Annotated in this window: 167 protein-coding genes, 4 tRNA genes, 1 rRNA gene and 3 pseudogenes (1 of these 175 running past the window's edge); 52 read left to right on the top strand and 123 right to left on the bottom strand. The window is 59.3% G+C overall.

Annotated features, from left to right (window positions below):
- The 3 genes from ngg to CUN63_RS04125 form a co-directional block, all read left to right on the top strand.
- Positions 1 to 738, top strand: partial view of an N-acetylglutaminylglutamine synthetase gene (ngg, locus tag CUN63_RS04115; RefSeq protein WP_129437375.1) — the final stretch only. Its footprint begins 1,011 nt before the window's first position; only the last 738 of its 1,749 coding nucleotides appear in the window; its start codon lies off the left edge, out of view; its stop codon occupies positions 736 to 738.
- 176 nt (positions 739 to 914) lie between these two features.
- A complete protein-coding gene (locus tag CUN63_RS04120) occupies positions 915 to 2,105 on the top strand; it encodes an osmoprotectant NAGGN system M42 family peptidase (RefSeq protein ID WP_129437376.1) in 1,191 nt (396 codons plus the stop codon).
- Between the two features lie 159 nt (positions 2,106 to 2,264).
- Positions 2,265 to 2,492, top strand: coding sequence for a YheU family protein (locus CUN63_RS04125; RefSeq protein ID WP_003199186.1), 228 nt, complete (start codon positions 2,265 to 2,267; stop codon positions 2,490 to 2,492).
- Positions 2,493 to 2,496: 4 nt separating this feature from the next.
- Here CUN63_RS04125 and csrA read toward each other — a convergent pair whose 3' ends face one another.
- From csrA to CUN63_RS04145, 4 genes are all read right to left on the bottom strand, one after another.
- On the bottom strand, positions 2,497 to 2,682 hold the full coding sequence (gene csrA / locus CUN63_RS04130) for a carbon storage regulator CsrA (RefSeq protein WP_129437377.1): 186 nt from the start codon (positions 2,680 to 2,682) through the stop codon (positions 2,497 to 2,499).
- 153 nt (positions 2,683 to 2,835) lie between these two features.
- Positions 2,836 to 3,168 (bottom strand): YnfA family protein, encoded by a 333-nt coding sequence (locus CUN63_RS04135; RefSeq protein ID WP_129437378.1) that lies wholly within the window; start codon positions 3,166 to 3,168, stop codon positions 2,836 to 2,838.
- A gap of 65 nt (positions 3,169 to 3,233) precedes the next feature.
- The gene (locus CUN63_RS04140; protein WP_129437379.1) at positions 3,234 to 4,049 is read right to left on the bottom strand and encodes an SDR family oxidoreductase; all 816 of its coding nucleotides are present in this window, start codon (positions 4,047 to 4,049) and stop codon (positions 3,234 to 3,236) included.
- A gap of 71 nt (positions 4,050 to 4,120) precedes the next feature.
- Positions 4,121 to 4,336 (bottom strand): hypothetical protein, encoded by a 216-nt coding sequence (locus tag CUN63_RS04145; protein ID WP_129437380.1) that lies wholly within the window; start codon positions 4,334 to 4,336, stop codon positions 4,121 to 4,123.
- On the opposite strand from CUN63_RS04145, the gene CUN63_RS04150 reads away from it, so the two are divergent.
- The gene (locus CUN63_RS04150) at positions 4,329 to 4,487 is read left to right on the top strand and encodes a DUF3309 family protein (protein WP_172901242.1); all 159 of its coding nucleotides are present in this window, start codon (positions 4,329 to 4,331) and stop codon (positions 4,485 to 4,487) included. The two genes, CUN63_RS04145 and CUN63_RS04150, sit on opposite strands and share 8 nt — an antisense overlap.
- 62 nt (positions 4,488 to 4,549) lie before the next feature.
- On the opposite strand, the gene CUN63_RS04155 is transcribed toward CUN63_RS04150, so the two are convergent.
- The 10 genes from CUN63_RS04155 to CUN63_RS04200 all read right to left on the bottom strand — a co-directional run bounded on the left by CUN63_RS04155 (position 4,550) and on the right by CUN63_RS04200 (position 14,039).
- Positions 4,550 to 6,643 carry an LTA synthase family protein gene (locus tag CUN63_RS04155; RefSeq protein ID WP_129437382.1) on the bottom strand — a complete coding sequence of 698 codons (2,094 nt, stop codon included), beginning with the start codon at positions 6,641 to 6,643 and terminating at the stop codon, positions 4,550 to 4,552.
- 285 nt (positions 6,644 to 6,928) lie between these two features.
- Positions 6,929 to 7,534, bottom strand: a complete 606-nt coding sequence (locus CUN63_RS04160; protein WP_129437384.1) for an START domain-containing protein — start codon at positions 7,532 to 7,534, stop codon at positions 6,929 to 6,931.
- 41 nt (positions 7,535 to 7,575) lie between these two features.
- A complete protein-coding gene (locus CUN63_RS04165) occupies positions 7,576 to 7,830 on the bottom strand; it encodes a YkgJ family cysteine cluster protein (protein ID WP_129437386.1) in 255 nt (84 codons plus the stop codon).
- A 163-nt stretch (positions 7,831 to 7,993) separates the two neighbouring features.
- Positions 7,994 to 8,461, bottom strand: coding sequence for a translation initiation factor 2 (locus CUN63_RS04170; protein ID WP_129445057.1), 468 nt, complete (start codon positions 8,459 to 8,461; stop codon positions 7,994 to 7,996).
- Between the two features lie 88 nt (positions 8,462 to 8,549).
- Entirely contained in the window at positions 8,550 to 9,989 is a 1,440-nt protein-coding gene (locus tag CUN63_RS04175; protein ID WP_028620632.1) for a PLP-dependent aminotransferase family protein, read from the bottom strand.
- A 275-nt stretch (positions 9,990 to 10,264) separates the two neighbouring features.
- Entirely contained in the window at positions 10,265 to 11,077 is an 813-nt protein-coding gene (locus CUN63_RS04180; RefSeq protein ID WP_129437388.1) for an OmpA family protein, read from the bottom strand.
- Positions 11,074 to 11,430, bottom strand: a complete 357-nt coding sequence (locus CUN63_RS04185) for a DUF4398 domain-containing protein (RefSeq protein ID WP_129437390.1) — start codon at positions 11,428 to 11,430, stop codon at positions 11,074 to 11,076. Before CUN63_RS04185 ends, CUN63_RS04180 begins: the two co-directional genes overlap by 4 nt.
- A gap of 9 nt (positions 11,431 to 11,439) precedes the next feature.
- Complete coding sequence (locus CUN63_RS04190; protein WP_129437392.1) at positions 11,440 to 12,276, bottom strand: ABC transporter substrate-binding protein; 837 nt, start codon at positions 12,274 to 12,276, stop codon at positions 11,440 to 11,442.
- An 81-nt stretch (positions 12,277 to 12,357) separates the two neighbouring features.
- Positions 12,358 to 13,287 carry an electron transfer flavoprotein subunit alpha/FixB family protein gene (locus tag CUN63_RS04195; RefSeq protein WP_123364825.1) on the bottom strand — a complete coding sequence of 310 codons (930 nt, stop codon included), beginning with the start codon at positions 13,285 to 13,287 and terminating at the stop codon, positions 12,358 to 12,360.
- 2 nt (positions 13,288 to 13,289) lie between these two features.
- Entirely contained in the window at positions 13,290 to 14,039 is a 750-nt protein-coding gene (locus CUN63_RS04200) for an electron transfer flavoprotein subunit beta/FixA family protein (protein ID WP_056745417.1), read from the bottom strand.
- A 549-nt stretch (positions 14,040 to 14,588) separates the two neighbouring features.
- On the opposite strand from CUN63_RS04200, the gene CUN63_RS04205 reads away from it, so the two are divergent.
- Positions 14,589 to 16,253 carry an electron transfer flavoprotein-ubiquinone oxidoreductase gene (locus CUN63_RS04205; protein ID WP_129437393.1) on the top strand — a complete coding sequence of 555 codons (1,665 nt, stop codon included), beginning with the start codon at positions 14,589 to 14,591 and terminating at the stop codon, positions 16,251 to 16,253.
- Between the two features lie 197 nt (positions 16,254 to 16,450).
- Here the strand turns inward: CUN63_RS04205 and CUN63_RS04210 are convergent, their stop codons facing one another.
- Positions 16,451 to 17,341: an AraC family transcriptional regulator gene (locus CUN63_RS04210; RefSeq protein ID WP_046049104.1), complete on the bottom strand. Its 891-nt coding sequence runs from the start codon at positions 17,339 to 17,341 to the stop codon at positions 16,451 to 16,453.
- Positions 17,342 to 17,531: 190 nt separating this feature from the next.
- On the opposite strand from CUN63_RS04210, the gene CUN63_RS04215 reads away from it, so the two are divergent.
- Positions 17,532 to 18,584, top strand: coding sequence for an NAD(P)-dependent alcohol dehydrogenase (locus CUN63_RS04215; protein WP_129437395.1), 1,053 nt, complete (start codon positions 17,532 to 17,534; stop codon positions 18,582 to 18,584).
- Here the strand turns inward: CUN63_RS04215 and CUN63_RS04220 are convergent.
- The 10 genes from CUN63_RS04220 to CUN63_RS04265 form a co-directional block, all read right to left on the bottom strand.
- Complete coding sequence (locus CUN63_RS04220; RefSeq protein ID WP_008152270.1) at positions 18,581 to 19,384, bottom strand: IclR family transcriptional regulator; 804 nt, start codon at positions 19,382 to 19,384, stop codon at positions 18,581 to 18,583. The genes CUN63_RS04215 and CUN63_RS04220 overlap by 4 nt on opposite strands.
- Positions 19,385 to 19,444: 60 nt before the next feature.
- Positions 19,445 to 20,755 carry an MFS transporter gene (locus CUN63_RS04225; protein WP_056745425.1) on the bottom strand — a complete coding sequence of 437 codons (1,311 nt, stop codon included), beginning with the start codon at positions 20,753 to 20,755 and terminating at the stop codon, positions 19,445 to 19,447.
- Between the two features lie 197 nt (positions 20,756 to 20,952).
- The gene (gene dgoD, locus CUN63_RS04230) at positions 20,953 to 22,101 is read right to left on the bottom strand and encodes a galactonate dehydratase (protein WP_008152275.1); all 1,149 of its coding nucleotides are present in this window, start codon (positions 22,099 to 22,101) and stop codon (positions 20,953 to 20,955) included.
- 64 nt (positions 22,102 to 22,165) lie between these two features.
- A complete protein-coding gene (locus CUN63_RS04235; RefSeq protein ID WP_129437397.1) occupies positions 22,166 to 22,786 on the bottom strand; it encodes a 2-dehydro-3-deoxy-6-phosphogalactonate aldolase in 621 nt (206 codons plus the stop codon).
- Positions 22,787 to 22,805: 19 nt separating this feature from the next.
- Positions 22,806 to 23,798: a 2-dehydro-3-deoxygalactonokinase gene (locus CUN63_RS04240; RefSeq protein ID WP_129437399.1), complete on the bottom strand. Its 993-nt coding sequence runs from the start codon at positions 23,796 to 23,798 to the stop codon at positions 22,806 to 22,808.
- A 172-nt stretch (positions 23,799 to 23,970) separates the two neighbouring features.
- Positions 23,971 to 24,489, bottom strand: a complete 519-nt coding sequence (locus tag CUN63_RS04245) for a hypothetical protein (RefSeq protein WP_129437401.1) — start codon at positions 24,487 to 24,489, stop codon at positions 23,971 to 23,973.
- Positions 24,458 to 25,195 (bottom strand): alpha/beta hydrolase, encoded by a 738-nt coding sequence (locus CUN63_RS04250; protein ID WP_129437403.1) that lies wholly within the window; start codon positions 25,193 to 25,195, stop codon positions 24,458 to 24,460. Before CUN63_RS04250 ends, CUN63_RS04245 begins: the two co-directional genes overlap by 32 nt.
- Positions 25,196 to 25,201: 6 nt before the next feature.
- Positions 25,202 to 25,696: a PAAR domain-containing protein gene (locus tag CUN63_RS04255; RefSeq protein ID WP_129437405.1), complete on the bottom strand. Its 495-nt coding sequence runs from the start codon at positions 25,694 to 25,696 to the stop codon at positions 25,202 to 25,204.
- Complete coding sequence (locus CUN63_RS04260; RefSeq protein WP_129437407.1) at positions 25,693 to 26,355, bottom strand: hypothetical protein; 663 nt, start codon at positions 26,353 to 26,355, stop codon at positions 25,693 to 25,695. The genes CUN63_RS04255 and CUN63_RS04260 overlap by 4 nt, the downstream gene beginning before the upstream one ends.
- A gap of 155 nt (positions 26,356 to 26,510) precedes the next feature.
- Entirely contained in the window at positions 26,511 to 26,993 is a 483-nt protein-coding gene (locus CUN63_RS04265) for a GNAT family N-acetyltransferase (RefSeq protein WP_129437409.1), read from the bottom strand.
- A gap of 149 nt (positions 26,994 to 27,142) precedes the next feature.
- On the opposite strand from CUN63_RS04265, the gene CUN63_RS04270 reads away from it, so the two are divergent.
- The 4 genes from CUN63_RS04270 (at position 27,143) to CUN63_RS04285 (ending at position 29,957) form a co-directional block, all read left to right on the top strand.
- On the top strand, positions 27,143 to 27,796 hold the full coding sequence (locus CUN63_RS04270) for an HD domain-containing protein (protein WP_129437411.1): 654 nt from the start codon (positions 27,143 to 27,145) through the stop codon (positions 27,794 to 27,796).
- 112 nt (positions 27,797 to 27,908) lie between these two features.
- On the top strand, positions 27,909 to 29,114 hold the full coding sequence (locus CUN63_RS04275) for an MFS transporter (protein WP_129437413.1): 1,206 nt from the start codon (positions 27,909 to 27,911) through the stop codon (positions 29,112 to 29,114).
- A gap of 102 nt (positions 29,115 to 29,216) precedes the next feature.
- Positions 29,217 to 29,471 (top strand): hypothetical protein, encoded by a 255-nt coding sequence (locus CUN63_RS04280; RefSeq protein ID WP_129437414.1) that lies wholly within the window; start codon positions 29,217 to 29,219, stop codon positions 29,469 to 29,471.
- 105 nt (positions 29,472 to 29,576) lie between these two features.
- Positions 29,577 to 29,957 carry a Rho termination factor N-terminal domain-containing protein gene (locus tag CUN63_RS04285; RefSeq protein ID WP_129437416.1) on the top strand — a complete coding sequence of 127 codons (381 nt, stop codon included), beginning with the start codon at positions 29,577 to 29,579 and terminating at the stop codon, positions 29,955 to 29,957.
- Positions 29,958 to 30,078: 121 nt separating this feature from the next.
- Here CUN63_RS04285 and CUN63_RS04290 read toward each other — a convergent pair whose 3' ends face one another.
- The 10 genes from CUN63_RS04290 to CUN63_RS04335 all read right to left on the bottom strand — a co-directional run bounded on the left by CUN63_RS04290 (position 30,079) and on the right by CUN63_RS04335 (position 41,067).
- On the bottom strand, positions 30,079 to 31,008 hold the full coding sequence (locus CUN63_RS04290) for a PfkB family carbohydrate kinase (protein ID WP_129437418.1): 930 nt from the start codon (positions 31,006 to 31,008) through the stop codon (positions 30,079 to 30,081).
- Positions 31,001 to 32,467 carry a cytosine permease gene (locus tag CUN63_RS04295; protein ID WP_129437419.1) on the bottom strand — a complete coding sequence of 489 codons (1,467 nt, stop codon included), beginning with the start codon at positions 32,465 to 32,467 and terminating at the stop codon, positions 31,001 to 31,003. Before CUN63_RS04295 ends, CUN63_RS04290 begins: the two co-directional genes overlap by 8 nt.
- 182 nt (positions 32,468 to 32,649) lie before the next feature.
- Entirely contained in the window at positions 32,650 to 33,648 is a 999-nt protein-coding gene (locus CUN63_RS04300) for an ADP-ribosylglycohydrolase family protein (protein WP_129437421.1), read from the bottom strand.
- Entirely contained in the window at positions 33,645 to 34,358 is a 714-nt protein-coding gene (locus CUN63_RS04305; protein ID WP_129437423.1) for a GntR family transcriptional regulator, read from the bottom strand. Before CUN63_RS04305 ends, CUN63_RS04300 begins: the two co-directional genes overlap by 4 nt.
- Before the next feature lie 241 nt (positions 34,359 to 34,599).
- The gene (gene araH / locus CUN63_RS04310) at positions 34,600 to 35,568 is read right to left on the bottom strand and encodes an L-arabinose ABC transporter permease AraH (protein ID WP_111451791.1); all 969 of its coding nucleotides are present in this window, start codon (positions 35,566 to 35,568) and stop codon (positions 34,600 to 34,602) included.
- Positions 35,569 to 35,577: 9 nt separating this feature from the next.
- Positions 35,578 to 37,122, bottom strand: a complete 1,545-nt coding sequence (araG, locus tag CUN63_RS04315; RefSeq protein WP_129437425.1) for an L-arabinose ABC transporter ATP-binding protein AraG — start codon at positions 37,120 to 37,122, stop codon at positions 35,578 to 35,580.
- Positions 37,123 to 37,187: 65 nt separating this feature from the next.
- Entirely contained in the window at positions 37,188 to 38,192 is a 1,005-nt protein-coding gene (locus tag CUN63_RS04320; RefSeq protein ID WP_129437427.1) for a substrate-binding domain-containing protein, read from the bottom strand.
- A 122-nt stretch (positions 38,193 to 38,314) separates the two neighbouring features.
- Positions 38,315 to 39,133 carry an SDR family oxidoreductase gene (locus CUN63_RS04325; protein ID WP_129437429.1) on the bottom strand — a complete coding sequence of 273 codons (819 nt, stop codon included), beginning with the start codon at positions 39,131 to 39,133 and terminating at the stop codon, positions 38,315 to 38,317.
- Positions 39,134 to 39,331: 198 nt separating this feature from the next.
- Positions 39,332 to 40,207 (bottom strand): SMP-30/gluconolactonase/LRE family protein, encoded by an 876-nt coding sequence (locus CUN63_RS04330; protein WP_129437431.1) that lies wholly within the window; start codon positions 40,205 to 40,207, stop codon positions 39,332 to 39,334.
- A 143-nt stretch (positions 40,208 to 40,350) separates the two neighbouring features.
- Positions 40,351 to 41,067 (bottom strand): FadR/GntR family transcriptional regulator, encoded by a 717-nt coding sequence (locus tag CUN63_RS04335; RefSeq protein WP_008152308.1) that lies wholly within the window; start codon positions 41,065 to 41,067, stop codon positions 40,351 to 40,353.
- A 195-nt stretch (positions 41,068 to 41,262) separates the two neighbouring features.
- Here CUN63_RS04335 and CUN63_RS04340 point away from each other — a divergent pair, with 195 nt between their 5' ends.
- Positions 41,263 to 42,135 carry a triacylglycerol lipase gene (locus tag CUN63_RS04340; RefSeq protein WP_129437433.1) on the top strand — a complete coding sequence of 291 codons (873 nt, stop codon included), beginning with the start codon at positions 41,263 to 41,265 and terminating at the stop codon, positions 42,133 to 42,135.
- A gap of 59 nt (positions 42,136 to 42,194) precedes the next feature.
- On the opposite strand, the gene CUN63_RS04345 is transcribed toward CUN63_RS04340, so the two are convergent.
- The 17 genes from CUN63_RS04345 to CUN63_RS04425 form a co-directional block, all read right to left on the bottom strand.
- Positions 42,195 to 42,755, bottom strand: a complete 561-nt coding sequence (locus tag CUN63_RS04345) for a DUF1285 domain-containing protein (RefSeq protein WP_129437434.1) — start codon at positions 42,753 to 42,755, stop codon at positions 42,195 to 42,197.
- A gap of 17 nt (positions 42,756 to 42,772) precedes the next feature.
- Positions 42,773 to 43,381, bottom strand: a complete 609-nt coding sequence (locus CUN63_RS04350) for a DUF4823 domain-containing protein (RefSeq protein WP_129437436.1) — start codon at positions 43,379 to 43,381, stop codon at positions 42,773 to 42,775.
- 167 nt (positions 43,382 to 43,548) lie between these two features.
- Positions 43,549 to 44,517 (bottom strand): GTP 3',8-cyclase MoaA, encoded by a 969-nt coding sequence (locus CUN63_RS04355; protein WP_129437438.1) that lies wholly within the window; start codon positions 44,515 to 44,517, stop codon positions 43,549 to 43,551.
- Positions 44,518 to 44,656: 139 nt separating this feature from the next.
- On the bottom strand, positions 44,657 to 45,295 hold the full coding sequence (locus tag CUN63_RS04360) for a TetR/AcrR family transcriptional regulator (RefSeq protein WP_007945721.1): 639 nt from the start codon (positions 45,293 to 45,295) through the stop codon (positions 44,657 to 44,659).
- 342 nt (positions 45,296 to 45,637) lie between these two features.
- On the bottom strand, positions 45,638 to 46,423 hold the full coding sequence (locus CUN63_RS04365) for a TatD family hydrolase (RefSeq protein ID WP_129437440.1): 786 nt from the start codon (positions 46,421 to 46,423) through the stop codon (positions 45,638 to 45,640).
- A gap of 13 nt (positions 46,424 to 46,436) precedes the next feature.
- On the bottom strand, positions 46,437 to 46,793 hold the full coding sequence (locus tag CUN63_RS04370; protein WP_129437442.1) for a PilZ domain-containing protein: 357 nt from the start codon (positions 46,791 to 46,793) through the stop codon (positions 46,437 to 46,439).
- Between the two features lie 42 nt (positions 46,794 to 46,835).
- The gene (locus CUN63_RS04375) at positions 46,836 to 47,825 is read right to left on the bottom strand and encodes a DNA polymerase III subunit delta' (protein WP_129437444.1); all 990 of its coding nucleotides are present in this window, start codon (positions 47,823 to 47,825) and stop codon (positions 46,836 to 46,838) included.
- Positions 47,818 to 48,450, bottom strand: coding sequence for a dTMP kinase (gene tmk / locus CUN63_RS04380; protein WP_046049079.1), 633 nt, complete (start codon positions 48,448 to 48,450; stop codon positions 47,818 to 47,820). Before tmk ends, CUN63_RS04375 begins: the two co-directional genes overlap by 8 nt.
- A 19-nt stretch (positions 48,451 to 48,469) precedes the next feature.
- Positions 48,470 to 49,735 carry an endolytic transglycosylase MltG gene (gene mltG / locus CUN63_RS04385; protein ID WP_129437446.1) on the bottom strand — a complete coding sequence of 422 codons (1,266 nt, stop codon included), beginning with the start codon at positions 49,733 to 49,735 and terminating at the stop codon, positions 48,470 to 48,472.
- A 3-nt stretch (positions 49,736 to 49,738) separates the two neighbouring features.
- Positions 49,739 to 50,554, bottom strand: coding sequence for an aminodeoxychorismate lyase (pabC, locus tag CUN63_RS04390; protein WP_129437448.1), 816 nt, complete (start codon positions 50,552 to 50,554; stop codon positions 49,739 to 49,741).
- Positions 50,554 to 51,798 (bottom strand): beta-ketoacyl-ACP synthase II, encoded by a 1,245-nt coding sequence (gene fabF / locus CUN63_RS04395; RefSeq protein ID WP_095132060.1) that lies wholly within the window; start codon positions 51,796 to 51,798, stop codon positions 50,554 to 50,556. Before fabF ends, pabC begins: the two co-directional genes overlap by 1 nt.
- A gap of 108 nt (positions 51,799 to 51,906) precedes the next feature.
- The gene (gene acpP, locus CUN63_RS04400; protein WP_003442511.1) at positions 51,907 to 52,143 is read right to left on the bottom strand and encodes an acyl carrier protein; all 237 of its coding nucleotides are present in this window, start codon (positions 52,141 to 52,143) and stop codon (positions 51,907 to 51,909) included.
- Between the two features lie 191 nt (positions 52,144 to 52,334).
- Positions 52,335 to 53,078, bottom strand: coding sequence for a 3-oxoacyl-ACP reductase FabG (gene fabG, locus CUN63_RS04405; RefSeq protein WP_129437450.1), 744 nt, complete (start codon positions 53,076 to 53,078; stop codon positions 52,335 to 52,337).
- A 16-nt stretch (positions 53,079 to 53,094) separates the two neighbouring features.
- On the bottom strand, positions 53,095 to 54,033 hold the full coding sequence (gene fabD, locus CUN63_RS04410; protein ID WP_129437452.1) for an ACP S-malonyltransferase: 939 nt from the start codon (positions 54,031 to 54,033) through the stop codon (positions 53,095 to 53,097).
- A 125-nt stretch (positions 54,034 to 54,158) separates the two neighbouring features.
- Positions 54,159 to 55,169 carry a phosphate acyltransferase PlsX gene (gene plsX, locus CUN63_RS04415; protein ID WP_129437454.1) on the bottom strand — a complete coding sequence of 337 codons (1,011 nt, stop codon included), beginning with the start codon at positions 55,167 to 55,169 and terminating at the stop codon, positions 54,159 to 54,161.
- Positions 55,170 to 55,173: 4 nt separating this feature from the next.
- Positions 55,174 to 55,356, bottom strand: a complete 183-nt coding sequence (gene rpmF / locus CUN63_RS04420; protein WP_008152339.1) for a 50S ribosomal protein L32 — start codon at positions 55,354 to 55,356, stop codon at positions 55,174 to 55,176.
- A 13-nt stretch (positions 55,357 to 55,369) separates the two neighbouring features.
- Complete coding sequence (locus CUN63_RS04425) at positions 55,370 to 55,897, bottom strand: YceD family protein (RefSeq protein WP_004371317.1); 528 nt, start codon at positions 55,895 to 55,897, stop codon at positions 55,370 to 55,372.
- A 106-nt stretch (positions 55,898 to 56,003) separates the two neighbouring features.
- Between CUN63_RS04425 and CUN63_RS04430 the strand changes: the two genes are divergently transcribed.
- The gene (locus CUN63_RS04430) at positions 56,004 to 56,582 is read left to right on the top strand and encodes a nucleoside triphosphate pyrophosphatase (protein ID WP_129437456.1); all 579 of its coding nucleotides are present in this window, start codon (positions 56,004 to 56,006) and stop codon (positions 56,580 to 56,582) included.
- A 147-nt stretch (positions 56,583 to 56,729) separates the two neighbouring features.
- Here the strand turns inward: CUN63_RS04430 and sppA are convergent, their stop codons facing one another.
- The 3 genes from sppA to rluC are packed head-to-tail and all read right to left on the bottom strand — an operon-like array spanning position 56,730 to position 59,355.
- Positions 56,730 to 57,719 carry a signal peptide peptidase SppA gene (gene sppA / locus CUN63_RS04435; protein ID WP_129437458.1) on the bottom strand — a complete coding sequence of 330 codons (990 nt, stop codon included), beginning with the start codon at positions 57,717 to 57,719 and terminating at the stop codon, positions 56,730 to 56,732.
- A 24-nt stretch (positions 57,720 to 57,743) separates the two neighbouring features.
- Positions 57,744 to 58,406 (bottom strand): HAD-IA family hydrolase, encoded by a 663-nt coding sequence (locus CUN63_RS04440; RefSeq protein WP_129437460.1) that lies wholly within the window; start codon positions 58,404 to 58,406, stop codon positions 57,744 to 57,746.
- Positions 58,393 to 59,355 (bottom strand): 23S rRNA pseudouridine(955/2504/2580) synthase RluC, encoded by a 963-nt coding sequence (gene rluC, locus CUN63_RS04445; protein WP_046049069.1) that lies wholly within the window; start codon positions 59,353 to 59,355, stop codon positions 58,393 to 58,395. Before rluC ends, CUN63_RS04440 begins: the two co-directional genes overlap by 14 nt.
- A gap of 700 nt (positions 59,356 to 60,055) precedes the next feature.
- On the opposite strand from rluC, the gene rne reads away from it, so the two are divergent.
- Positions 60,056 to 63,253 (top strand): ribonuclease E, encoded by a 3,198-nt coding sequence (gene rne, locus CUN63_RS04450; RefSeq protein WP_129437462.1) that lies wholly within the window; start codon positions 60,056 to 60,058, stop codon positions 63,251 to 63,253.
- 183 nt (positions 63,254 to 63,436) lie between these two features.
- Here rne and CUN63_RS04455 read toward each other — a convergent pair whose 3' ends face one another.
- The 12 genes from CUN63_RS04455 to CUN63_RS04510 form a co-directional block, all read right to left on the bottom strand.
- Complete coding sequence (locus CUN63_RS04455; protein WP_129437464.1) at positions 63,437 to 64,027, bottom strand: nucleotidyltransferase family protein; 591 nt, start codon at positions 64,025 to 64,027, stop codon at positions 63,437 to 63,439.
- On the bottom strand, positions 64,024 to 65,007 hold the full coding sequence (locus tag CUN63_RS04460; RefSeq protein WP_129437466.1) for an XdhC family protein: 984 nt from the start codon (positions 65,005 to 65,007) through the stop codon (positions 64,024 to 64,026). Before CUN63_RS04460 ends, CUN63_RS04455 begins: the two co-directional genes overlap by 4 nt.
- Positions 65,007 to 67,328, bottom strand: coding sequence for a xanthine dehydrogenase family protein molybdopterin-binding subunit (locus CUN63_RS04465; RefSeq protein WP_129437468.1), 2,322 nt, complete (start codon positions 67,326 to 67,328; stop codon positions 65,007 to 65,009). Before CUN63_RS04465 ends, CUN63_RS04460 begins: the two co-directional genes overlap by 1 nt.
- The gene (locus tag CUN63_RS04470; RefSeq protein ID WP_008152370.1) at positions 67,325 to 67,795 is read right to left on the bottom strand and encodes a (2Fe-2S)-binding protein; all 471 of its coding nucleotides are present in this window, start codon (positions 67,793 to 67,795) and stop codon (positions 67,325 to 67,327) included. Before CUN63_RS04470 ends, CUN63_RS04465 begins: the two co-directional genes overlap by 4 nt.
- 244 nt (positions 67,796 to 68,039) lie before the next feature.
- Positions 68,040 to 69,059: a UDP-N-acetylmuramate dehydrogenase gene (gene murB, locus CUN63_RS04475; protein ID WP_129437470.1), complete on the bottom strand. Its 1,020-nt coding sequence runs from the start codon at positions 69,057 to 69,059 to the stop codon at positions 68,040 to 68,042.
- Positions 69,056 to 69,520 carry a low molecular weight protein-tyrosine-phosphatase gene (locus CUN63_RS04480; RefSeq protein WP_129437472.1) on the bottom strand — a complete coding sequence of 155 codons (465 nt, stop codon included), beginning with the start codon at positions 69,518 to 69,520 and terminating at the stop codon, positions 69,056 to 69,058. Before CUN63_RS04480 ends, murB begins: the two co-directional genes overlap by 4 nt.
- Positions 69,520 to 70,284 (bottom strand): 3-deoxy-manno-octulosonate cytidylyltransferase, encoded by a 765-nt coding sequence (kdsB, locus tag CUN63_RS04485; RefSeq protein ID WP_129437474.1) that lies wholly within the window; start codon positions 70,282 to 70,284, stop codon positions 69,520 to 69,522. Before kdsB ends, CUN63_RS04480 begins: the two co-directional genes overlap by 1 nt.
- Positions 70,281 to 70,466, bottom strand: coding sequence for a Trm112 family protein (locus CUN63_RS04490; protein ID WP_007945752.1), 186 nt, complete (start codon positions 70,464 to 70,466; stop codon positions 70,281 to 70,283). The genes kdsB and CUN63_RS04490 overlap by 4 nt, the downstream gene beginning before the upstream one ends.
- 23 nt (positions 70,467 to 70,489) lie before the next feature.
- Positions 70,490 to 71,500, bottom strand: coding sequence for a tetraacyldisaccharide 4'-kinase (gene lpxK, locus CUN63_RS04495; protein ID WP_129437476.1), 1,011 nt, complete (start codon positions 71,498 to 71,500; stop codon positions 70,490 to 70,492).
- Positions 71,500 to 71,931 (bottom strand): biopolymer transporter ExbD, encoded by a 432-nt coding sequence (locus CUN63_RS04500; protein WP_046049060.1) that lies wholly within the window; start codon positions 71,929 to 71,931, stop codon positions 71,500 to 71,502. The genes lpxK and CUN63_RS04500 overlap by 1 nt, the downstream gene beginning before the upstream one ends.
- Positions 71,928 to 72,563 (bottom strand): MotA/TolQ/ExbB proton channel family protein, encoded by a 636-nt coding sequence (locus CUN63_RS04505; protein WP_046049059.1) that lies wholly within the window; start codon positions 72,561 to 72,563, stop codon positions 71,928 to 71,930. The genes CUN63_RS04500 and CUN63_RS04505 overlap by 4 nt, the downstream gene beginning before the upstream one ends.
- A gap of 98 nt (positions 72,564 to 72,661) precedes the next feature.
- Positions 72,662 to 74,884 (bottom strand): DNA internalization-related competence protein ComEC/Rec2, encoded by a 2,223-nt coding sequence (locus tag CUN63_RS04510; protein ID WP_129437480.1) that lies wholly within the window; start codon positions 74,882 to 74,884, stop codon positions 72,662 to 72,664.
- Between the two features lie 135 nt (positions 74,885 to 75,019).
- Between CUN63_RS04510 and CUN63_RS04515 the strand changes: the two genes are divergently transcribed.
- Positions 75,020 to 75,538 carry a DUF2062 domain-containing protein gene (locus CUN63_RS04515; protein WP_129437482.1) on the top strand — a complete coding sequence of 173 codons (519 nt, stop codon included), beginning with the start codon at positions 75,020 to 75,022 and terminating at the stop codon, positions 75,536 to 75,538.
- Between the two features lie 167 nt (positions 75,539 to 75,705).
- On the opposite strand, the gene CUN63_RS04520 is transcribed toward CUN63_RS04515, so the two are convergent.
- From CUN63_RS04520 to CUN63_RS04535, 4 genes are all read right to left on the bottom strand, one after another.
- On the bottom strand, positions 75,706 to 76,485 hold the full coding sequence (locus CUN63_RS04520; protein ID WP_129437484.1) for an ABC transporter permease: 780 nt from the start codon (positions 76,483 to 76,485) through the stop codon (positions 75,706 to 75,708).
- On the bottom strand, positions 76,482 to 77,414 hold the full coding sequence (locus CUN63_RS04525) for an ABC transporter ATP-binding protein (protein ID WP_129437486.1): 933 nt from the start codon (positions 77,412 to 77,414) through the stop codon (positions 76,482 to 76,484). Before CUN63_RS04525 ends, CUN63_RS04520 begins: the two co-directional genes overlap by 4 nt.
- Before the next feature lie 133 nt (positions 77,415 to 77,547).
- Positions 77,548 to 78,171: a glutathione S-transferase family protein gene (locus tag CUN63_RS04530; RefSeq protein WP_129437488.1), complete on the bottom strand. Its 624-nt coding sequence runs from the start codon at positions 78,169 to 78,171 to the stop codon at positions 77,548 to 77,550.
- A gap of 43 nt (positions 78,172 to 78,214) precedes the next feature.
- Positions 78,215 to 78,874 carry a transglutaminase family protein gene (locus CUN63_RS04535; protein ID WP_129437490.1) on the bottom strand — a complete coding sequence of 220 codons (660 nt, stop codon included), beginning with the start codon at positions 78,872 to 78,874 and terminating at the stop codon, positions 78,215 to 78,217.
- 249 nt (positions 78,875 to 79,123) lie between these two features.
- Between CUN63_RS04535 and CUN63_RS04540 the strand changes: the two genes are divergently transcribed.
- Positions 79,124 to 81,571: an acyl-CoA dehydrogenase gene (locus tag CUN63_RS04540; protein ID WP_129437492.1), complete on the top strand. Its 2,448-nt coding sequence runs from the start codon at positions 79,124 to 79,126 to the stop codon at positions 81,569 to 81,571.
- A gap of 86 nt (positions 81,572 to 81,657) precedes the next feature.
- Positions 81,658 to 82,065 (top strand): PA2817 family protein, encoded by a 408-nt coding sequence (locus CUN63_RS04545; RefSeq protein WP_008152400.1) that lies wholly within the window; start codon positions 81,658 to 81,660, stop codon positions 82,063 to 82,065.
- Positions 82,066 to 82,232: 167 nt separating this feature from the next.
- Here CUN63_RS04545 and CUN63_RS04550 read toward each other — a convergent pair whose 3' ends face one another.
- Positions 82,233 to 83,231, bottom strand: coding sequence for a LysR family transcriptional regulator (locus tag CUN63_RS04550; RefSeq protein WP_129437494.1), 999 nt, complete (start codon positions 83,229 to 83,231; stop codon positions 82,233 to 82,235).
- Between the two features lie 91 nt (positions 83,232 to 83,322).
- Here CUN63_RS04550 and CUN63_RS04555 point away from each other — a divergent pair, with 91 nt between their 5' ends.
- From CUN63_RS04555 to CUN63_RS04570, 4 genes are all read left to right on the top strand, one after another.
- The gene (locus CUN63_RS04555; protein ID WP_129437496.1) at positions 83,323 to 83,949 is read left to right on the top strand and encodes an alanyl-tRNA editing protein; all 627 of its coding nucleotides are present in this window, start codon (positions 83,323 to 83,325) and stop codon (positions 83,947 to 83,949) included.
- 92 nt (positions 83,950 to 84,041) lie between these two features.
- Positions 84,042 to 84,812: a 2OG-Fe(II) oxygenase gene (locus CUN63_RS04560; RefSeq protein WP_056742718.1), complete on the top strand. Its 771-nt coding sequence runs from the start codon at positions 84,042 to 84,044 to the stop codon at positions 84,810 to 84,812.
- Position 84,813: 1 nt separating this feature from the next.
- Positions 84,814 to 85,449, top strand: a complete 636-nt coding sequence (locus CUN63_RS04565; RefSeq protein WP_129437498.1) for a LysE family translocator — start codon at positions 84,814 to 84,816, stop codon at positions 85,447 to 85,449.
- 197 nt (positions 85,450 to 85,646) lie between these two features.
- Positions 85,647 to 87,386 (top strand): dipeptidase, encoded by a 1,740-nt coding sequence (locus tag CUN63_RS04570; RefSeq protein ID WP_129437500.1) that lies wholly within the window; start codon positions 85,647 to 85,649, stop codon positions 87,384 to 87,386.
- 308 nt (positions 87,387 to 87,694) lie between these two features.
- Here the strand turns inward: CUN63_RS04570 and CUN63_RS04575 are convergent.
- The 4 genes from CUN63_RS04575 to CUN63_RS04590 form a co-directional block, all read right to left on the bottom strand.
- Positions 87,695 to 87,770: transfer RNA gene (locus CUN63_RS04575), tRNA-Gly, on the bottom strand.
- A gap of 3 nt (positions 87,771 to 87,773) precedes the next feature.
- A tRNA-Glu gene (locus tag CUN63_RS04580) sits at positions 87,774 to 87,849 on the bottom strand.
- A gap of 105 nt (positions 87,850 to 87,954) precedes the next feature.
- Positions 87,955 to 88,030: transfer RNA gene (locus CUN63_RS04585), tRNA-Gly, on the bottom strand.
- A gap of 3 nt (positions 88,031 to 88,033) precedes the next feature.
- Positions 88,034 to 88,109, bottom strand: a tRNA-Glu gene (locus CUN63_RS04590).
- A 393-nt stretch (positions 88,110 to 88,502) separates the two neighbouring features.
- Here CUN63_RS04590 and CUN63_RS04595 point away from each other — a divergent pair.
- Positions 88,503 to 89,261, top strand: a complete 759-nt coding sequence (locus CUN63_RS04595; protein WP_178082656.1) for a hypothetical protein — start codon at positions 88,503 to 88,505, stop codon at positions 89,259 to 89,261.
- Between the two features lie 151 nt (positions 89,262 to 89,412).
- On the opposite strand, the gene CUN63_RS32640 is transcribed toward CUN63_RS04595, so the two are convergent.
- The 4 genes and pseudogenes from CUN63_RS32640 to CUN63_RS04610 form a co-directional block, all read right to left on the bottom strand.
- On the bottom strand, positions 89,413 to 90,294 hold the full coding sequence (locus tag CUN63_RS32640; RefSeq protein ID WP_371317146.1) for a methyl-accepting chemotaxis protein: 882 nt from the start codon (positions 90,292 to 90,294) through the stop codon (positions 89,413 to 89,415).
- Positions 90,274 to 91,377, bottom strand: a pseudogene (locus tag CUN63_RS32645) (HAMP domain-containing protein); the annotation flags it as partial. The pseudogene CUN63_RS32645 and the gene CUN63_RS32640, both read right to left, overlap by 21 nt.
- A gap of 108 nt (positions 91,378 to 91,485) precedes the next feature.
- The gene (locus tag CUN63_RS04605) at positions 91,486 to 92,877 is read right to left on the bottom strand and encodes a PLP-dependent aminotransferase family protein (RefSeq protein ID WP_129437506.1); all 1,392 of its coding nucleotides are present in this window, start codon (positions 92,875 to 92,877) and stop codon (positions 91,486 to 91,488) included.
- Between the two features lie 184 nt (positions 92,878 to 93,061).
- On the bottom strand, positions 93,062 to 93,823 hold the full coding sequence (locus CUN63_RS04610; RefSeq protein WP_046054395.1) for an SDR family oxidoreductase: 762 nt from the start codon (positions 93,821 to 93,823) through the stop codon (positions 93,062 to 93,064).
- Positions 93,824 to 93,924: 101 nt separating this feature from the next.
- Between CUN63_RS04610 and CUN63_RS31645 the strand changes: the two genes are divergently transcribed.
- Together CUN63_RS31645 and CUN63_RS04615 are read left to right on the top strand one after the other, a co-directional pair.
- The gene (locus CUN63_RS31645; RefSeq protein WP_165353229.1) at positions 93,925 to 94,062 is read left to right on the top strand and encodes a hypothetical protein; all 138 of its coding nucleotides are present in this window, start codon (positions 93,925 to 93,927) and stop codon (positions 94,060 to 94,062) included.
- The gene (locus CUN63_RS04615) at positions 94,059 to 95,063 is read left to right on the top strand and encodes an NADP-dependent oxidoreductase (protein ID WP_129437508.1); all 1,005 of its coding nucleotides are present in this window, start codon (positions 94,059 to 94,061) and stop codon (positions 95,061 to 95,063) included. The genes CUN63_RS31645 and CUN63_RS04615 overlap by 4 nt, the downstream gene beginning before the upstream one ends.
- A 123-nt stretch (positions 95,064 to 95,186) precedes the next feature.
- Here CUN63_RS04615 and pyrF read toward each other — a convergent pair whose 3' ends face one another.
- Positions 95,187 to 95,885, bottom strand: a complete 699-nt coding sequence (pyrF, locus tag CUN63_RS04620) for an orotidine-5'-phosphate decarboxylase (RefSeq protein WP_008148060.1) — start codon at positions 95,883 to 95,885, stop codon at positions 95,187 to 95,189.
- A 293-nt stretch (positions 95,886 to 96,178) separates the two neighbouring features.
- On the opposite strand from pyrF, the gene CUN63_RS04625 reads away from it, so the two are divergent.
- The 3 genes from CUN63_RS04625 (at position 96,179) to xopAW (ending at position 98,947) form a co-directional block, all read left to right on the top strand.
- Positions 96,179 to 96,937 (top strand): response regulator, encoded by a 759-nt coding sequence (locus CUN63_RS04625; protein WP_129437510.1) that lies wholly within the window; start codon positions 96,179 to 96,181, stop codon positions 96,935 to 96,937.
- Positions 96,937 to 97,986 (top strand): HAMP domain-containing sensor histidine kinase, encoded by a 1,050-nt coding sequence (locus tag CUN63_RS04630; RefSeq protein ID WP_129437512.1) that lies wholly within the window; start codon positions 96,937 to 96,939, stop codon positions 97,984 to 97,986. The genes CUN63_RS04625 and CUN63_RS04630 overlap by 1 nt, the downstream gene beginning before the upstream one ends.
- Before the next feature lie 112 nt (positions 97,987 to 98,098).
- Positions 98,099 to 98,947, top strand: coding sequence for a XopAW family type III secretion system calcium-binding effector (xopAW, locus tag CUN63_RS04635; RefSeq protein WP_129437514.1), 849 nt, complete (start codon positions 98,099 to 98,101; stop codon positions 98,945 to 98,947).
- A 141-nt stretch (positions 98,948 to 99,088) separates the two neighbouring features.
- Here the strand turns inward: xopAW and CUN63_RS04640 are convergent, their stop codons facing one another.
- The 5 genes from CUN63_RS04640 to CUN63_RS04660 all read right to left on the bottom strand — a co-directional run bounded on the left by CUN63_RS04640 (position 99,089) and on the right by CUN63_RS04660 (position 103,396).
- Positions 99,089 to 100,144 (bottom strand): AI-2E family transporter, encoded by a 1,056-nt coding sequence (locus CUN63_RS04640; protein ID WP_046046467.1) that lies wholly within the window; start codon positions 100,142 to 100,144, stop codon positions 99,089 to 99,091.
- Positions 100,145 to 100,213: 69 nt separating this feature from the next.
- Positions 100,214 to 101,020, bottom strand: coding sequence for a DUF4892 domain-containing protein (locus CUN63_RS04645; RefSeq protein WP_129437516.1), 807 nt, complete (start codon positions 101,018 to 101,020; stop codon positions 100,214 to 100,216).
- A gap of 8 nt (positions 101,021 to 101,028) precedes the next feature.
- Positions 101,029 to 101,688 carry a glutathione S-transferase family protein gene (locus CUN63_RS04650; protein ID WP_129437518.1) on the bottom strand — a complete coding sequence of 220 codons (660 nt, stop codon included), beginning with the start codon at positions 101,686 to 101,688 and terminating at the stop codon, positions 101,029 to 101,031.
- A gap of 50 nt (positions 101,689 to 101,738) precedes the next feature.
- Positions 101,739 to 102,593 carry an alpha/beta hydrolase gene (locus CUN63_RS04655; protein WP_129437520.1) on the bottom strand — a complete coding sequence of 285 codons (855 nt, stop codon included), beginning with the start codon at positions 102,591 to 102,593 and terminating at the stop codon, positions 101,739 to 101,741.
- Complete coding sequence (locus tag CUN63_RS04660; RefSeq protein WP_129437522.1) at positions 102,590 to 103,396, bottom strand: alpha/beta fold hydrolase; 807 nt, start codon at positions 103,394 to 103,396, stop codon at positions 102,590 to 102,592. Before CUN63_RS04660 ends, CUN63_RS04655 begins: the two co-directional genes overlap by 4 nt.
- A 224-nt stretch (positions 103,397 to 103,620) precedes the next feature.
- Between CUN63_RS04660 and CUN63_RS04665 the strand changes: the two genes are divergently transcribed.
- A complete protein-coding gene (locus tag CUN63_RS04665) occupies positions 103,621 to 106,422 on the top strand; it encodes an RHS repeat-associated core domain-containing protein (protein ID WP_129437524.1) in 2,802 nt (933 codons plus the stop codon).
- 42 nt (positions 106,423 to 106,464) lie between these two features.
- Here the strand turns inward: CUN63_RS04665 and CUN63_RS04670 are convergent, their stop codons facing one another.
- From CUN63_RS04670 to CUN63_RS04695, 5 genes are all read right to left on the bottom strand, one after another.
- Complete coding sequence (locus CUN63_RS04670; protein ID WP_129437526.1) at positions 106,465 to 106,908, bottom strand: hotdog fold thioesterase; 444 nt, start codon at positions 106,906 to 106,908, stop codon at positions 106,465 to 106,467.
- Between the two features lie 32 nt (positions 106,909 to 106,940).
- On the bottom strand, positions 106,941 to 108,608 hold the full coding sequence (locus tag CUN63_RS04675) for an AMP-binding protein (protein ID WP_129437528.1): 1,668 nt from the start codon (positions 108,606 to 108,608) through the stop codon (positions 106,941 to 106,943).
- A gap of 246 nt (positions 108,609 to 108,854) precedes the next feature.
- Positions 108,855 to 109,307, bottom strand: coding sequence for a phosphohistidine phosphatase SixA (gene sixA / locus CUN63_RS04685; protein ID WP_129437530.1), 453 nt, complete (start codon positions 109,305 to 109,307; stop codon positions 108,855 to 108,857).
- A complete protein-coding gene (locus CUN63_RS04690) occupies positions 109,304 to 109,651 on the bottom strand; it encodes a DUF4389 domain-containing protein (protein ID WP_123364751.1) in 348 nt (115 codons plus the stop codon). Before CUN63_RS04690 ends, sixA begins: the two co-directional genes overlap by 4 nt.
- 19 nt (positions 109,652 to 109,670) lie before the next feature.
- Positions 109,671 to 110,696 (bottom strand): NAD(P)H-dependent glycerol-3-phosphate dehydrogenase, encoded by a 1,026-nt coding sequence (locus CUN63_RS04695; RefSeq protein WP_129437532.1) that lies wholly within the window; start codon positions 110,694 to 110,696, stop codon positions 109,671 to 109,673.
- Between the two features lie 196 nt (positions 110,697 to 110,892).
- Between CUN63_RS04695 and CUN63_RS04700 the strand changes: the two genes are divergently transcribed.
- From CUN63_RS04700 to CUN63_RS04725, 6 genes are all read left to right on the top strand, one after another.
- Positions 110,893 to 113,016 carry a TonB-dependent siderophore receptor gene (locus CUN63_RS04700; RefSeq protein ID WP_129437534.1) on the top strand — a complete coding sequence of 708 codons (2,124 nt, stop codon included), beginning with the start codon at positions 110,893 to 110,895 and terminating at the stop codon, positions 113,014 to 113,016.
- A gap of 1 nt (position 113,017) precedes the next feature.
- A complete protein-coding gene (locus CUN63_RS04705; protein ID WP_129437536.1) occupies positions 113,018 to 113,950 on the top strand; it encodes an ABC transporter substrate-binding protein in 933 nt (310 codons plus the stop codon).
- Positions 113,947 to 115,848 (top strand): ATP-binding protein, encoded by a 1,902-nt coding sequence (locus tag CUN63_RS04710; protein WP_129437538.1) that lies wholly within the window; start codon positions 113,947 to 113,949, stop codon positions 115,846 to 115,848. The genes CUN63_RS04705 and CUN63_RS04710 overlap by 4 nt, the downstream gene beginning before the upstream one ends.
- A gap of 247 nt (positions 115,849 to 116,095) precedes the next feature.
- A complete protein-coding gene (gene fabA / locus CUN63_RS04715) occupies positions 116,096 to 116,611 on the top strand; it encodes a 3-hydroxyacyl-[acyl-carrier-protein] dehydratase FabA (protein ID WP_046046480.1) in 516 nt (171 codons plus the stop codon).
- Positions 116,612 to 116,622: 11 nt separating this feature from the next.
- Positions 116,623 to 117,843 (top strand): beta-ketoacyl-ACP synthase I, encoded by a 1,221-nt coding sequence (fabB, locus tag CUN63_RS04720; protein WP_129437540.1) that lies wholly within the window; start codon positions 116,623 to 116,625, stop codon positions 117,841 to 117,843.
- Between the two features lie 376 nt (positions 117,844 to 118,219).
- Positions 118,220 to 118,408 carry a hypothetical protein gene (locus CUN63_RS04725; protein ID WP_129437542.1) on the top strand — a complete coding sequence of 63 codons (189 nt, stop codon included), beginning with the start codon at positions 118,220 to 118,222 and terminating at the stop codon, positions 118,406 to 118,408.
- Between the two features lie 856 nt (positions 118,409 to 119,264).
- Here the strand turns inward: CUN63_RS04725 and CUN63_RS04735 are convergent.
- The 8 genes from CUN63_RS04735 to CUN63_RS04770 all read right to left on the bottom strand — a co-directional run bounded on the left by CUN63_RS04735 (position 119,265) and on the right by CUN63_RS04770 (position 128,884).
- Positions 119,265 to 119,807, bottom strand: coding sequence for a DUF2058 domain-containing protein (locus tag CUN63_RS04735; protein ID WP_129437544.1), 543 nt, complete (start codon positions 119,805 to 119,807; stop codon positions 119,265 to 119,267).
- Positions 119,808 to 119,835: 28 nt separating this feature from the next.
- Positions 119,836 to 120,669, bottom strand: a complete 834-nt coding sequence (gene mazG, locus CUN63_RS04740; protein WP_129437546.1) for a nucleoside triphosphate pyrophosphohydrolase — start codon at positions 120,667 to 120,669, stop codon at positions 119,836 to 119,838.
- 125 nt (positions 120,670 to 120,794) lie between these two features.
- Positions 120,795 to 123,038 (bottom strand): GTP diphosphokinase, encoded by a 2,244-nt coding sequence (gene relA / locus CUN63_RS04745; RefSeq protein ID WP_129437548.1) that lies wholly within the window; start codon positions 123,036 to 123,038, stop codon positions 120,795 to 120,797.
- Between the two features lie 123 nt (positions 123,039 to 123,161).
- Entirely contained in the window at positions 123,162 to 124,514 is a 1,353-nt protein-coding gene (rlmD, locus tag CUN63_RS04750; RefSeq protein ID WP_129437550.1) for a 23S rRNA (uracil(1939)-C(5))-methyltransferase RlmD, read from the bottom strand.
- Positions 124,514 to 125,416 (bottom strand): cysteine synthase CysM, encoded by a 903-nt coding sequence (cysM, locus tag CUN63_RS04755; RefSeq protein ID WP_129437552.1) that lies wholly within the window; start codon positions 125,414 to 125,416, stop codon positions 124,514 to 124,516. Before cysM ends, rlmD begins: the two co-directional genes overlap by 1 nt.
- A gap of 108 nt (positions 125,417 to 125,524) precedes the next feature.
- Positions 125,525 to 126,547, bottom strand: coding sequence for a YhcG family protein (locus tag CUN63_RS04760; protein ID WP_129437554.1), 1,023 nt, complete (start codon positions 126,545 to 126,547; stop codon positions 125,525 to 125,527).
- A gap of 182 nt (positions 126,548 to 126,729) precedes the next feature.
- Positions 126,730 to 128,175, bottom strand: a complete 1,446-nt coding sequence (locus tag CUN63_RS04765) for a sensor histidine kinase (protein ID WP_129437556.1) — start codon at positions 128,173 to 128,175, stop codon at positions 126,730 to 126,732.
- Positions 128,162 to 128,884 carry a response regulator transcription factor gene (locus tag CUN63_RS04770; RefSeq protein WP_008148001.1) on the bottom strand — a complete coding sequence of 241 codons (723 nt, stop codon included), beginning with the start codon at positions 128,882 to 128,884 and terminating at the stop codon, positions 128,162 to 128,164. Before CUN63_RS04770 ends, CUN63_RS04765 begins: the two co-directional genes overlap by 14 nt.
- A 214-nt stretch (positions 128,885 to 129,098) precedes the next feature.
- Between CUN63_RS04770 and CUN63_RS04775 the strand changes: the two genes are divergently transcribed.
- The 4 genes from CUN63_RS04775 to CUN63_RS04790 all read left to right on the top strand — a co-directional run bounded on the left by CUN63_RS04775 (position 129,099) and on the right by CUN63_RS04790 (position 133,933).
- A complete protein-coding gene (locus tag CUN63_RS04775) occupies positions 129,099 to 131,852 on the top strand; it encodes a response regulator (protein WP_129437558.1) in 2,754 nt (917 codons plus the stop codon).
- A 172-nt stretch (positions 131,853 to 132,024) separates the two neighbouring features.
- Positions 132,025 to 133,017: a 2-hydroxyacid dehydrogenase gene (locus CUN63_RS04780; protein ID WP_129437560.1), complete on the top strand. Its 993-nt coding sequence runs from the start codon at positions 132,025 to 132,027 to the stop codon at positions 133,015 to 133,017.
- Positions 133,018 to 133,094: 77 nt separating this feature from the next.
- The gene (locus CUN63_RS04785; protein ID WP_129437562.1) at positions 133,095 to 133,529 is read left to right on the top strand and encodes a hypothetical protein; all 435 of its coding nucleotides are present in this window, start codon (positions 133,095 to 133,097) and stop codon (positions 133,527 to 133,529) included.
- Positions 133,529 to 133,933 carry an META domain-containing protein gene (locus CUN63_RS04790; RefSeq protein WP_129437564.1) on the top strand — a complete coding sequence of 135 codons (405 nt, stop codon included), beginning with the start codon at positions 133,529 to 133,531 and terminating at the stop codon, positions 133,931 to 133,933. The genes CUN63_RS04785 and CUN63_RS04790 overlap by 1 nt, the downstream gene beginning before the upstream one ends.
- A gap of 111 nt (positions 133,934 to 134,044) precedes the next feature.
- Here the strand turns inward: CUN63_RS04790 and CUN63_RS04795 are convergent, their stop codons facing one another.
- On the bottom strand, positions 134,045 to 134,512 hold the full coding sequence (locus CUN63_RS04795) for a TlpA disulfide reductase family protein (RefSeq protein ID WP_129437566.1): 468 nt from the start codon (positions 134,510 to 134,512) through the stop codon (positions 134,045 to 134,047).
- 114 nt (positions 134,513 to 134,626) lie between these two features.
- Between CUN63_RS04795 and arsC the strand changes: the two genes are divergently transcribed.
- Genes arsC through CUN63_RS04810 form a run of 3 tightly spaced genes read left to right on the top strand, consistent with a single transcriptional unit; the run spans position 134,627 to position 136,000 of the window.
- Positions 134,627 to 134,980, top strand: coding sequence for an arsenate reductase (glutaredoxin) (gene arsC / locus CUN63_RS04800; RefSeq protein ID WP_129437568.1), 354 nt, complete (start codon positions 134,627 to 134,629; stop codon positions 134,978 to 134,980).
- On the top strand, positions 134,977 to 135,573 hold the full coding sequence (gene wrbA / locus CUN63_RS04805) for an NAD(P)H:quinone oxidoreductase (RefSeq protein ID WP_111451702.1): 597 nt from the start codon (positions 134,977 to 134,979) through the stop codon (positions 135,571 to 135,573). Before arsC ends, wrbA begins: the two co-directional genes overlap by 4 nt.
- 1 nt (position 135,574) lies before the next feature.
- On the top strand, positions 135,575 to 136,000 hold the full coding sequence (locus CUN63_RS04810; protein ID WP_008147986.1) for a DUF2069 domain-containing protein: 426 nt from the start codon (positions 135,575 to 135,577) through the stop codon (positions 135,998 to 136,000).
- 99 nt (positions 136,001 to 136,099) lie between these two features.
- Here the strand turns inward: CUN63_RS04810 and CUN63_RS04815 are convergent, their stop codons facing one another.
- Complete coding sequence (locus CUN63_RS04815) at positions 136,100 to 136,774, bottom strand: DNA-3-methyladenine glycosylase I (protein ID WP_074879137.1); 675 nt, start codon at positions 136,772 to 136,774, stop codon at positions 136,100 to 136,102.
- A gap of 152 nt (positions 136,775 to 136,926) precedes the next feature.
- Positions 136,927 to 137,751, bottom strand: a complete 825-nt coding sequence (gene ttcA / locus CUN63_RS04820) for a tRNA 2-thiocytidine(32) synthetase TtcA (RefSeq protein ID WP_129437571.1) — start codon at positions 137,749 to 137,751, stop codon at positions 136,927 to 136,929.
- Between the two features lie 371 nt (positions 137,752 to 138,122).
- Here ttcA and CUN63_RS04825 point away from each other — a divergent pair, with 371 nt between their 5' ends.
- Together CUN63_RS04825 and CUN63_RS04830 are read left to right on the top strand one after the other, a co-directional pair.
- Positions 138,123 to 138,725 carry a Yip1 family protein gene (locus CUN63_RS04825; RefSeq protein ID WP_008147981.1) on the top strand — a complete coding sequence of 201 codons (603 nt, stop codon included), beginning with the start codon at positions 138,123 to 138,125 and terminating at the stop codon, positions 138,723 to 138,725.
- A 158-nt stretch (positions 138,726 to 138,883) separates the two neighbouring features.
- The gene (locus tag CUN63_RS04830) at positions 138,884 to 139,378 is read left to right on the top strand and encodes a SprT family zinc-dependent metalloprotease (protein WP_033055255.1); all 495 of its coding nucleotides are present in this window, start codon (positions 138,884 to 138,886) and stop codon (positions 139,376 to 139,378) included.
- Between the two features lie 120 nt (positions 139,379 to 139,498).
- On the opposite strand, the gene CUN63_RS04835 is transcribed toward CUN63_RS04830, so the two are convergent.
- A complete protein-coding gene (locus tag CUN63_RS04835) occupies positions 139,499 to 140,680 on the bottom strand; it encodes a CaiB/BaiF CoA-transferase family protein (protein ID WP_129437573.1) in 1,182 nt (393 codons plus the stop codon).
- Between the two features lie 144 nt (positions 140,681 to 140,824).
- Positions 140,825 to 142,159: a dicarboxylate/amino acid:cation symporter gene (locus tag CUN63_RS04840; protein ID WP_129437575.1), complete on the bottom strand. Its 1,335-nt coding sequence runs from the start codon at positions 142,157 to 142,159 to the stop codon at positions 140,825 to 140,827.
- Positions 142,160 to 142,498: 339 nt separating this feature from the next.
- Between CUN63_RS04840 and CUN63_RS04845 the strand changes: the two genes are divergently transcribed.
- A complete protein-coding gene (locus CUN63_RS04845; RefSeq protein WP_129437577.1) occupies positions 142,499 to 143,497 on the top strand; it encodes an AraC family transcriptional regulator in 999 nt (332 codons plus the stop codon).
- A gap of 108 nt (positions 143,498 to 143,605) precedes the next feature.
- On the opposite strand, the gene CUN63_RS04850 is transcribed toward CUN63_RS04845, so the two are convergent.
- Both CUN63_RS04850 and CUN63_RS04855 read right to left on the bottom strand, forming a co-directional pair.
- Positions 143,606 to 143,860 (bottom strand): DUF6124 family protein, encoded by a 255-nt coding sequence (locus tag CUN63_RS04850; RefSeq protein WP_129437579.1) that lies wholly within the window; start codon positions 143,858 to 143,860, stop codon positions 143,606 to 143,608.
- A 413-nt stretch (positions 143,861 to 144,273) separates the two neighbouring features.
- Positions 144,274 to 145,326, bottom strand: coding sequence for a hypothetical protein (locus CUN63_RS04855; protein ID WP_129437581.1), 1,053 nt, complete (start codon positions 145,324 to 145,326; stop codon positions 144,274 to 144,276).
- Positions 145,327 to 145,473: 147 nt separating this feature from the next.
- Here CUN63_RS04855 and CUN63_RS04860 point away from each other — a divergent pair.
- Positions 145,474 to 145,650: pseudogene (locus CUN63_RS04860) on the top strand (helix-turn-helix domain-containing protein); the annotation flags it as partial.
- 151 nt (positions 145,651 to 145,801) lie between these two features.
- Here the strand turns inward: CUN63_RS04860 and CUN63_RS04865 are convergent.
- The 3 genes from CUN63_RS04865 to CUN63_RS04875 all read right to left on the bottom strand — a co-directional run bounded on the left by CUN63_RS04865 (position 145,802) and on the right by CUN63_RS04875 (position 148,667).
- Entirely contained in the window at positions 145,802 to 147,148 is a 1,347-nt protein-coding gene (locus tag CUN63_RS04865; RefSeq protein WP_129437583.1) for an ATP-binding protein, read from the bottom strand.
- A complete protein-coding gene (locus CUN63_RS04870; RefSeq protein ID WP_046046505.1) occupies positions 147,145 to 147,822 on the bottom strand; it encodes a response regulator in 678 nt (225 codons plus the stop codon). Before CUN63_RS04870 ends, CUN63_RS04865 begins: the two co-directional genes overlap by 4 nt.
- A gap of 242 nt (positions 147,823 to 148,064) precedes the next feature.
- On the bottom strand, positions 148,065 to 148,667 hold the full coding sequence (locus tag CUN63_RS04875) for a hypothetical protein (RefSeq protein ID WP_129437585.1): 603 nt from the start codon (positions 148,665 to 148,667) through the stop codon (positions 148,065 to 148,067).
- A gap of 144 nt (positions 148,668 to 148,811) precedes the next feature.
- On the opposite strand from CUN63_RS04875, the gene CUN63_RS04880 reads away from it, so the two are divergent.
- Positions 148,812 to 149,603: a dienelactone hydrolase family protein gene (locus CUN63_RS04880; protein WP_129437587.1), complete on the top strand. Its 792-nt coding sequence runs from the start codon at positions 148,812 to 148,814 to the stop codon at positions 149,601 to 149,603.
- Between the two features lie 97 nt (positions 149,604 to 149,700).
- The gene (locus tag CUN63_RS04885; RefSeq protein ID WP_218570142.1) at positions 149,701 to 150,426 is read left to right on the top strand and encodes a 4'-phosphopantetheinyl transferase; all 726 of its coding nucleotides are present in this window, start codon (positions 149,701 to 149,703) and stop codon (positions 150,424 to 150,426) included.
- A 126-nt stretch (positions 150,427 to 150,552) separates the two neighbouring features.
- On the opposite strand, the gene CUN63_RS04890 is transcribed toward CUN63_RS04885, so the two are convergent.
- Complete coding sequence (locus CUN63_RS04890) at positions 150,553 to 152,163, bottom strand: ATP-binding protein (protein ID WP_129437591.1); 1,611 nt, start codon at positions 152,161 to 152,163, stop codon at positions 150,553 to 150,555.
- Positions 152,160 to 152,873 carry a response regulator gene (locus CUN63_RS04895; RefSeq protein WP_074879161.1) on the bottom strand — a complete coding sequence of 238 codons (714 nt, stop codon included), beginning with the start codon at positions 152,871 to 152,873 and terminating at the stop codon, positions 152,160 to 152,162. The genes CUN63_RS04890 and CUN63_RS04895 overlap by 4 nt, the downstream gene beginning before the upstream one ends.
- A gap of 739 nt (positions 152,874 to 153,612) precedes the next feature.
- Here CUN63_RS04895 and CUN63_RS04900 point away from each other — a divergent pair.
- A complete protein-coding gene (locus CUN63_RS04900; protein WP_129437593.1) occupies positions 153,613 to 156,507 on the top strand; it encodes a ribonucleoside-diphosphate reductase subunit alpha in 2,895 nt (964 codons plus the stop codon).
- A gap of 252 nt (positions 156,508 to 156,759) precedes the next feature.
- Here the strand turns inward: CUN63_RS04900 and flgE are convergent, their stop codons facing one another.
- From flgE to CUN63_RS04935, 6 genes are all read right to left on the bottom strand, one after another.
- The gene (flgE, locus tag CUN63_RS04905) at positions 156,760 to 158,064 is read right to left on the bottom strand and encodes a flagellar hook protein FlgE (protein WP_129437595.1); all 1,305 of its coding nucleotides are present in this window, start codon (positions 158,062 to 158,064) and stop codon (positions 156,760 to 156,762) included.
- A 31-nt stretch (positions 158,065 to 158,095) separates the two neighbouring features.
- Positions 158,096 to 158,818, bottom strand: a complete 723-nt coding sequence (gene flgD / locus CUN63_RS04910; RefSeq protein WP_129437597.1) for a flagellar hook assembly protein FlgD — start codon at positions 158,816 to 158,818, stop codon at positions 158,096 to 158,098.
- Positions 158,819 to 158,833: 15 nt separating this feature from the next.
- The gene (gene flgC, locus CUN63_RS04915; protein ID WP_046046514.1) at positions 158,834 to 159,277 is read right to left on the bottom strand and encodes a flagellar basal body rod protein FlgC; all 444 of its coding nucleotides are present in this window, start codon (positions 159,275 to 159,277) and stop codon (positions 158,834 to 158,836) included.
- A gap of 3 nt (positions 159,278 to 159,280) precedes the next feature.
- The gene (flgB, locus tag CUN63_RS04920) at positions 159,281 to 159,688 is read right to left on the bottom strand and encodes a flagellar basal body rod protein FlgB (RefSeq protein WP_129437599.1); all 408 of its coding nucleotides are present in this window, start codon (positions 159,686 to 159,688) and stop codon (positions 159,281 to 159,283) included.
- A gap of 340 nt (positions 159,689 to 160,028) precedes the next feature.
- A complete protein-coding gene (gene cheR / locus CUN63_RS04930; protein WP_129437601.1) occupies positions 160,029 to 160,856 on the bottom strand; it encodes a protein-glutamate O-methyltransferase CheR in 828 nt (275 codons plus the stop codon).
- Between the two features lie 46 nt (positions 160,857 to 160,902).
- Positions 160,903 to 161,835, bottom strand: coding sequence for a chemotaxis protein CheV (locus CUN63_RS04935; RefSeq protein ID WP_129437603.1), 933 nt, complete (start codon positions 161,833 to 161,835; stop codon positions 160,903 to 160,905).
- 82 nt (positions 161,836 to 161,917) lie between these two features.
- Here CUN63_RS04935 and flgA point away from each other — a divergent pair, with 82 nt between their 5' ends.
- From flgA to CUN63_RS04955, 4 genes are all read left to right on the top strand, one after another.
- On the top strand, positions 161,918 to 162,679 hold the full coding sequence (flgA, locus tag CUN63_RS04940) for a flagellar basal body P-ring formation chaperone FlgA (RefSeq protein WP_046046517.1): 762 nt from the start codon (positions 161,918 to 161,920) through the stop codon (positions 162,677 to 162,679).
- Between the two features lie 166 nt (positions 162,680 to 162,845).
- The gene (gene flgM, locus CUN63_RS04945; RefSeq protein WP_129437605.1) at positions 162,846 to 163,172 is read left to right on the top strand and encodes a flagellar biosynthesis anti-sigma factor FlgM; all 327 of its coding nucleotides are present in this window, start codon (positions 162,846 to 162,848) and stop codon (positions 163,170 to 163,172) included.
- Positions 163,173 to 163,220: 48 nt separating this feature from the next.
- Entirely contained in the window at positions 163,221 to 163,688 is a 468-nt protein-coding gene (locus CUN63_RS04950) for a flagella synthesis protein FlgN (RefSeq protein ID WP_129437607.1), read from the top strand.
- Between the two features lie 92 nt (positions 163,689 to 163,780).
- On the top strand, positions 163,781 to 164,527 hold the full coding sequence (locus CUN63_RS04955; RefSeq protein ID WP_129437609.1) for a flagellar brake protein: 747 nt from the start codon (positions 163,781 to 163,783) through the stop codon (positions 164,525 to 164,527).
- Positions 164,528 to 164,599: 72 nt separating this feature from the next.
- Here the strand turns inward: CUN63_RS04955 and CUN63_RS04960 are convergent, their stop codons facing one another.
- The 4 genes from CUN63_RS04960 to CUN63_RS04975 all read right to left on the bottom strand — a co-directional run bounded on the left by CUN63_RS04960 (position 164,600) and on the right by CUN63_RS04975 (position 169,918).
- A complete protein-coding gene (locus CUN63_RS04960) occupies positions 164,600 to 165,970 on the bottom strand; it encodes an MFS transporter (RefSeq protein WP_129437611.1) in 1,371 nt (456 codons plus the stop codon).
- A 71-nt stretch (positions 165,971 to 166,041) separates the two neighbouring features.
- The gene (locus CUN63_RS04965; protein ID WP_178082692.1) at positions 166,042 to 167,283 is read right to left on the bottom strand and encodes a glutamine synthetase family protein; all 1,242 of its coding nucleotides are present in this window, start codon (positions 167,281 to 167,283) and stop codon (positions 166,042 to 166,044) included.
- A 341-nt stretch (positions 167,284 to 167,624) separates the two neighbouring features.
- Positions 167,625 to 168,317, bottom strand: coding sequence for a sensor histidine kinase KdpD (locus CUN63_RS04970; protein WP_129437615.1), 693 nt, complete (start codon positions 168,315 to 168,317; stop codon positions 167,625 to 167,627).
- The gene (locus tag CUN63_RS04975) at positions 168,314 to 169,918 is read right to left on the bottom strand and encodes a tetratricopeptide repeat-containing response regulator (protein ID WP_129437616.1); all 1,605 of its coding nucleotides are present in this window, start codon (positions 169,916 to 169,918) and stop codon (positions 168,314 to 168,316) included. The genes CUN63_RS04970 and CUN63_RS04975 overlap by 4 nt, the downstream gene beginning before the upstream one ends.
- A 206-nt stretch (positions 169,919 to 170,124) precedes the next feature.
- Here CUN63_RS04975 and CUN63_RS04980 point away from each other — a divergent pair.
- Positions 170,125 to 173,528, top strand: a pseudogene (locus tag CUN63_RS04980) (chemotaxis protein CheB).
- Between the two features lie 7 nt (positions 173,529 to 173,535).
- On the opposite strand, the gene CUN63_RS04985 reads toward CUN63_RS04980, so the two are convergent.
- Both CUN63_RS04985 and rrf read right to left on the bottom strand, forming a co-directional pair.
- Positions 173,536 to 174,075 (bottom strand): hypothetical protein, encoded by a 540-nt coding sequence (locus CUN63_RS04985; RefSeq protein WP_129437618.1) that lies wholly within the window; start codon positions 174,073 to 174,075, stop codon positions 173,536 to 173,538.
- Between the two features lie 286 nt (positions 174,076 to 174,361).
- A 5S ribosomal RNA gene (gene rrf / locus CUN63_RS04990) occupies positions 174,362 to 174,477 on the bottom strand.
- Positions 174,478 to 174,595: the final 118 nt, after the last annotated feature.

A 174,595-nucleotide genomic window follows, 5' to 3' on the forward strand; every position in this document is an offset into this window, starting at 1 on the left:
CTCAAGGCCGCCGGCCTGAACCTGCCGTCGCAGCAACTGGCCGGCAACGCCGATGACAATCTGGCGTTTCTCGACGAGCACGAACGGGTGGTGGTCAAACCCCTGGATGGCGAACAGGGCCAAGGCGTCGCGGTGGATTTACGGAGTATCGAAGAGGTCCAGCAAGCCATCGAATCTGCCCGCCGGTTCGACAGTCGAGTGCTGCTGGAGAGTTTCCACGAAGGCCTCGATTTGCGGGTTCTGGTGATCGGTTTTGAGGTGGTCGCCGCGGCCATTCGCCGACCGGCAGAAGTGGTGGGCGATGGTCAGCATTCCATCGGTGCGCTGATCGAAGCCCAGAGCCGGCGTCGTCAGGCGGCTACCAGCGGTGAAAGCAAAATCCCGCTGGACCATGAGACCGAGCGCACCTTGGCAGCGGCGGGTTATGACTACAGCAGTATTCTGCCGGCGGGCGAGCATCTGTTCGTACGGCGTACGGCGAATCTTCACACCGGCGGGATTCTTGAGGACGTCACGGCGATTCTGCATCCGACCTTGGTGGATGCGGCGGTGCGTGCAGCACGGGCATTGGACATTCCGATGGTCGGGCTCGACCTGATGGTGCCTGCCGCCGATCAGCCGGAGTATGTGTTTATCGAAGCCAATGAACGTGCCGGGTTGGCTAACCATGAGCCGCAGCCGACGGCTGAGCGGTTTGTGGACTTGTTGTTTCCGTACAGTCAGCCGGCAGTTTCTTAATGATGTAGTGCCTGGACTGGCGCCTTCGCGAGCAAGCCCGCTCCCACATTTGACCGCATTCCCCTGTGGGAGCGGCGGTGCGGCGATCCGACTTGCTCGCGAAGGCGGCCTGACAGGCACACAGATTCTTTCCCTTCATCGAAACCATCGATGGCCTCAACTCATCAGGAGTTTCCATGACCAGCAAAATTCCCGAACCGGATCTGAACTACCTGCAAAAAGTCCTGCTGGAAATGCTCGCCATTCCCAGCCCGACCGGGTTCACCGACACCATCGTGCGTTACGTCGCCGAACGGCTTGAAGAACTGGGCATTCCCTTTGAGATGACCCGTCGCGGCACCATCCGCGCCACCCTCAAGGGCAAGAAAAACAGCCCGGATCGGGCGGTCTCCGCTCACCTCGACACCATCGGCGCGGCGGTTCGCGCGATCAAGGACAACGGTCGTCTGACCCTGGCGCCTGTCGGCTGCTGGTCCAGCCGTTTTGCCGAGGGCAGCCGGGTCAGCCTGTTTACCGACAACGGCGTGATCCGTGGCAGCGTGCTGCCGCTGATGGCTTCCGGGCATGCCTTCAATACCGCCGTGGATGAAATGCCGATCAGTTGGGATCACATCGAATTGCGCCTGGACGCCTATTGCGCCACGCGTGCCGATTGCGACTCTCTTGGGATCAGCGTTGGTGATTTTGTCGCCTTCGACCCTTTACCGGAGTTCACCGAAAGCGGCCACATCAGCGCCCGACATCTCGATGACAAGGCCGGCGTTGCCGCATTGCTGGCGGCATTGAAAGCGATCGTCGACAGTGGCGAAGAGCTGATGATCGACTGCCATCCGCTGTTCACCATCACCGAGGAAACCGGCAGCGGCGCCGCGGCGGCATTGCCTTGGGACGTCAGCGAATTCGTCGGCATCGACATTGCCCCGGTCGCGCCGGGTCAGCATTCCAGCGAACACGCGGTGAGCGTGGCAATGCAGGATTCCGGTGGACCTTACGACTATCACCTGTCGCGGCATCTGCTGCGCCTGGCCAGTGACAACGAATTGCCAGTGCGCCGTGACCTGTTCCGCTATTACTTCAGCGATGCCCATTCGGCGGTCACTGCCGGGCATGACATTCGCACCGCCCTGCTCGCCTTCGGCTGCGACGCCACTCACGGCTACGAACGCACCCACATCGACAGCCTCGCCGCCCTCAGCCGCCTGCTCGGCGCCTACATTCTGAGTCCGCCGGTGTTTGCCAGCGATGCTCAACCGGCCAAGGGTTCACTGGACCGCTTCAGTCATCAGATCGAACATGAGACGCAGATGGAAAGCGATACGCGGGTGCCGTCGGTGGATAGTCTCGTAGGGCAGCGTAACGATAGCTAAGCGAACGCAAAACTGTAGGAGCTGCCGCAGGCTGCGATCTTTCGATTTTCAGCGATGCAACTGACACCAAAGATCAAAAGATCGCAGCCTGCGGCAGCTCCTACTGGTCCTGTGCGTTCAACAGCCGTAGCATCGCGCCATTGTTTAGCCGAGGTGCCTATGCTGATCCCCCACGACCAACTTGAAGTCGACACCCTCACCCGCCTGATCGAGGATTTCGTGACCCGTGACGGTACGGACAACGGCGATGATACGCCGCTGGAAACCCGTGTTCTGCGTGTTCGCCAGGCATTGACCAAGGGCCAGGCACTGATTGTCTTCGACCCGGAAAGCGAGCAATGCCAGTTGATGCTCAAGCACGATGTGCCCAAGCACCTGTTCGACTGAGGCCTCAGCGTCCTTTATTTTTCGCCAGTTTGACCTGGATGCGGTCGTAGACCTCGGCCCGGTGCACGTTGACGTTTTGCGGTGCTTCGACACCGAAGCGCACACTGCCGCCGTTGACGGCAAGAATGCGCACGGAAATGTTGTCACCGATGGAAATCAACTCGCCCACAACGCGACTGAGTACAAGCATGGCATTCGTCCTTCAGGGTTATCGAACCCTGAAGATGCCCTGCACTCAGCGGACCTACAATGCGACAGCAGCAAATCAGTCCCGCCCTACAGCGCGCGCTGAACAGCTCCTATGGAAACGTCCTACAAACCCATTGAATGAAGGACCGATCCTTCAGGAAGCGGAGAAGCGCGGGCCGAAAAGGATGACACTGGCCCCGATCACACACAGCGCCACGCCGAGCCAGTCCGAGCCCAGCGGACGAATCCGCTCGACCACCGCCAGCCAGCCGATCGACGCGATGATGTAGATGCCACCGTAAGCGGCATAAGCGCGACCGGCGTAGGTCGCTTCGATGCGGGTCAGCAGCAGCGCAAACAAGGTCAGACTGAACAGAGCGGGTACGACCCACCAGGCGCTTTTACCCTGGCGCAGCCACATCCAGAAGGCGAAACAGCCGGCAATTTCGAACAGCGCGGCGAGAAAAAACCACAGGTAATTGAGCATGCATACGTCTCGTGAGGATGGCCAATGGCGGCCACCCTAACGACGGTTTTGTATAAAGGGCAAGCTCAACTTGCGGTTTGTTTGGCCTTGGCGCGCATTTTATCGGCCATGACGGTCATTTCGTCGTAGAGCAGTTGCGGGTTCTTCTGCTTGAGCGCCCAGGCCATGCGGCCCTGCTCGTGAGGCAGGATCATGAATTCGCCGGCGGCGACGTGCTGATAGATGTAATCGGCAATGTCGGCCGCGGTGATCGGCGAGCTTTCCAGCAACTTGCCGACCTGGGCTTTCATGGCCGGCGTCGGGCCGCGGAAGGAATCCAGCAAGTTGGTCTGGAAGAACGACGGACACACCACATGCACGCCGATTTCCTCCTGCGCCAGCTCGATCAACAGGCTTTCGGACAACGCCACCACCCCAGCCTTGGCGACGTTGTAGTTGCTCATGGCCGGGCCTTGCATCAGGGCGGCCATCGATGCGATGTTGATGATCTTGCCTTTGCTTTTTTCCAGCAGTGGCAGGAAGGCCTTGCAGCCCTTGACCACGCCCATCAGGTTGATCGCGATCTGCCAGTCCCAGTCTTCCAGGGACAGTTCACTGAAGAACCCGCCCGAGGCAACGCCAGCGTTGTTGACGATGACATCGATGCCACCGAGTTTCTCGTCGCAGGCTTGGGCGAAAGCGGTCAGCTGGCTGTAATCGCGCACGTCGCAACGCTGGATAAAACCGTCGCCGCCGGCGTCGCGAACCAATTTCAGGGTTTCCTGCAGACCGGGTTCGCTGACATCCGACAAGGCCAGCTGCCAGCCTTCACGCGCCCAGCGCAGCGCGATTTCGCGACCTAAGCCTGAGCCCGCGCCAGTGATCATCATGCGATTTTGCATAGCAAACAGCCTTGTTGTTCCGGGGAAGATGGGCCGAGTGTAGCGAAGGATATTGCCGGACCCACGCTCCATCAGATTGCTGAATGGCCCGAGCAAACCGTGGCAAACACTGAACCAACTAGTACAACAAAAAACGAAATAAGCCTTTCTTCGAAAAACATTAAAAAAACTTGGAATTTTCTTTCATGCGCGACAGTCGGATTTTGTAAGCAGCCTGGTTTTATAGCATCCCGGCTGACAGTTAAACGCCAGGTATTCCAGAACACTTCCAACAAGGAAATAGACATGGGCACAATTCTTATCGTAATCCTGATCCTCTTGCTGATTGGTGGTTTACCAGTGTTCCCGCACTCCAGAAGTTGGGGTTATGGCCCGTCGGGTATCATCGGCGTCGTGTTGGTGGTGCTGTTGATCCTGCTGTTGCTCGGCAAGATATAAAGGTTTAACCGGCAAAAAAAAGAGGCCCTTTTCAAGGGCCTCTTTTTTTATTGCATCAAGACTTAGTCCGGCTTGCCGTCAACCACACCGGCGGTGTTGTCGATCAGGCTCTTGGTCGCCGTTTGCAGGAACGCTTCGAGCTTGAGCTTCAGCTCAGCGGTACGCGGTGCATCCGGAACGATCTCGGCGTGAGGTGTCGCGCCCAGTTCGTATTGGTACATCTTCGGCGCCATTTCCTTTTCCTTCGGCAGCACCAGAATCTGATCAACCGTGATGATGGCGGTGGTCTGCTCGCTACCCGACGGCTTGATCACGCCAAAACCGGTGTCGCCTTCAGGCAGGTTGAGCAGGTCGCGCCCCCAGCACTGATGACGCACTTCACCACCAATGCGGCCCATGATGGTCGGCACGATGTCGATCTGCGTGCCCACGGTATGGTCACGCTGGCCGAACTTTTCCTGGATGCCCGGTGCGATCATCAGCATCGGCACGTTGAAGCGGCCCAGGTCCATTTCGGTGATCTGGCGCTCGTTGCCAAAACCGTGGTCGCCGACGATGACAAACAGGGTTTCCTTGAAATACGGCTCCTTGCGGGCCTTTTCAAAGAACTGGCCCAGCGCCCAGTCCGCATAGCGCATGGCGGTCAAATGCTCGTTCAGGCTACCGCGATCGGTCACGCGCTCAACCGGTAATGGTGTCGGCAAGGCGTAAGGCGTGTGGTTGGACAGGGTTTGCAGCAGCGCATAGAACGGCTTGCCGTTTTCCCGCGCCTTGAGCTCTACCAGACCACGGTCGAACATGTCCTGGTCGGACACACCCCAGGTCGGATCGGAAAACACCGGGTTCATGAAGTCGTTACGACCAATGAAGTTGGTCATGCCCTGGTTGCTGAAGAAACCCGACTGGTTATCCCAGGCGAAGTCGCCGTTGTAGACGTACACGTCGTCATAGTCACGGGCACTGAGCAATTGCGGCAGGCCGGACAACTTGTGGCTGCCTTCCGGCGTCTGCATCAGGTATTCGAAACCTGGCAGGTTCGGGAAGCAGGCCATGGTGGCGAACATACCCTGGTGGGTATGGGTTCCGTTGGAGAAGAAGCGGTCGAACAACAGGCCTTCCTTCGACAGTTTGTCGAGGTACGGCGTGATGTTGCCCGGTGCACCCAAGGCGCCCACCGAGTGACCGGCCATGCTTTCCATCAGGATCACGACAACGTTCTTGATCGGCAGGGTCTTGTCGGCCGGCGGCGTGTAATCGCGACGCACGGCGGCGGTCTCGGCATCCACCAGTTTGTCGTCCGGCATCACCAGCATGTCACGCACGATTTTCTGCGCTTCAGGCTGTGGCAATGTGGCCTTCCAGACGTTGTCGCGATCTTCGGACATGCGGCTCTTGGCCGCGGCGACCAGCGACAAGGTGCCGTTGAGGCCCAACTGGTTGGCGAAGTTCGAGTTGGTGGTGTAAACGTCACCCCAACGCAGTGGCGGGCCCTGACGCAGGGTGCCACGAGCGGCCACCACGCAAACCAGCAGGCAGACGACGAACACCGTGATGCGCGCATACCACGGGGCGATCTGGCGCGTGCCGATGCTGCCGCCGCTGAAGGGGCCACGAGGCCGGGTGGCGCGGTCGGCGCCCTTGAACGCCAGGGTCAGGATCAACGTGCCCACGGCCCAGGCCAGCAGGTAGCGAACCACCGGGAAACCGTACCAGAGCATGCTCATCACGGTTTTCGGGTCTTCCTTTACATATTGGAAGACCAGGCCGTTGAGGCGCTGGTGGAACTCACGGTAAAAGTCCATCTCCATCAGGCCGAGGAACAGCGCGATGCTCGAGGCAATGGTCAGCCAGAACCGGAAGAATCCGCGTGCGGCCATCGCCCGGGCGCTGAACAGCGCCAGCAGCAACGGAATGCTGAGGTAGACCACCAGACGCAGGTCGAAACGCAGACCGTTGGCGAACGCTTCGAGAAAGGTCGAGGCCGGGGTGTCGAGGATCATCTCGCGGTTGTAAACCAGCAGCGCAACGCGCAGCAGGCTGAACATGACCATCATGACCAGGGCACACAGCAGCGTGTAGGCCAGATGCGATTTGACGGTCGGTTGCAGCAGGCGACTAGAAGCTCGCTGCTGACTCAGGGCGTCCGGGTTTGCCATGTCGTTTTAGGACCCATTGGAAGTTGAAGTTTCAAAAATACAGCGGCGCCTTGCCCTCTGTTGGCCAGTTCTCGGCCCCGGGGCTTGCGCGGTGCGCAAATGTTGCACGATCACCCGCGGCATTGCCATTGATTACTGTCTGCATGTTGGCGCGGGCGAATTGTCTTGGAGGCTTTGTGAAAATTTCGTGCAACGCATATTCGGAAACAAAATAAAGCAGCGTCTTTACTACAAAATGCAAACGCCCCGAACCAGTCGGGGCGTTTTATCAAAAGAGCAGCGCTGTTACTTCTCGGCGCGCTCTTTCAGGGCTTTCAAGGTATTGAAGGGCGCATCGACCACGAACTTGTTGGCGACCATCGACGGTATGCTACCGCCCGGCTCGGTGTGCACCTGATAGGTCACTTCAATCTGGTCACCCTTGGGCACGAACTTCCAGAAACCGTCGACTTTGGTCACCCGCACAAAGCCTTTTTCCTCAGGAATGTACTTCGGCACACCTTCAAGCTTACGGGTCAGGCTGCCATCGGCACCCTCGACGGTGGTCACATGCAGCACCGAATCACGCTCGGTGACCGGCCAAGGGGTATTGAACTGGGTGTAGGTCCAGCTCTGATCACCTTCGTGTTTGAGCAATTTCTGGGTCTTGCATTCGTGAATCCAGGCACAGGCCCCCGGCACGTCTTCCTGCAATGCGCGCAGTTTGGCCACGGTGGTCTTCATCAGCGTGACACCACGATAGGCCTTGTAATCGGAGCCGGCCACCTCGCTCAGGGAGATCTTGATGCCGTCCTGTTCCTTGGCGACTTTCCAGTCTTCGGCCTGAGCAGCCGTGGTGGCGAACATTACCGTCAAACCACACAGCACAGCCATACGTTGCAGCGAACCCATAGTCTTATTCCTTATTGTTGAAGATCCGTTCGTTGAACACATCACGCCGCCGTCATTTGCTCCCACCAACCCAGCAATTTGATCGCTTCGTCACTGCTGCTTCCGCAGACTTCGATGTCGGCTTCGAACGCCGAACACACTACAGGACGTTCCGGTTTGCCGAAAATGCCGCACAGGTTATCGACAGAGAGTTGTACGCAACGTTCTCCGGCGGGTTTGCCATTGGGCATGCCGGGAATCGGTGAACTGATGGAAGGGGCAATGCAACAGGCGCCACAGCCTTCACGGCATTTCATGACGACGAGCTCCTCGATGGGCGATGTGTTAAAGGACGTGGCACAGAGTAACCGCTAAAACGCTTGTTTAAAATTGTCTGGACCCGGGTTTTTTCGCTTAAACGAGCGTGACTGACCAGTCTCCGACAAAGCGTCTGGCCAGCGGGTCACGGACGGGAAGAAATTATCGTTTGAACTCGAATTCCAGGGCTGCGCCTTCAACTTCACGGCGCTCTTCGTTGCGCAGTTGCAACTGCATTTCGTTGCTGATCAGCCTTCCGTTGAGCTGAAACGGACCAGCCTTGTCACCGAACATTTGCGGCAATACTGCATCGTGCCGTGGCAACGCTACCGTACCGATCGGCTTCAAATCCTCGACCATGTCCTGGGGCAGACTCAAATCCAGATCGGCCGAAGGAAGCTTGGTTTTCACGATCTCACTGGCAGGTTTGGACTTGGAGGCAATTGGCGGTCGCTTTTTCACCTTGGCCGCTTTCTTTTTGACCGGCGCGACTTTCTTGGCGGGTGCTGTTTTTTTCGAAGTGGCGCTGGCTGCCGGTTTTTCTTGAAAGGAAGCCGCCAATACAACTTCGGCCTGGAAGGTTATCAGCAGGCAGATCGATAGCCAGACGGCGGGAAAAATCGGCTTCATGGACCCAACGATACAAACGGCAGGAGCCATATGCTCTCCTGTTGCAGGCGACATGACAAGCTCGGGCAGGAATAACCTGGCCGCCCCATCAAAAGCCGCCGGCCATCTCCTGACAGAGCTGGGTGGCGAGCATGCCAAGGGTCATCAATGCACGTTCGGCTTCACGGTTCCAGGGTGTGCCGCAGTTCAGCCGTATGCAGTGGTTGAACTGCTCGGTGTTACTGAAAATCAGCCCCGGCGCGATGCTGATGCCCTGCTGCAACGCACGAACATGCAACTCCTGAGTGTTGACCCGCCCCGGCAGGCTGACCCACAGAATGAAGCCGCCGGTCGGCCGGGTCATCTGCGTGCCTTCCGGGAAGTATTGCTGCACCGCCAGCTGGAACGCGCTGAGGTTCTTGCGGTACTCCTGACGGATATAGCGCAAATGCCGGTCGTAACCACCATTCTCCAGATAGGCCGCGATGCCCATTTGCGTGACGCTGCAGGCCGAATGGGTACTGAAGGTCTGCAAACGCTGGATTTCCTGCTGGTACTTGCCGGCAATCATCCAGCCGATCCGCACGCCCGGCGACAGGGTTTTGGAGAAGCTTGAGCAATAGATCACCCGATCCAGCCGATCGTAGGCTTTAAGTGATTTGGTGCGACCCTGCTCGAACATCAGTTCGCCGTAGATATCGTCTTCGACAATCTGGATATCGAAATCCGAGGCCAGGCGCAGCAGTTGCTTCTGCCGCTCTTCGGGCATGGTGCCGCCCAATGGATTGCTCAGACGAGTGGTCAGCACCAGCGCCTTGATCGACCACTGGTTGGCCGCCAATTGCAGGGCTTCAAGGCTCATACCGGTGGCAGGATCGCTCGGGATCTCGATGACCTTGAGGCCCAGCAGGTCGGCCAGTTGCAGCAAACCGTAGTAGGTCGGCGACTCGGCGGCGATCAGGTCGCCCGGGCGGGTCAGCACTCGCAGGGACATCTGTAAGGCATCAACGCAGCCGTGGGTAATCACCACTTCCGACGGATCGACCACCACGCCGGCATCGCGCATGCGGATCGCCACTTGTCGGCGCAACGGTTCGAAACCCGGGCTGAACATGTAGCTGAACGCCCGCGGGCTATGGAAACGGGTGACTTTGGCCAGTTGCTGATGCAGCGCCCGCACCGGAAGATAATCAACGCTCGGTACGGCTGCACCCAAGGGAAACACACCCTCGCGGCGGGATTCGACCAGGACTTGTTGGATGATGCTGCTGCGAGTGACCAGACCTGGACGCTCGACCCGGGCGATGTCCGGTGTCGGCGCCGTCAGGGCCGGGGTCTGGTGCACGTAGTAACCGGACTGCGGCCGGGCGCGGATCAGCCCCTGATCCTCGAGGTTGGCGTACGCCTGCAACACCGTCGCATGGCTGACGTTGAGCTGCGAGCTCATCTTGCGCACCGAAGGCACGCGCTCCCCCGGTTGATAGACGCCACGGCGGATGTCTTCGGCCAGTTGTTGAGCAATACGTTGGTAGAGCAAGAGATTGGTCATGACGCAGCACTCGATTTCACGGGCATTTTATTCTTGTGTGAAACAATACCGGAACAGTTTAGAAGTGTACTGGGACAGTTGCCACAATAGTCGACCGTACAGTGCAGTGTCAGCAAAAACTGTACTGCTTTGCGAACCAATTGGCAGCCAAAAAAAAACCGGCGCTGACTGGCAGGCCGGGTTGTAGGAGCTGTCGAGCGAAACGAGGCTGCGATCTTTCCAAGCCCACTTGAATATCAAGAGCAAGATCAAAAGATCGCAGGCTCCGCCAGCTCCTACCGGGCAGCGCCGAGCTGGCCTTTTTCGTCAGAGAACACAATTTCTACCCGACGGTTCTGTGCACGTCCCCGCTCGGAGGCGTTCACGTCGACCGGATACTCATCACCGTAGCCTTCAACCTGAATACGTTTATCGTCGATGCCCAAATCCATCAGCACGTCCGCCACCGATTGCGCACGGTCACGGGACAGCTTGAGGTTTTCCTGCTTGCCGCCGGTACTGTCGGCGTAGCCTTCGATGCGCACTACGCGCTTGGGGTTGAGCTGCAGGAACTGCACGATCTTCAACACCACGCGGTTCGCCGAGTTTTTCAACTCCGCTTCGCTCGTGTCGAACAACACGTCGCCCAAGGTCATCACCAGGCCACGGTCGGTCTGGGTGGTCGCCAGCGCGACAATCTGTTCTTCGAGCCACTTGCCCTGCTGCTGCACGCTGAGCAGTTTGGATTCGCGCAGGGCCAGTTGCAGGCGCTGACGCTCCAGTTCGAGCTTCGCCGCACGTTCTTCGTTGAGCACCTGATTGGTGTGTTCGCGCGCGATTTCGCTGTAGCGCTCACTCAGGTAAGCGTAATGCAGCACGTCCGATCCACTGCCCCAATAGCTGGACAGACGATCGGCACGGGCCAGCGACTCACCGGCGCGAATCACGTCCTTGGGCGCGATTCGCAGCACGTTGGAGTCTTCCTTGACCTTCTGAAAGTCAGTACTGGCCTGCTGCAACGCGGTCTCGCTGTGCTGACCAGCACAACCATAGAGGCTGGCGCAGCCCGCCAGGATCAAACCGCCCAGGGCTTTGGTCTTGAGGCTCATTGGGCATCTCCCAGTTGCTTGCGCAGGCGAGTGATGCGGGTATTGAGCACGTTCAACTGCTCCTCGCTCTTGAGGGTCAGAACCTGGGCTTCGGCCAGACGCGCGTCCAGCTCGGCCTGCTCGGCCCGCATGCGCGCGTTCTTGAAGGATTGGTCGTTCATGCTGCCCTTGGCGCGGTTGAACTTGTCTTCGGCCAGTTTCATTTCCGGCACGTCGGCGGCGGTGGCGCCCACGGCCTTGGCCTGATCGAGTGCCTGTTCGGTCAGGCGCATTTGTTCATTCGGCGCCGGATCGGCTGCACAACCCGCCAGAGCCAGAACGGCCAGGGCAGCGAAAAGAGGTCGAATACTCACTAAAAATCCCTACTGTTTTGGGGTACTGACAGGTTGTTGCTGCGGTTGTGAGAGCTGCGCCTTCCAGCGCTCGATATTGCGTTGCAGCACGGCTTCCGTCAGTCCGGACGCGGGCAATTCTGTCATCTTTTTGGCCAGCTGTCCGCGCAACCACGGATCGTTGCAGGCGGAGTTGTGGGAAACCGCGAGGAACAGGCCGGGTTTGTCGATCGGTTGTGGACGGGCGATCAGGTCGTTGGCCAGGTTAAGTGTCTGCGCAGCCGCCATGCCCGAGTAGCGTCCGGCAAGGACAAATTCCACCTCTCCCAGCAGCAATTTCTGAAAGGCCTGGGTCAGGTTAGGCGTACGGGCGAGGGTCAATTGCTGCTCGGCGAATACGCCAAATGCCGGGGTCATACGAGACTTTTCCGACAATGCGCCGGGATGACCGTGAAGGTCCTGCGCTTCGTTGTAGACCAGCGTCGAGTCTTTGCGGGTCCAGACCAGGTAATCGTTTTCCAGTAACGGAGGATGAATGTAATCCAGAGTGTCCAGCTCACTGACCGTCAATGACGCATCCGCCAGCATGTCCATGCGCCCACTGCGCACTTCGTCCAGAGCCTGAGAGCGTTTGCCGGCGTAAAGCAGTTCGACCTTGATCCCCAGCTCCCCCGCCACTTGCTGCAACAGGTCAGCACTGGCACCGATCAGGTGCTTGGGGTTTTGCGGGTCTTGCCACAGGTACGGCGGCGCGTCCGGGCTGCCGGTCACCACCAGGCGTTCGCACTTGCCCGCGGCGACGGACAGCGCCGGCAACACCGTCAGCCCCATTAGCAAAGACCAGCCGTAAACGCGGCGCAGATCCATGGCGACACTCTCCCACTCAAATCCGGAACAAAAAAAAAGCCCGACCAAAAGGTCGGGCTCTTTATAAGTCAGGCCGCTGGATTAGACCAGCTTCTCAAACTCAGGGATGGCTTCGAACAGGTCTGCCACCAGGCCGTAATCGGCCACCTGGAAGATCGGCGCTTCTTCGTCCTTGTTGATCGCGACGATCACTTTGGAGTCTTTCATGCCGGCCAGGTGCTGGATCGCGCCGGAGATACCGACGGCGATGTACAGCTGTGGAGCAACGATCTTGCCGGTCTGACCGACCTGCATGTCGTTGGGTACGAAACCTGCGTCGACCGCGGCGCGGGAAGCACCGACGGCAGCGCCCAGCTTATCGGCCAAGGCGTACAGGTGTTTGAAGTTGTCGCCGTTCTGCATGCCGCGGCCGCCGGAAACGACGATCTTGGCAGCGGTCAGTTCCGGACGATCGGACTTGGCCAGTTCTTCGCCGACGAAGCTGGAAATACCCGCATCGTGAGCAGCTGCAACGGCTTCAACAGCCGCCGAACCACCTTCAGCCGCCACCGGGTCGAAACCGGTAGCACGAACGGTGATGACTTTGACCGCAGCGTTCGATTGAACGGTTGCGATGGCGTTACCGGCGTAGATCGGGCGCTTGAAAGTGTCAGCGCTTTCGACCGAGATGATCTCGGAGATCTGGTCAACGTCCAACTGAGCGGCAACGCGCGGCAGGATGTTTTTGCCGTTGGACGTGGCAGCAGCCAGGATGTGGCTGTAGCCCTTGCCCAACTCGGCAACCAGAGGAGCAACGTTTTCCGGCAGTTGGTGAGTGTAGGCGGCGTTATCGGCCACCAGCACTTTAGCCACGCCAGCGATTTTCGCAGCGGCTTCAGCCACGGCGCCAGCGCCCTGACCTGCAACCAGAACGTGGATGTCACCACCGATTTTAACGGCGGCAGCCACGGTGTTCAGCGTGGCCGGGGCCAGCACTTTGTTGTCGTGTTCTGCGATTACCAAGATAGTCATGATTAGATTACCTTCGCTTCGTTTTTCAGTTTCTCGACCAGTTCAGCCACCGACTTGACCTTGATACCCGCGCTGCGTGCAGCTGGCGCTTCGACTTTCACGGTCTTGTTGGTGGAGGCGGTGGAAACGCCCAAAGCGTCCGGAGTCAGCACTTCGAGAGGCTTCTTCTTGGCTTTCATGATGTTTGGCAGGGACGCGTAGCGCGGCTCGTTCAAACGCAGGTCGGTGGTGACGATGGCCGGCAGTTTCAGGGAAACCGTCTGCGCGCCGCCGTCGACTTCGCGAGTCACGGCAACCGTGTCGCCGCTGATTTCGACTTTGGACGCGAACGTGCCCTGACCGTAGCCGCTCAATGCCGCGAGCATCTGGCCAGTCTGGTTGTTGTCGCTGTCGATGGCTTGTTTGCCAAGGATCACCAGCTGAGGCTGTTCCTTGTCGACAACAGCCTTGAGCAGCTTGGCAACGGCCAGCGAAGTCAGGTCTTCAGCGGATTCGACGAGGATGGCGCGGTCGGCACCCAGAGCCAGCGCGGTGCGCAGTTGCTCTTGAGCGGTGGACGGGCCGATGGAGACGACGACGATTTCAGTCGCAACACCTTTCTCTTTCAGGCGTACGGCTTCTTCCACTGCGATTTCGCAGAACGGGTTCATCGACATCTTGACGTTGGCGAGGTCGACGCCGGAATTGTCCGCCTTGACGCGAACCTTGACGTTGTAATCCACAACGCGTTTGACAGCTACAAGAACCTTCATGGATTCCTCGTTACTCTCCGGTGAAAAGAAAGTCGCCTAGGCGAACCTGGCGGTTTGATGCTCATCGGCGCAAGGGCACCTCTAAAAACGCTGGCAAAGGTGTCAAGTGACAAGCGCTCACGATGAAGATAACCGTTCGTCAGTGGTGACTGACGAGTCATTCATTATCGCGGCGTGTAAACTGCGCGCCAGAACCTGCGCTGCGCATCACCTTGTACTGCCATCGCCCTGTCTTTAGAGGTGCTCTTGATACCAACAGTCAGCCTACGGCGAGCGCAAAACCGACCGTATCTTGACCGGAACACCTATTCCGGTCAATACGGCAAAATGGCCAGTCATAAGCCGCGTGACTTTGATTTCTCTGGCTTTGAGCCGATTCAAACAAACGTTTGTATTGGACGCTAGGAGTGGTGTAGATATAATGCGCCACCTTAGAGAGAAAGGTGGCTCATCGATTGTCCTCTTCCTGCATTGCGCAGGGATTCATGGATGCGACACCAAACCTCCAATTAGAAAAAAAACTGTTGAGCCTTGAGTAGGAGATAACCTGTGGAACGCGAATACATGGAATTCGACGTGGTCATCGTCGGTGCCGGCCCCGCTGGTCTTTCCGCCGCCTGCCGATTGAAGCAGAAGGCCGCCGAAGCCGGTAAGGAAATCAGCGTCTGCGTGGTCGAAAAAGGCTCCGAAGTCGGTGCTCACATCCTGTCCGGCGCCGTGTTCGAACCACGCGCCCTGAACGAATTGTTCCCGGACTGGAAAGAACTCGGCGCGCCGCTGAACACGCCGGTCACTCGCGATGACATCTTCGTTCTCAAGAACGCCGACAGTGCGCAGAAGATTCCTGACCTCTTTGTGCCCAAGACCATGCACAACGAAGGCAACTACATCATTTCCCTGGGCAACCTGTGCCGCTGGCTGGCTCAGCAGGCCGAGAACCTGGGCGTGGAAATCTACCCAGGCTTCGCCGCTCAGGAAGCGCTGTTCGACGAGAACGGCGTGGTCCGCGGGATTATCACCGGCGATCTGGGCGTTGACCGCGAAGGCCATCCGAAAGAAGGCCTGTACACCCCGGGCATGGAACTGCGTGGCAAGTACACGCTGTTCGCCGAAGGTTGCCGTGGTCACATCGGCAAGCAACTGATCAAGCGCTTCAACCTCGACAGCGATGCCGACGCACAGCACTACGGCATCGGCCTGAAAGAAATCTGGGAAATCGACCCGACCAAGCATCAACCAGGCCTGGTGGTCCACACCGCCGGTTGGCCGCTGGATATCATGGGCACCGAGAACACCGGCGGCTCGTTCCTCTATCACCTGGAAAACAACCAGGTCGTAGTCGGTCTGATCGTCGACCTGTCTTACAGCAACACTTACCTGTCGCCGTTCGACGAGTTCCAGCGCCTCAAGCATCACCCGGTGCTCAAGCAGTACCTGGAAGGCGGCAAGCGCATCAGCTACGGCGCTCGCGCCATCAGCAAAGGCGGCCTGAACTCACTGCCGAAAATGGTCTTCAAGGGCGGCGCGCTGATCGGTTGCGACCTCGGCACCCTGAACTTCGCCAAGATCAAAGGCAGCCACACCGCGATGAAGTCCGGCATGCTCGCCGCTGAATCCGTGGCCGAAGCGCTGTTCGCTGAAAAAGACGGCACCGAAGAGCTGACCACTTACGTCGACGCGTTCAAGAAGAGCTGGCTCTACGACGAACTGTTCGCCAGCCGCAACTTCGGCCCGGCGATCCACAAGTTCGGCGCCATCGTCGGCGGCGGTTTCAACTGGCTCGACCAGAACATCTTCGGCGGCAAACTGCCGTTCACCTTGCACGACACCAAGCCGGATTACGCTTGCCTCAAGCTTGCGGCCGACTGCAAGAAGATCGACTACCCGAAACCGGACGGCAAGATCAGCTTCGACAAACTCAGCTCGGTGTTCATCTCGGGTACCAACCATGAAGAAGAGCAGCCGTGCCACCTGAAGCTGACCGACCCGAGCATCCCGATCGCCAAGAACCTGCCGCTCTACGATGAGCCTGCCCAGCGTTACTGCCCGGCCGGCGTGTACGAAGTGGTGACCATGGAAGACGGTGAGAAGCGCTTCCAGATCAACGCCCAGAACTGCGTTCACTGCAAGACCTGCGACATCAAGGACCCTGCACAGAACATTACCTGGGTGGCGCCGGAAGGTTCTGGTGGCCCGACTTACCCGAACATGTAAGTCGAATGGCTGAACATCAAGGCTCCCGAACGGGGGCCTTTTTGTTGCCTGCGATTCAAGCCACACCACAAACCAATGTGGGAGCGAGCTTGGTCCGGGCGGCGTTCCGACGATGGCGGCTTACTATTCAACATTGATGTCGACTGATACACCGCAATCGCGAGCAAGCTCGCTCCCACAGGGGGATCAGCGGTGTGTCAGGCAGCGCGCTCATCCCCCGGATTACGCTCGAAGTAGCGCTTGTACTCACGACTGAACTGCGACGTACTTTGATACCCGACCCGATGCGCCACCTGTGCCACGCCCAATCCCTCGCCCAGCAATAACTGCTGGGCCCTGAGCAAACGCAATCGCTTCAAATACTGCACTGGCGACAACAACGTGCTGCGTTTGAAATGCTCATGAAAGGTCGACGCACTCATGTTCGCGCAACTGGCCAGGGTTTCGACGTTCAGCGGCTCGGTGTAATGCGCATGCAGATGGCTGAGCGATGCCGCGATCCGGGCGAATTGACCCTGTTGCTCGACCAGCGCCCGCAGCACATCGGCTTGCGGCCCGCGCAAGGCGACGAACAACAACTCGCGCAATCGCGCCTGCCCCATAACCTGGCATTCCAGCGGATCGTGCAGGCAACGCAGCAGCCGTTCAACACAACCACGCATCGCATCGTCGAGCACCGCCGAGGTCATGGACTCTGGCGTTTGCGCCGCAATACTACGCCCCGGCGCCAGCCCCATGGCCAAGACCAACTCACCGAGCAACACCCGGTCAATGGCGATGGAAACGCCCAGCATAGGGCCATCGGGTGCTGAAAACGTCTCGCACTCGAACGGCACCGGCAATGCCTGAATCAAATAATGCCCGGCGCCGTACTCCAGTGTACGCGGCCCCAGATACGCCAACTTGCTGCCCTGGGCGATGATGACCAGACTCGGCTCGTAAATCTGCGGGCCGCGAGCCACATCACAACTGGCCCGCAAAACCTGCACACCCGGCAACGCCGTGGGAGCGAAACCGTCGCGATTAGTCAAAGGCTGAATCAGCGAAACCAGCGTGGCATTGGCATCCAGATGACGGGTCAACAACATGAGAGTTCTTCACAAAAAAGTCGCGGAAATAGGGATGAAAGCATCATCGCAGGTCTGATGGCCAATGCGACCCATTGAAGGCTGATGCCGGAGGATTAGGCATGACACCCGGAGGAATCACCATGGCCGGTGGCCGGTACGGAGCCCAGAATGCGCCACCTCACCCGTCACAGCTTTTGCGAGGTTCATCATGTACACCGCCATCGGATACGCCGCCCAGTCGGCCACCACTCCCCTCGCCCCCGTGAAATTCGAACGCCGCAGCCCTCGGGCCGACGACGTTGCGATCGATATTCTCTACTGCGGCGTCTGCCATTCCGACATCCATCAGGCACGCAACGAGTGGGGCATTGCCGTTTACCCACTGATGCCCGGCCACGAGATCGTAGGCAAAGTTACCGCCATCGGTGCGAATGTCACCAAGCACAAAGTCGGCGATCTGGTTGGCGTCGGGTGCATGGTTGATTCGTGCCGCAGCTGCGAAGCCTGCCAATCGAACTTCGAGCAATACTGCCTCGAAGGTCCGACCATGACTTACGCCACCCCGGACCGCGTCGATGGCAGCAACACCATGGGCGGCTATTCCGACAGCATCGTGGTCAGCGAACACTTCGTGGTGCGCATCCCCGAGAAACTCGACCCGGCCAGCGCCGCGCCGATCCTGTGTGCCGGCATCACCACCTATTCGCCGCTCAAGCACTACGGCGTGAAGGCGGGCGACAAGGTCGGGATTCTCGGCATGGGCGGCCTCGGCCACATGGGCATCAAGTTCGCCAAGGCAATGGGCGCTGAAGTCACGCTGTTCACCCGCTCGGCGAACAAGGCTGAAGAAGGTCGTCGCCAAGGTGCGGACCACGTGATCGTGTCCACCGATGCCGAACAGATGAAGGCCGCCGCAGGACATTTCGACTTCCTGCTGGACACCATTCCGGTGCAGCACGACCTCAACCCCTACCTCGATACGCTGCGTTTCGACGGCGTGCACATTCTGGTGGGCCTGATCGAACCGATCGATCCACCGGTCCACGCCGCCAAACTGGTATTGGGCCGTCGTGTGCTGGCCGGCTCGCTGATCGGCGGCATCGCCGAAACCCAGGAAGTGCTGGATTTCTGTGCCGAGCACAACATCACCTGCGACATCGAAATGCTCGACATCCGCCAGATCAACGAGGCTTACGCCCGCATGATTGCCGGTGATGTGAAGTACCGTTTCGTGATCGACATGGCAACGCTGAAGGTCTAAACCTTCGCGCCAAGTTCTGCCGAGAGCCGAGCCGTGACCCCTTTGATCAGGGGAATCAGCTCGGCCATTTTCTCCAGCGGCATATATGGCACGGTGCTGGCGATGCTGATGCCGGCAACGATGCGCTTGCTGGCATCACGGATCGGCGCTGCCACACAGCGGATCGACGGTTCGTTATCTTCCAGATCGAACGCATAACCGCCTGCCACATACTCGACCATGCGCTGCTGAAACTGCTCCCAGGACTGCTCCGGGTGCTGCGGCCAGAACTGATTTTTCCCACCCGCCGGCAAGCTGACTTCGTACAGCCGCTGCCATTCTTCCTGCGTGTCATCGAGCATCAGCGCCTTGCCGATCCCGGTGCGCGCCAACGGCATGCGATGGCCAACCCGCGAACGCATTTCCGGGCCATTGCGCCCCGGATTCTTGTGCAGGTACAGCACCTCGTCGCCTTCACGAATCGCCAGGTGAATGGTGTCGCCGGTCAACGCCGACAACTCATCCAGATACGGCCCGGCCAATGTGACCAGCGGCAATTCTTCACGCGCCTGGAAGCCCAGCTCGATCAACTTCGGCCCCAACAGATAACCGACTTGCGGCACCACACGCAGATAACGCTCGTCCACCAGGCAACTGGCCAGACGATGGGTGGTGCTGCGTGTCGTGCCGATCAACCGGGCGATTTCCTTGAGATCGCGGGCGCCACTGGCCACCGCCTGAACCACACCCAGACCACGAAGCAGTGTCTGGGTGCCGGTCGGTGCGGCGTCCTTGGCGATTTTTGGGGCGTCTTCCTGCATATCCAGCCTTTACCGTTGAGCGAGTGAACGGGCGGCATTATGGTCGCCCGCATGCCGCAACTACAACTTGATACGCTCGACTTTGCCGACCAGCAAGATGTAGGAAAGCGCGCCAATCAACGCCAGAACCGAGATATAGGTGATCGCGGGAGCGAACGAATCACCGGTAGCGAGGAAACCGATGACGATCGGCGTGGTAATCGCCGACAGGTTGCCGATGAAGTTGAACACCCCACCGGTCAACCCGAGCAATCGCGCCGGGGCCAACGTTGAAACCAGCGACCAGGTGATCGAAGCCAGCCCGTTACCGAAGAACGCCAACGCGAGGAAGGCAATCACCAGCGGTGTCGACTCGACGAAGTTGGCGCCGATAATCGAGGTGGAAATCAGCAGACCGCCAATGATCGGCAACTTGCGGGCGAAACCCACGGTGTAGCCGCGACGGATCAGCCAGTCGGAGAAGAACCCGGAACAGAGCACACCGACGAAGGCGGCGAGAAAAGGCAGCGACGCCAGCAGGCCGGACTTGATGAAGTCCATGCCGCGATACTTCACCAGGTAGGTCGGGAACCACGTCAGAAAAAACCACAACGTCGAGTTGAGGCAGAACTGGCCGAGATAAATGCCCCACAACTTGCGCTTGGTTAGCACGATGCCGAGGTCGATCCAGCTGAATTTGGCTTTGACTTTGGCTTGTTCAGCCTGGATATCCACCAGCCCGCCACCTTCGCGGATCAGGTCGATTTCGGCGTCATTGGCACCTTTGAAATCCCGTGGCTCGCGGTACACCGCGTACCAGATCACCGCCCAGAGAATGCCCACCGCACCGGTGCTGACAAACACCATGTGCCAGCCATATTGATGTTGCAGCCAGGCCAATACCGGTGTCAGGAACGCCAGACCGACGAATTGCCCGGAGGTATAGAAACCAATGGCCGTGGCGCGTTCGCGCTCGGGGAACCAGGTGGTAACCACACGGCTGTTGATCGGGTACGCCGGCGCTTCCAGTGCACCGACCGCCATGCGCAATACGAACAGTGCGATGAAGCTGGCGGCGAAGCCGAGCATCACCGTGGCGATCGACCATAGCAGCAATGCGACGCTATAAAGAATCCGCGGCGGCACCCGATCCACCAGCCAGCCGCCGGGGATTTGCATGGCGGCATAGGTCCAGCCGAATGCCGAGAAAATCAGCCCGACGTGGATCGGGTCGATGCCCAGTTCGCTGGTCAGCGCCGGGGCGGCGATGGACAGGTTGCTGCGGTCCAGGTAGTTGATCACCACGGTGATGAACAGCAGGACCATGATGAAAAAACGCTTGCGGCTGGGCGTCACCAACGACGCCTGCCCGGTGAGGGTTTGCGGTTGCATGGGGAGTGCCTCTTCTTATGTTTATTGAGGTCGATGAAAAGCTTGGATTGACGCAGATCTTCCGGTCAATGGAGATCAAATGTGGGAGCGGGCTTGCTCGCGAAAGCGGTGGTTCATTCAACATTGATGTCGGCTGACACCCCGCTTTCGCGAGCAAGCCCGCTCCCACAAAGGGATTGTGTTGAGTCAGTGAGAACTCACCACTCAGCAAAGCTGCCATCGGCATGGCGCCAGATCGGGTTGCGCCAGCGGTGACCGACCGCCGCGCGTTCGATGACGTATTCCTCGTTGATCTCGATCCCCAGGCCCGGGCCATTCGGGATTTTCACGAAGCCTTTGTCGTAGTCGAACACCCGCGGATCCTTGACGTAATCCAGCAGGTCATTGCTCTCGTTGTAATGAATGCCCAGGCTCTGCTCCTGGATGAACGCGTTGTAGCAAACAGCATCCAGCTGCAAACACGCCGCCAGTGCAATCGGGCCCAACGGGCAATGCAGCGCCAGCGCCACGTCGTAGGCTTCGGCCATGTTGGCGATCTTGCGTGTTTCGGTGATGCCGCCGGCGTGAGACGCGTCCGGCTGGATGATGTCGACATAACCTTCGCTGAGCACACGCTTGAAATCCCAGCGCGAGAACAGCCGCTCACCGAGGGCAATCGGGGTGCTGGTCAGCGGCGCCAATTCTTTCAGCGCTTCGTAGTTTTCGCTGAGCACCGGTTCTTCGATGAACATCAGTTTGTACGGGTCGAGTTCCTTCATGAGGACCTTGGCCATGGGCTTGTGCACCCGGCCATGGAAGTCCACGCCGATGCCGACGTTCGGCCCCACCGCATCGCGCACGGCGGCGACGTTGGCCAGGGCCAGGTCGACTTTTTCGAAGGAATCGAGGAATTGCAGCTCTTCGGTGCCGTTCATTTTCACCGCAGTGAAACCACGCTCGACGGCTTCCTTTGCAGCGCGAGCGGTGTCCGCCGGGCGGTCGCCGCCGATCCACGAATAGACGCGAATCTTGTCCCGCACCTGACCGCCCAGCAGATCGCTGACCGACACACCCAAGGCCTTGCCCTTGATGTCCCACAACGCCTGATCGATGCCGGCCAGCGCGCTCATGTGGATCGCGCCGCCCCGGTAGAAGCCACCGCGGTAAAGCACGGTCCAGATGTCTTCGATGTTGCGTGGGTCTTTGCCGATCAGGTAGTCAGACAATTCTTCAACGGCAGCCGCCACCGTGTGAGCGCGGCCTTCGACCACGGGCTCGCCCCAACCGGTCACGCCCTCGTCGGTTTCGACCTTGAGGAAGCACCAGCGCGGCGGAACGATGAAGGTGGTCAGTTTGGTGATTTTCATCTCGTGCTCTCTTTTTTATAAATGCAGCTCTTATTAGATGCAGCGCTCGCAGCGCCAAAAAGTCTTAGCGGAGGGCTTTCCAGGCAGCCACGTAGGCCTTGGCGTTAAGCGCCACTTCATCTGGGGTCATGCCCGGTTTGAACAACCCGGAACCGAGGCCGAAGCCTTTGACGCCCGCGTCGATAAACACCTGCATGTTGTCCGGCGTGATCCCGCCGACCGGCGCCAGAATCGTTCCCGCAGGCAGTACCGCGAGCCAGGCTTTGACGACTGCCGGGCCCATCTGCTCGGCCGGGAACATCTTCAGCACGTCCGCCCCTTCGGCCAATGCGGCGAAGGCTTCAGTCGGCGTCGCCACACCCGGCGACAGGAACAACCCCGCCGCTTTCGCTGCGCGCAACACCTTGGCATCGCTGTGCGGCATGACGATCACTTGCCCCCCCGCTGCTTTCACTTGCTCGACCTGCTCCGGCGTCAACACCGTGCCCGCGCCGATCAGGCAATCGGCGGGCAAGGTACTGCGCAGGATGCGGATACTTTCGTACGGCTCAGGGGAATTGAGCGGCACTTCGATGACGCGAAATCCGGCGGCGTAAAGGACTTCGCCGATGGCTGCCGCTTCTTGCGGGCGCAGGCCACGCAAAATCGCGATCAGACCGTTTTGCGCCAATGCTTGCTTGAGCATTTCAGACCTCCAGTCAGGTTTAACGGGATGGGTTGGGTGTGATCAGTCCGGCGGCAACCGCCAACTGCCACAAGCCGCGCTCGGTGGCCTGTTCGGCCAGGGTCACCCGGGCAAAACCGCAGGCGTCGAGCGCCCGGCTGTAGCGGGCACAGAGTTGGGAATTACCGATGAGGATGATCGAAGGCAGATGAACGCTGTTGCGTCGGCGTCGCTGAACACTCGCCAACGCTGACAGTTCATGGCCGATCAACAAGCCGGACAAGTAATCCGGTTGGGCGGTGGCGCTGAGTTCGCCGGTCAAACCGAGGCTGCGGGCACTGAACAATGTCGACAACGGTCCGATCTCGCCATCCGTCGACAGGGCCACCTGCACACCACGATCAAAGGCTTGGCCATCGAAGGACGCGCCCTTTTGCTGGGTGCGTCCCAGAATGCTGTGTTCGCTAAGCACGGCGAAGACTTCGCCGGTCATGAAGGTATCGAAATGCACGATGCAGCCGTTGGCCACTTCCACCCACTTCGAATGACTGCCCGGCAGGCCGATCAACAGATCACCACCCGCCTCGGCCGGTAGATTCTGCAGCACGCCGAGCACTTGGGTTTCTTCGCCGCGCATCACGTTCGGCAGGCGCGAACGCTGAATCACGCCCGGCACGATGTGCACGTCGACACCGCGAAGACTGCGAACCGTTTGTAGGGAGATTCCGAGATTGGCGACGTTTGCCGGCGTATCGCGGTAAGCCGCTTCGAGCCAGCCTTGTGCGCTGCCGACCATGCCGCATGCAATCACCGGCAAATCGGGCTGCGCGTCGAGCCAGTCACCGCAAGCCTCATCGAAGGCCAGTTCAAAACCGTCGGTACATTCCTGACCCGCAATCATTCGCGGCGTCCTGGGCAGCTGCATGATCCCCGACGACAGCGAACGCTGTTCGAGCACCAGGCCACCTGCGGCGAGTTTGTAAGCACGTAATGAGGTTGTCCCCCAATCGAGCGCGATCAATTGCGCCAGCATCGCTTCACCTGTTTTGTTTATAGGCAGTGAGTGAGCTGGACTATAGGCCTTCCGGAGCACAAATCTCAATATGTAATTTCGAATCCCATATTTTGGGATATTGCTTTCTGGCCTCTCCTTCAGGTTTGGATGGACCACTGACTTTGCGACCATCCTCCGCGCCGTTTTGCATTCAGTACTTAGCGATCTCTCGTAACAACTCTTTCGTAGGAACCTGCATCTCTTCCGAAAAATAGGTTTTGTAAGAATAGGCATTGATTCTAACTTTGCAGGTAATTGACGCCTGCTCGGCCAATAGCGAACTAAGAGCTTCGCTTTTCATCACAGCATCGTTTGTCGAACTCTTGACTTCACTAAATATTAAATCAGCCTTAAACACCTGTTCACCACCCTGCTGAACAGTTTCAATAAACCCCTCCCCGTATTGGTGGATGCGGTGAGCCACTGAAAAATCAGTATCACCGTCCAAGGAGCAAATTAATGTCTGACTTATCTTTGATTTAAACAAATTCACCACATCTACATTTGACGTAAAGCTAACTTGATATATACGTTTGTCTTGATAGCGCTCGACGCTGACGTACTCCAATTTAGCAATGGGCTTACCATGATTCATTGCGCATGAAGCGCACAGCATGAACATTAAACACAGGAGCAATCTAGGCACATTTTTTTCCTTTGAAGTGTTCAACTATCGACTCCATTAAAATATCCCTGGCCGACTTACCGCATTCAAGCACGGCGATGTAAATCGCCCACGCGTCGGCATGATTAACATCAACACGACCGTTCATATTTGGACCGGATGCCATATTCCACTGCTCACCAAAATCGGCCACAAGGTCGGAAAAATTCCAATCCTTGGCATCTGCTCTCACGTTGACCCAGTACTCTGCCTTTGGTTTGGGTTCTTGCTGATAGATACTCGAGATCCCATAGACAATTTTTCCTTCACCCACAGGATCCAGCGTGACTAAAACCGGAATTCTATACCCTCGATTACTTAACACTGCTGATAGGTGAGCACCATTCCATCCACCCAGGCTGTGACCCACTATATATACAGGCGTTGTTAGATCCGGCGCCTTGGCCAGAACATTGGCCTGAAGCCCTTCATCAGTTAAAAAATCGTTACAACTAAGATGATGCGCCTCATAGGTATCAGCAAGGCCTTCAATTTCCATATTTTTAATGAAGATTTTGCGAGCTTCCACGACGTTATTATTGGGCCCCGTCAGATAGTAACTTTCCTTGTCACCGGCCCCACCGACAAAAAATACAACGATGGTCTTGGGGGTAACTGACGCTTGTTTAACAGTAACATCCGTTTTACACGTCAAGTCATGAGTCACCACCAGCTTCTGACATCCCTTCAATGCAGGATTTTCGGCTCCCATTTCCTGCTACTCCACGAACAATTTAATGGTTTCGGGGACATGCGAACTTACCATATGGGTAAAGCCCGCTTCATTCGTGATGCCATGCTCCACACGTCCGTCTCCGCGTTGAATGGCGTAAGGATAGTTAGGCATAGGGGCGCCCGTGATCTCATTGATCACTTGCATTCGGTCATTGAAGTGCACCGGCATCGGCAACAACCCACTGAACGCAGCGCCTCCGCCACTCTGGCCAATAATTACCGTGCCGGAGCCGCCAACGACCACGTTGCCGTGACCACCCGTACTGTCGAGCGTTGCGGCGTTGAGACCGTTGATGAATACCGTTCCGGACACGGCACCGGTGATCGGGCTGCCGCAGGCGGATTTGTCGGTCATGCGGGCCGCGGCGAGGCCGTCGAAGAAAACGTCCGGTGAGCCGGACACGATCGGGTTAGTGCCATGGCCCGGCAACGGGCACGCGGTTGGGTCGGTGACGCGCGCAGCGGGTTTTCCACTCAAGTCAAAGCTCCTTGCTTCTGAAGTTCAGGGGGAAGGTGATAGATATCGATGTCGGTCGCGGCGAAGCGCCAGCGATTGTCGATCGGGTCGAACAGCGCATGACAATTGTCGCGACTGTCGGAAAATGTGGCGTTGTGAAGGGTTTGCCAGGCTTCGTCGACCTGCCATCGCAAATCAGCACCCGAAACGTTGTCGAGGTCATTGAGCAAGGTGTTGTAGTCCCGCAGACCAATCCGGTCGTAGGTGGTTTGCAATAGACAGGCCATTTGCGGACCGAACTCGACGTAGTGTTCCGAGGTCCATTGGCCGATGTCGGAATAGACGTACCAGCCCATTGGTACCAGCGCTCCGTCATTCAGCAGACATTGACCTGTCTGGGCGACGAAGCCACAGCAGACATGCAGCGCCAGCCAGCCCTGATGTTCCTGGATAAACGAGTTCGGATCGAACGTGCGAAGGGGTACGACGCGGTACTCTTCAAGACCGCGACTGCGCGTCATCAACTCGGCGTCCAGACGCGAAACGAAGGCCCGAATCGCCTTACCACCCGTGTGGTTGAGGGTGCAAAGAATATCCACCGATTGGCGATGGAGGTCGTCAGTCGAGCCAAGTTTTTTGACCAGACCATACAAACGCATATTCGCCCGAAGTCCGCTCATCGCCCGTCACTCATTGATGCGGCGAAGGCTCCACGGGCGTGGAGATAAAGTGCCAAAGGCATTGCAGGTGTCGTCCGTGAGCGCGCAAAAGGCGCACAGAATGCCGGACTAGAGCGGTGGCGACAACTGATTCAGCAGCCCATTGCCATCAGTGATCACCGCCCCTCGGCAAACTCCCGCAACACCGCCCCATCCATCCGATACCGCACCCACTCTTCCTGCGGCTGAGCACCCAACGACTTGTAGAACTCGATTGCCGGTTTGTTCCAGTCCAGCACGCTCCACTCAAATCGACCGCAATCATTGGCGCAGGCGATTTTCGCCAGATGGCGCAGCAAGGTTTTACCGGCGCCGCCACCACGCTGTTCGGGGGTGATGTAGAGGTCTTCGAGGTACAGGCAGTTGCTGCCGAGCCACGTGGAATAGCTGAAGAAAAACACGGCAAAGCCGATTGGCGAGCCATCGCGCAGGCAGATCAGCCCGTGGGCGGTGGCGCCTTCGCTGAACAGGCTGCGCTCGATGTCGGCGACGCTGGCGATGACTTCGTGGCGGGCACGTTCGTAGTCGGCCAGTTCGGTGATGAACCCGAGGATTTGCGGTGCATCGCTCGGGGTCGCCGGGCGGATCTCGATCGTCATGGACGTGCCTTCGTCAAAAGTTGAAAACGCCATACTAAGTCGGCGAGCGACGCTCGTCACACTGGAAATTCAAAGCTGATCCATGGAGCATGTGTAGCTGCTACAGGGCTATGTCGCTGCAAAAGACGTTTTCACTTAACAGGATGTTTATGAACACTGATGCTTTCGCACCACTGCAACTCCTCGCTGCGCAACTGCTGCCCCACGCGCTGGAACCCTCAGAGGACGGCGCCCATGATCTGTCGCACTTGCAGCGGGTCTGGCACAACGTGCGTACGCTTCATGCTGAAGAAGGTGGCGATCTTGAGGTGCTGCTCGCAGCGGTGCTTTTGCACGATTGCGTGGCGGTAGAGAAGAACTCGCCGCTGCGTTCTCAGGCCTCGCGGCTGGCCGCCGAGAAGGCATCGAAATTGTTGGCGGACATGGCCTGGCCAGACGTAAAAGTCAGCGCGGTTGCCCATGCCATCGAAGCACACAGTTTTTCCGCCAACATCGCGCCAACCACGCTCGAAGCGAAAATCATGCAGGACGCCGACCGCCTCGACTCCCTTGGCATGCTCGGCGTGGCGCGAACCTTTTACATCGCCGGACGTATGGGCAGCGCGTTGTACGACCCAGAGGATCCCGAGGCGAAGGACCGGGAGTACGATGACAAACGTTTTTGCCTCGACCATTTCCAGACCAAACTGCTGCACCTGGCGGATGGATTCCAGACGACCACCGGCCAGCGTCTGGCGCAGACTCGCCACGAACGGTTGAAGGGGTTCATGGAGTTGTTCAAGGAAGAAATTGGCGCCTGCTGAAGGCTTTACTCCGGCCAGCGCTAACCCTGAAATCGATAACCTCAGACCTAACATCGACGCCGTGCGTGATAGATAGATGAAGCTCTCTTCTATCGGGTCAAGGAACCGCGTCATGCCTAGCGCAACCCCCCAAGTCTCAAGCAGGTTGTTCGGCCTGTTTTGCCTGGCCAGCTACTTGCTGTCGCTGTCCTATGGCTCGACCTTTTTGCTGTCGTTGTTGATCGGTTCCCGCGGCGGCAACGAGCACGATGCCGGCAGTGTGATTTCGGCGGCGATGCTCAGCACCTTTGCCGCCGTTATTGTTTCCGGGCACTTGTCCGACCTGCTCGGTGCTGCCCGCTCGATTGCGCTGTTCGGCATTCTGCTGGTGGCCGCCAGCCTGGGCTTCGCCCTGGCGCCAGGCTTTGGCAATCTGCTGTTGTTTTTCGGGCTCTTGCTGGGGCTGGGTTGGGGCGTGTTCTATACCCTCGGGCCGATCATTGTGGCGAGTCTGGTAACGCCTGCCCAACGCGCGAAATACTTTGCGCTGCTGTCGGGCAGCATGATGACCGGGATCGGCAGCGGTCCCTTGTTAGGCCGCGCTGCCAGTGCCCTCGGGTATCCGATCACCGCGGCGTTTTACCTCGCGGCGCTGGCCAGCCTGATCGGTGTGTTGCTGTTCTGGCGGTTGGATTCGCAACTGAAAAAAGCGCCTGCCCACTCGGCAGCGGTGTCACGAATTTCCTGGCGTGCAGCGGCGCAAGTGCTGTCGTCCAGAGCGGTGTTCCCGATCATCATGGTCGGTCTCGGCGGCTGCGTTTTCGGCGGTCTGTCGAGTTTTCAAACCAGCTACGCGGCGGCGCGTTCACTCGACTATTCACTGTTCTTCCTAGGCTTCATGAGCGCAGCGATCAGCAGCCGAATGCTGATCGCCGGTTTCGTGGTCAAGCGCGACCCGTTCTGGGCGTCCTGCCTGCTGTCGGGCTTGATGATGGGCTCGATCCTGATGTTCGGTTTCGTCGTCGACGACGGGTTCAGCTACGTGCTGGCGGCGGTGATGCTCGGGGTCGGTTACGGGCTGACCTATTCGGTGATCAATGGCCTGGCGGCCAACGAGGCGCCGAACGGCACCACCGCGCAATCCTTGCTGCTGTTCAGCCTGTCCTACTTTATCGGCGTGTTTGGTTTTCCGTTGCTGGCCGGGAAAATCATCGTGGAACAGGGGATGGCGACGCTGTTGCTCACGGTGTTGGCGGTTGCTGTATTGAATTGGCTGATCAGCGTCGGCCGGCTGGTCTGGCGTCGAGCCGTTACCAGCAAAGCGTTGCAGCAGGCCTAGACCGTTCGTCGTTCATCAGGCACCAATCCAAATCGGGGGCGGACCAATATCAGATAAGGACTCTAATTAAATGGACCTATCCACATCCATGAAGAGGTAACCATGAACGCCGATAAAAACCTTGAGAAAGAAGTCCTGACCCGTCTGCTGCATGCCCATCCAAGCGGCTTGGGCAAAGAGGTCCTGGACAATTACCGGGGGGAGAGAGACGTGGCCAGCACCCTCGCCACGCTGCAGGATCGTGGATTGATCCAGCATGGTCATGTGATCTGCAACGAGGCCGGTGAGCACTCGTTGAACTTGCCGATCAAACTCAGTGCCGCAGGGGTGGAGGCGGCGCGCAAGCTGGACGTTTAATAACGGATGTAGGAGCTGGCGAAGCCTGCGATCTTTTGATCTTCAAGCATTCAAAGCAAAAGATCGCAGCCTGCGGCAGCTCCTACGAGCAGCAGGAGAAATCCCATGCCTCGTGGAAGCAAAGACAAATACACCGCCGAGCAGAAACGCAAGGCCGAGCACATCGAAGAGAGCTACGAGCACAAGGGTGTCTCGAAAGAGGAAGCTGAGGCCCGGGCCTGGGCGACCGTCAACAAGCAGTCGGGTGGCGGTGAACGCAAAGGTGGGGCCGGACGCAAGAAACCCGCGAGTGCCAAGTCGCAGGATCGCCAGGAATCAGCTCGTCGTGCGGTGGCCAGCCGTGAAGGTCATTCGCGAAACAGCGAGGCTTCGCGCGAAACCCAGACCGTCGACAGCTTGATGAAAGAAGCCCGGGCGAAGAAGATTCCGGGACGGTCGGGCATGCGCAAGCAGGAGTTGATCGAGGCGTTGCGCAAGGCCGGGTAAGGCCCTTTTATTTGTTGAGTTTGAAGGCCCCTTCGCGAGCAAGCCCGCTCCCACACTTGATCGAGTTATCTGAATAAACGCGATCAAATGTGGGAGCGGGCTTGCTCGCGAAGACGGCCGATCAGGCGTCGAAAGTCTTACGAATTAACGCGTCAACCTCAGCAGTCCCCGGCGAAGTCGCCGGCCCCCATCTAGTCACCGCCAACGCCGCAGCCGCATTAGCCCGCCGCGCCGCGTCAACCGGGACCAACCCTTGCGCCAACCCGGCTACAAACACCCCGGCATGCGCGTCCCCCGCGCCGTTGCTGTCCACCGCCTCAACCTTGAAACCCGGCACATGCTGGCGGTTTCCACGCAGGCTGATCCAGCACCCTTGCGGGCCGTCACGAACCACCATCAACACGTCGGCCGGCAGATGATCGGCCAACCGGTTCAACGCCTCGGCAATGTCCGGCGCACCGGTAAATTTCAACGCCTCGACACTGTTGCTGGTCCACAGATCGATGCGCGTCAGCAAGGCTTGCATCAACGGCTCATCCGGCGAATCCACCAGCGGGCCCGGATCGAACACCACGTTGATCCCTCTTGGCAAATCCAGCACCCAATTCACCAGCGCCTGTGCTTTGCCTCCATGCAGCAGGCTGTAGCCGCTGACGTAGACATAGTCTCCCGCCTCGGCCGGCACGCTGGCCAAATCCTCAGCCGTCAGCTCACCTTCGGCACCGATATAGGAAATGAAACTGCGCTCGGCCGAGGCTTCGGTTAACGCGACGCACAATCCCGTATCCCGTTCGGCGCGGTGAGTGATGCCGATCCGAATGCCTTCAGCCTTCATCGCCTCACGGGCAAGATCACCGAAACGCCCGGTGCCGTGGCGCCCGAGGTAAACCACCGGCAAACCATTGCGCTGGGCGGCAGCCATCACATTGAAGCCGCCGCCAGCCTCGAAACTGGCGGATTGCGCCAGCACGTCGCCGCCCGAATGCGGCAGTTTATCCACGGCCATGACCAGATCGATCATGACCTGGCCGGTGTGCAGCAATCTAGGCATGAGCGTTCTCGGTCAACGCGGCGCGGCGATCCTTGGCGCCACCCAGTACAAAATAAATGCCGCCGGCCACCAGGAACGTCACGATCCAGCCGAGGCCGTTATGGCCCAGCCAGGAGTCGGACAGGAAACCGCGGAACCAGACGGTTTGTTCGGTCGTGCCGATGGTGGTGAAACTGAAGCCCAGCACGATCGCCAGCGCCCACGCACCAAAAGCGCGCCACTCGAAACCGCCGCTGTACCAGTAAGCGCTGCTCGGGCTGACGTCCAGCAGGTCTTTGGGGCTGTAGTAATGACGATGAATCAGGTCGACGACGAAGATCCCGACCCACGCGGTGATCGGCACGGCCAGCAGCGAAATGAAGGTAATGAACGGGCCGTAGAAACTGTCGGCGATCAGCATGAAATAGATCGAACCGGCGAAGATCGCGACGATGTCCACCACCACCGCGTAGACGCGTTTGACCTTCAAACCGAGGGTCAGCGTGGTCAAACCGGCGGAGTACACCGACAGGTTGTTCGACAGCAGCAACCCGCCGAACGCGGTGATCAGGTACGGCACGGCCATCCAGGTCGGCAGCATGTCGCGGATCGCGATGATCGGGTCGGTGGCTGAGGCCAGGTCATTGTTGCCCACTGACAGCAGGCCGCCGAGGGTGATCAGCAGCACCAACGGAATCCCCGCACCAAACGCCGCCGACGCCACCAGGCGTGCGGCTTTGACGCTGCGGTGCTGGTAACGCGACATGTCCGCACCGGCGTTGGCCCAACCGATCCCGGTGCCGGCAGCCATGGTGCCGACGCCGATAATCATTGCGCTCAGCGGTGCAGGCGTGGCGTTGAACACTGCGCTCCAGTCGATGGTGGCGCAGAGGAAACCGCCGACCAGAATGTTCAGCGCGCCGAACACGTAGGTTGCCCACTTCTGGATGACCAGCAAGGTGGCGTGACCGAGACCCGACACCGACAGGGTCAGCAGTACGAAAATCGCAATGAAGATCAACGTCAGCACGGGTGCGCTTTTGGCTTCCACCGGCGAGCCGAACAGGATCGAGCACAGCGACAACAACACGAATGCGGCGGTGGTGGTGTTGACGGTTTCCCAGCCCAGACGCGACATCAGCGAGACCAGGGTCGGCCCGATGTTGCCGCGTACGCCGAAGATCGCTCGCGACAACGTCAGACTCGGTGCGCGACCACGGCGACCGGCAATGGAGATAATCCCGACCACCGCGAAGGAACCGGCGGCCCCCAGGATCGCGACGATGATCGCCTGCCAGATCGCCAAGCCGCGAAAGGCTACAAGGGTCGCACCCAGCGGCAAGCCGAGGATGGAGATGTTGGCGGCAAACCAGACCCAGAACAGCTGCAGCGGATGACCGTTGCACTCCGCTTCCGGCACGGGCTCGATGCCTCGGGTTTCCAGTTGCCCGGCGCTTTGCCCGGCGTTCGATGAACTCATGAAAAATGCTCCTGTTGCCATTGTTGTGGTTGTCGGCAATTTAGATATCGGAAGGCCTGGGGAACCCCTGTAGGAGCTGCCGAAGGCTGCGATCTTTTGATCTTGATTTTCAGCGGCTAAAAGGCCACCAAGATCAAAAGATCGCAGCATTCGGCAGCTCCTACACAGGGGTAATGCGTACCTCAGCGGAGGGTGAGGAGTCCTTTCACAAGGGGTTCCAGATCCAGATCGTTAACGGTTTTGACCTGTTCGATCATCGCCGCCGGCCAACTCTCAAGGCCGAGACAGGCCCCGAGCATGGCGCCGAGAATCGCCGCGATGGTGTCAGTGTCGCCGCCAAGGCTCGCGGCCATGCATAGCGCTTCGAACGCGTTCATTTCACCAATGGCCACTTGCTGGGCCAGGGCAAACGAGACCACCACCGATTCCTGCGAAGCCACCGAAGTGCCGATCACGTCGTACATCAAATCCGCCAGCAATGCCTTGTCGCTGTCGACACTGATGGTCCGCGCCCAGCTGATGCGCGAGGCGATGCGTCCGCCAGCCACCCAGTAACCGTGGCTTTCAGCTTGTTGAGCGATTTGCTGGCCGAGGTTCAACGCCTCGCCCAGGTCCATGCCGTTGATACCGGCCGAGACCACCGCCGCCACCGCCGCCGCGCTGGAAATGCCCAGCGTGGTGTTGTGGGTGACCTGGCAAGCCTGCACGACAGCGTTGATGAATCGCTCAGGGTTGGCGACATCCGCCGCAATCCCGACCGGAGTGATGCGCATCGCCGCGCCATTAGTGGTGCCGTAGCGCCCCGCTTCTTCCGGCGAGTGGCCAGCGAGGATCATCTCGATGGCACGTTTGGTCGAAGGGCCGAGCAAGTCTTGCGAGCCCTTGGCCTGCATTGCGGCTTCCCATTCGATCAACCGCTGGGCTAGTAGTGACGGTTCGATCCGGCCCTCGCCTTCAACCAGCAATTGGCCGACCAGAATCGCCTGTTCGGTGTCATCGGTGATCGAGCCTTTGAGCATGTTGGCGGCGATCGGTTGATCGGGGCCTGCGTCTTCCAGGTCAGTGATCTCGCCGAAGCGCACCTTGATCTCGGCACGGCTCAGGGATTGAGTCGGCATGCCCAGCGCATCGCCCAGGGCCAGTCCGTAGAACGCGCCCAATGCATGATTGAGCGCGGTCATTTTGTCTCTCCAAATTGCAGGTGCAGGCGAAAATGCACCGGGTCGAGCAAGCTTTCGACCTGCTCCATGAATCGGTTTTGCCGGTCGTAGGTGGTGCGCAAGGCCTTGAGGAACACCGTGCCTTCCGGACGGCCGAGCAATTCGGCGTCTTCGGCGTTCAACGGTTCGGCGCCGATCCATTGATCGCCGCGCTCGCCGATATAGCCGTAAGCGGCCAGGGTGATGGTCAGGGAGTTGTCGATAAGGCCGACCCGCGGCAGGCTTTCCAGGCCTCCGGTGGCGGGCATCAATGAGCGCTCAAGGGAGACCAGCTTGCCTTCGTTGGAACGGCGGCGACGGTCAAGGGTGATGAATTGGTCGGTGCCGAAACGCGGCAACAGGTCAGGACGGGTGACCGCCTCCAGCCGCAGCACTTCGGTATTGATCAGCGCCCCGCTGTCGGCCAGGGCCTGGGCCCAGCCGCTGCGCTGATCGAGCACCACACCGTCGAAGGTAACGATGGAGCCCACCCCGCTTTGCGTCGCGATGTAATTGCGCCGTTTCAACTCAGCCAGGGCTTCGCGCAGCGTGCCGCGGCTGACTTTGAATTCTTGAGCCAATTGATGCTCGCCCGGCAGCAGAAAGCCGTCCTCCATGAGGCCGTTTTCGATGCGTCGGATGAGTTCGTCGACCACCCGTTGTTTCTTGTCAAATCGTACCTGTCTAATCATGTACAACGTGATAACCGAAACGGGTTGGGGCGAGCAAGGAATATTTAGGGGAAGTGACGGAGGGATGTTCGAAAGTGACCGCTGCGCGGTCTAGTGTGGGAGCGGGCTTGCTCCGGGCGGCGTTCCGACGAAAGCGGCGTGTCATTCAGCAATTATGTTGACTGACACGCCGCCTTCGCGAGCAAGCCCGCTCCCACATTGAATCGCCTGCACCTACAGACTTTGTGCAGGACCAGGTTAGTCAGCGTTGTTTGAGGCGGTCGATCACGACGGCCAACAGCAAGATCGAACCCCGAATCACATACTGGTAAAACGTATCGATATTCTTCAAATTCATCGCATTCTCGATGATCGCCAGAATCAGCACCCCGGCAATCACATGCCGAATCATCCCGATACCGCCGCTCAACGACACCCCGCCCAACACACACGCCGAGATCACCGTCAGCTCAAAACCCTGGCCAATCATCGGCTGTCCAGACGTCATGCGCGAAGCCAGGATCACCCCGGCCAACGCCCCGATCACCCCGTGCACGGCGAAGATAATGATCTTGGTCCGATCAACGTTCACCCCGGCCAGCAACGCCGCTTCCTGGTTACCACCAATGGCCATGGTGTTGCGCCCGTAGGTGGTGTAATTCAGCAACCAGCCGAAAAACAGGAAGCAAACGATGGTGATCAGAATCGGCACCGGCACCCCCAACAACTGGCCATTGCCGAAGACGAAGAACTGCTCTTGCGACACGCCCACCGCTTTGCCGTTGGCGAAGATGTAAGCCAGGCCGCGAACGATCTGCATGGTCGCCAGCGTGGTAATCAACGCATTGACCCGCAGCTTGGCGATCACAATGCCGTTGATCAACCCGACGATCAGCCCCATGAACAGCGCGGCCACCACACCGAGAAACACGCTGTCGGTGTCGCGCATTACCACCGCTGCGACCACGCCGGCGCAGGCAATCACCGACCCCACCGATAAATCGAAGTGCCCGGACGCCAGGCAATACAACATGGTGCAAGCGGCAATCCCCGTCGTGGAAATCGCCAGGCCCAGGCCGCGCATGTTCAGCGGCGAGAGAAAGTTGTCGATCAGCAAGGTGCAGAGCACGAAGATCCCGACGGCCGCCAGCAGCATCACCCAGTCATCGAGAAAGCGCCGCAGGTCCAGTGGTTTGCGCTGGGTGGGCAAAGCGTTGTTTTGGATTGTCATAGTCACCTCTCAGTTCGCCACGCCGTCAGCGCGTTGGCGCGGCAAAGCCAGTTGCAGCAGGTTGGATTCATTGGCCTCTGCGCGAGACAACTCGCCGCGCATCGCGCCTTCGCAGAGCACCAGGATGCGGTCGGAAATACCCATCACTTCCATCAGGTCGCTGGAGACCACGATCACCGCGATACCGCTGGCGGCCAGGTTGTGAATGATCTGGTAGATCTCGGCTTTGGCGCCGATGTCGATGCCGCGAGTCGGTTCGTCGAGCAGCAGGACCTTCATCGGCATCGACAGCCAGCGACCGAGAATGGCCTTCTGCTGATTGCCGCCGGACAGGTACATGATTTTCTGCGCGGCGTTGGGGGTCTTCACTTTCAGCGCCTTGATCTGCTTGTCGGCGTTGTCCTTCTCCCACAAGCCACGCAACAGGCAGCCGAAGGTGGAATGGGCGCCGCGGGCGCTGATGTTGATGTTCTCGGCGACGCTGGCTAGCGGCAGGATGCCCTCTTTCTTGCGGTCCTCGGGGCACAGCAGAATCCCGGCGGCAATCGCATCGCGGGGTGAACGCAACTTCAGTTCATGACCGCGCAATTCCAGGCGTCCGGCAGTATTGCGCTCAAGGCCACTGAGCATGCGGAACAGCTCCGTGCGACCGGCGCCGACCAAGCCGAACAGCCCGAGAATCTCGCCTTTGTGCACCTCGAAACTCACCGGTTCACGCAATCCCGGCCCCAGCAAACCGTCGACCTTGAGCGCCACAGCACCACGCTGACGATGGCGGTAATCGTAGATGTCCTGAATGTCGCGACCGACCATACAGGTCACCAACTGATCGTGAGTCAGCTCGCTCATGTCCTCGAACGTACGCACAAAGCGACCGTCCTTGAACACCGTCACCGCGTTGCAGATGCGGAACACTTCTTCCATGCGGTGGGAGACGTAAAGCACCACTTTGCCTTCGTCGCGCAGGCGACCGATGATCGCCATCAAACGATCAATCTCCCGCGCCGACAGGCTGCTGGTCGGTTCGTCAAACGCGATCACATGCGCGCCACGGGACAAGGCCTTGGCGATTTCCACCAGTTGCCGCTGACCGAGGGACAGGCGCCCTACTTTCTCTTGCGGATCGATTTCATCGGCCAGGCCTTTGAGGCAGGCCAATGCCTGTTGCCGCAACGCGCCGCGATTGATCAGGCCGAAACTGGCCGGCAGATGCCCGAGGAACAGGTTCTCTGCCACGGTCATTTCCGGGACCAGGTGCAGCTCTTGATGGATCACTGCGACGCCACTGCCGATGCTGTCGGCGGTGGACTTGAAGACCATCGCCTGCTCGCCGATCTGCAGGTCGCCGCTGCTCGGGGTGTAAGCCCCGCCGAGGATTTTCAGCAGGGTCGATTTGCCGGCGCCGTTCTCGCCCATCAAGGCGTGAACCTTCCCCGGATGGGCGACGAAGCTGATGCCATCCAGCGCCTTCACCCCGGGAAAGGTCTTGCCGATCCCGTTGAAGCGCAAGCTGCCGCCGGCATTGTGTTGTTGTGTTTTTGATTGCGCGTGCATAACCCACCTCTTCACACAGATCAGGCAGCCCCGTCGCCAGGGCCATCGATGAAATCAACCGGCCCTCAGTTCCAGAGGCCGATCTTTTCCAGTTCCTGCTTGAAGTTCTCGCGAGTGATCAGCGTCACGTCGTCCATCGCGGTGTATTTCGGTGGTTCTTTGCCGGTGGTGACCCACTCGTACATCATGCTCGCGGTGTTGTAGCCCTCGATGTGCGGGCTCGGCAGCATCGAGCCGAAGAAGCCGCTGTTGGCCTTCTTCAATTCGCCGATGGCGTCGGTACCATTGATGCCGATGCCGATCACGTTGGCCGCGGCAAAACCGGCGCTCTCGGTGGCGCGCACGCCGCCCAGCACAGTGTTGTCGTTCATGCCGCCGATGATCAGGTTTTTCGCCGCGCTCGGCAGTTTCACCAGCGCCGAGTTGGTGGCGTCCATGCTGCCGGGTACGTCGAGGGTTTTCAGCGCCGAGAACAGAATGTGGTCTTTCGGCATACCGGCGTCTTCCAGCGCTTTGACCGAACCGTCGGTGCGTTTCTTGCCGGTGTCGAGTTCGTTGAAGGTGTTGATCACCGCGTAGGTGTCTTTCCAGTCCCAGCCACGTTTTTTCGCTTCGGTGGCCATGGCGCTGCCCTGCTTCTGGCCGACTTCGAACGCTGCCATACCGAGGTAAGGAACATGTTCCATGAACTTGCCGCTGGCATCGACGAAGCGGTCATCGACTGCGATGACTTTCAAACCATTGAGCTTGGCTTTGGCCATGATCGCCGGGCCCAGGGATACGTCTGGCGGGCAGATCACAAAGCCCTTGGCACCGTTGGCGGCGAGGCTGTCAATGGCCGAGAGGGTTTTCTCGCCGTCGGGCACGGCGATCTTGATGACGGTGAAGCCCTTCTCTTTCCCGGCCTTTTCGGCAAATGCCCATTCGGTCTGGAACCAGGGCTCTTCCGCCTGCTTGACCAGAAAACCGATCTTCACTTCCTCGGCCGCCAGCAACGTACTGCTCAGGCTGACCGCGGTGACCGCCAAAGCGGCACAGCACAGGGAACGGATCCCACGACGACGATTCATAAGCTGACTCCTTGTTATTTTTTTTGAGCGTTATTTGAAAGCCAATCAAACTGTGCAGCTAATAGTCATATCGTATGATGATTGGATTTCAGACGTAGTTCCGCGCCGGAAACCCGATTGACTCAGTCGTGGTACATGACCGAGCGACCGCCATCGATGGTGATGCACGAGGCATTGATGAACGGCGCTTCATCGCTGGCCAGGAAAACAGCGGTCATGGCCACTTCGATCGGCTGACCGATACGACGTGGTGGATGCAGATCGAAAGCGCGCTGACGTTCGGCATGCGGGTCGGCAAAACCGTTCCAGTAATCGACGTTCAGCTGGGTTTCGATGTAACCCGGCGCGATGGCGTTGACGCGAATGCCCTTCGGCGCGTATTCGATGCCCAGGGCGCGGGTCAGGCCGAGCAGGCCATGTTTGGCCACCGGGTACGGGAAGCAACCAGGAATGATGTGAGTGGAATGGGTCGAGGCGATGTTGATGATGCTGCCGATGCCCTGCTCGATCATCTGCGGCAATACCGCCTTGCAGCCATACCAGGCGCCGTCGAGGTCGATGGCGAAGCAGCGACGCCAGTCTTCCTCGGTCATTTCCAGCGGATCGCGGAACACATTGACCCCGGCACAATTGACCAGCACATCGATGCGACCGTGCAACTCGATCGCCAGTCTGGCCATGGCGTGCAGGTCCTGCTGCCTGGACACATCGGTCTTGATCGCCTGAACATCAAAGCCTTTGTCCCGCCAGTGCGCCGCGACCTTTTCGACTTTCTCACCCTGAATATCGCTGATGATCAGCTTGGCCTGCTGGGAAGCGAAGGTCGCGACAATCGCCTCGCCGATACCCTGAGCAGCACCGGTCAGCAGCACGACCTTGTTTTTCAGGCGCTCACCCTTCGGCGGTTCGGGCACTGGTGGCAAGGAAAGAGGTTCAGCCATGGATCAAGACTCCTTTTCGAGCGCACGACAAAAACCGGGCATCTGTCGATGTCCGGTCAAAAGGCTTTTTGGAAAATCGCTGCATCACTTCACCTGTTTTGTTTTTTTAAGTGTGAGTGCGTGTAACTGATGGAGCCGACTATAAACCCGACTGCCAAATAATCTCAATATATAATTTTACATCCCATATATTGGGATTTATCCGGCAAACCGATTACAGGTTTTTCCGGGCACATCGACTCGAATCGACAGCAACGCGCCGTCCAACGGATGGTTGAGCGGGCTCGCGGCGCTGGTGATGTAAAGGGTTTTGAGGTCATCACCCCCGAATACGCAACTGGTGGGGCGGCTGATTGGCAGCTCGATCACGCGATCAACCTGCCCGTCCGGGGTCAGCCTGAGCAGACAGCTGCCGTCCCAACGGGCATTCCATATGTAACCTTCGGCATCCATCGCCGAGCCATCCGGCACACCGCGTTCATGGGGCCCAAACCAGATGTGGGCCGGGTCGAGGCTGCCGTCGGTGCGGATGAAATACTGATAGAGCGTACGGTCGAGGCTGTCGGCGAAATACACGGTGGTCGCGTCGTCGCTCCACAGCAACGTGTTAGGGGTGCCCAACCCGCGAAGCAACGGCGTGACCCGAGCATCGCGGTCGATGCGAAACAGGCCACCGGAACGCCGCACAATGGGCACGTCTTCGCCCTGCTCGCCGATGTTGTTCTGCATCGTGCCGAGCCAGAGCCGGCCCTGAGCATCGCAGCGGGCTTCATTGGCGCGATTGCCGGGTTGTGGATCAGCGACGCAGAGCAAGGTCAATCGTGGTTCCAGGCCGGGGGAATCCAGATCGAGTCGATACACGCCGCTGTTCAACGTCACCAGCGCATCACCGCTTTCGCAGGGGATGAAGGCGGACACATGCTCGGGCATCTGCCAGATCTGCACGTTGGCACCAATCAGCCGCAGCGCCTGTTGACCGGCGATATCAACCCAGTACAGCGCCTGGGTCGGCGCGTCCCAAAACGGGCTTTCGCCCAGTCGTGCCCGGTGTTCGGTAACCGCAGTCCACTCCATGAAACCTCCTTCCTTATTGCTTTTATGTGGGAGCGGGCTTGCTCGCGAAGGCGGTGTGTCTGTGACATCAATGTTGGATGTGCCGACGCCTTCGCGAGCAAGTCGAATCGTCGCACCGCCGCTCCCACAGGGACTTTGTGTTGTCAGCTGGCTTTCTTGTCGGCCATGACTTGCGGGTAGAAGCGCTTGATAGCCAGGTCGGCGTTATCGATCAGGGTCATGCAGGCCCAGACACCCCGCGCGGCATCCCGGGCGGCGATGGCCTCGGCCATGTCTTTGTGAATCGGTAGTGTGCGGCGCAATTCGTCCGGGTCGGCGGCGGACACTTCGAAAGACACCGCCAGCAGCGCGCCGAGGGCCGGGACCATTTGTTCGATGAATTGATTGTGGCTGGCAGCGAGGATGCACTCGTGGAAGAACTGGTCGGCGCGGTTGTAATCGATGCCGCTGTCCACTGCCCGCTCCAATGCGTTGTAAGCCTGAAGGATGGCGTGAACCTGTTCGACGGTAGCGCGCTCACAAGCCCAGCGCACGGCCATGGGTTCGATGGTGCGGCGCAGGTCGAGCAAGTCGTCGACGAAGTTTTCCGGCAAGCCGCTGCGTGATAGCCAGCCTACGACTTGCGGATCGAAGAGGTTCCAGCGACGCACCGGCAACACCCGCGTGCCGACCTTCGGCCCGACTTCGAGCATGCCCTTGGCGACCAGGGTTTTGATGGCTTCGCGGATAACGGTGCGACTGACACCGAGTTGCTCGCCCAGGTCGGCTTCGACCTTGAGCGTCTCACCCGGCTTGACCTGCCCCGTGGCGATCCAGCAACCCAGCCAATCGACCGTCGACGCATGAAAACTGCTGGACATGGACACCTCGATTCAGGGACGGCACAAAGCCGTTCGCGATGGGTGCCCACGCTAATCATCATACGATTGAGTGTCAATTTAATTTTTTCTGCCTGACGGCGTTCAGGCGAGCGATTTGAACGAACCCGCTTTGTGACCTACGGTTAGCCGCGACAGATCAAGCGCAACTAAAGTCCGCTATCGACAGGTATAAGCATGAACATGGATGCGTCTACGCAATACCCGATTGTTTTGGTCCACGGCCTTTTTGGCTTCGATAAAATTGCCGGTTATCCCTACTTCTTCGAGATCAAGGAAGCTCTGGAACACGCTGGGGCCAAGGTGTTTACCGTTAACATTCCAGCCGTGAACGGAAACGAGGAGCGCGGTAAAAAACTGCTCGAACACGTCAACCGTATTTTGCAGGAAACGGGAGCTGCCAAGGTCAACCTGATCGGCCACAGCCAAGGTCCATTGGCTGCACGCTACGTAGCGGCGCTACACCCGGAAAAGGTCGCATCAGTCACTTCTGTCAGCTGCCCTAATCATGGCTCCGAGATTGCCGACCAATTGCATAAGGCGCTGACGCCTGGTGAGTTGCCCGAAGTGCTCGTACTCGCCCTGTTCAAAGCAGTCGGTACCTTCATTTCGTTGATCAGCGACCATCCGGAAAACCCTCAGGACCCTCAAGCGGCTTTCGAATCGTTGACCAGCGCAGGTTTGGCAGCCTTCAACAAGAAGTACCCGCAAGGGCTACCGCAACATTGGGGTGGGGAAGGCAACGAAGTTGAAAACGGCGTGCACTACTACTCCTGGAGCGGGATCCTGCAAAACTTTCAAAGTCTGCAACCTCTCGATCCGTCCCACTTGAACTGTATTGTGCTGTCGAAGTTATTTTATAAAGAGAAACACGCCAACGATGGGCTCGTCGGACAGTACAGCTCGCACCTGGGCAAAGTCATTCGTTCGGATTACCCGATGGACCATTTCGACGCAGTCAATCAAATGGCCGGGATCACGAGTTGGAACGTCAGCCCGGTCCACCTCTATCTTGAACATGCTGCTCGGCTTAAGGACAAAGGTTTGTAGGCAAAAAAATGGCCCGCTTGAATAGCGGGCCATTTTCCAGAACACAGCAACTTGGCGAGTTACGGCTCAAGCCCGATGGGAAAGAACCCGCCAGCGCTCCACACGCCTAACCAGCGCTGCCCGTCGATCTCGCGGGTGACGGCCAGCTCCACCAGTTGGTAGAACACGTTGCGGTGGATCAGGGCTTCGAGGTTGGTGCGCACATGCACGTAGGGCGCCGGCTCCTGCGTGACCGGGTCGATCACCACGCGCATGGGGTGTTCGGTGCCGGCCTCGGCGGTCTCGTCAACATTGGTGGTAAAGCGCAAGACCTGGGTTTCACCCTCGCCTTCGACCTCCACGGCAATCGCCACGAAGGGCGCGTCGTCGACCTTGATGCCAACCTTTTCGACCGGGGTGATGAGGAAGTAATCGTCACCATCGCGACGAATGATGGTGGAGAACAGCTTGACCATCGGCTTGCGCCCGATCGGCGTGCCCAAGTAATACCAGGTGCCATCACGGGCGATACGCATGTCGATGTCGCCGCAGAAGTCGGGGTTCCAAAGGTGGACCGGCGGCAAGCCTTTGGTTTTGGGGATTTGCCCCAACAGATCGTTGGCTTTTTGCGGGCCACTCATGGCGTTCTCCTTTTGAATTACTGGTCGCTGAGCCCCAGCAGGCTGCGCGCGTATTGTTCCAGCGGCGGGCCCATCAGGTCTTCTGGCTTTTTGTCGTGGAACGTCAGTAAACCGCCACGACTCTTGATGCGTGCAGTATCAATCAAATACTGGGTGCTGGTCTCGATCAACATGATCTGAATCACGCCGCCGTCGATACCGAGGCGATCCAAGGCTTCCTGATCAAGCCATTCGTCCGAGTTGCCGATGCGGTCGTCAGACTTGGCGAACCGGGTATAGAGCAGGTAATGGGCACCGGCGGCACGGGCTTCACCCATGGCTTGATCAAGACCTTCCGGCGCACGGGCGCGGCGGACCATAGGGAAGTATTCGATAAAGCCATCGAAGGCGACTTCGGCGATCACGTTAGGCCGCGGGTAGACAGCACTGTCTGGCGGCACAAAGGCGCCCTGGGCGATATAGACGAATGAGTCCGGTTGAATGCGCAGGTTATTCACACGGTGGCTGTCGCTATGGTCGAGCAACCCCGCGTCGCTCATGTGGTAGCGAGTCCCTTCAGCCAGATCGCTGACATTCATGCAGCCACCAAGCGCCAAAACGGCCAGCAGCAAAACCAGGCTACGCATCCTACCCTCCAGAGGCCGGTGACGGAAAACCGGCGAATGGCCATTGGATGCAGCTTCCGCGCCAGCTCGGGATCAGCAGCGTCTCACCGATCGCATCGCGAGCAAGCTCGCTCCCACAGGGTTGGCACAGGACCTGTGGGAGCGAGCTTGCTCGCGATGAGGTTCGATCAGCCGCCAATAATCTTCATGATGGTCGCACCACCTGAAAATGCTACTTCCTGCTTATCGCCCAAGGCTTTCACCAAGAGTCGCTGCAAGGCCGGCAATGCCTGATGACGCGGCTTGTCCAGCAGGTCGCCGACATAGTGGCGGTTGCTCGACGACAGGCAGCCATGCAGCCAGCCCGTGGACGATAGGCGCAGCCGCGAACAGGTGCGGCAGAAAGGAACGCTTTCGTTGGCGATAACACCAAAGTAGCCCTGCCCCGGAATTTCGTAACGCACGGCAGTGGCGTCTACCGGCGCATCGGCCTGAAGGTATTCGTAGCGCTCGCCGATCAGGCTGAGCAACTGCTGCAGGCTGACAAACTGTTGCAGGAAAGCATTGGAGTCGTTGGCCAGGTGGCCCATGCGCATCAGCTCGATGAAGCGAAGCTCATAGCCGCGCTCCAGACAGTAATCGAGTAGCGGCATTACTTGATCGAGGTTCTGCCCACGCAGCGGCACCATATTGACCTTGATCTTCAGGCCGGCGGCGCTGGCCTGATCCATACCGTCGAGCACAGTCGCCAGATCGCCGCCACGGGCAATGCTGCGAAAGGCGCTGGCATCCAGGGTATCGAGGGAAACGTTGATGCGACGAATGCCAGCATCCACCAGTAGTGGCAGTTTCTTCGCCAGCAACTGACCGTTGGTGGTCAGGCTGATGTCCGCCAGGCCCATCTGCCCGACGGCGGTCATGAAGGTTTCGAGTTTGGGGCTGACCAGCGGCTCGCCGCCGGTGATGCGCAAACGCTCAATGCCCGCCGCTTCGATCAGATAGGCCACGCCACGCGCCATGGCCTCGGCCGACAATTCATCCTGCGCAGCGACCAACCGCTTGCCGTTGGGCACGCAGTAGGTACAAGCGTAATTGCAGGCTGAAGTCAGACTGATTCGCAAATTGCGAAAACGCCTGCCTTGACGGTCAACGATCATGGACTACTCCGGCGGAAGAATATTCGGACCGCTAAAACTTGACTCACAAATCAAGTTTTAGCAAGTCCTATGCCTGAGTATATTCCTGCGGTACTGCGCCAAGTAGCGAAATAATGGCGCAATAAGGCAACTGAATGGTTCAGCTGCTCGGGGTGTCGCTATCGCGCTTGCGCTTGTTGCCCATGCGTACGCCGATGTCCATCAGGAACTGGAAGAAACCTTCCTGATCTTCCAGCACATTGCTCCAGAACGGCGAGTGATACAGCGCCACGGCGCCGTGCACCAGCGCCCAGGAGGCGCAGTAATGGAAGTAAGGCGGCACATCTTCGAGCTTGCCTTCGCTGATCCGGCCCTTGATCAGCAGGGTCAGGCGTTCGAAGTTCGAGGCGCGAATCTTGTGCAACTCCTCGACCATCTCCGGGACCTGATTGCCCTTGACCACCTTCTCTTCCAGGCGATCGAACAACCGATAGCGTTGAGGGTCGCGCATGCGGAATTCGAAGTAGGCCCGGGACAGGGCTTCCTTGTCCTTGTCGACATCGGCCGAATGCAACAGCTCGTTCAAATCGCGCTCGTAATCGAGCATCAGGCGCAGATAGATCTCGGCCTTGGATTTGAAGTGCTTGTAGATCGTGCCTTTGCCGATACCGACGGCATCAGCAATCATCTCGACGGTGACACTGTCTTCACCTTGATCGAGGAACAGCTTGAGCGCGGTATCGAGAATTTCTTGCTCGCGGCGACGAAACTCACGGACCTTACGAGGTTCTTTATGCATAAGAAAAGGTCTGTAGGGGTCAAAATTCGAAGCCGCGTATTATGCCTAACTTGCGCAAAAATGCACGGATCATCCGACCATATATGTGTTTCTTGATGAATTCCGGCAGCCTCGCAAATTAATGAGAACTCAACCGAAGCGCCCGTATTCCAAATTTGTTTAAAAACCGGCGCCGGTAAACTGGACTCGACGCAATACTGATCAATACTTCAACTGTCGGCGGGACATCTCCCCCAAGTGTTGCGCCGATATAGGTACCAACGGACCGCGTGCCTTTGTTTTACTCCTAATGGTCTTAACCCGGATTCCCCCCCCAGAACCCGGGTTTTTTTTGCCTGCGATTTAACCTTTCACATGCGCCAGCGGAAACAGTCGCTTGAAATTCTCGGTGGTTTGCTCGGCAAACCGCTCGTAGGGCTCACCTCGCAACATTGCCAGAAATTCCGCTACGTCGCGCACGTACTGCGGCAGGTTCGGCTTGCCGCGATGAGGGATCGGCGCCAGGTAAGGCGAGTCGGTTTCCACCAGCAATCGGTCAGCCGGCACTTTACTGGCCACGTCACGCAGAGCGTCGGCATTGCGGAAAGTGACAATCCCGGACAAGGAAATGTAATACCCCATGTCCAGCGCCGCTTTGGCCATGTCCCAGTCTTCGGTGAAGCAATGCAGCACGCCAGCCTGGGGCAGCGCCGCTTCACGCAGGAGGTTCAACGTATCGGTGCGGGCACCACGGGTGTGGATGATCACCGGTTTGCCCGTCTGCTGTGCCGCTCGCAGATGCAGGCGAAACGACTCCTGTTGCAACTCCGCTGCTTCCGGCTCGTAGTAATAATCCAGACCGGTTTCACCGATCGCGACCACACGCGGGTGGTTGAGCTCGCGCAACAGCCAATCCAGTGCTGGCGCGGCGCCCGGTTGCACGTCCAGCGGATGCACGCCAACCGAACAGTCGACGTCGTCGTAACGTTCGGCCAGGGCTTTGACGTCGGCGGCATTCTCGACGCTGACGCCGATACACAGAAAGTGCCCTACCCCGCGCAGACGGGCCGCATCCAGTGCAGCATCCAGGGAGCCGTCGTGGGCGGCGAGGTCGAGGCGATCAAGGTGACAATGGGAATCTACGAGCATAAAAGGCTGCAACTTACATCGTATGAGTGGGACGGTCGGACTTCAGGGCTCCGGCCAGATGAGTTTCGATTCGACTGCGCGCGGTATTGTCGCCATCGTCGAATTGTACGCCGACCCCGGCAGCCCGGTTGCCCTGCGCACCTTTGGGGGTGATCCAGGTGACCTTGCCGGCGACCGGAATCTTCTCCGGCTCGTCCATCAGGTTCAACAGCATGAATACCTCATCGCCCAACTTGTAACTCTTGTTGGTCGGGATAAACAGGCCACCGTTCTTGATGAACGGCATGTAGGCCGCGTAAAGCACGGACTTGTCCTTGATCGTCAGGGACAAAATGCCGTTGCGCGGCCCCGGATTGACGAGTTCATTCATGCTGACCTCCGTTGCTGATGCTCGGAGTCTAGGCTTAGTCGGTCACTTCTGGGTAGGCAAACCCACCCATTGCACCAACAGCGCCTCCAGCAACAACACCCGATTGAGGTTGGCTTTGCTCATCACTTTCTGGCGCTGGGCGAGGATCCAGTCCTGAATATTCAGGACTTTGTCCTGGCCGGCTTTCTGCGCCAGGTACTGAATCACCTTGCGCATGTCCGTCAGTCCCAGGCCTTCTTCGTCCTGAGTCAGCTGATAGCGCAGGATCAGGCTCGACCAGTCGCAGAACCAGTCGAACAACAGCAACAGCGGAATCGCATTCCAGCCTTCGGCCAGTTGCGTCGGTGACTGTTGCTGCTTGAGCAACTTCTTCACGCCATCGACCACCAGCGCCCGCTGCTCGCGCACACCCTGGGCCTGCAAGTTGACGGCGGCCAGTGGCGAACCGGCGGCCAGGGTCAGCAACTCGATACGCTCTTCTTCCGCGCAGTCCGGCAAAGCCTTCGCCAGCCACGCAAGACTCATGGCTTCGCTCGGTAGTGGACAGGCCTGCTGCACGCAGCGGCTCTTGATCGTCGGCAACAGACGACTGGTCTGGTGGCTGACCAACAGTAAAACTGTATCGCCGGAAGGTTCTTCAAGGCTTTTGAGCAAGGCGTTGGCGGCGTTGATGTTCATCGACTCGGCCGGTTCGACCAGCACCACTTTGCGGCCGCCCATCTGCGCGGTCTGAACCACGAAGCTGACCAGATCACGAACCTGATCGACCTTGATCGCCTTATCGGCTTCTTCCGGCTCCAGAATGTAGTTGTCAGGGTGACTGCCGGCCTTGAGCAACAGACAGGATTTGCATTCGCCGCAAGCATCGTGGGCGGCGCTCGGACGCTGGCACAGCAAACTGGCCATCAAGCGCTCGGCCAGCGCGCGCTTGCCGATCCCGGCCGGGCCATGGAGCAGATAGGCGTGAGCATGTTGCTTGCGACCGGCCAAATGCTGCCAGAGACTGTCCTGCCACGGATAGGCTTCAGCCACGGGTCAACTCCAGCAGACGCGGCAACAAGGCATCCAGTGCCTGCTGAACCTGCGCCAACGGCTGGGCGGCATCGACCAGGACATAACGCGCAGGATCCGCTTCAGCACGCTTGAGGAAAGCACTGCGCACCGCATCAAAAAAGGTTCGGCCTTCGAGTTCGAAGCGATCCAGACGACCACGAGCGCTGGCGCGGGCCAGGCCCACTTCCACCGGCAGATCGAAAATCAACGTCAGGTCCGGGCGCAGATCGCCCTGGACGAAGGCTTCCAGGGTCGCGATGCGCTCCAGCGACAGGCCGCGACCGCCACCCTGATAGGCGTAGGTCGAATCGGTAAAGCGATCACACAGGACCACCGCACCGCGGGCCAGCGCCGGGCGAATCACCTCGGCCAGATGCTGGGCTCGCGCGGCGAATACCAACAGCAACTCGGTGTCGGGGTTCATGACTTCGTCAACCGGCGCCAGCAGCACTTCGCGGATCCGCTCGGCCAACGGCGTGCCGCCTGGTTCGCGAGTCAGCACGACCTCGATACCCGCGGCGCGCAGACGCTCGGCCAGGTATTCGCGATTGGTGCTCTTGCCGGCCCCTTCCGGGCCTTCCAGGGTAATAAACAAGCCAGTCACAGGCAGTCCTTAGTCAGAATCATTGCGGGCTTTGCGGCGCGGTTGCATCCGGTTCGGGCGCGGGTGCAGCTGCGGGTTCTTGAGCGGGTTCTTGCGCCGGCTCCGGTGATGGCGACTGGTCAGGCGCTTGCAGCTCTGTTGGCGCCGCCTGAGCAGGTTCTTGTGGCGGCACTTGCGGCAAAGCCTCGGGGACTGTGTCGGGCGAAGCAGCCGGAATCGGTGCCTGCTCATCCGTCGCCTCTGGCGCCGTAGCCGGCGCCGGGCTGGAGCGGTAGTCGGCACGGCGCTTGATCTGGAACTCACGCACAGCGTTATTGTGCGCGTCCAGATCATCGGAGAACACGTGGCTGCCATCACCACGAGCAACGAAATAGAGGCTATTGCCAGCCACCGGATTCAGCGCTGCATGAATCGCTTCGCGGCCGACCATGGCGATCGGGGTCGGCGGCAGTCCCGAAATCATGTAGGTGTTGTACGGCGTCGCCTCCTTGAGATGGGCGCGAGTCAATTTGCCGTTGTAACGATCACCGAGGCCGTAGATCACGGTCGGATCAGTCTGCAACAACATGCCTATTTCCATGCGCCGTACAAACACGCCAGCGATTTGCCCGCGCTCCTGCGGCACGCCGGTTTCCTTCTCCACCAGCGAGGCCATGATCAGCGCCTGATAGGGCTCGGTGTACGGCACGTCAGCGGCGCGCTGGCTCCACTCCTTGGCAAGGACTTCGTCGAGGCGGTCGTAGGCTTTTTTCAGCAGCTCGACATCGGTCATGCCGCGCACGAAGCGATAGGTGTCAGGGAAGAATCGCCCTTCCGGAAAAATCCCGGTGTGGCCGAGTTTGTCCATCACCTCGCTATCACTCAAACCGTCGAGGGTCTTTTCAAGTTTTTCATCCTTGGCCAAAGCAGCGCGGACCTGATGGAAATTCCAGCCTTCGACCAGGGTCAGGCTGTACTGAACCATTTCCCCGCGTTTCCACAGGTCAATCAGTCCTTCGACAGTCATGCCGGGCTGCATGCGGTATTCGCCCTTGTGTAACGGTTGTTTGGCGAGATTGAAGCGCCAATACACCCGCAGCCAGAAAGCATCCTTGATGACGCCATCGGCTTCGAGTCGATAGAAGGTGCGGGTCGGTGTCGTGCCTTTTGGCACTTCCAGCAGCTCTTCCTGAGTGATGTTCAGCGGCTGTTCCAGCGCCGAATGGATTTTCCAGGCGGAAGCGCCCAGACACAGCCCTGCCAGAACCAATCCGGTTTCCAGCAGCAGCAAGAATTTACGTCTCACGTATCAAGCATCCAGTAGCGCGCGGGCAATGGTTTGGAGTTTACGGGTGAGCGGACCAACCGGCCAGCTCAGTGCGGCATAGGCGCGCACCGGCCAAACGCCATACACGCTGTTGCAGACAAAGACTTCATCAGCCCATTGCAGCTGATCGAGGGTGATGTCGGTGATTTGCGTGGGGATCCCCAACGACTCGGCTTGAAACAATAATTCGGCACGCATCACACCGGCAACGCCACAGCGCTTCAAATCAGCCGTGATCAACACGCCATCGCGGATCAGAAACAGATTGCTGAACACGCCTTCAATGACGCGACCCGCCTGATCGAGCATCAAGCCCTCGGCGTGCTCCGTATCTTGCCATTCGGCGCGGGCTATCACTTGTTCCAGACGGTTAAGGTGTTTGAGGCCGGCAAGCAGTGGCTGCCTGGACAGTCGTGTCGCACAAGGGAACAGGCGAACGCCCTGCTCGCCATGAACGGCAGGATAAGCAGCGGGTGGATTGCCTTGCAGAATACGTCGGGCTTGAGCCGAGGGATCGGGGGCGTAACCGCGCAGACTGTCGCCGCGGGTGATGATGAGCTTGAGCACGCCCTGACCCAGTGCGCTGGCATAGGCCAGCAGCTCACTGCGGATCAACTCATGATCGGCAGTGATCGCCAGGCGTGAACAGCCATCGGCCAGACGCGCCAGATGTCGGTCCAGCAGCAACGGTTGCCCGCCACGCACGGCAACGGTCTCGAACAGACCATCACCGTAAGCCAGGCCGCGATCCTTCAGCGACAAAGCGTCAGCCGGCTGACCGTCGACCCAGCTGTCCATCAGTCAGCGAACCGGCGGAACACCAGCGAGCCGTTGGTGCCGCCAAACCCGAAGGAGTTGGACAGCACCACATCGATATCCATATTGCGCGCGGTATGCGGTACGAAATCGAGGTCGCAACCTTCGTCCGGCTCATCGAGGTTGATGGTCGGCGGCGCTACCTGGCTGTTGATCGCCAGCACACTGAAGATCGCCTCGACCGCGCCCGCCGCACCCAACAGGTGACCGGTCATGGACTTGGTCGAACTGACCGCCAGCTTGTAAGCGTGATCGCCGAACACCGACTTGATCGCACAGGCTTCGGCAAGGTCGCCGGCCGACGTCGAGGTGCCGTGGGCGTTGACGTACTGAACCTGGTCGCCATTGATCTTGGCATCGCGCAGCGCATTGGTGATGCAACGTGCAGCACCCGCGCCATCGGCCGGTGGCGAAGTCATGTGGTAAGCATCGCCACTGGTGCCGAAGCCGATCAGCTCGGCGTAGATCGTCGCGCCACGGGCCTTGGCGTGTTCCAGTTCTTCGAGAACCAGAGCGCCGGCACCGTCGGACAGCACGAAGCCATCACGGCCCTTGTCCCATGGACGGCTGGCGCGGGTCGGCTCGTCGTTGCGGGTCGACAGTGCGCGGGAGGCACCGAAGCCGCCCATGCCCAGACCGCAAGCTGCCATTTCAGCGCCGCCGGCAATCATCACGTCGGCTTCGTCGTACATGATGTTGCGTGCCGCCATGCCGATGCAGTGCGTACCGGTGGTACACGCGGTGGCGATGGCGTAGTTAGGTCCCTGTGCACCCAGATGGATGGACAGAAAACCGGAAATCATATTGATGATCGAGCCAGGCACGAAAAACGGAGAAATCCGTCGTGGGCCGGAATCATGCAGCGTGCGGCTGGTTTCTTCGATATTGGTCAGTCCGCCAATACCCGACCCCATGGCCACGCCGATGCGCTCACGGTTGGCGTCGGTGACTTCCAGACCGGCGTTACGAACTGCCTGAAAACCTGCGGCCAGACCGTATTGAATGAACAGGTCGAGCTTGCGAGCTTCCTTGACCGACAGGTATTCCTCGACATTGAAGCCCTTTACCGAGCCGCCAAAACGGGTGGAATAGGCAGAAAGGTCGGTGTGTTCGATCAGACCAATGCCACTGCGGCCAGCCAGAATGCCCTGCCAACTGCTCGGCACATCCGTGCCCAGTGGCGACAACATACCCATACCGGTGACTACGACGCGTCTACGCGACACAGCACTCTCCTTTTTCAAATGACGACTTTGCATCAGGCCTAAAGAAAAAACCGCACGCCGTGATGGCAGTGCGGTTTTTCCATGACAGCAAGCAACGATTACAAGCTATTAAGCCTGGTGGTTAGTAACGTAATCGATTGCGGCTTGTACAGTAGTGATCTTCTCAGCTTCTTCGTCAGGAATTTCGGTCTCGAATTCCTCTTCCAGAGCCATCACCAGCTCAACGGTGTCAAGGGAGTCGGCACCCAGGTCTTCAACGAAGGAAGCAGTGTTGACCACTTCTTCTTCTTTAACGCCCAGTTGCTCAGCAACGATTTTCTTGACGCGCTCTTCGATGGTGCTCATACCTTGTTTTCACTCCTAATGGACAAATTCAGGCAGCTGGCCAGTGGGTAAGTGTATAGAAAGACTTTTCAGTTTTTCAACTGAAAGCTTCACTCCTCAAACCCGACGACCCTCTGCCTATAAATAGATTGCAGCTTTATAACGGATTTTAGACAGCTCGTATGACATTTTTTTGAAGCGATCCGTCACATTTAACTCATGTACATCCCGCCGTTCACCGGGATTGTAGCCCCAGTAACGTAAGCCGCACCGTCGGATGCAAGAAAAGCGACCACAGACGCGATCTCTTGAGCTTGCCCCAGACGGCCCAGCGGAATCTGCGTCTGCAAGGCTTCACGCTGTGCCTCGGGCAGTTCGCGGGTCATATCGGTGTCGATGAACCCAGGGGCCACCGAGTTTACCGTAATCGAACGCGAACCGACTTCACGCGCCAGCGAACGGCTGAAACCTTCCAGACCGGCCTTGGCGGCTGCGTAGTTTACTTGGCCTGCGTTGCCCATGGCACCCACAACCGACCCAATACTGATAATTCGTCCCCAACGGGCTTTGGTCATACCGCGCAAAACGCCCTTGGACAGGCGAAACAGACTGTTCAGGTTGGTATCGACGACGTCATGCCATTCGTCATTTTTCATCCGCATCATCAGATTATCGCGGGTGATACCGGCATTGTTGACCAGGATCGCCGGCGCACCGAACTGCGATGTAATGCTCGCCAGTACTGCAGCAACGGATTCGTCGCTGGTGACATTGAGTTCCAGGCCAGTGCCTTGAATCCCGCTTTCCTTCAGGGTTGCCGCAATGCGCTCGGCACCCGAGGCAGACGTCGCGGTGCCGATAACGATGGCGCCCTGACGACCCAGTTCCAGGGCGATAGCCTGGCCGATACCGCGGCTCGCGCCAGTGACCAGTGCAACTTTACCTTGCAGACTCATGCAGGCTTCTCCTGATTCAAGCCAGCGCTGCGCGAGCGGCAGCGAAGGCGTCGGGGGTATTGAGGTTGGATGTCGACACGCCTTCGGCGCAACGCTTGTTCAAGCCAGCCAGTACTTTACCTGGGCCGCATTCGACCAACTGGGTAGCACCTTTGGCGGCTAGCGCCTGAACCGATTCGACCCAGCGTACAGGCTTGTAAAGCTGCTCAAGCAGATCGCGCTTGAGGGTTTCCAGATCGGCCGGCACATTGGCGCTGACGTTCTGAACCACCGGAATCTGCGGCGCCTGCCAGTCGATCGCTGCGATCGACTCGGCGAAACGCTCGGCCGCCGGACGCATCAGCTCGCAATGGGACGGCACGCTGACCGGCAACGGCATGGCGCGCTTGGCACCACGGGCCTTGCAGCCTTCGATGGCGCGCTCGACTGCTGCCTTGGCACCGGCGATGACCACCTGGCCAGGGGAGTTGAAGTTGACCGCACTGACCACTTCGCCTTGAGCCGCTTCGGCACAGGCTGCCAGCACATCAGCATCGTCCAGACCGAGAATGGCGGCCATGCCACCTTGTCCGGCCGGAACGGCTTCCTGCATCAACTGACCGCGGCGCTCAACCAACTTCACCGCGTCGCCCAGGCTCAGGCTGCCCGCAGCGACCAGAGCGCTGTATTCGCCCAGGCTGTGACCGGCAACATAAGCCGGACGCGCACCGCCTTCAGCCAGCCACAGACGCCACAAGGCAATCGAGGCGGTCAGAATGGCCGGCTGGGTTTTATCGGTTTGATTGAGTTGCTCTTCCGGCCCTTGCTGGGTCAGTGCCCACAGGTCGTAACCCAGAGCATCGGAAGCTTCTTTGAATGTTTCGAGGACAACCGGATGTTGCGCGCCCAACTCGGCCAGCATGCCGAGGGACTGCGAACCCTGTCCCGGAAAGACGAATGCGAGGGAAGCAGACATGTAACAAGCCCCTAATGATCTTGTCGTCGGAGAATTGACGTCCCGCTTGGGGGACGCAAGAAACTGACAGTTGGATGGCAAATTGAACTGAGCGGTCACATTTAAGCATTGTCCGACGAAAACGCCTAAAGCAACAAATCCTCCAGGCGACCGTGAATACGTTCCGGCAGGTTTTCCTGAATCTCGATCAAGGCGCGCTGAATCGCACTCTGGAAGCCCTGAACCCCCGCCGAACCATGGCTTTTGACCACAATCCCCTGCAACCCGAGGAAGCTTGCGCCGTTATGCCGTGCAGGCGCCAGATCGGCTTGCAAGCGCTTCATCAGCGGCAGGGCCAGAGCACCGACCACTTTAGTCGCGAGGTTTTTCTTGAACAAGGCTTCGATGCGCGCGGCAATCATGGCCGCCAGGCCTTCGCTGGATTTGAGCAGGATATTGCCGACAAAACCGTCACATACCACCACATCTGCCTCGCCACGGTACACACCGTCACCCTCGACAAAACCGATGTAATTGATGCCGCGAGCACTCTGCAACAAGGTGGCCGCCAGCTTGACCTGCTGGTTGCCCTTGATGTCTTCAGTACCGATGTTCAGCAGCGCCACTCGCGGACGAACAATGCCCAGGGTTTCCGCCGCCACCGACCCCATCACAGCGAACTGCAACAGATGCTCGGCGCTGCAATCGACATTGGCGCCCAGGTCGAGCAACTGGCAATAACCTTTCTGCGTCGGAATCGCCGCCACCATCGCCGGCCGATCAATACCCGGCAAGGTCTTGAGCACGAAGCGCGACAACGCCATCAGCGCACCGGTATTGCCAGCGCTGACGCAGGCCCGGACCTTGCCATCGCGCAGCAACTCCAGCGCCACGCGCATCGACGAGTCGGGCTTGCCGCGCAGGGCCTGAGCAGGTTTTTCGTCCATGGTGATGACTTCGGACGCCGGCGCGATCGACAGACGCGAGCGATCCGCAGCCGACTGGCCAGAGAGCAATTCTTCAAGGAGGGAGGGTTGACCGACGAGGGTCAGGTGCAGCGAGGGCGTAGCAGACAGGCAAGCAAGGCTGGCCTGAACAATGCTGCGGGGACCGAAGTCCCCGCCCATTGCGTCAATCGCGATGACTTGAGCAGACAAGTGATTACTCGTCAGCGCCCTTGTCGATCACTTTACGGCCACGGTATACGCCTTCTGGCGATACGTGGTGACGCAGGTGAATTTCACCGGTGGTTTTTTCTACAGACAGAGTGCTTGCCGTCAGGGCGTCGTGCGAACGACGCATGTCACGGGCAGAGCGGGATTTTTTGTTCTGCTGAACAGCCATAATTGATTAACTCCTAAACGTTTGGGTCACGCTTTAACTGCGCCAATACACTGAACGGGTTGGACCGCGTTACCTCGTCCTCGCTCGGTTCGGGCTCATCGAGACCCGCCGGCTGCTGGCATTCTTCCGGATGATGAGCAGGCACAATGGGCAAGGCGAGCAGAAGCTCCTCCTCGATCAGTGACTGCAGATCCAATGGATCTTCGCCCAGTTCCAGCACGTCATAACCTTTCGGCAACGACTGGGTATTCGCACCCTCCTTCACCACAGCATAACTGCATTCGCTATGGATCGGCAGGGTGACCAGCTCAAGACAACGCTGGCAAACCATTTTGACTTCGGTGTCGATAAAACTGTGAATTACCACAGACTTACGTTCATCTCGTTCAAAAACGAATTTAGCCTGCACCGTACCGACAGTGTCGGAAAGCGGGTCGCAGAGTCTCTCCAAATCGGCCAGCAGCAGTTCACCTTGAAGGGTGGTGCCACGATCAGCCAATTTGCGCGGGTCAACGTGAGGTGGAATCGGGTCATTCAACATAGGCGCAGCATTATAGGGATGCCCCCAGCCATGTCAAAGGAAATTCAGCCCTGTCCGTCACTTGCAAGCCTCCGCTAGAATTCGCGCCTGTCTTCTGGAGATGCGCATGCTGCCTTTATTACTCGCTTCAAGCTCGGTTTATCGCCGGGAATTGCTGGCCCGCTTGCAGCTGCCGTTTATCTGCAGCTCGCCGGATATTGACGAAAGCCATCGTCCGGACGAGTCCGCCATCGAGCTGGTCAAGCGCCTCGCCGAGGAAAAAGCACGTGCGTTGGCCAGCAGCCATCCCGCTCATCTGATTATCGGCTCCGATCAGGTCGCGGTGCTTGGCGAACGGATTATCGGCAAACCGCACACCTTCGAAAAGGCCCGCGAACAATTGTTGGCTTCGAGCGGTGCCAGCGTGACCTTCCTCACCGGCCTGGCGCTGCTCAACAGCCAGACCGGTGAATGCCAGGTCGACTGCGTGCCGTTCACCGTGCACATGCGCACGCTCGACACCGCACGCATCGAACGCTACCTGCGCGCCGAACAGCCCTACGATTGCGCTGGCAGCTTCAAAGCCGAGGGTTTGGGGGCGAGCCTGTTTCAAAGCACCGAAGGCCCTGACGCCACCAGCCTGATCGGCCTGCCATTGATTCGCCTGGTGGACATGCTGCTGGCCGAAGGCGTGCAGATACCTTAAAGATCAAAAGATCGCAGCCTCGTTTCACTCGACAGCTCCTACAAGGGATACGCATTTCAATGTAGGAGCTGTCGAGTGAAACGAGGCTGCGATCTTTTGACTTTAAAAAAACCGGCAAAAAGCCGGTTTTTTTATGCAGCCATAGAATCAGCGCAACGAAGGCCCCTGGAAGCCCATCCACATCGCCAGATGCTCAGCCACGCTGGCACCGAGTTTTTTCGAGAAGCGATCGAACGGCGATTCCTGAACAGTGAAGTCCACCAGCTCTTTCTCGCCAATGACATCACGGGCCACCGAACTGGCATTGCCCAGGCCATCGATCAACCCCAGCGGCAGTGCCTGCTCGCCCGACCAGACCAACCCGGAGAACAACTCTGGATGCTCCTTGTCCTTGAGGCGGTCGCCACGACCTTTCTTGACGCTGCTGATGAATTGCTGATGAGTGGTATCGAGCACACCCTGCCAGAACTGAGTTTCTTCAGGCTTCTGCGGCTGGAACGGATCGAGGAACGATTTGTGCTCGCCGGAGGTGTAAGTGCGACGCTCGACACCCAGCTTCTCCATCGTCCCGACAAAGCCATAACCGGCCGCCGTCACACCAATGGAACCTACCAGGCTCGCCTTGTCGGCGTAGATCTGATCTGCCGCGCTTGCGATGTAATAAGCACCGGAAGCGCCCAAATCCGAGATTACCGCGTAAACCTTGGTATCCGGATGCAGGCCGCGCAAACGGCGGATCTCGTCATAGACGTAGCCCGACTGCACCGGACTGCCGCCCGGACTGTTGATTCGCAGGATGACACCTTTGACCTTCTCGTCCTCGAACGCTGCACGCAGGCTGCCGACGATGTTATCAGCGCTGGCAGGCTCCTTGTCGGCGATCATGCCGGTCACGTCGATCAGCGCGGTGTAGGTGCCACTGCGAGTGGCGGCTTTTTCCATGTCCATCAACGGCGTGAACAGGATCAACGCGCCAAACAGGTACACAAAGGTCAGCAGCTTGAAGAAAATCCCCCAGCGACGGGACCTGCGCTGCTCCTGCACGCCAGCTAGCAGGGTCTTTTCCAGCAGCTTCCAGCTTTTCTCGTCACCGCTCTCTGCGCTCGCCTTGGCGGGCGCTTTCCATTCGTCGGTCATGACATCTACCCCAGCAAAAACCTATTAAGCCCGCTGACTCAGCCAGGCATGCAATTCTGAAAAACGATCAATGGCCAGTGCCGGCTCGAACAACTTCAACGCTTCGATCGATTGCGCGCCATAGCTGACGGCCACCGAATCCATGCCGGCGTTGCGCGCCATCTGCAAGTCAAAGGACGAATCGCCCACCATCAGCGCCTGCTCCGGGCGAACCTCGCAGTGAGCGAGGATCTGCTCAAGCATCAGCGGATGGGGTTTGCTGGCGGTTTCGTCGGCCGCGCGGGTGATGTCGAAATATTCTTCCCAGCCGTGAGACTTCAGCACCCGATCCAGTCCGCGACGAGCCTTGCCGGTCGCGACCGCCAAGTGATAACCCTCGGCGCGAAACGCTTCCATCGACTCGACCACACCCTCGAACAACGGCGAAGGAACAGCCTCAGAGGCGATGTAGTGATCAGCATAGTGCTGACGGAAGGCTACCAATTCTTCTTCGCCGATTTCCGGATACAACGTGCGAATCGCTTCCGGCAGACCCAGACCGATGATGCCCTTGACGGCAAAATCATCGCGCAACTGAAATCCGGATCGCTCGGACGCGACATGCATTGACTCGACAATCCGACCAATGGAGTCGGCGAGAGTGCCGTCCCAATCGAAAATCAGCAGCTTGTAATCAGATGGGTGCACTCAGGCGCTCCACGGTTTTGGCCCACATCTCGTCGACCGGCGCCTGCAACTTCAGCTCACCACCATCAGGCAGCGGCACGGTCAGCATGTAGGCGTGCAGGAACAGGCGCTTTCCGCCCAGGTCACGAATCTCTTTGCTGAAGCCTTCATCGCCGTACTTGGTGTCACCGGCAATGCAATGCCCGGCGTGCAAGGTGTGGACGCGGATTTGGTGAGTACGGCCGGTAATCGGTTTGGCTTCGATCAGGGTGGCAAAGTCGCCAAAACGACGCAGGACCTTGAACACGGTCACGGACTCCTTGCCCTCTTCCTCGTCGACCTCGACCATACGCTCGCCGGAGCGCAGGTTGCTCTTGCCGAGCGACGCTCGGACTTGCTTGATCGAGGCCGCCCAGTTGCCGCGAACCAGCGCCATGTAGCGCTTGTCGACGCCATCGCCGCGCAATGCCGTGTGCAAGTGACGCAGCATGCTGCGCTTCTTGGCGATCATCAGCAGGCCGGAGGTGTCACGGTCGAGACGGTGAACCAGTTCGAGCTCCTTGCAATCGGGACGCAACTGACGAAAGGCTTCGATCACCCCGTAAGTCAAGCCGCTGCCACCGTGAACCGCGATGCCGCAAGGCTTGTTGATCACGATCAACGCCTTGTCCTCGAACACAATCGAGGCTTCGAGGCGCTGCAGCAGGCCTTGTGCCAGCGGCACCGGCTCGTCGCGCTCAGGCACGCGAACCGGCGGCACGCGCACGATATCGCCCGCCTGCAGCTTGTATTCGGGCTTGATCCGACCTTTGTTCACTCGCACTTCGCCTTTGCGCAAAATGCGGTAAATCAAGGTCTTGGGCACGCCTTTGAGCCGAGCGAGAAGGAAGTTATCAATACGTTGGCCGGCATATTCCGGCGAGACCTCCAGCAGTTGTACGGCTGGGGTCGAAGGGGCAGTAGTCGTCATGGCGCGGATGATAACAATTTTTTATGGAATTGAAGCACTTAATCATTGCTGCTATAGTCGCGAACGCCGCCAAAAGTGGCCTGGACAGCGGACTAACGGTCAAAAACCGGCCCTGACCAACGCAATTCACGAGGACGAGAGGCCGTCCTACGGGGCTTTCGCTACGAAACGGTAGAGTTTGCAGTTGTAACGAGCGCAGGTGACATGAGGCCTGAAGCATGCCGCAAAGCAGAGTTTTCACTCGCCTTGCGAGCAAATATTCACGGCCAGTTCACAAAGTGCAGTCAGCTACGAACAACCCCGAGCGAACGCTTCGGAAACAACGCCTAAATTAGCCATGATGCGTGACCTCCCCTTTCGGAGCTCACGGTAAATGCCAACCCGCTGCGGATTCTGCGCGCGGCAGCACCCGAATTATCAGGGATACGTGTAGGGTGGAGATGCACAACCGCTGGACTGTGTAGCAATAGGCTTTATCAAGACGCTTCATCTCGTCCACAGCCGCTGGTTGATTCCTCCTCCTGACTGAGTGCTTAAGTAGCCACAGCAAGCAGGACGCGTACGTCGCGACGCCGGCCCAATTGGTCGGGGTTCGCTAGACACTGGAGTGTCCAACCACTCCTGACGCACCTGACACCGACCATGAGAAGTCGTGTGTGCCGAACGCCGTTTCCGGCAGCCCGGAAACCGACGGTACTACATGAAAAGAATGCTGATTAACGCAACTCAACCCGAAGAGTTGCGTGTTGCACTGGTAGATGGCCAACGCCTCTACGACCTGGACATCGAATCCGGTGCACGCGAGCAGAAAAAGGCCAACATCTATAAAGGCCGGATTACTCGCATCGAACCAAGCCTTGAGGCTGCCTTTGTCGATTTCGGCTCCGAGCGCCACGGCTTCCTGCCCCTCAAAGAAATCTCCCGCGAATACTTCAAGAAAGCCCCCGAAGGCCGCGTCAACATCAAGGACGTCCTGAGCGAAGGCCAGGAAGTCATCGTTCAGGTCGAAAAAGAAGAACGTGGCAACAAGGGCGCAGCCCTGACCACCTTCATCAGCCTGGCCGGTCGTTACCTCGTTCTGATGCCGAACAACCCGCGTGCCGGCGGTATTTCCCGTCGCATCGAAGGTGAAGAGCGCAACGAACTGCGTGAAGCACTGAACGGCCTGGTTGCCCCAGCCGACATGGGTCTGATCGTTCGCACTGCCGGCCTGGGCCGCAGCAGCGAAGAAATGCAGTGGGACCTCGACTACCTGCTGCAACTCTGGACCGCCATCAAAGAAGCCTCGCTGGATCGCTCCGCGCCGTTCCTGATCTACCAGGAAAGCAACGTGATCATCCGCGCCATCCGCGATTACCTGCGCCAGGACATCGGCGAAGTGCTGATCGACAGCGTTGAAGCCCAGGACGAAGCCCTGACCTTCATCCGCCAGGTGATGCCGCAGTACGCCAGCAAGATCAAGCTGTACGAAGACAGCGTTCCGCTGTTCAACCGTTTCCAGATCGAAAGCCAGATCGAGACCGCTTTCCAGCGCGTCGTTGAACTGCCTTCCGGCGGCTCCATCGTTATCGATCCGACCGAAGCCCTGGTGTCCATCGACATCAACTCGGCGCGCGCCACCAAAGGCAGCGACATCGAAGAAACCGCCCTGCAGACCAACCTTGAAGCCGCCGAAGAAATCGCCCGTCAGTTGCGCTTGCGCGACATCGGCGGCCTGATCGTCATCGACTTCATCGACATGACCCCTGCCAAGAACCAGCGCGCCGTGGAAGAAAAAGTCCGCGAATGCCTGGAAGCCGACCGCGCTCGCGTGCAAGTCGGTCGCATCTCGCGCTTCGGCCTGCTGGAAATGTCCCGTCAGCGCCTGCGTCCATCCCTGGGCGAAAGCAGCGGCATCGTTTGCCCGCGTTGCAACGGCACCGGCATCATCCGTGACGTTGAATCGCTGTCGCTGGCGATTCTGCGCCTGATCGAAGAAGAAGCCCTGAAAGACCGCACTGCCGAAGTTCGCGCCCAAGTGCCGATCCCGGTCGCCGCGTTCCTGCTCAATGAAAAACGCAACTCGATCACCAAGATCGAACTGCGCACCCGTGCCCGCATCGTCATTCTGCCGAACGATCATCTCGAAACGCCGCACTTCGAAGTGCAGCGTTTGCGCGATGACAGCCCGGAAGCCGCGGTCGGCCAGTCCAGCTACGAAATCGCTGCTGCCGCTGCCGAAGTCGAAGAAGTCCAGCCAGCCGCTGCGACCCGCACCCTGGTTCGCCAGGAAGCCGCGGTCAAGACTGCTCCGGCTCGCGCCAACGCTCCGATTCCGACCGAAGTCGTCGCTGCCGCACCCGTTGCTGCACCGGTCGCCGCGCCTGAGCCAAGCCTGTTCAAAGGCCTGGTGAAGTCGCTGGTCAGCCTGTTCGCGACCAAAGAAGAGCCAGTTACTCCGGTTGTGGTTGAAAAACCAGCAACCACCGAGCGTCCGGCCCGCAACGAAGAACGTCGCAACGGTCGTCAGCAGAGCCGCAACCGTAACGGTCGCCGCGATGAAGAGCGCAAGCCTCGTGAGGAACGTGCACCGCGTGAAGAGCGCGCACCACGTGAGCCACGCGAAGCCCGCGAAGAAACTCCAGCGGTAGCAGTAGAACGCGCTCCACGTGAAGAGCGCGCACCTCGCGCACCTCGTGAAGAACGTGCACCGCGCGCTCCTCGCGAAGATCGCAAGCCACGTGGCGATCGTGAAGAACGCCCGGTTCGTGAATTGCGTGAGCCTCTGGATGCCGCTCCGGCCGCCGCTGCTATCGCCGCTACCGCTGAAGAGCGTCCAGCCCGCCAGCCACGCGAAGAACGTGCTCCACGCCCACCGCGTGAAGAACGTCAGCCACGTGCCGAGCAAGCCGCTGCCGCAGTAGCTGAAGAAGAGTTGGTTACCAACGAAGAGCAACTGCAGGAAGACGGTCAGGAAGGCGCCGAAGGCGATCGTCCACGCCGCCGCTCCCGTGGCCAGCGTCGTCGCAGCAACCGTCGTGAGCGTCAGCGCGATGCCAACGGTAATGTGATCGAAGGTTCGGAAGAATCAGAGTCCGCCGAAGGTAACGAAGCTGCCGAAACCAACGAAGCGCCAAGCGCTGCCGATCTGGCCGCCGGCCTGGCTGTTACCGCAGCCGTTGCCAGCACCGTGATCAGCGCTCCAGCCGAAGCACAGGCTAACGAGCAAGCCGAACGCGCGACTGCCGCCACCCTGGAAACTGCTCCAGTGGAAGCGCCAGTGGTTGAAGCAACGACTTCGGTCGAAGCCACCGCAGCTCCGGAAATCGAAGTCGCCCCGGTTCGTGAAGCACAGCCTGTATTTGAAGCTGCCGCTGAGCCAGTGGTTGCCGCAGAACCGGTTGTCGAAACAGCCACCGAAACAGTGACCGAAGCTGTCCGTGAAATTCGCGAAGAGCAAACCGCGTTCAACTGGGTTGCCGAGCCAGCCGCCGCCGAAGCGCCAGAAGCCGAGGCCATGGTGTCCGAGCCAGTGGTTGCTGCTGCCGAGCCTGCTCCGGTGGTTGAAGCGCCGGTTGTTGCCGAAGTGGCCGCACCGGAAGTCGAAGCCGCCCCTGTCAGCGCCCTGACGCCAAGTGGCCGTGCGCCGAACGACCCACGTGAAGTGCGTCGCCGCAAGCGTGAAGCCGAGCGTCTGCAGAAAGAAGCCGAACTGGCTGCCGCTGCTGCTCCGGCTGCTGTCGAACCAGCACCGGTTGTCGCTGAAGTCGTCGAGGCAGCACCTGCCCCGGCTGCTGAAGTCGCTGCTGCCGAACCAGCTGGATCGGTGATCGACGAAGCACCGCGCTCCGTTCAGGAAGCGGTAGAGCAACACGAGCAAGCCCTGGAAAAAGAACACGAGCCTAAACCTCTCGTCTGATTCCATCGGCCACTAAAAAGCCCCGCCTGGTGATCCAGGCGGGGCTTTTTTATGCCCGTAAATATCACGGTGATCCAATGTGGGAGCGGGCTTGCTCGCGAAAGCGGTTTAACATTCGACATTGGTGCAAGCTGATTCACCGCTTTCGCGAGCAAGCCCGCACACATTGGATCTGTATCGAGGCTACTGGTAGATCAACTTCTCTGGCACATCCACATCCCACAACACCCCGGGATCGTCCACCATCACCTCGACCACCCTCGCCTGCGCAAACAACGCCTTGGCACCTCGATCACCGGACAACGCCATCAACGTAGCACCGAAGCTGCGCCCAAATCCCACCGGATGTCCAAACTCACCTTGATGCACCGGAACACTGACGGCGTCATCAGCAATCTCCGCCACCACACGCTCAATACTCGTTGGAAGGATGAACGGCATATCCCCCAGCACAATCAGCCAGCCACTGAGCAGCGGACACGCCGCCACACCGGCTGCGATGCTGTCACCCATGCCGGTCGATTCGATCAGCACGATCTCGCAACCATAAGCCTTGGCCATGCGGATCACTTGCGGTCGATCCACAGTGGTCACCAGGACGCGCTTCTCAAGGGAGGTCGGCAAATTCGCCAGCACTTGCTCGATCAACGAATGAACAGCACCCTCGCGCCCCGTACAATCCGCCACCAGCTTGTCCCTCTCGGCACCGGCCTCCTGTCGAAACCGACTGCCCTGCCCCGCTGCCAAAACGATGACGCCGATCGGTTCACTCATACGACCTCCTGCAACAGCTTCTTCTGCTTGAGCTCGACGCCGTTCTTGATCGCCACGATTTCGGCCAGTAGCGACAAGGCAATTTCCGCCGGTGTGTGGCTGCCAATGTGCAAACCGATCGGGCCGTGCAGCCGCTCGATGGCCTGCTGTGACAAGCCTAGCTGAGCCAGGTTCTCCCGGCGTTTCAAGCTGTTGATCCGCGAACCCAGTGCACCGACATAAAACGCCCTGGAATCCAGCGCCGTGAGCAGCGCCATGTCATCGAGTCGAGGATCGTGGGTCAGCGCGACGATGGCCGTACGCTCGTCAGTCTGGATGCTGAGCACCGCGTCATCGGGCATGCCCGAAACAAATCGCCCGTGCTGCTCTTCCCAACCGTAAACGAACTCGGTGCGCGGATCGCAGATCAGCACTTCGAAATCCAGCAAACGAGCCATCTCGGCGACATACCGGGACAACTGCCCCGCACCGATCAGCAACAACCGCCAACGCGGGCCGTAAATGGCCCGTAGCTTCTTGCCATCGAACGTCAGCACATCAGTCTTGTCAGCCGGTTGCAGCACGACTTCACCCGTCTCGACACTGAGCGAGCGAGCAACGATTTCATGCGCCTCGCAGCGCGCCAGCAACTCAGCGACCCAAGCCGGGTCACCGACCCGCTCCTCAGTCAGGCGCAAGGTGCCGCCGCACGGCAAACCGAAGCGTGCCGCCTCCTCACGGGTGATGCCGTAAGTGATCAATTGCACCGGCGGCCCATCGGCTGGAATACGACCGTCGTGCAGCCGGGCAATCAAATCGTCTTCGACACAACCACCGGACACCGAGCCAATCACCACGCCATCTTCACGCAAGGCAAGCATGGCGCCAGGTGCCCGAGGCGCGGTGCCCCAGGTCTGGACGACGCTGTACAACACCACCCGCTGACCGGCGCGGCGCCATTCCAGTACGCTGCGCAGGACGTTCAGATCGACGCTGTCCATCAGGCTTGCGCCTTCTGCCAACCTTGCAGCTGATAGCGAACCGGCAGGTTGCGGATGCGCTTGCCGGTGGCAGCAAAGATTGCGTTGCACAGCGCAGGTGCGATCGGTGGCACGCCCGGTTCACCGACACCGCCTAATGGCACATCACCCGATGGTGTGACCAGATGAACCGCGACTTCCTTCGGCGCCAGCGACATGCGCGCCACTTCGTACATGTGGAAGTTGTCCTGCTGGACCTTGCCGTCCTTGAAGCTGATTTCCCCCAGCACAGCGTTGCCCAGGCCCATGACACAGGCACCTTCGAACTGCGCACGAATGCGCTCGGGGTTGATCTGCGGACCGCAATCCACCGCGATGTCTGCCCTGTGCACGATCAGCGTGCCGTCGTCTTTGACTTCGACCTCAATTACCGCCGCCACATAGGTCACGAAACTGTAATGCACCGCCAGGCCCAGGCCTCGGCCCTTGGGCAACTCACGGCCCCAACCGGAAGCTTTGGCAGCGGTTTCCAGCACCGTGCGCAGACGCGCGGTGTCGATCGGATAACGCTCGGGGGATTCGCCGTAATTCCACTCTTCACTCAAGGTGCGCGGATCGATCTGCCGGTCCGGGCCGAGCAATTTGATCTGGTACTTGAGCGGATCCTGGCCGGCCTTGTGCGCAAGTTCATCGACAAAGCTCTGAATCGCAAAACCGTGAGGAATGTTCGACACCGAGCGATACCAGCCGACGCGGGTATGGACCGTCGCTTCCGGGTTTTCCAGGCGCACGTTGGGAATCGCGTAAGCCATGTTGGTAAAGCCCATGCCCAACTCGAAGGCCGCCTCGTGGTTCATGCCCGGCGCAAACAGCGCGGTGATGCTCGGTGCCACGGTGCGGTGCAACCAGCCGGACGGCAGGCCGTCTTTGTTCAGGCTGGCTTTCAGGTACTCGGCCGACACCGTGTGGAAATAGGAGCAGTGGATGTCGTCTTCACGGGTCCATTGCACTCGCACCGCCTTGCCAGGGAACTCCTTGGCAAGGATGGCCGCTTCGATGATGAAGTCCGGTTTGGATTTACGACCGAAACCGCCGCCCAACAAAGTGACGTTAAAGGTGACGTTATCGAACGGGATACCAAGGCGTTCGCCAATTCGTTCGCGGGTGACTTGTGGCGCCTGGCTTGGGGCCCAGGCTTCGCAGACGCCGTCCTTGAAGCGGGCGATGGCGACCATCGGTTCCATGGGCGCTTGCGTGAGGTGCGGCAGGTAATAGGATGCTTCGAGCGTGCTGTCGGCGCTGCCCATCGCTTCATCGATGTTGCCGGTATTGCGCACCACTTTGCCCGGTTTGAGGGACGCGGCTTCCAGTTCCTTGCGGTAGGCGATCGAGTCATAACTGGCGTTAGGACCATCATCCCACTCGATTTTCAACGCCTCGCGGCCCTTGATCGCCGCCCAGGTATTGCTGGCCACCACGGCCACGCCGCCCAACGGCTGAAACTCCGAGGGCAGCGGATGGCCTTCGATCTGCACGACCTTGATCACACCCGGGACCTTCATCGCGGCGCTGGAGTCGACGGACTTGACCTTGCCGCCGTACACCGCAGGACGTGCAATGGTGGCGTAGAGCATGCCGTCGAAATGGACGTCTGCACCGTAAATGGCGCGGCCATTGACGATGTCGGCACCGTCGATAGCCTTGGTGCCTTCCTTGCCGATGTAGCGGAATTCCGACGGCTGCTTGAGCCGCAGGCTGTCACGCGCCGGTACCGCCAGCGCACCGGCAGCGGCGGCCAATGCACCGTAACCCAGCTCACGACCGGTCGGTTGGTGAATGACTTTATGCAGTTGCGCGCGGCATTCGCTGACCGGCACTTTCCACTGTTCGGCAGCGGCTTGTTCAAGCATGGTCCGCGCGGCAGCACCGCAGCGACGCATCGGCTCGTACCAGTGGCGCATGCTGCGCGAGCCATCGGTGTCCTGGTTGCCGAAGCGCACTTCATCGCCCGGCGCCTGTTGCACCTTCATCATCGCCCAGTCGGCTTCCAGTTCATCGGCCACCACCATCGTCAGGCTGGTGCGCACACCCTGGCCCATTTCCGAACGGTTGCAGACCACGGTCACCGTGCCGTCAGCGGCGATGCTGACGTACACCTTCGGATCATCGATCCAGCCGTTGGGCATGCCATCGGCGCCGAATTTCTTTTCTTTTTCGGCAGCAAACGCGTCTTGCCAGCCCCAGCTCGCCACCAGTACCAGCGCACTGGTGGCGCCAACGCCTTTGAGGAAACCGCGGCGACTGAGGTTGCTCAGCGCGAAATCATTCGGTAACTGGCTCATGCCTTGGCCTCCTTCAGGTGAGTGGATGCCTGGCGGATGGCGGTCTTGATGCGGTTGTAAGTGCCGCAGCGGCAAATATTGCCGACCATCGCCTCTTCGATCTGTTCGTCGCTGGGGTTCGGGTTGGTCTTGAGCAGCGCCGTGGCGGACATGATCTGCCCGCCCTGACAGAAACCGCACTGGGCCACGGCGGTGTCGAGCCAGGCTTGCTGGACGACTTGTCCGACCGGGTCGGCGTGCAGGTTGTCGATGGTGGTGACGTTCTGGCCGACCACCGAACCGATCGGCGTGATGCAACTGCGCGCCGGGGCGCCTTCGATATGGATGGTGCAGGCGCCGCACAGGCCCATGCCGCAGCCGAATTTGGTGCCGTTGTAACCAGCCACGTCGCGGATTGCCCAGAGCAGCGGCATGTCCTCGGTGACATCGAGTTGATGGTCTTGACCATTGAGCTTCAGGGTAATCATGGGCACGCCCGCATAGTTATTGGTTATGGGGTCGAGCAATCTGCCGCCTGGGGTTGGCGGTTGGCATCACGCAGATCGGCTCAGGCTAACGAGGCTCTCTTATGCGGACGGTCGCGTCTGCATCGGGCCTTTGGTGGAGCAAACGTTTGCATCGTTAGGTGGCTAAGTTAACCCAGCATTAACAAAAAAGCCCTCCACAGTTAAACGTGTGCAGGGCTTTGAAATCAGTATTGAAAGCGTAGCCTCAATACCGATTTGGCTCCATTTCCAGGTCGACATGAAAACGTTCTGAAATGTCTTCCTGGATACGTTGCGCCAGGTTCAGCAATTGCAGACCGGTCGCGTTGCCATAGTTGACCAGCACCAACGCCTGCAATTTATGCACGCCAGCGTCGGCATCACGGAAACCTTTCCAGCCGGCTCGCTCGATCAGCCAGCCCGCCGCCAGTTTCATCTGCCCGTCGGGTTGCGCGTAGGCCACCAGATCCGGGTATTCACCTTTGAGTTGCGCGACGAGCGCCGCTGGCACCAAAGGATTCTTGAAGAAGCTGCCGGCATTGCCCAGCACTGCCGGGTCTGGAAGCTTTTCGTTGCGGATACTGCAAATCGCCTGGCTGACATCGGTGGCGGTCGGGCGATCGATGCCTTGCTCGGTCAGGCGCTGACGCACCGGGCCGTACTCCAGATGCAGGTGCGCGGCGCGGTCCAGGATGAAACGTACCCGCAGGATCAACCAACGCCCCGGTTCCTGTTTGAACAGGCTGTCGCGGTAGGCGAAGTTGCATTCTTCCAGGGTGAAGTCCCGCAGGTTGCCGGTCTGGCGATCCAGCGCCGTCAGGCCGGCGAACACGTCTTTGATCTCTACACCATAGGCGCCGATGTTCTGCATCGGTGCCGCGCCGACGGTGCCGGGGATCAGGCTGAGGTTCTCCAGCCCCGACAAACCCTGCGCCAGGGTGTGCTGCACGAACGGATGCCAAGGCTCGCCGGCCTCGGCTTCGATCACAACCTTGCTGCCATCATCGCTCAGGATGCGAATCCCGCGCGTGGCCATGCGCAGCACCAGCGACTGGATATCGGCCGTCAGCAGCAAATTGCTGCCACCGCCAATCACCAGCAGCGGCACGTCATGTTCCACCGCATAGGCCAGGGCTTCACGCACGTCGGCATCGCTGTGGGCCTCGGCAAACAGCCGGGCCTGAACATCGACGCCAAAGGTGTTGAACGGCTTGAGCGAAACCTGGGCGCGCACCTGCAAACTCATAACCGTCCCTTCAATTCGATCACCAGCAAATCACTGGCGCGCTCGATCAGGTCCAGCACTTGCTCAAAGCCTTGGTCGCCGTCGTAATACGGATCCGGCACTTCATCGATTTCCGACTGGTAGCGACGCAGGAACAGGTCCAGCTCGGCCTTGCCCCTGGCCGGTTGCAAGGCCTTGAGATTGCGCAGGTTGCTGTGGTCCATCGCCAGAATCAGATCGTAAGTGGCGAAATCGGCGCGAGACACTTGCTGGGCGCGCTGAGCGGACAGGTCATAACCGCGCAGCTTGGCCGCCGCCTGACTGCGCTTGTCCGGGGCCTTGCCGACGTGCCAGTCACCGGTACCGGCGGAGGCGACTTCGATTAGATCGGCCAGCCCCGCTTCTCGCAGTTTGTGTCGCAACACGCCTTCAGCCGTGGGCGATCGGCAGATGTTGCCCAGGCAGACAAACAAAACCCGCATCAGGCCTCCAGCAGGCGACGAACGCGCTCAAGGTCTTCAACGGTATCGACGCCGGTCGGCGGTGCGATCAGCGCGTCCGCGACGTGAATCCGCACGCCGTGCCACAGGGCACGCAGTTGTTCCAGGGATTCGGTATTTTCCAGCCAGCATGGGCCCCAGCTGACGAAGTCATGCAGGAAACCGGCGCGGTAGGCATAAATGCCAATGTGCCGACGATACGGCACGCCTTCCGGCAATTGCTCGCGGCTTTTGGCGAACGCGTCCCGGGCCCACGGCAACGTGGCACGACTGAAGGTCAGCGCCAGGCCATTAAGGTCGCTGACAACCTTGACCACGTTGGGATTGAACAGGGTTTCCACGTCTTCGATCGGCTCAGCCAATGTCGCCATGCGCGCTTCAGTGTGGGCGGCCAGATTGGCGGCAACCTGATCAATCACGCTCGGCGGGATCAACGGTTCGTCACCCTGAACGTTGACCACAATGGCGTCGGGCCCCAGGCCCAGCTTCGCGGCAACTTCGGCCAAACGGTCGGTGCCCGAATTGTGATCTTCGCGGGTCAGCACCACTTCAGCGCCAAACCCGTTGCAGGCCTCGACGATGCGCGCATCGTCAGTGGCCACCACCACGCGCTGGGCGCTGCTTTTGCTCGCCTGTTCCCAGACGTGCTGGATCATCGGCTTGCCGGCGATCAGCAGCAGCGGTTTGCCCGGCAAGCGGGTGGAGGCGTAGCGCGATGGAATGACAACGGTAAAGGCTGTGGTCATTTATCCAGACGCTCGTCGGTGGTCAGGGTGCGGGCTTCGGTTTCGAGCATCACCGGGATGCCGTCGCGAATCGGGTAAGCCAGGCCTGCGCCCTTGCTGATCAGCTCGGTTTTGTCGGCGCTGAGCTTGAGCGGGCCTTTGCAGACCGGGCAAGCGAGGATATCGAGCAATTTGGTGTCCATGAGCATTCCCTGGATAAATGGATTTAAGGCAAAAGACGAGCCGGCAACAGGCGCATCAGCTGCGTATCGAACCAGGCCACGAAGGCCGGCGATGGCGCAGCATCGACCGCCAGGTACCACCAATCGGCGGCGGCGAAGGCACGGCACTTCACCGCGTCCTTTTCGGTCATCACCAACGGTAATGACGGTGTGAAATTCAAGGCCTGCACGCTGTATTCGGCGTGGTCGGCAAACGCATGCGGGACTGGCCGCCAGTGTAGCGTTTCGAGAGTTGTGAAGAAACGCTGCGGATTGCCGATCCCGGCCACGGCATGCAGCGTCTGGCCAGCGGGAAAGTGGTCGAGGGGACGCCGCTCGCCGCTTTGCAGATTGATCAATTCGGTGGGTCGAAGCTGGAAGGCAAAACCGTCGGCGCGATCGGCATCGGCACCGTTGTACAGCACCGCGTCGACGCTTTGCAGACGCTCGGCCGGTTCGCGCAACGGCCCGGCGGGCAGGCAACGCTGGTTGCCCAGGCCGCGGGCGGCGTCGATCAGCACCAGTTCAAGGTCACGGGCCAGACGGTAATGCTGCATGCCGTCGTCGGACAGGATCAGGTCCAGTGGCTCACTCTCCAGCAGCGCTTTGACGGCGCGGCTGCGGTCGGGGTCGATCATCAACGGGACGCCGGTGCGCTGGACGATCAACAGCGGTTCGTCGCCTGCGATATCGGCGCTTTGATCCGCCTCAACCCGCCAAGGCAGTTGCGGCGGTTTGGCGCCGTAACCCCGGCTGACCACGCCGACCCGTAAACCGCTGCGCTGGCAGTGCTGGATCATCCAGAGAATCAGCGGCGTCTTGCCGGTGCCGCCGACGGTGATGTTACCGACCACGATCAACGGCACGGGGGGCTGATAGATCTCGCCCTCACCCGCCAGAAAACGCTTGCGCTTGTTATTGACCACGCGCCGATACAGCCACTCCAGCGGCTGCAACAGCTTCAGGGCCGGATGACCTTGGTACCACGCGGCGAGCAAGCGATCGGACATGGCCATCAGGGCGCGGGCGGCGCCGCCTCGACAGTGGTCATGCGCAGGTGACTGAAACCGAGTTTACCGGCGGCGTCCATAGCGGTAATGACCGACTGATGCTGAGTCTTGCCATCAGCGCTGATGGACAGCGGCAGGTTGGTGTCGCCACTGGATTCTTTCTGCAGCGCGTCCATCAGGGTGGCCAGATCGTTTTTCGACAACAATTGGTTGTTAACCGAGAATACGCCCTCGGCGCTGATGGCAACGTCCAGATGCTTGACCTGCTGGTCTTCGGCAGGCGAACCGCTGACCGCTTCCGGCAGATCGACGCGCAATTGGGTTTCACGGGTAAACGTGGTGGTGACAACGAAAAACAGCAGCAGGATGAACACTACGTCGATCAGCGACGCGAGGTTGATATCCACATTCTCCCGTTGCTTGCGGCGGAATTTCACGCTTTGCCCCCATTCAGGTCAACATCACGATCGCCCTGTACCACTTCGACCAGTTTGATCGCTTCCTGCTCCATGCCCACCACCAGTTCATCGATCCGGCGTTGCAGGAAACGGTGGAAGAATACCGACGGGATACCGACCATCAAGCCTGCGGCCGTGGTTATCAGCGCCTTGGAGATACCACCAGCCAACACGGCGGCATTGGTGGTCATGCCCGAGCCCATGAAGGCGCTGAAGATATCGATCATGCCCAATACCGTCCCCAACAGCCCCAGCAACGGGGCCATGGCGGCGATGGTGCCTAACGCGTTGATGTAGCGTTCGAGCTCGTGAATCACTCGCGCGGCGGCTTCTTCAATGCACTCCTTCATGATCTCGCGACCATGCCTGGAGTTGGCCAGACCGGCAGCCAGGATCTCGCCCAACGGCGAGTTGGCGCGCAGTTCCTTGAGTTTGTCTTTATTGAGTTGTTTGTCCTTGATCCAGACCCAGACCTGCCCGAGCAAATGCTCCGGGGTCACACGGCTGGCTCGCAGGGTCCAGAGACGTTCGGCGACGATCGCCATGGCTGCGATGGAACTCAGAATGATCGGTATCATCATCCATCCGCCGGATTTGACCAATTCCCACACAGTGATAGTCCCCTCGAAAAAGTGCGCCACTCTAACATAGGGGGTCGGCGCACCGAAAACCGCGATGTCGCATCCGGTCGAGCGTTAATCACTCGGAGTCATTGCGCAGAGCGCCAGAAACGCCGTTCTTGACGCATCGTCCATGGCGGCTTGAAGCGTCCCAGTTGCAGACGGATGGCACCCTGCTCGGCGCTGTCATGGATCGATATGCCGCGCTTTCGATAGCGCGCCATGATCGTGGGATGGGGATGACCGAATGAATTGCCCTGACCGCGGGAGATCAACACCGCTTGGGGCTGCAACGCGGCAAGCAACGCCATCGATGACGAACTGCGACTGCCGTGGTGCGGCGCCTGCAACCAATCGGTGGTGACGGCCAGTGGACTGTCGAGCAGCGCCCGCTCGGCTGCGGCATCTATATCACCGGTCAATAACAGACGCTCACCGTTGGCTTCTATCTGCAGGACGCAGGATTTTTGATTGCTGTCGCTGGCCGAAGACCATTGCCAGAGCTGGAACCTCACATCATCCCAGATCCATTGCTTGCCACTCTCGCAGCCTTCTGCCTGCAACTCGGCCGGCAGCGCCAGGGGATCGCCACTGACCACCCGTTTCACCGGCAGGCCATTGGCAACGGCCCGGGCGCCGCCCGCATGATCGGCGTCGGCATGGCTGATCAGCATCAAATCGAGTCCATTCACGCCCAGTTTGCGTAATGTCGGCAGCACCACCCGCTCACCCAGGTCGAAATCGCCGAAACGTGGCCCGGTGTCATATAACAGTGCGTGATGACGGGTGCGCACCAGGATTGCCAAACCCTGGCCGACATCCAGCTGCCAGACTTCGGCGATGCCTTCAGGCAAGACCTGCCTGGGTGGAAAAACCAGCAACAGCAGCATCGGCCAACCCAACGAGCGAAACGGCACACCTCGAGGTATCAATAGTAGAAAGGCACCGAGTGTGCCGAGTGCCCATATCCACAACGGGATGGCCACCGGCACCCACGCGGGCAAGTACCCGGCCATCAGCGTCAGGCCCTTGAACAAGAGGTCGATCAAACCTCCTGCCAACCACAGCAACCCTTCGCCCACGTAAGGAAGGGGTAAAAGCAACGTACCCAGCAGTGCCGGAGGCAGCACCACCAGACTGATCCACGGCACCGCGAGCAAATTGGCCACCGGCCCGCTGAGACTGATCGGCAACCCGAGCACCAGCAGCAACGGGCACAGACCAATCGCGATCAGCCATTGGGCGCGGGTCCACGTTTGCCACCAACGCCATGGGCCCAGCCGACCACCGAAGGTGAAGATCAACACCGCCACCGCCGCGAACGACAGCCAAAAACCCGGTTGCAGACTCGCCAGCGGATCCAGCAGCAAAACACCGTCGAGCGCCAGCAACAGCGGCCACCAGGCGCCGAGGTGACGAAATCGCAGGCGCCACAACAGCACCAGACCGATCATCATGCAGGCCCGCCGCACCGGCACCTCGAAACCGGCCAGCAGCCCATAACCGAGAGCGGCCGCGAACGCGAGTCCACAGGCCCACGGCAGCCAAGGCAAGCGTTTCGGCCACAGGCCATAACGGGCCAGCCCGGCGATCAACAGATACACCAGCCCTGCCAACAACCCGATGTGTTGTCCGGAAATCACCAACAGATGGACGGTGCCGGTGTCTTGCAGCACCTGCCAGTCTTCGCGACTCAGTCCGGCGCCGTCCCCCAGCACCAACGCAGTCAGCGCTCCCGTTCGCCCTTGGGCATCCACGGCCTGCAAGCGCTGACGGATGCCGTCGCGCCAGGCCCATTGGGCTTCCTTGAGTCGCTGGCCATCCTTGACCGTCCCGGTAGCGCCGATACGTTGCGCCAACAGCCAGGCGTCGTAATCGAAGGCATGGGGATTAAGCAGCCCCGCAGGACGCTTCAACTTGACCGCCAGTCGCCAATGTTCGCCGCTGTTGACCGGCGGCCCGTCATACCAGGCCAGGCGTATCCGTTGCGGCACCTTGCCGTGTCGCGACCGGGCGTCCGCCAACTCGAAACGCACGACGGCCTCATTGTTCTGGGGCAATCCCGTCACCCGACCTTCGACCCAACGGGTTTCGCCATCAAGGCTCATCGGCAGCCGATCATCCAGCGCCCACTGTGCATTCGCGCCTGCCCAACTGAAGCCGAACAGGAAAAATGCCAGTGGATAGCTGCGAAACGGCAGCAACATCAAACCGATTACCGGCAGCAACATCCATAACCAGACCGGCGGTAATACCGGTAAAAAACGCAGGATCAACAGACCCAACGCCAGCGCCATCATCCCTGTGCGCATACGCCCGTCCTTGAGAGTCCCCTCCTAGGCATAGCCGGCTAATCGCACGGGCATCGTTATTAATTGTCACAAAGTCTGAATGGGCGGTGCATAGAATCCAGACATACTTGCCGCCTTAACCGACCGAGAAGCCTTATGCCCCGGCGCTTATTCAAACGTTACATGCCAGACCCGACCAGCATCAAGGAACACAAATCCTTACGCTTTCTCGGCACCCTGCTGCATGACCCGAACCTCTGGCACCTCAACCGCCATTCCGTCGCACGAGCCATGGCGGTTGGTCTGTTCGCGGCGTTCCTGCCGATTCCGTTGCAGATGCTGGTCGCCGCCATTCTCGCCATCATGGTGCGCGGCAACATGCCGATTGCGGTCAGCCTGGTCTGGCTGACCAACCCGATCACCATGCCGGCGGTGTTCTTCTGCACTTACCAGACCGGTGCCTGGCTGATGGACGTTCCCACCCGCCATTTACCGGACGAATTGACCTGGGAATGGATCAGCGGCGAACTCTCGACTCTTTGGCAGCCGTTTTTACTCGGCTCGGTGGTGACGGGACTGGTGCTCGGCGCACTCGCCTATTGCCTGACCATGATGTATTGGCGCTGGTGGGTCGGGCGGCAGTGGCGGCGACGCCAGAAAAGACGGATGCAGTGAACGCAAAACGGCCTCCACTTGGGAGGCCGTTTGTTTTTGCGGTGTTTGGACTGACGCCTTCGCGAGCAAGCCCGCTCCCACAGGGGATCTTCGTTACGACATAGATCCAGTGTGGGAGCGGGCTTGCTCCGGGCGGCGTTCCGACGAAGCAGGCGACTCGGGGTCCCTTAAGTACGCATCCCGCGACCGCTGACCAGCAGTCGTGCGCAACCGATGTACAACACAACAGTTGCCACCAGCATGAAGGTGATCGCCACGCTGATCCTGATGTCCGAAACGCCAAGAATGCCGTAACGGAACGCGTTGACCATGTGCAGCACCGGGTTGGCCAGGGACACGGTCTGCCAGAACGGTGGCAGCAAGGAGATCGAGTAGAACACCCCGCCCAGGTAGGTCAGCGGTGTCAGCACAAACGTCGGGATTATCGAGATGTCATCGAAGTTGCGCGCAAACACGGCGTTGATGAAGCCCAGCAGCGAGAAGATCGTCGCCGTCAGTACCACCACCAGAATGGTCACGCCCAGGTGATGCACCTGCAATTGGGTAAAGAACAGCGACAGCAGGGTCACGATGACCCCGACCATCAAGCCACGCAGCACGCCGCCCAGGGTGTAGCCGATCAGAATCGTATGCGGCGACACGGGCGACACCATCAATTCTTCGATGGAACGCTGGAACTTGCTGCCGAAGAAACTCGAGACCACATTGCCGTAGGAGTTGGTGATCACCGACATCATGATCAGCCCCGGCACGATGTACTCCATATAGGTGAAACCACCCATGTCACCGATCTGCCGGCCGATCAGATTGCCGAAGATCACGAAGTACAGAACCATGGTGATGGCCGGCGGCAGCAGCGTCTGCGGCCAGATCCGGGTAAAGCGTTTGACCTCTCGGTAAACGATGGTGTTGAGGGCAACGAGGTTGGGTTGCAGCTCGGAACTCATACCGCCACCTTCGACAGATTTTTCTCCACCAGGGACACGAACAACTCCTCGAGGCGATTGGTTTTGTTACGCAGGCTCAACACTTCGATGTTCTGCTGCGCCAATTGGGTGAACAGCGCGGTGATGCCCATGGCCTTGTCGACCTGAACTTCGATGGTGTGGCTGTCGAGCAGCTTGGTCGGGTAACCGAGCAACGGCGGCGCGGTTTGCAAAGTGTTTTTGAGGTCGAGCAGGAACGTTTCCACATGCAGTTGGCCGAGCAACTGTTTCATGCTGGTGTTCTCGACGATGGTGCCGTGGTCGATGATGCCGATGTTGCGGCACAACTGCTCAGCCTCTTCCAGGTAGTGGGTGGTGAGGATGATGGTGATGCCTTTCTTGTTCAGCTCGGTGAGGAACGTCCACATCGAGCGACGCAGTTCGATGTCCACACCCGCCGTCGGTTCGTCGAGGATCAGCAGGCGCGGTTCGTGAACCAGCGCACGGGCGATCATCAGTCGACGCTTCATGCCGCCAGACAGTGAACGCGACGGCGTATCGCGCTTGTCCCACAGACCGAGCTGGGTCAGGTACTGCTCGGCGCGTTCCTTGGCGATTTTCGGTGGGATGCCGTAATAACCGGCCTGGGTCACGACGATATCGAAGGTTTTTTCGAACTGGTTGAAGTTGAATTCCTGAGGCACTACGCCGATGGAGCGCTTGAGCTGCGCAGGATTCTTGTCCAGGTCGTGACCGAAGATATTCACCGTCCCGCTGGTCTTGTTCACCAGGGTCGAGAGGATGCCGATGGTGGTGGATTTGCCGGCGCCGTTAGGGCCGAGCAAGGCGAAAAAGTCACCTTCGGCGACGTCCAGATCGATACCACTCAAGGCCTGGAAACCGTTGCCGTAGGTTTTGGTTAGCTGCCGGATGGACAGAGCGGAACTCATATCGGATTTACGCACCAAGAAGGGAAGAAAGGGACAAATAAGGGCGGGCGGCGACTAATACAACCGCGGCGCACGAGCGCAATGGTGCTTGTCGCCGCCACACAAGTACAGTCAAGTGTGTCGATAGTGAGTATTAAGTCAACGCGGTCATAACCGCTTTCTGATACGCCGGACGCTGTTTCAGGCGTGCATACCAGGCTTGCAGATGAGGCTGCGGTGCGCGCTCGATCGGCATCTCGAACCAGGCATAAATGAAGCTGCCCAGAGGAATGTCGCCCATGCCGATCTCATCGCCGGACAGGTACGGTTGGGTCGCCAGCGCCTGATCAGCCATGGACAGCAGGCCATCGCACTCCTTGATCGCCGCGTTGATGGCCGGCCAGTCCTGCTTGTCTTCCGGGGTGCGCAATACGCCCCAGAACACCGTGCGGAACGGCCCGGCAAAACTTGAAGTGGTCCAGTCCATCCACTTGTCGGCAGAAGCCCTCGCCTGCAGATCTTCTGGATACCAGGCGGTGCCGTTGGCGTGGCGAGCCATCAAGTAACGCACGATGGCGTTGGATTCCCACAGCACGAAACCCTCGTCTTCAATCACCGGCACGCGACCATTGGGGTTCATCGCGCGGTACTGCGGCGTATCGACTACACCAAAGGCGCCGCCCGCATCGATGGCTTCATAAGCCAGGCCCAGCTCCTCGGCGGCCCACAAAGGTTTTCTGACATTCGACGAGTTTTTCCGACCCCAGATCTTCAGCATGACCGCCTCTTTATGGATGAATGCGCAGGCAGCATACGCCGGATCAGGCGCGACTCAAATCGCTCTGCATGTCACCCAGCAGCACGGGCAATGTGCCGCTGAACAGATGCGGATAGCACTTCTCCAGGTGCTCGAAAAAGAACGCTTCAGGCACGTCGGTGAACTGGCCGTGGTCGATCAGGTATTCCATCAATTGCTCGCCGTCGCGATTGAACGGATGGAAAACGCTGTCGTTGATTCCGTCGAATTCCAGTGGTGCGACATTAAACAGTTCGCACAAGCCTTGGTTGAACGCTGGCGTGGCTTTGACCCAGCGGCCGTTCAGATACAGCTCCGTATAACCGTGCATGGCGAACACATCGCTCTTGAGCAACTCGAGCAACCGCGGCGTCGACAAATGATTGCGCACATCCGCCAGACCGACCCGCGCGGGAATCCCGCAATGCCGGGCTGCACCTGCCAGCAGCGTGGCTTTGGGTACGCAATAACTCTCCCCCACCGCCAACGCATAACTGCCGCACAAGGTGCCCGGGTCGCGACTGAAGGTGTAAGGGTTGTAACGCACGGCTTCGCGCACGGCGTAATAGAGATTGATCGCCTGCTCTAGAGGATCGCGACGGCTGCCGCGATGTTTTTCGGCGAACTCCACCACCGACGGGTGGTCACTATCGATGAAGCGGCCGGGACTCAGATACTCGTGCATGAGAATAATCTCCTGGGGAAGCCACGAGTCTAGCGACACGTTCAGCACAGAGATAACGACGTTTCGGCCAAACATGGACGCTTTGCCGCCCGCCCAACGAACGATTTCCGAGGCCGGTTGCCCACCGTGCCTACAAAACTCATCCATGGTTTCCCACGAATTCAATCACATCGCTCTGACCACCCTGTTTTACGGATGCCGTCTAAGCTCTGAAAGTTGGTTTTGCCCTGGTTTCACGGAGGATTAAATATGCTGCTGTTGTGGATACTGGTTCTGGTTGTCGGGATTGCTTATTTAGCCCACCGTCGTATCGCCCCGCTGCCCGCCCTGTGCGTCGTTGCCGTTTACGTGGTGGCGATGGGTGCTTTCAGCCGCGCTCCAGGCTGGTTGCTGCTGGTTCTGTGGGTGTTGATCGCGGTTGTCGCAGCGCCCTTGTTGCTGCCCGACCTGCGCCGCAAATTTTTCAGCGCGCCGCTGTTTAGCTGGTTCCAGAAAACCCTGCCGCCGATGTCGCAAACCGAGCGCGATGCAATCGATGCCGGCACGGTGTGGTGGGACGGCGAACTGTTCAGCGGTCGCCCGGACTGGAAAAAACTGCTGTCCTATCCAAAAGCACAGCTGAGCGAAGAGGAACAGGCCTTTATCGACGGCCCGACCGAAGAACTCTGCGCCATGGTCAGCGACTGGCAGATCGGTCAAACCATGGACCTGCCTCCCGAAGCCTGGGCCTACATCAAGGAAAACGGCTTCTTCGCCCTGATCATTCCCAAGGAGTTTGGCGGCAAAGGTTTCTCCGCCTACGCCCACTCCCAGGTGGCGATGAAACTGGCGACCCGCAGCGGCGACCTTGCTTCTACCGTGATGGTCCCCAATTCCCTCGGCCCGGCCGAACTGCTGCTGCATTACGGCACCGACGAGCAACGCAACCACTACCTGCCACGACTGGCGCACGGCGATGACATCCCGTGCTTCGCACTGACCGGCCCCCTGGCCGGCTCCGATGCCGGCTCCATGCCCGACACCGGGGTGATCTGCAAAGGTGAATGGGAAGGCAAGGAAACCTTGGGCCTGCGTCTGAACTGGGAGAAGCGTTACATCACGCTGGGACCGGTCGCCACCCTGCTCGGCCTCGCGTTCAAGGCCTACGACCCGGATCACCTGCTGGGTGAGGAGGAAGACCTGGGGATCAGCCTGGCGTTGATCCCGACCGATACCGCCGGTGTTGAAATCGGCCGTCGCCACTTGCCGTTGGGCGCGTCATTCATGAACGGCCCGAACTCCGGCAAAGATGTCTTCGTGCCGTTGGAGTTCCTCATCGGTGGCCAGGAAATGATCGGCAAAGGCTGGATGATGTTGATGAACTGCCTGTCGGTCGGGCGTTCGATTTCGTTGCCAGCGGTCGGCACCGGTGCCGCCAAGTTCACCAGTCTGGTGACCGGCCAGTACGCTCAGGTCCGTGAACAATTCAATGTCCCACTGTCAGCCTTCGAAGGTATTCAGGAAGCGATGGCCCGTATCGGCGGCAACGCCTGGATGATGGACGCGGCGCGGATGCTCACGGCCAATGCGGTGGATTTGGGCGAGAAACCGTCGGTGCTGTCGGCGATACTCAAGTACCACCTCACTGAACGCGGCCGCGAGTGCATCAGCCACGCCATGGATGTTCATGGCGGCAAGGCAATCATCATGGGGCCGAACAATTACCTTGGCCGCAGCTGGAACGGCGTGCCGATTTTCATCACCGTGGAAGGCGCGAACATTCTCTCGCGCAACCTGATGATCTTCGGTCAGGGTGCGATTCGCTGCCATCCATTCGTGCTTAAGGAAATGGCCCTCGCCGGTCGTGAAGACAAGGACCAGGCCCTCACCGAATTTGATGGCCTGCTGCTCAAGCACATCGGTTTCGCCGTGAGTAACGCCGCCAGCACGCTGGTGCTGAACCTTGGCTTCGGTCACTTCGAACACGCGCCAGGCGACAAGCTCAGCCAGGGTTACTTCCGCGCCCTCAATCGCCAGGCTGCTGCGTTCGCCATGCTCGCCGACCTGAGCATGATGCTGCTGGGCGGCGAATTGAAACGACGCGAACGTCTATCGGCGCGTCTTGGGGATGTGCTCAGCAACATGTACCTCGCCTCCGCCGCACTCAAGCGTTACCACGACCTCGATTCACCGGAGCACATGGCGCCGCTGTTTACCTGGGCCATGGAAGAAAGCCTGGGGCAGTCGGAACGAGCGCTGGATGAACTGCTGACCAACTTCCCGAACAAGGTGTTGGGTTGCCTGTTGCGGGTGATCGTGTTCCCGTTCGGTCGTCGTCATAAAGGGCCGTCGGACAAACTCGGCGCCGAAGTGGCGGCGGTGATCGGTCGCGCCAAGGGCGATCCGACCCTGGAAGAGTTGCTCGGCGGTTGCTACCGGCCGCAATCCACTGATGACCCGGTCGGCGCCCTGCAACATGCGTGTAACCTGCTGAGTGCCGCGCAACCGCTGCGCAAAAAGCTTCATATCGCGCTCAAAAGCGGTCAGGTCAAACCGGTCGCCGGGGAACACGTCATCGATGCAGCGCTTGAGGCTGGCGTGTTGCAGCCCGTGGAAGCGCAGACCCTGCGGGACGCCGAAGCGGCGCGGCGCAAGGTGATTGATGTCGATGATTTCGACAAAGAGGAACTGGCGCTGGCGCAAGGAAAGGTCCGCTGATCCAGCCAGCCATGTCTCTCTACCATGCAAAAAAGGCGCAGGCGCTTTATACTCCCGCGCCCGTTTTGCTCTTGAGGACTTATCTCGTGTCCAATGTCGTTGCCGATCATCTTGTCTTGCTCGACCACCTGCGCAGCATCCTGGTCGCCGTAGGTGAGGCCGAACAGGTTCCCGAAGAAAGCCATGCCTTGTTCCTGGAGCGCTTCGACGAACTGCGTGCGTTGCTGCCGGTCGACCCGATCGAAAGCCAATACCTGGGCCAGGACATTCTGTGCCAGGTGATCACCCGCTACCCGCAAATCGCCCACCTGGTACCACGCGACCTGCTGTGGTACTTCGCCGGTGACTGTCTGCATTACATGCCCGACGATGAAATCGACTTGTACCAGGCGCTGGAAGAACGTCGTTTCGAAGCTGAACAAAACGACGAACCTTTCGACTGGAACCAGGAAAAACAGCTGCTGGCGATGTCGAAAGACGACAGCAAGCACTGATCCTCGGTCAGAAATGCAAAGGCCCGCATGGTTGAACATGCGGGCCTTTTTTTTGCCGGGTGATGGGGTGTTTGGGCGGACGCCTTCGCGAGCAAGCCCGCTCCCACATTTGGTTTGTGTACGCCGCCGATCAAGTGTGGGAGCGGGCTTGCTCGCGAAAAAGCCCGTCAAAGCAACCCATCACTCTCGGGCAACTCATACTCTGCCGCGCCCCTGCCCAATGCATTAGGCTTACCCGGCTTGCTCAGGGTCGGCTCCTTCTCCAGGCACTCCACCAGATAGTCGATAAGCACCCGTAGCTTCGGTGGCAAATAACGGGTCGGCGAATGCAGCAACCAGGCGCCGCCGTGGTAAGAAGCCAGAAAGGTCCAGTCCGGCAACACCTGCACGATCAGCCCCTGCTCCAGCGCATAACGTGCGGTGAAGTACGGCAGGCTGCCAATCCCGATGTGCTGCAACACTGCGCCCAACCGCACGCCGGTGTGATTGGCCGCATACCGTCCGCGCACGCCAACGGTGACAGCCTTGGTGCCTTTCTTGAATTTCCAGCGTGCATCGCTCGGGGTTTCGCCCAGGTAGATGCAGCTGTGGTTGAGCAAGTCGTGGGGATGGGTCGGCGTGCCGTGTTCGGCCAGGTATTGCGGCGTTGCACAGAGCAAATGATCGATGGTCAGCAATTGCCGCCCGACCAGTCCGGCAGGCGGCCGATCTGTAATACGAATCGCCAGATCAACGTTGTCGTCGATCAAATCCACCTGGCGGTCCTCAAGCAACAGTTCCACATCCACTTTGGGATAACGACGCAAAAATTCCGGCATATGCGGATGAATCACGAAACGCCCCACCGCCTTCGGCACACTGACGCGCACCAGTCCTTCCGCTTCATGGGTGAATTGGCCGCTGATTTCCATTACCGACTTGGCTGCGCTGACCATCTCCTGGCAACGCTTGAACACCTCTTCCCCACCGTCGCTCAAGCGCAACTTGCGCGTGGTTCGCTGCAGTAAACGGGTGGCGAGCGCCTTCTCCAGGCGCGAAATGCTGCGACTGACCGCCGAGGGGGAAGAACCCAACTGTCGAGCAGCCTCGGAGAAGCTGCCAGTCTCGACAACCTTGACGAAGATCGCCATTTCACCGAGCAGCGGTAGTGGAAGATTTATGCTCACAGCGCAACAGTCCTTTGATGTTTGAACGGATTATCACGCAATTCCACGCTTCATATAATAAAAAATAGAATTGTTAATAAGGGCATGGAATATGACGCTTCGCCTCTTTTTCCATAGTGATGACCTCAAGGCCAATGTGGAAGTCCTGGATTGCACGCCCCACGAGAACGAATTTGCCGTGGTGCTGCGCGCCACGTTGTTTCATCCCCAAGGCGGTGGCCAGCCCTTTGACACCGGCTGGATCGGCGAAAGCCGGGTGCTGCGCGTGGTTCAGGATCCGGACCGGATCATTCATTTCGTCGACCATCCGGTAAAACCGGGCATGACTCAGATTCGGGTCGACGAACAACGCCGCCAGTTCAATTCACGCATGCATTCCGCCGGCCACCTGATCGGCCACTTTGTTCAGGCGCTAGGGTGGATGCCGATCAAGGCTCATCACTGGCCGGGCGAAGGACGCGTGCAATTCAAGCCGGCAGAGTCGGCAAAAGAGGTTGATGCCGAGATGATTCAGCACGGTATCGAGCAGTGGATCGCCCATGATTTGCCGCGCCTGACGTCGATGCGTGAAGGTGCCCGGGAAATCGGTTTCGGTGAACTGCCCGCCTACGGCTGCGGCGGCACCCATGTACGTAGCCTGAAGGATTTGGGCACGGTCACGATCGCTTCCCTTTCACTGAAGAAGGGAACGCTGTCAGTCCACTACAGCGTGGATTGAGCATTTGGGCGATGCCGTTCCTGTCATTGCCTGACGCCGGGGGAACCTGCGGTCGCGGGTTCTGTTGACTATCTGATAGATGGACCTAAGACATGATGCTTGACGTCGAGCGTCTCGATGAGACGTGCATAAAAAAACTAGCCAACGAAGAAGTCCTCGCCATCCGCGTCAAAGGCTTGTTGCCCAAGCCACTGGCGATTCAGATTGGCGACAAGATCCTCGCCCCTGGCTTCGAAGGCTATATCAATGCGCCGAGCATCGGTCGCATCGGCATGGCGTTTTATGAAGCGGAAAACCAGCCGCTGCTGATCGAAGATTATTTCGAACGCGCCACCCGCAACATTGCGGAATTGCGCAACCGGTGTGCGCCCTATTCGTCCCCCGTCGACACCCTGCGCTGCATGCTCGACGAGTCCTGGCCGGCGGGTGCGCACCTGGAAAATCTCTACGGTCGCAAGATGTATGTCGGGCTGTCCCGGGTGGTGAAACCCGGGATCTGTTTTCTGGCCCACCACGACATTTTCGCCAAGGACGCCCCGGACAGTTACCAGGCCAAAAGCCTGGAAGCGCAGTTCGCCTGCAATGTTTACCTGAACATGCCCGCCGAGGGCGGTGCACTGCAGATGTGGGACCACGACATCTCTCCGGACCAGTTCGACGAAATGCGTGGCGACAGTTACGGAATCGATCCGGCTCTGCTCGGGACTCCGACCCTGGAGATTCTTCCCGAGCCCGGTGATTTCATCATGTTCAATTCGCGCTGCATGCACTCGGTGACACCGGGTGTGGCTGATCCGCGCTTGAGCCTTTCGTTCTTTGTCGGCTATCGCGGCAATGCATCACCCCTTACTTTCTGGAGTTGAGATGCTTTCGAATTACCTGGGCGAGTTTCTGGCGCTGGCAACTATCCACTTTCTGGCCGTGGTTGCACCTGGACCGGACTTCGCAGTGACCATCCGTCAGAGTGTGCGCTTCGGTCGACTGGTCGGGATTTGCACGGCGCTGGGCATCGGTGCGGGTATTTCCGTGCATGTGCTTTACACCCTGCTCGGCGTCGGCGCGCTGATGCACACGACGCCTTGGCTGCTGACGGTGGCCAAGGTTGTGGGTGGCGCTTACATTTTGTACCTCGGCGTCAGCCTGCTTCGCAGCAAGCCCAAGACCGTACTGGAAGGCGACAAACCTGACGAACCGGCCGTAGAACAAACATTGCTGAAGGCATTTACCACCGGATTCCTGACCAACGCGACCAACCCGAAAGCCACACTGTTTTTCCTGGCGATCTTCACCACCATCATCAGCGCCACAACGCCACTGAAGATCCAGGCGCTTTACGGAATCTGGATGTGTTTTGTGAATGCGCTGTGGTTTGTGATCGTCGCGCTGTTCTTTTCCAGCGCCCGGGTACGGCTGCTGTTTATGCGCATGGGGCACTGGTTCGAACGCACCATGGGGGTGATTCTGATCCTGTTCGCCGGGCGCCTGATTCTGTCGATGTAAAACCTGCGCCCATGCAAAAGGCCTGCTCAGTCTGACTGGCGGGCCTTTTTCGTTTCTGCGCCGCTTTTGCATTTCTGTGCGACAGATCCCACTTCGGGGACTCCCCTATCGCTCTCTCGTGGTGTTAGCTTGGTAACGTTTCTGTCTCATCGATCAGAAACTTCTCACAAACTGCCTGCAAAGGAATGCCCTCAGCAATGAATTTCTCACTCAAGCACCTGGCCGCGTCAACCCTGATACTGGCCAGCCTTTCGTCGTTCACCCTGACCGCGCACGCTAACATCACCCCGCAACAGAGCGCGGCCATCCTCAAGACCTTCAGCGACGAATCGGTAACGGATTTCAGGCAGTTCCTGGGAGGCCTGGCCGAAAGCGACCTTGGCAAAACCGACGACCTCGGCCCGGCCATCAGTGCCTTTCTCGACAACAAGACCCTTTCTTCAGAACAGCAGAACGAGATCCATCGCCTGCTCGGCCTCTATGCTCGCGTGAAGTACGGCAGCGCCGCCACCGAGACCCTGCGCGAGTTGGTGGCCATCCCGACCTTCCGTGTGGATGGCGTTGACCAGCACGACAATCCCGAATTCATCAAGATCGCCGACAAGATCAAGAGCCTTGCCCAGACCTTCAACCTGAATTTTCGCAACATCGACAACCGCGTCTATGAGATATCCCTGGAAGGCAGTGGCGATGAAGTCGTGGGCATTCACGCGCATGCCGACGTGGTGCCCGTGACGCCGGAGAACTGGGTCCTGAAAGACGGCACCCGACTCGATCCGTTCAAAATCACCCTGATCGGCGACCGCATGTATGGCCGGGGTACCGAGGATGACAAGAACGGCATCGTGGTAGCGCTCTACGCCATGAAGATCATCAAGGAAGAGAAGCTGCCGCTGGCCAGGAATCTCAAGCTGCTGGTCGACACCACCGAAGAAACCACCGGCGACGCCATCCCCTATTACTTCGAAAACAACCCGACACCCAACTACAACCTAGCGCTGGATGGCAGCTACCCGGTGGTGATTGCCGAGAAAGGCTACGGCACCGTCATGGCGAACTTCGCCAAGCGCAAAGCAGAGGGCAAGGGCGCTGAAATCATCTCGATGACGGGCGGCATGGCCACCAACCAGATTCCGTCGACATCGGTCGCCACCCTTTTAAGTGACAAGCCTGCTGAATTGGCCGCCAGCCTGCAGAAGGCAGGTAGCGATTATGCCAAGCGCAACGGCGGCAATTTCGAAGTAACCGCCAAGGTCGTCGGCAAGGACGTCAAGCTGACGGTCACCGGCGTTTCGGCCCACTCCTCCGAGCCCGAGTCAGGCGTCAACCCGGTAGCCAGGATGCTGGACTTCATCAACAGCCTCGACGGAAAAGTTGCGCTCAAGCACAACCACATTACCGACGCCGCCCGCTATGCGGCCGACAACTGGGGGCTGGATTACCTGGGTGGCAAATTGGCGGTCGGCTTTTCCGATGCCTTCATGGGACCGCTGACCGCTTCCCTGACTTATGTCGCAATGGATGAAAAAGTCTTCAAGCTCGCGGTAAACCTGCGCGTGCCAAAGGGTAAGTCGCCGGAAACGCTCAAGACCGAAATCGCCGACAAGCTTGATGCCTGGAGCAAGAAGACCCACGTCGCGGTAGCCATCGACTACTCGATCGCCGAGCCGATGTACCGCAATCCTGAGGGTGAATGGGTCAAGGCCCTGCAGGCTGTAGCCAGCGAAAACCTTGGCATGGAGCACAAGTTCGGTACTTCCGCCGGCGCCACCTCGGTCCATGAACTGCCCAATGGCGTGCAATTCGGCCTAGCCAGGTCCGAGGTCAAGTACACCGGCCACACTGACAACGAGTTCAAGACCGTCGACCAGTTCCTGTTGGATCTGCAGATCGTGACCGAGATGATGGGGCGCATCGGGCAGTTGCCGAAACTCTGATCGCTTGCCGGACCCGCCATGCTGACGGGTCCAAACAAAAAAGGCCCCAGAGAACGACACAATCTGTAATTGGATGGACTCGCCCAAGCCGAGGCGTCTGCGCAGCAGTCGTGAAATCAGACGGTGCGGTGTTTCAGGAAATCCGTGCGTACAGGATTTACGACTGCTACGCAACCGGACGCAGGCTACGCCTGCTGCTACAAAGTGCGTTGTCGCCTAACTGACCAAACTAAGGTTCTTTTTTGTTGCGCCATAAAAATGCACAAACAAAAACGCCGCTCATTGCTGAGCGGCGTTTTCGTTAAATATGGAGCGGGAAACGAGACTCGAACTCGCGACCCCGACCTTGGCAAGGTCGTGCTCTACCAACTGAGCTATTCCCGCAAATGGCGTCCCCTAGGGGACTCGAACCCCTGTTACCGCCGTGAAAGGGCGGTGTCCTAGGCCACTAGACGAAGGGGACACGCTAACTGAAACACATGGTGTGTATTTCAGTGCCCAAATCCGCATCCGAAGATGCTGGTTCTGGTTTCACTCAGCCCTGCCCGAAAGCAACGCTGTTTAAAATTGGAGCGGGAAACGAGACTCGAACTCGCGACCCCGACCTTGGCAAGGTCGTGCTCTACCAACTGAGCTATTCCCGCATATGGCGTCCCCTAGGGGACTCGAACCCCTGTTACCGCCGTGAAAGGGCGGTGTCCTAGGCCACTAGACGAAGGGGACACACGTACAACATTCACTCCCTACCGCGTTTCGCTGTGTGCTTTACGCTGTAAGTGGCGCGCATTCTATGGATGGATTGAGGGGTCGTCAACCCCCAGATATAAATTTATTTAAATCAATGACTTCGCCCCGCTTTCAGACACTAATCAGGCTTTTCCGTCGCCCGGGGTTTGACGCCTATATTCTGACACCCGCCAAGACGTTATAGTCCACCCACGCCAAAGATGATGGCAATGTGCACCTCGCACGCTATTACTTATATAAGCAGGAACGCGGCCGATACAGGCAGTGAAGTAGCCGATTCAACTCGCTGAGTGGCGCTATGCGTCCCAATGCCAAGCCACTACACTCGCTCGCGAACCCCATAAAGAGGTCTTACCGGTGACACCACTCATGATCACCCTGCTAGTCGTAGCCGGGATCGCACTATTGATCGCCATTGGCTACATGAACCATGTGGTGGAAAACAATAAGCTGGAAAAGGCCCGCGCCAAAGTTGAGCTCAACGATCGTCTGCGTCGTTGCGGCGAAATCACCGAGACCTTTCCCGGCCAATTGATGACACCGGCACTCAAGCTGCTGTTGACCCGCCTGGAACTGAACGTCTGCCAACGCCTGCTCCATCTGGAAAAAACCAGCTCCAACCTCAAGGCACGGATTGGCGAACTGAACGCCCTGGTTGGCCAGGGCGAATCGATCCCGGTCAACAACCCGCCGGCACCGATCCAGACCGAAGCCAAAGCCAAGGACGTACGTTTCCTGCTCGAAGCCCTGCACGGCCAAATCACCCGCGCCGCACAGGACGGCTTCCTGCCAACCAACGAAGCCAAACGCTGGATCCGCGAAGTTCGCCACATCCTGGTCCTGCTGCACATCGAGTTCTTCAACAACCTCGGCCAGCACGCCCTGCAACAGAACCAGCCCGGCCAGGCCCGCCTGGCATTCGAACGGGGCGTGCAATACCTGCGCAAACAACAGGAACCGCAGGTCTACGCCGAACAACTGGAATACCTGGAAAAACTCCTGGCTCGCGCCAACGCACAAGTCATGGACAACATCGCCCCGGTAGAAGGCGAAGTGAACCAGCTGACCGAAGGCCTAAAAGACGTCGAGGCCGATGCGGACTGGAAGAAAAAAGTGATCTACGACTGATCAAAGAAAGTAGAAAAGCCACCTAAGCAGGTGGCTTTTTTGCGCTGAGTTTGGCGTGTACACCCAGGAAGGATAGGTCGACTGTCTGGCCGCCATCGCGGCGATGCGGCGACCCGACAAGCCCGGCTCCCACAGTTGATAGGTGTACGCCTCAAAGCCGAAAGTGCCCCACCATCCCCTTCAACTCAACCCCCAACTGCGCCAACTCAATACTGGAAGCCGCATTCCCCTGCATCGCCAACGAAGACTGATCCGCACTGGCCCGAATACTCGTGACACTGCGATTAATCTCCTCAGCCACCGAACTCTGCTCCTCGGCAGCCGCTGCAATCTGCTGGTTCATCTGCTGAATCAAAGACACTGCTGCTGCAATACTCCCCAGCGCACTCTCAGTCTGCAACGCATCACTCACCGCCAGCTTCACCAGCTCGCCACTGTTCTGAATTTGCTGAACAGAAGACTGAGCCGCCGAACGCAAGGCGCTCACCAGTCGTTCAATCTCCTCGGTCGATTGTTGAGTACGCTTGGCCAGGGCCCGCACTTCATCGGCGACTACCGCAAAGCCCCTGCCCTGCTCGCCGGCTCGAGCCGCCTCGATCGCGGCGTTGAGGGCCAACAGATTGGTCTGTTCAGCCACACTCTTGATGACGCTCAGCACTGTGCCGATGTTCTGGATTTCCGCACTCAAACTTTCGATGCTCGAACTGGCCGAGGTGGCTGAATCCGCCAACTGCTCGATCCGCGCCATGCTCTGGCGCACCACCTGCTGACCACTTTCAACCTTGCCGTCCGCCGTCTGCGCCGCCTGAGCGGCTTCCTCCGCGTTACGCGCAACGTCGTGCACGGTGGCGGTCATCTGATTCATCGCGGTAGCGACCTGTTCGGTTTCTTCCTTCTGGCTGCTGACTTCAAGATTGGTCTGCTCGGTCACCGCCGACAGTGACTGCGCTGAACTGGCCAACTGTTCGATACCCGCCTGCAAACCGCTGACAATACTGCTAAGCCCTGCGCCCATCTGCTGCATGGCCTGCATCAGCTGCCCGATCTCATCACGACGGGTCACTTCAACCGCCGCACTCAAATCGCCAGAGGCAATCTGTTGAGCAACACGGATCACACTGCGCAGCGGTGCCACGATCAACCGGGTAATCACCCAGGCCGCAATCAGCCCGACCAGCAGCGCCAGCGCCGAGGAACCGATGATCAGCAGCGAGTTCTTTTTCAGCTCTGCCTGCATCGACTGGTCTTCGGCGACATAGGCCTGATCCACCCGCTCCACCACCTGAGCGGCGCGCTGATGCAGCTGCTCATAGACAGTCTTTTCCTGCGCCAGCAGGCCCGTGTACTCGGCCAGTTTTTCGCTGAATCCGCCAATGTGCCCGACCACTTCATTGAGGACCGTCTGGTAACCCTCATCCTTGACCGTGGTTTTCAGTTGCTCGGCCTGGGTCAGTGCCTGGTCGGCCTGCTCGATCTTGCCCTGCCCTGCGCTGTCGTCGCCCTTGCGGCTCAGGTCCAGGCGCACACGTGCTTCGTTCATGGCTTGCAACATCAACCGTGACACCTGGCTGACCTGATTGGCCTGCTCGATAAACTGCCCCCCGTCCTTGCCTTCGGATTCCTTCAAGGCATAAGCGCCGTCATCGGCCAGCCCGGCCTGCAACACGTCAAGATTATTGGCCACGCTGGACACTGACCAACTGGCCATCTCCAGCGCCAGGTCCTTGGCCTGGCTGAGCGAAACGAACTCGTCAAAGGCCTTGCGGTAAGCCCCCAAGGACTGCTCGACGTCATTCATCACCGGCACGTTGGCCGCAGACGCCGTTTTCAGTTGGGTTGCCAGGGCGATCAGGCCGTCAACGCCCTCGTGCAGGGCATCGGCGGTTTTCGGGTTGCCGTGCAAGGCGTATTCCTGCTCGAGCAGTCTCACCTTGAGCAAACCGCTGTTGAGCGACGACATCTGCTTGAGCCCGTCGAAGCGCTGGCTGATGGTTTGCAAGGACCATACGCCGATGGCCGCCACCAAGGCTGTCAACAGCAGCACCAGTACAAACCCGACACCCAGTTTTTTCGCCATACCGAGGTTGGCAAAACGTCCTTGCACGGCCGAAATCATTGCACTTAGTCCCCTGACATAGTCTGTTAACGCAGATTCGCAACGGGCCTGTATCAACACAAGTCTCTGGCGTCGGAATAATGGCAAAAAGCTACGCTTACGTCGTTTTCAGAACGCTTGAGGTCGATCCAGAGCGGTGGCCTGAAAAAACGCCCGGGCTCGCGGATCACAGGCATAGGCCACATTGATACGCTGCCAGTCACTGGCCTCTGCGGTGGGACTGAATGCCGTCGCAGAAGACAACAGGACACCGAAGCGCTGGGCTTGTTTGCGCACCTGAGCGTAGTCGGACATCCGCGATCGCGCCCAGATGAACAGGCCTCCAACCGGCTTACCGAAAACCTCCCATTCGGCGTCTTCAAGCACTTGCAACGCAGCCTCCCTGTCATTGCTCAAACGCTGGCGCTGGCGCTGGACCAATTTGCGGTAGGCACCGCTGGCTAAAAGGCTTGCCAGCACCGACTCGCAAAACCGTGAAGCGCCCATGCTGCTGATCATTTTGACCTCGGCCAGCTGCGAAATAACCCCGGCGCCGGCCACTACAAAACCGACCCGCAACGAACTGCTGAGGGTTTTGGAGTAGCTGCCGACGTAGATCACGTTGTCATCGACACCCAACGCAGCGAGGCGCGTACCGGGGCCGCTGTGCAAATCCGCATAGACGTCATCCTCGATTACCAGAAGGCCATAGGTTTTGGCCAGTTGCAGAACACGCTGCGCCACCGCCGGCGCCAGGCTGCTGCCAGTGGGATTGTGATAGAAGCTATTGATGAAGATCCCGCAAGGTCTGTACTTAACCAGCAGCGCCTCAAGCGCTTCAATGTCCGGCCCGCGCGGGGTTCGCGGCACCTCGATCATGCTGACACCGTGCAGCCTGAGCAGGTCGAACAGCAAGGAATAACCGGGATTCTCCACCACCACGCAATCACCCGGCTTGAACAAGGTCCGCACGATCAGGTCCAGCCCCTGACTGGCCCCCGCCGTTGTCAGGATCCGACTTTCCTCCACCAGGATATCGAGCTGTTTCAGGCGCTTGTGGATCTGCTGGCGCAAGGCTGGCAGGCCCAGCGGCGTGCTGTAGTTGAACAGACCGGCCATGTCGGTGCGGCAGACCTGGCGGATCGCGTAGCTCAGGTCGTCAGTTTCGCGCCAGCTCTCGGGCAGTCCGCCACACCCCAGTTTGAGTTCGCCCGAAGTGCCGCACTGCTTCTTTTCTGCCCCCTCGAACCAGGGGCAATCCTGTTGCCCCTGAGCGGCCAGCGCTGGCATGGCGACAATGAAACCGGCGCCATGATGCGACGCCAGCACCCCTTGAGCCACCAGACGCTCACAGGCCTCAACGACGCTGGACTGACTGAGCAAATTGATCCGGGCGATTTGCCGCACGGAAGGCAAACGCGTCCCCGGTGGCACCTCGCCACGGCAAAGCCAGCAGGCTAGCGCGTCGACGATTTGCTGTACGACCGGCACCAATGCCTGTCGATCGATTCTCAACTCCATGAGCAAGCAAACTCCTGTCCGTTTTGCGGGAAACAGTTAATCACAGGAGCGGTCAATCAGCTGTGCGACAACGCCGCTAAAACCATCGGTTCTAACCATTTGAAACACATTGTCCGGCACCTTTAAGGAACCGAAAAAAAACCCGCACAAATGCGGGTTTTTTCCTACGTTGCAGTGCCTGGTTTCAGAACGCCGTGACGCCACCGTCCACCGCCAGTGAATGCCCTGTGGTGAACGCTGCGCCGTCGCTGCACAGGTACAGCACCGCGCTGGCGATTTCCTCGACCTTGCCGATGCGCCCAACCGGGTGCATGGCATTGGCGAACTCGCCTTTCTTCGGGTCGGCTTCATAGGCACGGCGGAACATGTCGGTGTCGATCACTGCCGGACACACCGCGTTCACCCGAATCTTTTTCTTGGCGTATTCGATGGCTGCCGATTTGGTCAGGCCGATCACCGCATGTTTCGACGCCGCGTAAATGCTCATCTTCGGCGCAGCCCCGAGGCCGGCTACCGAAGCGGTATTGACGATTGCACCGCCGCCCTGGGCCAGCAGTAAGGGCAACTGGTACTTCATGCACAACCAGACGCCTTTGACGTTGACGCCCATGATCGCGTCGAACTCGTCGACCGTGCCTTCGGCCAGTTTGCCTTTCTCGATCTCGATGCCGGCATTGTTGAAGGCATAGTCGAGACGGCCGTAGGTATTGACCACCTCGTCCATCAGATTTTTTACATCGCTTTCCAGCGTGACGTTGCAGCGCACGAAGGTGGCTTCACCGCCAGCGGTACGAATCAGCGCCACCGTGCCCTCACCACCCGCCGCATCCAGGTCGGCCACTACCACTTTCAAGCCTTCAGCAGCGAATGCCTGGGCGGTCGCGCGGCCAATGCCATTGGCGGCGCCCGTCACCACGGCGACCTGGCCAGAAAACGTCATGCTCATTGTTATGTCCTCGAAGAGAAGATGCGGGGGATCGCGTATTCGCAATCTAGCCACAAGGGCCTGCAGCGCGGCAGCACTATCAGAAGGCCGGTTGGGTGCCCATGAGTGACAGTGATAAAACCGCCGGTTCGACTATCACTGCACTGGATCGATATGCATTCGCCGCATCAGCCAAACTTGCGGCATCGACCATGAAGGTCTATCAACAAGTCTTCATTCATCTTGAGTGCCTGTCATGACTACCCAGACCAATCGCCAGTTCCTGCTCGCCAAACGTCCGGTGGGCGCGGCGACCCGCGAGACCTTCACCTATCAAGAAGTACCGGTCGGCGAACCGGCTGCGGGTCAGATCCTGGTCAAAAACGAATACCTGTCCCTGGACCCCGCCATGCGTGGCTGGATGAACGAGGGCAAGTCCTACATCCCGCCGGTCGGTATCGGCGAAGTCATGCGCGCATTGGGCGTAGGCAAAGTCGTTGCCTCGAATAATCCGGGTTTCGCGGTCGGGGACTACGTCAACGGTGCCTTGGGGGTGCAGGATTACTTCCTCGGCGAGCCACGAGGTTTCTACAAGGTCGATCCGAAACTGGCGCCTCTGCCGCGCTATCTGTCGGCGCTGGGCATGACCGGGATGACCGCCTATTTCGCCCTGCTCGATGTCGGCGCGCCTAAGGCGGGTGACACCGTGGTGTTGTCAGGTGCTGCGGGTGCGGTGGGCAGCATTGCCGGGCAGATCGCCAAGATCAAAGGTTGCCGGGTAGTCGGCATTGCCGGGGGCGCGGACAAGTGCCAGTTCCTGATCGACGAACTGGGTTTTGACGGTGCCATCGATTACAAAAACGAAGACGTCCACGCCGGTCTCAAGCGCGAATGTCCGAAAGGTGTCGATGTGTATTTCGATAACGTCGGCGGCGATATCCTCGACGCGGTGTTGAGTCGCCTGGCCATGAAAGCGCGGGTGGTGATCTGTGGCGCCATCAGCCAGTACAACAACAAGGAAGCGGTCAAAGGCCCGGCCAACTACCTGGCGTTGCTGGTCAACCGCGCGCGGATGGAAGGTTTTGTGGTGATGGACTATGCCGCACAGTTCGCCGCCGCCGGACAGGAAATGGCCGGCTGGATGGCCAAGGGGCAGCTCAAGAGCAAGGAAGATATTGTTGAAGGACTGGAGACGTTCCCGGAGACGCTGATGAAGTTGTTCAGCGGCGAGAATTTCGGGAAGTTGGTGCTGAAGGTTTAACGCCAACTATAAATGTGGGAGCGGGCTTGCTCTCGAAGGCGGAGTGTCAGCCGACATCAACGTTGACTGACACTCCGCCTTCGAGAGCAAGCCCGCTCCCACATTTTGATCTTCGGTGTTAGATCAGGCCAGTTCGGCGACTACGGCTGCCAACGCCTTGGCCGGGTCCGCTGCCTGGCTGATCGGACGGCCGATCACCAGATAATCGGAACCGGCATCCAGCGCCTGACGCGGCGTCAGAATGCGGCGCTGATCGTCCTGGGCGCTGCCCGCCGGACGAATCCCCGGAGTCACCAGTTGCAGCGACGGGTGCGCCGATTTCAGGGCCTGGGCTTCCAGGGCCGAGCACACCAGACCGTCCATCCCGGCTTTTTCCGCCAACGCGGCCAGGCGCAACACTTGCTCCTGCGGCTCGATATCCAGACCGATACCCGCCAGATCCTCACGCTCCATGCTGGTCAGCACGGTCACGCCAATCAGCAGTGGTTTCGGACCGGTGCGCTGGTCGAGCACTTCGCGGCACGCGGCCATCATGCGCAAACCACCGGAGCAGTGCACATTGACCATCCACACGCCCATCTCAGCAGCCGCCTTGACGGCCATGGCGGTGGTGTTCGGGATGTCATGGAACTTGAGGTCCAGGAACACTTCGAAACCCTTGTCACGCAGGGTGCCAACGATTTCCGAAGCGCAGCTGGTGAACAGTTCTTTACCGACTTTGACCCGGCACAGCTTCGGGTCCAACTGATCGGCCAGCTTCAGTGCGGCGTCACGGGTGGGAAAATCCAGGGCGACGATGATAGGAGTCTGGCAGGCGGACATGAGTGGGCTCTCAGGCAGGTCGAAATCGGCGCGCATTGTAGCGGAACCAGCGCCTCTGCGGGACCCGATGATCGGTAATTCGTCGAGGCGGCTCAAGCAAGACTAGCCCTTGCACCAATTGTGTCGAGTCAGATACACACATGACACGCCTGCAACACCCTTCAACGTTACCTTCGGCAGCCGCAACACGTCCTTACAGCACTTCCCGCCTCCGGGCCGGACGCCTATGCTGAAACCACAACCTCGCAGCCCATCTTTGTGGTTGGCAGCCTACCTGGCAGATGAACGCACGCATGCACAACCTCCACGCACCTGTGAACGACGATCAAAAAGCGCCCGACGACGACAAACGCTGGAGCATTCGCGCCCTGATCGTCGACGATGACGTCCCGATCCGCGAACTGATGATCGACTATCTGGCCCGGTTCAACATTCACGCCAGCGGCGTCACCGATGGCGCCGCGATGCGCCTGGCGCTGCACGCGGAGCATTTCGACGTGGTGGTGCTCGACCTGATGCTGCCCGGCGAAGACGGTTTGTCACTGTGCCGCTGGCTACGCGCCGAATCGGACATCCCGATTCTGATGCTCACTGCCCGCTGCGAGCCGACCGACCGGATCATCGGCCTGGAACTGGGCGCCGACGACTATATGGCCAAGCCGTTCGAACCGCGAGAATTGGTGGCGCGCATCCAGACTATCCTGCGCCGGGTGCGCGACGATCGCACTGAACAACGGGCGAACATCCGTTTCGACAACTGGCGCCTGAACAGCGTGCTGCGTCAGTTGATCGCCGCTGATGGCCTGGTGGTGCCGCTGTCCAACGCCGAGTTCCGTTTGCTCTGGGTGTTCATCGAACGTCCGCGCCGGGTACTCAGCCGCGAACAACTGCTGGACGCCGCTCGCGGTCGCTCGATCGAAGCCTTTGATCGCAGCATCGACTTGCTGGTCTCGCGCTTGCGCCAGAAACTTGGTGATGACCCGAAAGCCCCGCAGCTGATCAAGACCGTTCGCGGTGAGGGTTATCTGTTCGACGCCAGAGACATCGGTTGATGCGTGCGCGCTTCGATACGCTCTTCGGCCGCCTGTTTGGCATGCTGCTGGTGGCGATCATCCTGGCGCACTTGTTGGCGTTTTTCTGGTTTCACTATTACGGCCCGCCGCCGCCCCCTCCGCCGCCGGGGTTTTCCGAAAACTTCGACGGACAGCGCCCGCCGATGGACCCGCGCTTCGTAAATCGGCCACCGCGGCCGTGGTTCGGCGGCCCCTTGGTGCCGCTGACTTTTCAGCTGGTCTCGCTGATCATCGCCGCCTGGTACGGTGCCAAACTGCTGAGCCGGCCGATCCAGCGCCTGAGCGATGCTGCCGAGCGACTGAGCGAAAACCTCGACAGCCCGCCTCTGGATGAGTCCGGCCCACGGGAAGCACGGCGAGCGGCACACACCTTCAACAAGATGCAGCAACGCATTCGTGAACAAGTGCAGCAACGCTCGCGGATGCTTGGCGCCGTCTCCCACGACCTGCGCACGCCGCTGTCGCGGCTCAAGCTGCGACTGGAGCAGATCGACGACAACAAACTGCAAGGCCAGATGCGTCAGGATCTGGACGACATGATCGGCATGCTCGACGCCACGCTCACCTACCTGCACGAGCAGCGCACCAGTGAGGTCCTGCAGTGGATGGATGTGCAGGCGCTGGTCGAATCCCTGAGTGAAAACGCCCAGGACCAGGGCGCCGATGTTCTGACCAGTGGCCACTGCGCACCGTTGCAAGTGCAGCCGATGGCCTTGCGCTCGTGCATCAACAACCTGCTGGACAATGCCCTGCGTTATGCCGGGCAGGCAATGATTACGCTTGAAGACACGCGCGAAACCCTGGTGATCCGGGTCATCGACCATGGGCCGGGTATTGCGGCGGATAAACGTGAAGCGGTGTTCGAGCCGTTCTTTCGTCTGGAAGGTTCGCGCAACCGCAACTCCGGTGGCGTCGGGCTGGGCATGACCATCGCCCGCGAAGCGGCCGAACGCCTGGGTGGGCAGTTGAGCCTGGAAGAAACCCCCGGTGGTGGTTTGACAGCCGTGATTCGCCTGCCCCGAGCCTGATGACCGCTCTGTGTACCGCTCGGTACAAACCTCACATACCCACGACAACTTGCCCCTTGAGGCTGCATAAGCCGGTGCACCCACCGGTTATCCATTCCAAGGAGTGAGCGCAATGATCGGCAGCGTCAGCAGTTACACGAGCTATACCAGCACCAGCAGCACCACCACCAGCACCGCCCGCAGCCAGCAATTTCAGAAAGAATTGCTCGCCAAACTCGACAGCAACAGCGATGGCGCGGTGGATCAGGATGAACTCAAGAGCGCCCTGTCGCAGAAAACCGACGACGGCCTGCTGGTCAGCCTGAGCAAGAATTTCGCCGACCTGGACAGCGACGAAAGCGGCAGCCTGAGCAGTGAAGAAATGGCCGCGATGGCCCCTCCTCCGCCACCGCCACGGGATCAGGCACCGAACACCGAACTGGCTGACGCGCTGATCAGCGCCCTGGACGCCGACGGTGACGGCGCCATCAGCAGCGATGAACTGAGTAACGGCCTGGCCAGCGCCGGCAGCAGTGCCGACAGCACAGAAATCTTCTCGGCCCTGGACAAGAACGAAGACGGCTCCGTCAGCCAGGACGAACTCGCCGCCAGCCTCGCCCCGCCTCCGCCGCCACCTCAACAAGTGTCCAGCGATGAACTGTTCAGCCAGCTCGATGCGGACAGCGACGGCAGTGTCAGCGCCACCGAACTGACCAGCGCGTTGCAGACCAGCAGCATCTCATCGACCAGCACCGACACCAGCGCCGCGTTGCTCAAAGTGCTGGATAGAGACAGCAATGGCGGTGTCTGCAGCGACGAGTTGAAAGCGGCGTTGCAAGCCGGCCGCGAGCGAAACACCGACAGTTCCACCGCTCAGTCGAACGTGACCGAAGCCCTGAATAAAATGATCGCCGACCTGAGCAAGCAGTACTCGCTCGACAACGTGGCGACCGTGGGCAAATACCTGAACGTCGCGACCTGAGTCAAAAGCATCGCGAGCAAGCTCGCTCCCACAGTTGATCTGCATTGATCACATAATTTGTTATCGATACAAAATCAATGTGGGAGCGAGCTTGCTCCGGGCGGCGTTCCGACGAAGGGGCCGTAAGCCCCAACAAAAACCTCAGGGCCGGCGATCCTCAACCCGAGCCTGACTCTTGCTCCAGTCGTTCAGCAGGCTGTAGGCCACCGCCAACAACGTCGGGCCGATAAACAAACCAATAAACCCAAAGGCAATCAACCCGCCAAACACCCCGAGCAGCACAATCACCAACGGCAAATTCCCGCCCCGGCTGATCAGGTACGGTTTGAGCACGTTGTCGACGCCACTGATGATGAACGTCCCCCAAATTCCGAGAAACACCGCCATCCCGTACTCACCCTTCCAGGCCAGCCACGCCGTGGCCGGAATCCACACCAGCGGCGGCCCCATCGGAATCAGGCTCAACAAAAACGTGACGATCCCCAGCACCAGCGCCCCGGGCACCCCGGCAATCAAGAACCCGATCAACGCCAGAACCGCCTGGGCCGCTGCCGTCCCGATCACACCGTTCACCACCCGCTGCACCGTGCCCGCCACCAATTCGATGTAATACCCGGCACGGTCACCAATCAGACGTTCCAGCAACCCGTGAACAAACGCCGCCAGACGCGGCCCGTCACGGTAGAAAAAGAACACGAAGACGATACTCAACGTCAGCTCAAGTATCCCGCCGCCAATCTGCGCACTGCGCGCCAGCAACCAATTGCCGACCTGACCCAGATAAGGTTTGACCGCCAGCATCATCGCCGCGCCCTGCTGATCAATGCTGTTCCAGACCCCCACCAGCCGCTCGCCCACCAAGGGAATACTGCCCAGCCAGGTCGGCGCTTCCGGCAACCCGTCGACCTGCACATCCTTGATGAACGCCGTGGCATCGCGCACATGGTCCGCGAGGTTGAACCCCAGCCAGACCAACGGCAACGCCACCAGCAACATCCAGCCCAGCGTCAGCACTGCGGCCGCCAGAGATTCGCGACCATTGAGCAAACGCGTCAGCAAACGCATCAGCGGCCAGCTGGCAAACGCCAGCACCGCACCCCAGAACAGCGCCGACCAGAACGGCGCCATCACCCAGAAGCTCGCGCCAAACAGCACCAGGAGCAGGATCTGCACCAACAGCCGATCGTTATTGATCATCTAAATCTCGAAAAAAGTCAGTTCGCAAAAGAGTAGGCGAACGCAGCTTGTACGTTCGCCTGATAAAGCTTATCGCAACAGTTCGATGTGCAAGCCAGCGCCCTCGACGCTACCCGCTTCCATCCTGGCGGTACGCACACCCTGCCCAATCAGTGCCTGACGCCAGGCTTCGGCCTTCGGCCCGGAAACACTGACCCGCAACGTGGTGTCCAGATTCAGCCCACGAGAGATCAGGCGCAGCCAGGCATCGTCAGGATCGCCGGTAAATTTGGGGAAATCGAGCTCACCGGTGCTTTTGAGCTCCCGAAGCAAGGTTGCAGAGGTCGGCAGCAAATCGCCCAGCGGCGCAGCGGCGTCGAACTGTTCGACGTGCAGATAAGCTTTGCGATTGCCGCGCGTGATGCTGTAAAGCGCCACCAGCGTGTTGTCCTGTGGGGCCGCCAGGCGCAACAGCAAAAACGCTTGCTGATCATCAGCGCCATAGAGCTTGGCATTGCCGAAGACATCATTGGCCCACAGGCTGCTTTCGCCGCAATCACGGGCCTGGCACCAGAACAGCAATTGGGCGTCCTGCTTCTGCAAGGCTTCACGAGCGGCGGTGAAAGCCTCGGTGGAGGAATGCTCCGGCGGCAACTCGTAGGTCACCGAAGTGGTTTGCCCTCGGGCAGCGACCTGGCCGTCAAAGCGCAACTGGCCGCTGATTTTGCGGATCGAACCCAGTGGATAGATCCGCTCAAGTTCGGTGACCGGACGATAGTCGACGATCTGCGCATCGGCCATACGCGGCACGATCGGCAGGTCCTGACTGCCCGGGACATCGGCGGCAAATAACAGCGGACTGAAACAACACAGCGACAGCAGACTGAGTGAACGCATGGATAGACTCATCGGATCAGCATGGCCTGGGCACCCTTGATGATACTGGCGTCATCGATGCGCTCAGGCACCAGCAAACCGCGCTGTACCGCCGGACGCGCCTCCATGGTTGCCATCCAGCGCTGCAAGGCCGGCAAACCGTCGACCTCGACACCCGACCACTCGTGGCCACGGACCCACGGATAAGTGGCGATGTCAGCAATGCTGTACTCACCGGCCAGAAACTCCACGGCTTGCAGGCGCGTGTCGAGCACTTCATAGAGGCGGCGGGTTTCATGTTGATAGCGATCGATGGCGCCCTGGAGTTTCTCCGGGAAATAACGGAAAAACACGTTGGCCTGACCTTGCATCGGGCCGATTCCACCCATCTGGAACATCAGCCATTGCAGGACCACTGAACGCCCCTTGGGGTCTGTTGGCAGCAGTTTGCCGCTCAGTTCAGCCAGGTAAATCAGGATCGCGCCGGATTCAAACACGGCGAAATCGCCGTTGGCGCGGTCGACAATCGCCGGAATCCGGCCATTGGGATTGATCTTGAGGAAGCCCTCGGACTTCTGTTCCTTTTTGTCGAAACTCAAGGCGTGCACCGTGTAGGGCAGGCCGAGTTCCTCGAGCACGATAGAGACCTTGTGGCCATTCGGGGTCGCAGCGGTGTAGAGATCTATCATGGTTGTCTCCCATTTCAACCCGCCCAGCCTCGACAGTTGCCCGGCGCAAGTCAAGGAACGGCGAAGAACCGATTGAAACAGTCTGCGACAAGGTCGGCGCCGGGTTCGTCATTCAGGTGTAAATGATGGCCGCCAGGCAGCTGTTCACGGCTAAAGGGTAGACGCTCCAGCAACTCGGGATGTTTGGCGAGCATGCCGTCGGCAGCCACCACCAGTTTTGCAGGACAAGTGACTCGCTGGACGAAGGCCATCGCCTGTTCGGTGGTCAGACGCAGCGGCGACGGTAACGTCAGTCGGTTATCGGTGCGCCAGGTATAACCGCCCGGCACCGGCATCAATCCCCGTTGGGCCAGCAGTTCTGCGGCTTCGCGACTGACAGCGACCAAGCCTTTCATGCGCGCCTCGATGGCCCGGTCGAGCGTGTTGTAGACCGGTTTGCGCTTCTCCCGCAAATCCAGCTGCGCTTGCAGGGCCATGCCCATCCGTTCGGCAGCGTTTTCGCCTTTGTCTGTAGGAGGAATGATGCCGTCGATCAACGCCAGGTGGGTCACGCGTTCCGGCAACGAACCGGCCAGCACCAGCGAAACGATCGCGCCCATGGAATGCCCCAGCAGGCCAAAGCGCTTCCAACCCAATTGCTCGGCCACTTGCAGCACGTCATGGGCGTAGTCCCACAGCGCGTAACCGGCACCGGTCGGCCGATGCCCGGAATGACCGTGACCGGCCATGTCCAGCGCGATGATGCGCAAGCCTTTGAGCTTCGGCGCCAGCCGGGCGAAGCTGTTGGCGTTGTCCAGCCAGCCATGCAAGGCGATCACCGGCATGCCGTCTTCGGGGCCGAACAAGTGCGCTGCCAACTCGATGTGCGGCAGGCTCAGGCGAACTTCTTCAACGACGTTGCTCATGCGCAATCCTGTTGGCGGCGACCTTCCCAACGGCTGAGCAGATTCTTCAGCAGCGTGGCCGTGTCCTGGGGACGTTCGAGGGGAAACATGTGGCCGCCAGGCATGGTCAGGGACTCGCCCAGCGGCAAGCGCCCCACGAGGCTTGCGTGATGACGCATCACCACCCGGCTCTTGTGCCCGCGCACCACCGCCAGCGGCACTTTCAGTTGCCGAGTGCGGCCGGGACTGGTGTGCGGCACGCCGCGGTAGATACTGATTTCCGTGGCCGGGTCGAAGCGCAGGCGCAGCTTGTCGCCCACCTTGTGCAAACCGTGTTGCAGGTAAGCGTCAAAGCATTCCGGGTCGAAACTGCGAAACAGGGTTTTGCCAGCGAAATAAAGTCGAGCCGCCTCCAGATCGGCGAACTCTTCCCGTCGTCCCAATGTACGGCCGGCCGGGGTCAGGCGATCGATGAAACCGAAGCGTTTGGCGGCGCGGATCACCCATTGATCAGCGCGGGTCAGCACCGGCGAATCAAGCATCACCACGCCGCGATAGAGCTCGGGGCACCGCAACGCCGCGTGCAGATGCAGCACACCACCGAAGGAATGACCGACGCCCCATACCGGTTCCGGTTGTTTCTTGAGGTGATGAATCAGCTCGTCCACCAGGTTGTACCAGTTGTCGTCCGCCGGAAAACGCGGGTCGTGGGCGTGCTGCTGCAGATGCGTCACCTGATACTCGGGCGCCAGCGCCGCGAACAACTTGCCGTAGGTGCCCGAGGGGAAACCGTTGGCGTGGGCGAAAAATATCTGTTGCGACATACCGGTGATCCATCAACGAAAACAAGGGTTGATTGTCCGTAAGACGACGTCCTACAGCAATGACCGTAAGTGCCAGGAATGATGACAGCCTCGTTTGAGCCATGAAAAACAACCGGGGCATTCTCCGGCTCATCGCACCTACCTGTTATTTCTGACAGTTGACACTTCGGGAGCAACCGCGAATAACTGCACCTGTCCGACCCTCTTCGGGGAGTACTCCAGTCATGCACGCGCAAACACCGACAGTCACAGTGAAGGATCCGCGAGGGCTCAACGTCGCCAACGTGTCCTACTGCCGTAATGCGCCCGGCAACACACCAGAGCCTAGGGTTAACCGCCAATTCTACGATGCCGCAAGCCACGCGACGGTCAGTTGGGACCCTCGTCTGTTCAAGCTGCTGGAGACAGAACCGGATGTCCGGCCCAATCTGGAGACGGTGTACAGCCTCACAGGCAATCCCCTGCGCAGTGATAGTGTGGACGCGGGAACCCGGCTGGTGTTGTTCGGTGTAGCCAATCAAAAACTCATGAGTTGGGACAGTCTGCTCACTCAGGTCCAGATCGACTATGACCTATTGCTGCGCCCCGTCAAAACTGTCGAGAGAGCTCCAGGCAAACCCGCAAGAACCAGTGCCTTTTACACCTATGGTGATGCAACCCCTGCATTTGCGCGGAACAATCAATGTGGTCGGCTGATTCGCCATGATGACAGTGCCGGCACTGTGCACTTCAGCGCCTTCGCGCTCCTTGGCGGAGTCACCGAACAGACCCGACATTTTCTCGAAAAACTGGACGAACCGGACTGGCCCGCGGACGAAGCCAATCGAGACTTGCTGAACGAAGCCGGCACCGGCGCGACAACCGGTAGTCAATATAATGCGCTGGGGTTCGCCATCAGCCAGAAAGATGCGCAAGGCAATGTCCGGTTCTCGCGCCTGAATGTTGCAGGTCAACTCAGCGAAATAAGCCTGAAACTCGCCGCGCAAACGCAGGAAACACCGCTGCTGAGCGCCATCCACTACAACGCTTTTGGCAACATCGAGCGCCAGACCGCCGGTAATGGTGTGATCAGTGAAGCCCATTACTGCCCTATCGACGGTCGTTTGCTTGAGCTCAAGGCCCGACTGCCTGACAAGCCACTGCTTCAGCATCTGAGCTACGTCTACGATCGGGTCGGCAATATCCTCAGCATCAGCGACGCAACCCTGCGCACCCGTTTCTTTCGCAACCAGAAGGTCGAACCAACCAACACCTTCACGTACAACACTTTGTATCAACTGATCGAGGCGAAAGGTTGGCAGCGGGTCAGAAGCCAGTTGGGGCCCCAACAGCCAGTCTTTGAATCACCCCCCGACCCCGGACAACTGGAAAACTACCGCCAGACTTACTCGTACGATTGCGCTGGCAACCTGACCGAACTGATTCACAGCGCTGCCAGCCACAGCCAGACGCAGCGCATGAGAATCTCCAAATACAGCAATCGGGGTCTGGTACAAAAAGCTGACGGCGAGTTACCCAGCGAAAGTGAAATCGCTGCCGGATTCGATGCAAACGGCAATAAAAAACTTCTGCTGCCCGGTCAGGATCTGATCTGGAGCCTGAATAACCGTCTGCAACAGGTGGATCAGGTAGTGCGCGAAGACGCACCGAACGATTCTGAACTCTACATTTACGACGAGGCCGGTCTGCGTCAGCGGAAGATTCGCATCGCCTCTACCGGCACCTTAACGCGCACCCACGAGGTGCGATATTTACCGGGCCTTGAGATCCGCACGTCGCCTGATGAAATCCTGCACGTCATTTCAGTGCCGGCCGGACATTGCACCGTGCAGATTCTGCATTGGGAAAAAGGTCGTCCATCAGCCGTTGCCACGAACCAACTGCGCTACTCCCTGAACGATCATCTGGGCTCCTGCACCCTGGTGTTGGACGAGCAGGCAAAGCTGATCAGTCTGGAACGTTATTATCCATATGGGGGAACGGCGTGGTGGGCCGGGAGCGACAGGATAGAGGCCAGTTATTCAACCATTCGCTACTGTGGCAAAGAGCGTGATGCAACCGGCTTGTATTATTACGGTGCCAGGTACTACTCGCCCTGGTGGCAACGCTGGCTCAATCCCGACCCGGCGGGGACCGTCGATGGCCTGAACCTTTATCAGTTTGTCCGAAGCAATCCCGTGACCCTTTTCGACCCTGACGGCCGCAACCCTCAACAGGCGATCGAAGCCTTCAATCATATGTTGAGCCAAGGGAGTGCATGGCAGCAGCTTGATACGGGAGATGATGGCCTGACGACCTTCCAGCAACAGTCCAGGAAAAACATCAGGCAGCTTGAAGATCGGCTTGGCGAATCAATCGAACTCGAGTCCGCCGAGACGCTTTTTCTCGATAAATTCAGTGAAAACCCCTTCCACCTCGTCCATTTTTCCGACCAGGATCTTCGCAAAAACGATGTGGTTGAACTCTATTCCAGAAAACAACTGATCGAACGCCAGGTGATTTTCAATGAAACCAATACAGGCGAGGGCGATTTAACCTCACTGGGAACCGACGATTTTGTTTTCTTTTCACTGGAAGCCCAAAGCGAGCCTGCAAAATCCACGAGTCGGTTCGGTGACAAACGTTACCGAGCGCCCTTTTCGACACTTCAGGAAAGTGGTCAGGCGCAATATTCCCTGCTTCAGAGTGTCGATATCATTTTCCCTTCAACCAGGCCAACGACACCCCCAAAATGGGTAAATAACTTCTCTTCATACAAAAATGACTTTGAAGTGAGGGACAATTCGGATGAAGACACTCAACGTCACGGGGCGATGTTCGTGGGACAACAAGACATGATTCGCGGTATGGGACTCAACACCATGATCGATGTCATAACCTACTCAGATGACCCGGGAGGCACACTCTTCGACGTGCCTCCCGACAAGTTGATGAATACCCTCTATCGCCCTCAGGTGTTGGTTCCAAACAATGTCCGATTGAAACCGCATCAATACAGCTATCAACAGACACGCAAGCAACATTGAGGCTCTACATCTGAGGTTTCTTTGCCGCAGGCGCCATGATACTCAACGAGCCAGCGGTTGTTCCCCCAACGGAACAACCGCCATGGTCAACCGCGACACACAACTGGCCTTGCCCTCATCGCTGGTCAAACGGATATCCCAGACATGCGTCGTGCGGCCAATGTGAATCGGCTTGGCCACCGCCGTGACCCGCCCGCTGCGCAAGCCGCGCAAATGGTTGGCGTTGATTTCCAGGCCCACGCAGTAAAACTTGCTGGCGTCGATGCACAGGTAACTGGCCATCGAGCCGACCGTTTCGGCCAGCACCACCGAGGCGCCGCCGTGCAGCAAGCCGTAAGGCTGGTGAGTGCGATGGTCGATGACCATGCTCGCGGTCAGGGACTCGTCGTCGAAGGCTTCGAAGCGAATATCCAACACTTCGCCGATGGTGTTTTTCTGGATTGCGTTCAACTGCTCAATGTTGGGATGGGTACGCCACAAGCTCATTGCTGACATCCTTTGTTGGTTTTATTCGTGACTCAATCCTGCCACAGCACCGCTTCGCTGCGCGCGCTCCATTCTTCGAAACGGGCGCCGTAAGCTGCTTCGATCACGTTACGCTTGATCTTCAGGGTCGGCGTCAGAAAGCCGTTTTCCACCGCCCAGCTGTCCTTGACCACCACCAATCGATGCAAGCGTTCGTGTTTGTCGAGGACGCCATTGACCTCCTCCAACAGTTTTTCCAGGCTTGAATGCAGGCCCGCCCGCGCCGTTCCGCTGGCGTCCTGCTGACCGACCGCCGAGAGCACGCACAGCCCCAGCGGCGCACTCAGGCCATCGCCCACCACGCACACTTGCTCGATGCGCGAATGCTCCGCCAGACGATTCTCGATCGGTGCCGGGGCGACGTATTTGCCTTTGCTGGTCTTGAAGATTTCCTTCAGTCGCCCGGTCAGGCGCAGGTTGCCTTCGGCGTCCTCCTCGCCCTTGTCGCCGGTGCGCAGGAAGCCGTCCTCGGTGATGGTTTCGGCGGTTTTCTCAGGCTCCTTGAAATACCCGAGCATGGTCGCGCCGCTGCGCACCATGACCTCGCCCGACTCAGCGATCCGCACCTCGACCTCCGGGCAGGGCTTGCCGATCCAGCCAGGTTTGTTCTGGCCCGGCAGGCCAACGTGCGAATAGCCGCAGCTTTCGGTCATGCCGTAGACCTCCAGTACATCCAGGCCCAATTTGCGGTACCACAGCAGCAAGGTCTGCGGCACTGGCGCGGCGCCGGACAAGGCGATGCGCAAGGCATCCAGCCCGAGCCCGGCCAGGACTTTGTGGCCGACCCGCTTGCCGATAATCGGCAGACCGAGCAGGAAGTCGAGGCGCTTTGCCGGGATCTTGCTGTACACGCCCATCTGGAATTTGGTCCAGATCCTCGGCACACCGAACAGCGCGGTCGGACGTGCACGGCGCAAATCGGCCAGGAAGGTGTCGAGGCTCTCGGCAAAAAACACCGTTTGCCCGGTGTAGATCGACGCCAGTTCAACGAACATCCGCTCGGCGACATGGCACAGCGGCAGGTAGGACAGCAGCCGATCCGACTCATTCAAGCCAAACAATTGCGTACCGCGAGTGGTGGCAAACCCCAGATTGGCGAAACTGTGCATCACGCCTTTGGGTATGCCGGTGGTGCCGGAGGTGTAAATGATGGTCGCCAACTGGTCGGCGGACGGCTTGGGATCGTCCTGGATCGGTGAGCTCTTTTGCAGGTCGGCCCAGCTGAAATCGAAAGTACCAGGCGGATGTAACGGCAGGCTGATCGTCGGCAGATCAGGGCTGACTCCGCGAGACATGCCGGGCCAGTCATCGAGCTTGCCGATGAACACCAGCGCCGCGTCGGAATGTTCAAGGACCTGGGCCACGGTCTCGGCGGTGAGGTTCGGGTAGAGCGGCACCGACACGTGGCCGGCCATCCAGATCGCCAGGTCAGCGATGATCCAGTGCGCGCAGTTTTTCGAGATCAGAGCGATGTGGCTGCCTTGGGGCAATTCGCGCGCGCGCAACCAATGCGCGGCGCAACGCGCCTGATGACCGACGTCGGCCCAAGTCAGGGTCTCGACCTCTCCGCCGCCCGTGGGCTGGACCAAAAAGCGCTGCCGGGGATGGCGCGCTTCACGCTCGTAGAAGACGTCCAGCGGCAAACGAAAAGCAGCAGGCATGCGACTCGCTCCTTTGTTTTTGGTCTGGAGCAAGCGTAGTCAACCAAGCAGTTGCTCGGTTGACTATTTCACACAAAAATATCAGGTGCGAAGCAGAACCCGTGGGAGCGGGCTTGCTCGCGAAAGCGGTGTGTCAGGCAACATTGATATCGACTGACACACCCTCTTCGCGAGCAAGCCCGCTCCCACACTTGATCGGTGTCGCTCTCAAGTTTCGGGCAAACCATTCCCCCTGTAAAAACAGGATTATGGGTGCTTGATGCCTTTGAGCTTCATCGCGCCGGCCAGCGGCAAATCACCTTCAAGTTCTGCAAGGCCGGCGGTGCGGACTGCTTCCGGGTCCTGTACATGTCCGTGCTGAAGGTAACCCAGCAGGTTGCCCACCAGCGGGTTATGACTGACCAGCAGCGCGTGATCCACAGACACCAACTGCTCCGCCACCGCTTGCGGACGGTTGTCGGGGGTTAGCCAGTCGACGGTGCGAATCTCCGGCGCGAAATTCAGCGCTGTACGCACAATTTCTGCGGTCTCCTGCGCGCGCAGGTAAGGACTGGCATAGATCGCGGTCAGCGGCTTGCCGGCCAACTCGGCGGCAGTGCGCAGCACTTCTTCACGACCATGGGCAGTCAGTGCCCGTTCCGAATCAGGACGCTTGCCGTGTGGCTCGGCTTCACCATGACGCAGTATCCAGAGTTTCATAGCTTTGGCTCCTCATCTCGGGCCGGGTGTGGTGCCGGCGCCACAGCGTGCGGTGCTTCACCTTCCGGTGTACGCGGCGTCGGCCAGTCGGCGAACGGCCACGGTTTCTGGTCGCTGTGGAAGCTGCCGAAACGACCGATCTGCGCCAGGAACTGGCTCAGGCTGTCGCCGAAGTTCATCAGGCTGGCGCTCGGGGCGCCATAGATCAAACGATAGATCAACTGCACCAGCACCACAGCGCCGAGGATGAATTGCGCCACTTGCCAGACCAGCACGTAGACGATCATCCACAACACTCGCAGCAGGATGGATTCGTACTTGTCCTCAGTTTTCGGATCGTTCATGTCTCGCTCTCCCTGATGCTCAGTTGAAACCACTGGTGGAAATAAAATCTACGTCGGTTTTCGGTTCGGCACGCATCAACAGTTCAATCACCTGATTAAGCGTGCGCCCTTCGAACAGGATCGCGTGCAGCCCGGCGACCAGCGGCATGTACACGCCCACCTCCTGAGCCTTGGCCTTGAGCACCTTGAGGGTGTTCACGCCTTCGGCGACTTCGCCCAGGCGGGTGACCGCATCTTCCAGACTCAAGCCCTGGCCGAGGGCGAATCCGACCTGGTAGTTACGGCTTTTCGGCGACGAGCAGGTGACGATCAAATCGCCGACGCCCGCCAAACCGAGGAAGGTCATCGGGTTGGCGCCCTGATTCACCGCAAAGCGGGTCATTTCCGCCAGCGCCCGGGTGATCAGCATGCTCTTGGTGTTTTCGCCCATGCCCAACGCCACCGCCATGCCGGCGATGATCGCGTAAACGTTTTTCAGCGCCCCGCCCAACTCCACGCCGAAGCGGTCGGCGCTGGCATACACGCGAAAGGTCCGGCCGTGCAACGCCTCCTGGACCCGCTGACAGAGTTCTTCGTCTTCGCTGGCGACCACCGTGGCGGTCAGCGCGTGTTCGGCGATTTCACGGGCCAGGTTCGGCCCCGACAGCACGCCAATACGCGCTTGCGGGGCGATCTCTTCGAGGATTTCGCTCATCAGTTTGAAGGTGTGGGCTTCGATGCCTTTGGTCAGGCTCACCAGCAACTTGCCGCTCAAACGTTCGGCGTGCGGCATCAATACCGAGCGCAGCGCGCTGGACGGCAGTGCGACGAAGCACAGATCGCAGGCCTGCAGAGTGGCCAGCAGGTCGGTGACCGCTTCCACGGCCGGCAGAATCTTGATGCCTTTGAGGTAACGCGGGTTCTCGCGATTGACCCGAATGGCCTCGGCCTGCTCGGGGTCACGCATCCACAGCCGGACCTGATGCCCGTTCTCGGCCAGCAGATTAGCCACGGCGGTACCAAAACTTCCGCCTCCCAGGACCGCAATTGGGCGCTGTTCAGTCATATGCAATCCGTTAATCCATACCAGTGGCGATGACGGCATTATACGGAGCGGCCCAGTGGCGGCCAGCCCCCGCATCAATTACCGACACTTGTAGGAAGAAGACCAAGAAAACCGAGGAAAATGCCCGCAACGTGACTGGAAAAGTCATTGCTCTCGGTTAACATGCGCGCCAATTGTTCGCTATCAAGGATGTGTTGTGTCGTTTGGCTCTCCATCACCTCGCTCGCCGCTGGTACTGGCGCTGATCTTCAGCTCGCCATTGCTTGCCGACGACTTGTTCCTCGACAGCGAGCCGCTGCCGCAAGTTTTGACCGCGACGCGACTCAAGCAGTCGCCGGCCGCGGTACCGGGGAGCATGACGGTGATCGACAGCGAACTGATCAACGCCAGTGACGCCCGGGACATCAGTGAGTTGCTGCGACTGGTGCCGGGAATGATGGTCGGCAACATCAACGGTAACCAGGCGGCGGTGAACTATCACGGCACCAATGCGACCGAAGCGCGACGCCTGCAAGTGTTGATCGACGGCCGTTCGGTGTACCGCGCAGGCCTGGCCACGGTGGACTGGAGTGACATTCCGGTGGCCATGGAGGACATCGAGCGCATCGAAGTTTTTCGCGGCCCGAACACCGTCAGCTATGGCGCCAATGCGCTGATGGCGGTGGTCAACATCATCACGCGCAACCCGGCCGACAGCCACGGCACGCGGATGAAAGTCACCCGTGGGCAGCGCGGCATCGACGACTTTTACGCCAGCCAGGGCGTGGGCTGGGACGGCGGCGACCTGCGCCTGTCACTGTCCGGTCAGCAAGACGACGGCTTCGACTCGGACCGTAACGGTGCCGATTACCGCGACAGCCGCCGCTTGAATCGCTTTAACCTCGCGGTCAGCCAGACGCTCACTGAAAACCAGAGTATCGACTGGCAATTGAATGCCAAGGACGGGAGCAACCAGCGTCCGTATACCTACCGCCCGGTCTTCTCGGGGATTACCGCTGCCGGGAACAATTCCGACGTCATCGCCAAGGACTACGCCGGCTCACTGCGCTGGAACCTCGACATCAATCCCGATCACAGCCTTTACATCCAGGGCTCGGCGCAACACTGGGATCGTCAGCAGACCTGGCGTGCCTGCGATGCCGAGGTTTCGTTCAGCCCGCAGTTGACCGAACTCTGGCAACTCAACCCGAATTACACCGAACGCCTGGCGCGCAACATGGAGCGCTACACCGGCCCCGGCGCGCCCGCAGGTGACCCGGCCCAGCGCGCACTGGCCAATCAAGTGCTCGACCAATGGCGAAACGGCGCCCGGCAAACCCTCTGTGGCGATATTGACCAGAGCACCCGGGAATCGCGCTACGACCTTGAATTGCAGGACACCCTCAGCTTGTCCGATAGTCTGCGGCTGGTCAGCGGCATGAATTATCGTTACGACCGGGCAGATTCCGAGACCTACTTCAATGGCACCCTCGACGACACCACCTGGCGGGCGTTCGGCCAGCTCGAGTGGCGCGCCACCGAGCATTGGTTGCTGCAGGGCGGAGCGATGTTCGAAGACACGCAATTGATCGGCAGTTCGCTCACACCACGGGTGGCGGTCAACTACCTGATCAACCCGCGCCATGGCCTGCGGGCGGTGTATTCGGAAGCCATCCGCTCGCCGGACATGTTCGAGAACAACGTCAACTGGAGCTATCAGGTAAAGAACCTGCGGCCCAGCGCCTATGGCCAGTCCAGCGCCCGTTATTTCGTCAAGACCCGTGGCCCCGGTAACCTCGAACAGGAACACATGCGCTCCCGGGAGCTGGGCTACAACGGCTACTTTGCCGAAATGGGACTGGCGGTCGATGTGAAGCTGTTCTACGACGAAATCACCGGGATGATCAGCGAACCGCTGCGCAACAATCAGTACATCGCCAGCAACTCAAACAGCGCGCGCTTCTCCGGGGCAGAAACCCAGCTCGACTGGCGAATCAGCAGCGCCGATCGCCTGCGCCTGACGTATGCCTACGTCGATGCCGAGGCGAGCAACCCACTGGATGCACAACAAACTGCCCGAAACAGCGGTTCCGCCGGTTGGCTGCACAACTGGGGCCATGGCTGGAACAGCGCGCTCTTCTACTATGGTGACGATGCCCTGAACGGCTACCGCTTCGAACGGGTCGACACGCGCATCGCCAAACGCATCGGCCTGGGCAAGGCCAGCCTGGAACTGGCCGGCGTGCTCCAGCAACGCCTCGACGGCCAGCCCACAACCTTCGTCGACAACAACTACGACGAGCGCCGGGTGCTTTACTTCAGCGCAGAGCTGGCGTTCTAAGATGCTCTATAGCCCGTCACGCAAGACGCCAATCCTTGGCCGCCTGCTGGCCGGGTTGTGCCTGGTGGTTGCCGGGCTGTTGAGCAGCCTGGATGCCAGCGCCGCGGACATTTTGCTGACCGGCGCCGAGGACAGCCCGGGCATGCAATCCTTCACCCAGGCCCTAAGCGCGTTGCGGCCTGCCGATAACGTGCACTTCCAGCCACTGGCCAGTCTGCCGGCGCCAGGCAAACTGCCCGCCGGCACCCGCTTGATTCTGCTCGACCTGCCGAGCCTCGACTGGCGCCTGCAAGACGCCCAAGGCCCGGCGACGCTGGTGCTGCGCATCAGCCGCCTGCAAGCCCGTCAGCATCTGGGGGCCTCCCTGCCCCCGCGCCTCAGCCTGCTCTGGAGCGATCCGCCCCTGGACCGACAATTGCGCCTGACCCGACTGCTGCTGCCTCAGGCCAAACGGGTCGGCGTGCTCTTCGACAGCCACAGCGAATTCCTTTTGAAAGAATTGCATCAGGCCGCCCACTCCCTGGGCCTTGAGGTGGTCACCGAGCGCTGGGATAACACGAACGACAGCCGGCCGCTGCAGACCTTGCTGAAGAACAGTGACGTGTTGCTGGGCCTCGACGACCCCGATCTGTACAACCCGAAAACCGCGAAAAACCTGTTGCTCAGCAGCTATGCACGGCAACTGGCGCTGATCGGCCCTAACGCCGGGTTCGTCAGGGCCGGGAGCCTGGCCAGCACCTACAGCGATCAGAGCGATTGGCTGGCGATGCTCGACGAGTTGCTCGACCGGCCACCGGCCACGTGGCCACGCATGCACTACCCGCAACGCTTCAAAGTCTTAAGCAACCCGCAAGTGGCTCGTTCATTAGGTATTGAACAGATGAACGAAGCGTCTGTCGCAACACAGTTGGCCGAAGGAGAAAACCGCCCATGACCTTCCGTCGCCGTTGGGACATCAACACCCGCACACAAATCATCAGCCTCGGCCCTGCCCTGTTGCTGACATTGCTGTTGATCAGCTTCTTCACCTTCGTGCGAATCCAGGACCTGCGTCAGGAACTCAATCACACCGGGCAACTGATCGCCAACCAACTGGCGCCAGCCACCGAATACGGGGTGATTTCGGGCAACAATGAGGTGCTCGACAGTTTGCTCAAGGCCACCCTGGCCACGCCCAACGTGCGCTTTCTGGAAGTCCAGGACAGTGCCAACCGGATTCTGGTGTACGTCGAGCAACCGTCGGAAACCCACACCCGCTCGCACCAGGTCGAAGTGTTCCAGGCCCCGGTGCGGCTGCAACGAATCCAGCTGCACAATGATTTCCTGCAAGGCAGCCGCGTCGCCAACACGGCGCCCACCGAGGATTATCTGGGTCGGGTGATCGTCGGCCTGTCCAATGATGCCTTCAGCCAGCGTCAGCAGGAAATCCTGCTCAAGGCCGGGATCCTGGCGCTGTTCGCCCTGCTGTTTACTTTTCTGCTCGCCCGGCGACTGGCCGGCAGCCTGTCGCAACCGATCCGCGACATCGGCAACGCGGTCAAGGCGATTCAGGACGGCGACTACAAAACGCCGCTGCCGATCGTCGACGACACTGAACTGGGCGCGCTGTCGCAACACATCAACAACCTCGCCAACGGGCTCGAACAAGCCAGTCGCGAACAGCATCAAGCGATGGCGCAGTTGATTCAGACCCGCGAGGAAGCGGAAAAGGCCAACAACGCCAAATCCGATTTCCTTGCAATGATGAGCCACGAACTGCGCACGCCGATGAATGGCGTGCTGGGCATGCTGCAACTGCTGGAAACCACCGAGATGACCGAGGAGCAGGTCGAATACGCGGCGCTCGCCTCGGAGTCCACCGAACACCTGCTCAAAGTCATCAACGACATTCTCGATTTCTCGCGCATCGAGCGTTCGGAACTGGAGCTGGAGCACATTCCGTTCAACCTCGCGGACCTGATCGGCAGTTGCGCCCAGTCGTTCTCGCACAGCGCCGTGCAACGCGGGCTCGACCTGGCGCTGTCGATTCCGGACAACATGCGCGCGTTGCAGGTGCAGGGCGACCCGACGCGGATCCGGCAGATCCTGGTCAACCTGATCGGCAATGCGCTGAAATTCACCGAACAGGGCCGCGTCAGCATCGAACCGCAATGGCAGTCGCTGGATCACGAACTGCTGTGGTTCACCTGCACCGTGCGCGACAGCGGGATTGGTATCTCGGCTGAAAGCCTGGAATTGATGTTCAACGCCTTCCAGCAGGCCGACAGTTCTATTTCGAGGAGATACGGTGGCACCGGGCTGGGCCTGCCGATTGCTCGCACACTGGCTGAACGCATGGGCGGCACGTTGCGCGCCCAGAGCGAGGAAGGTCGCGGCTCGGTGTTCACCCTGGAAATCCCGCTGGCGCTCTATAAACAGACGCTGCCCGTGCTGGCGCCGCGCATACCGACCGGCAACGGTGATGGCGAAGGGCGCAACGTGTTGCTGGTGGAAGACAATCCGGTTAATCAGACGGTCATCGAAGCAATGTTGCGCAGTCTGGGCTTTACTGTCAGCGTCGTCACCGATGGCGCGCAGGCAGTGCGCAGTGCGGAGAGTCTGATTTTTGAAGCCATTTTGATGGACTGCCGGCTACCGATCATCGACGGCTACGAGGCCACCCGACAGATTCGCCAATTACCCGGCTGCACAGACTTGCCGATCATCGCGCTGACCGCCAACGCCTTGCAGGGCGACCGCGAAGCCTGTTTATCGGCGGGAATGAACGATTACCTGGCCAAGCCCTTCAAACGCACAGATTTGCAGCAAATTCTGCAGCGCTGGGTGCAGTAGTGCAGGCCTTTCGGCTATCTGCGACTGGCGTGAAAGGCGAAAGTGCGGCAGTCTTAGGCACCCGAACAGGCCCGAAAAGGGGCTTGAATAATAATTTCAGTGCACAAGTGTACATTCATGTCCTTGGTGCTGTGACTTTCACCACAACGCAATAGTCTATGAGTAGGCTGCTGACTCGAGGCATGAACGCTTCGATCGGCCGGGAAGATTTGCCCCACCTGCCGCATGGGACTATTGAGGAGCTCGCATGACCAAACAAAACGCCTTTACTCGGGAAGACCTGCTGCGCTGCAGTCGCGGTGAGCTGTTCGGCCAAGGTAACGCGCAACTGCCCGCCCCCAACATGCTGATGGTGGATCGCATCACCCATATCAGCGAAGAGGGCGGCAAGTACGGCAAAGGTGAATTGGTCGCCGAGCTGGATATCACTCCGGACCTGTGGTTTTTCGCCTGCCACTTCGAAGGTGATCCGGTGATGCCAGGCTGCCTGGGCCTCGACGCCATGTGGCAACTGGTCGGTTTCTTCCTCGGCTGGCAAGGTCTGCCGGGCCGCGGTCGCGCCCTGGGTTCGGGCGAAGTGAAATTCTTCGGTCAGGTTCTGCCGACCGCCAAGAAAGTAACCTATAACATTCAGATCAAGCGCGTACTGAAGGGCAAGCTGAACCTGGCCATCGCCGATGGTTCGGTCAGCGTCGACGGCCGCGAGATCTACACCGCCGAAGGCCTTCGGGTCGGCGTTTTCACCTCCACTGACAACTTCTAAGGGTTATCCGCATGCGCCGCGTCGTTATCACTGGTCTGGGCATCGTTTCGTGCCTGGGCAATGACAAAGAGACCGTCTCCGCTAACCTGCGTGCAAGCCGCCCTGGCATCCGGTTCAACCCGGAATATGCCGAAATGGGTCTGCGTAGCCAGGTTTCCGGCTCCATTGACCTTCCCCTCGAAGAGCTGATCGATCGCAAGATCTATCGCTTCGTCGGCCACGCGGCGGCTTACGCCTACCTGGCCATGAAAGACGCCATCGCCGACTCCGGTCTGACCGATGAGCAAGTCTCCAATCCGCGTACCGGCCTGATCGCCGGCTCCGGTGGAGCCTCCACGTTGAACCAGATGGAAGCGTTGGACATCCTGCGCGAGAAAGGCGTCAAGCGCGTCGGCCCATACCGCGTCACGCGGACCATGAGCAGCACCGTTTCCGCTTGCCTGGCCACGCCGTTCAAGATCAAGGGCCTGAACTACTCCATCGCTTCTGCCTGTGCCACCAGTGCTCACTGCATCGGTACCGCCATGGAACAGATCCAGATGGGCAAGCAGGACATCGTGTTCGCCGGCGGCGGTGAAGAAGAACATTGGAGCCAATCGTTCCTGTTCGACGCCATGGGCGCACTGTCCAGCCAGTACAACGAAACCCCGGAAAAGGCTTCCCGTGCCTACGACGCCAAGCGTGACGGTTTCGTCATCGCCGGCGGTGGCGGCATGGTCGTGGTCGAAGAGCTGGAACACGCTCTGGCCCGCGGCGCGAAGATCTACGCGGAAATCGTTGGCTACGGCGCGACCTCCGATGGCTACGACATGGTCGCCCCAAGCGGCGAAGGCGCCATCCGCTGCATGCAGATGGCCATGTCCACCGTTGACGCTCCGATCGACTACCTGAACACCCACGGCACCTCGACTCCGGTCGGCGACGTCATGGAAATGAAAGGTGTGCGTGAAGTGTTCGGCGAAAAAGCCCCGGCCATCAGCTCCACCAAGAGCCTGTCGGGTCACTCCCTGGGCGCCGCCGGCGTTCACGAAGCGATCTACTGCATGCTGATGATGGAAGGCAACTTCATGGCGGGTTCCGCCAACATCGACGAACTGGACCCGGAAGTGGCTGACATGCCGATCCTGACCAAGACTCGTGAAGACGCCACCATCAACACCGTGATGAGCAACAGCTTCGGCTTCGGTGGCACCAACGCTACGCTGGTACTGAAGCGCTGGCAGGGTAAGTAGTACCCCGCCACTACGCTGCACATAAAAACGCCCCGACTGGTTCGGGGCGTTTTTTTGTGCCTGAAAAATTGAACACTGCAATCCCTGTGGGAGCGAGCTTGCTCGCGATGGCGATAAGCCAGGCAACATAAATGTTGACTGTAATGGCCCTATCGCGAGCAAGCTCACTCCCACAAGGATTGCGGTGAACATGAAGCTTTTGTCATGAAACTCAACGCCCTGCGACCGAATGTCGCGTGTTTGGCGGGCTGCAGGACTTTTGCAGAATTCGCAAAAATTCGTTACCAAACTCAGTCGTTTACTTAGCAGGCTAACCAAACATATAACGGAGTCCTGCACACGCCTTGCTGCAGATAACAGAGATTGGAGCTAGCAGATGACTGTAAAAGTAACTGAACGCGACGATTCACATAAGTCCCACGAAGGCGTAGCCGCCGGTATCCGGATCTGGGACGTGCACCAACAAGACATGCTGGTGGGGATGTTCCACTCCGAAACCGACGCCCAGAGCTACAAGGCCGAACTGGAAAAACTGGAGCAGCAACGAGAGCTCCAATCCGCATAAGCAATGACGGCATTGAAAACGACAAACCCCGCCATGAGCGTAATGCTGTTCACTTAAGGTTGGGGTACATATCCGTTTCTGCGGTAACGACGGCTAGCGGTTTCGCTTTTACAGCGAGTCACTTTCGAAAAGCGCGAAAGTAACCAAAGCGCTTTGCCCCGCCATTCGGTGCCTCGCCCAGGCTCGGCATGCCCTCACTCCGGCATTGCTCCGGGGGCCCGCCGCCATCGGCCATCCATGGCCGGTGGCGGCTACCGCGGCATCCTTGCCGCGGTGCCCCCTGCGCAACGCCTGCGTTCGGCCTCTGGGAAAGGGGCAGCAGATCTGAAGCCAAAGCAAAGCAACAGCAACGGCAAGATCAAAAGATCAAAAGATCAAAAGATCAAAAGATCAAAAGATCAAAAGATCGCAGCCTCGCTTCGCTCGACAGCTCCTACAGGGAAATGCGTTCACTTGAAGCCAGGCCGGCCGGTATAGGCCGCCTCGCGTTGGCGTTTGCGGTGCACGCCCCCTCGAGAGGCCGAGCGCAGGTTCTGCGCAGTGGGCAACCCGGCATGGATGCCGGGTTAGCCGCCCCCGGCCATGGATGGCCGATGGCGGCGGGCCCACGGAGCAGGACCGGAGCGAGGGCATGCCGAGCCTGGGCGAGGCACCGAACGAAAGGGGCAAGAGCCCTTGGTTACTTGGGGCTTTTCCAAGTGACTCGCTGTAAAAGCGAAACCGCCCTCAGCCATCACCTAAATGACGGATATACACCCAATCAAAGCCCCCGATCAGCACCCACCACCAATGTGTAGGTCCGCCTGAAGCCCCAAGACTAAGTGAACAGCACGTCGTTGTTGCAGCCTTTAACGGCTTACCACATCAGATCGTCCGGGATCTGATAGGCCGCGTACGGATCGTCTTCGACAGCGACTTCTTCGGTCTTCACATTCAGCTGCACGATACGCTGTGGATCGCGCTCCTGGATCTTCAGGGCCGCCTCACGGGGGATCACTTCGTAACCGCCGGCGTGGTGCACGATCGCCAGGAAACCATTACTGAGCTGGTTGCGCATCAGCGTGTTGACGGAGATGCGCTTGACCTTCTTGTCGTCAACGAAGTTGTAGTAGTCCTCGGTCGTCAGCTTCGGCAGACGCGAGACTTCGATCAACTGTTTGACCTGGGCGGCGCGGGCCTTGGCTTCTGCCTTCTCCTGCTGCTGGCGGTTCAGCTCCTGGTCGCGCTTGACCTTCTCGGCCATGGCTTCCTGGGCGGCACGCTGCTGCGAGTCATCAAGTTCGATCTGACCTTTGTGGGCCAGACGCTGCTGCTTCTGTTTCTCTTTGCCGACCTGTTTGGCCTGCTTCTGGTTGACCAGCCCTGCTTTGAGCAACTGGTCGCGAAGGGAAATGCTCATGGTGCTTATTACTCACTTAGGCAACTGCTCAACCGCAGCTGGGCAAATTCTTTTCCTGACGTTTGGCTTCGCCCCACAAGGCGTCCAACTCTTCGAGGGTGCAATCTTCTATGGGACGGTGGGTGTCGCGCAATGCCTGTTCGATAAAACGGAAGCGTCTTTCGAACTTGCTGTTGGCGCCACGCAGTGCAGTTTCGGGATCGACCTTGAGATGACGCGCCAGATTGACCACGGAAAACAGCAGATCACCGACTTCATCGGCAATCGCTACCGAGTCATTGTCGGCCATGGCTTCGAGCACTTCATCGAGCTCTTCGCGCACTTTGTCGAGCACCGGCAAGGGGTCCGGCCAGTCGAACCCGACCTGCCCTGCGCGCTTCTGCAACTTCGCCGAGCGGGACAATGCCGGCAGTGCTGCGGGTACGTCGTCGAGCAAGGACAGTTGCGTTGGCGTGGATGATTTCTCGGCGCGTTCTTCAGCCTTGATCTCTTCCCAGCGTTGTTTGACCTGCTCTTCACTCAGGCGCGGAACATCCAGCGGCGCGTACAGATCACCGGTAGGAAACACGTGCGGATGACGGCGAATCAACTTGCGGGTGATGCTGTCGACCACACCTTCGAATTCGAAGCGTCCCTCTTCACGGGCCAGCTGGCTGTAATAAACCACCTGGAACAGTAAATCCCCCAACTCACCCTGCAAGTGATCGAAGTCACCGCGCTCGATGGCGTCGGCGACTTCATAGGCTTCCTCAAGGGTGTGCGGGACGATGGTTTCGTAGGTTTGCTTGATGTCCCACGGGCAGCCGAACTGCGGGTCGCGCAGACGGCTCATCAGGTGCAGCAAGTCTTCAAGTGAATACATCAATCAATCTCTACTCAAAACCAATGTGGGAGCGAGCTTGCTCGCGATAGGGCCGGCACATCCAACATCACTGTTGACTGAACGGCCCTCATCGCGAGCAAGCTCGCTCCCACAGGGGATCACCATCACGGCGTACGGTTACGACGGGTTTCGATGATGTTCGGCAACTGGGAAATCCGCCCCAGCAACCGCCCCAGTGCATCCAGCCCCGGAATCTCGATGGTCAGGGACATCAACGCGGTGTTGTCCTCTTTGTTCGAGCGGGTGTTGACCGCCAGCACATTGATCCGCTCGTTGAGCAGCACTTGCGAAACGTCACGCAGCAGACCGGACCGGTCGTAGGCGCGGATGATGATGTCCACCGGATAGGTGAGCACCGGCACCGGCCCCCAGCTGACCTGGATGATCCGCTCGGGCTCGCGCCCGCCCAGTTGCAGCACCGAGGCGCAGTCCTGACGGTGAATACTCACACCGCGGCCCACGGTGATGTAACCGACAATCGCATCCCCCGGCAGCGGCTGGCAGCAGCCGGCCATCTGGGTCATCAGGTTGCCGACGCCCTGGATCTGGATGTCGCCGCGCTTGCCCGGTTTGTAACCGGTGGCTTTGCGTGGAATCAGTTCCAGCTGTTCGCTGCCGCGTTCCGGCTCGACCAGTTGCTGCGCCAGGTTCACCAGTTGTGCCAGACGCAAATCGCCTGCACCCAACGCGGCGAACATGTCTTCGGCCATTTTCATGTTGGCCTTTTCGGCCAGCTTGTCGAAATCTACCGCTGGCAGACCGAGGCGGTTGAGTTCGCGCTCCAGCAAGGTTTTACCGGCGGCGACGTTCTGATCGCGCGCCTGCAATTTGAACCAGTGAACGATCTTCGCCCGTGCCCGCGAGGTGGTGATGTAACCCAGGTTCGGGTTCAGCCAGTCGCGGCTCGGGGTGCCGTGCTTGCTGGTGATGATCTCGACCTGTTCACCGGTTTGCAGGCTGTAGTTGAGCGGCACGATGCGCCCGTTGATCTTCGCGCCACGACAGTTGTGACCGATTTCGGTGTGCACGCGGTAGGCGAAGTCCAGCGGCGTCGCGCCCTTCGGCAAGTCGATGGCGTGACCGTCCGGGGTGAAGATGTACACCCGATCCGGTTCGATATCGACCCGCAGCTGTTCAGCCAGGCCGCCGATGTCACCCAATTCTTCATGCCACTCGAGGACCTGACGCAGCCAGGAGATTTTCTCTTCGTAGTGGTTGGAGCCGGATTTGACGTCGGTGCCCTTGTAGCGCCAGTGCGCGCAAACGCCCAGCTCGGCTTCTTCGTGCATGGCGTGGGTGCGGATCTGCACTTCCAGCACCTTGCCCTCGGGGCCAATCACCGCGGTGTGCAGCGAGCGGTAGCCGTTCTCTTTCGGGTTGGCGATGTAGTCGTCGAATTCTTTCGGGATGTGCCGCCACAGGGTGTGGACGATACCGAGCGCGGTGTAGCAGTCGCGCATTTCCGGCACCAGCACGCGAACGGCGCGCACGTCGTAGATCTGGCTGAATTCCAGACCCTTGCGCTGCATTTTGCGCCAGATCGAATAGATGTGTTTGGCTCGGCCGCTGATGTCGGCGTCGACGCCGGTGGCGGTCAGCTCATTCTTCAGTTGGCTCATCACGTCGGCGATGAAGCGCTCGCGATCCAGACGCCGCTCATGAAGCAACTTGGCGATCTGCTTGTACTGATCGGGCTCAAGGTAACGGAAGGACAAGTCCTCCAGTTCCCACTTGATGTGACCGATACCGAGACGGTGAGCCAAAGGCGCGTAGATGTCGAAGACTTCACGGGCGACGCGGTTGCGTTTTTCGTCATCGGCGGTTTTCACCGCACGAATCGCGCAGGTGCGTTCGGCCAGTTTGATCAGCGCAACGCGAACGTCGTCGACCATGGCGACCAGCATCTTGCGCAGGTTTTCGACCTGGCCCTGCGTGCCCAGTACCAGGGATTGACGGGGGCTGAGGCTGGCGCTGATCGCCGCCATGCGCAACACGCCGTCGATGAGTTTGGCGACCACCGGACCGAAGCGCTGGCTGATCGCCGGCAACTCAATCTGGCCTTCGCGCACGCCGCGATACAGGATCGCGGCAACCAACGAATCCTGATCGAGTTTGAGGTCGGCGAGAATCTCGGCGATCTCAAGGCCCGTGCGGAAACTCGAGGTCCCTTCGGACCACAGGTTTTTCGCCGCATTGGCTTGTTGTTCAGACGCACGAGCAAACTCGCACGCTTCTTTCAAGGCTTCGCGATCCAGTGCCGGATCGACACTGACCGCGTGATCGAGCCAAGCCTCGAGATTGATACTGCCGTCGGTGTTGATCGGCTGGTGTGCTCTCACCTGTACCATCTTGCTTACCTTCCCTACGACGCAGATTCAATGCGTCAAATCGCTGACCTTCGTTGCCCGTGCGCCCACATCAGGGCCGGTACGCGGCTGCACGGGCGGGCCAGTCGGACCAGACGAGCCGTCCTAGCTCGCTTCAAATAACGCCATGGCCTCGACATGTGCCGTCTGAGGAAACATATCGAGAATCCCGGCACGTTTTAACCGGTAGCCCTGCTTGATCAATTCGACCGTATCGCGCGCCAGAGTTGCCGGATTGCACGACACATACACCAACCGTTTGGCGCCCAGGGACGCAAGCTTGCGCACTGCCTCGAAAGCACCGTCACGCGGTGGGTCCAAGAGTACCGCACAAAAGCCTTCGCGCGCCCATTCGGCATCGGTCAAAGGCTGGGATAAATCGGCCTGAAAAAACTTAGCATTATGAAGATTGTTGCTAGCAGCGTTCGCGGCTGCTCGCTCGACCATCGCCTGCACACCTTCCACCGCCACCACTTCGCGAACGACCTTGGCCAGCGGCAAGGCAAAGTTACCCAAACCACAGAATAGATCGAGAACTCGTTCCTCCGCCGTCGGCTTCAGCCACTCCAACGCTTGAGCGATCATCGCTTCGTTGACCCCGGCGTTGACCTGGATGAAATCGCCCGGCCGATAGGCCAGGTTCAAGTCCCACTGTTCAAGCCGATAACCCAACGACTGGTCAGCCTCGACCGGTTGCGGTTCGCCGTCACCGTGCAGCCACAGTTGGGCTTCATGGAACGCGCAGAAATCCTTGAGGATCGTCATGTCAGCGTCGGACAGCGGCGCCATGTGCCGCAGCAACACCGCCAACGACGAACCGCTGAACAACTCCACATGCCCCAGCGCCTGAGGTTTGCTCAAGCGCCGAAGCATTTCCGGCAAGCGGGTCATGATCTGTTGCAAGGGCTGTACCAGCACCATGCATTCGTTGATCGCAACGATGTCCTGACTGCCAGCGGCGCGGAAACCGACTTCGAGCTTTTTCGCCTTCATGTCCCAGCGCACCGCCACTCGGGCGCGACGCCGGTAACCGAATTCCGGACCGTTCAAAGGCGCGGCCCATTCTTCGGGTTCAACACCGGCGACCTTCGACAATTGCTCGGCGAGCATGCGCTGTTTCAGGGCGAGTTGTTCGTTGTGCGGCAGATGTTGCACGCTGCAACCGCCACAGCGACCGGCATGCGGACACGGTGCCGGGCGGCGCAGTTCGCTGGCCTGGAACACCCGTTCGGTGCGCGCCTCGACCACTTTGCCGTGGGCGCCCAACACGCGTGCTTCGACTTCTTCACCGGCCAATGCGCCGATGACGAACCAGGTGCGACCTTCAAAAAACGCGATACCGCGACCGTCATTAGCCAGGCGCTCAATACTCAAGCGCTGCTTTTTGCCGGTCGGAATTTGCGGGGCCTTGCTGCCGCCGGTGGGCTGGAAGCGCAGGCCTCTCTCTTGCTTGGCCATCAGTTAGGCGCGTCGAAAATGCCGGTCGACAAGTAACGGTCGCCACGGTCGCAGATGATCGCGACGATCACCGCGTTTTCAACTTCTTTGGACAGACGCAGCATCGCTGCCACCGCCCCGCCCGAGGACACGCCGCAGAAGATGCCTTCTTCGCGAGCCAGACGACGGGTCACGTCTTCGGCTTCGCTTTGCGCCATGTCGACGATCCGGTCCACGCGCTCGGCCTGGTAGATCTTCGGCAGGTATTCCTGCGGCCAGCGACGGATGCCCGGAATCGCCGAGCCTTCCATCGGTTGCAGACCGATGATCTGCACGCTTTCGTTCTGCTCTTTCAAGTAGCGCGAGACGCCCATGATGGTACCGGTGGTGCCCATGGAGCTGACGAAATGGGTGATGGTGCCTTCGGTCTGACGCCAGATTTCCGGGCCAGTGGTGGTGTAGTGCGCTTGCGGGTTGTCCCCGTTGGCGAACTGATCCAGCACCTTGCCGCGGCCTTCGGCTTCCATTCGCTGGGCGAGGTCACGAGCGCCTTCCATGCCCTCTTCCTGAGTGACCAGAATCAGCTCGGCGCCATACGCCGTCATGGCGGCTTTACGTTCGGCGCTGGAGTTGTCCGGCATGATCAGGATCATCTTGTAACCCTTGATCGCGGCGGCCATCGCCAGGGCGATCCCGGTATTGCCCGAGGTCGCTTCGATCAGCGTATCGCCGACGTGGATCTGCCCGCGCAATTCAGCGCGGGTGATCATCGACAGCGCCGGACGGTCCTTGACCGAACCCGCCGGGTTATTCCCTTCGAGCTTGAGCAATAGGGTATTGCTGGTGGCGCCAGGCAGACGCTGCAAACGGACCAGCGGAGTGTTGCCGACGCAATCGGCGATGGTTGGGTACTGCAAGGTCATGGCGTATTCGCAATCCAGACTGCGGGGGCGCCTATCATACCGGCAAACCGACCCAGGCCATATCACGCAAAGTACGGTGCTTATGGTTTATGGGAATAAGGTGCTGGATCAGTACTCTTCGCCTTGCGCGACGTTCAATGCATAGAACTCATGCAACTTGGCCTGCAACAACTGTTTGTCCGGTAGCTGCACCTGGTATTCAGCGATCAGCGCTGGCGACAGGCTGCGGTTAAGGGCGTACTCGACCACCTCGTCATCCTTGCTGGCACAGAGCAACACACCAATGGCCGGGTTTTCGTGGGGTTTGCGCTCATCGCGATCCAGCGCTTCCAGATAGAAGCTCAGCTTGCCCAGATACTCCGGCTCAAAACGGCCGACCTTAAGCTCAATGGCCACCAGGCAGTTGAGCCCACGGTGGAAGAACAGCAGATCCAGGGCGAAATCACGCCCCCCGACTTGCATCGGGTGTTCAGACCCGACAAAACAAAAGTCGCGACCCAGTTCGATCAGAAATTCCTTGAGACGCGCCAGTAACCCTTTGTGCAGATCGGTTTCGGCATGGCCGCCGGGCAGCTCGAGAAACTCGACCATGTAGGCGTCGCGGAATATCTCCAGCGCTGCCGGGTGAGTTTGTTTCAGCACTGCTGAGACTTTTGCTGGTTGGGTAATGCTGCGCTCGAACAGTGCAGCTTTTAGCTGGCGTTCCAGCTCACGCGTCGACCACTTTTCCTGGACGGTCAATCGCAGATAGAACTCACGCTCTTGCGGGAGTTTGCTCTGACTTAGAATGAGCAGGTTGTGAGTCCAGGGTAATTGTGTCAGCAGCGCTGACACTTTTTCATCGCCCCGATAAGCCTCGTAGAACTGGCGCATACGGAACAGATTGCGCCGGGTAAACCCGCGCAACCCTGGTTGAGTCTGAGCCAGATGCTCGGCCAGTTGATTGACCACGGCATCTCCCCACTCAGCCTGTTCCAGCTTGCGACTGATGTAAGCACCCACCTGCCAATACAGCTCGATCAACTGGGTATTCACCGCTTGCATGGCCTGCTGCTTGGCACTGTGAATCAGTGCAAGCACTTCATTGAAACGGTCGTCGGCTGCGTTGCCGGGGACGCTGGATGCATTCATGCCGAACTCCTGGAGGACGAGGAAAAACGCGAGTCTATTCCGTCAAGTCAGGCTTAAGGTGTCGGCGATACCCTTTAGGAAAGGTCGTACAAAATAACGGGAACGCTCCGGTAAAAACAGAACGGTGGTGTAGGGAAGGGCCTCTTCGCGAGCAGGCTCGCTCCCACAGGGCTAGGCGTTGATCACACCATTTGTGGCCGACACACCTCCACTGTGGGAGCGAGCTTGTCTCCGGGCGGCGATCCGACGATGGCGTCGTCACTGACACCACCGTCATCAGCCACTAATCGAATATTAAGCCGCAACCCTACCTCAGTGTTCTCAGCCCAAAGACTCCCACCCTGCCGCTGCACCGCATTCCTCGCAATGCTCAACCCCAAGCCAAATCCACCATCCCCCGGCCGTGAACCGTCGAGTCGAATGAACGGACAGAAGATCCGCTCAAGATCCGCCTCTGCCACCCCGCCGCCCTCATCCTCCAGCCACACATGCCAGAAGTCGCCATCGCGCTGCCCACCAAGGCGTACAACGCTGCCCTGCGGTGAATGACGAATGGCATTGCGCAGGATGTTTTCCAGCGCTTGAGCCAACGTATTGAGATGGCCGCGCACCCAGCAGGACGAATCCACCGCGCACTGCAACCGGCTCGCCGGCCAGCCACTTTCATAGCAGGCATTTTCCGTGAGCATTTCCCACAACGCCTGAATCTGGATCGATTCGTCGGGCAGCGGCGCGCGCTCGGTGTCAAGCCAGGCCAGTTGCAGGGTGTCTTCCACCAGACGCTGCATGCCATCGACCTCTCGGCCGATGCGCTCGCGCAATTGCGTCAACCCCTGCTCGCTTTCGCTGGCCACCCGCAGGCGACTCAGTGGCGTGCGCAATTCGTGGGACAGGTCGCGCAGCAGTTGTTGTTGCAGGGCCACCGTGCTTTGCAGGCGCTCGGACAGGTGATCGAAGGCCCGGCCCAGTTCACCCAGCTCATCCGGGCGATTGGTAATGCGGCTCGACAACCGCACATTCAACGGGTCGGCACGCCAGGCATTGGCTTGTTCGCGCAGACTGTTCAAAGGCACGACCAGCAACCGATACAGACCGACGCACAACAGTAAGGTGAACAGCCCGGGAATCACCCCGTTGGTGATCACCCGCCAGAACACCCGGTAGTGCCCGGGCACGAAACGCCGGGGCAGTTCGATCACCAGGCTGCCAGCGGACGGATCGTTGGGAAAAGGCACTCTCAACCACGGCAAGCCTTTGGTATGGCGACTCGTCGGCCAATCCAGACCGCGTAAAAAGGTCAGGCGCCGGGTTTCTTTTTCCGTCAGCGGGTAACTGCTCAATGACTGCAAGTCACCGCCAATCACACCGACCCATGTCGACTCACGATGGCCGACGCTCTGCAACCAGGCATCGACACCTGCACTCTGACGCTGATTCCACGCCTGCTCGGCTTCGGCGGCGTAGCGCATCAGCGTGCCCCGTGCCTCGTCGGACAGGAACAGGTTTTTCTGTTCCATGTAGCGCCCCCAGGACCAACTGAGCCAGATCATCAGCAGACAGAACGCCACCAACAAACACGCCAGTTTCCAGAACAGCGAATGCCTGCCCGGCAGGTCAGTCCACTTCATCGACAGCACTCAATACGTAACCCTTGCCCCACACCGTGCGCACTTCGCGCTCGAGGTAACCGACAGCCTTGAGCTTGCGGCGGATCTGACTGATATGCATGTCGAGGCTGCGGTCATGGGGCGCGTAACCGCGCTGCAGTACATGCTGGTAAAGGAAGGCTTTGCTCAGGACTTCATCGCCATTGCGGTTCAGCGTTTCCAGCAACCGGTATTCGCTGCGGGTCAGGCCGGCAGCGTGTTCGCCATAAAAGACATCACAGCATTCATCGTCGAAACGCAGGCTGTCCGCCGAAGGGGCAATCGGTGCCGGCGCCGGCCGGCGGTCGAGCGCGACGCGCCGCAGGATCGCTTCGATGCGCACCCGCAACTCGACCATGCTGAAAGGTTTGGGCAGGTAATCATCGGCGCCCAGCCGAAAACCACTGATGCGATCCGCCTCGGCACCGAGCGCCGACATCAGCACCACCGGGGTGGAATGGCTCTGGCGCAACTGCGTCAGTACATTCAGCCCGTCCAGGCCCGGCAGCAGAATATCCATCAGCACCACATCGAAGGCTTGCTGGCGGGCGATGGTCAAGCCTTCCAGACCGTTCTGGCACCACGTCACCTGAAAACCGCAACGTCCCAGGTGCTCATGAACATAGGCGCCGAGTACGAGGTCGTCTTCTATAGACAGGATACGAGGGTGGCCAGCAGTGATGGGAGTCATGACTATCTGCAAATAATTCTCAGTTGGCGATTATTCAAGATTGCCTCGCTGTGGGCAACACAAGGTTTGCCCGTGACGTAAAAGTGGTGATCCGGCCGACGAATGCCGACATCAATTTTACGAAGATTGCCCGCCTGCAAATCGCTACACTGCGCAGGTGGCGCGTGCTGGACGTACGTGCAGGTCATTAAATCGCTGGATGCAGGAGAGATGCGTGCTCAAGAAACTGGGAATTAAAGGCCGCGTGCTATTGCTGACCCTGTTGCCGACCAGCCTGATGGCCTTGGTTCTGGGCGGCTATTTCACCTGGATGCAGCAATCCGACCTGCAAACCCAGCTTATGCAGCGTGGCGAGATGATCGCCGAACAACTGGCGCCCCTGGTGGCCCCGGCCATGGGCCACAAGAACACCGACTTGCTGGAACGCATTGCCACCCAATCCCTCGAACAAACAGACGTGCGCGCCGTTTCATTCCTCGCGCCCGACCGTACCCTGTTGGCCCATGCCGGCCCGACCATGCTCAATCAGGCGCCGGTCGGCAACAGTTCGCAGATGCTGCGCCGCAGCGGCAATGACGCGACGCGTTACTTGCTGCCAGTGTTCGGCAAGCACCGCAATCTGGCCGGTGACGTGATTCCCGATGAAGCCGACCGCCTGCTGGGCTGGGTCGAACTCGAACTGTCCCACAACGGCATGCTGCTGCGCGGTTACCGCAGCCTGTTCGCCAGCCTGCTGCTGATCGGCGCAGGCCTGGCCGGTGCGGCGTTACTGGCGTTGCGCATGGGTCGGAGCATCAATCGGCCGCTGAGTCAGATCAAGCAAGCGGTGGCGCAACTCAAGGACGGTCATCTGGAAACCCGCCTGCCGCCCCTCGGCAGCCAGGAGCTGGACACACTGGCGTCCGGCATCAACCGTATGGCCGGCACCTTGCAGAATGCGCAGGAAGAATTGCAGCACAGCATCGACCAGGCCACCGAAGACGTACGCCAGAACCTGGAAACCATCGAGATCCAGAACATCGAACTGGACCTGGCACGCAAGGAAGCCCTTGAAGCCAGCCGGATCAAATCCGAGTTCCTGGCCAACATGAGCCATGAAATCCGCACGCCGCTCAATGGCATTCTCGGCTTCACGCATCTGCTGCAAAAAAGCGAGCTGACCCCGCGCCAGCTCGACTATCTGGGTACCATCGAAAAATCCGCCGACAGCCTGCTGGGGATCATCAACGAGATTCTCGATTTCTCGAAAATCGAGGCCGGCAAACTGGTGCTCGACCATATTCCGTTCAACTTGCGCGACCTGCTCCAGGACACGCTGACCATCCTCGCCCCGGCCGCCCACGCCAAGCAACTGGAGCTGGTGAGCCTGGTTTATCGCGATACGCCGCTGTCGCTGGTGGGTGATCCGCTGCGGCTCAAGCAGATCCTCACCAACCTGGTCAGCAATGCGATCAAGTTCACCCGCGAAGGCACCATCGTCGCCCGGGCCATGCTTGAAGAAGAGCATGAAGACAGCGTGCAACTGCGCATCAGCATTCAGGACACCGGCATCGGGCTGTCGAACCAGGACGTGCGCGCCTTGTTCCAGGCCTTCAGCCAGGCCGACAACTCGCTGTCCAGGCAACCTGGCGGCACCGGTCTGGGGTTGGTGATTTCCAAACGTCTGATCGAACAGATGGGTGGCGAGATTGGCGTCGACAGTACGCCCGGTGAAGGCTCGGAATTCTGGATCAGCCTGAGCCTGCCCAAAACCCGCGACGATGCCGAAGACCTGCCCGGTCCACCGTTGCTCGGGCGTCGGGTGGCAGTGCTGGAAAACCACGAACTGGCCCGTCAGGCGTTGCAGCATCAACTGGAAGACTGCGGCCTCGAAGTCACCCCGTTCAATACGTTGGAAAGCCTGACCAATGGCGTGACCGGCGCGCATCAGACCGATCAGGCGATCGACCTGGCGGTGCTCGGCATCACCAGCAACGACATGCCGCCAGAGCGCCTCAATCAGCACATCTGGGACCTCGAACATCTGGGCTGCAAGGTGCTGGTGTTGTGCCCGACCACTGAACAGACGCTGTTCCACCTCTCGGTGCCCAACCCGCACAGCCAGCTCCAGGCCAAACCGGCCTGCACCCGCAAGCTGCGGCGGGCCTTGTCCGACCTGGTCAACCCGCGTCAGCACCGCAGCGAACCCGGCGAACCGGTGTCCAGCCGTGCGCCAAAAGTGCTTTGTGTCGACGACAACCCGGCCAACCTGCTGCTGGTGCAAACCCTGCTCGAAGACATGGGCGCCAAAGTCCTCGCGGTGGAAAGCGGTTACGCCGCGGTCAAGGCCGTGCAGACCGAAACCTTCGACCTGGTGCTGATGGACGTTCAGATGCCCGGAATGGACGGGCGGCAAAGCACTGAAGCGATTCGCCAGTGGGAAAGTGAACGGCATTGCACGCCGCTGCCGATCGTTGCCCTCACCGCTCACGCCATGGCCAACGAAAAGCGTGCGCTGCTGCAAAGCGGCATGGACGATTACCTGACCAAACCGATCAGCGAACGACAACTGGCCCAAGTGGTGCTGAAGTGGACCGGCCTCGCGCTGCGCAACCATGGGCCCGAGCGCTCCAGCGACAGCCACGGTGGCGGTCATGAATTGCAGGTGCTCGATCACGAAGAAGGTTTGCGCCTGGCCGCCGGCAAGGCTGATCTGGCCGCGGACATGCTGGCGATGTTGCTGGCGTCGCTGGAAGCCGACCGCGAGGCGATTCGCTTCGCCCGGGAAACCAACGACCATACCGCCCTGATCGAACGCGTCCATCGCCTGCACGGTGCGACCCGTTATTGCGGCGTCCCGCAACTACGCGCCGCCTGCCAGCGCAGCGAAACCCTGCTCAAGCAACAGGACCCCAAAGCCCCCAGCGCACTGGAAGACCTCGACCGGGCCATCAATCGCCTGGCCGCCCATGCCCGTATAAACGCCTGATGATTACCTGTAGCAGCTGGCGAAGCCTGCGTTCGGCGACGCAGTCGTCGTAAATCCGGCAAACGCGGTTTACCTGAAAGACCGCAGCGCCTGATTTTACGACGACTGCGTCGCCGAACGCAGGCTTCGCCAGCTGCTACATAAAGCATGACCGAGTCAAATGGAGGACCGCATGCGCACGATTCTTTTCAGCAGCCAGACCTACGACCGCGACAGTTTTCTCAGTGCCGAGCTACCGGCCGGCATTGAACTGCACTTTCAATCGGCGCGACTGAGCCTTGATACGGTGGCGCTGGCGGAGCATCACGAGGTGGTCTGTGCTTTCATTAATGATGACCTCAGCGCGCCGATGCTCGAACGCCTGGCCGCGGGCGGCACGCGCCTGATCGCCCTGCGCTCGGCCGGTTACAATCATGTCGATCTGGCAGTGGCAAAGCGTCTGGGGCAGGCGATTGTGCGAGTCCCCGCCTACTCGCCCCACGCGGTGGCGGAACATGCGGTGGCGCTGATCCTGGCGCTCAACCGACGCCTGCACCGCGCCTACAACCGCACGCGCGAAGGGGATTTCAGCCTGCACGGGCTGACCGGCTTCGACCTCGTGGGCAAGACCGTCGGCGTGGTCGGCACCGGGCAGATCGGCGCGACCTTCGCGAAAATCATGAACGGCTTTGGCTGCCAATTGCTGGCCTACGACCCTTACCCCAACCCGCAAGTCGAAGCTCTCGGCGCCCGTTACCTGAGCCTGCCGGAACTGCTGGCCGAGTCGCAGATCATCAGCCTGCACTGCCCGCTCAATGGACAAAGCAAACACTTGATCAATCGCGAGTCACTGGCGCACATGCAACCCGGTGCGATGCTGATCAACACCGGACGCGGTGGTCTGGTGGACACGCCAGCGCTGATCGACGCGTTGAAGGACGGTCAGTTGGGTTATCTGGGGCTTGATGTGTATGAAGAGGAGGCACAGCTGTTCTTCGAGGACCGTTCCGACCTGCCGCTGCAGGACGATGTGCTGGCGCGGCTGCTGACCTTTCCGAACGTGATCATCACCGCTCACCAGGCCTTCCTGACCCGTGAAGCCCTGGGCGCGATTGCCGCGACCACCCTGCAGAACATCGCCGCCTGGGCGGCGGGCGCGCCTGTAAATTTGGTAAAGGGTGACTGAACCAGATCGAAGGTCATACGCCCGCGCCATGCTGCGCTGATGTCCGTGCTAGCATGCCGCGCATATTTGGAGGACCCATGGTCGAACACGATTTCCGCTACAGCCTGATGAACCCGCAACACACCCTCACCGAATGCCGCGCCCTTGTGCCGGGGCGTTATCAAGTCACCGGCAACGGCGGCTCGATCCGTAACAACGACGTGCTGGTAGTGACCCTCAAAGGCGCCAAGGACTTGTCCATGCGCCTGACCGTCGAAACGGTTCGCCACTTGATCAATCCGCCAGGCCAATGGGTCGCGGTGGCCAGTGGTCCGGTGTTCGGCGAACTGGCGATCCATACCTGGAAAGTCAACTGCGACAGCTGCGCCAAAGAGCTGAGCTTCGAGTTCGCGGTCGACGCCAAGCTGGGCAACAAGGCTGAAAAGCCTGCTGCCACCGCGCGGATCACCGAACTGGGCTGGACCACGGTTGGCGAGAAGCACCTGTGCCCGAAATGCCAGGAGCCCGCGTGATGAAACGCCTCGCTCTGACCGCTATGGTTGGCGCCAGCCTGCTGGGCTGCGCCGCCGAGCCGGTGCAATTGCAACAGAACCGCAGCTACATTCTGGAGTGGATTGGCGAACGTCCATTGATGGACTACAGCCACCTGAGCGTCACCCTCGGTGAAGACGGTCGGGCCTACGGCAACGGCGGCTGCAACCACTGGTTCGCGCCGTACACCCTGGAAGGCGACAAGCTGAGCTTCGGCAAGGTCGGCAGCACGCGCAAACGGTGTGCACCGGCGTTGATGGAGCAGGAAAAGCGTTTCCTCCAGGCGCTGGAAAACGTTCAGCGCTGGGACGTCTCGCCGATCGACCAGATGCGTTTCTGGCCGGCAGAAGGGAAGCCGCTGCGTTGGTGGCTTGAAGAGGGTTGATCATCAGCCCCGAAAAGATCGCAGCCTCGCCAAGGCTCGACAGCTCCTACAGGGTGTTCGGCAATCCATGTAGGAGCTGTCGAGCCTTGGCGAGGCTGCGATCTTTTGCTTTTAGTTCTTCGCCTGCAACGCCTCAAGCTTCGCCATCACCCCCGCCGCCGTCTGCTCGCCCATCAACTGTTCCCGTACCTTGCCCTTGTTATCGATGATGTAAGTCACCGGCAACGCCTCACTGCGCGGCAACTCGAAAAGATCGGCCGGATCAGAAGCCAGCACGGTGAACTTGATGCCCAGTTTTTCACTGGCGCTTTTCAGCTCTTCACCCTGCAGATTGTCGAAGTTGACCCCGAACACACCAATCTTCTTGGCCTTTAGCTGATCGGCCAGGGTGTTCAATTCCGGGATCTCGGTCCGGCACGGCCCGCACCATTCCGCCCAGTAATTGAGCACCAGCCATTGTTTGTCCAGACGTTCGGCGGCGACTTTCTGGCCGCTCTGGTCGATGCCATAGTCGTTACCACAGCCCCCCAGCAATAACGTACCGATGATCGCCAATGCCGCTGCCAGTCGCCTAGTCATGTCGTATTCCTTGTTCAAAATTGAATGCGCCTGCGACCCATCGCCTCCCAAGGTTCTGGATTACGCGCTGCACAGTTAGAATAGCCGTCACCTTACGCAAGATGCGAACCGCACATGACCGATCTGACGCTTTATCACAACCCGCGCTGCTCGAAATCCCGCGGTGCGCTCGAACTGCTCGAAGCCCGTGGCCTGACCCCGACGGTGGTCCGATACCTGGACACCCCGCTCAATGCCGCGCAAATCCAGAGCCTACTGACCAAGCTCGGCATCAGCGCCCGGCAACTACTACGCACCGGTGAGGACGAGTACAAAACCCTCAACCTGGCCGACAGCAGCCTCAGCGAGGCGCAATTGATCGCCGCCATCGCCGCCAACCCGAAACTCATGGAGCGACCGATTCTGGAAGTCGGCGACAAAGCCATCATCGGCCGGCCGCCGGAGAATGTGCTGGAGTTGCTGCCGTGAGTGCGCCGTACATTCTGGTTCTGTATTACAGCCGCAGCGGCTCGACCAATGAAATGGCCCGGCAGATCGCCCGGGGTGTCGAGCAGGCCGGCCTTGAAGCCCGGTTGCGCACGGTCCCGCCGATCTCGACCGAATGCGAAGCCGTGTCGCCGGACATCCCCGACGAAGGTGCGCTGTACGCCAGCCTCGACGATTTGAAGAACTGCGCGGGCCTGGCCATGGGCAGCCCGACCCGGTTCGGCAACATGGCCGCGCCGCTCAAGTACTTCCTCGACGGCACCAGCAACCTGTGGCTGACCGGCGCTTTGGTGGGCAAACCGGCTGGCGTTTTTACCTCCACCGCGAGCCTGCACGGCGGCCAGGAAACCACGCTGCTGTCGATGATGTTGCCCTTGCTGCACCACGGCATGCTGATCACCGGCCTGCCTTATAGCGAATCGGCCCTGTTGGAAACCCGTGGCGGCGGCACGCCTTACGGCGCCAGCCATCACGCCGGGGCCGATGGCAAAAGCGGCTTGAATGAACATGAAGTCGCGCTGTGTCGGGCCTTGGGCCTGCGCTTGGCGAAGACTGCACAGAAACTGGGGAACTGACGTGGCCAAAAAGCCGAAGATTTTACCCTCCATCGAATGGCTCGAACCGCGGGTCCGAGCGATGCGTGTCATCAGCCTGCTGTGCTACTTCGGTTTGGTGGGTTTGCTGTGCGCCTACTACCTGGTGGTCGCCGACCTGCACGGCGCCCGGCCGTGGGTGATTCTGCTGATCGAACTGGTGCCGCTGCTGTTGCTGGCGCCGGGGATGATTATCGGCAGTGCGCGCGGGCATTCATGGATGTGCTTTGTGGTGAACCTGTATTTCATCAAGGGCGCATTGGCCGCGTATGACCCGAACCGGCAGCTGTTCGGTTTGCTGGAAATGGGCGCGAGCCTGGCGGTGTTCTGCTCGGCGCTGTTGTATGTGCGGTGGCGGTTTCAGTTGAACCGCAAGTTGGCTGGCGAGGGCGAAACCTCCGTCGCCTGACACACCGCCATCGCGAGCAAGCTCGCTCCCACATTGGATCTGCGTCGTTCACAAATCCCCTGTGGGAGCGGGCTTGCTCGCGAAGGGATCGACTCGGTCTTAATGGTTCACGGTGTAGGCCAGCATCATCGAAATCTGGCTCATCGGCCGCCCGCCACTCTCTTCATGCCACTGGTTGAATACGCCCTGCACCGTGGCCAGATCCCGCAGACTGGTCGGCACCTTGTCGACGATCTTCTGCGCATTCAACGCCGCGACCACGTCGTAGCTCGGCACAAACGTGTCCTTACCCACCATCCGCAAGAACCGCGGGGCCGACAACCCGCCCAATTGATGACCGCGCTTTTTCAGGTAGGTCCACAACCCAACGATATCCGTGACCGGCCAATCGGCGATCAACGCGCCGAAGCTGCCCTTCTCATGCGCCACATCCAGAATGAACTGCGCGTTGCGCGGCACGCTCTTGAGTTTGCCCAGGTGACGAATGATCCGCGCATCCTGCATCAAACGCTCAAGGTGTTCGGCGCTCATCAGCACGACTTTCTCAGGGTCGAACTTGAAGAACACCTCTTCAAACGCTGGCCATTTGGCGTCCACCAGGCTGTGCTTGAGCCCGGCGCGGAAGACGCGCAGTGCCATGGTCGAGAGGTAGCGGTCGTCGCTGATCTTGCGCAATTGCGCCGGGGTTTTCGGAACGGGCAGATGGGCTTCCAGTTCAGCCGCTGAACCGAAGCGGTTCAGACAGTATTCGTGCAGCCACTTGTAATCGCGCATGCCCTCTCCTGAGGTAATCGAAAAACCTGTGGAAGCGAGCTTGGTCCGGGCGGCGTTCCGACGATTGCGGAGTATCAGTCGACATCTCTGCTGAATGACACACCGCTATCGTCGGAACGCCGCCCGGACCAAGCTCGCTCCCACAATTTTGTTCAGATGTTTACAACATTGACGAACCGCGAAGCTGCGGTTTCATCGATCTTGAGGTTGGTGAAGTCGAACAGATTGCGGTCCGCCAGCTGCGACGGGATCACGTTCTGCAAGCTGCGGAATATGCTTTCGGTCCGGCCTGGCGTCTTGCGTTCCCACTCCTGAAGCATGTCCTTGACCACCTGACGTTGCAGGTTTTCCTGAGAACCGCAGAGGTTGCACGGGATGATCGGGAATTGCTTGAAGTCCGAGTAGGCCTGGATGTCTTTTTCGTTGCAGTAGGCCAGCGGGCGGATCACCACGTTGCGGCCATCGTCGGCGCGCAACTTCGGCGGCATGGCTTTGAGCGAACCGTTGAAGAACATGTTCAGGAAAAAGGTCTCGACGATGTCGTCGCGGTGATGACCGAGGGCCATTTTGGTCGCGCCGATTTCGTCAGCGAAGGTGTAGAGCGTGCCGCGACGCAGGCGCGAGCACAGCGAACAGGTGGTCTTGCCCTCCGGGATCAGCTCCTTGACCACCGAATAGGTGTCTTTCTCGACGATGTGGTACTCAATGCCCAGCTCTTTGAGGTAGGCCGGTAGCACGTGCTCAGGAAAACCCGGCTGCTTCTGGTCCATGTTCACGGCCACGATCTCGAACTTGATCGGAGCGACCTTCTGCAAGTGCATCAGCACGTCGAGCATGGTGTAGCTGTCCTTGCCACCGGACAGGCAGACCATGACCTTGTCGCCATCTTCAATCATGTTGAAATCGGCAACAGCCTCACCGGCCTGGCGGCGAAGGCGCTTTTGCAGTTTGTTCTGGTTGACCGTAAGAGTGCCCATGACGCGAAATCCGTGAGGTGTGACGAAAGGCCGGCATTTTACGCAAAAACCGGTCACGGGCGAAGAGCCCCCTATCCTCTGTGGGAGCGGGCTTGCTCGCGAATGCGGTGTGTCAGTCGAAACCATATTGCCTGACACACCGCATTCGCGAGCAAGCCCGCTCCCACATGGATTGTGGTGACAGACCCTGCGGCGATTAGCAGGCGTGTTTACAGCGCAATTTGCTCTAAAGCCCTGCAACCTGCGTCGTTAAGTCCTTCCTATACTGCGACATAAGGTCGCACACATATCCAGACCTTTCCTTACTCGGCCACTTTGGCCCGTAGGCGCTCCACTGGGGGGCGACGGCAAAAACAAGAGGAGTGACTGGCATGATCCATCACGTAGTGGGGCTCTTCACCCACCCTGACCAAGAATGGAAAGAGATCCGTGGCGATCAGGAGGAAAGCATCAGCCACATGTATCTCACTCATACCCTGATTCTGGCGGCGATCCCCGCGGTGTCCGCGTTTATCGGCACCACTCAGGTCGGCTGGGTCATTGGCAGTCGCGCACCGGTGATGCTCACGGTGGAAAGCGCGATATGGATGACGGTCATGTCGTACCTGGCGATGCTCGGCGGTGTGGCGGTAATGGGCGCGTTCATCCACTGGATGGCTCGTACCTATGACGCCAACCCTAGTCTGGCACGCTGCGTTGCATTTGCGACCTACACCGCGACACCGCTGTTTATCGGCGGTCTGGCGGCGCTGTACCCACACATGTGGCTTGGGATGATCGTCGGCACCGCGGCCATCTGCTACACGGTGTACCTGCTATATGTGGGGCTACCCACTTTCATGAACATTCCATCAGACGAGGGATTTCTGTTTTCAAGTTCGGTGCTTGCTGTAGGCCTGGTGGTGTTGGTGGCCATCATGGCGTTCACTGTAATTGTCTGGGGACTCGGCGTGGGGCCGGTCTACACCAATTAGCAACACATCACCCAAAAACAAGATCTGCCAACACAGGCCGCCGCAAGGCGGCCTTCTAATGCTCAAGGATAGAAAACGGTGACGACCATTCGGCGCCTCGGCGATTCGCAACTCTCGAGGGTTGCGGCATACTCGACGTCTCTGGAGATCCATCAAGCATGCCCGAGCAACTCAATACCCGCGTCGAAGACTGTTACCAACTCGCCGAATCCTTTTTCAAACGACCTTTCAAACGCCCCGTGGTGAGCCTCAAGCTGCGCGGGCAAAAAGCCGGTGTCGCGCATTTGCACGAGAACCTGCTGCGCTTCAATCCGCAGCTGTACCGGGAAAACACCGAAGACTTCCTCAAACAAACCGTGGCCCACGAGGTTGCGCACCTGATCGCCCATCAACTGTTCGGCGACCGCATCCAGCCGCATGGCGAAGAGTGGCAACTGATCATGCGCGGCGTGTACGAGCTGCCGCCCAATCGTTGCCACACCTATGACGTCAAACGCCGCAGCGTGACCCGCTACATCTACAAGTGTCCGTGTGCGGACAGTGACTTTCCGTTTTCGGCCCAGCGCCATGGCTTGGTGCGGCAAGGGCGGCGGTATTTGTGTCGGCGGTGCCGGAGTACGTTGGTGTTCAGCGGGGAAATGCGGGTCGAGTAGTTAGATTTTCTGTGTTTGTGCCGGCCTCTTCGCGAGCAAGCCCGCTCCCACACTGAATTTATGTCACGCCGAAGATCCCCTGTGGGAGCGGGCTTACTCGCGAAGGCGTCCTGGCAGGCGCTACACAACCACCTTGGCAGCCCGCAATTGCTCGATCCGCTCAGCACTAAACCCCAACTCCCCCAACACCTGATCCGTATGCTGCCCCAGCGCCGCGCCAATGTGCTTCGGCTCAGGCAACCCCTCTGAAAACTTCAACGGACAGGCCATCTGCGCCTGAGTCGTCCCATCCCCACGCGGCACTTCGGTCACCAGCGCCCGAGCCTTCAACTGCGGATGCCGCACCGCTTCGCCCAAACTCAACACCGGCTCGACACACGCATCCAACGTGGCAAACAGCGCGCACAACTCGGCGAAATCGCGCGTCTCGAATTCAATCCTCAGCGCGTTCTTCAGCGCCTTCTGCAAGGCTGGTTCAGGCGATAAGCCCAAAGTTTCCAGCTCCTCCAGCCCCAGCGCCGCACACAGTTGTTTCATAAACGCGGGCTCCAAACTGCCCACCGAGAACCAGCGCCCATCGCGGGAACGGTAATAGTCATAGAAACTGCCACCGTTGAGCATCTGATCCTCCCTTCCCGGCTCCACGCCACAGGCCAGATACCCGGCGCCGGCCATGGCGTTCAGGCTGAACACGCAGTCGGTCATGCTCACATCCAGTTGCTGCCCCTGCCCGGTCTGCTGTCGGGCGATGACCGCCGCCAGCAGCCCGATCACCCCGTGCAACGAGCCACCGGCGATATCCGCCACTTGCATGCCCAACGGCAGCGGCCCGCTGTCGGCGCGGCCGGTGTAGCTCGCCAGCCCCGCCAGCGCCAGGTAGTTGATGTCGTGGCCGGCGCGGTCCTTGTAGGGGCCGGTCTGGCCGTAACCGGTGATCGACACGTAGATCAGTTTCGGATTGATCGCCTTCAAGGCTTCATAACCCAGGCCCAATCGTTCCATCACACCCGGGCGGAACTGCTCCAGCACGATGTCGTAGTCCGCAAGCAACTGCTTGATCACCTCCAGCGCCTCAGGTTGCTTGAGGTCCAGCGCCAGGCTGCGCTTGTTGCGATTGAGGTAGGCGTGGCTGGCAGAAACACCCTGATCGTGAGGCGGCAATACCCGCAGCAGGTCCATGCGCGTTGGCGATTCGATGCGCAGCACCTCGGCGCCCATGTCTGCCAGCAACAACGAGGCGAACGGCCCCGGCAGCAGTGTCGAGAAATCCAGAACCTTGAGTGATGCCAGTGGACCGAGCATGGGCGTTCTCCGTAAACGATGCTCCCAGACTAGGCAGCCGACAGCATTGCAGCAATCACCTTATGCGTCAGATGCGCTGACCGTTGCGCTCAAATCGCAGGCATGAAAAAACCCGCCAAAGCGGGTTTTTTCAGTGCAGCCGTCTTACTTGACGTTGCTTGGGGTTGGGCCTTCGGCCACGCCCAGGTCGTCTTCTTCACGCTCGTCGGAAATACCGCGACCGCCAGAAGCCAGTTCCGCGTGCATCACGTCGGTGTCCAGCTCCTTGACCCACTTGGCCACAACCAGGGTGGCAACAGCGTTACCGACCAGGTTGGTCAGGGCACGGGCTTCGGACATGAAGCGGTCGATACCGAGGATCAGCGCCAGGCCGGCAACCGGCAGGTGGCCAACGGCGGACAAGGTGGCCGCCAACACGATGAAGCCACTACCGGTCACGCCCGCAGCGCCTTTGGAGGACAGCAGCAACACCACCAGCAGGGTGATCTGGTGAGTGATGTCCATGTGGGTGTCGGTTGCCTGAGCAATGAACACCGCTGCCATGGTCAGGTAGATCGCCGTACCGTCGAGGTTGAACGAGTAACCGGTCGGGATCACCAGACCCACAACGGATTTCTGCGCGCCCAGACGTTCCATCTTGATCAGCATGCGTGGCAGTACCGATTCCGAAGAAGAAGTACCCAGCACGATCAGCAGTTCTTCACGGATGTAGCGAATCACTTTCAACACGCTGAAGCCGTGAGCGCGAGCGATACCGCCCAGCACCACCAGAACGAACAACAGGCAAGTGATGTAGAAGCACAACATCAACTGGCCCAGTTGCACCAGCGAACCCACACCGTAGGCACCGATGGTGAACGCCATGGCACCGAAGGCACCGAGTGGCGCGAGTTTCATGATCATGTTGATGATGTTGAACATCACGTGGGCGAAGCGATCGATGAAGTCCAGGATCGGCTTGCCGTAGGCACCCAGGCGATGCAGGGCGAAACCGAAGATCACCGAGAACATCAGCACTTGCAGGATATCGCCTGTGGCGAACGCGCCGACGATGGTGGACGGGATCACGTTCAACAGGAAGCCAACAACGCTTTGATCAGCACCGGCCGCTACATAAGCAGCGACTTTGGAGGCATCCAGCGTAGTGACGTCGATGTGCATGCCAGCACCCGGCTGCACGATATTGACCACCACCAGACCGACCAACAATGCAATGGTCGAAACGATTTCGAAGTACAGCAGCGCGTAACCGCCGGTCTTGCCGACCGACTTCATGTTCTGCATGCCCGCGATACCGCTGACGACGGTGCAGAAGATGATCGGGGCGATGATCATTTTGATCAGTTTGATGAACCCGTCACCCAGCGGCTTGAGGGCTACACCGGTCTGCGGGTAGAAGTGACCGAGCAGGATGCCGATGGCAATAGCAACGATCACCTGGAAATACAGGGATTTGTACAGTGGCTGACGAGTCGTCATTGCAAAGTTCCTCAAGAGTGCCCGGTGACAACATCCATCTGTTGCCAAAGACACTTCAATTGCGAACCCTCCTGCACTGGAGGGATTTGTTTTGTCGAGCTGCGCAACGGCAGGCATCTGCGGGTTGTATCGCAAGGCCCGTGCCACCTTCGTCAAATCGCCAGCACGCCTTTTGACATCAAGGGTTACAGGTTTTTCTTTGTCACCAAACAGGTACGGCAAAGTGGCGGATTTCCGCCCATCGACCAGACCTCGTCCTACAATTTGGCGGATATCCGCCTTGTTCCTTATCAGGCACCACAGCTACCATCCGCCGTTCAATGGACGGACCTGCCTTCTATGCGCGAACGCACCATCGCCAGTCATTTCGCCCGTGCCGCCCTCGGTGGCGCACGCCGGCTGGGTTATGACTATTCAAATTTGCTGCAACAACTCGGCATCAGCCCGGAGTTGCTTGAAGAGCCACGAGCGAGAATCGCGCCTGAACAGTTCACCCGATTGATCCAGGGACTGTGGCTGGCACTGGACGACGAATACCTGGGCTTCGGGCCGGTCCCGAGCAAAACCGGCAGCTTCGCGATGATGTGCCATGCGGTGATCCACTGCCGCAATCTGGAGAAAGCACTGCATCGCGGCTTATTGTTTTATGGCTTGTTCCCCGACGGTCCGCGTCTGACCCTGACCCGCGAAGACGACATGATTCGCCTCAGCCTCGACGATTCGCAGTTCCGCGACCCGGACCACTTCCTCACCGAGAGCCAGCTGATGGTGTGGCATCGACTCGGCAGCTGGCTGATCGGCCAGCGCATTCGGCTGGAACAGGCGACGTTCAGCTACCCAAGGCCCGAGCACGGCGCCGAGTACGATTTGCTATTCCCCTGCCCCATGGCCTTTTCCACGGCTCAGAGCAGCCTGCTGTTTCACAGTCGCTACTTGAACATGCCACTGCTGCAGGACGAACGGACGCTCAAACATTTCCTCGAACGCTCCCCCGCCGACCTGTTGTCGCGCCCGGATGACGGTGACAGTTTGAGCAGCCAGTTGCGCCGGTTGCTCAGCCGCGACAGTTCACACTGGCCGGACCTGGAAGCGGTGGCCGCGCACTTGCACATCAGCCCGCAGACCTTGCGTCGGCATTTGCGTGAAGAAGGGTCGAGTTTTCAGGAGTTGAAGGACCAGCTGCGCCGGGACATTGCGATTTATCACCTGGGGCGTGCGGACCTGTCGTTGCAGCAGATTGCCGAGCAACTGGGGTTTTCAGAGCCTTCGGCGTTTCACCGGGCGTTCAAGAAGTGGACCGGGTTGACGCCTGGGGCCTACCGCGCGCAAGAGAATTAAGATCAAAAGATCGCAGCCTCGTTTCACTCGACAGCTCCTACGGGGTTTGGCGTACACCTGTAAGAGCTGTCGAGTGAAACGAGGCTGCGATCTTTTGATCTACCGCTACTACTGAAGATCGAGCCTATCCAGCGCCCGATTCACCGCCAGTTCACCCAGCATGATGATTTGCGCAATACCCAACAGCGAATTGCGACTCGTCCCCTCCATATGATCCGCGAGATCCATGGTCATGACATTGGCCGAGGCCAGCGACTCGCACGCATGGGCCAGCAGGGTTTCGGTATCGAGCTCCGGGTTGACGATGAACATCGTGCTGGGTGTGCGCGGGGTTTTAGGCGGATTGGGGGTGATCTTGAACATTTGAGCTCCTAGAGTAATGGAGCCGCTACGCATCGCTGCTAAACGAAAAAGGGGTGGCGGCTGTACGCGGGTTAGCAGACCAGGACTCTAGAACCCGGCGCACCGAAGTGCCCCACGCAAAGCCGCCATAACATCTACGGCGGACGCTGTACGTCTAGAGATGACCCGAGCTGCTAAACCCGATCGCTGATGGTCAGCGACAGGGAAACGATAGAGCCCCAGACCCAAGGCGCACAAGCCGGCGGATTCTGGCGTAGTCGTAGGCAGCGGCGCAAGGATGTGTAGCCGGAGTGAGTGTCTGGAGATGTGTTTTAAACAACCGCGTTTATTCGTTATTTCGTATTCGTGCAAGAACGCAGGGGTGCACACCAAATATCCCCCTGCTTCCTTGATCCGGGCAATCCCCGGACGAGCTAACTCATTAATGAAAGCCGAAGCAGCGGTGCACCGACGATGTCTCCAGATTGCCGCTCAACGAAACTCATAGCCTTGGCACCCCCACCCAATTGATCGAACCTGATCGGCACGCCGATTAGCAGGTCATGACCGATTTGGTGAGGTGCCAACGTCTGACGCAAAACATAGGAAGTGCCAGTTTTATTGCCAACAAAGAAAAAGGTCACCACATCGCCAACGCTCATTCCATGTGTGCTGAGCTTCATCGGAATCCTCCCGCCCTCGTCTACGAGCTGGAGCTGGCCAGGTTTGTAGTGTCCAGGTTCGTATTCATAGACGGCTTGCGGAATCAGCAGGTCGCCCTCGACGTCCAGTTCAACCAGGTGAGAGATCCACTTCCGGCCCGCATTTTCCACCGTGTAAACCACCTGAACCGTGCCGTATTTGTTTGGCCTCAGATAGCGGGGTTCAATGGGAAGCACCACATCTTTGCCTTCGTCGTCGGTCTCGATCCGAAGATGCCTGACAAGGCAGGCCTCGCAAGCAGTACCGAGCCAATAGACAGAAACCAGAGCCCCGCCTGACAGCGCTTCGGATGCCCTGAGGCGCAGGTTCACGCCGTTGTTGACGGAAGCCAACGGGATAACACGACCTTCTGCCTCATCCACGACAGGTCGATAAATGTCGTCCCCCGCAAAATACGTGGCAGATGGAGAAGTCGGGGGATCAGTGTCGAAATAAAAATAAAAGAGTTCTAACTGCAGACCTCTGAATGCCAGAGCGCGATCGGCAGGAATGGGTACAAGTGTATCCCCGACAAGTGTTTCGATTATTCCGGGCTCCCCCCATGAGACATCCGGATCTTCACTTACAACAATAACGTGAAAACGCGCACCGACTTGTTGTCCTTCAAAAGAAGGAATACGCACGGTAAGCCCCCTGCCCAACTGCTCCAGACTGATAAAACCTTCCCGAGCCTCATCGATGGATGCCGGCGGCAATACGATCTGGGCACCAGTCAATTCTTCAACAATCCGTTTTCGATTTTGAACCGCCACGAACTCAACCATTTTCAGTCTCCTTGTTTTCATTAACATCACGCGCATCGGTGCAAACCTGAGCTTCGGCCCAGCCACGCGACGAACTGAAGTAACTTGGACTGAAGAAATGAAAAGAACTACTGTCAGATCTGACAGTAGCGATGAATGGTCGGACAGAAGGAATTGAAGGATCAGCTGCGCCGGGACATCGCGATCTATCACCTGGGGCGGGCGGATTTGTCGTTGCAGCAGATTGCCGAGCAACTGGGGTTTTCAGAGCCTTCGGCGTTTCATCGGGCGTTCAAGAAGTGGACCGGGTTGACGCCTGGGGCGTATCGGGCTCAAGAAAATTGAGTTCTTGCGCTGGTTTTTTCTGGCGTAGCCACTGACCCCATCGCGAGCAAGCTCGCTCCCACATTTAACCTTCAGTGAACACAGCATTTGTGTACGACAGAAATCAAATGTGGGAGCGGGCTTGCTCGCGAAGAGGCCCGTAAGAACACCATCAAACCACCGGAAAATGAATCCGAAACGCCGCCCCACCCATGGGCGAATCCCCCAGCGTCAACTTGGCGCTGTAGCTTTCAATAATGTCCTTGACCACCGCCAACCCAATCCCCTGCCCCGGATGCTGCCGATCCAGCCGCTCGCCCCTTTGCAGAATCCGCGCTCGCTGATCCGGTGGCACGCCCGGCCCATCATCCTCGACACACAACTCAACCCCGCCAAGGCTTTCACGTACGCTGATGCGCACTTCGCCGAGGCACAGGCGATAGGCGTTTTCCAGCAGGTTGCCCATCATTTCCAACAAGGCGCCCTGCTCGATCGGCACGTAACACGGGTCTGGCAGATCGAAGGCGACGCGCACGCGTTTGTCGCGGTAGACCTTGTCCAGCGTGTCGCACAGGCTTTGCAGCACCGGGCGCAGGCGTACCTGATGGCGTACCAGGCCGCTTTTGCGCAGGCTGGCGCGTTGCAGTTGATAGCTGATCTGCTGACTCATGCGTTCGATCTGGGTTTGCAGCACCCAGGCCTGATTACGATCGGCCGGGCGCTGGGCCATGTCTTCGCTGACGCCTTGCAGCACGGTCAGCGGGGTTTTCAGGCTGTGGGCCAGGTCGTCGAGGGAATCGCGATAACGGCTGCGCTGTTCACGCTCGCTGTGCAGTAAGCGGTTGAGGGAGCCGGTCAGGCGCAGCAGTTCGCGCGGGTGTTGTTCGCTGAGGCTTTCGCGGGTGCCGCTTTCGATCTCGTCCAGTTCCTGACTGAGCCGGCGCAACGCCTGCAAGCCCCAGGTCAAACCGATCCACAGCAGCGCGAGCAACACCAGCAAGGCGGCACCGAATCCGAGGTAGAGGTTTTCCCGCAGGCCCTCGAGGGTGGCTTCGTACTCACGTACCGGTTGCAGCGCGACGATGCTGAACGCCGCGCTTTTACCGCCGAGCAGTTTGACTTCGACGTCGTAGACGAAGAATTCCTGACCGTCGGCCTCGCGAATTCGGGCGAACTCGTTGCCGCGTCCGTCGTAACGCGGTTTGTAGTTGATCTTCTCTTCGCGGGTGGCTTTCGAACGCCACACCAAGTGAGCTTCGCGGTCGTAGATGTAGCCGAGCAAACGGCTGTCGGTCAGGTTGAAGCGCTCGTCGGGCAACTGCGCCGGCATTTGCAGGGTGTTATTTTCCACCCGCGCAGCGGAGATCAGCGTGGTGACGTCCGACGCCAGGCGTTGTTCGATCGAGTCCTGCAACGCCAGGCTGAACGCGCCCTGCATCGCCGGCAGCAACGCCAGCATGAACAACACCGCCAGGATCGTGGCGGCGAGCATCAAACGGACACGAAGGGAACGAATCAAGTGCAGCGCTCATTGAACAGGTAGCCGAGGCCACGCACGGTATCGATCGGTTTGAAGCCGGCCGGACCTTCAAGTTTGCGGCGCAGACGGCCGACCAACACTTCGATCACGTTCGGATCGCGCTCGTCGTCGTCCGGGTAGAGCTGCTCCATCAAGCGGTCCTTGGCCACCACTTGCTGGTGATGCCGCATCAGGTACTCGAGGATCCGATACTCGTAAGCGGTCAGCGCCAGCGGCTGTTCATCGAGGGACGCCTGTTTGCGATTGAGGTCCAGCAGCAACGGCCCGGCGACGATGGTCGATTGGGTGAAACCGCTGGAGCGGCGCAGCAAGGCATTCAGGCGCGCATCGAGTTCTTCGAACTGGAACGGCTTGACCACGTAATCGTCGGCGCCGGCGGCGAGGCCTTCGACCTTGTCCTGCCAGTTGCCGCGGGCGGTGAGGATCAGGATCGGGAACGTCTTGCCGCGCGAGCGCAGTTGACGAATCAGATCGAGCCCGCCCATGCCCGGCAGGCCGAGGTCGATCACCGCCAGGTCATGGTTGTACTGCTCGGTCTGGTACAGCGCCTCTTCGGCATTGGCCACGGACTCGACCACGTGGCCGCTGTCCGTGAGGCGGGTTTGCAGGTGATGGCGCAACAGCGCTTCATCTTCGACGACCAGCAGTTTCATAACGCTCTCCTACGCAAATCGTTATCTCCGAAAGCACAGTTTTGCACCTCTTTGCCTGACAGGGTGATGCCAGTCCGTCAAGCGCAGAACCTGTGGGAGCGGCGGTGCGGCGATCCGACTTGCTCGCGAAAGCGGTGTGTCAGGCAACGGTGATGTCGACTGAGACTACGTCTTCGCGAGCAAGTCGGATCGCCGCACCGCCGCTCCCACAGGGATTGCGCTTAACTGACTGGCATTGCTTGTCAGAAAGCGTAGTTCGCCGACAGGTAGGTCTGGGCGCTGCTGGTCAGGTCCAGCGAACCCTGTTTGCTGCCACCGCGCTCGCTCATCTCGGTGCTGGCGTTGCTGCGCAGGTAACGGTAACCCAGTTCCACCGAGGTATTTTGCGAAACCTGTTGCAGGACACCCAACTGGCCGCCGATGGCGTAACCGATGTCGCTGTCGCGGCTGAAGCCTGGCGACTCCTGAGTGATTTTGGTCAAACCGGCCGTGGCGCCGCCGAACAGTTTAGTGCTGCCGCCCACCGGGTAGAACAGATCGTAGCTGCCCAGGAGGTTTTCCTGACGCAGTTTAATGCCATTGTGTGAGCCCGACACGTTGTCGTAGGTGGCGTAGTAGCGGCCTTGGCTGTTTTGCTGGCCTAGACGCACACCCCAGGTGTTGTCCTTGCCGATCACGCCGTCTGCGTTCGGGTGGTTGAGATTGTCGTTCAGGGCGTGAGACTTTTTGACCTTGTCGCTGGTCTGTCCAAAAGTAAGGCTGGCGAAATTGTCGTCGGAAGCGAAAGCCGCGGTACTCGCGCTCAGGACAGTGAAAGCCAGAAGCAGTTTTTTGAAGCCAGTCATAGGGGAGTTCCTTATGCGCTATGTGCTATTTGGGTACGGGGCAAGGTTACTCACCCGACCCTGAACTCCCCCTGAACGCACTCTGAACCTGAGCTGAATCAAATCGACTAGGCTGTTTTGATAACTTTTGCAGGAGATCCGACGATGCGTATTTTCCTCGCCCTCGTATTACTGGCCTTGAGCGGGCTCAGCCAAGCCGCGATCAAGACTCAGGAAATCCCCTATCAAAGTGCTGACGGCACCAAGATGATCGGCTACTTCGCCTATGACGACGCCATCAAAGGCGCACGCCCTGGCGTTGTGGTGGTGCACGAATGGTGGGGGCTCAACGACTACACCAAGCGTCGCGCCCGTGACCTGGCCGGTCTGGGTTACAGCGCGCTGGCCATCGACATGTATGGCGATGGCAAAAACACCGAACATCCCAAGGATGCCATGGCCTTCATGCAGGCAGCGTTGAAAGACAGTGCCGCGTCCAGTGCACGCTTTCAGGCCGGGCTCGATCTGCTGAAGAAACAGCCGCAAACCGACCCGAACAAAATCGCCGCTATCGGTTATTGCTTCGGCGGCAGCGTAGTGCTGAATGCGGCACGTCAGGGTTTGCCGCTGGCGGGCGTGGTGAGTTTTCACGGTGCGCTGGCGACTAACACGCCTGCAACGCCTGGCAGCGTGAAAGCGAAAATTCTTGTTGAGCATGGGGCGATGGACAGCATGGTCACGCCGGATAACGTTGCAGCGTTCAAGGCTGAAATGGACAAGGCCGGGGCTGACTATAAGTTCGTCAGCCTGGAGGGCGCCAAGCATGGGTTCAGCAACCCTGATGCGGATCGGTTGAGCCATGGCGATCATGGTGGGCCGGATATTGGCTACAACAAGGCGGCGGATGAAAAATCCTGGGCGGATACGCAGGCGTTTTTCAAGAAGATTTTTGGTTGATCAGGTAGACCGCGGCGCGGCCATCGTCGGATCGCCGCGACGCCAATCCAAAGCTTTGTACTACCCAGCCTGAGAGCAACCCGGCAAAATGCCCCACATGAATCGCGCCCCCGCCCTCCCCGTCTGCTGCACTCCACTCGATGCCCATTGGCCGCTGCCGTTTGCGCTGCCGGATACGGTGCTGTTGAGCACTCACTTCGATACCTCGCAACTGGCCAGCGATGATTTCCAGCGTAGCGCCATCGAGCCACCGCCCACCATCCAGCGTTCGGTCGCCAAGCGTCAGGCGGAGTTCCTCGCCGGGCGGGTTTGCGCTCGGGCTGCGTTACAACAGTTGGAAGGGCTGAACTTCATCCCGGCCATCGGCGAGGACCGGGCACCGGTATGGCCGACACACATCACGGGCTCGATCACCCACAGCACCGGCCGGGCCTCGGCGATTGTCGCGAAGAAAACCCACTGGCGCGGCCTGGGAATGGATCTGGAAAACCTGCTCAACCCTGAACGGGCCGAACGACTGGCCGGGGAAATCCTCACCCCGCCCGAGTTGCAACGCATGACCGCTGGCCGTCGCGATCAGTTGGCGATGCTGGTGACCCTGACGTTTTCGGTGAAGGAAAGCCTGTTCAAGGCGCTGTATCCGATCGTTCAGCAGCGCTTTTATTTTGAACATGCCGAAGTTCTGGAGTGGGCGGAAAGCGGTGAAGTGCGGCTGCGGCTGCTGACTGATTTGTCCAGCGAATGGCGCAATGGCACTGAGCTGGATGCGCAGTTCGGGGTGGTGGATGGGCAGTTGCTGAGTCTGGTCAGCATCAAGGCCTGAGGATCTTCAGTGTTTGGGAGGGCCTCTTCGCGAGCAAGCCCGCTCCACAGGGGATTTGCGGTGAGACATAGATCCAATGTGGGAGCGGGCTTGCTCGCGAAAGCGGTGGTTCATTCACCACATGTCTCACCGCTTCTCCTGATTCCTCGGCCAGCTAAGGCTGAAACACGCCCCCCCCAAACTCTTGCTCTTGCTGATCAACGCCCGGCCATCATGCCAATGGATGATTCGCCGCACGATGGACAGCCCCAACCCATGCCCACCGGAGGCGCGGGTGCGACTGTCATCAAGGCGCAGGAATGGTGTAAAAATCTTCTCCCAGGCTGTTTCCGGTACGCCCGGCCCGTCATCCTCGACATCCACCCGACAGCGCTGCTGCCCGACCTGATAGCTGACGGTCACCCGTGATTGAGCGTGGCGCATGGCATTGCTCACCAGGTTCTGCAACGCCCGGTGCAGGTAACGCGGCTCGGCCTCGACCCAGGCGTCGTCGTTGTCAGCGGCGGACAAACACAAACCGCGCTGCACCGTGACCTCGGCGCGTAACGGCGCCAGTTCTTCGATCACCTGATTGACCAACGTATCCAGATCGATCCGCTGAAAATTCAGCGCCGGCGAACCCTGCTCCAGTCGTGCGTAGGTGAGCATCTCGTCTACCAGTCGATCGAGATCCTCGATGTCGTGGTCCATGCCTTCACAGTATTTTTCCAACGCCTGCGGCGTGGTGGCCGAGCCGATCATTTCCAGACCAAAACGCAGCCGCGCCACGGGTGTACGCAGCTCATGAGACACGGCGCGCACCAGCTCACGCTGAATCGCCAACAGTTGCTGCAAGTGCTCGGCCATGCCGTTGAACGCCGAGGCCAGCCGTCCCACCGAGTCCGCGCCGCGTGCCGGCACGCGGGTTTCCAGGCTGCCCTTGGCGATGCGCGTGGCGGCCGCTTCCAGGCCACGCAAACGGCGCTCAAGTTGGCGCACCAACAAATAGACGATCAAACCGATCAGGCTCAAACCCAGGGCGGCGATCAGCACCAGCCACTCCGGCGGATAAGGATTCATCTGATACAACGGACCGATTTCCAGCACCCACGGCGTACCGACCATGCCGGCAAATACCCGGATCGAATCGCCGCCCTTGCCCAGCGCCATCACCGTGTCGCCCTCGGACACCCGGCGACTCTGGTCCTCGTCCATGTCCGCCTGTTCGATCGTCACCAGCCGCAAGTCGAAACCAAACCCTTTATCGCGCTTCAACTGCGCCAGGCGCTCGGGTTGCTCAGCCACCGGGTAGCGCACCAGTTCGTCGGCCAGCAGGTAAATAGTCGCCCGGGCCAGTTGTTCGCTGATCTGTTGGACTTCACCGGTCAGCACCAGCTGTTCCTTGTCGCTGACCAGTCGATACACCTTCGCTGCATGCGGACCGGTCTGCTCCACCAGCGCCTGACCGCGGAGCACTCGGGTGCGCTGGGTGAGGTCGAGGTCGGTTTGTGCAAAGGTCTTCAGCGCCAGAGGAATCCCCAACAACCGTTCCCACACCAGCAAGGCACGGTGGCGCTCGGTTTCGTTCATCGGGTTCAGATTGTCGGCCATCAGCGAGAACGTGCCGTGGGCCAGGCGTTCGCGGTATTGCTCGCCGCGCACCTGGTTGAGCAGGTGCAAGGCCAGCACGCCGAGTACCGCCACCAGAATCAGCGCCGCGCACATGCCGCCATAAATGCGCAGGAAGATCGAGTTCACAGGGTGCAGGCTTCCGGAACGAACAGATAACCTTTGCTGCGGATGGTCTTGATCAGACGCGGATGCTCCGGGTCGTCGCCGATTTTCGGACGGATGCGTGAAATGCGCACGTCGATGGAACGGTCCTGGCCGTCATAGCCAATGCCACGCAGTGCGGTGAAAATCTCTTCCCGGGACAGGATGCGCCCGGCGTTGGCGACCAACAGCCAGAGCAAGTCGAACTCGGCACTGGTCAGTTCGATGCCGTTGTCATTCAGCCAGGCTTCGCGCAATGCGTTGTCCACTACCAGCGGCCCGAACTGCAGACGCCGTTGTTTTTCCGGCGCCACTTCAGGGGCTTCACTGCGTCGCAACAGGGCCTGGATGCGCGCCAGCAGCAGGCGTGGGCGAACCGGTTTGCACACGTAGTCGTCGGCCCCCAGGTCCAGGCCAAGAATCTGATCGGTGTCGTCGGTGCGGGCGGTGAGCATCAGGATCGGGCCGTCATACTTGTCGCGGACCTTGCGGCAGATGCTCAGGCCATCTTCGCCCGGCAACATGAGGTCGAGGATCACCAGGTCCGGTTTCTCCTTGATGATGCGGGCCGCGGCCAAGGCGCCGTTGCCCTCGATCGATACGCGCAGGCCATTGGCTTCCAGGTAGTCGCGGGTCAGTTCGGCCAGACGCTGGTCGTCCTCCACAATCAATACCTGCCAGGCTTCTTGCTCCACGGTGACCTCTGCTTGCCAACAACACTTAATAAGGAAGGATCCACCCGTCTTTTTGTAATGATTGGGGAGGATAAGAATGCGTACGCACTGGCCGATTGTATAAACGCCGCCCGCCGAGAACACAAGCCGGTAAATGCGTTCGGACAACCCGGATTTTTGTGATAGGGTTCGCGCCCTTAAAAACCCGAGCGACTGTTTTCAATCGGTGAAAATCAGTGAAAAACGGTCCGCTCCAGCTAGGTCGCGGCCTACACGCTCGTTCCACGTTTCACACACAATTTACGCACAGGTTTATCCACAGGTAGTACGTTGCAACACCCTCCAAAACGCATTATCTTGTACCTCGTCGCGAAAAAAACCCTACATGTAGGGTTTTACGCCAAAAACCAAACACAAACCGGATACCGATTTCAAGCGCTTTTATTGCCTCTTTCCGGTTGAACCAAACGTATTTTCGAAAGACCAAACCGCGCGTGCGGATGGCTACTGTTTTTGAGCCGAAAACGGCGTTAACGGTACGGGTGTTGCAGTCAATTACTGTCACCCAAAAGGATCCCGGTTTCAGGTTCAAGGCCTGGGACCAAAGACTTCGGCATGGAAGCGGCGCCCCAATTGCCCCTTCCTGATCTGTCCCGAAGTTGGTATGCCCGGCCCCTCGCCGGTTGTAGTGCTTCAGGACGGAACGGTGGGCACCGTGATGGTGCCCAAACAAACATAGAGAATGTGGAGACAACCCCCCATGCAAACCGACACAACTCGCGAGAACCCGCAGGGCACCTTGCCGCAGGCCGCTGATTCGACTTCGGATCTGTCCGCCACCGCGCCTGGCCAGCTGCGCGTGATCAAGCGTAACGGCACTGTCGTTCCTTACACCGATGACAAGATCACCGTCGCTATCACCAAAGCGTTTCTCGCAGTTGAGGGCGGCACCGCTGCCGCTTCGTCGCGAATCCACGACACCGTTGCCCGTCTGACCGAACAAGTCACCGCGACCTTCAAGCGTCGCATGCCCTCGGGCGGCACGATCCACATCGAAGAAATCCAGGACCAGGTCGAACTGGCCCTGATGCGTGCCGGCGAGCAGAAAGTGGCGCGCGACTACGTGATCTACCGTGACGGTCGTTCGAAAGAACGCGCCGCCCACGCACCGGCCGAAGAAGCCGTCAACGCTCATCCGTCGATCCGCATCACCCGCGCCGATGGCACCTTTGCTCCTCTGGACATGGGCCGCCTGAACACCATCGTCACCGAAGCGTGCGAAGGCCTTGCAGAAGTCGACGGCGACCTGATCCAGCGTGAAACCCTGAAAAACCTGTACGACGGCGTGGCCCTGACCGACGTCAACACCGCTTTGGTGATGACCGCCCGTACCCTGGTTGAGCGCGAGCCGAACTACTCGTTCGTGACTGCTCGCCTGCTGATGGACACCTTGCGTGCCGAAGGCCTGAGCTTCCTGGAAGTCGCCGAAAGCGCGACCCACCACGAAATGGTCGACCTGTACGCCAAGGCCTTGCCTTCGTACATCGCCAAGGGTATCGAATTCGAATTGCTGAACCCGATCCTGGCGACCTTCGACCTGGAAAAACTCGGCAAGGCGATCAACCACGAGCGCGATCAGCAGTTCACGTACCTGGGCCTGCAAACCCTGTACGACCGTTACTTCATCCACAAGGACGGTATCCGCTTCGAACTGCCGCAGATCTTCTTCATGCGCGTGGCCATGGGCCTGGCGATCGAAGAGAAGAACAAAGAAGACCGTGCGATCGAGTTCTACAACCTGTTGTCGTCCTTCGACTACATGTCCTCGACCCCGACCCTGTTCAACGCCGGTACCCTGCGTCCACAGCTGTCCAGCTGCTACCTGACCACCGTGCCGGATGACCTGTCGGGCATCTACCACGCGATCCACGACAACGCCATGTTGTCGAAATTCGCGGGCGGCCTGGGCAACGACTGGACCCCGGTTCGTGCACTCGGTTCGTACATCAAGGGCACCAACGGCAAATCCCAGGGCGTTGTTCCGTTCCTGAAAGTCGTGAACGACACCGCCGTCGCCGTCAACCAGGGTGGCAAGCGCAAAGGCGCTGTCTGTGCCTACCTGGAAACCTGGCACATGGACATCGAAGAGTTCATCGAACTGCGCAAGAACACCGGTGATGATCGTCGTCGTACCCACGACATGAACACGGCCAACTGGATCCCTGACCTGTTCATGAAGCGCGTCTTCGATGACGGCAAGTGGACCCTGTTCTCGCCGTCCGAAGTTCCAGACCTGCACGACCTGACCGGCAAGGCCTTCGAAGAGCGTTACGAGTACTACGAAGCCCTGTCCGAGTACCCGGGCAAGATCAAGCTGTTCAAGACCATCCAGGCCAAAGACCTGTGGCGCAAAATGCTGTCCATGCTGTTTGAAACCGGCCACCCATGGCTGACCTTCAAAGACCCCTGCAACCTGCGCAGCCCGCAACAGCACGTCGGCGTGGTTCACAGCTCGAACCTGTGCACCGAGATCACCTTGAACACCAACAAGGACGAGATCGCCGTTTGCAACCTGGGCTCGATCAACCTGCCGAACCACATCACCAACGGCAAGCTGGACACCGCCAAGCTGGAACGCACCGTGAACACCGCCGTTCGCATGCTCGATAACGTTATCGACATCAACTACTACTCGGTGCCGCAAGCGAAGAACTCCAACTTCAAGCACCGTCCGGTCGGTCTGGGCATCATGGGCTTCCAGGACGCGCTGTACCTGCAGCACATTCCTTACGGTTCCGACGCTGCCGTCGAGTTCGCCGACAAGTCGATGGAAGCGGTCAGCTACTACGCGATCCAGGCTTCCTGCGACCTGGCCGACGAGCGCGGCGCCTACGAGACGTTCCAGGGTTCGCTGTGGTCCAAAGGCATCCTGCCGCTGGATTCGCAACAGATCCTGATCGAGCAACGTGGCCAGAAGTACATCGATGTTGACCTGAACGAATCCCTGGACTGGGCACCGGTTCGTGCCCGTGTGCAGAAAGGCATTCGTAACTCCAACATCATGGCCATCGCACCGACCGCGACCATCGCCAACATCACTGGCGTATCGCAGTCGATCGAACCGACCTACCAGAACCTCTACGTGAAATCGAACCTGTCGGGCGAATTCACCGTGATCAACCCGTACCTGGTTCGCGACCTGAAGGCTCGCGGTCTGTGGGACTCGGTCATGATCAACGACCTGAAGTACTACGACGGTTCGGTGCAACAGATCGAGCGCATCCCGCAAGAACTCAAAGAGCTCTACGCGACTGCCTTCGAAGTGGACACCAAGTGGATCGTTGACGCGGCAAGCCGTCGTCAGAAGTGGATCGACCAGGCTCAATCGCTGAACCTGTACATCGCTGGCGCATCGGGCAAGAAGCTGGACGTGACCTACCGCATGGCCTGGTACCGTGGCCTGAAAACCACTTACTACCTCCGTGCCCTGGCCGCAACCAGCACCGAGAAATCGACCATCAACACCGGCAAGCTGAACGCTGTTTCCAGCGGCGGCAACCACGGTGAAGATTCGGTCCTGGCAGCGCCTGCCGGCCCTGCTCCAGTACCGAAGGCTTGCGCCATCGACGAGCCGGATTGCGAAGCTTGCCAGTAAGCTGAGCCGGTGAGCGCTGAAAGGCGCTTACCTGGATAACCCCCGATCGGTCCTCTGGATTGTCGGGGGTTTTCTTTTGCCTGCCTTTCAAGATCAAAAGATCGCAGCCTCGTTTCACTCGACAGCTCCTACAGGGGACCCCTATTTCCTGTAGGAGCTGTCGAGTGAAACGAGGCTGCGATCTTTTTGCCAGCCATAAAAAAAGCCCCTCGATTGAGGGGCTCTTTGTGCAGCGCTTTCAGCCAACCCGCATCAGGTCATCTGAATGATGGTCTGCATGATGGTGCTCTGGGTGGAGATGGTCTTGGCGTTCGCCTGGTAGTTGCTCTGCGCCTTGATCAGGTCGACCAGTTCATTGGTCAGGTTGACGTTGGACTCTTCCAGAGAGTTGGAGTGGATCTCTCCCAAGGTACCGGTATTCGGCGCATCGTAGCCCGGGATACCCGACGAGTAGGTTTCTTTCCAGCTGGTGCCGCCTACCGGTTGCAAACCTTGTTCGTTGGTGAAGCTGGCGAGCGAGATCTGGCCGATGGGCTTGGTCTGGCTGTTGCTGAAGTTGGCCAGCATGACACCGCTGGTGTCGATGGTCAGGTTGGTGATCTGGCCGGTGGCGTAGCCGTTCTGCGAAGGAATCGAACGCGCAGTGTCAGCGTTGTACTGCGTGGTTTTGTCCATGGAGACCGTAACGACGCCGGACGCAGCGCCGTTGGCTGTCCACGTGCCATTGGTCACGGTACCCGGAATCCAGCCGGTGACTTTCAGGTCAGGGCTGACAATCGGCGTAGGGGTGGCGGGAGTGGTGACGGAAACCAGTTTGCCTGACGAATCGAACGCCATGGTCGAAGCGACAGGAGGAGTAACGGTAGGATCGCTACCATCCGGGTTGCGACCCTCGATCAGGGTGTAGGTCTTCCAGGTGTTGTCAGCAGTCTTGACCATGAATTGGTCCATGACGTGCTTGTTACCCTGGGTATCGTAAATAGGGGTACTGAACTGCTTGGTGAAGGACGCTTCCTTGGACGGGTCAAACGGATTGGTAGTCTGGTTGATGATGGGAGCTGTGGAGTTCAGGTTGATCGTCGACGAAACCGTGGAGGTGTTTTTTGGCGCCAGGTTCGACGTATCGATGCGCAGGTCAGTCAAAACGCCATTGAGGATCTTGCCATTGGCATCCACGCCATAACCCTGCAGACGCGCAGAGCCATCGGTGTTGGTAACGTAACCGTCTTTGTCGACCTTGAACGTACCGGCACGGGTGTAGGACATCGAACCATTCTCGCTCAGCACGAAGAAGCCGGAACCGTTGATGCCCATGTCCAGCACGTTGCCGGTGTTGTTGACGTCGCCCTGGGTGAACTGCTGGGAAACGTTGGCCAGGCGCACGCCGTTACCGATGGTTTTGCTGCCGGACCCCAGCTTGGTGGCCGAGTAAACATCTTCGAATTCCGCACGGGACGATTTGAAGCCGGTGGTCGCGACGTTGGCGATGTTGTTGCCGGTCACGTCCAGTTGTTTGTTGGCTGCATAGAGACCGCTAAGGCCGATATTGAAAGACATATTCCACTCCTTTGTGCCGTGTTAGTCGGCTCTACATACCAATGGTTTGTACTTTGGACAGCGCGATGCTGCCCGCCCCGGCCAGGTTGAGCATCAACTCACCGCCTGTCTGGCTGATGGTCACGCTGTTGACCGTTGCCGGCAGGTACGTCACCAGCGAGGTCGCCTTGCCGTCGTAGGTCGCCGTAGCGCCGAAGGTATAGGTACCCGCCTTGGCCACTTCGCCTGCGTCGTTTTTGCCGTCCCAGATGAAAGTGGAAGTACCGGCGACTTCGCTGCCCAGGTCGATGGTGCGGACAACCTTGCCATCGGCATCAGTGATCTTGACCTTGACCGGGTCCACCGAGGACGGTACGGCAATGGTGCCGCTGAAACTCTTGGAGGTATCGACCACCGCCGTGCCGCCCGGTGCAATAACCGAACGCCCGACCAGCGACGACGCCTGCAACGCCTGGGACGAGTTGTAATTGCTCGCCAGGCCACTGACGGTGTCGTTGAGCGTGGTGATGCCTTCCAGGCTACTGAACTGGGCCAACTGGGCGACGAACGCACCGTTGTCCTGCGGTTCCAGCGGGTTCTGGTTTTTCAGTTGCGTTACCAGCAACTGCAGGAACGCGTCCTTTCCCAGGGCCTTTTTGCCGGTGGCGCTGTTCGTCGCCGACGCCAGGCCGTCGGCACTGGTGTTGGTCTTGATCGAGGAGTTGGCCAGGATGTCCTTGAGGCTCAAACCACTGGTGGTATCGGTAACACTCATCTGAGTCGCCCCTTATCACTGACCGAGGGTCAGGACCTTCTGCATCATGGTTTTGGCGGTGTTCATCATTTCGGCGTTGGTCTGAAACGAACGGCTCGCGGAAATCATGTCAGCCATTTCTTCCACCACGTTGACGTTCGGGTAGTAGACGTAGCCCTTGGCGTCGGCCGCCGGATGGTTCGGCTCGTAGCGCGCTTCAAGGTTGCTTTGGTCCTCGACCACGCCCAGCACTTGCACGCCTTGACCGGCGGCGTCCTGGTTCTGAAACAGCGAGTCACTGCCGCCGCTCTGGCCACCCTGGAACATGGTGGCGAATACCGGGTGCCGTGCACGGTAGGTCTGGTCGATGCTCGACGAGACCGTCTCGGCGTTGGCGATGTTACTGGCGACGGTGTTCAAGCGAGTGGTCTGGGCACTCATGCCGCTACCGGCAATGTTGAAAACGCTGGCTAGAGACATGACTTACTCTCCACGAAGGGCTGACACCAGCCCTTTGAATTTGCTGTTGAGCAGGGTGAAGCTGGCCTGAAAGTTGACCGCGTTTTCCGCGTAGTTCGACTGTTCCAGCTGGGCGTCCACGGTGTTCTGGTCGATCGACGGTTGCATCGGCGTGCGATACAGCAGCGATTCGTCGCCATTGCCCAGGCCTTCGGCTTCGATATGACGGCTGTTGGTCATGTTCAAGGCGAAAGATCCGCTCTTGGTCTTCTCGTTCTGTGCGGCGAGCACTTTCGAGAAGTCCAGGTCCCGAGCCTTGTAGTTCGGGGTGTCGGCGTTGGCGATGTTGTTGGCCAGGACTTCGGCACGCTGAGCGCGGAAGCCCAGGGCTTGTTCGTGGATACCGAGCGCTTTATCGAAGCTGATGCTCATGTCGGAAACCTTCGGGTGACCTGATTTTTCGTAACATGGACATAGCAAGCGTCGTGCCAATTAAAAAAAGGCCGTAAACCGGGGCTTTGCGGGCAGTGGCAACGTGGCAATGCCAGAAAAGCGGCAACCGATTTCCGCCGCCTGCCGCTTTTCTGCCGCTTTCCTGGATTGCACCCGCCCCCTGTAGGAGCTGCCGAAGGCTGCGATCTTTTGATCTTGATCGTAAAAAACAAGATCAAAAGATCGCAGCCTTCGGCAGCTCCTACGTGATGCAAAGCGGCAGGCATAAAAAAAGGGAGCCCTTAAGGGACTCCCGTTTTTTTTGCCTGCCGCTTTTGCATCACTTCGCCTGGTAAATGATCCCCGGGCTGCATTGGACCATCTGGTAATGATCCGGCAAACCGTTCAGCGCCTCGGAAGCACCGAGGAACAGATAACCGCCTGGCTTCAACGTGCTGTGAATGCGCAACAGGATGTCCTTCTTCACCTCGGCGGAGAAGTAGATCAGCACGTTGCGGCAGAACACGATGTCGAACTTGCCGAGGCTCGCGTAGCTGTCCAGCAGGTTGAACGAGCGAAACTCCACCCGGCTCTTGATCGGTGCCTTGATTGCCCAGCGCCCCGGCCCTTTCGGGTCGAAATAACGTTGAAGGCGCTCGGGCGACAGGCCACGGCCGATGGCCAGGCTGTCGTACTCGCCGGTCTTGCAGTTGGTCAGCATGGTGCCGGACAGGTCGGTGGCAACGATCTGCACGCCCATCTTCAACTGGCCCATGTTCACGCGCTCGAACTCATCGATCGACATCGACAGCGAATACGGTTCCTGACCCGACGAACAGGCCGCCGACCAGATCCGCAGACGCTGGCCGGGGGCGGCCTTGATCGCTGCGGGCAGCACCTTGTTCTTCAAGACTTCAAACGGATAGGTGTCACGAAACCACAAGGTTTCGTTGGTGGTCATGGCATCCACCACCATCTCGCGCAAACCGCTGCGCGGCTGGGTCTGGATGCGCTGGACCAGCTCACCCAGGGACTTGATGGCTTGCTGTTCCATCAGTTTGTTGAGACGGCTCGAGACCAGGTACTGCTTGTTTTCACCGAGCAAAATGCCACAGGCTTTTTCCAGGAAGACCCGGAACTGTTCGAAATCCAAATTACCCGTAGACAAAGATACCGCCTCTTAAATCGTGTTAACCGCCAGGGGCAGAAGGCCCCTAGCTGATGTCTGCTGCTTTGATCCGGTTGACTACCCGGGATGCCAGGTCATCAGGACGGAATTTGGCAAGGAAGTCATCGGCACCGACCTTCTTGACCATCGCCTGATTGAATACACCCGACAACGAAGTATGCAGGATGATGTGAAGCTTTTGCATGCGAGGGTCGCTGCGGATCTCGGCCGTGAGGGTGTACCCGTCCATCTCCGGCATCTCGATGTCGGAAATCATCATCAGGAACTCTTCCTCCGGCTTCTTGCCCTCGTCGACCAGTTTGCGCAAGTAGTCCAGCGCTTGCCGACCGTCGTTCAACGCCACCACTTCGACACCGACCGTCTGCAGGCAACGGGTCACCTGCTTGCGCGCGACCGACGAGTCATCGACCGTCAGTACTCGCAAAGAGAGCGCCTTGTGCTGGGTTTCGACATCCACCACGCCGACGGAAATCGCTTCCGGTGTCGGCGCCACTTCTGCCAGCACTTTCTCGACGTCGATGATTTCGACTAACTGATTGTCGACCCGAGTCACAGCCGTCAGGTAATGATCGCGTCCCGTGCCCTTGGGGGGCGGATGAATCTCCTCCCAATTCATGTTGACGATGCGTTCCACCGACCGCACCAGGAAACCCTGGGTCTTGGTGTTGTACTCCGTGATGATCACGAAGGGATTGCTTTGATCTTTCAGCGCACCGGAACCGGTCGCCATCGCCAGATCAAGGATCGGAATGGTCGCCCCCCGGATATTTGCCACACCGCACACGACAGGACTGGACTTGGGCATCAGAGTCAGTTTGGGGCATTGCAGCACCTCCCGAACCTTGAACACGTTGATCCCATACAGCTGCTGCCCGTCGAGACGGAACAACAACAGCTCAAGGCGATTCTGCCCTACCAGTTGCGTGCGCTGGTTTACCGCATCCATTACACCAGCCATGCACAGACTCCTACACCAACGCTTAAGTGTGTTGCGACGTGCATTCTTCACTAAACGGCACGGCGCTTGCTTTTTAACTCTTATGAACACAGAACCGACATTTTTCCGACGCCTGACATCAAACGCCCGCAAATTGCTTTGCGCGGTGTCGGCCGTCTGCCTGTTCAACGCTGGCTGCCCTGCCCTTGCTGACGCGGTTACCTTGCCTGACATGCTTATCGGCGTCACTCAGGGCTTTCTTGAATTCACCGTAGAAGACTATTTGGCAACCAGTCAAACGGAAGGCCGCTACGAGATCGAGGTCAAGCAGCTCGATCCACGGCTGCGCATGCCCATGTGTGACAAGGAATTGACAGCCACGCTTGAGAGTCCGGCAAGGCCGCTGGGGCGGGTGACCGTCAAGGTTGCTTGCGAAGGCACGTCCCCCTGGACCGTGTTCGTACCCGCTCAAGTGCGCCTGTTTCGCGACATTGTGACCACCACCCGTGCGCTGCGGCGCGCCGGCATCGTCGAGCCTCAGGATGTGACCCTGCGCGAGCGCGACATCAGCCTGATCAATCAGGGTTACCTGACCTCCGTCGACCAGGCGATAGGGCAGAAACTTACCCGACCAATGGTCGCCGACCAGGTCATGACCCTGGTGCACATGGAACAGGCAGAAGTCATCAGCAAGGGCGACCAGGTGGTGATTACCGCCCGCAGTGGAACGCTCAGCGTGCGCATGCCGGGTGAAGCGCTGTCCAACGGCGGCTTGCGCGAACAGATTCGGGTGAAAAACCTCAACTCCCAGCGGGTCATCAAGGCGCAAGTCACCGCGCCCGGCCAGGTGGAAGTGGCCATGTAGAACTCTCTGCTTGTGAAGATGTGGCGCGCCACTCGACTGTTCCCTAGACTGTGCCCTATGCAGGGCAAGCGCTGACGCGCGCAAGCTCATTGATAATTGGGCCTAAAGTTTTTCCGGGTATGGCCGAAAACATGGCAAGCGTCCAAATACCCAGAGGTTTTTTGTCATGGTCATCGATTTCAGCCGTTTAAACAGTTCCTCGTCACTTACCGGTAGTACACGTACCAGCGCAGCGAAGGAAACCGCCGAAGCCGGCAAATCCGCGCCGCTGAATACCCCGGCCGAACAGGCCAGTACCGTCAAAAGCGGGGAATCGGTACATCTCAGCAATGAGGCTCAACAGTTGCAGAAGGTCACTGACAAGCTGCGCGATCAGCCTGCCGTCGACAACGCCCGCGTGGCCGAGTTGAAAGCAGCGATTGCCGATGGCAGCTACAAAGTCGACAGCAACCGTGTAGCCAGCAAACTGCTCAACTTCGAAGCCCAGCGCTAGGCCAAGGCCTGCGCCAGGCTTTTGGACGCTTAAAACCCAAGGCCAGCCATGCACGACACTAATTTACTGCAACTGATCACCGACGATTTCGCTCCAGCACAGCACTTGCTGGAGTTACTGCAAACCGAGTCCCTCGCCTTGCATGGTCGCGACATGCCACTGCTCGAAGAGATTCTGGCGCAGAAACAGGCATTGATCATTTTGCTCGATCAGCATGGCCGCAAGCGCAGTGAAATCCTCGCCAGCCTCAACCTGCCGACCAACCGCAACGGCCTGGAGCAACTTGCCAGCCATTCGAGCATTGGCGATCAGCTGTTGGAACAAAGCGATGTATTGACCGATCTTCTGGCTCAGTGCCAGGCGGCCAACGTCAAGAATGGCCAGTCGATCCTGGTGCAACAGGCCGCGACGGCCAATCAGCTGAAAATCCTCAACGGCGGCGAGCCGCCAACGCTCTACGATGCGCGCGGATCAACCTCCATGCTTGCGAAGCCGCGCCCGCTCAGTCAGGCTTGATTCTGCTGAAAAGCGCGCACTATCAAGACGCGCAACATGCTGGCAATATGCCGGCCAGTCGTAGTCATATTTTGTCTGGAGATTGATGAACCGTGTTCAATGCCTTAAGCGCGGAAGATGCTCCGCAGCCACCCAAGGTGCTCACCACGCCGTTGGAGATCTCCGGCAACCTGCGCCAGCTGCAAGACAGCCATGATCCGCTGATCATCACGTTCCATGAGCGCAGCCAGCGCTTCCAGAGTTATCTGGTGGACATTGACCGTGACAGCAACATGATTGCCCTGGACGAAATGATTCCCCGCGATGGTGAACGCTTCCTGCTCGCCGGCGAACCGTTCAAGGTCGAAGGCTTTCACGACGGCGTGCGTATTGCCTGGGAAAGCAACGGCCCGTTGACCATCGACGAATCCGGTGGCGGTCGCTGCTACCGTGGCGCCCTGCCCGCCGAGGTGGTTTACCACCAGCGTCGCAATGCATTCCGCGCAGCATTGAAGCTGGCACAACTGGTCAACGTCGATCTGGGCGGTGAAAAGCTCAAGTCGCCGATCAGCGGCAAGCTATTGGACATCTCAGCCACCGGCTGCAAGTTGCGCTTCGAAGGCGACATAACGGACAGCCTGCAACTGGGTCAGGTCTATGACCGCTTCATCGCCGCCCTGCCCTTTGGCAACATGACGGCACCCGTCGAGCTGCGTTACCTGCACTTCGAAGAAAGGATCTCCATCACCTTCGCCGGCGTACGCTTTCACAACATGAGCGGGCTGGTACAGCGGCAGGTCGAGCGGTTCGTCTATCAGCTTCAGCGTGAAGCGCGACGCTTCGACAAAGACGACATGTAATACGACGCTTCAATAGAAAACGGGCAGTCCCTTGCGGTGACTGCCCGTTTTTTTATGCGTTGTTTTTATGCATTAAGGTCTGGCCTCGGTAAAACTTTGCTCGCGAGCTGCATCAGGGTCTTCGGGCGGCGGATCGGTTTCGGGGTCTGATTCGGGTTCCGGGTCCGGCTCAGGGTGGATCGGGCTCTGCATCTGGTCTTGCACCACCTGCTCATCGACACGCGGATCAAGGCAAGCGACCAACGGCGAACTCGACATACTGTCCGGCATGGCGACGTGATGCAGCGGTGCATCGTCGACCTGATGCAGGTTGGTCACCGCTTTCGGGCGAATCCGCCACACCAGCACCAACGCGAAGAAACTGAAGAAGGCATAGAGCATGTGGCTACCGAACAGTTTCATCAGCACCCCCGCCACCAGCGGCCCGATACTGGCGCCAACACCGTAGGTCACCAACAGCATCGCTGTCAGGGACACCCGACGATCACCCTCGACGTGGTCGTTGGAGAACGCCACCGCCAGCGGATACAGGCAGAACATCACCAGCGAACAGCAGAACCCGGTGATAAACAAAATCTCCAGCGGTACCTGTTGCATGATTGCCAGCGGCAATGCGGTAAGCGCCAGGACCAGCGCAAAACAACGGATCAACAGCGCCCGGTCATAACGATCGGACAGCCAGCCCAACGGCCATTGCACCAGCAAGCCCGCAAAAATGCAGCTACCCATGAACAGACCGACCTGCTCCGTGGACAACCCCTGCTGTGAGGCATACAGCGGTGCCAGACCGTAGAACGAACCAATGATCAGTCCCGCCCCCAGCACCGTGCTCAACGACTGCGGCACGCGCTTGATGAAGAACCGCGGCTCCATCGGTGCCGGGTGCAACGGTGCCGGGTGAATCCGCCGGGTCAGGGCCACCGGCACCAGACAGAGCGCGAAGCACAAGGCGACCAGCATCAGCAGCTCAAGACCCAGGCCCGGGTGCATGACCAGAATCAACTGACCCAGCACCAGCCCCAGGTACGAGGCGATCATGTAGCCGCTGAACACCGTTCCGCGCTGCGAGGCTTCGGCCTGCTCATTGAGCCAGCTTTCGATGACCATGTACTGGCACATCATGCCGAGGCCGACGATGACCCGCAGGAATATCCAGGCAGGCAACCAGTCCACCAGGCCATGGCCCAGCACCGCCGCGCCGACAATCCCGGCGCAGGCCGAATAGGCGCGAATATGCCCGACCCGGGCAATCAGCCGGTGGCCGATCTTGCCACCCAGCACCAGGCCGCAATAGTTGGCCGCCATCAACGCACCGACCCACAGGCTGTCGACGTGATCGGCGGCAAGGCGCAAGGCCAGGTAAGTACTCAACAGGCCAGAGCCGATCAACATCATCAGCGAGGCAAAATAAAGCGCTCGAAAGGGTTTCCAGATTTGGCGCATCGGCGTTCCGAGCGGCTCCTTGCAGTGAGTTTCAGGCTACCGACAAACGATAGCCTGATGTCGACGGATCGTCAGGCCTGGGCCGCTAAAACTCGCCGCTCCCAGGGAGTAATTTCATCAAAGAAGCTGGTCAACTCCATGGTCTTCGAGGCGATGTAGCCTTCGATGAACTCCTTGCCAAACAGTTCCTTCGCCAATTGGCTACGTTTCAGACGCTCAAGAGCCGCATGCAAGGTACACGGCAACGAAAGATTGTCCGGCACTTCGAATTCACCCTGGATCGGCTCGCTCGGCTCCAGTTTGTGTTCAATGCCATACAACCCTGCGGCAAGACTGGCGGCGATCGCCAGGTAAGGATTCGCATCAGCCCCCGGCAAGCGGTTCTCGACCCGACGAGCGGCGGGCGAACTGGCCGGAATGCGCAATCCGGCCGCACGGTTGTCGTGGGACCAGCAGGCATTATTCGGCGACGCATACGGATGGCACAAGCGCTGATACGAGTTCACGTTCGGTGCGAACAACGCGGTGAAATCCGCCATGCCGGCCTGCTGACCCGCGATGAAATGACGGAAGGTCGCGGTCGGCTCACCAGCCTTGTCGCTGAACACGTTACGCCCGCTGCCGATCTCGATGATGCTCTGGTGAATATGCATCGAACTGCCCGGCGTGTGCGCCAGCGGCTTGGCCATGCAAACCACGGTCAGGCCATGCTTGAGCGCGACTTCTTTAAGCAGATGTTTGAACAGGAGTGTCTGGTCGGCCAGCAGCAGTGGGTCGCCGTGCAGTAAGTTGATCTCGAACTGGCTGACGCCCATCTCGTGCATGAAGGTATCGCGCGGCAAGCCCAGGGCCGCCATGCATGCGTAGACTTCACTGAAGAACGGCCGCAAACCATTATTGGAACTGATACTGAACGCCGAATGACCGTCCTCGCGACGACCGTCCAGGCCCAGCGGCGGCTGGAACGGTTGAGTCGGGTCGGTATTGGGTGCGAAGACAAAAAACTCCAGCTCGGTCGCCACCACCGGCGCCAGGCCGAGGGCCGCGTAACGCGCGATCACGGCTTTGAGTTGGCCGCGGGTCGACAGAGACGAGCTTTCGCCGGTCAACTCATCCGCATCGCAAATGGCCAAGGCGCGCGGCTGCTGGCTCCACGGCAAGCGATGGATCTGTGCCGGGTCGGGCACCAGCGCCAGGTCGCCATCATCGCTGCCGTAAAAACGCGCTGGCGGGTATCCGCCCATGATGCATTGCAGCAGCACACCCCGCGCCATCTGCAAACGTCGTCCTTCGAGGAAGCCCTCGGCGGTCATTACCTTGCCGCGGGGTACGCCATTCAAATCCGGCGTAACACATTCGATCTCATCAATGCCCGTCAATCGCTCCGCGAATGAACTATGGCCATCGGTTGTCATGACGCAATCCTTTGTTGTTGTGCAAGCCGCGAACGGCGACCCGTACAAAATAGGCTCCGCCTGTTCGGAATATCAAGCACCGCACAAAAAGAAAATCATTGGCTGAACACCTCTGATTTTCGGCCACCACAATCCGGTAGGAGCTGGCGAAGCCTGCGATCTTTTGATCTTGCCTTTAGTTTAGACAGCAACGTCAAAAGATCGCAGGCTCCGCCAGCTCCTACGGGGGGTTGTGCCCGTCAGGGGAGGTAAAGGCTGAACACGCCGCCGCCCAGCGGGCCGCCATTGCTGATTTCGGTGCGTCCGCCCTCGCCATTGCGTTGATGAAGTGCGGCAATCCGCCCGGCAAAATACAGGCCCAGGCCAGTGCTTCCGCTGCTGTGGTTGATGCCCTGCACGTAATCGGCCTGACGCTCGATCATTTCGGGTGGATAACCCTCGCCATCGTCGTTGACGGTCAGCACCAGTTGCCCGGCTTCATCACTGACGCTGATCAACACCGCGTGGCGGGCGTAACGAATGGCGTTGTTGATGCTGTTGCCCAGCACCGAAGCAATCAGTTCCCGGTCGAAGAAACCCAAAGGGCTCAACGGGTCCACTTCATAGGTCGCCATGATGCCGCGACTGGCAAACACGTCCTGATGGCAGGCCAATTGCGCTTCGATGAAGTCATCCAGTTCATGGTAGGCCGGTTGCAACGGCATCTGGTTGACGCCGAGTTTGTACAGCCCCAGCAACTGCACCAGCATGCCATTGAGATGCGCGAACTCGAATTCGATCACGCCCTGCTCCGGGGTGTGCTGCTGCGGATCCGGCAAGCGCGCCAACCATTGGCTGTGGGCCTGCATCAGCATCGCCAGAGAGTTCTTCATGTCGTGCACGGTGGAGGCAATCACCGTGGAAAAATCGAGTGCCTGTTCGCTGTCGTTCATTCGCCAAACGCCTTGCTTCGCAACTTCTGATAACGGGGAAAACGCGCATCGGAGTCGGGCATCAGGCCGACCATTTTCAGGCACGTCCGACATTCCTCCAGCTCCGCCGAGGGGATACTGGTGTCGGTGCCATGCAGCAGCGACTGCGCCATGTTCAGCGCGATACTGATGTTCTTGGGTTGCAGCGCCAGGGCTTTGCGGAACACCTGCCGCGCCTCCACCAGGTTGCCGGTCTTGTACACCCGCACGCCCTGACGGTTGAGGTCGGCAGCGGCGTTGCCGGAGTTGAGAATGGTCGGATCGTCGGTCAACTTGGCGATGCCCTTCATCACCGTCGGGTCGTCGCCGTAGATTTCCGCGCAGTTTTTCAGCATCGAGGCACCGGCGCTGGCCTGGCCGAGCATCTGCAGTTGCTTGGCCACCAGCAGCGCCGCTTCGGCGCTCATGAACTGCTCCATGCCATCGAGGCGCATCATCGCCTGCTCGGTGAGCTTCTCGGCGGTCTCGGCATCGTTGAGCAGCAGGCTGGTGGCTTTCATCAACCGCGCACGAATCTGCAGACCCGGGTCGGAAGGGTTTTCCTTGGCCACCGCACTCAGCGTCGTGTTGATTTCCAGTCGAGTCCGGGTATCCAGACCTTTTTCGCTGCCTTTACTGATCAAGGCATGGGCCAGGCCAAGGTTGCTCTCCGCATCCTTGAAACGTGACTGCGCGCCCTGCGCCACGGCCTGGCGATAGGCTTTGGAGGCGGTGTCGAAATCTTCGTTGGCCATCGCCAACTTGCCCAACTGCGCTTGCCGGCGCACCGCCAGCGGCGACAAACGGATCGCCTCTTCCAGCACACTCTGGGCCGCCTTGGTGTCGCCTTCGGCGACCAGCACATCGGCCATGCCGTCGTAGAGCGCCGGCATCATCGGGAACACTTTCAGGGCTTTTTCATACACGCCTTTGGCCTGAGCGACCTGGCCACGCTTGAACAGCAATTTGCCCAGACCGGCAAACGCCCACGGCAACGGTCGATCAGCAATGATGCTGTCGTAGAGACGCTCCAGCGCCTCGTTCTGATTCAGGTCGCGCAAGGCATCGGCGCGGTAGCGCAGGCACAACGGCGAGTAGCGGATGTCTTGCTTGCACAGGGCGATGCAGGCATTGAGCACTTCAACCGGTTTGCCCCGGTCAAGGGCCTGCAGAATCGGCTTGAGCAAGGTCTTGCGCTGCTCCAGCCGCTCCAGCCGTTGAGCCAGGCCGGAACGGTTGAACGGTTTGGTCAAGTACGCATCGGGTTCGTGTTCCAACGCACTGAGCACCATTGCTTGACTGGTCTCGGCGGTGACCATGACGAACACTGCCTCATGGCTGATCAGCTTCTCGATCATCAGGTCTTCAAGCACCTGCTGACCGTTCTTCTTGCCGTCGCCCAGGTGAAAGTCCTGCAGGATGAAATCGTAGGCCTTCTGCGAACACATACGCAGCGCCTGTTCACCGGAGTCGGCGGTGTCGACATCCTTGACGCCCAGTTCGCGCAGCATGGACCTGACGGAACTGCGGAAATCCGAGAAATCATCGACGATCAAAAAACGCTTTTGGTGATACGACAGCATCGAAGATTTCCAGGCAATTTTAAGAAGAAGACCATGAGTGTTCGGGTTATCGGCCAGTAGTGGCGTTCCCTTAATGAAGTCATGCCGCTCAGTACGCGCTTAATATTTGAAGGTGTTATTGAAAATCGGGATTATCCTGATTTATTAAGGCGCACCCACACCCCACTTGAGTTCGAGGCGTTTCCCCCTCGCCAAAGGCAAGCGTTATGACCACCACTCCCAAGCACTCGGCCCTTGCTCCCGAGCGAAAGGCCCTGAGCCCCAGCACCCTGGACTTTCCGGTGGTGGGCATCGGTGTGTCGGCGGGCGGGCTGCAAGCGATCAAACTGTTCTTTGAAAACATGCCTCAAGACAATGGCATGGCGTTCGTGATCATTCTCCATCTGTCGCCCGACCACCAGAGCATCGCTGACAAGATCATCCAGGAATCGACCAAGATGCCGGTTCTGCAGGAGACCGAAACGGTGGCCATCGAGAAAAACCGGGTGTACGTCATTTCACCGGCGCAACGGCTGGCAATGAACGATGGCTTTCTGTAGGTCAGCGCCACAGATCCGCGCGAAGGTCGCCACGCGTCCATCGATCTGTTCTTCCGCGACCTTGCCGATCTGCACCGCGAGCGCGCCTTCTGTCTGGTGTTGTCGGGCACCGGTTCGGACGGCGCGGTTGGCTTGTCACGGATCAAGGAACAAGGTGGCATTACCCTGGCCCAGGCACCGGAAGATGCCAAATTCGATGGCATGCCTTGCGCCGCCATCGAAACCCGCATGGTTGACCTGGTGCTGCCCGTGGTGGAAATGCCGCAAAAGCTTCTGGAGCTTTGGCGCAACTCCAGAGAAATCTGTTTGCCCACCGCCAACGATCCGGAACTGCAAACCATTTTGCTGCGGTGTCCGAGCGTGACGCGGCACTTGCCGAACACGTGCTGCGCGACGTCCTGATTCAGTTGCGCACCGGCACCGGCCATGACTTCAAACACTACAAACGCGCCACCGTGTTGCGCCGGATCGAACGCCGGATGCAGGTGACCGGCCAGCCGGACCTGAGCGCCTAGTACCAGTATCTGCAAGCCAACCCCGAAGAAACCAAGGCGCTGCTGGGCGACATGTTGATCGGCGTGACCAACTTCTTCCGTGACAGGGAGGCTTTCGAAGCCCTCGAGCGGGATGTCGTGCCGCAATTGGTCAGCGCTGTCGTGTCCGCGCAACCCGAGAAAGAAGAAATCCGCGTCTGGTCCACGATCATCACCGATGTGCCACCCTCGCGGCTGCGCCACTACTTCATCAAAGCACTGCGCCGCGCAAACTGTCATTCGGCGATATCCATCAACGCGCCCTCGAACAGTCCGCACCACCGAGCGTGATCGTCGACGCCAACGCCGATATTCTGCACATGAGCGAGAGTGCCGGGCGTTTCTTGCGCCATGTCGGCGGAATTGTCGCGCAACTTGCTGACGCTGATTCTTCCGGAACGGCGCAAGCGTGATGAGCGCAGTTGCCTGATCGATCTGGTCGCGCATCCCTACAAGGATGAAAAATCGGACGGCGAATACGTTCTGGTGATTTTCGAAGAAGTCGAGGTCGACCCTTCCGAACGAGCGGCCACCACCGTGCTACAGACGGAAAGCCAGGTGCTGTCCAACCTTGAGCGCGAAAGAACTAGAGACCAGCAAGGAAGAGCTGCTGACGGTCAACTACGAGCTGAAAACCAAGGTCGAAGAAACCGACAGGATCAACGACTACCTGACCAACCTGATCGCCTCCACCGACATCGCCACGGTGTTTGTCGACCGCAGCATGCGCATCAAGTGGTTCACCCCGCGCGCCACTGACACTTCAGCATGTTGCCGGTGGATACCGGGCGCTCCTTGCTCGACATTACCCATCGCCTGCATTACGAGAACCTGGTCGCAGACGCGGCGCAAGTGTTCGAATCGCTGAACATGATCGAACGCGAAGTCAGCAGCACCGACAACCGCTGGTACATCGCCCGCCTGCTGCCCTATCGCTCCAGCGAAGACCACATCGACGGCACCGTGCTGACGTTCATCGACATCACCAAACGTCGAGCGGCTGAAGAAGAGATGCGAATGGGCGAAGAACGCATGCGCCTGGTCGCCGAAAGCACTCGCGACTACGCCATCATTACCCTTGATGAGCAGGGCTTGATCACCACGAGGAACAAAGGTGCCGAATTGATCTTCGGTTACAGCAAGGCTGAGGCCGAGGGCGCCTATTACGACTTCATTTTCTCGGCTGAAGATCGCGCGTCCGGCGTGCCTGAAAACGAACTGCTGGCGGTGCGCACCCATGGCCGCAGCGAAGATGAGCGCTGGCATCTGCGCAAGGACGGCAGCCGCTTCTTTTGCAGCGGCGAGGTGACCCTGCTCAGCGGCGATAACCTTCAGGGCTACGTGAAAATTGCCCGGGACCTGACCGGCCATAAGCGCCAGCATGAAGAGCAGAGCCAACAACTGGCCGAAACGCGCAACACCAATTACCTCAAGGACGAATTCTTCGCGGTCATGTCCCACGAACTCAAGCATCCGTTGAACCTGATTCAGCTCAATGCAGAACTGCTGCGTCGCTTGCCGGTGACCAAGTCGGTGGCGCCGGCCGCCAAGGCCGTCAACACCATCTGCGACGCCGTCAACAGCCAGGCACGGATCATCGATGATCTGCTGGATGTTGCCCGGGTGCGCACCGGCAAACTCAAACTGAAACCAATCGCCTTGGATCTGGCCGGTGTGTTGCGCGACATTCACGCCGTTGTGCTCAACGACCGACACGACGCCATCGTCGAACTGCACGTGCCTTCAGGCGCCTTGATGGTCCATGCCGACCCGACGCGCCTGGAACAAATTATCTGGAACCTGGTGAACAACGCACTGAAGCTCACGCCCTCCAACGGCCACGTGCAATTGATCGCCAGCCAGGTTGGAAACATGGCCCGGCTGGACGTCAAAGACAACGGTGCAGGCATCGCACCCGAGAATCTCGATCACGTGTTCGACCTGTTCGGCCAGGCTGAAAAGCAGCACGTCAGCCACAACCGTGAAGGCCTGGGAATCGGCTTGTCACTGGTCCGCCAGTTGACCGAGGCCCAACGGGGAACGGTTGAGGTGAACTCTGCCGGGGTGGGAACAGGTTGTACCTTCACGATTTACCTGCCCCTGGCCCACACCAAAGATGAACCGCAATCCCCGACTCAGGTCGAAGAACCCTCTGGCAGGCTGAGTGGTTTGACGATCCTGCTGGTCGACGACTCCGCCGATGTGCTGGAAACCTTGAAAATGCTGCTGGAAATGGAAGACGCGCAAGTGATTGCATTCGATCGACCGGTGGCGGCTTTGGACGCGGCAAAAAGCACCCGTTTCGACCTGATCATTTCTGACGTGGGCATGCCGGTCATGAACGGCCACGAGCTGATAAACGCATTGCGTCAGTTGCCGCTCGTCAAAGATGTGCCGGCCATTGCGCTGACCGGCTATGGCGCCCACAGCGACATTCAAAAGTCACAGCAATCGGGCTTTGACCAGCACATTGGAAAACCGCTGTCCTACGATGAGCTGATCGAAACCATTGAGACTCTGCGACGCTCCCAGACCTGAGACAGAGTCAGCGCAGGTAGGCGCGTTGTACGCAGGCTCGTCGATCGATGGCCTGCCTGAGTCGATCCTTGTGATCAGCCCAGACCCTGGGGTCGACTCTGGTTGAGCGCATCAGCACCAGCATGGCTGCCTTGGCAGCCAAGTACTCCACCCAGGCATCGTCAGACCTGAGCTTCAACGACTCGCGCTCGGTCATTTCCATCCGCCGCAGCGCCAGTACCGACTCATCGGTGATCACCGGACTCAAGGTCAGCTGCACCCGGTGCGGCGAGACGAATTCCTGCGTGTCCGCCACAACTTCCCTCGCCCGCTGCGCCCCCCACTTCAACGCCACACAGTAATGCTCACCCGCGTAGCGGTCATGAAACTCCTCGCAAATCGCCCAGCCATCGGTGTCGTAGACGCCTATAAATACCTGGGTAACCCCCTCATAACTGACCCGTGCCTGCACCTCGATGTGCACGCCATTGCTGAGTACTTCTTCATGCGTATGGAGGGGTAACCGCGTGTTGGTCCACAACCAGAATTTTGTGCCTCTACGCCGCATCGACGTGGCTCCATGAGTTGTGTCTGGAGTAAGGCACAGCAATGACGGACTTTCCATGTAGAGCGTCGGGTGATTACGCGTAAAAAAGCCCGCAGGACAGACAATGTCTGGCGGGGCTATTTCATGCCTCAAACGATTTTCGATGTCGCACTCCTGAGACTGTGACAGCCGGGAGCCGGGAGCCGGGAGCCGGGAGCCGGGAGCCGTCCGGTAATGCTGTGCGAACTTTCCTGCGGACAAAACAAAACCCCTACCTGCATACGCAGATAGGGGTTTCGGAATTTAATCTTGACGATGACCTACTCTCACATGGGGAAACCCCACACTACCATCGGCGATGCATCGTTTCACTGCTGAGTTCGGGATGGGATCAGGTGGTTCCAATGCTCTATGGTCGTCAAGAAATTCGGTAGCCAGGTCGTGGGCCTTTTCAGGTTCACGCTCCAGCGAATGGGTATGCGATAGTTGGGTGTTTTGTGAGTATCTCGAACTTTCGGTTCGTTTCGTCTTCACACACCGC

It is taken from the genome of Pseudomonas sp. ACM7 (assembly GCF_004136015.1).
Lineage (GTDB): Bacteria > Pseudomonadota > Gammaproteobacteria > Pseudomonadales > Pseudomonadaceae > Aquipseudomonas > Aquipseudomonas frigoris.

Coding starts and splice junctions, on each gene's coding strand:
- CUN63_RS04605 (WP_129437506.1), bottom strand. CDS start 92,877: ATGGAGTTGAGAATCGATCGACAGGCATTGGTGCCGGTCGTACAGCAA.
- CUN63_RS04515 (WP_129437482.1), top strand. CDS start 75,020: ATGCCCCGGCGCTTATTCAAACGTTACATGCCAGACCCGACCAGCATC.
- CUN63_RS04835 (WP_129437573.1), bottom strand. CDS start 140,680: ATGCTCGGTCCACTGGCATCACTCAAGGTTCTGGATTTCTCGACACTG.
- CUN63_RS04165 (WP_129437386.1), bottom strand. CDS start 7,830: ATGAAATGCCGTGAAGGCTGTGGCGCCTGTTGCATTGCCCCTTCCATC.
- CUN63_RS04985 (WP_129437618.1), bottom strand. CDS start 174,075: ATGCGGCGTAGAGGCACAAAATTCTGGTTGTGGACCAACACGCGGTTA.
- dgoD (WP_008152275.1), bottom strand. CDS start 22,101: ATGAAAATCACCAAACTGACCACCTTCATCGTTCCGCCGCGCTGGTGC.
- araG (WP_129437425.1), bottom strand. CDS start 37,122: ATGCACGCGCAATCAAAAACACAACAACACAATGCCGGCGGCAGCTTG.
- CUN63_RS04790 (WP_129437564.1), top strand. CDS start 133,529: ATGAAACGCCTCGCTCTGACCGCTATGGTTGGCGCCAGCCTGCTGGGC.
- CUN63_RS04275 (WP_129437413.1), top strand. CDS start 27,909: ATGCCTAGCGCAACCCCCCAAGTCTCAAGCAGGTTGTTCGGCCTGTTT.
- CUN63_RS04160 (WP_129437384.1), bottom strand. CDS start 7,534: ATGGGTTCGCTGCAACGTATGGCTGTGCTGTGTGGTTTGACGGTAATG.
- CUN63_RS04250 (WP_129437403.1), bottom strand. CDS start 25,195: ATGGGAGCCGAAAATCCTGCATTGAAGGGATGTCAGAAGCTGGTGGTG.
- CUN63_RS04555 (WP_129437496.1), top strand. CDS start 83,323: ATGACGCTTCGCCTCTTTTTCCATAGTGATGACCTCAAGGCCAATGTG.
- CUN63_RS04565 (WP_129437498.1), top strand. CDS start 84,814: ATGCTTTCGAATTACCTGGGCGAGTTTCTGGCGCTGGCAACTATCCAC.
- CUN63_RS04595 (WP_178082656.1), top strand. CDS start 88,503: ATGATCACCCTGCTAGTCGTAGCCGGGATCGCACTATTGATCGCCATT.
- CUN63_RS04360 (WP_007945721.1), bottom strand. CDS start 45,295: ATGCATAAAGAACCTCGTAAGGTCCGTGAGTTTCGTCGCCGCGAGCAA.
- CUN63_RS32640 (WP_371317146.1), bottom strand. CDS start 90,294: ATGCAGGCCATGCAGCAGATGGGCGCAGGGCTTAGCAGTATTGTCAGC.
- CUN63_RS04975 (WP_129437616.1), bottom strand. CDS start 169,918: ATGCTGTCGTATCACCAAAAGCGTTTTTTGATCGTCGATGATTTCTCG.
- pabC (WP_129437448.1), bottom strand. CDS start 50,554: ATGGACAGCTGGGTCGACGGTCAGCCGGCTGACGCTTTGTCGCTGAAG.
- CUN63_RS04240 (WP_129437399.1), bottom strand. CDS start 23,798: ATGCTGGCGCAATTGATCGCGCTCGATTGGGGGACAACCTCATTACGT.
- sppA (WP_129437458.1), bottom strand. CDS start 57,719: ATGACCGACGAATGGAAAGCGCCCGCCAAGGCGAGCGCAGAGAGCGGT.
- CUN63_RS04200 (WP_056745417.1), bottom strand. CDS start 14,039: ATGAAGGTTCTTGTAGCTGTCAAACGCGTTGTGGATTACAACGTCAAG.
- CUN63_RS04215 (WP_129437395.1), top strand. CDS start 17,532: ATGTACACCGCCATCGGATACGCCGCCCAGTCGGCCACCACTCCCCTC.
- CUN63_RS04660 (WP_129437522.1), bottom strand. CDS start 103,396: ATGTCGCAACAGATATTTTTCGCCCACGCCAACGGTTTCCCCTCGGGC.
- CUN63_RS04830 (WP_033055255.1), top strand. CDS start 138,884: ATGCCCGAGCAACTCAATACCCGCGTCGAAGACTGTTACCAACTCGCC.
- CUN63_RS04855 (WP_129437581.1), bottom strand. CDS start 145,326: ATGGTTGAGTTCGTGGCGGTTCAAAATCGAAAACGGATTGTTGAAGAA.
- CUN63_RS04290 (WP_129437418.1), bottom strand. CDS start 31,008: ATGCCTAGATTGCTGCACACCGGCCAGGTCATGATCGATCTGGTCATG.
- CUN63_RS04460 (WP_129437466.1), bottom strand. CDS start 65,007: ATGGACAGCGTCGATCTGAACGTCCTGCGCAGCGTACTGGAATGGCGC.
- CUN63_RS04520 (WP_129437484.1), bottom strand. CDS start 76,485: ATGAGTTCCGAGCTGCAACCCAACCTCGTTGCCCTCAACACCATCGTT.
- CUN63_RS04120 (WP_129437376.1), top strand. CDS start 915: ATGACCAGCAAAATTCCCGAACCGGATCTGAACTACCTGCAAAAAGTC.
- CUN63_RS04320 (WP_129437427.1), bottom strand. CDS start 38,192: ATGAATCGTCGTCGTGGGATCCGTTCCCTGTGCTGTGCCGCTTTGGCG.
- CUN63_RS04325 (WP_129437429.1), bottom strand. CDS start 39,133: ATGGCTGAACCTCTTTCCTTGCCACCAGTGCCCGAACCGCCGAAGGGT.
- CUN63_RS04870 (WP_046046505.1), bottom strand. CDS start 147,822: ATGAAACTGCTGGTCGTCGAAGATGAAGCGCTGTTGCGCCATCACCTG.
- CUN63_RS04490 (WP_007945752.1), bottom strand. CDS start 70,466: ATGGACACCAAATTGCTCGATATCCTCGCTTGCCCGGTCTGCAAAGGC.
- fabB (WP_129437540.1), top strand. CDS start 116,623: ATGCGCCGCGTCGTTATCACTGGTCTGGGCATCGTTTCGTGCCTGGGC.
- CUN63_RS04155 (WP_129437382.1), bottom strand. CDS start 6,643: ATGGCAAACCCGGACGCCCTGAGTCAGCAGCGAGCTTCTAGTCGCCTG.
- CUN63_RS04795 (WP_129437566.1), bottom strand. CDS start 134,512: ATGACTAGGCGACTGGCAGCGGCATTGGCGATCATCGGTACGTTATTG.
- CUN63_RS04220 (WP_008152270.1), bottom strand. CDS start 19,384: ATGCAGGAAGACGCCCCAAAAATCGCCAAGGACGCCGCACCGACCGGC.
- CUN63_RS04365 (WP_129437440.1), bottom strand. CDS start 46,423: ATGCTCGTAGATTCCCATTGTCACCTTGATCGCCTCGACCTCGCCGCC.
- CUN63_RS04280 (WP_129437414.1), top strand. CDS start 29,217: ATGAACGCCGATAAAAACCTTGAGAAAGAAGTCCTGACCCGTCTGCTG.
- lpxK (WP_129437476.1), bottom strand. CDS start 71,500: ATGGCCATGTCCGATCGCTTGCTCGCCGCGTGGTACCAAGGTCATCCG.
- CUN63_RS04270 (WP_129437411.1), top strand. CDS start 27,143: ATGAACACTGATGCTTTCGCACCACTGCAACTCCTCGCTGCGCAACTG.
- CUN63_RS04455 (WP_129437464.1), bottom strand. CDS start 64,027: ATGAGTGAACCGATCGGCGTCATCGTTTTGGCAGCGGGGCAGGGCAGT.
- CUN63_RS04135 (WP_129437378.1), bottom strand. CDS start 3,168: ATGCTCAATTACCTGTGGTTTTTTCTCGCCGCGCTGTTCGAAATTGCC.
- rlmD (WP_129437550.1), bottom strand. CDS start 124,514: ATGGCCAAGCAAGAGAGAGGCCTGCGCTTCCAGCCCACCGGCGGCAGC.
- flgD (WP_129437597.1), bottom strand. CDS start 158,818: ATGAGTGTTACCGATACCACCAGTGGTTTGAGCCTCAAGGACATCCTG.
- CUN63_RS04645 (WP_129437516.1), bottom strand. CDS start 101,020: ATGCGTTCACTCAGTCTGCTGTCGCTGTGTTGTTTCAGTCCGCTGTTA.
- CUN63_RS04330 (WP_129437431.1), bottom strand. CDS start 40,207: ATGGAGTGGACTGCGGTTACCGAACACCGGGCACGACTGGGCGAAAGC.
- CUN63_RS04525 (WP_129437486.1), bottom strand. CDS start 77,414: ATGAGTTCCGCTCTGTCCATCCGGCAGCTAACCAAAACCTACGGCAAC.
- CUN63_RS04560 (WP_056742718.1), top strand. CDS start 84,042: ATGATGCTTGACGTCGAGCGTCTCGATGAGACGTGCATAAAAAAACTA.
- CUN63_RS04175 (WP_028620632.1), bottom strand. CDS start 9,989: ATGACCAATCTCTTGCTCTACCAACGTATTGCTCAACAACTGGCCGAA.
- CUN63_RS04760 (WP_129437554.1), bottom strand. CDS start 126,547: ATGAATGCATCCAGCGTCCCCGGCAACGCAGCCGACGACCGTTTCAAT.
- kdsB (WP_129437474.1), bottom strand. CDS start 70,284: ATGACCACAGCCTTTACCGTTGTCATTCCATCGCGCTACGCCTCCACC.
- CUN63_RS04355 (WP_129437438.1), bottom strand. CDS start 44,517: ATGATCGTTGACCGTCAAGGCAGGCGTTTTCGCAATTTGCGAATCAGT.
- CUN63_RS04840 (WP_129437575.1), bottom strand. CDS start 142,159: ATGACGACTCGTCAGCCACTGTACAAATCCCTGTATTTCCAGGTGATC.
- CUN63_RS04875 (WP_129437585.1), bottom strand. CDS start 148,667: ATGACTGGCTTCAAAAAACTGCTTCTGGCTTTCACTGTCCTGAGCGCG.
- acpP (WP_003442511.1), bottom strand. CDS start 52,143: ATGAGCACCATCGAAGAGCGCGTCAAGAAAATCGTTGCTGAGCAACTG.
- arsC (WP_129437568.1), top strand. CDS start 134,627: ATGACCGATCTGACGCTTTATCACAACCCGCGCTGCTCGAAATCCCGC.
- CUN63_RS04370 (WP_129437442.1), bottom strand. CDS start 46,793: ATGAATGAACTCGTCAATCCGGGGCCGCGCAACGGCATTTTGTCCCTG.
- CUN63_RS04640 (WP_046046467.1), bottom strand. CDS start 100,144: ATGATCAATAACGATCGGCTGTTGGTGCAGATCCTGCTCCTGGTGCTG.
- CUN63_RS04670 (WP_129437526.1), bottom strand. CDS start 106,908: ATGAGCTTGTGGCGTACCCATCCCAACATTGAGCAGTTGAACGCAATC.
- CUN63_RS04125 (WP_003199186.1), top strand. CDS start 2,265: ATGCTGATCCCCCACGACCAACTTGAAGTCGACACCCTCACCCGCCTG.
- CUN63_RS04195 (WP_123364825.1), bottom strand. CDS start 13,287: ATGACTATCTTGGTAATCGCAGAACACGACAACAAAGTGCTGGCCCCG.
- mazG (WP_129437546.1), bottom strand. CDS start 120,669: ATGTATTCACTTGAAGACTTGCTGCACCTGATGAGCCGTCTGCGCGAC.
- CUN63_RS04340 (WP_129437433.1), top strand. CDS start 41,263: ATGAACATGGATGCGTCTACGCAATACCCGATTGTTTTGGTCCACGGC.
- rne (WP_129437462.1), top strand. CDS start 60,056: ATGAAAAGAATGCTGATTAACGCAACTCAACCCGAAGAGTTGCGTGTT.
- CUN63_RS04815 (WP_074879137.1), bottom strand. CDS start 136,774: ATGCGCGATTACAAGTGGCTGCACGAATACTGTCTGAACCGCTTCGGT.
- cysM (WP_129437552.1), bottom strand. CDS start 125,416: ATGACCTTGCAGTACCCAACCATCGCCGATTGCGTCGGCAACACTCCG.
- csrA (WP_129437377.1), bottom strand. CDS start 2,682: ATGCTTGTACTCAGTCGCGTTGTGGGCGAGTTGATTTCCATCGGTGAC.
- xopAW (WP_129437514.1), top strand. CDS start 98,099: ATGATCGGCAGCGTCAGCAGTTACACGAGCTATACCAGCACCAGCAGC.
- CUN63_RS04950 (WP_129437607.1), top strand. CDS start 163,221: ATGCACGACACTAATTTACTGCAACTGATCACCGACGATTTCGCTCCA.
- CUN63_RS04825 (WP_008147981.1), top strand. CDS start 138,123: ATGATCCATCACGTAGTGGGGCTCTTCACCCACCCTGACCAAGAATGG.
- CUN63_RS04765 (WP_129437556.1), bottom strand. CDS start 128,175: ATGAAGTGGACTGACCTGCCGGGCAGGCATTCGCTGTTCTGGAAACTG.
- CUN63_RS04265 (WP_129437409.1), bottom strand. CDS start 26,993: ATGACGATCGAGATCCGCCCGGCGACCCCGAGCGATGCACCGCAAATC.
- CUN63_RS04480 (WP_129437472.1), bottom strand. CDS start 69,520: ATGCGGGTTTTGTTTGTCTGCCTGGGCAACATCTGCCGATCGCCCACG.
- CUN63_RS04145 (WP_129437380.1), bottom strand. CDS start 4,336: ATGTCTATTTCCTTGTTGGAAGTGTTCTGGAATACCTGGCGTTTAACT.
- CUN63_RS04540 (WP_129437492.1), top strand. CDS start 79,124: ATGCTGCTGTTGTGGATACTGGTTCTGGTTGTCGGGATTGCTTATTTA.
- CUN63_RS04845 (WP_129437577.1), top strand. CDS start 142,499: ATGCGCGAACGCACCATCGCCAGTCATTTCGCCCGTGCCGCCCTCGGT.
- CUN63_RS04140 (WP_129437379.1), bottom strand. CDS start 4,049: ATGCAAAATCGCATGATGATCACTGGCGCGGGCTCAGGCTTAGGTCGC.
- CUN63_RS04770 (WP_008148001.1), bottom strand. CDS start 128,884: ATGACTCCCATCACTGCTGGCCACCCTCGTATCCTGTCTATAGAAGAC.
- CUN63_RS04335 (WP_008152308.1), bottom strand. CDS start 41,067: ATGTCCAGCAGTTTTCATGCGTCGACGGTCGATTGGCTGGGTTGCTGG.
- CUN63_RS04665 (WP_129437524.1), top strand. CDS start 103,621: ATGCACGCGCAAACACCGACAGTCACAGTGAAGGATCCGCGAGGGCTC.
- CUN63_RS04510 (WP_129437480.1), bottom strand. CDS start 74,884: ATGCGCACAGGGATGATGGCGCTGGCGTTGGGTCTGTTGATCCTGCGT.
- CUN63_RS04345 (WP_129437434.1), bottom strand. CDS start 42,755: ATGAGTGGCCCGCAAAAAGCCAACGATCTGTTGGGGCAAATCCCCAAA.
- CUN63_RS04880 (WP_129437587.1), top strand. CDS start 148,812: ATGCGTATTTTCCTCGCCCTCGTATTACTGGCCTTGAGCGGGCTCAGC.
- CUN63_RS04225 (WP_056745425.1), bottom strand. CDS start 20,755: ATGCAACCGCAAACCCTCACCGGGCAGGCGTCGTTGGTGACGCCCAGC.
- CUN63_RS04465 (WP_129437468.1), bottom strand. CDS start 67,328: ATGAGCCAGTTACCGAATGATTTCGCGCTGAGCAACCTCAGTCGCCGC.
- CUN63_RS04690 (WP_123364751.1), bottom strand. CDS start 109,651: ATGAACGATCCGAAAACTGAGGACAAGTACGAATCCATCCTGCTGCGA.
- araH (WP_111451791.1), bottom strand. CDS start 35,568: ATGACAATCCAAAACAACGCTTTGCCCACCCAGCGCAAACCACTGGAC.
- CUN63_RS04960 (WP_129437611.1), bottom strand. CDS start 165,970: ATGCGCCAAATCTGGAAACCCTTTCGAGCGCTTTATTTTGCCTCGCTG.
- CUN63_RS04235 (WP_129437397.1), bottom strand. CDS start 22,786: ATGCTCAAGCAAGCATTGGCGCAAAACGGTCTGATCGCGATTTTGCGT.
- flgC (WP_046046514.1), bottom strand. CDS start 159,277: ATGTCTCTAGCCAGCGTTTTCAACATTGCCGGTAGCGGCATGAGTGCC.
- flgA (WP_046046517.1), top strand. CDS start 161,918: ATGAACACAGAACCGACATTTTTCCGACGCCTGACATCAAACGCCCGC.
- CUN63_RS04170 (WP_129445057.1), bottom strand. CDS start 8,461: ATGAAGCCGATTTTTCCCGCCGTCTGGCTATCGATCTGCCTGCTGATA.
- rpmF (WP_008152339.1), bottom strand. CDS start 55,356: ATGGCTGTTCAGCAGAACAAAAAATCCCGCTCTGCCCGTGACATGCGT.
- CUN63_RS04850 (WP_129437579.1), bottom strand. CDS start 143,860: ATGTTCAAGATCACCCCCAATCCGCCTAAAACCCCGCGCACACCCAGC.
- CUN63_RS04350 (WP_129437436.1), bottom strand. CDS start 43,381: ATGCGTAGCCTGGTTTTGCTGCTGGCCGTTTTGGCGCTTGGTGGCTGC.
- CUN63_RS04260 (WP_129437407.1), bottom strand. CDS start 26,355: ATGAGCGGACTTCGGGCGAATATGCGTTTGTATGGTCTGGTCAAAAAA.
- CUN63_RS04965 (WP_178082692.1), bottom strand. CDS start 167,283: ATGACCGCCGAGGGCTTCCTCGAAGGACGACGTTTGCAGATGGCGCGG.
- CUN63_RS04535 (WP_129437490.1), bottom strand. CDS start 78,874: ATGCACGAGTATCTGAGTCCCGGCCGCTTCATCGATAGTGACCACCCG.
- CUN63_RS04935 (WP_129437603.1), bottom strand. CDS start 161,835: ATGGCTGGTGTAATGGATGCGGTAAACCAGCGCACGCAACTGGTAGGG.
- CUN63_RS04735 (WP_129437544.1), bottom strand. CDS start 119,807: ATGAGCATTTCCCTTCGCGACCAGTTGCTCAAAGCAGGGCTGGTCAAC.
- CUN63_RS04300 (WP_129437421.1), bottom strand. CDS start 33,648: ATGACCGCGCTCAATCATGCATTGGGCGCGTTCTACGGACTGGCCCTG.
- pyrF (WP_008148060.1), bottom strand. CDS start 95,885: ATGTCCGCCTGCCAGACTCCTATCATCGTCGCCCTGGATTTTCCCACC.
- CUN63_RS04295 (WP_129437419.1), bottom strand. CDS start 32,467: ATGAGTTCATCGAACGCCGGGCAAAGCGCCGGGCAACTGGAAACCCGA.
- CUN63_RS04180 (WP_129437388.1), bottom strand. CDS start 11,077: ATGAGCCTCAAGACCAAAGCCCTGGGCGGTTTGATCCTGGCGGGCTGC.
- flgE (WP_129437595.1), bottom strand. CDS start 158,064: ATGTCTTTCAATATCGGCCTTAGCGGTCTCTATGCAGCCAACAAACAA.
- CUN63_RS04470 (WP_008152370.1), bottom strand. CDS start 67,795: ATGATTACCCTGAAGCTCAATGGTCAAGACCATCAACTCGATGTCACC.
- CUN63_RS04900 (WP_129437593.1), top strand. CDS start 153,613: ATGCAAACCGACACAACTCGCGAGAACCCGCAGGGCACCTTGCCGCAG.
- murB (WP_129437470.1), bottom strand. CDS start 69,059: ATGAGTTTGCAGGTGCGCGCCCAGGTTTCGCTCAAGCCGTTCAACACC.
- CUN63_RS04625 (WP_129437510.1), top strand. CDS start 96,179: ATGCACAACCTCCACGCACCTGTGAACGACGATCAAAAAGCGCCCGAC.
- CUN63_RS04530 (WP_129437488.1), bottom strand. CDS start 78,171: ATGCTGAAGATCTGGGGTCGGAAAAACTCGTCGAATGTCAGAAAACCT.
- CUN63_RS04725 (WP_129437542.1), top strand. CDS start 118,220: ATGACTGTAAAAGTAACTGAACGCGACGATTCACATAAGTCCCACGAA.
- CUN63_RS04885 (WP_218570142.1), top strand. CDS start 149,701: ATGAATCGCGCCCCCGCCCTCCCCGTCTGCTGCACTCCACTCGATGCC.
- sixA (WP_129437530.1), bottom strand. CDS start 109,307: ATGAAACTCTGGATACTGCGTCATGGTGAAGCCGAGCCACACGGCAAG.
- CUN63_RS04655 (WP_129437520.1), bottom strand. CDS start 102,593: ATGAGCAACGTCGTTGAAGAAGTTCGCCTGAGCCTGCCGCACATCGAG.
- CUN63_RS04305 (WP_129437423.1), bottom strand. CDS start 34,358: ATGATTAGACAGGTACGATTTGACAAGAAACAACGGGTGGTCGACGAA.
- CUN63_RS04190 (WP_129437392.1), bottom strand. CDS start 12,276: ATGGATCTGCGCCGCGTTTACGGCTGGTCTTTGCTAATGGGGCTGACG.
- CUN63_RS04705 (WP_129437536.1), top strand. CDS start 113,018: ATGCTCTATAGCCCGTCACGCAAGACGCCAATCCTTGGCCGCCTGCTG.
- CUN63_RS04710 (WP_129437538.1), top strand. CDS start 113,947: ATGACCTTCCGTCGCCGTTGGGACATCAACACCCGCACACAAATCATC.
- fabD (WP_129437452.1), bottom strand. CDS start 54,033: ATGTCTGCTTCCCTCGCATTCGTCTTTCCGGGACAGGGTTCGCAGTCC.
- CUN63_RS04610 (WP_046054395.1), bottom strand. CDS start 93,823: ATGAGCATGACGTTTTCTGGCCAGGTCGCCGTGGTGACGGGCGCCGCC.
- ttcA (WP_129437571.1), bottom strand. CDS start 137,751: ATGGGCACTCTTACGGTCAACCAGAACAAACTGCAAAAGCGCCTTCGC.
- CUN63_RS04615 (WP_129437508.1), top strand. CDS start 94,059: ATGACTACCCAGACCAATCGCCAGTTCCTGCTCGCCAAACGTCCGGTG.
- fabG (WP_129437450.1), bottom strand. CDS start 53,078: ATGAGTCTGCAAGGTAAAGTTGCACTGGTCACTGGCGCGAGCCGCGGT.
- flgB (WP_129437599.1), bottom strand. CDS start 159,688: ATGAGCATCAGCTTCGATAAAGCGCTCGGTATCCACGAACAAGCCCTG.
- CUN63_RS04630 (WP_129437512.1), top strand. CDS start 96,937: ATGCGTGCGCGCTTCGATACGCTCTTCGGCCGCCTGTTTGGCATGCTG.
- CUN63_RS04430 (WP_129437456.1), top strand. CDS start 56,004: ATGCTGCCTTTATTACTCGCTTCAAGCTCGGTTTATCGCCGGGAATTG.
- CUN63_RS31645 (WP_165353229.1), top strand. CDS start 93,925: ATGAGTGACAGTGATAAAACCGCCGGTTCGACTATCACTGCACTGGAT.
- CUN63_RS04650 (WP_129437518.1), bottom strand. CDS start 101,688: ATGATAGATCTCTACACCGCTGCGACCCCGAATGGCCACAAGGTCTCT.
- CUN63_RS04570 (WP_129437500.1), top strand. CDS start 85,647: ATGAATTTCTCACTCAAGCACCTGGCCGCGTCAACCCTGATACTGGCC.
- CUN63_RS04675 (WP_129437528.1), bottom strand. CDS start 108,608: ATGCCTGCTGCTTTTCGTTTGCCGCTGGACGTCTTCTACGAGCGTGAA.
- flgM (WP_129437605.1), top strand. CDS start 162,846: ATGGTCATCGATTTCAGCCGTTTAAACAGTTCCTCGTCACTTACCGGT.
- CUN63_RS04695 (WP_129437532.1), bottom strand. CDS start 110,696: ATGACTGAACAGCGCCCAATTGCGGTCCTGGGAGGCGGAAGTTTTGGT.
- CUN63_RS04780 (WP_129437560.1), top strand. CDS start 132,025: ATGCGCACGATTCTTTTCAGCAGCCAGACCTACGACCGCGACAGTTTT.
- rluC (WP_046049069.1), bottom strand. CDS start 59,355: ATGACGACTACTGCCCCTTCGACCCCAGCCGTACAACTGCTGGAGGTC.
- CUN63_RS04210 (WP_046049104.1), bottom strand. CDS start 17,341: ATGTTGTTGACCCGTCATCTGGATGCCAATGCCACGCTGGTTTCGCTG.
- relA (WP_129437548.1), bottom strand. CDS start 123,038: ATGGTACAGGTGAGAGCACACCAGCCGATCAACACCGACGGCAGTATC.
- CUN63_RS04285 (WP_129437416.1), top strand. CDS start 29,577: ATGCCTCGTGGAAGCAAAGACAAATACACCGCCGAGCAGAAACGCAAG.
- CUN63_RS04785 (WP_129437562.1), top strand. CDS start 133,095: ATGGTCGAACACGATTTCCGCTACAGCCTGATGAACCCGCAACACACC.
- fabA (WP_046046480.1), top strand. CDS start 116,096: ATGACCAAACAAAACGCCTTTACTCGGGAAGACCTGCTGCGCTGCAGT.
- CUN63_RS04425 (WP_004371317.1), bottom strand. CDS start 55,897: ATGTTGAATGACCCGATTCCACCTCACGTTGACCCGCGCAAATTGGCT.
- CUN63_RS04970 (WP_129437615.1), bottom strand. CDS start 168,317: ATGAACGACAGCGAACAGGCACTCGATTTTTCCACGGTGATTGCCTCC.